The 226289-nt window shown below is 62.4% G+C and carries 224 protein-coding genes, 4 tRNA genes and 3 pseudogenes (1 of these 231 running past the window's edge); 107 read left to right on the top strand and 124 right to left on the bottom strand.

Features of this window, described 5'->3' with window-relative positions; genetic code table 11:
• Positions 1 to 376, top strand: the 3' end of a protein-coding gene (argE, locus tag FHS92_RS14720) for an acetylornithine deacetylase (RefSeq protein WP_221231090.1). 830 nt of this gene lie to the left of the window's left edge; 376 of the gene's 1206 nt are visible here — the last part of the coding sequence; the start codon falls outside the window, past its left edge; its stop codon occupies positions 374 to 376.
• A 31-nt stretch (positions 377 to 407) separates the two neighbouring features.
• On the opposite strand, the gene FHS92_RS14715 is transcribed toward argE, so the two are convergent.
• Both FHS92_RS14715 and FHS92_RS14710 read right to left on the bottom strand, forming a co-directional pair.
• On the bottom strand, positions 408 to 821 hold the full coding sequence (locus tag FHS92_RS14715; protein ID WP_184081479.1) for a SufE family protein: 414 nt from the start codon (positions 819 to 821) through the stop codon (positions 408 to 410).
• Between the two features lie 87 nt (positions 822 to 908).
• Complete coding sequence (locus FHS92_RS14710) at positions 909 to 1472, bottom strand: urate hydroxylase PuuD (RefSeq protein ID WP_184081478.1); 564 nt, start codon at positions 1470 to 1472, stop codon at positions 909 to 911.
• Between the two features lie 223 nt (positions 1473 to 1695).
• On the opposite strand from FHS92_RS14710, the gene FHS92_RS14705 reads away from it, so the two are divergent.
• Together FHS92_RS14705 and FHS92_RS14700 are read left to right on the top strand one after the other, a co-directional pair.
• Positions 1696 to 2319, top strand: coding sequence for a superoxide dismutase (locus FHS92_RS14705; protein WP_184081477.1), 624 nt, complete (start codon positions 1696 to 1698; stop codon positions 2317 to 2319).
• A gap of 116 nt (positions 2320 to 2435) precedes the next feature.
• On the top strand, positions 2436 to 4193 hold the full coding sequence (locus FHS92_RS14700) for a methyl-accepting chemotaxis protein (protein ID WP_184081476.1): 1758 nt from the start codon (positions 2436 to 2438) through the stop codon (positions 4191 to 4193).
• 32 nt (positions 4194 to 4225) lie between these two features.
• On the opposite strand, the gene ispZ is transcribed toward FHS92_RS14700, so the two are convergent.
• Genes ispZ through gyrB form a run of 5 tightly spaced genes read right to left on the bottom strand, consistent with a single transcriptional unit; the run spans position 4226 to position 10405 of the window.
• Positions 4226 to 4855 (bottom strand): septation protein IspZ, encoded by a 630-nt coding sequence (ispZ, locus tag FHS92_RS14695; protein ID WP_184081475.1) that lies wholly within the window; start codon positions 4853 to 4855, stop codon positions 4226 to 4228.
• Positions 4848 to 5774 carry a signal recognition particle-docking protein FtsY gene (gene ftsY, locus FHS92_RS14690; protein ID WP_184081474.1) on the bottom strand — a complete coding sequence of 309 codons (927 nt, stop codon included), beginning with the start codon at positions 5772 to 5774 and terminating at the stop codon, positions 4848 to 4850. The genes ispZ and ftsY overlap by 8 nt, the downstream gene beginning before the upstream one ends.
• Positions 5771 to 7045: a tRNA (N(6)-L-threonylcarbamoyladenosine(37)-C(2))-methylthiotransferase MtaB gene (gene mtaB / locus FHS92_RS14685; RefSeq protein ID WP_184081473.1), complete on the bottom strand. Its 1275-nt coding sequence runs from the start codon at positions 7043 to 7045 to the stop codon at positions 5771 to 5773. Before mtaB ends, ftsY begins: the two co-directional genes overlap by 4 nt.
• Positions 7045 to 7848, bottom strand: coding sequence for a diaminopimelate epimerase (gene dapF, locus FHS92_RS14680; protein WP_184081523.1), 804 nt, complete (start codon positions 7846 to 7848; stop codon positions 7045 to 7047). The genes mtaB and dapF overlap by 1 nt, the downstream gene beginning before the upstream one ends.
• 46 nt (positions 7849 to 7894) lie before the next feature.
• Complete coding sequence (gene gyrB, locus FHS92_RS14675) at positions 7895 to 10405, bottom strand: DNA topoisomerase (ATP-hydrolyzing) subunit B (RefSeq protein ID WP_184081472.1); 2511 nt, start codon at positions 10403 to 10405, stop codon at positions 7895 to 7897.
• A gap of 81 nt (positions 10406 to 10486) precedes the next feature.
• Between gyrB and FHS92_RS14670 the strand changes: the two genes are divergently transcribed.
• Positions 10487 to 11464, top strand: a complete 978-nt coding sequence (locus FHS92_RS14670) for a hypothetical protein (protein ID WP_184081471.1) — start codon at positions 10487 to 10489, stop codon at positions 11462 to 11464.
• Between the two features lie 169 nt (positions 11465 to 11633).
• Here FHS92_RS14670 and purH read toward each other — a convergent pair whose 3' ends face one another.
• From purH to FHS92_RS14650, 4 genes are all read right to left on the bottom strand, one after another.
• The gene (gene purH / locus FHS92_RS14665; protein ID WP_184081470.1) at positions 11634 to 13226 is read right to left on the bottom strand and encodes a bifunctional phosphoribosylaminoimidazolecarboxamide formyltransferase/IMP cyclohydrolase; all 1593 of its coding nucleotides are present in this window, start codon (positions 13224 to 13226) and stop codon (positions 11634 to 11636) included.
• Between the two features lie 28 nt (positions 13227 to 13254).
• Complete coding sequence (locus FHS92_RS14660) at positions 13255 to 15009, bottom strand: heparinase II/III family protein (RefSeq protein WP_184081469.1); 1755 nt, start codon at positions 15007 to 15009, stop codon at positions 13255 to 13257.
• Positions 15006 to 15668: a ribulose-phosphate 3-epimerase gene (rpe, locus tag FHS92_RS14655; RefSeq protein ID WP_184081468.1), complete on the bottom strand. Its 663-nt coding sequence runs from the start codon at positions 15666 to 15668 to the stop codon at positions 15006 to 15008. Before rpe ends, FHS92_RS14660 begins: the two co-directional genes overlap by 4 nt.
• Before the next feature lie 203 nt (positions 15669 to 15871).
• Positions 15872 to 16384, bottom strand: a complete 513-nt coding sequence (locus FHS92_RS14650) for an outer membrane protein assembly factor BamE (protein ID WP_184081467.1) — start codon at positions 16382 to 16384, stop codon at positions 15872 to 15874.
• A 170-nt stretch (positions 16385 to 16554) separates the two neighbouring features.
• Here FHS92_RS14650 and FHS92_RS14645 point away from each other — a divergent pair, with 170 nt between their 5' ends.
• The 3 genes from FHS92_RS14645 to dinB are packed head-to-tail and all read left to right on the top strand — an operon-like array spanning position 16555 to position 18778.
• Positions 16555 to 17073: a ubiquinol-cytochrome C chaperone family protein gene (locus FHS92_RS14645; protein WP_184081466.1), complete on the top strand. Its 519-nt coding sequence runs from the start codon at positions 16555 to 16557 to the stop codon at positions 17071 to 17073.
• The gene (locus FHS92_RS14640) at positions 17070 to 17609 is read left to right on the top strand and encodes a YceD family protein (protein WP_184081465.1); all 540 of its coding nucleotides are present in this window, start codon (positions 17070 to 17072) and stop codon (positions 17607 to 17609) included. The genes FHS92_RS14645 and FHS92_RS14640 overlap by 4 nt, the downstream gene beginning before the upstream one ends.
• A gap of 56 nt (positions 17610 to 17665) precedes the next feature.
• Positions 17666 to 18778 (top strand): DNA polymerase IV, encoded by a 1113-nt coding sequence (gene dinB, locus FHS92_RS14635; protein ID WP_184081464.1) that lies wholly within the window; start codon positions 17666 to 17668, stop codon positions 18776 to 18778.
• Here the strand turns inward: dinB and FHS92_RS14630 are convergent, their stop codons facing one another.
• Positions 18779 to 19552 (bottom strand): DUF1134 domain-containing protein, encoded by a 774-nt coding sequence (locus tag FHS92_RS14630; RefSeq protein ID WP_184081463.1) that lies wholly within the window; start codon positions 19550 to 19552, stop codon positions 18779 to 18781.
• A 649-nt stretch (positions 19553 to 20201) separates the two neighbouring features.
• Between FHS92_RS14630 and FHS92_RS14625 the strand changes: the two genes are divergently transcribed.
• From FHS92_RS14625 to FHS92_RS14615, 3 genes are read left to right on the top strand one after another with little or no spacing between them, the layout of a single operon-like run.
• Positions 20202 to 20690, top strand: coding sequence for a DUF302 domain-containing protein (locus tag FHS92_RS14625; RefSeq protein ID WP_184081462.1), 489 nt, complete (start codon positions 20202 to 20204; stop codon positions 20688 to 20690).
• Complete coding sequence (locus FHS92_RS14620; protein ID WP_184081461.1) at positions 20690 to 21655, top strand: YeeE/YedE thiosulfate transporter family protein; 966 nt, start codon at positions 20690 to 20692, stop codon at positions 21653 to 21655. The genes FHS92_RS14625 and FHS92_RS14620 overlap by 1 nt, the downstream gene beginning before the upstream one ends.
• Before the next feature lie 26 nt (positions 21656 to 21681).
• Complete coding sequence (locus FHS92_RS14615) at positions 21682 to 22629, top strand: LysR family transcriptional regulator (protein ID WP_184081460.1); 948 nt, start codon at positions 21682 to 21684, stop codon at positions 22627 to 22629.
• A gap of 29 nt (positions 22630 to 22658) precedes the next feature.
• On the opposite strand, the pseudogene FHS92_RS18425 reads toward FHS92_RS14615, so the two are convergent.
• From FHS92_RS18425 to FHS92_RS14605, 3 genes and pseudogenes are all read right to left on the bottom strand, one after another.
• Positions 22659 to 23069 (bottom strand): annotated as a pseudogene (locus FHS92_RS18425) (peroxiredoxin-like family protein); the annotation flags it as partial.
• 257 nt (positions 23070 to 23326) lie between these two features.
• Positions 23327 to 24469, bottom strand: a complete 1143-nt coding sequence (locus tag FHS92_RS14610) for a patatin-like phospholipase family protein (protein WP_184081459.1) — start codon at positions 24467 to 24469, stop codon at positions 23327 to 23329.
• Positions 24450 to 25550, bottom strand: a complete 1101-nt coding sequence (locus tag FHS92_RS14605) for an FAD-dependent oxidoreductase (RefSeq protein ID WP_184081458.1) — start codon at positions 25548 to 25550, stop codon at positions 24450 to 24452. Before FHS92_RS14605 ends, FHS92_RS14610 begins: the two co-directional genes overlap by 20 nt.
• Before the next feature lie 28 nt (positions 25551 to 25578).
• On the opposite strand from FHS92_RS14605, the gene FHS92_RS14600 reads away from it, so the two are divergent.
• The 5 genes from FHS92_RS14600 to FHS92_RS14580 all read left to right on the top strand — a co-directional run bounded on the left by FHS92_RS14600 (position 25579) and on the right by FHS92_RS14580 (position 29361).
• Complete coding sequence (locus FHS92_RS14600) at positions 25579 to 26196, top strand: tyrosine-type recombinase/integrase (protein WP_221231088.1); 618 nt, start codon at positions 25579 to 25581, stop codon at positions 26194 to 26196.
• 139 nt (positions 26197 to 26335) lie between these two features.
• A complete protein-coding gene (locus FHS92_RS14595; RefSeq protein WP_184081456.1) occupies positions 26336 to 26605 on the top strand; it encodes a hypothetical protein in 270 nt (89 codons plus the stop codon).
• The gene (locus FHS92_RS14590; RefSeq protein ID WP_184081455.1) at positions 26605 to 27222 is read left to right on the top strand and encodes a hypothetical protein; all 618 of its coding nucleotides are present in this window, start codon (positions 26605 to 26607) and stop codon (positions 27220 to 27222) included. Before FHS92_RS14595 ends, FHS92_RS14590 begins: the two co-directional genes overlap by 1 nt.
• A gap of 73 nt (positions 27223 to 27295) precedes the next feature.
• The gene (locus tag FHS92_RS14585) at positions 27296 to 27526 is read left to right on the top strand and encodes a helix-turn-helix transcriptional regulator (protein ID WP_184081454.1); all 231 of its coding nucleotides are present in this window, start codon (positions 27296 to 27298) and stop codon (positions 27524 to 27526) included.
• Positions 27523 to 29361, top strand: a complete 1839-nt coding sequence (locus FHS92_RS14580; RefSeq protein ID WP_184081453.1) for an AAA family ATPase — start codon at positions 27523 to 27525, stop codon at positions 29359 to 29361. The genes FHS92_RS14585 and FHS92_RS14580 overlap by 4 nt, the downstream gene beginning before the upstream one ends.
• A 127-nt stretch (positions 29362 to 29488) precedes the next feature.
• Here the strand turns inward: FHS92_RS14580 and FHS92_RS14575 are convergent, their stop codons facing one another.
• Entirely contained in the window at positions 29489 to 29902 is a 414-nt protein-coding gene (locus FHS92_RS14575; RefSeq protein ID WP_184081452.1) for a hypothetical protein, read from the bottom strand.
• An 85-nt stretch (positions 29903 to 29987) separates the two neighbouring features.
• Entirely contained in the window at positions 29988 to 30260 is a 273-nt protein-coding gene (locus FHS92_RS14570; RefSeq protein ID WP_221231087.1) for a hypothetical protein, read from the bottom strand.
• A 262-nt stretch (positions 30261 to 30522) separates the two neighbouring features.
• On the opposite strand from FHS92_RS14570, the gene FHS92_RS14565 reads away from it, so the two are divergent.
• Together FHS92_RS14565 and FHS92_RS14560 are read left to right on the top strand one after the other, a co-directional pair.
• Positions 30523 to 30969, top strand: a complete 447-nt coding sequence (locus tag FHS92_RS14565) for a hypothetical protein (RefSeq protein ID WP_184081451.1) — start codon at positions 30523 to 30525, stop codon at positions 30967 to 30969.
• 83 nt (positions 30970 to 31052) lie between these two features.
• Complete coding sequence (locus tag FHS92_RS14560) at positions 31053 to 31763, top strand: hypothetical protein (protein WP_221231086.1); 711 nt, start codon at positions 31053 to 31055, stop codon at positions 31761 to 31763.
• A 230-nt stretch (positions 31764 to 31993) separates the two neighbouring features.
• Here FHS92_RS14560 and FHS92_RS14555 read toward each other — a convergent pair whose 3' ends face one another.
• Positions 31994 to 33001, bottom strand: a complete 1008-nt coding sequence (locus FHS92_RS14555) for an aldo/keto reductase (RefSeq protein ID WP_184081449.1) — start codon at positions 32999 to 33001, stop codon at positions 31994 to 31996.
• 14 nt (positions 33002 to 33015) lie between these two features.
• Positions 33016 to 33309, bottom strand: coding sequence for a putative quinol monooxygenase (locus FHS92_RS14550; protein WP_221231085.1), 294 nt, complete (start codon positions 33307 to 33309; stop codon positions 33016 to 33018).
• 166 nt (positions 33310 to 33475) lie between these two features.
• Here FHS92_RS14550 and FHS92_RS14545 point away from each other — a divergent pair, with 166 nt between their 5' ends.
• The 5 genes from FHS92_RS14545 to FHS92_RS14525 all read left to right on the top strand — a co-directional run bounded on the left by FHS92_RS14545 (position 33476) and on the right by FHS92_RS14525 (position 35456).
• Positions 33476 to 33997, top strand: a complete 522-nt coding sequence (locus FHS92_RS14545) for a hypothetical protein (RefSeq protein WP_184081448.1) — start codon at positions 33476 to 33478, stop codon at positions 33995 to 33997.
• Positions 33998 to 34044: 47 nt separating this feature from the next.
• Positions 34045 to 34524, top strand: a complete 480-nt coding sequence (locus tag FHS92_RS14540) for a hypothetical protein (protein WP_221231084.1) — start codon at positions 34045 to 34047, stop codon at positions 34522 to 34524.
• Between the two features lie 94 nt (positions 34525 to 34618).
• Positions 34619 to 35038, top strand: coding sequence for a hypothetical protein (locus FHS92_RS14535; protein ID WP_184081447.1), 420 nt, complete (start codon positions 34619 to 34621; stop codon positions 35036 to 35038).
• A complete protein-coding gene (locus FHS92_RS14530; protein WP_184081446.1) occupies positions 35031 to 35228 on the top strand; it encodes a hypothetical protein in 198 nt (65 codons plus the stop codon). Before FHS92_RS14535 ends, FHS92_RS14530 begins: the two co-directional genes overlap by 8 nt.
• 6 nt (positions 35229 to 35234) lie before the next feature.
• Positions 35235 to 35456, top strand: coding sequence for a hypothetical protein (locus tag FHS92_RS14525; protein ID WP_184081445.1), 222 nt, complete (start codon positions 35235 to 35237; stop codon positions 35454 to 35456).
• Positions 35457 to 35976: 520 nt separating this feature from the next.
• Here FHS92_RS14525 and FHS92_RS14520 read toward each other — a convergent pair.
• A tRNA-Lys gene (locus FHS92_RS14520) sits at positions 35977 to 36052 on the bottom strand.
• A 199-nt stretch (positions 36053 to 36251) separates the two neighbouring features.
• On the opposite strand from FHS92_RS14520, the gene FHS92_RS14515 reads away from it, so the two are divergent.
• A complete protein-coding gene (locus tag FHS92_RS14515) occupies positions 36252 to 37052 on the top strand; it encodes an MOSC domain-containing protein (protein WP_184081519.1) in 801 nt (266 codons plus the stop codon).
• An 18-nt stretch (positions 37053 to 37070) separates the two neighbouring features.
• On the opposite strand, the gene FHS92_RS14510 is transcribed toward FHS92_RS14515, so the two are convergent.
• The 4 genes from FHS92_RS14510 to ku all read right to left on the bottom strand — a co-directional run bounded on the left by FHS92_RS14510 (position 37071) and on the right by ku (position 42746).
• Positions 37071 to 38075, bottom strand: a complete 1005-nt coding sequence (locus FHS92_RS14510) for an inorganic phosphate transporter (protein WP_184081444.1) — start codon at positions 38073 to 38075, stop codon at positions 37071 to 37073.
• Between the two features lie 12 nt (positions 38076 to 38087).
• The gene (locus FHS92_RS14505; RefSeq protein WP_184081518.1) at positions 38088 to 39209 is read right to left on the bottom strand and encodes a DUF47 family protein; all 1122 of its coding nucleotides are present in this window, start codon (positions 39207 to 39209) and stop codon (positions 38088 to 38090) included.
• A 115-nt stretch (positions 39210 to 39324) separates the two neighbouring features.
• A complete protein-coding gene (ligD, locus tag FHS92_RS14500; RefSeq protein ID WP_184081517.1) occupies positions 39325 to 41829 on the bottom strand; it encodes a DNA ligase D in 2505 nt (834 codons plus the stop codon).
• 2 nt (positions 41830 to 41831) lie between these two features.
• Complete coding sequence (gene ku / locus FHS92_RS14495; RefSeq protein WP_184081443.1) at positions 41832 to 42746, bottom strand: non-homologous end joining protein Ku; 915 nt, start codon at positions 42744 to 42746, stop codon at positions 41832 to 41834.
• Between the two features lie 109 nt (positions 42747 to 42855).
• Between ku and FHS92_RS14490 the strand changes: the two genes are divergently transcribed.
• Together FHS92_RS14490 and FHS92_RS14485 are read left to right on the top strand one after the other, a co-directional pair.
• Entirely contained in the window at positions 42856 to 44730 is a 1875-nt protein-coding gene (locus FHS92_RS14490) for an ABC-F family ATP-binding cassette domain-containing protein (protein ID WP_184081442.1), read from the top strand.
• Between the two features lie 94 nt (positions 44731 to 44824).
• On the top strand, positions 44825 to 46111 hold the full coding sequence (locus tag FHS92_RS14485) for a YceI family protein (protein WP_184081441.1): 1287 nt from the start codon (positions 44825 to 44827) through the stop codon (positions 46109 to 46111).
• A gap of 3 nt (positions 46112 to 46114) precedes the next feature.
• Here FHS92_RS14485 and fdhD read toward each other — a convergent pair whose 3' ends face one another.
• The 16 genes and pseudogenes from fdhD to FHS92_RS14410 form a co-directional block, all read right to left on the bottom strand.
• Positions 46115 to 46897: a formate dehydrogenase accessory sulfurtransferase FdhD gene (gene fdhD / locus FHS92_RS14480; protein ID WP_184081440.1), complete on the bottom strand. Its 783-nt coding sequence runs from the start codon at positions 46895 to 46897 to the stop codon at positions 46115 to 46117.
• A gap of 15 nt (positions 46898 to 46912) precedes the next feature.
• Positions 46913 to 47182 carry a formate dehydrogenase subunit delta gene (locus FHS92_RS14475; protein ID WP_246352018.1) on the bottom strand — a complete coding sequence of 90 codons (270 nt, stop codon included), beginning with the start codon at positions 47180 to 47182 and terminating at the stop codon, positions 46913 to 46915.
• A gap of 5 nt (positions 47183 to 47187) precedes the next feature.
• Positions 47188 to 50034: a formate dehydrogenase subunit alpha gene (fdhF, locus tag FHS92_RS14470; RefSeq protein ID WP_184081439.1), complete on the bottom strand. Its 2847-nt coding sequence runs from the start codon at positions 50032 to 50034 to the stop codon at positions 47188 to 47190.
• A 5-nt stretch (positions 50035 to 50039) separates the two neighbouring features.
• Positions 50040 to 51683 (bottom strand): NADH-ubiquinone oxidoreductase-F iron-sulfur binding region domain-containing protein, encoded by a 1644-nt coding sequence (locus FHS92_RS14465; RefSeq protein ID WP_184081438.1) that lies wholly within the window; start codon positions 51681 to 51683, stop codon positions 50040 to 50042.
• Positions 51680 to 52132: a formate dehydrogenase subunit gamma gene (locus tag FHS92_RS14460; RefSeq protein WP_184081515.1), complete on the bottom strand. Its 453-nt coding sequence runs from the start codon at positions 52130 to 52132 to the stop codon at positions 51680 to 51682. The genes FHS92_RS14465 and FHS92_RS14460 overlap by 4 nt, the downstream gene beginning before the upstream one ends.
• Before the next feature lie 116 nt (positions 52133 to 52248).
• Positions 52249 to 53127, bottom strand: a complete 879-nt coding sequence (locus tag FHS92_RS14455) for a LysR family transcriptional regulator (RefSeq protein ID WP_184081437.1) — start codon at positions 53125 to 53127, stop codon at positions 52249 to 52251.
• Between the two features lie 24 nt (positions 53128 to 53151).
• Positions 53152 to 54126, bottom strand: a complete 975-nt coding sequence (locus FHS92_RS14450) for an SDR family NAD(P)-dependent oxidoreductase (protein ID WP_184081436.1) — start codon at positions 54124 to 54126, stop codon at positions 53152 to 53154.
• Between the two features lie 2 nt (positions 54127 to 54128).
• Positions 54129 to 55430, bottom strand: coding sequence for a UDP-glucose dehydrogenase family protein (locus FHS92_RS14445; RefSeq protein ID WP_184081435.1), 1302 nt, complete (start codon positions 55428 to 55430; stop codon positions 54129 to 54131).
• Positions 55431 to 55541: 111 nt separating this feature from the next.
• Entirely contained in the window at positions 55542 to 56303 is a 762-nt protein-coding gene (locus tag FHS92_RS14440) for a metallophosphoesterase family protein (protein ID WP_184081434.1), read from the bottom strand.
• A gap of 120 nt (positions 56304 to 56423) precedes the next feature.
• Entirely contained in the window at positions 56424 to 57161 is a 738-nt protein-coding gene (locus FHS92_RS14435) for a Bax inhibitor-1/YccA family protein (protein WP_184081433.1), read from the bottom strand.
• A gap of 133 nt (positions 57162 to 57294) precedes the next feature.
• Entirely contained in the window at positions 57295 to 57861 is a 567-nt protein-coding gene (locus FHS92_RS14430; RefSeq protein WP_246352017.1) for a superoxide dismutase family protein, read from the bottom strand.
• A 217-nt stretch (positions 57862 to 58078) separates the two neighbouring features.
• Positions 58079 to 59161, bottom strand: coding sequence for an OmpA family protein (locus FHS92_RS14425; RefSeq protein ID WP_184081432.1), 1083 nt, complete (start codon positions 59159 to 59161; stop codon positions 58079 to 58081).
• Positions 59162 to 59360: 199 nt separating this feature from the next.
• A complete protein-coding gene (locus FHS92_RS14420) occupies positions 59361 to 59867 on the bottom strand; it encodes a DUF2793 domain-containing protein (RefSeq protein ID WP_184081431.1) in 507 nt (168 codons plus the stop codon).
• Positions 59868 to 59882: 15 nt separating this feature from the next.
• Complete coding sequence (locus FHS92_RS14415) at positions 59883 to 61583, bottom strand: phage tail protein (RefSeq protein WP_246352025.1); 1701 nt, start codon at positions 61581 to 61583, stop codon at positions 59883 to 59885.
• Between the two features lie 9 nt (positions 61584 to 61592).
• Positions 61593 to 61982 (bottom strand): annotated as a pseudogene (locus FHS92_RS18420) (terminase large subunit domain-containing protein); the annotation flags it as partial.
• Positions 61979 to 62557 (bottom strand): hypothetical protein, encoded by a 579-nt coding sequence (locus tag FHS92_RS14410; protein ID WP_221231082.1) that lies wholly within the window; start codon positions 62555 to 62557, stop codon positions 61979 to 61981. The gene FHS92_RS14410 and the pseudogene FHS92_RS18420, both read right to left, overlap by 4 nt.
• Positions 62558 to 62788: 231 nt before the next feature.
• Between FHS92_RS14410 and FHS92_RS14405 the strand changes: the two genes are divergently transcribed.
• From FHS92_RS14405 to trmB, 10 genes are all read left to right on the top strand, one after another.
• The gene (locus FHS92_RS14405) at positions 62789 to 63433 is read left to right on the top strand and encodes a YqaA family protein (RefSeq protein ID WP_184081428.1); all 645 of its coding nucleotides are present in this window, start codon (positions 62789 to 62791) and stop codon (positions 63431 to 63433) included.
• Complete coding sequence (lnt, locus tag FHS92_RS14400) at positions 63434 to 64990, top strand: apolipoprotein N-acyltransferase (protein ID WP_184081427.1); 1557 nt, start codon at positions 63434 to 63436, stop codon at positions 64988 to 64990. It abuts the gene before it with no gap.
• 53 nt (positions 64991 to 65043) lie between these two features.
• A complete protein-coding gene (gene metK / locus FHS92_RS14395) occupies positions 65044 to 66249 on the top strand; it encodes a methionine adenosyltransferase (protein ID WP_184081426.1) in 1206 nt (401 codons plus the stop codon).
• 67 nt (positions 66250 to 66316) lie between these two features.
• Positions 66317 to 66646, top strand: coding sequence for an FG-GAP repeat domain-containing protein (locus FHS92_RS14390; RefSeq protein ID WP_184081425.1), 330 nt, complete (start codon positions 66317 to 66319; stop codon positions 66644 to 66646).
• A gap of 82 nt (positions 66647 to 66728) precedes the next feature.
• Positions 66729 to 66908: a hypothetical protein gene (locus FHS92_RS14385; protein WP_184081424.1), complete on the top strand. Its 180-nt coding sequence runs from the start codon at positions 66729 to 66731 to the stop codon at positions 66906 to 66908.
• Between the two features lie 285 nt (positions 66909 to 67193).
• Complete coding sequence (locus FHS92_RS14380) at positions 67194 to 67856, top strand: hypothetical protein (protein ID WP_184081423.1); 663 nt, start codon at positions 67194 to 67196, stop codon at positions 67854 to 67856.
• The gene (locus FHS92_RS14375) at positions 67856 to 68938 is read left to right on the top strand and encodes a helix-turn-helix domain-containing protein (RefSeq protein ID WP_184081422.1); all 1083 of its coding nucleotides are present in this window, start codon (positions 67856 to 67858) and stop codon (positions 68936 to 68938) included. Before FHS92_RS14380 ends, FHS92_RS14375 begins: the two co-directional genes overlap by 1 nt.
• A gap of 46 nt (positions 68939 to 68984) precedes the next feature.
• Positions 68985 to 69872, top strand: coding sequence for a DDE-type integrase/transposase/recombinase (locus FHS92_RS14370; RefSeq protein WP_184081513.1), 888 nt, complete (start codon positions 68985 to 68987; stop codon positions 69870 to 69872).
• Positions 69873 to 69909: 37 nt separating this feature from the next.
• The gene (locus FHS92_RS14365) at positions 69910 to 70059 is read left to right on the top strand and encodes a hypothetical protein (protein ID WP_184081527.1); all 150 of its coding nucleotides are present in this window, start codon (positions 69910 to 69912) and stop codon (positions 70057 to 70059) included.
• A 50-nt stretch (positions 70060 to 70109) separates the two neighbouring features.
• The gene (gene trmB, locus FHS92_RS14360; RefSeq protein ID WP_184081421.1) at positions 70110 to 70817 is read left to right on the top strand and encodes a tRNA (guanine(46)-N(7))-methyltransferase TrmB; all 708 of its coding nucleotides are present in this window, start codon (positions 70110 to 70112) and stop codon (positions 70815 to 70817) included.
• 275 nt (positions 70818 to 71092) lie between these two features.
• On the opposite strand, the gene FHS92_RS18685 is transcribed toward trmB, so the two are convergent.
• Both FHS92_RS18685 and FHS92_RS14350 read right to left on the bottom strand, forming a co-directional pair.
• Positions 71093 to 71833, bottom strand: coding sequence for a phosphatase PAP2 family protein (locus FHS92_RS18685; protein WP_221231081.1), 741 nt, complete (start codon positions 71831 to 71833; stop codon positions 71093 to 71095).
• A gap of 76 nt (positions 71834 to 71909) precedes the next feature.
• Positions 71910 to 73013 (bottom strand): NADH:flavin oxidoreductase/NADH oxidase, encoded by a 1104-nt coding sequence (locus FHS92_RS14350; protein ID WP_184081420.1) that lies wholly within the window; start codon positions 73011 to 73013, stop codon positions 71910 to 71912.
• A 357-nt stretch (positions 73014 to 73370) separates the two neighbouring features.
• Here FHS92_RS14350 and FHS92_RS14345 point away from each other — a divergent pair, with 357 nt between their 5' ends.
• The 4 genes from FHS92_RS14345 to epsC all read left to right on the top strand — a co-directional run bounded on the left by FHS92_RS14345 (position 73371) and on the right by epsC (position 80515).
• Complete coding sequence (locus FHS92_RS14345; protein ID WP_343056744.1) at positions 73371 to 74561, top strand: efflux RND transporter periplasmic adaptor subunit; 1191 nt, start codon at positions 73371 to 73373, stop codon at positions 74559 to 74561.
• Positions 74562 to 74574: 13 nt separating this feature from the next.
• Positions 74575 to 77757, top strand: coding sequence for an efflux RND transporter permease subunit (locus FHS92_RS14340; RefSeq protein WP_184081418.1), 3183 nt, complete (start codon positions 74575 to 74577; stop codon positions 77755 to 77757).
• Complete coding sequence (locus FHS92_RS14335) at positions 77754 to 79175, top strand: efflux transporter outer membrane subunit (RefSeq protein WP_184081417.1); 1422 nt, start codon at positions 77754 to 77756, stop codon at positions 79173 to 79175. Before FHS92_RS14340 ends, FHS92_RS14335 begins: the two co-directional genes overlap by 4 nt.
• 386 nt (positions 79176 to 79561) lie before the next feature.
• Positions 79562 to 80515: a serine O-acetyltransferase EpsC gene (gene epsC / locus FHS92_RS14330; RefSeq protein WP_184081416.1), complete on the top strand. Its 954-nt coding sequence runs from the start codon at positions 79562 to 79564 to the stop codon at positions 80513 to 80515.
• 24 nt (positions 80516 to 80539) lie between these two features.
• Here epsC and FHS92_RS14325 read toward each other — a convergent pair whose 3' ends face one another.
• Entirely contained in the window at positions 80540 to 81241 is a 702-nt protein-coding gene (locus tag FHS92_RS14325) for a glutamine amidotransferase (RefSeq protein WP_184081415.1), read from the bottom strand.
• Positions 81242 to 81536: 295 nt separating this feature from the next.
• Here FHS92_RS14325 and FHS92_RS14320 point away from each other — a divergent pair, with 295 nt between their 5' ends.
• Together FHS92_RS14320 and FHS92_RS14315 are read left to right on the top strand one after the other, a co-directional pair.
• Positions 81537 to 82163, top strand: coding sequence for a trimeric intracellular cation channel family protein (locus FHS92_RS14320; RefSeq protein WP_184081414.1), 627 nt, complete (start codon positions 81537 to 81539; stop codon positions 82161 to 82163).
• Between the two features lie 145 nt (positions 82164 to 82308).
• The gene (locus tag FHS92_RS14315; RefSeq protein ID WP_184081413.1) at positions 82309 to 82962 is read left to right on the top strand and encodes an RBBP9/YdeN family alpha/beta hydrolase; all 654 of its coding nucleotides are present in this window, start codon (positions 82309 to 82311) and stop codon (positions 82960 to 82962) included.
• Here the strand turns inward: FHS92_RS14315 and FHS92_RS14310 are convergent.
• The 3 genes from FHS92_RS14310 to purS all read right to left on the bottom strand — a co-directional run bounded on the left by FHS92_RS14310 (position 82959) and on the right by purS (position 86420).
• Positions 82959 to 85322: a patatin-like protein gene (locus tag FHS92_RS14310; protein WP_184081412.1), complete on the bottom strand. Its 2364-nt coding sequence runs from the start codon at positions 85320 to 85322 to the stop codon at positions 82959 to 82961. The genes FHS92_RS14315 and FHS92_RS14310 overlap by 4 nt on opposite strands.
• A 185-nt stretch (positions 85323 to 85507) precedes the next feature.
• On the bottom strand, positions 85508 to 86182 hold the full coding sequence (gene purQ, locus FHS92_RS14305) for a phosphoribosylformylglycinamidine synthase subunit PurQ (protein WP_184081411.1): 675 nt from the start codon (positions 86180 to 86182) through the stop codon (positions 85508 to 85510).
• A 4-nt stretch (positions 86183 to 86186) separates the two neighbouring features.
• Positions 86187 to 86420: a phosphoribosylformylglycinamidine synthase subunit PurS gene (gene purS / locus FHS92_RS14300; protein WP_184081410.1), complete on the bottom strand. Its 234-nt coding sequence runs from the start codon at positions 86418 to 86420 to the stop codon at positions 86187 to 86189.
• 146 nt (positions 86421 to 86566) lie between these two features.
• On the opposite strand from purS, the gene imm40 reads away from it, so the two are divergent.
• The gene (imm40, locus tag FHS92_RS14295) at positions 86567 to 86920 is read left to right on the top strand and encodes an Imm40 family immunity protein (protein WP_221231080.1); all 354 of its coding nucleotides are present in this window, start codon (positions 86567 to 86569) and stop codon (positions 86918 to 86920) included.
• Between the two features lie 42 nt (positions 86921 to 86962).
• Here imm40 and purC read toward each other — a convergent pair whose 3' ends face one another.
• Entirely contained in the window at positions 86963 to 87742 is a 780-nt protein-coding gene (gene purC / locus FHS92_RS14290; RefSeq protein ID WP_184081408.1) for a phosphoribosylaminoimidazolesuccinocarboxamide synthase, read from the bottom strand.
• 187 nt (positions 87743 to 87929) lie between these two features.
• Here purC and FHS92_RS14285 point away from each other — a divergent pair, with 187 nt between their 5' ends.
• Positions 87930 to 88700, top strand: a complete 771-nt coding sequence (locus FHS92_RS14285) for a hypothetical protein (RefSeq protein ID WP_246352016.1) — start codon at positions 87930 to 87932, stop codon at positions 88698 to 88700.
• Between the two features lie 56 nt (positions 88701 to 88756).
• Here FHS92_RS14285 and FHS92_RS14280 read toward each other — a convergent pair whose 3' ends face one another.
• Positions 88757 to 89161, bottom strand: a complete 405-nt coding sequence (locus FHS92_RS14280; RefSeq protein ID WP_184081510.1) for a glycine zipper 2TM domain-containing protein — start codon at positions 89159 to 89161, stop codon at positions 88757 to 88759.
• Positions 89162 to 89339: 178 nt separating this feature from the next.
• On the opposite strand from FHS92_RS14280, the gene FHS92_RS14275 reads away from it, so the two are divergent.
• On the top strand, positions 89340 to 90344 hold the full coding sequence (locus FHS92_RS14275; protein WP_184081407.1) for an esterase-like activity of phytase family protein: 1005 nt from the start codon (positions 89340 to 89342) through the stop codon (positions 90342 to 90344).
• Positions 90345 to 90445: 101 nt separating this feature from the next.
• Here FHS92_RS14275 and rpmB read toward each other — a convergent pair whose 3' ends face one another.
• The gene (gene rpmB, locus FHS92_RS14270; protein ID WP_184081406.1) at positions 90446 to 90733 is read right to left on the bottom strand and encodes a 50S ribosomal protein L28; all 288 of its coding nucleotides are present in this window, start codon (positions 90731 to 90733) and stop codon (positions 90446 to 90448) included.
• A 134-nt stretch (positions 90734 to 90867) separates the two neighbouring features.
• Here rpmB and FHS92_RS14265 point away from each other — a divergent pair, with 134 nt between their 5' ends.
• A complete protein-coding gene (locus FHS92_RS14265) occupies positions 90868 to 91326 on the top strand; it encodes a nucleoside deaminase (protein WP_184081405.1) in 459 nt (152 codons plus the stop codon).
• Between the two features lies 1 nt (position 91327).
• On the opposite strand, the gene FHS92_RS14260 is transcribed toward FHS92_RS14265, so the two are convergent.
• Entirely contained in the window at positions 91328 to 93202 is a 1875-nt protein-coding gene (locus tag FHS92_RS14260; protein ID WP_425506258.1) for a phage tail tape measure protein, read from the bottom strand.
• Between the two features lie 49 nt (positions 93203 to 93251).
• Here FHS92_RS14260 and FHS92_RS14255 point away from each other — a divergent pair, with 49 nt between their 5' ends.
• On the top strand, positions 93252 to 93692 hold the full coding sequence (locus FHS92_RS14255) for a GtrA family protein (protein ID WP_184081404.1): 441 nt from the start codon (positions 93252 to 93254) through the stop codon (positions 93690 to 93692).
• Between the two features lie 39 nt (positions 93693 to 93731).
• Here FHS92_RS14255 and FHS92_RS14250 read toward each other — a convergent pair whose 3' ends face one another.
• From FHS92_RS14250 to FHS92_RS14240, 3 genes are read right to left on the bottom strand one after another with little or no spacing between them, the layout of a single operon-like run.
• Positions 93732 to 94538, bottom strand: a complete 807-nt coding sequence (locus FHS92_RS14250) for a LytR/AlgR family response regulator transcription factor (protein ID WP_184081403.1) — start codon at positions 94536 to 94538, stop codon at positions 93732 to 93734.
• Complete coding sequence (locus FHS92_RS14245) at positions 94535 to 95632, bottom strand: histidine kinase (RefSeq protein ID WP_184081508.1); 1098 nt, start codon at positions 95630 to 95632, stop codon at positions 94535 to 94537. Before FHS92_RS14245 ends, FHS92_RS14250 begins: the two co-directional genes overlap by 4 nt.
• A gap of 55 nt (positions 95633 to 95687) precedes the next feature.
• On the bottom strand, positions 95688 to 96197 hold the full coding sequence (locus FHS92_RS14240) for a winged helix-turn-helix transcriptional regulator (RefSeq protein WP_184081402.1): 510 nt from the start codon (positions 96195 to 96197) through the stop codon (positions 95688 to 95690).
• A gap of 128 nt (positions 96198 to 96325) precedes the next feature.
• On the opposite strand from FHS92_RS14240, the gene FHS92_RS14235 reads away from it, so the two are divergent.
• Positions 96326 to 98422, top strand: coding sequence for a RelA/SpoT family protein (locus tag FHS92_RS14235; RefSeq protein ID WP_184081401.1), 2097 nt, complete (start codon positions 96326 to 96328; stop codon positions 98420 to 98422).
• A gap of 72 nt (positions 98423 to 98494) precedes the next feature.
• Here the strand turns inward: FHS92_RS14235 and FHS92_RS14230 are convergent, their stop codons facing one another.
• From FHS92_RS14230 to glnE, 7 genes are all read right to left on the bottom strand, one after another.
• Positions 98495 to 98755 (bottom strand): TFIIB-type zinc ribbon-containing protein, encoded by a 261-nt coding sequence (locus tag FHS92_RS14230; protein ID WP_184081507.1) that lies wholly within the window; start codon positions 98753 to 98755, stop codon positions 98495 to 98497.
• A gap of 245 nt (positions 98756 to 99000) precedes the next feature.
• The gene (gene xth / locus FHS92_RS14225) at positions 99001 to 99771 is read right to left on the bottom strand and encodes an exodeoxyribonuclease III (protein WP_184081400.1); all 771 of its coding nucleotides are present in this window, start codon (positions 99769 to 99771) and stop codon (positions 99001 to 99003) included.
• Positions 99772 to 99884: 113 nt separating this feature from the next.
• Positions 99885 to 100211 (bottom strand): iron-sulfur cluster insertion protein ErpA, encoded by a 327-nt coding sequence (gene erpA / locus FHS92_RS14220; RefSeq protein ID WP_184081399.1) that lies wholly within the window; start codon positions 100209 to 100211, stop codon positions 99885 to 99887.
• Positions 100212 to 100289: 78 nt separating this feature from the next.
• Positions 100290 to 101057: a M23 family metallopeptidase gene (locus tag FHS92_RS14215; protein WP_246352014.1), complete on the bottom strand. Its 768-nt coding sequence runs from the start codon at positions 101055 to 101057 to the stop codon at positions 100290 to 100292.
• 96 nt (positions 101058 to 101153) lie between these two features.
• The gene (locus FHS92_RS14210; protein ID WP_184081505.1) at positions 101154 to 101912 is read right to left on the bottom strand and encodes a ferritin-like domain-containing protein; all 759 of its coding nucleotides are present in this window, start codon (positions 101910 to 101912) and stop codon (positions 101154 to 101156) included.
• 49 nt (positions 101913 to 101961) lie between these two features.
• Positions 101962 to 102426, bottom strand: a complete 465-nt coding sequence (bcp, locus tag FHS92_RS14205) for a thioredoxin-dependent thiol peroxidase (RefSeq protein WP_184081398.1) — start codon at positions 102424 to 102426, stop codon at positions 101962 to 101964.
• Positions 102426 to 105068, bottom strand: coding sequence for a bifunctional [glutamate--ammonia ligase]-adenylyl-L-tyrosine phosphorylase/[glutamate--ammonia-ligase] adenylyltransferase (gene glnE / locus FHS92_RS14200; protein ID WP_184081504.1), 2643 nt, complete (start codon positions 105066 to 105068; stop codon positions 102426 to 102428). The genes bcp and glnE overlap by 1 nt, the downstream gene beginning before the upstream one ends.
• A gap of 184 nt (positions 105069 to 105252) precedes the next feature.
• Between glnE and FHS92_RS14195 the strand changes: the two genes are divergently transcribed.
• Complete coding sequence (locus FHS92_RS14195) at positions 105253 to 105417, top strand: hypothetical protein (protein WP_221231077.1); 165 nt, start codon at positions 105253 to 105255, stop codon at positions 105415 to 105417.
• Positions 105418 to 105489: 72 nt separating this feature from the next.
• Here FHS92_RS14195 and FHS92_RS14190 read toward each other — a convergent pair whose 3' ends face one another.
• Both FHS92_RS14190 and FHS92_RS14185 read right to left on the bottom strand, forming a co-directional pair.
• The gene (locus FHS92_RS14190; RefSeq protein ID WP_184081396.1) at positions 105490 to 106122 is read right to left on the bottom strand and encodes a sigma-70 family RNA polymerase sigma factor; all 633 of its coding nucleotides are present in this window, start codon (positions 106120 to 106122) and stop codon (positions 105490 to 105492) included.
• Positions 106123 to 106280: 158 nt separating this feature from the next.
• Positions 106281 to 107078 carry a response regulator gene (locus FHS92_RS14185; RefSeq protein ID WP_184081395.1) on the bottom strand — a complete coding sequence of 266 codons (798 nt, stop codon included), beginning with the start codon at positions 107076 to 107078 and terminating at the stop codon, positions 106281 to 106283.
• A 375-nt stretch (positions 107079 to 107453) separates the two neighbouring features.
• Here FHS92_RS14185 and FHS92_RS14180 point away from each other — a divergent pair, with 375 nt between their 5' ends.
• Positions 107454 to 107699: a NepR family anti-sigma factor gene (locus tag FHS92_RS14180; RefSeq protein ID WP_221231099.1), complete on the top strand. Its 246-nt coding sequence runs from the start codon at positions 107454 to 107456 to the stop codon at positions 107697 to 107699.
• A 72-nt stretch (positions 107700 to 107771) separates the two neighbouring features.
• Positions 107772 to 109358, top strand: coding sequence for a sensor histidine kinase (locus FHS92_RS14175; protein WP_184081393.1), 1587 nt, complete (start codon positions 107772 to 107774; stop codon positions 109356 to 109358).
• Positions 109359 to 109373: 15 nt separating this feature from the next.
• Here the strand turns inward: FHS92_RS14175 and tgt are convergent, their stop codons facing one another.
• Positions 109374 to 110510 (bottom strand): tRNA guanosine(34) transglycosylase Tgt, encoded by a 1137-nt coding sequence (tgt, locus tag FHS92_RS14170; RefSeq protein ID WP_184081392.1) that lies wholly within the window; start codon positions 110508 to 110510, stop codon positions 109374 to 109376.
• 487 nt (positions 110511 to 110997) lie between these two features.
• Between tgt and FHS92_RS14165 the strand changes: the two genes are divergently transcribed.
• Both FHS92_RS14165 and FHS92_RS14160 read left to right on the top strand, forming a co-directional pair.
• Positions 110998 to 111963, top strand: coding sequence for a crotonase/enoyl-CoA hydratase family protein (locus FHS92_RS14165; RefSeq protein WP_184081391.1), 966 nt, complete (start codon positions 110998 to 111000; stop codon positions 111961 to 111963).
• A 180-nt stretch (positions 111964 to 112143) separates the two neighbouring features.
• Complete coding sequence (locus FHS92_RS14160; RefSeq protein WP_184081390.1) at positions 112144 to 113145, top strand: threonine aldolase family protein; 1002 nt, start codon at positions 112144 to 112146, stop codon at positions 113143 to 113145.
• On the opposite strand, the gene FHS92_RS14155 is transcribed toward FHS92_RS14160, so the two are convergent.
• A complete protein-coding gene (locus FHS92_RS14155; RefSeq protein ID WP_246352013.1) occupies positions 113142 to 115127 on the bottom strand; it encodes a putative bifunctional diguanylate cyclase/phosphodiesterase in 1986 nt (661 codons plus the stop codon). The genes FHS92_RS14160 and FHS92_RS14155 overlap by 4 nt on opposite strands.
• A 240-nt stretch (positions 115128 to 115367) precedes the next feature.
• Positions 115368 to 115514, bottom strand: coding sequence for an entericidin A/B family lipoprotein (locus tag FHS92_RS14150; protein WP_184081389.1), 147 nt, complete (start codon positions 115512 to 115514; stop codon positions 115368 to 115370).
• Positions 115515 to 115843: 329 nt separating this feature from the next.
• Here FHS92_RS14150 and FHS92_RS14145 point away from each other — a divergent pair, with 329 nt between their 5' ends.
• Positions 115844 to 116557, top strand: a complete 714-nt coding sequence (locus FHS92_RS14145) for a Bax inhibitor-1/YccA family protein (RefSeq protein WP_184081388.1) — start codon at positions 115844 to 115846, stop codon at positions 116555 to 116557.
• A gap of 31 nt (positions 116558 to 116588) precedes the next feature.
• Positions 116589 to 117332, top strand: a complete 744-nt coding sequence (locus FHS92_RS14140) for a TerC family protein (protein ID WP_184081502.1) — start codon at positions 116589 to 116591, stop codon at positions 117330 to 117332.
• A gap of 73 nt (positions 117333 to 117405) precedes the next feature.
• On the opposite strand, the gene FHS92_RS14135 is transcribed toward FHS92_RS14140, so the two are convergent.
• On the bottom strand, positions 117406 to 119067 hold the full coding sequence (locus tag FHS92_RS14135) for an MFS transporter (protein ID WP_184081387.1): 1662 nt from the start codon (positions 119065 to 119067) through the stop codon (positions 117406 to 117408).
• A gap of 253 nt (positions 119068 to 119320) precedes the next feature.
• On the opposite strand from FHS92_RS14135, the gene FHS92_RS14130 reads away from it, so the two are divergent.
• The gene (locus tag FHS92_RS14130) at positions 119321 to 119716 is read left to right on the top strand and encodes a hypothetical protein (RefSeq protein ID WP_184081386.1); all 396 of its coding nucleotides are present in this window, start codon (positions 119321 to 119323) and stop codon (positions 119714 to 119716) included.
• A 78-nt stretch (positions 119717 to 119794) separates the two neighbouring features.
• On the opposite strand, the gene FHS92_RS14125 is transcribed toward FHS92_RS14130, so the two are convergent.
• Entirely contained in the window at positions 119795 to 121579 is a 1785-nt protein-coding gene (locus tag FHS92_RS14125; RefSeq protein WP_184081385.1) for a fatty acyl-AMP ligase, read from the bottom strand.
• 177 nt (positions 121580 to 121756) lie between these two features.
• On the opposite strand from FHS92_RS14125, the gene FHS92_RS14120 reads away from it, so the two are divergent.
• The 4 genes and pseudogenes from FHS92_RS14120 to FHS92_RS18680 all read left to right on the top strand — a co-directional run.
• Positions 121757 to 122293, top strand: coding sequence for a regulatory protein RecX (locus tag FHS92_RS14120; RefSeq protein WP_184081384.1), 537 nt, complete (start codon positions 121757 to 121759; stop codon positions 122291 to 122293).
• Positions 122290 to 122847 carry a DUF192 domain-containing protein gene (locus FHS92_RS14115; RefSeq protein WP_184081383.1) on the top strand — a complete coding sequence of 186 codons (558 nt, stop codon included), beginning with the start codon at positions 122290 to 122292 and terminating at the stop codon, positions 122845 to 122847. Before FHS92_RS14120 ends, FHS92_RS14115 begins: the two co-directional genes overlap by 4 nt.
• 57 nt (positions 122848 to 122904) lie before the next feature.
• Positions 122905 to 123303 (top strand): NADH:ubiquinone oxidoreductase subunit NDUFA12, encoded by a 399-nt coding sequence (locus tag FHS92_RS14110; protein WP_184081382.1) that lies wholly within the window; start codon positions 122905 to 122907, stop codon positions 123301 to 123303.
• Positions 123300 to 123731 (top strand): annotated as a pseudogene (locus FHS92_RS18680) (DUF2155 domain-containing protein); the annotation flags it as partial. The gene FHS92_RS14110 and the pseudogene FHS92_RS18680, both read left to right, overlap by 4 nt.
• A 35-nt stretch (positions 123732 to 123766) precedes the next feature.
• Here the strand turns inward: FHS92_RS18680 and aat are convergent.
• Positions 123767 to 124519: a leucyl/phenylalanyl-tRNA--protein transferase gene (aat, locus tag FHS92_RS14100; protein WP_184081381.1), complete on the bottom strand. Its 753-nt coding sequence runs from the start codon at positions 124517 to 124519 to the stop codon at positions 123767 to 123769.
• Between the two features lie 174 nt (positions 124520 to 124693).
• On the opposite strand from aat, the gene FHS92_RS14095 reads away from it, so the two are divergent.
• The 5 genes from FHS92_RS14095 (at position 124694) to rplA (ending at position 127005) form a co-directional block, all read left to right on the top strand.
• Positions 124694 to 124769 (top strand) — tRNA-Trp (locus FHS92_RS14095).
• A gap of 136 nt (positions 124770 to 124905) precedes the next feature.
• Positions 124906 to 125112 carry a preprotein translocase subunit SecE gene (gene secE / locus FHS92_RS14090; RefSeq protein ID WP_184081380.1) on the top strand — a complete coding sequence of 69 codons (207 nt, stop codon included), beginning with the start codon at positions 124906 to 124908 and terminating at the stop codon, positions 125110 to 125112.
• A gap of 32 nt (positions 125113 to 125144) precedes the next feature.
• A complete protein-coding gene (gene nusG, locus FHS92_RS14085; protein WP_184081379.1) occupies positions 125145 to 125681 on the top strand; it encodes a transcription termination/antitermination protein NusG in 537 nt (178 codons plus the stop codon).
• Between the two features lie 187 nt (positions 125682 to 125868).
• Positions 125869 to 126300 carry a 50S ribosomal protein L11 gene (gene rplK / locus FHS92_RS14080; RefSeq protein ID WP_184081378.1) on the top strand — a complete coding sequence of 144 codons (432 nt, stop codon included), beginning with the start codon at positions 125869 to 125871 and terminating at the stop codon, positions 126298 to 126300.
• A 3-nt stretch (positions 126301 to 126303) separates the two neighbouring features.
• Positions 126304 to 127005, top strand: coding sequence for a 50S ribosomal protein L1 (rplA, locus tag FHS92_RS14075; protein WP_184081377.1), 702 nt, complete (start codon positions 126304 to 126306; stop codon positions 127003 to 127005).
• Between the two features lie 88 nt (positions 127006 to 127093).
• Here the strand turns inward: rplA and FHS92_RS14070 are convergent, their stop codons facing one another.
• Positions 127094 to 127882: a polyphosphate kinase 2 family protein gene (locus FHS92_RS14070; protein ID WP_184081376.1), complete on the bottom strand. Its 789-nt coding sequence runs from the start codon at positions 127880 to 127882 to the stop codon at positions 127094 to 127096.
• Positions 127883 to 127909: 27 nt separating this feature from the next.
• Positions 127910 to 129691: an aspartate--tRNA ligase gene (gene aspS, locus FHS92_RS14065; RefSeq protein ID WP_184081375.1), complete on the bottom strand. Its 1782-nt coding sequence runs from the start codon at positions 129689 to 129691 to the stop codon at positions 127910 to 127912.
• Positions 129692 to 129815: 124 nt separating this feature from the next.
• Here aspS and rnd point away from each other — a divergent pair, with 124 nt between their 5' ends.
• Positions 129816 to 130988 carry a ribonuclease D gene (rnd, locus tag FHS92_RS14060; RefSeq protein ID WP_184081374.1) on the top strand — a complete coding sequence of 391 codons (1173 nt, stop codon included), beginning with the start codon at positions 129816 to 129818 and terminating at the stop codon, positions 130986 to 130988.
• Complete coding sequence (locus FHS92_RS14055; protein ID WP_184081373.1) at positions 130985 to 131290, top strand: I78 family peptidase inhibitor; 306 nt, start codon at positions 130985 to 130987, stop codon at positions 131288 to 131290. The genes rnd and FHS92_RS14055 overlap by 4 nt, the downstream gene beginning before the upstream one ends.
• A gap of 1 nt (position 131291) precedes the next feature.
• On the opposite strand, the gene FHS92_RS14050 is transcribed toward FHS92_RS14055, so the two are convergent.
• The 4 genes from FHS92_RS14050 to FHS92_RS14035 are packed head-to-tail and all read right to left on the bottom strand — an operon-like array spanning position 131292 to position 136957.
• The gene (locus FHS92_RS14050; protein WP_246352012.1) at positions 131292 to 132836 is read right to left on the bottom strand and encodes a Ppx/GppA family phosphatase; all 1545 of its coding nucleotides are present in this window, start codon (positions 132834 to 132836) and stop codon (positions 131292 to 131294) included.
• 4 nt (positions 132837 to 132840) lie between these two features.
• On the bottom strand, positions 132841 to 134979 hold the full coding sequence (locus tag FHS92_RS14045; RefSeq protein WP_184081372.1) for an RNA degradosome polyphosphate kinase: 2139 nt from the start codon (positions 134977 to 134979) through the stop codon (positions 132841 to 132843).
• A gap of 2 nt (positions 134980 to 134981) precedes the next feature.
• Complete coding sequence (locus tag FHS92_RS14040; RefSeq protein ID WP_425506256.1) at positions 134982 to 135671, bottom strand: HdaA/DnaA family protein; 690 nt, start codon at positions 135669 to 135671, stop codon at positions 134982 to 134984.
• Entirely contained in the window at positions 135668 to 136957 is a 1290-nt protein-coding gene (locus FHS92_RS14035) for a heavy-metal-associated domain-containing protein (RefSeq protein ID WP_425506255.1), read from the bottom strand. The genes FHS92_RS14040 and FHS92_RS14035 overlap by 4 nt, the downstream gene beginning before the upstream one ends.
• A gap of 80 nt (positions 136958 to 137037) precedes the next feature.
• Here FHS92_RS14035 and purM point away from each other — a divergent pair, with 80 nt between their 5' ends.
• Both purM and purN read left to right on the top strand, forming a co-directional pair.
• The gene (purM, locus tag FHS92_RS14030) at positions 137038 to 138147 is read left to right on the top strand and encodes a phosphoribosylformylglycinamidine cyclo-ligase (RefSeq protein WP_184081371.1); all 1110 of its coding nucleotides are present in this window, start codon (positions 137038 to 137040) and stop codon (positions 138145 to 138147) included.
• Positions 138140 to 139105 (top strand): phosphoribosylglycinamide formyltransferase, encoded by a 966-nt coding sequence (purN, locus tag FHS92_RS14025; protein ID WP_184081370.1) that lies wholly within the window; start codon positions 138140 to 138142, stop codon positions 139103 to 139105. The genes purM and purN overlap by 8 nt, the downstream gene beginning before the upstream one ends.
• 3 nt (positions 139106 to 139108) lie before the next feature.
• Here purN and FHS92_RS14020 read toward each other — a convergent pair whose 3' ends face one another.
• Positions 139109 to 140173, bottom strand: a complete 1065-nt coding sequence (locus FHS92_RS14020) for an AI-2E family transporter (protein WP_184081369.1) — start codon at positions 140171 to 140173, stop codon at positions 139109 to 139111.
• A 188-nt stretch (positions 140174 to 140361) separates the two neighbouring features.
• On the opposite strand from FHS92_RS14020, the gene FHS92_RS14015 reads away from it, so the two are divergent.
• From FHS92_RS14015 to FHS92_RS13995, 5 genes are all read left to right on the top strand, one after another.
• Entirely contained in the window at positions 140362 to 141639 is a 1278-nt protein-coding gene (locus tag FHS92_RS14015) for a TetR/AcrR family transcriptional regulator (protein WP_221231074.1), read from the top strand.
• 127 nt (positions 141640 to 141766) lie between these two features.
• The gene (locus FHS92_RS14010; protein ID WP_184081367.1) at positions 141767 to 142693 is read left to right on the top strand and encodes an SDR family NAD(P)-dependent oxidoreductase; all 927 of its coding nucleotides are present in this window, start codon (positions 141767 to 141769) and stop codon (positions 142691 to 142693) included.
• A complete protein-coding gene (locus FHS92_RS14005) occupies positions 142693 to 143865 on the top strand; it encodes an acetyl-CoA C-acyltransferase (RefSeq protein WP_184081366.1) in 1173 nt (390 codons plus the stop codon). Before FHS92_RS14010 ends, FHS92_RS14005 begins: the two co-directional genes overlap by 1 nt.
• Complete coding sequence (locus FHS92_RS14000; protein WP_184081365.1) at positions 143865 to 144341, top strand: MaoC family dehydratase; 477 nt, start codon at positions 143865 to 143867, stop codon at positions 144339 to 144341. Before FHS92_RS14005 ends, FHS92_RS14000 begins: the two co-directional genes overlap by 1 nt.
• A gap of 102 nt (positions 144342 to 144443) precedes the next feature.
• Positions 144444 to 146240 (top strand): acyl-CoA dehydrogenase C-terminal domain-containing protein, encoded by a 1797-nt coding sequence (locus FHS92_RS13995; RefSeq protein ID WP_184081364.1) that lies wholly within the window; start codon positions 144444 to 144446, stop codon positions 146238 to 146240.
• 29 nt (positions 146241 to 146269) lie between these two features.
• Here FHS92_RS13995 and FHS92_RS13990 read toward each other — a convergent pair whose 3' ends face one another.
• Complete coding sequence (locus FHS92_RS13990; protein ID WP_184081363.1) at positions 146270 to 148795, bottom strand: ABC transporter permease; 2526 nt, start codon at positions 148793 to 148795, stop codon at positions 146270 to 146272.
• Positions 148792 to 149481 (bottom strand): ABC transporter ATP-binding protein, encoded by a 690-nt coding sequence (locus FHS92_RS13985; protein ID WP_184081362.1) that lies wholly within the window; start codon positions 149479 to 149481, stop codon positions 148792 to 148794. The genes FHS92_RS13990 and FHS92_RS13985 overlap by 4 nt, the downstream gene beginning before the upstream one ends.
• A 17-nt stretch (positions 149482 to 149498) precedes the next feature.
• Here FHS92_RS13985 and FHS92_RS13980 point away from each other — a divergent pair, with 17 nt between their 5' ends.
• Complete coding sequence (locus tag FHS92_RS13980) at positions 149499 to 150194, top strand: arylesterase (RefSeq protein ID WP_184081361.1); 696 nt, start codon at positions 149499 to 149501, stop codon at positions 150192 to 150194.
• A 98-nt stretch (positions 150195 to 150292) separates the two neighbouring features.
• Here the strand turns inward: FHS92_RS13980 and FHS92_RS13975 are convergent.
• From FHS92_RS13975 to FHS92_RS13965, 3 genes are all read right to left on the bottom strand, one after another.
• Positions 150293 to 150367, bottom strand: a tRNA-Glu gene (locus FHS92_RS13975).
• A 47-nt stretch (positions 150368 to 150414) separates the two neighbouring features.
• Positions 150415 to 151788, bottom strand: coding sequence for a class II 3-deoxy-7-phosphoheptulonate synthase (locus tag FHS92_RS13970; RefSeq protein ID WP_184081360.1), 1374 nt, complete (start codon positions 151786 to 151788; stop codon positions 150415 to 150417).
• Between the two features lie 136 nt (positions 151789 to 151924).
• The gene (locus FHS92_RS13965) at positions 151925 to 153703 is read right to left on the bottom strand and encodes a methyl-accepting chemotaxis protein (RefSeq protein WP_184081359.1); all 1779 of its coding nucleotides are present in this window, start codon (positions 153701 to 153703) and stop codon (positions 151925 to 151927) included.
• A 177-nt stretch (positions 153704 to 153880) separates the two neighbouring features.
• Between FHS92_RS13965 and FHS92_RS13960 the strand changes: the two genes are divergently transcribed.
• The 4 genes from FHS92_RS13960 to FHS92_RS13945 all read left to right on the top strand — a co-directional run bounded on the left by FHS92_RS13960 (position 153881) and on the right by FHS92_RS13945 (position 158899).
• Positions 153881 to 153954, top strand: a tRNA-Cys gene (locus tag FHS92_RS13960).
• 516 nt (positions 153955 to 154470) lie between these two features.
• Positions 154471 to 155391: an NADP-dependent oxidoreductase gene (locus FHS92_RS13955; RefSeq protein ID WP_184081358.1), complete on the top strand. Its 921-nt coding sequence runs from the start codon at positions 154471 to 154473 to the stop codon at positions 155389 to 155391.
• 233 nt (positions 155392 to 155624) lie between these two features.
• Positions 155625 to 156509, top strand: a complete 885-nt coding sequence (locus FHS92_RS13950; RefSeq protein WP_184081357.1) for a DMT family transporter — start codon at positions 155625 to 155627, stop codon at positions 156507 to 156509.
• Between the two features lie 212 nt (positions 156510 to 156721).
• Positions 156722 to 158899, top strand: a complete 2178-nt coding sequence (locus FHS92_RS13945; protein WP_184081356.1) for a molybdopterin-containing oxidoreductase family protein — start codon at positions 156722 to 156724, stop codon at positions 158897 to 158899.
• A 177-nt stretch (positions 158900 to 159076) separates the two neighbouring features.
• Here FHS92_RS13945 and FHS92_RS13940 read toward each other — a convergent pair whose 3' ends face one another.
• Entirely contained in the window at positions 159077 to 159970 is an 894-nt protein-coding gene (locus FHS92_RS13940; protein ID WP_184081355.1) for a LysR family transcriptional regulator, read from the bottom strand.
• A gap of 102 nt (positions 159971 to 160072) precedes the next feature.
• Between FHS92_RS13940 and FHS92_RS13935 the strand changes: the two genes are divergently transcribed.
• The 5 genes from FHS92_RS13935 (at position 160073) to FHS92_RS13915 (ending at position 165313) form a co-directional block, all read left to right on the top strand.
• A complete protein-coding gene (locus FHS92_RS13935) occupies positions 160073 to 160888 on the top strand; it encodes an SDR family NAD(P)-dependent oxidoreductase (RefSeq protein WP_184081354.1) in 816 nt (271 codons plus the stop codon).
• A 416-nt stretch (positions 160889 to 161304) separates the two neighbouring features.
• Entirely contained in the window at positions 161305 to 161685 is a 381-nt protein-coding gene (locus FHS92_RS13930) for a helix-turn-helix domain-containing protein (RefSeq protein WP_184081353.1), read from the top strand.
• Positions 161660 to 163330, top strand: coding sequence for a VIT domain-containing protein (locus tag FHS92_RS13925; protein ID WP_221231072.1), 1671 nt, complete (start codon positions 161660 to 161662; stop codon positions 163328 to 163330). Before FHS92_RS13930 ends, FHS92_RS13925 begins: the two co-directional genes overlap by 26 nt.
• A gap of 136 nt (positions 163331 to 163466) precedes the next feature.
• On the top strand, positions 163467 to 164864 hold the full coding sequence (locus tag FHS92_RS13920; RefSeq protein ID WP_221231071.1) for a hypothetical protein: 1398 nt from the start codon (positions 163467 to 163469) through the stop codon (positions 164862 to 164864).
• A gap of 26 nt (positions 164865 to 164890) precedes the next feature.
• Positions 164891 to 165313 (top strand): hypothetical protein, encoded by a 423-nt coding sequence (locus tag FHS92_RS13915; protein ID WP_184081350.1) that lies wholly within the window; start codon positions 164891 to 164893, stop codon positions 165311 to 165313.
• Between the two features lie 243 nt (positions 165314 to 165556).
• Here the strand turns inward: FHS92_RS13915 and FHS92_RS13910 are convergent, their stop codons facing one another.
• The 4 genes from FHS92_RS13910 to FHS92_RS13895 all read right to left on the bottom strand — a co-directional run bounded on the left by FHS92_RS13910 (position 165557) and on the right by FHS92_RS13895 (position 168714).
• A complete protein-coding gene (locus tag FHS92_RS13910; protein ID WP_246352011.1) occupies positions 165557 to 166384 on the bottom strand; it encodes a TorF family putative porin in 828 nt (275 codons plus the stop codon).
• A complete protein-coding gene (locus FHS92_RS13905) occupies positions 166272 to 167246 on the bottom strand; it encodes a S8 family peptidase (RefSeq protein ID WP_184081348.1) in 975 nt (324 codons plus the stop codon). The genes FHS92_RS13910 and FHS92_RS13905 overlap by 113 nt, the downstream gene beginning before the upstream one ends.
• A gap of 278 nt (positions 167247 to 167524) precedes the next feature.
• Positions 167525 to 168181 carry a hypothetical protein gene (locus tag FHS92_RS13900; protein WP_184081347.1) on the bottom strand — a complete coding sequence of 219 codons (657 nt, stop codon included), beginning with the start codon at positions 168179 to 168181 and terminating at the stop codon, positions 167525 to 167527.
• On the bottom strand, positions 168178 to 168714 hold the full coding sequence (locus tag FHS92_RS13895) for an RNA polymerase sigma factor (RefSeq protein WP_184081346.1): 537 nt from the start codon (positions 168712 to 168714) through the stop codon (positions 168178 to 168180). Before FHS92_RS13895 ends, FHS92_RS13900 begins: the two co-directional genes overlap by 4 nt.
• Positions 168715 to 168870: 156 nt before the next feature.
• Here FHS92_RS13895 and FHS92_RS13890 point away from each other — a divergent pair, with 156 nt between their 5' ends.
• Positions 168871 to 170028: a class I SAM-dependent methyltransferase gene (locus FHS92_RS13890; RefSeq protein WP_221231070.1), complete on the top strand. Its 1158-nt coding sequence runs from the start codon at positions 168871 to 168873 to the stop codon at positions 170026 to 170028.
• On the opposite strand, the gene FHS92_RS13885 is transcribed toward FHS92_RS13890, so the two are convergent.
• Genes FHS92_RS13885 through FHS92_RS13875 form a run of 3 tightly spaced genes read right to left on the bottom strand, consistent with a single transcriptional unit; the run spans position 170025 to position 175977 of the window.
• A complete protein-coding gene (locus FHS92_RS13885; RefSeq protein ID WP_184081344.1) occupies positions 170025 to 172148 on the bottom strand; it encodes an ATP-binding cassette domain-containing protein in 2124 nt (707 codons plus the stop codon). The genes FHS92_RS13890 and FHS92_RS13885 overlap by 4 nt on opposite strands.
• Positions 172145 to 174832: an ATP-binding cassette domain-containing protein gene (locus FHS92_RS13880; RefSeq protein ID WP_184081343.1), complete on the bottom strand. Its 2688-nt coding sequence runs from the start codon at positions 174830 to 174832 to the stop codon at positions 172145 to 172147. The genes FHS92_RS13885 and FHS92_RS13880 overlap by 4 nt, the downstream gene beginning before the upstream one ends.
• Positions 174829 to 175977: an HlyD family secretion protein gene (locus FHS92_RS13875; RefSeq protein WP_221231069.1), complete on the bottom strand. Its 1149-nt coding sequence runs from the start codon at positions 175975 to 175977 to the stop codon at positions 174829 to 174831. Before FHS92_RS13875 ends, FHS92_RS13880 begins: the two co-directional genes overlap by 4 nt.
• Positions 175978 to 176118: 141 nt before the next feature.
• Between FHS92_RS13875 and FHS92_RS13870 the strand changes: the two genes are divergently transcribed.
• Together FHS92_RS13870 and FHS92_RS13865 are read left to right on the top strand one after the other, a co-directional pair.
• Complete coding sequence (locus FHS92_RS13870; RefSeq protein ID WP_184081341.1) at positions 176119 to 178164, top strand: hypothetical protein; 2046 nt, start codon at positions 176119 to 176121, stop codon at positions 178162 to 178164.
• A 63-nt stretch (positions 178165 to 178227) separates the two neighbouring features.
• Positions 178228 to 179604: an efflux transporter outer membrane subunit gene (locus FHS92_RS13865; RefSeq protein ID WP_184081340.1), complete on the top strand. Its 1377-nt coding sequence runs from the start codon at positions 178228 to 178230 to the stop codon at positions 179602 to 179604.
• Positions 179605 to 179909: 305 nt separating this feature from the next.
• On the opposite strand, the gene FHS92_RS13860 is transcribed toward FHS92_RS13865, so the two are convergent.
• Positions 179910 to 181793 carry a potassium transporter Kup gene (locus FHS92_RS13860; protein ID WP_184081339.1) on the bottom strand — a complete coding sequence of 628 codons (1884 nt, stop codon included), beginning with the start codon at positions 181791 to 181793 and terminating at the stop codon, positions 179910 to 179912.
• 526 nt (positions 181794 to 182319) lie between these two features.
• Here FHS92_RS13860 and kdpF point away from each other — a divergent pair.
• The 6 genes from kdpF to FHS92_RS13830 are packed head-to-tail and all read left to right on the top strand — an operon-like array spanning position 182320 to position 190126.
• Complete coding sequence (gene kdpF, locus FHS92_RS13855) at positions 182320 to 182409, top strand: K(+)-transporting ATPase subunit F (RefSeq protein WP_184081338.1); 90 nt, start codon at positions 182320 to 182322, stop codon at positions 182407 to 182409.
• A 27-nt stretch (positions 182410 to 182436) separates the two neighbouring features.
• Positions 182437 to 184140 (top strand): potassium-transporting ATPase subunit KdpA, encoded by a 1704-nt coding sequence (gene kdpA, locus FHS92_RS13850; protein ID WP_184081337.1) that lies wholly within the window; start codon positions 182437 to 182439, stop codon positions 184138 to 184140.
• A 13-nt stretch (positions 184141 to 184153) separates the two neighbouring features.
• The gene (kdpB, locus tag FHS92_RS13845; protein WP_184081336.1) at positions 184154 to 186169 is read left to right on the top strand and encodes a potassium-transporting ATPase subunit KdpB; all 2016 of its coding nucleotides are present in this window, start codon (positions 184154 to 184156) and stop codon (positions 186167 to 186169) included.
• An 11-nt stretch (positions 186170 to 186180) separates the two neighbouring features.
• Complete coding sequence (kdpC, locus tag FHS92_RS13840; protein ID WP_184081335.1) at positions 186181 to 186777, top strand: potassium-transporting ATPase subunit KdpC; 597 nt, start codon at positions 186181 to 186183, stop codon at positions 186775 to 186777.
• The gene (locus tag FHS92_RS13835) at positions 186774 to 189431 is read left to right on the top strand and encodes a sensor histidine kinase (RefSeq protein WP_184081334.1); all 2658 of its coding nucleotides are present in this window, start codon (positions 186774 to 186776) and stop codon (positions 189429 to 189431) included. The genes kdpC and FHS92_RS13835 overlap by 4 nt, the downstream gene beginning before the upstream one ends.
• On the top strand, positions 189428 to 190126 hold the full coding sequence (locus FHS92_RS13830; RefSeq protein ID WP_184081333.1) for a response regulator: 699 nt from the start codon (positions 189428 to 189430) through the stop codon (positions 190124 to 190126). The genes FHS92_RS13835 and FHS92_RS13830 overlap by 4 nt, the downstream gene beginning before the upstream one ends.
• Before the next feature lie 390 nt (positions 190127 to 190516).
• Here the strand turns inward: FHS92_RS13830 and FHS92_RS13825 are convergent, their stop codons facing one another.
• From FHS92_RS13825 to rpsM, 5 genes are all read right to left on the bottom strand, one after another.
• On the bottom strand, positions 190517 to 192799 hold the full coding sequence (locus tag FHS92_RS13825) for a prolyl oligopeptidase family serine peptidase (RefSeq protein ID WP_246352010.1): 2283 nt from the start codon (positions 192797 to 192799) through the stop codon (positions 190517 to 190519).
• Positions 192800 to 192952: 153 nt separating this feature from the next.
• Complete coding sequence (gene rplQ, locus FHS92_RS13820) at positions 192953 to 193378, bottom strand: 50S ribosomal protein L17 (protein WP_184081332.1); 426 nt, start codon at positions 193376 to 193378, stop codon at positions 192953 to 192955.
• Positions 193379 to 193536: 158 nt separating this feature from the next.
• Complete coding sequence (locus FHS92_RS13815; RefSeq protein WP_184081331.1) at positions 193537 to 194601, bottom strand: DNA-directed RNA polymerase subunit alpha; 1065 nt, start codon at positions 194599 to 194601, stop codon at positions 193537 to 193539.
• Between the two features lie 111 nt (positions 194602 to 194712).
• Positions 194713 to 195102, bottom strand: coding sequence for a 30S ribosomal protein S11 (gene rpsK, locus FHS92_RS13810; protein ID WP_184081330.1), 390 nt, complete (start codon positions 195100 to 195102; stop codon positions 194713 to 194715).
• A gap of 99 nt (positions 195103 to 195201) precedes the next feature.
• Entirely contained in the window at positions 195202 to 195570 is a 369-nt protein-coding gene (rpsM, locus tag FHS92_RS13805; protein ID WP_184081329.1) for a 30S ribosomal protein S13, read from the bottom strand.
• A gap of 341 nt (positions 195571 to 195911) precedes the next feature.
• Between rpsM and FHS92_RS13800 the strand changes: the two genes are divergently transcribed.
• Together FHS92_RS13800 and FHS92_RS13795 are read left to right on the top strand one after the other, a co-directional pair.
• Positions 195912 to 196313, top strand: a complete 402-nt coding sequence (locus tag FHS92_RS13800) for a response regulator (RefSeq protein ID WP_184081328.1) — start codon at positions 195912 to 195914, stop codon at positions 196311 to 196313.
• 404 nt (positions 196314 to 196717) lie between these two features.
• On the top strand, positions 196718 to 197734 hold the full coding sequence (locus tag FHS92_RS13795; RefSeq protein WP_343056742.1) for a glycosyltransferase: 1017 nt from the start codon (positions 196718 to 196720) through the stop codon (positions 197732 to 197734).
• A 46-nt stretch (positions 197735 to 197780) separates the two neighbouring features.
• Here FHS92_RS13795 and FHS92_RS13790 read toward each other — a convergent pair whose 3' ends face one another.
• The 27 genes from FHS92_RS13790 to rpsL form a co-directional block, all read right to left on the bottom strand.
• Positions 197781 to 198425 carry an adenylate kinase gene (locus tag FHS92_RS13790; protein WP_184081326.1) on the bottom strand — a complete coding sequence of 215 codons (645 nt, stop codon included), beginning with the start codon at positions 198423 to 198425 and terminating at the stop codon, positions 197781 to 197783.
• A gap of 37 nt (positions 198426 to 198462) precedes the next feature.
• Positions 198463 to 199827 (bottom strand): preprotein translocase subunit SecY, encoded by a 1365-nt coding sequence (gene secY / locus FHS92_RS13785; protein WP_184081497.1) that lies wholly within the window; start codon positions 199825 to 199827, stop codon positions 198463 to 198465.
• Positions 199828 to 200043: 216 nt separating this feature from the next.
• Positions 200044 to 200592: a 50S ribosomal protein L15 gene (gene rplO / locus FHS92_RS13780; RefSeq protein WP_184081325.1), complete on the bottom strand. Its 549-nt coding sequence runs from the start codon at positions 200590 to 200592 to the stop codon at positions 200044 to 200046.
• Positions 200593 to 200740: 148 nt separating this feature from the next.
• Positions 200741 to 200917, bottom strand: coding sequence for a 50S ribosomal protein L30 (gene rpmD, locus FHS92_RS13775; RefSeq protein WP_184081324.1), 177 nt, complete (start codon positions 200915 to 200917; stop codon positions 200741 to 200743).
• A gap of 5 nt (positions 200918 to 200922) precedes the next feature.
• Positions 200923 to 201654 carry a 30S ribosomal protein S5 gene (rpsE, locus tag FHS92_RS13770; protein ID WP_184081496.1) on the bottom strand — a complete coding sequence of 244 codons (732 nt, stop codon included), beginning with the start codon at positions 201652 to 201654 and terminating at the stop codon, positions 200923 to 200925.
• Positions 201655 to 201656: 2 nt separating this feature from the next.
• Positions 201657 to 202016: a 50S ribosomal protein L18 gene (rplR, locus tag FHS92_RS13765; protein ID WP_184081323.1), complete on the bottom strand. Its 360-nt coding sequence runs from the start codon at positions 202014 to 202016 to the stop codon at positions 201657 to 201659.
• A 3-nt stretch (positions 202017 to 202019) separates the two neighbouring features.
• Positions 202020 to 202553, bottom strand: coding sequence for a 50S ribosomal protein L6 (gene rplF, locus FHS92_RS13760; protein ID WP_184081322.1), 534 nt, complete (start codon positions 202551 to 202553; stop codon positions 202020 to 202022).
• A gap of 2 nt (positions 202554 to 202555) precedes the next feature.
• Positions 202556 to 202951 (bottom strand): 30S ribosomal protein S8, encoded by a 396-nt coding sequence (gene rpsH / locus FHS92_RS13755; RefSeq protein ID WP_184081321.1) that lies wholly within the window; start codon positions 202949 to 202951, stop codon positions 202556 to 202558.
• 9 nt (positions 202952 to 202960) lie between these two features.
• A complete protein-coding gene (gene rpsN, locus FHS92_RS13750; RefSeq protein ID WP_184081320.1) occupies positions 202961 to 203266 on the bottom strand; it encodes a 30S ribosomal protein S14 in 306 nt (101 codons plus the stop codon).
• A 45-nt stretch (positions 203267 to 203311) separates the two neighbouring features.
• Positions 203312 to 203887: a 50S ribosomal protein L5 gene (rplE, locus tag FHS92_RS13745; protein WP_184081319.1), complete on the bottom strand. Its 576-nt coding sequence runs from the start codon at positions 203885 to 203887 to the stop codon at positions 203312 to 203314.
• Positions 203880 to 204197 (bottom strand): 50S ribosomal protein L24, encoded by a 318-nt coding sequence (gene rplX / locus FHS92_RS13740; RefSeq protein ID WP_184081318.1) that lies wholly within the window; start codon positions 204195 to 204197, stop codon positions 203880 to 203882. Before rplX ends, rplE begins: the two co-directional genes overlap by 8 nt.
• Positions 204197 to 204565: a 50S ribosomal protein L14 gene (rplN, locus tag FHS92_RS13735; protein ID WP_184081317.1), complete on the bottom strand. Its 369-nt coding sequence runs from the start codon at positions 204563 to 204565 to the stop codon at positions 204197 to 204199. The genes rplX and rplN overlap by 1 nt, the downstream gene beginning before the upstream one ends.
• Before the next feature lie 64 nt (positions 204566 to 204629).
• Positions 204630 to 204893 (bottom strand): 30S ribosomal protein S17, encoded by a 264-nt coding sequence (gene rpsQ, locus FHS92_RS13730; RefSeq protein ID WP_184081316.1) that lies wholly within the window; start codon positions 204891 to 204893, stop codon positions 204630 to 204632.
• Positions 204894 to 204907: 14 nt separating this feature from the next.
• The gene (gene rpmC, locus FHS92_RS13725; protein WP_184081315.1) at positions 204908 to 205111 is read right to left on the bottom strand and encodes a 50S ribosomal protein L29; all 204 of its coding nucleotides are present in this window, start codon (positions 205109 to 205111) and stop codon (positions 204908 to 204910) included.
• A 5-nt stretch (positions 205112 to 205116) separates the two neighbouring features.
• Positions 205117 to 205548, bottom strand: coding sequence for a 50S ribosomal protein L16 (gene rplP, locus FHS92_RS13720; RefSeq protein WP_184081314.1), 432 nt, complete (start codon positions 205546 to 205548; stop codon positions 205117 to 205119).
• A 27-nt stretch (positions 205549 to 205575) separates the two neighbouring features.
• On the bottom strand, positions 205576 to 206271 hold the full coding sequence (gene rpsC, locus FHS92_RS13715) for a 30S ribosomal protein S3 (RefSeq protein ID WP_184081313.1): 696 nt from the start codon (positions 206269 to 206271) through the stop codon (positions 205576 to 205578).
• 3 nt (positions 206272 to 206274) lie between these two features.
• Entirely contained in the window at positions 206275 to 206661 is a 387-nt protein-coding gene (gene rplV, locus FHS92_RS13710) for a 50S ribosomal protein L22 (protein WP_184081312.1), read from the bottom strand.
• Positions 206661 to 206936 (bottom strand): 30S ribosomal protein S19, encoded by a 276-nt coding sequence (gene rpsS / locus FHS92_RS13705; protein ID WP_184081311.1) that lies wholly within the window; start codon positions 206934 to 206936, stop codon positions 206661 to 206663. Before rpsS ends, rplV begins: the two co-directional genes overlap by 1 nt.
• A gap of 3 nt (positions 206937 to 206939) precedes the next feature.
• Entirely contained in the window at positions 206940 to 207776 is an 837-nt protein-coding gene (gene rplB / locus FHS92_RS13700; RefSeq protein ID WP_184081310.1) for a 50S ribosomal protein L2, read from the bottom strand.
• 14 nt (positions 207777 to 207790) lie between these two features.
• Complete coding sequence (locus FHS92_RS13695; protein WP_184081309.1) at positions 207791 to 208105, bottom strand: 50S ribosomal protein L23; 315 nt, start codon at positions 208103 to 208105, stop codon at positions 207791 to 207793.
• Positions 208098 to 208721, bottom strand: a complete 624-nt coding sequence (gene rplD / locus FHS92_RS13690; protein WP_184081308.1) for a 50S ribosomal protein L4 — start codon at positions 208719 to 208721, stop codon at positions 208098 to 208100. Before rplD ends, FHS92_RS13695 begins: the two co-directional genes overlap by 8 nt.
• 3 nt (positions 208722 to 208724) lie before the next feature.
• Positions 208725 to 209495 (bottom strand): 50S ribosomal protein L3, encoded by a 771-nt coding sequence (gene rplC, locus FHS92_RS13685; protein WP_184081307.1) that lies wholly within the window; start codon positions 209493 to 209495, stop codon positions 208725 to 208727.
• Positions 209496 to 209724: 229 nt separating this feature from the next.
• Positions 209725 to 210036, bottom strand: a complete 312-nt coding sequence (gene rpsJ, locus FHS92_RS13680; protein WP_014077880.1) for a 30S ribosomal protein S10 — start codon at positions 210034 to 210036, stop codon at positions 209725 to 209727.
• 153 nt (positions 210037 to 210189) lie between these two features.
• The gene (tuf, locus tag FHS92_RS13675) at positions 210190 to 211380 is read right to left on the bottom strand and encodes an elongation factor Tu (RefSeq protein ID WP_184081306.1); all 1191 of its coding nucleotides are present in this window, start codon (positions 211378 to 211380) and stop codon (positions 210190 to 210192) included.
• A gap of 145 nt (positions 211381 to 211525) precedes the next feature.
• The gene (gene fusA, locus FHS92_RS13670) at positions 211526 to 213598 is read right to left on the bottom strand and encodes an elongation factor G (protein ID WP_184081305.1); all 2073 of its coding nucleotides are present in this window, start codon (positions 213596 to 213598) and stop codon (positions 211526 to 211528) included.
• Positions 213599 to 213690: 92 nt separating this feature from the next.
• Positions 213691 to 214161, bottom strand: coding sequence for a 30S ribosomal protein S7 (gene rpsG / locus FHS92_RS13665; protein WP_184081304.1), 471 nt, complete (start codon positions 214159 to 214161; stop codon positions 213691 to 213693).
• Positions 214162 to 214176: 15 nt separating this feature from the next.
• The gene (gene rpsL / locus FHS92_RS13660) at positions 214177 to 214548 is read right to left on the bottom strand and encodes a 30S ribosomal protein S12 (RefSeq protein ID WP_106639566.1); all 372 of its coding nucleotides are present in this window, start codon (positions 214546 to 214548) and stop codon (positions 214177 to 214179) included.
• A 447-nt stretch (positions 214549 to 214995) separates the two neighbouring features.
• Here rpsL and FHS92_RS18675 point away from each other — a divergent pair, with 447 nt between their 5' ends.
• Together FHS92_RS18675 and FHS92_RS13650 are read left to right on the top strand one after the other, a co-directional pair.
• Complete coding sequence (locus FHS92_RS18675; protein WP_425506257.1) at positions 214996 to 216186, top strand: M23 family metallopeptidase; 1191 nt, start codon at positions 214996 to 214998, stop codon at positions 216184 to 216186.
• Positions 216173 to 216553, top strand: a complete 381-nt coding sequence (locus tag FHS92_RS13650) for a bactofilin family protein (protein ID WP_246352009.1) — start codon at positions 216173 to 216175, stop codon at positions 216551 to 216553. Before FHS92_RS18675 ends, FHS92_RS13650 begins: the two co-directional genes overlap by 14 nt.
• A gap of 10 nt (positions 216554 to 216563) precedes the next feature.
• Here FHS92_RS13650 and FHS92_RS13645 read toward each other — a convergent pair whose 3' ends face one another.
• The 3 genes from FHS92_RS13645 to FHS92_RS13635 form a co-directional block, all read right to left on the bottom strand.
• Entirely contained in the window at positions 216564 to 216941 is a 378-nt protein-coding gene (locus FHS92_RS13645) for an ExbD/TolR family protein (protein WP_184081494.1), read from the bottom strand.
• 137 nt (positions 216942 to 217078) lie between these two features.
• Complete coding sequence (locus FHS92_RS13640; RefSeq protein WP_184081302.1) at positions 217079 to 218587, bottom strand: YifB family Mg chelatase-like AAA ATPase; 1509 nt, start codon at positions 218585 to 218587, stop codon at positions 217079 to 217081.
• A 57-nt stretch (positions 218588 to 218644) separates the two neighbouring features.
• On the bottom strand, positions 218645 to 219280 hold the full coding sequence (locus tag FHS92_RS13635; protein WP_246352008.1) for a winged helix-turn-helix transcriptional regulator: 636 nt from the start codon (positions 219278 to 219280) through the stop codon (positions 218645 to 218647).
• A 144-nt stretch (positions 219281 to 219424) separates the two neighbouring features.
• On the opposite strand from FHS92_RS13635, the gene FHS92_RS13630 reads away from it, so the two are divergent.
• The 11 genes from FHS92_RS13630 to FHS92_RS13580 all read left to right on the top strand — a co-directional run bounded on the left by FHS92_RS13630 (position 219425) and on the right by FHS92_RS13580 (position 226223).
• A complete protein-coding gene (locus tag FHS92_RS13630) occupies positions 219425 to 219781 on the top strand; it encodes a DUF1428 domain-containing protein (RefSeq protein ID WP_184081300.1) in 357 nt (118 codons plus the stop codon).
• An 11-nt stretch (positions 219782 to 219792) separates the two neighbouring features.
• Positions 219793 to 220572: a VOC family protein gene (locus FHS92_RS13625; RefSeq protein ID WP_184081299.1), complete on the top strand. Its 780-nt coding sequence runs from the start codon at positions 219793 to 219795 to the stop codon at positions 220570 to 220572.
• Complete coding sequence (locus tag FHS92_RS13620; RefSeq protein ID WP_184081298.1) at positions 220569 to 221042, top strand: VOC family protein; 474 nt, start codon at positions 220569 to 220571, stop codon at positions 221040 to 221042. Before FHS92_RS13625 ends, FHS92_RS13620 begins: the two co-directional genes overlap by 4 nt.
• 3 nt (positions 221043 to 221045) lie before the next feature.
• The gene (locus FHS92_RS13615) at positions 221046 to 221702 is read left to right on the top strand and encodes a glutathione S-transferase family protein (protein ID WP_184081297.1); all 657 of its coding nucleotides are present in this window, start codon (positions 221046 to 221048) and stop codon (positions 221700 to 221702) included.
• Positions 221703 to 221711: 9 nt separating this feature from the next.
• The gene (locus tag FHS92_RS13610) at positions 221712 to 222164 is read left to right on the top strand and encodes an SRPBCC domain-containing protein (protein WP_184081296.1); all 453 of its coding nucleotides are present in this window, start codon (positions 221712 to 221714) and stop codon (positions 222162 to 222164) included.
• Between the two features lie 139 nt (positions 222165 to 222303).
• Complete coding sequence (gene rpmH, locus FHS92_RS13605; protein WP_184081295.1) at positions 222304 to 222438, top strand: 50S ribosomal protein L34; 135 nt, start codon at positions 222304 to 222306, stop codon at positions 222436 to 222438.
• Between the two features lie 80 nt (positions 222439 to 222518).
• On the top strand, positions 222519 to 222881 hold the full coding sequence (rnpA, locus tag FHS92_RS13600; protein WP_184081493.1) for a ribonuclease P protein component: 363 nt from the start codon (positions 222519 to 222521) through the stop codon (positions 222879 to 222881).
• Entirely contained in the window at positions 222878 to 223090 is a 213-nt protein-coding gene (yidD, locus tag FHS92_RS13595; RefSeq protein WP_184081294.1) for a membrane protein insertion efficiency factor YidD, read from the top strand. The genes rnpA and yidD overlap by 4 nt, the downstream gene beginning before the upstream one ends.
• A 47-nt stretch (positions 223091 to 223137) precedes the next feature.
• Positions 223138 to 224856: a membrane protein insertase YidC gene (gene yidC / locus FHS92_RS13590; RefSeq protein WP_184081293.1), complete on the top strand. Its 1719-nt coding sequence runs from the start codon at positions 223138 to 223140 to the stop codon at positions 224854 to 224856.
• Positions 224853 to 225512 (top strand): ribosome biogenesis GTP-binding protein YihA/YsxC, encoded by a 660-nt coding sequence (gene yihA, locus FHS92_RS13585; RefSeq protein WP_343056739.1) that lies wholly within the window; start codon positions 224853 to 224855, stop codon positions 225510 to 225512. The genes yidC and yihA overlap by 4 nt, the downstream gene beginning before the upstream one ends.
• 27 nt (positions 225513 to 225539) lie before the next feature.
• Positions 225540 to 226223, top strand: a complete 684-nt coding sequence (locus FHS92_RS13580; RefSeq protein ID WP_184081291.1) for a glutathione S-transferase family protein — start codon at positions 225540 to 225542, stop codon at positions 226221 to 226223.
• Positions 226224 to 226289: the final 66 nt, after the last annotated feature.

The raw sequence follows: 226289 nt of genomic DNA, 5'->3' as shown, positions 1-226289 counted from the left end.
CATCCCGCAGGTCGAGGTCGGCGCGGTCTACCGCCGGATCAGCGATTATGTCGAGCGCGCCATCAAGCCTGCGATGAAAGGCGAGTGGGAAGGCGCGGACGTGGCGCTGGAACAGATTTCCAACGCGCCCGGGCTCAACGCCGACGAAGCGGCGATGATGACGCGCCTCGCCCGCGCACTCACGCGAGATACTGACATCCGGAAGGTGGCATACGGCACGGAAGGCGGTCAGTTCCAGAACGCCGGAGTTCCCGCCATCATCTGCGGGCCGGGCAGCATCAGTCAGGCGCACCGCGCCAACGAATATGTCGAAATCGACCAGATCCTGCGCTGCGAGGACTTCCTCAATCGGCTGATCGGTTCCGTGGAGGCATAGGGACGCCCGTCCGGACGTGGCGCGATCGCCGTTACCGGAGCCGCGACGCGGTTTCCCGGATCAGCGCGATCATGTTGGGAATGCCTTGCGTCCGGTTGGAGCTGAGCTGGTTCCGGAGGTCAAAGGGAGCCAGCGCGCCCTCGATATCCGCCGCTCCGATTTCTGCTGGTGTCCGGTCCTGCACGGAGAGCAGCACGAGCGCGATAATCCCCTTGGTGATCGCCGCGTTGCTGTCCGCCAGGAAATGCAGCCTCCCGTCGTCGCGCGTCGTCGGATAGACCCACACCGCCGCCGAACATCCGCGCACCAAAGTCGCGTCGGTCTTCAGCGCATCGGGCATGGGCTCGAGCTGCTTGCCCAGGTCGATCAGCAGACGATAGCGGTCGTCTGCATCCAGGAATTCATATTCTTCGTACAGATCGGCAAGCTGGGTCATCGTGCCCATATAGCGCCTCGCGCCGCCGACGAAAGGGCAACGGCCACGAAAAAGGCCCGCCCAACGCGGGGCGGGCCTTTATCCGGACGCGCGACCTTAACCGTGGTTCGCGTTCACCATGCAGTACAGCATCGCCAGCGACAGCAGCGTGTTGGTGCGCGAGAAGATCATCGCGGTGGTCGCGGCCTTCGCCTTGGTCGCATCGTCAGCCTGGACGATGCCCAGCGCCTTCTTCTGGTTGGGCCAGATCACGAACCAGACGTTGAAGGCCATGATGAGCGCAAGCCACATGCCGATGCCGATCAGGCGGAAGCTGGGATCAAGCGTCAGCGCCTGTGTCAGATAGCCAGACAGATGGGCGACGATGAGTCCGGTCAGAACGGTGAACGCCGCACCCCAGCGGAAGAAGAACAGGGCCGACGGAGCGATATGCTTCGACACACCCGGCTTCAGCTCGGCGGGGATCTTGGGCATGGTCGGGATCTGCACGAAGTTGAAATAATAGAGCAGGCCAATCCACGTAATGCCGAAGAACAGATGCAGCCAGCGGAACGCGGCGTTAACGGCTTCTCCATTCGGTCCTACGCCGAAAATCACCGCAATGGTGAGCACGACCCCGACCAGCAGCACCAGGTGAAGGTTGCTGAAAAATTTGGTCATTTTCTATCTCCCAGACGAACAAATGCCATCGTTACGACGGATGGTTGCTTTTAGAGGGCGAATGTTAGGCGAACCGATGAAGATTGTCATCGATTATTAATCCTGCCCGTTCTCCCCGATTCGCTTGCATTTTCTTGTACTTGCCGGACTGAAATCCGGACCTTATGGGCGCCTCGGCGGTTGAAGGGCTTTCGTTCTTCCTCTTCCAGGAGTTTTTCTTCCCATGGCTTTCACCCTTCCCGATCTGCCCTATCCTAAGGATGCATTCGGATCGACCATCAGCGCCGAAACCTTTGAATATCATCATGGCAAGCATCACGCGGCCTATGTGAACAAGGCGAACGAGCTGGTCGCTGCGGATCCGTCGCTGCAAGGCAAGTCGCTCGTCGAGTTGATCCAGCTCGCCAAGACGCAGGGCAAGCAATCGTTGTTCAACCAGGTCGGCCAGATCTGGAACCACAGCTTCTACTGGCTCGGCCTCTCGCCGGAACCCACGACGCCCGATGCGCGCCTGCAGGGCATGATCGACAGTGCGTTCGGAAGCACCCAGGGCCTGCTCGACAAGCTGAAGGCCGAAGCGGTCGGGCATTTTGCCAGCGGCTGGGCCGCCCTTGCTCTGGATGGCGACGCCCTCTCCGTCACATCCTACCACGATGCCGACACGCCGGTTGCTTACGACGTGAAGCCGCTCTGGATCCTCGACGTCTGGGAACACGCCTATTACATCGATTACCGCAACGCCCGCCCCGGCTATGCCGATGCCCTGCTGAACGATGGGATCAACTGGGATTTCGTTTCGCAGAACCTCGATGGCGCGGGCGTATCGCGCGCCGATCAGCCGGGCTGATCCCGCCGACAGCTTCAGACAACAGCTCTTCCTCACCCGCAGCCGCTCGCTCCCCTCTATAATGGAACGACCGGCTGCGGGATTTCCGCGCCGGCAACCATAAAGACGGGTGAGGCATGACGAGACGGGAAGGGTTGGCCCGCAACGCAATGATGATCAGCCTGGCGCTGCTGATTCTGGTCGTTGCCTGCGGTGGGATCGGGATCGGGGCGGCATTCCTGCAGCGCAGCGCCATGCGGCAGCAGACGGAGGTCGGCCTGCTGATGCGACGGCACATGATGGCGGACATGATGCACGACGCGGTCCGGAGCGACGCGCTCGCGATCGTTCTCGCGTCGTCCAACCCCGCCTCTGCGGTTTCACTGGCGGATGCGCGGAAAGACCTGAACGAACATCTCCAGACCCTGCGATCCAGCATCGCGGCGGAGCGGATCTATGACGGGTCCCGAGCGGTGACCCGCGCGAGTACCGCGATCGCCACCCCACTTGCCCATTACGCCACAGCGGCGCAGGACATTGCCGACATCGCGGCGCGTGATCCGCAACAGGCCTTTGCGCATTTGCCGGCGTTCTTCGAACAGTTTCGCGCGCTCGAAGTGAGCATGGAGGATGTCTCGGTCACGATCGAACGGCACGCCGCCGACGTCGAGCACCATGCGCGCTGGCTTGCCCGCACTGCGATTATCCTCGTGATCGGCGGTCTGGCTGCCGCGACGGGTGGCGTTCTGTTCGTCATGCGCATGGTCCGCCTTCGCCTCATCCATCCGCTGGTCGATCTGACTGCGGCCACCGCCGCGATGGCCGTCGGCGACCTTCATGTCGCGATGCCCTGCACCGACCGGGCGGACGAGTTGGGCACGCTCGCCACCACAGTGGCAACATTCCAGCAGAGCCTGCTCGACGCACAGCGGGAGCGGGAAGAGCAGGCGCGCATGATCGTCGACAGCATCGGCAGTGCGCTGGGCGACCTCGCCAAAGGCGATCTCACCGCCCATATCGATGCGGACCTTGCCGGGATCTTCGTATCGCTGCGCACCGATTTCAACAGCGCGATCGCATCCCTGCGGTCCTTGCTCGGTGCGATCCTGGGCAGCTCTGGTGTCATCCTCAGCGGCGCGCAGGAAATCACCCAGGCATCCGATGATCTGGCCCGTCGGACGGAGAACAACGCCGCTCATCTGGAGGAGACGTCCGCCACGCTATCGGGCGTCGACATGCGTATCCGCTCCGCCGCCGAAGCAGCGGCCAACACTGCCGACCTGACCAACCGCGCCAGCGAGGCCACGCAGGAAGGGCACGCCCTCGCCGCCGAAGCGGTCGAGGCGATGGGTCGCGTATCGGACAGCGCCAAGGGCATCGACGCGGTAATCGACGGGCTGGACCGCATCGCCTTCCAGACCCGGATCCTCGCCATGAACGCCGCGGTCGAGGCCGGGCGCGCAGGGGAAGCCGGACGCGGCTTCGCGGTCGTCGCGGACATGGTGTCGTCTCTCGCCCTGCGCGCGGAAGAGGAAGCGCAGCAGGCACGCGATCAGCTGACCGTGACGCAGACCGAGGTCGCGACCGCCGTGCACGCGGTAGAGCAGGTCGGCACCGCCCTCACCACCATCAACGAACAGGTCGATGAAGTCCGCACCCTCGTGGTTTCGATGGCGGAGGACAATCAGGCGCAGTCCGAAGCGATCAGCCAGATCGCGACGGCCGTCGGCACGCTCGATACCTCGACGCAACAGAATGCCGCCATGGTCGAACAGGCTTCGGCCGCCGCCCGGACTTTATGCAACGAAGCCAATGCGCTCGCCGACCGGGCCAGCCAGTTCCGGACGCAGAAGGAAGAGAAAGCAGGACGGAGAACAATCGCGCTGGCGGCTTGAGCACGAGTTCCGGGCTGTTCTAAGGGGTGATGCTAGCCCTGCGGCGGTTCGATCCGGCCGACGTCCTCGCTGTCCGTCCGCTCCCCCAGATTGAGGCCATGGCGCATCAGCATCGGGATATTGGATGCCGCGAACAGGAAGGACACGATCGTTACCCCCCACACCTTGAGCGAGAGCCACTGGTCGAAGCTCATCGACCGCCGCATCAGTTCATTGGCGACCGCCATGGCGACGAAGAAGATGGCCCAGTTGCGCGACAGCTTGCGCCACCCCTCGTCGCTCAAGCCGTCATAGGCGGCCTGAAGGAGATATTTGAGCAGCGGCTTGCCCCGCGCCAGACCCGCGAACAGGATCAGCGCGAAAAAGGAATAGATGATCGTGGGCTTGATCTGGATGAAGCGCTGATCGTGAAAATAGATGGTGAGCGAGCCGAAAAACAGGACCAGCACGGCCGACAGCCACAGCATCGGCGAAACCTTGCCCAGCTTCACTTTCGACACGATCACCGCCACCGCGATCGCCACCATGAACGCGCCTGTGCCGACGATCACGCCTGCGAATTTATAGCCGAGGAAGAACACCAGCAACGGCCCGAAATCGAGCGCAAGGCTGATGTTCCCATGTCCCTTGGACGGTGCGGCGGGCTTTGTTTGATCAGGCATAGGCTGTTCCTGCAATGGCGCGCGCCATGTCGGCCGGATCGAAGGGGCGCAGGTCGTCGATCTTCTCGCCCACACCGATCGCATGGATCGGCAGGCCGAATTTCTCCGCCGCCGCGACCAGCATACCGCCGCGCGCCGACCCGTCGAGCTTCGTCATGACGAGGCCGGTCACCTGCGCCACCTGGGTGAATACCTCGATCTGACTGAGCGCGTTCTGCCCCGTGGTCGCGTCGAGCACCAGCACCACATCATGCGGTGACGCCGGGTCGAGCCGCCCGAGCACCCGGCGGATCTTCGCGAGTTCATCCATCAGTTCGGTGCGGTTTTGCAAGCGTCCGGCGGTATCGACGATCAGGATATCGATACCCTTCTCCGTCGCCTGCTTCACCGCCTCGAACGCGAGACCGGCAGCATCCCCGCCTTCCTTGCCCGCGACGATCGGAACGCCCAGCCGCTCGGCCCAAATCGTGAGCTGCCCGATGGCGGCGGCGCGGAACGTATCGCCCGCCGCCAGCATGACGCTGCGTCCCTGCTCCTGAAAGCGTTTGGCAAGCTTGGCGATGGTGGTCGTCTTGCCCGATCCGTTGACGCCGATAACGAGGATGACGTGCGGGCGTGCCGCCTTGAACTGCAGAGGCTTGGCCACCGGGGTCAGGACCTTCTCGACCTCGTCGGCGATGACACCGCGCAGATATTCCTCGGTCAGTTCCTTGTTGAACCGCCCCTCGGCCAGCCGGTCGCGCACCCGCATGGCCATGGCCGGGCCGAGATCCGAAACGATCAGCGCCTCCTCGATCTCGTCCAGCGTCTGCGCATCCAGCGCGGCCTTGCCGAACAGCCCGGTGAGGTTGTCGCCCAGTTTTTCCGATGTACGCTTCAGCCCGCCGAACAGGCGGTCGCGCCAGCTTTTTTCGCTCATGCCGTCTCTTGCGCGATCAGCGCGCCATTCTCAACCCCGGCGATGGCCACGCGCATGATTTTGCCGCGCTCATGCGGGCGGGCGAGGCGGACGGGCGCGAAGTTTTCGGCATGGCCCATCAGCCCCTTGCCTTCCACGAGTACCGATTGTTCCGTTCCCACCAGGCTGCCAAGCCATATGTTCCGCCGTTCCGCACAGGCGGCACGGAGACGCGCGGCGCGATCCTTGATCGTCGCCGGATCGACCTGCGGCATCCGCGCGGCCGGAGTACCGGAGCGCGGAGAATAGGGAAAGATATGGCCGTGGACGATCTGGCAGTCCGCGACCAGCGCCAGCGAACGGGCGAACATCGCCTCTGTCTCGGTCGGGAAACCAGCAATGATGTCCGCCCCGATACTGATGGCTGGACGCGCGGCAAGCAACCGATCCACCACACGCACAGCCTCCGCCCGGCTATGGCGGCGCTTCATGCGCTTAAGGATCATGTCGTCGCCCGACTGGAGCGAAAGATGCAGGTGCGGCATTACCCGTGCCTCCTGCGTGATAAGCGCGAACAGCCGGTCGTCGATCTCCACGCTGTCGAGCGAGGACAGGCGCAGGCGCGGCAGGGACGGAACATGGGTCAATATCCGCTCGACCAGCTGGCCAAGGCTCGGGCTGCCGGGCAGATCGGGGCCATAGCTCGTTACGTCGACGCCGGTGAGGACCACTTCCCGATAACCCTCGTCCACCAATGCGGCGATCCGCTCGATCACCGCCCCGGCGGGGACCGACCGACTGTTCCCCCGGCCATAGGGGATGATGCAGAAGGTGCAGCGATGATCGCATCCGTTCTGCACCTCGACAAAGGCGCGGGCATGATCGGCGAAGCCTGACACAAGATGCGGCGCCGTGTCGCGCACCGCCATGATGTCGGACACGCGGACGCGTTCGGTCCCATCCCTCGTCCCGTTCGTATCGAGCGGCGGTGGTGGCACGAACGAAGCCGCGTCCATCTTCTCCCGGTTGCCGATAACGCGGTCGACTTCCGGCATGGCGGCGAACATGGCGGGGTCGGTCTGCGCCGCACAGCCCGTGACGACGATCCGCGCATCGGGCCGCTCGCGCCGCGCACGGCGGATCGCCTGCCGCGCCTGCCGCACGGCTTCGCCCGTCACCGCACAGCTGTTGATGATGACGAGATCGTCCTGACCGGCGGCGAGCTGCCGCATCGTCTCGCTCTCGGCAATGTTGAGACGGCAACCAAAGGTCAGGATGTCCGGGCCGTCCATCACAGTCGGTCGAGATCGATCTCACCGTCGAACACATGGGTCGCCGGGCCGGTCATCCGGATATGTCCGCCCGGCGCCCAATCGATGGCAAGATCGCCCCCCGGTAATGTGACGGTCACTGGCCCACGCATCAGTCCGCGCCGGATCGCGGCAACGGCGGTCGCGCAGGCGCCCGTGCCGCACGCCCGGGTAAGGCCCGCGCCACGTTCCCATACGATCAGACGGAGATGGCGATCCCCGACCTGCTGCGCGAAATTCACGTTGACGCGCGCCGGAAAGAGCGGATCGACCTCGATCAGCGCGCCGAGCCGGGCCGTATCGACCGCGTCGAGATCGTCCACGAAGAAGATGACATGCGGATTGCCGACGTTGACGGCGGCGGGCGCGGGCAGATCTTCCCACCCGACAGGCATCGTCAACGTGTCCATGGCGTAGGCCAGGGGGATCGCTTCCCACTCGAAACGCGGCGTGCCCATGTCCACGCTCGCACCGTCATCGGTCAGCCGCGCGTCGAGGAGACCCGCCGCCGTTTCGATCCGCGCGTTACGACCGAGAAACAGCGGGATGCACCGCGTGGCGTTGCCGCACGCCTCGACCTCGGATCCGTCGGCGTTGAAAATGCGCATCTTTACGTCCGCGACTGCCGACGGCTCGATCAGGATAAGCTGGTCACAGCCCACGCCCGCATGCCGGTCGGCGATCGCCTGCGCACGTGCCGCCGATATCGCCACCGCCGCCTCGCGCGCGTCGATGACGACAAAGTCGTTGCCCAGGCCATGCATCTTGGAAAAGCGCGTCATGATGCGCTGCGATGTAGGGCGCAGACAGGCGAAAGTCTATAAGCCGGGATCAAACGTCCAGATTGGCGACGTTCAGGGCATTATCCTGAATGAAGTCACGGCGCGGCTCGACCACATCACCCATAAGGCGCGTGAAGATCTCGTCCGCGACATCCGCTTGTGCAATTTCGACACGCAGCATCGAGCGGTTGTTCGGATCGAGCGTGGTTTCCCACAACTGCTCCGCGTTCATCTCGCCCAGCCCTTTGTACCGCTGGATCGACAGGCCCTTGCGCCCGGCGGCAAGGATGCCATCCAGCAATTCGCTCGGCCGCGACACGAAGGTCGTACCGCGCGTGGCGGTCGGCGCGGCGGGCAGATCGTCGCCCTCTTCCGCTTCTTCCGATGCCACGGCGGCCTTCAAAGTGACGAGGCGGCTTCCCCCGTGATAGCTGTCCGACTGTTCGGCCGCGAGCCCATGGAGCTTGCGCGCTTCCGCGCTGCCCAGAAACGCCCCCTCGATCACCATATGGTCGGTCACGCCGCGCCACACGCGCTGGAAGTGATAGCCACCCTCTTCCGCCAGCGCCCCGGTCCACGCGCCCTCGGCATCGTGCGTGTCCATCCATTTCACGGCATCGGCAAGCCGCAGCTTGCGATCCGCGTCATTCAGCTCGACATCAAGAGCACCCGCCAGCGCCAGCGCCTCGATGATCCGGCTGTCATAGCGGCGTGGCACATAGCGCATGACGGCACGCAGGCGGCGCGCATGGTCGATGAGCATCCGCAAATCGTCCCCGCGACGCGTGCCCTGGTTGGTTTCCAGCGCCATAGTATCAACGCCGTTGTCGACCAGATATTGTTCCAGCGCGGCCTCATCCTTGAGGTACACTTCGCTGCGGCCACGGCTCGCCTTGTAGAGCGGCGGCTGAGCAATGTAGAGATGGCCGTTCTCGATAATCTGCGGCATCTGGCGATAGAAGAACGTCAGCAACAGCGTGCGGATATGCGCGCCATCGACGTCGGCGTCGGTCATGATGACGATCTTGTGATAGCGCAGCTTCTCGATGGTGAAATCGTCGCGGATGCCGGTGCCCATCGCCTGAATGAGCGTGCCGATTTCCTTGGACCCCAACATCCGGTCGAAGCGCGCGCGCTCGACGTTGAGGATCTTGCCCTTGAGCGGCAAAATCGCCTGATAATGGCGGTCGCGCCCCTGCTTGGCAGAGCCACCCGCCGAATCGCCCTCGACCAGAAACAGTTCGGACTTCGCCGGATCGCGCTCCTGGCAATCGGCGAGCTTGCCGGGAAGCGAAGCGATGTCCATCACGCCCTTGCGCCGGGTCAGTTCCCGTGCGCGCTTGGCCGCTTCGCGGGCGGCAGCGGCATCGATCACCTTCTGGATGATCATGCGGCCGTGCGCCGGGTTTTCCTCCAGCCATTCCGCCATCTTGTCGGCCATCAGGCTTTCCAGCGGCTGGCGGACTTCGGATGACACGAGCTTGTCCTTCGTCTGGCTGCTGAACTTGGGATCGGGCAGCTTCACCGACACGATCGCCGTCAGCCCCTCACGCATGTCGTCGCCGGTGAGGGACACCTTTTCCTTCTTCAGCATGCCGGATTTCTCGGCATAGTTATTGAGCGTGCGCGTCAGCGCCGCGCGAAACGCCGCCAGATGCGTGCCGCCGTCCCGCTGCGGAATGTTATTCGTGAAGCACAGGACATTTTCGTAATAGCTGTCGTTCCATTCGAGCGCGACCTCGATGCCGATGCTGTCGCGCTGGCCACGAATGGCGATCGGCGCGGGCATCAAGGGCGTCTTGGTGCGGTCGAGCCAGGACACGAAGGCGCCAATGCCGCCTTCGTAAAACAGTTCGATTTCCTTCTTTTCTTCGTGCCGCGCATCGACGAGGAACAGCCGCACGCCGGAATTGAGAAACGCCAGCTCGCGGTAGCGGTGCTCCAGTTTCTCGAAATCAAATTCCGTGATCTTGAAGGTCGCAGGGCTGGGCAGGAAAGTGACGCGCGTGCCCTTCTTGCCCTCCGGCGCGGGGCCGACCACTTTCAGCGGCGCGACCGCATCGCCAAAGGCAAAGCGCATATAATGCTCCTGCCCGTCCCGCCAGATGGTGAGGTCGAGAAATTCCGAGAGCGCGTTGACCACCGAAACGCCCACGCCGTGCAGGCCGCCCGACACTTTATAGGCGTTGTCGTCCGACGTGTTCTCGAACTTCCCGCCCGCGTGAAGCTGGGTCATGATGACCTCTGCCGCCGACACCCCTTCCTCGGCATGAATGCCGGTCGGGATACCCCGTCCGTTGTCCTCGACCGAAACCGAGCCATCGGCGTTGAGCGTAATCGTGATGCGATCGCAATGCCCGGCGAGTGCCTCGTCGATGGCGTTGTCGCTGACTTCGAACACCATGTGGTGCAGGCCGGACCCGTCGTCCGTATCACCAATATACATGCCGGGGCGTTTGCGAACGGCATCCAGTCCTTTCAGGACCTTGATGCTGTCGGCACCATATTCGTTGGCGTTGGGGATGTTTTCGGGGATGGCGTCGTCTGGTGTATCGTTCATCCCGGCCTTATAGAGAGCGATGAACCGAAACGGAAGGAAAACATATGGGAACGCGCTCGCGGGCAAGGGGTTGATGTCGCGATGATCTCCATGTCCCCGACCTACTCGTCCGTCCTTCGGCAGGGCATCCTGAGCACCGCAGCACTCGCCTTTGCGGGGCTCACGCTGTCCGGATGCGAGGATCGCACCGCAGGCAATGGCGCGACCGCCCTTCCCGGCAATGACACGGTGATTGTCGAAGACAATGATACTGTTAGGAACGCCGCACCGCCTGCCAGCGGCACGGCGCTGCCAGCGCTCATCCCGCCCGCGCCCGGCGAAGTCGGCGGACTGCCGGATGACCGCGAGCCACTGGACGAAAGTCCCATAGATCCCCAGAGCGTTCGCGGCGCGGGAAGCGTCGTGGAACGCTATGCCATGGCGCTGGAACAGGGACGCTTTGCGGACGCCTATCGCCTGTGGCGGGGCAATGGGGCATCCAGCGGCATGAACGCGGCGGACTTCGCCCGAAGCTGGGGGCAACATAGCCAGCTGCGTGTCCTGATCGGCCGTCCGGAAACCGGGGGAACGCAGACGGCCGTCGTCCCCGTGCAGGTCTATGGGCGCATGAAGGCAACCGCAAAGCCATTCAACCGGATCGGCCGCCTTGTTCTCGCCCGCAACCCGGAACGCTACAAGCCGGGGTCCACCACTTCCCCCTGGCTCATCGCAACGAGCGAACTGGCGGAGCGCGGCGTGGTCCGAGAGGAGGGCTCCGCCGCGCCCCTGGCATCGGCCGCCGTCATACCCTCTGCCTTCCGTGGCCGCTGGGCCCGCAATGCCAATGCCTGTTCAGCGCCCGCCGATACCGGCGAACTGGTCGTGACAGGATCGGAGCTGCGCTTCTACGAAAGCAGCGGACGGGTTACCAAGGTCACGCCGGACGGTGCGCGTGCTGTCCGCGTCAGCGCGCTCTATTCCGGCGAGGGCCAGGACTGGGCGGCCGAGCGTCGACTGGAAGTGAGCGCCGACGGTCGGTCCCTGATGGCCGACGACATGACGCGGGTACGGTGCGGCTGAACATCCAGCCGTTAGTCGTATCTACTTCCCCGTTCGCCCTGAGTAGGGGCTGAGTTTATCGAAGTCCCGTATCGAAGGGTCGGTACTTCGATACGCCATTTCGACACGCTCAATGGCTACTCAGCACGAACGGACGAGGTTAACGGCTCGATGCTCTGGATTTCGCCGATCAATGCCGGAAGTGCCGCATCCCGGTGAACACCATTGCCAGCCCGGCTTCGTCCGCTGCGGCGATCACATCGTCGTCGCGGATCGACCCGCCCGGCTGGATAACGGCGGTCGCGCCCGCTTCCACCGCCGCCAGCAAACCGTCCGCGAAGGGGAAGAATGCGTCCGATGCCACGGCGCTTCCCACGGTCCGCGGTTGCGCCCAGTTATAGGTTTCCGCCGCCTCACGCGCCTTTACCGCCGCGATGCGGGAAGAATCGCGCCGGTTCATCTGGCCCGCGCCGATCCCCGCCGTCACGCCGTCCTTCGCATAGACGATCGCGTTCGATTTCACATGCTTGGCGACCGTCCAGGCAAACAGGCAGTCCTTCAGTTCCTGCTCGGTCGGCGCGCGCTTGGTCACGACTTTCAGCATGCCGGGCGTGACATGGCCGTGGTCGCGGTCCTGTACCAGCACACCGCCCGCGATGATCTTCGTCTGCAACCCGCGCCGGTAGGGATCGGGCAAACCGTCCGAGAGCAGCAGGAGGCGCAGGTTCTTCTTCTTCGCGAACACGGCCCTGGCGGCATCGTCCGCACCGGGCGCAACCACAACTTCGGTGAAGATACCGCTGATCGCTTCGGCGGTCGGGCCATCGAGCGGGCGATTGACCGCGATAATACCGCCAAACGCAGACACGCTGTCGCAGGCGAGCGCGGCTTCATAGGCCTCCACCAGCGTTTCACCGGTGGCAACACCACAGGGGTTGGCGTGCTTGACGATGACGACGGTCGGCGGCCCGTCGCGGAACTCCGCGAGCAGTTCGAGCGCGGCGTCGGCGTCGTTGTAGTTGTTGTAGGACAGCTCCTTGCCCTGCACCTGTTCCGCCTGCCCGATGCCCGAAGTCGCGGGGCCGAGCGGCAGATACAGCGCCGCGTCCTGATGCGGGTTTTCGCCATAGCGCAGCGTCCCGGCAAGGCGCGATCCCATCACGCGGGTCGCCGGGAATTTCTCGCCCTGATCGACCGCCGCGAACCATTGCGAGATCATGCTGTCATAGGCGGCCGTCGCGGCATAGGCCTTGGCGCACAGCATCCGGCGGAAATCGTAGCTGGTGGCCCCGCCCTTCTCGTCCATCTCCGCGATCAGACGGGTATAGTCGGCCGGATCGGTGACAATCGCCACGCTTTCATGGTTTTTCGCGGCAGAGCGAACCATCGAGGGGCCGCCGATATCGATATTCTCGATAATCTCTTCCCGCGTACCGCCGCGCGCCACGGTCTGCGCGAACGGGTAGAGGTTGACGACGACCAGATCGATCGGCGCGATCGCGTGCTCCTCCATCGATGCGCGATGCTCGGCATTGCTGCGTACCGCGAGCAGGCCACCATGGACCTTCGGGTGCAGGGTCTTGACCCGCCCGTCCATCATCTCGGGAAAGCCGGTCAGATCGGAAATATCGGCGACATCCAGCCCCGCGTCGCGCAATGCCTTGGCCGTGCCGCCGGTCGAGACCAGTTCCACCCCGTGCCGCGCCAGCGCCTGCCCCAGTTCCACAAGGCCGCTCTTGTCGGACACCGAGAGCAGCGCCCGCCCGATCTTCACTTCGCTCATCATTCGCTTTCTGTTCGTGTGTTGCCGGTTATCCGACACGTTTGAGCAGCCACCCCAGGCTGCTCCCCCCGGTTTCGGCCGTTGCGCTCACCACCAATTGGTGGGTCGGGTGGGGCCGACCGTCGCCATCCACCCACAGACTTTCCTCGATCGTCAGTTGCCCCGCACCACAGCGGAACTGCCACAGCGCGCCCATGTCGATACGCAGCAACGCGCCCTGCCCGTCGGCGGTCATCGATGCCTCGACCAGCGGAGCAAGATGGAAGCGCAGCGCGTAGGGCGCAGGCGCAGGCCGCTTGCGCCGCTCTGAGGGCAGCAGCATGTCCTCGCCGCGAATATCCTTGCCGTCGCTGCTCACCAGCAGCAGGCGGCGGTGGATGAAGCCCAGCCGCCGGACATAGCCGTCATGGCTCAGTTCGAGGCGACTACCGTTCTGCAATTCCTGCCGGTGCAGTTCCACTTCCGTCACGCCACGCCCCAGCGTGCCGTCGGGCAGGATCGCGGTCGAATTGCTGTCGGCGAGCACCAGCGTGCTGTGCGCCGCCGTGGTGCGCAGGCCATGCGCCAGTTGCTGCGGGATCAACACCCCGGCGAGCGCCGCACCCCCGCAATTAACGATCAGCCGCTCCGGCCCGTCGCTCACCTCGATCGCGCCGGTGGACGCGCAGCCCGCCTCGGCAAGACGCGCGACCGGCGGCGGGGCTGCATCAATCTGGACCACGGTGCTACCCGCGCTGATCCGCTGATAACCCCAGTCGCGCGCCTGCCGCAGCGGCCGTGTGCGGATCCCGGTAGCGGCGACGACCGACTCGACGAGAGCAGGATCGACAGCGCCCCCACCCTGCCAGCTCCCGAGACCGCCATCACCGTGCATCAGGCCCAACAGCGCAGGGACCGTGCGGCCCATCGCCTCGGTCAGGAAGCTCGGCACATCCTCGCGCATCACGTCGTACACGGCGCGCACCATCGCCATGAGCGCGATGCCTTCGGTCTGCGACAACGGCGAGCGGGAAATGGTGCCCCCATCGGTGTAGAACGCGCCCTCGATCGCACGACGCAACCCGGCTTCGCCAAACGCGCGGCGCGGCCCGCCACCGGGCAGCAGCAGCCCCGCCGCGACCAGCCCACCCCAGGCCACGAGTCGCGGAATGCCGATCGGCGCCTTGTCCGCGCTGCGATCCAGATGCCGGGCGGTGCGTGCGATGCAATTCAGCACCAACGAGCGATAGACGAGATCCCCGCTCGACAGGATCAGCGGCGCGTGGCTCGACCAGAACAGCAGCCGCCAGCCGGCATTGTCCGCGCGCCACGCCGGTTCACTCGGCCGGTCGGCATGGGCGGCCAGCCATTTGCGCATGATCTTTTCGGCGATCGGCGCGCCCTGTTCGCGGTTGGCGGCGATGGACAGATCCCGCAGCCAGGAAAAGCTGTGCAGATAATCGCCAAAAGCCAGGGACGGCATCGGTCCGGCGAAATCGACGTCATCGATCGCCTGCTTCTGCCCGCGAAACAGGAAATGGCCGGTCCGCATGGCGTGCCCGGCGCGCGCGTCGCCCAGGATCGCGTCCTTGGGAACGGCCAGCAGCTTGAGCGGATATTTGCCCTTCAGCCGCATCGTGTGCAGCGGGGTGCGCCAGGTCAGGCGGTGGAACTGAACCGCGAGTCGTTCCGCCAGTGACGATCCCTTGTCCGGCGACAGGCGGATCAGCCGCTTGCCATCCTCTACTCCATCGGCAGGAGCGGGCGGTGCCTTTTGGGGCGGGAACGTCGGCTGGTCGTTCATCCGCCGCGCAGTCCCTTTATGTTGGCGGCATAAGCATCCGGCCCACCGCGGAAGGTCGCCGTGCCCGCCACCAGCACATCCGCACCGGCGGCGATCACACGCGGCGCGGTGTTGGCATCGACCCCGCCATCCACCTGAAGGTGGATTGGCTTACCGAGCTTGTCGATTGACTTGCGGATGGCCTCAATCTTGCGGAGCTGGCTTTCGATGAAGCTCTGCCCGCCGAATCCAGGATTGACGCTCATGACCAGCACGAGGTCGATCTCCTCCAGCACATAATCGAGCATTTTCGCCGGAGTCGAGGGGTTGAGCGACACGCCAGCCCTCTTGCCCAAGGCTTTGATCCGCTGGATCGTACGGTGAAGATGCGGTCCCGCTTCCTGATGCACGGTGATGATGTCGGACCCCGCCTCCGCGAACGCGTCGAGCATCGGATCGACCGGCGTGATCATCAGGTGAACGTCCATCACCTTCGTCGTATGCGGGCGCAGCGCCTTCACAACCATCGGCCCAATGGTGATATTCGGCACGAAATGCCCGTCCATCACGTCCACATGCACCCAGTCCGCACCGGCGGCGTCAATGGCGCGCACCTCTTCCCCCAGACGGGCGAAATCGGCGGAAAGGATCGACGGGGCGATGAGGATAGGGCGGTCCATGGCGTTTCGCCTTAGCCAGTGGGGGTGCGCCGCGCAACAGCCGAGGCGGGGATAAGTGTCATTTTGGAGGCAGAGCCCGATGCGCCGCCGTCATCGGGCAAACGGCCGGGTCCGCAAGGCCTTCTCAGCACACCCGAATCTGACGCATCACCATGGGCAGGGGCCGTTACAGTCCTTGCAGCGAAAAGAGGACGGCTCGTGCCTCAGCTTCCGTTCGGGCCGGTATTATCCGGGTTGCCGCCGCCGCCGCCCGCGCCGCCCGCACCCACGGCGCCGATGTTGCCGAAGACATCCTCGAAGAAGCTGCGCTTGCGACCCAGTGTCGGAGTCTTGTCGCCTTCGGGCGAGATATTCGCGATCTTTTCCATGCCCGCTCGGTCGACACCGACTACGTTGCCCGCAGGGTCGAAACGCACACGAATGATCGTCTGGTCACTCGCCTTCGGGTTGGAGAAAGCCAGCTGCTTCGTGTCACGCGACACATAATACCATTGCTGTTCGCCGAACTGGCTGGCGAATGTGGGGCGACCCAGCGTTCCTTCGACCGATGTCCGGTTGTCGATGCCCGGCTGGATCGAATCGACCAGCAGCTTGTCCACCAGATAGCCCTGATGCGTGCGGATGCGTGTGCAGCCCGGCAGCGCCAGGCCCATCGACACAATCGCCAGCGAGAGAACAATCCGCCGCGCGGAGGGCCGGTTGAAGGAGGGGCGCATGTCTTGTCTCCGGGCGGTCTGTGCGCCGCACACATCAATCAAAAGGTTTCTTGTTCGTTCGGCCATTGCATTGCACGGCGCAACATTCAATATGGAAATGCGCGGCGACAGACAAGAGCCCACTCCCGCCCGCGTGTCAGGGCAACCCCCTGGTCTTTTGCCGATAGGATATGATGTCCATTTTTGATCGCCTGTTCCGCCGCCCCGAGGACCGCACCGTCATGCGCCCGCTGTACGATGCCGTCGTTGCGCGCGGGCGCGATGTGCGATGGTATGTCGAGGGCGCGGTGCCCGACACGCTCGACGGGCGGTTCGACATGATCGCCGCGATCCTCAGCCTTGTCCTCTGCCGCCTCGACCATGCCGACATGCGTCACGAGAACGTCTGGCTGACCGAACTGTTCGTCGATGACATGGACAGCCAGTTGCGCCAGATGGGGATTGGCGATGTCGTCGTCGGCAAGCATATCGGCCGGATGATGAGCGCGCTGGGCGGGCGACTGTCCGCCTACCGCGCCGGGATTGCGCCGGGGGGCGACCTTGCCGACGCGTTGAAGCGCAATCTCTATCGCGGCGAGCCGGTCGATCCGGCGGCGGTTGCATTTGTCGAAAAGGGACTACGCGCCTTCTCCGCCGCGCTGCAAGCCACCACGCCCGACAGCCTGATAGCGGGAAAGCTGCCTGAATGACCATGGCAACGCCCGAATTTTCGCGCCTGATCCGGCGTGACGAGATCGGTCGGCTGGGGGAAAGCCTGCATATCGTCGCCAACGGGGACGAGCGCGCTGCGCTGGCCGCACGGTTCGGTTTTGTGTCGCTCAACCGACTGGAGGCGACCTACGGCCTGTCGCTCGACGGCGAAGTGGTGACGGCACAGGGCAGGATCAGCGCAGCCCTTGCCCAGCCCTGCATCGCGACCGCTGAACCGGTAACAGAGACGGTCGACACGCCGTTCCTCGTCCGTTTCATGCCCGAAGGATCCGACGAGCCCGAGCCGGGGGACGAGCTGGAACTCGACGTGGAAGAGTGCGACACCGTGACCTACACCGACGGGCGCATCGACATCGGCGAAGCTGTCGCCGAAACCCTCGCTCTCTCGGTCAACCCGTTCCCGCGCAGTCCGGATGCGGACAGCTATTTGCGGCAGATGGGCGTGCTGAGCGAAGAGGAAGCGCAGGAAGCCTCCAGCCCCTTCGCCGCACTAAAAGCACTGAAGCCGAAATAGCGCGCCGCTTCGTTCCCCTTTAGTTCCTGTCGCGTGCATGGCATAAAGGGCGCGCCATGGACGAATCCGCCCGCCCCTTCCGCAAGATCATCCATGTCGACATGGACGCCTTCTACGCGTCGGTCGAACAGCGCGACAATCCCGATTTGCGCGGCAAACCGCTGGCCGTAGGCGGCGGCGGGCCGCGCGGTGTGGTCGCGGCGGCGAGCTACGAGGCGCGTCCGTTCGGGGTACGCTCGGCGATGCCCGGCGCACGGGCACGCAAGCTGTGCCCCGACCTGATCTTCGTGCCGCCCCGCTTCGAAGTCTATCGTGCCGTCTCCCAGCAGATCCGCACGATCTTCGAGCGGTTCACGGATATCGTCCAGCCACTCTCGCTCGACGAAGCCTATCTTGATGTGACCCGCAACAAGCCGGGCATCGTGTCGGCCACGTATATCGCGGAGGAAATCCGCCGGATGATCCGCGAGGAAACCGGCCTCACCGCCTCGGCGGGCGTGTCCTACAACAAGCTGATCGCCAAGCTGGCGTCCGACCAGAACAAGCCCGATGGCATCTGCGTCGTGACGCCGGAGCGTGGCGCGGATTTCATCGCGGCGATGCCGGTCGCGCGCATCCATGGCATCGGTCCGGTGACGGCACGGCGCATGGAGGAACTGGGCATCCGCACCGGCGCGGACCTGCGCGCCCACGAGCTTTCCTTCCTGCAGGCGCGCTTCGGGAAAGCCGCGCACTTCTATTATGGCGCGGCGCGCGGCGAGGATCATCGCCCCGTCGAAGAACGGCAGGTCCGCAAGTCGATTAGCGTCGAGGACACGTTCGAACGCGACCTGTATACGCCCGACGACCTGTCCGCGGCCCTTGCTCCCATCATCACCCGGCTATGGCAGCGCATCGAAAAGGCACAGATGTTCGGCCGCACCCTGACACTGAAGGTCAAGTTCAACGATTTCACGATCATCACCCGATCCCAGAGCCTGCCCGATCCGGTCACCAGCGAGACGGTGCTGGAAAGCGCGGGTCAGGCGTTGCTCGCAGTGCAATGCCCGGTCGCCAAAGGCGTGCGCCTGCTCGGGCTGGGCGTGCATAATTTCCAGGCGTCGGATAGGAAGGAAGACAAGCCCCGCCCCGCGCCGCCCGAGCAGCGCCAGCTCACATTGGCGCTGTGATCAGAAGGGCAGCAGCCGCTGCTTTTCCGAGAACTTCAAATAGCCCGCATTGACGCCCAGTCGCCAGCCGACGCCCAGCCGGATCGGGATGAGCACGATATTGTCGCGCCGCAAATAGGTCGCGGTGAAGCCACCCACGACATAGACCGTCCCTTCCGCGCCGGGATAGCGACGGTACAGATCCTGCGAGTCATAGAGGTTATAAACGAGGATGAACGTCTTCGACGCGTTGCCGCCAATGTCGAAGCCCAGCGACGGCCCGGTCCAGTACACCTGCCGCTGCCCCTCGACTTTGTGGTTGAGCGTGCCCGATCCATAACGCAGACCCACACCAATCGCGCCCGATGCTTCCCGCCCGGCGATATAGGCGTTGGGTTCGCCCTGGTCTTTCAGGATCTTCTCGATCAGGCCCGCCAGCCCTTCCGCACCCTTGCCGAATACGCCCTCGGCCGCACCGATCACGTCGTTCTTCTGGTAGGACGTGTTGGGATTGGGGGCGGCTGGCGCGGTTCCGGGTGCGACCGGTGTGCCGCTTGCCGTCGTCGAGGACGTCACCGGCGCGGCGGGAGTGGAGGCAGCCGGAGGCGGGGGTGGTGCGGGCGGGTTCGGATTGGTCGTCCCTCCCGCAGGCGCGAGGTCGGCGTCGATGGCGGTATTGGGATCGACCGTCTGCACCTGGGCGCTGACGGGAGAGCCCACCAGGCCACAAATCCCGACGACCACAGCCACCATTCGGCATACGCCGGTCGCGCCACGTCCGATAAAATGCATCATATCCCCAGGTCCCGCCTCATACCCATGTGAAAGCGCGTTATTCGCCTCCCACCCTGTCACGGCAATGAACGAACGGCAACCTGAGTCGTTTTTGCGCCGAGACGAATCGATTAGGGGTTGATCGATGTACAAACGACAGGACCAGATTTGCCGCCGCGCGTTGCGGCCGACTAAAAGCGATCCAGGGCACACGATCAACAAGAAATGGTGGACGCCCTTGGGCTCGAACCAAGGAACCTCTGACTAGCGCGTGGCTACGTATCTGATAATATGGCATTAAATCGTCAAATATCATTGCATAAGATATATATTCGACGGGTCTTTTCGTTCCCGGGACGGTGCGTATGGTTTCGGGCTCTTTCACTCAATTTCTGTCGTTTATTACCCTTTGGTACCCAGCGGTTTGGGGGACGCGAGTGACAGCAAGCGGTGTACCGCACGAGGAGCAAAAGGCGAAGTTTCGCCAGATTTCCGGCAAGCGTTGCTATCGATACGAAAGTGCGAGCCGCTCTGGCAATAGCATATCCAATTGCGCCGATGAATCCCTACCATGCATTCCCGTCATCGAAACCATAGGGCAAGGTGATTTTTCTTTGTGATCTCCTCGGGTGATAGCGGGACAATCGTTCCGCCTGTTGAGGAGAATACTATGCTGAACCGTTCCTTCGCCGCCGCGCTGATATTCGCTGGCAGCCTCATCTCGCTCCAGCCCGCACTTGCCGCCGCACCCCAACCAGTTGTGGCCGCCGACGGAGTCATCCGCCTCAAGAGCGCCAACAGTTTCGATGACACAGTTGCGCGCCTGAAAGCCGACGTGGCCGCCAAGGGCATCCGCCTGTTCGACCAGATCGATCAGTCCGGCCTCGGCGCCCAGGCCGACCTGAAGATCGGCCGCTCTACGCTCGTGATTTTCGGCAATCCGCCATTGGGCGTGCAGTTCCTTCAGTCCAATCCCTATGCGGGGCTGGATTGGCCTGTGCGCATGCTGGTGACCCAGGATGCCGACGGGGCGGTGTGGGTCGCTTGGTCGGATTTCGATTTTATCGCTAAGCGGTACCGGATCAATGACAAGCCGGCGCAGATCAAAATGGCCGACGAAGTCGCTGCATCCATAGCCGCCGCCGCGACAGGCAACTAATGCCCGCTTCCGCCGCCTTCATGCTGGCTGTTGCCATCGCCTGCGCGACCATCATGGGATACGCCATCAACCGTGGCGCCACCTGCATGGTCGCTGCAGTGGACGAGGTTGTGCGGCAGCAGCGCTTCGGCCGTTTCCTTGCATTGGGGGAGGCTGCGCTCTGGGTTGCAGGCGGCATAATGGTGGCAAGCGCGATCGGCCTGATGCCGCAGCCAGCCGTTCGCCACGCTCTTTCCGTTCTGACGATAGCAGGCGGCGCTCTTCTGGGGTTCGGCGCTTATGTGAACAAAGCTTGCGTGTTCGGTTCGGTGGCACGCTTCGGATCGGGCGAATGGCATTATGCGGCAACGCCGCTGGGTTTCCTCGCTGGCTGCGTCCTGATCCTGCCCTGGCTACCCGCCACCATGCCTGTCGCCCCGTCCCAAGCGCCGCACATCCCTGCGATTCTCGGCGTCGCTCTGACAGCGTTTGCAGTGTGGCGGGGGATAGGTCTCCTCCTGGCCGCCCATGAAGTCGCATTATCGCGCCATATCTGGGCACCGCATCAGGCGACCAGTATCATCGGGCTGACATTCGTCGTGATGCTGCTGACCGTCGGCGCATGGACCTATCCAGAGGCGCTAGCGCAGCTGGCGCGGGGCATGACAATGAACAGCGCAATGCGCCTGATACTCTTCGCAGCGCTGCTCGCGGGTGCCGTCTGGGGTGGAAGGCAGCTTCGGGGGGATCGCAAAGGCAATTGGTCATTCAAAGCGGGCACGCAATGCTTTGCCGGTGGTGCGCTGATGGGTGCGGGAAGCCTTTTGATCCCTGGCGGCAACGACAATCTGATATTGATGGGCCTCCCATTGTTGCAGCCCTATGCGTGGGTTGCGCTGACGGCGATGGCGGGGGTTATCGCCCTCTGCCTGATCGTGGAGGACAGGGTAAGAAGCGCGCTGGATTCTGCATGGCGCCTGCATTAATATGATCACGCGGGGGGTGAGCTGCCATGGAGATGCAACAGGTCCGATACTTCATAGCGGTTGCGAAGACGCTGAATTTCACCCGCGCGGCGGAGCAGTGCAACGTCACTCAGCCCGCGCTGACGCGCGCTATCAAGCAGCTTGAGGACGAATTGGGCGGCGAGTTGATCCGCCGCGAGGGCCGCCTCAGCCATCTCACCGATCTGGGCGCGCGGATGCTGCCTCTCCTCACGCAATGTTACGAGAGCGCGATCAGCGCAAAGTCGCTTGCGGCGCAGGTACGCAAAGGCGACGTCGCCAGCCTCGCCATCGGCGTGTCGCGTACGCTCGACCTCGATCTGCTCATCGAACCGATCACCGAAATGCACCGGAGCTTCCCAGGCCTGCAACTCAAGCTGCGGCGCGGCACCGGCGCGCAAATTGGCGAGTGGCTGAAAAATGGCGATGTCGAGATTGCCCTCGGCGGACAGATCGGCGAAAGCTGGGATCGGCTGGAGGCTTGGCCGATGTTCACAGAGGCTTTCAACTTCGTGGTGGCGAACGACCACGAATTAGCGATGCGGAACGATCTTGAGCTGGACGTGGAACTGGTGAAGGACCTGCGCTTCCTCGTCCATGCCGATGCAGACCCGGCGGAACTCAATCGCACACGGCTGGACGCGGCCGGCATCAATCTCGATCTTGCCCATGAGGTGGATTCGATCCGCGATCTGGAGGCGCTGGTCGCCGCCCGTTTGGGCGTCGCCATCCTTCCAGCGAGCGCGATGAAGGCGCGGCGGGTCCGCCATCTAAGCTATCCGGCGCTGGATCAACGGCGTACAGTCGCGGTGTATAGTGTCGCGGGCCGGGCGCGGTCTCGCGAGGCGAGCGCGCTGCTCAATTTGGTGCGCGCCGCCGACTGGTCAGGGCTTTCCACCCGTCCGAGAAGATCGAGCGATTTCAAAACGTCTGACGGCTCCATCCGCCGCCGATAATCTGGGTCGACATGCCGCGCGACGATGGTTCCGCCCATGTCGATGACAAACACCGCAGGAACGGGCAGCAACCACCCAGTTCCGCCCTGATAATGGGGGACATCCCACCCCGCGCTCTCGATCAGCGACGCCATGAACTCGTCCACCAAAATGGCGAGATTGATGGAGAGCGTGTAGCCTCCGCCGATATCGCTGAGGAACGGAAAATCCGCGCCCGCTTCTGCCCGTAATGTCCGCGTATATTGGCGGGTCTCCTGCGTGATCGCGACGATCTTCGCAGGCGCAACCTTGTCCTGAATCTCTGCCATGCCGACCATGTTGAGGCGGCAGTAGGGGCACCAGTGGCCGCGATAAAAGGCTACGATAAGCGGCGCTTCGGCCAGCAACTCGTCCATGTTGACTAGCCTGCCGTCCTGATCGGGCAGCGTGAAGGGAGGCATACGATCACCCACCTGCGGGGCGCTGCGTCCCGCCTGCGCGGCTTCCAGTCGCCCAACAAAGTCATCGACAGCATCCGCGAATACCGGGCTTTGTTCGCGTACCTTGTCGGCGATGGCCTTCAGGCGCGCAGCGAGAGGAATATCCATGTCACGCACCTGCTGAAACGTCTCTTCGAGCGCAGCTACCAGCGGATGTGTCATACCGTTTCTCCCCGATCCCGCTCATAGCATAGCGATTTGCCGCTTCCATCGCGATTTTACTCAGCCGCAAGCGGCTGATCCACCAGTTCGCCGCCGCATGCTTCATGCAGAATGAAACCTTCGAGCGGGTCGAAATCCCCCCGCCACGGCGCCTGTTCGAGCGTTGCCATCGTGTGCCGATATCCCGCCTGCCACCGCTGGGCGATGCCATCTGGGCTGAAATCGATGTCCTTGGCGTGATCCTCATAGTCCAGCGCCGGCGCGAGCAGGCGGACCACGTGCATGCGGGTAGTGCAGCCATAGCTCGCCAGTTCGGCCAGGCGGTTGTCGGCAGGGTGGGTAGCGGACGCCTCGTTCGCCAGTTCCGCAATGATATGGCGCAGCTTGTGGAGCTGTCGCTGACGCTCAATATGAGCTGCCGCGCGCGAGCTGTATTGCAGGTCCTTCTGCCGGTTCATGACCTGCCAGATCGTCTCCGGCTCTGGCCCATGCGGGTTCCACAGATGCACGGAAAAGACGACACTGCTGCGACGCTTGGGATCGTCAAACACCGTCTCGACCGGCGTGTTGGAAAGGATGCCGCCATCCCAATAAAGCTCCTTGCCGATGCGGACCGCGGGAAAGGCCGGAGGCAGTGCCCCGGAGGCAAGGATGTGCCGCGCGTCGATCGTCTCGTCCCGGCTGTCGAAATAGGTCATCTCGGCCGTCTGGACATTGGCCGCACCGACGGTGAGGCGCATGGGCCCGTTGTTGATCTGGTCGAAGTCGACGAGATCCTTGAGTGTATCGGCGAGCGGTGCCACCGAATAATAGCCAGCGCCATCGCTGCCCAAGGGCGCGTGCGGGCTGAAGAAGGCTGAGGGGCGCGGCTGGAAGAAGGCCGGTATACCGGTCGTGACCGCCATCATATTGCGCGCGGCGGACGTGAACCAGTTGGGAAGCGGTACGCCCATGAACTTGTCGGTCTCCACCCTTTTCCAAAAGTCGCACAGCCGTTCCATCCGTTCGGCAAAGGGCGCACCCGCGATGATGCTGGCGTTAATAGCGCCAATCGAGGTGCCGACGACCCAATCCGGCTCGATCCCGGCCTCATGCAGCGCCTGGTAGACGCCTACCTGGTAAGCGCCCAGTGCGCCGCCGCCCTGAAATACCAGCACAATCTGGCCGAGGCGGGAAAGTTCATCCTGCAAGTTCGACATGTCTCTCTCCTGATGATGGTGGAAATGTCGCGGACGCCGTCCGGACTTCGGGGAAGATGTCGCCTGTGATGAGGCGTGCGTGGCGGGCGAAGGTGAAATAATTCCAGGCAAGGCTGAGCCCGACCGCAATGCGGTTGCGGAAGCCCGCGAGGAACCAGACATGAGCGATGCACCAGATGATCCACGCGGGGAACCCGGTGATGTGCACGCGCCCGAAGTCGATCACCGCGCGGCGGCGGCCGATCGTCGCGAGATTGCCATAGTTGCGGTAGCGGAAGGGCTGCAAGGAGCGGCCTGCGAGCACCGCGACAATCGCATCGGCGGCATATCGGCCCTGCTGCTTGGCGACCGGAGCCACGCCGGGAAGGACGCCGCCCTTGCCGTCCGTACAGGCCGCCGTGTCGCCGCAGACGAAGATGCGCCTGTTGCCCCTGGGGTGCAAATATCGGTCCACCGGCACGCGACCTGTCCTATCCGCTTCTGTGCGTAGCCAGTGGGCGGCGGGCGATGCCTTCACCCCCGCCGCCCAGATAGCAGTGTGGGTTGGAATCACGGTCTCTCCGACCGCAACATGATCCGAAGTGACGGCGCTGACATTCTCACCCAGGCGCAGCTCCACGCCGATCTGCTCGAGCGCGCGGTGCGCCGCCTGGGAAAGGCTTGGCGGAAAGTTGGACAGAATGCGACCAGCGCCGTCCACCAGCACAATGCGTGAGCAATGTGGCGTGATCGATCGGAACTCGCGCGAGACCGAGCGATGGGCAAGCTCGGCGATCGCACCGGCCATCTCGACGCCGGTCGGCCCGCCGCCGATCACCACAAAGGTCAGCAGCGCCCGCCGCCTTTCGGGGTTCTTCTCCGTTTCGGCGCGTTCCAGCGCAATGAGGATCTTGCGTCGCACGTCGGTGGCGTCCTCGATCGTCTTGATGCCCGGGGCATGACCTGCCCATTCGTCATGTCCGAAATAGCTGTGGCGCGCACCGGTTGCGATAATCAGCCAGTCATAGGGCAGCGGTGCGCTCTGGCGCAGATGAACCCGCCGCGCGCGTTCGTCGATGCCGGTCACTTCATCGAGCAGCACACGCGCATTGGCCTGCCGCGCCAGGATCGTGCGGGTCGGTACAGCGATGTCGGCGGGGGAAACCGCCCGCGACCGGGTGTTGGAGGATCATGAACTCACCGCCATTTGGCATGCAAGCGACGCCTATGGCTTCCCGTTCGGGCCGTTCTACAAGCTGCTGATGCTCACCGCCCAGCGGCGCGGCGAAGTGACGGGCATGCGCTGGAGCGAACTCGACTTTGAAACCAAGACATGGACCATCCCGGCAAATCGCGCCAAGAACGGGCGCCTGCAGGCGGTTCCGTTGAGCGACCTTGCAATCAGCATCATCGAGACGCTCCCAAGACGCGCGCGGTGCGATTTCGTGTTCACCACCAACGGGCGCACGGCGATCAGCGGCTATAGCAAGCCCAAGAAGCATCTTGACGCCGATACCGGCGTCACCGAATGGCGCATTCACGACCTACGCCGCACAGCCGCCTCCGGTATGGCGCGCATGGGCACGCCGCCTTATGTGGTCGAGAAGGTACTGAACCACATATCGGGGACGATTTCAGGGGTGGCTGCGGTTTACAACCGCTATGGATATGACGCGGAAAAGCGCGAAGCCTTGGACAAGTGGGCGGCGTATGTGGGGGCGTTGATCGATGATAAGGCGCCCAGCTAACGGCGCCGGCTGTTTTGCTCAGCACTGTGCCTTACGTTGTGCCGCTAACACCCTCAGGGCTGGAGAACTGGAACGCTTATCCCAATGGTCTCCGCGCATAAATTTGTCAAAGTAACGAGCTTTCACGTATACGGTGAGCATGGCGGGCACGACGAAACCAGAATGCAAGGCTTTGGTAGAGCTTCAGGCGATGCTTTCCCGGCGCATTGCTAGAGGATTGGCAGGCGAGGCTTCTGCCAAGACTTTTGATGAAATCGGCAGCGATGAGATGTCGCAAGATACCACAATACGAGCGGCCGTGGGGAAAAAGGCCATTAAAATCATTGCCGTGTTAACAGCGATGCAGCCAATCCAAACCGAGCAGGCCAGCGACTTCGTCCGGCGGATGCGCGATAGTGATCGCTATTAATGACGCACAAATCCGAGTATCGCCCGATCCTACCTCCCATCGACAAATATCTCGACGCGCGTGATGCTGCCGATCGCTTGGGTAAGCACATCTTCCCGGACGATTGGACATTAGATGACATCGATCAACTGCTAGAAGGGGCACATCCGAGCGATGCTCTTGACCGGGCAAGGCACATTGAAGATCAGCTTCGCGGTTTGCTGAAATATAGGACCGTTACCGGTTATTTCGACAATGGAGAGGCGGCCATCCGCCGCCTCGATACCCTTATCGGAGAGCCATGGTTTGACATTGATATTCAGCGCGAAGCCGTGCGCATTGGACATAATCGATGGACGCAATTGTATTTCGACGGGCCAGACTTGCTTGCGGTCATACAGAAGGCTGCGCCGATCCAATCGCGTAAGTCGCACGTGTTTCAATGGGAGCACGTTGTCTTTGAAATTTGGCGTTTTGTGGTCGAAAAACGCGGCGAATGTTCACAGGCGCAAATTATCAAACACGTAGCCGACTGGTATGCAGACAAGCACGGTAGCGCCCCTGATTATAAAGAGCTGAATACCAGGGCCAAGCTGGTTCTCGCCGCCTATCGATCGGCAACTTCTGGGAACTCTTAGCGAATAAACGTCCTAAGACGGCTGCGATCCTTCAATATAAGTGATTCGGTTCCACATTAGGAGGAACCGTATCATGACGACCAATCCAAAACGTCCGCCCCACTATGCGGGAAGATTATTTTTTACGACCGACGATCTGACGCGACTTGGACTTCCGTATGCCAATACCACTAGGTTAAGATGGGAAGCGGAAGGCAAGTTTCCCAAAAGAGTGCGACTTGGCGGACGCTCGGTTGCCTATCTTGCCGATGAAATCGATGCCTATATCGCTCAGCTTGCCGCATCACGTGGGGAGGACGCATGATGCTGGAGAAATCTTTGGCAGATTTGCCCGCCACGTCGGTTCGAGTCGATTTCGATCCCGTGGCCATCATGCGCGCGACAATGGACTGGTATCGCGACCTCGACCTGCCCATCATTCCGGTGTGGGGAACCGAGGACGGCATCTGTTTGTGCAAGTACGGCGCAGAGTGCGAAAGCGCGGGCAAGCATCCTATCACCCCACTGGTCTCCAGCGGGGTCAAGAATGCGTCGCTGGAGCCGAAGGATCATCGACGATGGCTGAAGCGCTACCCGGACATGAACATCGCAACGGCGTTGCCGGAGTTCACCGTGATCGATTGCGATAGCCGCGAGGCCTATATGTCAATCAGGCGCCGCTTCGCTCTGCCCACGACGCTCATCATCCGCACCGGGCGCGGCTTTCAACTCGTCTTTCGCGGCGAAACACGTAGCCGCACTGGCATCATGCCCAAGGTGGACATCAAGAGTGGCGCAAATGCCTACGTCGTGGGTGCAGCAAGCCTCCATCGCAATGGGCGGCGCTATACGGTGTGGGAAGATGAACCGATTGCCGACCTGCCTCCTAAAGTTGAAGCATGGATTATGGACGATGGCACACCCCCAACGCCCTCGTCCCATGCCCTCCTGATCCCCGAGGGTGGACGCAACGACTACTTGAACCGCGAGCTTTTCCGTCTGCGTTCGCAAGGCTGCGATGAGGACCAGCTTTATGAAATCGCCGCAACACTGAACCACGCCCGGCTAGACCCGCCGCTGAGTGACAAGGAAGTGGGTGCGATTGTGCGCTCTGCTGTCAAAGGTGAAGTCCGATCCAGCAAAGGTTCGAGAAGAGGCTCGCAATTCGTAGATGGCGAAGCGCCGGAACTGCTCAGTTTCGATCAGGTCGAAACCGAGAGGATCGAATGGCTCTGGTATCCCTATATTGCGCGCGGCACCCTGGGGTTGCTGGACGGGTTTCCAGGAGAGGGCAAAAGCCAGTTCCTATGCTGGCTCGCCGCGACGATCAGCCAGGGCCGTGTCTTGCCCGATGGGGACAAGCTGCCGCCTATGAAGACCTTCCTGCTCAACTTTGAAGACCTGCCCGGCGCTGTCATCAAGAGGCGGCTGGAAGCCAATAGAGGGGACCTCACCAAGGTGTTCATTCAGAGCAAGCGCTTTCGGCTCGACGACGAAATGACCCAATGGCTGAGCGATAAGATGGAGGAGCATGAGCCCGCGTTGCTAATCATTGATCCGATCCAGTCGTTCCTCACCGAAGATGTTGATACCAATAACAATGTCTCGGTGCGGCATTTCATGGAGCGTCTCGACGACCTTGCGAAGCGCAACGACTGCGCGGTGATCTGTGTTCGGCATTTTGGCAAAACCAAGCACGGCAGGGCCATGCTCAACGGCATCGGGTCGACCGATTTCGTCGGCATTTCGCGCAATCAATTGGGTCTTGCAGCGCGTGATGACGGGGAGCTTGGTTTCTATGTCTTCCACATGAAAACCAACTTCCAGCGCGGCAAATCCATGCTCTTTTCGATGAGCGAAGCCAATGGGCGCAAGGGCGAGCAGCCGCGTATCGGGTTCTTGGATTTCTCCGAGGTGACAGCGGATGAATATCTGTCGGACGACAAAGAGAAGTCCGGTCCCGATCAGGACGCGCGGGAGGATGCCAAGGAGTTTCTGCAAGCCTATCTTGCCGAAGGGCCGAAGAAGGCAGCGGACTGCAAGGCGCAGGGGCAGGCGCGTGGTCTGTCGCACTCAACCTTGAGCCGGGCAAAAGACGACCTCAATATCGCGAGCTATCGCGACGGCACTGTCTGGTTCTGGAAATTGCCGGATAAATGATCCACCTACTATTCAGGTTGTCAGGTTATAATGCGTGGGGGTGTTTGAGCAGCGGGGCGGCGCTACCTTTCCACGCCCCCGGTCAATTATAACCTGACAACCTGAAATGTTGCCCTGCGCGAAGGTGCTACATTTCCTGCGCGGCTTCCTCATTGATCGCAGCGGGATTACCAAACCCATAGGGCGCGAGTTCCTCCCGGTCGGCCTTGCTCAAGCTACCCTTATGGTATGTGCCGCGCGCCCAGCTCTGGCTCGAAGTATAACGCTCGCCCATGCGCACCAGCTCATCATGCGGGGCGACATACCATTCCCCGCGATCGGGAAAGGCGATCCAGATATCGCGGCCGAGATATTTCCTGTCGATCGTCCAGCGGCTCTTTAGCTGAATCAGTTTCGTATCGCCGGTCGCTTCATTGTGAAGAATCAGGTCGATGCCGTGGTCATAAACGGGAAGGTAGGCATTGTAGCCTTGATTGAGCGCGACGGTTACAAGGGCGTTGCGGTTGATGACTTCGATAGCTTGACTGGATAGTTTCGGCATAGACGGTGTCTGACGCGGGCGGGTCCTCATTGCAACCGCGACCAAGAAAAGGGCGCTGACGGATGTGCGACAGCGCCCTTACGGGCTAAGCCGGGAGTGGATTGGACAGTGCCTTGCGTGCATCCTCGTATGCAGCGGAAGTGATGTCCCACTGCCATGGTTGGCGGGCAACGTGTGTTGCGGCAAGATACGGGAAGGTCTTGGTGTCTTTCGCCGCCATGCGCAGCACCAGCCGCGCCTCGCGACGATCGAGCTTCAGTTCCGCGCAGAGGTCGTTAAGGGTGACGATGGTCGTCGCCACTGGATCGTTTGAGACAGGTGAGAAATCTTTGGTTTCGGTCGTCTTTGCATTGGTCATTCGGGTCGCCTCCTTTTGCGACCCAAGACCACGTAAGACAGCTGGATTCTTTATCTCAATAGGAAAATCTCTGAGCGTTGGATGGGCCTAGAGGACCTTGCCGCCAACAAAGTGGCCGCTCCAAAGCTGAATCTAGCCGTCGAAACCTACCTTGGGCGTCATAAGAGCAGGTTCCAGACATCCATTCTGGATGGTTTCAGTTATTGCGCAATCTTAAGCCGCCTGCCTATATGATCGCCACCAGCGGGGCTTCGGGCAGAATATGAAGAAATATAAGGTGGGAGCGCTCCTGCTACTTCTGGTGTGCGCAGCAGCCGTTGGTCCGGCACACGCGGAAGAGCCTTATTATTTCCATAAAACGGGCGTCAACCGTGAACATTATATGGATGACGTGAATGACTGCGCGGAACTCGCGGGCGGGGTTCGTGTCCCGCATTACCAAGTTTACGCGTACGGCGGCACGCCAGCTAATAATGCTATTGCAGCCGGTGTAGGCTCGTTCTTCTCGGCGCTGGCCGAGGGGGCGCTGCGTCGACGGATGGTGTCCCGCATTGAACGGACCTGCATGGCCGACAAAGGCTATGAGCGCCGGTCCATCGACAAAGTCAGCCATGCGGAAATCAGGAAGCTGGATGGTCAAGCGAAGATTGATCGCATGTTCGCACTGGTCTCTGCCGAGCAGCCCATCGGAAAGGTTCTGATTGAATGATACGCGTTCTTGTAGCCTCTGTTCTCGCGTTCCTTACGCTAATGGCAGTTCCTGCGCTGGCTGAGACACTGAAGAAGCCGCCTGTGGAACTTGACCCGGCCAAAGCTTATGTCTTGGTAGAGATTGGGAAACTCGATGACGCGTTGATGTATGGCTCGCTGGTCCTAGGGCGATATGATGCGGTCAAAGGGGACATTGCCGATCCTACTCCGCCGCCCGGCGGTAAAATTCCTAGGGGAGGATGGAAGCAGGACAATCGCGTCTATTTGCTAAAGCCAGCGGTCAAGGCGGGCGATCACAACCTTTTTATCGCAGAACTCGATCCTGGTCTCTGGGTCATTGAGGGAGCCAACGACACCGCATTCGCGCTTGGCTCCAGTACGTTGCAGCTAGCAGCGGGAAGTGTGACGGACATCGGCGTTGTCAGCGTGTACAGCGACTTTTCTCAAGGCGAAAAACGCGATGTCGCGACTACCGGCCGGCTTCTCAAAGGCGCCCTTTTAGGCGGGCTATTCGTCAGCAGATTGCCCCCGCCGACGCCTAAAGCAATCGATGTTCGCCCGCGTGGCGCAAATGACATTCCGCTGCCAACGATCTTCGGCGCTGTCGCTCGGCCGGTCGAATGGGCCCAAGAGGTACGGTTTGGCAATCATCTGGGCGGGTTGGTCAATCGGATGGGTGGCCGAAAAGCACGTTTTCGTGCGATGGCTGCAGAGCAAGCTGCAGAGCCAACGCCGAAAACAGATTCTGCATCTGAGAAGGAGAGTGGTGCAGTATCCCCAGCGGCGAATTGATCCGTGTCTCGCCACTCTTGCCTGCCCTCGCTCTCCAATATCGCGAATCCTGGGGTCGTTGACCTTCGGTGAGCAGGCGAGCTACGCTAACATCCTGGTCATTCAGCACCATTGGTAAGCCCGTCAAACCCTGCCATTCGTTCAGGGGGGGGTCGTGAGGCGGCTGGAGCAAAAGAATATCTGGGCGCCGAGCATTTTGCTGCCGGCGCTCTGATACGGTGGTCGGGCAGTCAGATGGGCAGTGGCGCAGCCTCGCTGACCAATCCGCTTTTGCGGATTTCTCTCCAAAAATCAGTCGGCACAACTTCCTCGAAAGCCGCGCGATCCTCGGCAATGCGTTCCGGCCGGCTGGCACCAGGGATGACCGCCGCCACGGCTGGGTTGGCGAGTGAGAATTGGAGCCCCGCCGCTTTCATCGAGACGCTGTGGCGATCGGCGATCGCCTTGATTGCAGCGACCTTGGCGAGGATCTCTGGGGTGGCGGGGGCGTATTCAAAGTTCGGCCCGCCGACGAGAGCGCCCGAGCTGTAGGGGCCACCGACGATGATCCCCAGTCCCAGCTCGGCGACCTTTGGCATGACCCGCTGAAGGGCCCGTTCATGGTCCAGCAGCGTATAGCGTCCTGCGAGCAGAAAGGCATCGGGCCGTGGCTCATCGAGGTCGAGCAGAAGCTCGATAGGTTCGACCTTGTTGACACCCAGTCCCCAGGCCCTGATCACACCCTCATTGCGGAGGCGGTCAAGCGCCTTAAAGGCCCCGCCACGCGCCACCTCGAACTTTGCCAGCCACAGATCTCCCCAGAAATCCTGGGCTAGGTCGTGAACGAAGGCGATCTCGATACGATCGGTTTGAAGTCGTTTGAGGCTATCCTCGATCGACCTCAATGTCGCGTCGTAGCTGTAATCGTTGACGATCCTGTTGGGTCGTCCATTTGCGAAGACATTGCCCTTCTCTCCGTTGTCGCGGAGCGAACCGTCTTCGATCTCGTCAAGGATCACGCGACCGACCTTGGTACTGATCAAATATTGGTCGCGTGGCTTGTCCCTAAGCGCTTGCCCCATGCGGATCTCGGCAAGACCAGCTCCATAGAACGGAGCATTATCATAATATCGAATGCCTTCATTCCAGGCGGCATCCACCGTTGCCAGCGCTTCGTCTTCCGGGATGGCACGGAACATATTGCCGAGCGGAGCGGCGCCGAAGCCTAGTTTGCTAGGAAGAATATCCTTGAGTGCCATGGTTTTTCCTTTCGTCAAAAGACCGAGAGCGCATCAAGGGTTAATGCGGTGCGTTCTGCGAGATCGTTTATGGTTGCAAGATAGCCCTGGAAATGAGGTGAGGCGCGATGCGCGGTCACGGCCTCGCTGTCGGCATAAAGCTCATCGAGCACAAAGCAGTCGGGATTGCCCTGATCCACCCACAGGTCGTAACGCAGATTACCAGGCTCGACCCGGCTGGCGCCGACCATCCGGTCGAGCAGTTCACGTAACTGGGCCGTCTTGCCCGGTCGGGCGGTAAGAATGGCCATGATTTTCACATTGCTCATATCCATTTTCCTTTCGAGGGAGGCGGGACGCCGCAGCGCCTCGCCCGTCATGCGTGTAGGCACAGGTCAGCCCAGACGGGCATCAAGCGCTTCGACCAGCGCTTTGGCGATCGGATGGAACGACGCCGCGCGCTTAATTGCAACCGACACGCACGCCACCAAGGTCATGAACAAAGTCTATGCGTCGTGGTCGCGCACCGTGGACACGCTGAACGCCAACATCACGAAGCTGGACAAGGAGTTGAACGCGCCCGTCGAGCAGCGCGCTACCGCGTCCATGGCATCGGAAATCCGCGCTTACTTCCGTGGCCTCGATCAGGGTCCGCGCATGAACGCGCTTCGGCAGGCAATTGAGGCGGGCGACGAGATCACGGTTACGGCAGTGCTCGGCGGTCGTCCCTACCTCTCCGGTCTCGATCCCGACCTTCACGCCGAATACCTGCGCGACTGGCACAACGCCCAGCGCCCGGTCGAAGCGAAGAAGCTCCGGGCAATGACGGCAGCGGCTGAAATGCTCAACAACCGATACAAGCTGCTCACGAAGGCGGTGACCGATGCGGTCGGTGACATCAAGATCTACGAGACCGCCGCAGACGGCAAGCGTCAGATCCTCGTCAAAACGATCACCCCCGCGCAAGTGCGCAAACAGGTGAAAGAGTCCAACGAGGCGTTCGCAGTTCCGGTCTGACCTACAGACCAAATTGAATCCGACCTGTTCCATCAAATGAGGCGAACGTGACCGAGCCAGAAACCCCGCCATGGAAAGAAGGCTGGAAGCCGATGGAAGGCCCCGGAGGCCCCGTCGTCGCTGGCAACCCCAATTGGGTAAAAGGCATGAAGAGTCCAAACCCGGCTGGCCGCCCTCCCGGTCTGACCCCGCAAACCAAGCTGGTCCAGAAGATGCTGGAGAATGCGGACGGGATTTTGGATGCCATCATTGCCAAGGCGATGGAGGGGGACAGCGCCAGTGCTTCCCTGATCCTCGCCCGCATCGTTCCCGCGCTCAAATCGCAGGCGCAAACCGTCCAGTTCACGTTCGACGCCAGCGCCCCGGTGAGTGAACAGGCGGAAGCGATCCTTACGGCAATCTCGACTGGCAGCGTCTCCCCCGATGTGGGGCGGCAGATATTGGAGGCGGTGAACGCCCTCAGTCAGATCAGAGCGAGCGAGACCCTCGAAGCCCGGATCGCCGCTCTTGAGGAGAAGCAATCGTGATCGCGCATTCGCGGCAAAATGCGCGCCGCTTGCAAAAAGGCCGAGAGCGACCGGCCTTCGCACAGATTGACATATACCCCGACGGAGACCGTTCATGACGAGGATAACCACAGCTCGGAACAAGGTCGTCACCGACGAGCCGGAAGCCGATGACGTGATGGTCTATGTTGGCTGGACAGGTCCAAGCGATACGCCCGGAGTGCGCCGCGCCTTCTCCACCCGCTACATGCCGATCAGCGCCTATCAGGAATGCCTGGATTGGGCTGTGGCCATCGCGGACCAGTTCTCGCACCCGCTCTATGTCGTGCCGCTTAGCCACGACGACATTCTGCATACCGACCGATGGAACCCATATGCGGAAATGCTCGCCACCCTGAACGATCAGGAGCGCGGGGAAATGCGCCAGATGGCGGTTGCCAGCATGTGCGAACTGATGCGCGACTGCCACGACCGGGAGGTCCGCGCCGAAGCCTACGACATTCTCACTCAACTGAAAGTGATACATCATGACTGATACGAACGAATCCCTGAAAGCTGCCGCGCCCGGTTCGCACCCGAAGGCGGAGAAGTATGGCATGTCCATCGAACATGCGGACCGCATCGTGCAGCGGCATTTCGGGGTGACGGACGACAACGCTGCGCTCGAAGGTGGGCGGGTCGCTGCTGACATTGAGATGAGCAAGGCGCTCGCCAAGAAGAGCTAACCACGCATGTCGCTCCGCACCCTTCAACGGCGCATCGCCAAGCTGGAGAAGGGTCGGAAGCCGCGACCGTCGCCATTCGTCATAATGTGCGGTTCGTTCGATGCTTTCGCCGATGCCACATATGCGGAGGTGATGGCGGGCAAGCTGGCAGGGGACTTCCTGCGAATCCTCGATCACCTGCGCGAGTGGGACGAGGGCGGTGTATGGGCGCTGGCCTATGCTCGCTGACGGTCCCAAGCGCACGACCAGCGAGCTTGGCATAAGCGAGCCTCAGCCGTGGGACTACGACGGGTGCGTTCGCCGGGAGATGGTGTTTGACATCGTGCTTATCCCGCCGCGTGTGGTCAGGAAGGTGGGCTGGCACCGCTGCCTCAAGTGCCGCCGTCCATTCTTCTCAGAAGATGTGCTTCGCCTTCGCATGTGCCAACCGTGCCGGGGGGACGAAGACAGATTCACAGTTCTCAAGTGAGACGAGTTCGCGGGGTAAGTCCTTTCCCCCGCGCGAGGCATAGCGGTTCGTTCCTCGTTAAATCCAACGGCCGCGCCAGCGAGGATGGTCTTGCCTTTCCTCCTACGTCCTGACGCTGTGCAGCGCCTCGTGCCCTCGGGTGCGGGGCGTTGCTGTGAGGGGTGCAGCCCATGCTAGCGAGGCCTGTCGCGCTGCTAGTATAGTGCTAGCATGGATTTCGCAGGCGGCATTTCGAGCGACCCCTTGGCGGGGTAAGTTGCTGTAAATGCTAGGGAATTTTGGTGGACGCACTAGGGCTCGAACCTAGGACCCGCTGATTAAGAGTCAGCTGCTCTACCAACTGAGCTATGCGTCCATTCCGGGGCGGCGTTGCGGCCGACTTCCGTCGTGAGGCGCGGCGGTTAGCATGGCTTTGGCGCTTTGCAAACAGGAAATATCGCTTTTCCTGAATTTCTCCGGGCGGATCGTGAGGTTGTCCTTCAGCCCGTGCGCTTTACCTCCGCCGGTGGGAGCGATTATTGACGTTGCAGGGCGTTCCGTCCAAGCAAACGGCGATGCACATCGCCTCTCTCGCCTTTTATCCGGTCAAAAGTCTGCGCGGATCGGCCCTGCCCCGGGCGTCGGTCGAGCAGCGCGGTATCGCCGGTGACCGTCGGTGGATGGTGGTGGACGAACAGGGGCGTTTCGTCACCCGACGGGAGGTGCCCGCGCTGGCGCATATCGAGGCAAAGGTGAGCGGCGAAGGCATCGAGCTGCGTCACGAGGAACTGGGCAGCCTGCGCTGCGCGGTTCCCGATCACCCGATTTCCGTGCGCGTGTGGCGCGACACCGTCACCGCGCGGCTCGCCGGGGCGGATGCCGCCGCGTTCCTGTCACAGGCGGTCGGTCGGCCCGTGCAACTGGTCTACCAGTCGGACCCGGACATCCGCAGGGTCGATCCGGCGTTCAGCGATGCGGACGATCTGGTGAGCTTCGCGGATGGCTATCCGCTTCTGGTGACCACAGAGGAGTCGCTTGCCGCGCTCAACGCCCGGCTTTCCCATCCGATCCCGATGGAGCGCTTTCGGCCCAACATCGTGGTGCGCGGCACGACCGGAACCTGGGCCGAGCAAGGCTGGCGACGGATCCGCATCGGAGAGGTCATCCTGCGGCTGGTCAAACCCTGTGTCCGCTGCATCGTGACCACGCAGGACCATCTGACCGGCCTACGCAGCCACGGGGACGAGCCGCTCCCGACCTTGCGCGCGCTGGGGCAAAGATCCCGATCGGGCGTCGTCTTCGGGCAGAATGCGATAGCGGAAACAACCGGCGCGATCGCGGTGGGTGACCCGGTCGAGATTCTGGACGGGGCGTAAACCCGTTCGCAACGGAGATCAGAACAACGTCGTCAGGCCATAAAACGCTGCGCCCACCGCAGCCGAAGCGGGAATGGTGATGAGCCAGGCCACGCCCACGCTGCGCGCCACGCTCCAGCGCACGGCGGACGCCCGCCGCGCCGCGCCCACGCCGACCACGCAGCCGGTAATGGTATGCGTGGTCGAGACCGGAATGCCGAGAGCGGAGGCGGCGAACAACATCACCGAGCCACCCGCCGACGCGCAAAACCCCTGATGATGCGACAGCTTGGTAATGCGCGTACCCATCGTCTCGATGATCTTCCACCCGCCCGACAGCGTCCCGAGCGCGATCGCCGTATAGCAGCTCAGCACCACCCATTCGGGCACGTGGAACTCGCCGCCCAGCATCCCCTGCGAATAGAGCAGCACGGTGATGATGCCCATCGTCTTCTGCGCATCGTTCGCGCCATGGCCGAGCGAATAGGCGGCGGAGGAAATGAGATGCAGCTTGCGGAACACGCCTTCCGCGCGGTTGGCGGTGGCGCGCATGAAGATCCACGACGTCGCCATCATCAGGAACATCGAGAGCATCAGGCCGAGCATGGGGGAAAGCACGATCGCGGATGCGGTCTTTGATACACCCGCCCAGACAATTCCGTCCGTGCCCGCCCGCATCATCCCCGCGCCTATCAGCCCACCGACCAGCGCATGGCTGGAGGAGGATGGTATGCCCTTCCACCAGGTAACGATGTTCCAGAACATCGCGCCCACCAGCGCGCCGAAGATGACCTGCGGATTGACGATATCCTTGTCGATAATCCCCTTCCCCACCGTCTCGGCGACCTTCAGGCCGAAGATCCAGTAGGCGGAGAAATTGAAGACGGCGGCAAACAGCACCGCCTGCACCGGCGAGAGCAGACGCGTCGACACCACCGTGGCGATGGAATTCGCGGCATCGTGGAGCCCGTTCAGGAAATCAAAGGCCAGCGCGAGGCCGATCAGCGCCACAAGCAGCGGCAACGCGATGATGGTGGTCGTCATGTCCCGCCCGCCCTATGCGTGGTCGATCACGAGGCCGTCGATCTCGTTCGCCACATCCTCGAACCGGTCCACCACCTTTTCGAGATGGCTGTAGATTTCCCGCTCGACGATGAACCGCAGGGTGTTGCCCTGCCCATGCGCCTTGAACGACGCCTTGAGGCCCGTGGAATGGATCTGGTCCGCCTGGCCCTCCATCGTCACCAGCCGCTCGGTCAGTTCGTGCAGCCGCGCGGCGTTCGCGTGGATGCTGCGCAGAAGGGGCAGCGCTTCGGCCAGCAGGCGCGACGCATCGACGATGATCGCCGCCATATCCTTCATTTCCTGCGAGAAATCGGTGACTTCGTAAAGGCTGATCGCACCCGCCGTCTGCTGCATCTGGTCGATGGCATCGTCCATGGAGACGATCAGGCTGGTGATCGCACTGCGGTCGAAGGGGGTCAGGAAGGTGCGGCGCACGGTCTGGAGCACTTCGCGGATGATCGCGTCGGCCTCATGCTCGCGCTCGATGATCTCGCGGATATGGTCCTGCATCGACGGGCCGCCCTGCAACAGGCGGGCGAGCGCGTCGCTCCCGGCAATCAGGGTGACGGCGTGCGCCTCGAACAGGTTGAAGAAATTGCCCTGCTTGGGCAGCAGGTTCTGGAACCAGTGAAACATCTTGAAACCTTCTTTGATATCAGTGGCGACGGGCAGAAAGCCGCGCCTGGCGAGAGCGGTAAATTCGGCAGCCTTGAACTTGCGCATCAGGTCGCGCAGCTCGGGTTCGTCCACAGCATCCGCCGCTTCGGCAAGCGGGAACCAGCGGCGCTCGCGCTGGTCCTGCTCCTCCCACTGGTCGAGCTCCTGCGTCACTAGCACGGGAAAGACATCGACCTCCATCCACCGGGACGCTCCACTGCGCAACACCTTGCGATAGGGGTAGCTGCCCAGTGGTGTCGGGCATACCGAGCCGATGATCCCTGCTTCCTCTTCCGCTTCATGCGCGGCCGATGCGTGGGGAGACAGGCCTTTCACCAGATTACCCTTGGGAATGACCCAGCGCTTCGTCCCCCGCGAGGTGACGAGCAGGATGCTGACGGGCGCGTCGAGCGCATCCCCGTCCGTTCGATATGGCAAGGCAGCGATCTGACGAATGACGAGACCCCGATATGTTACAATTTTATGACAGCCCTAGCGGGCAAACACGCCTGACGTCAAATAGGAGCGCATCAAAGCTGTGGATAGAAGTTTCGGCGCAAAACCCGGAAGACTACGTATCCGGCAGCGCCTGATCCGCCTTTCCCCAGGCCTTGAGCGCCTTGCTTTTGGCACGCGTGAGGAGCGTGTCGGCATCCTTGATGGTGAAGGGCGCGGCCGTCTCCATCGATGCCAGCTCGTTCCATTCGACCGGGGCGGCAACACTGGTCCGGGGTCGCGCCCGCGCGGAATAGGGCATCACCGCCGTCGCTCCGCGCTCGTTGCGCAGCCAGTCGATGAAGATCTTTCCCTTGCGCTGCGCCTTGCGCATATTGGCCGTGAACCGGTCGGGATGCGCGCTCGAAACCGCCTGCGCGAACCGGCTGGCAAAGTCCTTCACCGCTGGCCAGTCCGCGCTGCCGTCGAGCGGAACGACGACATGCACGCCCTTGCCGCCGGAGACCATCGCGAAGCTCTGCAATCCCATTTCGGCGAGCAGATCGCGCAACTGCACAGCGGCATTGCGCACCGTCGCAAAGTCGACGCCCTCATCGGGATCGAGATCGAAGATCATCCGATCGGGATGTTCGATGTCATCGGCGGGCGATCCCCATCCGTGCAGCTCGATCGTGCCCATCTGCACACAGGTCAGCAGGCTTTCCGGCGTGTTGACGACCAGATAGTCTTCCTGCTTGCCCTTGGTGTCGGGAATCGAGATGCGGTCCACCCGGTCGCCGAAGCTGCCACCATCATGCTTCTGGAAAAAGCATTGCTTCTCGCGCCCCTGCGGGCAGCGGACGAGGCTCACAGGGCGATTGGCGAGCCACGCGAGCAACGGGTCGGCGAGCTTGGCATAATAGGCCGCGAGCGCGCCCTTCGTCGTCGGGGCTGTCGGATCGATGACGCGCTCGGGATGGGTGATGGTCACGCCATGATAAGAGTTGTCGGGGTTTTCGCCGCCCCCAGTCTCATCCTGCACAGCAACCGGCTGTTCCACCACGACGTCCTTGGCAGGCTTGTCCTGCCGCAGTCCGATGTAACTGGGGTGCCGCAGGATATGATCGGCCGTAAATTCCGAAAAGGCGATTTCTACAACCAGCGAGGGCTTCACCCAATGCACGCCGCGCGCGACGGCTTTCGGCACATCGGCAGCGGGCGTCTTGCGCGCGAGCGGCTCCATCGTCGCCACCAGCATGTCGCGCGTGGCGGCATCGAACCCCGTTCCCACCCGTCCGGCGTAGCGCAGCGCGCCGCCGTCATGGACCCCCACCAGCAGTGATTTCAGCCCACGGCCCGCCTTGTCGCTTATCCCGTAACCGAGCACGACAAATTCCTGGCGCCGCGTGCATTTGATCTTCAGCCAATTACGGCTCCGCGTTCCGCGATAGGACGCGTCAGCGCGCTTGGAAACCACCCCCTCATAGCCGTCCTTGCACAGCCGCTGGAACAGCTTTTCGCCTGCCCCGACGACATGATCGGCGTAATGCAGCGGCGTCGGCGCATCCTGCATCAACGCCGCCAGCCGCTCCTTGCGCTCCAGATTGGGCAAGCCGCTCAGATCCTCGCTATCCTGCTCCAGCAGATCAAACGCGAAATAATGGAGCGCCCCGCCCTCTTTTAGCGCCCGTTGTAGCGCGGAGAAGCTCGGTCGACCGTCCGCGTCGAGCGCCACCACCTCGCCATCGATCAGCGCGCTGCCGATGTCGAGTTGGCTGGCGGCGTCGCACACAGGCGCAAATGTGTCCGACCAGTCCAGGCCGGTGCGGGTATAGGCCTTAACGGCGCCTCCGCCGATGGCGAGCAGCGTCCTGTAACCGTCATATTTGATTTCGTGAATCCAGTCCGACCCCTCCGGCACGCGCTCGACCAGAGTGGCCAGCTGGATCGCGCGGAAGGCGGGGGGAACGCTTTTTCCTCCCTTTGCCTTGGCCGATTTGGCGGGGGTGCGCGTTGTCTTGCTCGGTTTTTCGGGCGTGGATTTTGACCGCGTGACGGGCGTCTCCCCGGCCGCGATCTGCGCCATGGTCCGCCCGGTCGTCACGCTGGTGAGCGCCTCCTCGACGAGCGTATCCGACGCGCCAGCCTCCTCATCCTCCACCTTGCGAAGCAGCCAGTTCTCACGCTTTTCGTTGCCGCGTGGCTTCATCCGCACCAGCAGCCATTCACCGTTCATCCGATGGCCATGGAGGATGACATGCACATGCCCTTCCTCGATCGTCTTGGTCGGGTCCTTGCCGCCGACCGCTTCCCAGGTGCCTTCGTCCCACAGCATCACCGTGCCGCCGCCATATTCGCCCTTGGGAATGGTCCCCTCGAAGGTCGCATAATCGAGCGGATGGTCCTCCGTGCGCACGGCGAGGCGCTTGTCATCGGGATCGAGGCTCGGACCGCGCGTCACCGCCCAGCTTTTCAGGACGCCATCCATTTCCAGCCGGAAATCCCAGTGCAGCCGGGTCGCATCATGCTTCTGCACCAGGAAACGCTGGCCGCCGCTCGTGTCGCGCTTGCCCTTCGGTTCGGCCGTGCGCGTGAAATCACGCTTGGTGTTATAGTCGGAGAGCGGATCGCGGCGGGCCATCATCACGCGCGTTTGCGGGTTCGCGCCGGTGCCGCTCCGGCTGCGGCTTTCGCGCCGGAAGGCTTGGTCGTCTTGGCTTTTGCAGCCGGCTTTTTCGCGGCCGGGGCCTTGGATGTGGCCCTACCGCCGCCACCATCGAGCGATTTCTTGAGCGCCTTCATCAGATCGACGACATTCATGCTCTCGGCTGGTGTGCTTTCCTCATCCTCGATCACCAGCTTGCTCGATTTCGACTTTTGCTTCTTCGCGATCAGCGCGCGCAGCGCATCGACATAGCGGTCGTGATAATCGTCGGCGTCGAATGCGCCCGCCTTCTTCTCGATGAGCGACGTGGCGAGGTCGAGCAGGTCGGCGTCAGGCTTGCTATCCCCAATGCCGCGGAAATAGCTCGACGACTGGTTGACCTCATCGGAATATTTGAGCGTTTCGAGCACCATGCCCCGCCCGCAAGGTTTCAGACTGACGACATATTCCCGTCCGCGCAGCGCCAGCTGCCCCAGCCCGATCTTGCGGGTCTTGCGCAGCGCCTCGCGCAACACGACGAAGGCTTCCTCGGCCAGAGTGTCCGAAGGCACGACATAATAGGCCTTGTCATAGAAGATCGCGTCGATCTCTCCCACATCGACGAAGCGATTGAGCTCCAGCGTCTTGCGGCTTTCCAGCGCAACGCCCTCAATCTCCTCCTCCTCCAGCAGGACATATTCGCCCTTCTCCACTTCATAGCCCTTGACGATTTCTTCGGGATCGACCGGACCGATGCCGTCCACCACCTTTTCATAATGGATGCGCTTGCCCGACGGCTCGTGGATCTGGTGAAAGGCAATCGTCGCCCCGCTCTTCGTCGCCGAGAAAATCTCGACCGGAATGGAAACGAGCGCCAGCCTGATCTGGCCCTGCCAATAGGGACGTGCGGGCATGGGATATCCTTTGCTGCGGCAACATCCATCAATCCCGGAAGACGCCCTTCGGTTCCGCAGCGGGAATAGGCGCTAACACCCCGCCCGATCCCGTGCTAAGGGCGCGGCCATGCTGAACCTCAACGAGATCACCGTGCGCCTGGGCGGGCGCGTCATACTGGACAAGGCGAGCGCCGCCCTGCCCCCCCAATCGCGGGTCGGGCTGATCGGGCGCAACGGCGCGGGCAAGTCCACGCTGATGAAGGCGATCATCGGCCTCATCGATCCGGACGGCGGCAGCGTCGATATGCCGCGCGGCACGCGGCTCGGCTATATCGCGCAGGAAGCGCCGAGCGGCACCGCGACCCCGTTCGAGACCGTGCTCGCCGCCGATAACGAGCGCGCGGCGCTGCTGCACGAGAGCGAGACCTGCGAAGACCCCGACCGGCTGGGTGACATCCACGATCGGCTGCTCGCCATCGATGCGTACAGCGCCCCGGCGCGCGCCGGGCGCATCCTCGTCGGCCTTGGCTTCAACGAGGAGATGCAGAACCGCCCGCTCGACAGCTATTCGGGCGGCTGGAAGATGCGCGTCGCGCTGGGCGCGCTGCTGTTTTCCGCGCCGGACCTGCTGCTGCTCGACGAGCCGTCGAACCACCTCGACCTTGAAGCGACCCTGTGGCTCGAAAATTTCCTCAAGGATTATCGCGCCACGATCGTCATCATCAGCCATGAGCGCGACCTGCTCAACAATGTGGTCGACCATATCCTGCATCTGGAACAGGGGAAGATCACCCTCTACCCCGGCGGCTACGACGCATTCGAGCGGCAGCGTGCCGAACGGCTCGCCCAGCTCGAATCCGCGCGGGAGAAGCAGGCGGCGGAACGCGCCCGGTTGCAGGACTATGTGGCGCGCAACAGCGCGCGCGCCAGCACCGCGAAGCAGGCCCAGTCGCGCGCCAAGGCGCTCGCCAAGATGCAGCCGATCGCCGCCGCGCTGGAAGATCCCAGCCTGTCCTTTGCCTTCCCCGATCCGCCGGAACTCCGCCCGCCGCTGATCACGCTCGACATGGCCTCGGTCGGCTATGACGAACGGCCGATCCTCCAGCGCCTCAACCTGCGCATCGATCCGGACGACCGCATCGCCCTGCTCGGCAAGAACGGCAACGGCAAGACCACGCTCGCCCGCCTGCTCGCCGCGCAGCTCCCCACGATGGACGGCAGCATGAGCGCGTCGGGGAAAATGACGGTCGGCTATTTTACGCAATATCAGGTGGAGGAACTCGACACCGGCGACACCCCGCTCGAACATATGACGCGCCAGATGAAGGGCGCGACGCCCGGCGCGGTGCGCGCCCAACTCGGGCGCTTCGGCTTTTCGGGTGAGCGCGCCACGCAGAAGGTCGGTTCGCTGTCGGGCGGTGAGCGGGCACGGCTGGCGCTGGCGCTCATCACCCGTAACGCCCCGCATCTCCTCATCCTCGACGAGCCGACCAACCATCTTGACGTGGACTCGCGTGAGGCGCTGGTTCAGGCGCTCAACAGCTATTCGGGTGCGGTGGTGATCGTCAGCCACGACCGGCATATGATCGAACTGGTCGCCGACCGGCTGGTGCTGGTCGACAGCGGCGTGGCGAAGGAATTCAACGGCACGCTCGACGATTATACTGACATCGTGCTGGGCAAGGCGCCGGGCAACGCGTCCGGATCGGCGGGCAAGAGCGACAAGAAGGCCGACCGCAAGGCGGCGGCCGACGCACGCGAACAGGCGCGCGCGCTGTCCAACGCCGTGACGAAGACGGAAAAGGCGCTGGCCGATCTCACAGCAAAGCGCTCGCGCATCGAACGCGCGATGTTCGACCCGGCGAGCGCCGACCCGGCCGAGAAGAACTGCACGATGTCCGAACTGATGAAGCGGCGCGCCGATGTGGAAAAGGCGATTGAAGCCGCCGAACAGGAATGGATGGCGGCCGCAGAGGCGCTGGAAAAGGCGAATGCCGCCTGACACCACCGCCGGGCGGTGCTTGACAGGTTCGCGGTGCAATGGTCAGAGTACGCATCGCGTGGAGATGCTCCTCCGCCACGCGTTCAGGAGATCCATGCCCGTGAGCCGTTATTCCCGCACCGCGATGACGCTCCACTGGGTGCTTGCGCTCCTGCTGGCGTTTCAGCTCGCGCTGGGCTGGCGGCTGGAAGACATTCCCAAGGGGCCGGCGCTCTTCACCGCATTTCAGCTTCACAAGTCGATCGGGATTTTGATCCTCGTGCTCACGCTGCTGCGCCTGGCGGTGCGGCTGATGCGGCCCCGGCCTCAGTTGATGGCCGATTCCGTCTGGGCGAGGCGTCTGGCGCACGCTGTGCATCTAGCATTTTATGCCGTGCTGATCGGCGCACCGCTGACCGGCTGGGCGCTGGTATCGACCGCGCGGCTGAAGCTGCCGACATTGTTGTTCGGAACGATCCCGCTGCCGCATCTGCCCCTGCCCGCCTTCGTCCATGAACCGTCCGAGGGAGCGCATAGCGCGCTGGCATTGCTCGGCTTCGTGCTGTTCCTGCTCCATGTCGCGGGCGCGCTGCGGCACCAGTTCGTGAAGGACGAAAACATCCTCGGCCGCATGATTCCGCTGCTGGGCGCGGGGCGTCATGTATCGCGCGCGCGCGCCGGAGTGGCGACGCTCGTCGTGCTGGGCATCATCACCACGACGTTCGTTGCGGCCCGCTTCGTCTCCTTCGGCACGTCCCCGACCGCACCGGTGAACGCCAGCGCGCCCGCCGCCACGCTGGTCGACGACGATGACGCGGAAGAGAGCATCGTTACCAACAGCGCACCTGTCGAGAACGCCACGACCAACGCAACCGCACCCGCCCTCGCAGCGCAGCCTCTCGCCCGGTGGACCGTGGCGTCGGGCGGACGGCTGGGCTTCACCGCAAGCTGGAACGGCACGGCCATTGCGGGACGGTTCGGATCCTGGAAATCCGACATTCTGTTCAGCCCCGATGCGCTCGACGCCTCGCGGATCACGGTGACGATCGATCTCGCGTCGGCCAGCACCGACGACAGCCAGCGGGACGAAATGCTTCAGGGCGGCGACTTCTTCGACACTGCCGCCCATCCGCAGGCGGTGTTCACATCCAGCGCCATCCGGTCGCTGGGCGGCGATCGCTACAAGGCGGACGGCAGCCTGCAACTGCACGGGGTCAGCAAGCCGGTGACGCTGTCCTTCACGCTGAAAATCGATGGCGACACGGCCAAGGTGACAGGATCATCCCGCCTCGATCGTACAAAATTCGGTGTGGGAACCGGCGAATGGGCCGCGACAGATCAGATCGCTGCGCCGGTATCGGTCGACTTTGCGTTTTCGGCCAAGCGCTCCACCAAGCCGTAGGGTTCAGACAAGGCGAAGGACAGCGTCCGGCCGCGCCAGTACGATCAGCGGCAATCCCGCCGCGCGCGCGCGTTCTACCGCCAAGGCGGTCGGGGCGGAAATCGTGACCAACAGCGGACACCCCGCAAGCACGGCCTTTTCCACCAGTTCGTAGGAACAGCGCGACGAGAGCAGCGCGAAGCCGCCATCCCACCCCTGCCCCGCGCGCAGCATCGCGCCGATCAGCTTGTCGAAGGCGTTGTGCCGCCCAACATCCTCGCGCACGAGCCGGATGGCCCCGTTCACATCCACGGCGGCAGCGGCATGGACAGCGCCCGTCGCCTCATTCATCGCCTGACGACCGGACAGCGCCGCCAGTGCCCGGAAAATCGCGGCGTCATCAATGCGCGCCGGAGAAGCAACGCGCGGCAGAGGCCGCAGCGCCTGTTCCAGATTCTCGATGCCGCACAGCCCGCAGGAGGATTCCGATACCCGGTGCCGCACCCGCTCCACCACGCGCGGGAGATGCGTTTCCGCCAGTGTGATGCGCACGACCCAGCCCTGCGGCATGCGGTGTGTGTCGATGTCAATGATGTCGCTGGCGCTCTCGATCAGCCGTTCCGAACGGGAAAAGCCGTACGCCAGATCTTCCAGATCGATGGTACTCGCCATCAGCACGGCGTAACCGAGGCTGTTATACTCGATCGCGACCGGCGTCTCATCGGCAAGCACCCGATCTACGGATGAGCGGGATCCATCCGCGCCGATCCTTTCAAACGCGTAGGACGATCCCCCCGGCTCGCTCACCGGAGCGCCGCCCGGTCATCCCGCATCGCTGCCGCCGCTAAGCTGCGTCACTGGCGTCTGGGGCGCGGGCTGCGCTCCGGCACGCAGCCGCGCCACGGCCGCCCCGGCCAGATCGCCCAGGCCATCGTCCGCTCCGCACGCGAAAATCGTTTCACGCATGCGCGGATCCCAGAAGCTTGCGATATGGTCGGCGGTCGCTGCCACGGCATTGTCGTGCCCCAGCGCCGCGAAATTGCGCGCGATCTGGTTGGCCATATAGACCAGCCGCTCGCGGTTGCTCATCATCGCCCTTACTCCGCCGCTTCGGCCTGCACGATGCGCCGACTGCGCCGTGCCTGCTCCTCATAGCGTTCCTGCCAGTCGGACGGCCCGTTGGAAAGCCCGACCTGCACCGCCGTCACCTTATATTCCGGGCAATTGGTGGCCCAGTCGGAATAATCGGTGGTGATGACATTGGCCTGCGTGTCCGGGTGGTGGAAGGTGGTGTAGACAACGCCCGGCGCCACGCGATCCGTCACATGCGCGCGCAGCGTCGTTTCCCCCGCGCGGCTCTTGAGCGCCACCCAGTCGCCTTCCTTGACACCCCGGTTCTCGGCATCGACCGGGTGGATTTCCAGCATGTCCTCGGGATGCCAGGCGACATTCTCGGTGCGCCGGGTCTGCGCGCCGACATTGTACTGGCTGAGGATGCGCCCGGTGGTGAGCAGCAGCGGGAAGCGCGGGCCGGTTTTCTCATCGGTCGGCACATAGTCCGTCACCACGAACTTGCCCTTGCCGCGCACGAAGCCCTCGATATGCATCGTCGGCGTCCCGTCCGGCGCGGCGGCGTTGGCCGGCCACTGCAGCGAACCATGCCGATCAAGCGCGTCGTAGGACACGTTAGTGAAGGTCGGGGTCAGCTCCGCAATCTCGTCCATGATCTCGCCGGGATGCGCGTAGCTCCATCCCAGCCCCATGGCGTTCGCTACCAGCTGCACGATTTCCCAGTCGGCATAGCCGTTTAAGGGCTGCATCACCTTGCGCACCCGCTGGATGCGCCGTTCCGCGTTGGTGAACGTCCCGTCCTTCTCCAGGAACGTCGAACCGGGCAGGAAAACATGCGCGTAATTGGCGGTTTCGTTGAGGAACAGATCCTGCACCACCACGCATTCCATCGCCGCGAGGCCCGCCGCGACATGATGGGTGTTTGGGTCGGACTGGAGGATATCCTCGCCCTGGATGAAGATGCCCTTGAATACCCCGTCCGTCGCGGCATCGAGCATGTTGGGGATGCGCAGCCCCGGCTCGGCATCGAGCGAGACGCCCCAAGCCTGCTCGAACAGCTTGCGTGTCGGTTCATCCGATACATGGCGATAGCCGGAAAATTCGTGCGGAAAGCTGCCCATATCGCAGGCGCCCTGCACATTATTCTGCCCGCGCAGCGGATTGACGCCCACGCCCTCACGCCCGACATTGCCGGTCGCCATCGCGAGGTTGGCGATCGCCATCACGGTCGAGCTGCCCTGGCTGTGCTCCGTGACGCCCAAGCCATAATAAATCGCCGCGTTGCCGCCCGTCGCATAGAGGCGCGCCGCCGCCCGCACGTCTGCCGCCGGAACCCCGGTCAGCGCCTCGGTCGCTTCCGGCGAGCGTTCCCGCTGCGACACGAACGCCGCCCAGTCCTCATATTCGTCCCACTCACAGCGCGCGCGGATATAGTCCTCGTTTGCCAGCCCTTCCGTGACGATCACATGCGCCATCGCCGTCAGCAGCGCGACGTTGGTGCCGGGGCGCAGCGGGAGATGATGCTCGGCGGCGACATGCGGCGATTTCACCAGATCGATCCGGCGCGGGTCGACGACGATCAGCTTCGCCCCTTCGCGCAGCCGCTGCTTCATCCGGCTGCCAAACACCGGGTGCGCATCAGTCGGGTTTGCGCCGATGACCAGGATGACGTCCGCGTACTGCACGCTGTCAAAGTCCTGCGTTCCCGCGCTCGTCCCGAACGTCGTCTTCAACCCATAGCCGGTGGGCGAATGGCACACCCGCGCGCAGGTATCGACATTGTTGTTGCCGAACCCCTGCCGGATCAGCTTCTGGACGAGAAACGTCTCCTCATTGGTGCAGCGCGACGAGGTGATGCCACCGATCGAGCGCACGCCGTACTTCGTCTGGATCCGCCGGAACTCGCTCGCCGTGTGGGCAATCGCCTCGTCCCAGCTCACCTCGCGCCACGGCTCGTCTACCGACGCGCGGATCATCGGGTTCAGGATGCGCTCCTTGTGCTGCGCATAGCCCCAGGCGAACCGTCCCTTGACGCAGCTATGGCCATGATTGGCCTTGCCGTCCTTCCACGGCACCATGCGGACCAGTTCCTCGCCGCGCGTTTCCGCACGGAATGTGCAGCCGACCCCGCAATAGGCGCAGGTGGTGATGACCGACCGATCCGGGGTGCCGACCTCCACCACCTTCTTCTCGATCAGAGACGCGGTGGGGCAGGCCTGTACGCACGCCCCGCACGACACGCAGTCGGAGGCCAGAAAGTCCTCGCTCTGTCCGGCGCTGACCTTCGAGCCGAAGCCCATATTCTCGATCGTCAGCGCGAAGGTGCCCTGCACCTCGTCGCAGGCGCGCACGCAGCGGGAACAGACGATGCACTTGCTCGGATCGAAATCGAAATAAGGGTTGGACCGGTCCTTCGCCTGCCCCATGTTGGTCGCGCCGTCATAGCCATAGCGCACGTCGCGCAGGCCCACCGCTCCGGCCTGATCCTGCAATTCGCAATCGCCGTTGGCCGCGCAGGTCAGGCAATCGAGGGGATGGTCGGAAATATACAGCTCCATGACTCCGCGGCGCAGCTTTTTCAGGCGCTCCGTCTGGGTGCTGACGACCATCCCCTCGGCCACCGGCGTCGTGCAGGACGCGGGGAAGCCGTTGCGCCCCTCCACCTCGACAAGGCAGAGGCGGCAGGAACCGAAACTCTTGACGCTGTCCGTGGCGCACAGCTTGGGAATCGCCGTGCCGATCAGCGACGCCGCGCGCATCAGCGAAGTCCCCTCGGGTACGCTCACCGCCTGCCCGTCGATGGAAAGAGTCACGGTAGTACCGTTCGCCAGGACCGGCGGCGTGCCATGATCGGTTTCGCGGGTGAAAGCCATGTTCGTTACTCCGCAGCGTCTTGAATGGGCGCAGATGCACCGAAATCTTCAGGAAAATGGTCGAGCGCGCTCAATACCGGATAGGGCGTGAACCCGCCCAGCGCGCACAGCGATCCGTATTTCATGGTGTCGCACAGATCGCGCAGCAGGTCGGTTTGCGCGGTAAGGCCCGTATCGATCCGCGCGGGGGACCGGGAATAGAGGGCCTTGGCCAAATATCCCCCCTCCGTTCGTGCTGAGCGTGTCGAAGCACCGTCCTTTTCGTCCAAAGTGCTAAACAGCCCTTCGACAGGCTCGGGGCGAACGGACGATAGTGCGGTGTTTCTCGCGGCGAGTATCCGGTCCATGATCTCCACCCCGCGCGTCGATCCGATGCGGCAGGGCGTGCACTTGCCGCAGCTTTCTGCCGCGCAGAATTCCATGGCGAAACGCGCCATATGCGCCATGTCGACGCTGTCGTCGAACACGGTGATCCCGGCATGGCCGATGAGCCCGCCCGCCCCCGCAAACGCCTCATAATCGAACGGCAGATGGAACATCGACGGCGGGAAATAGGCGCCCAGCGGACCGCCGACCTGCACCGCGCGCACCGGCCGCCCGCTCGCCGTGCCACCGCCGATGTCGTTCACCAGTTCGCCCAGCGTGATTCCGAAGCCGACCTCGAACAGCCCGCCATTCTTCACATTGCCCGCAAGCTGCACCGGCATGGTCCCACGCGACCGGCCGAAGCCGACCGCCGCATAGGCCTCCGCCCCCTCGCTCAGGATGAACGGCACGGCGGCGAGGCTCAGCACGTTGTTGATGACCGTGGGCTTGCCGAACAGTCCCTCGATCGCGGGCAGCGGCGGCTTGGCGCGCACCTGCCCGCGCTTGCCCTCGATCGAATCGAGCAGCGCCGTCTCCTCGCCGCACACATAGGCGCCCGCGCCGACACGCACTTCCAGCGTGAAGGGCGCCATCCGCCGCGCCGACCGCTCGATCGCGGCGTGCATCGTTTCGATGGCAAAGGGATATTCCGAGCGGATATAGATGTAGCCATGCCCCGCGCCCACCGCATGGGCGGCAATCGCCATGCCCTCGATCAGGCAATAGGGGTCGCCCTCCATCAGCATCCGGTCGGCAAAGGTGCCGCTGTCGCCCTCATCCGCGTTGCAAACGATGAATTTCTCGTCGCTCGCCGCGTCCAGCACGGTCTGCCACTTGATGCCGGTGGGGAAGCCCGCCCCGCCCCGGCCGCGAAGACCCGACGCCTTCACCGCATCGACCACCGCCTGCGGAGCAACCGCCCGCGCCGCATCCAGCCCGCGCCAGCCGTCATGCGCGGCATAAGCATCACAATCGAGCGGATCGATCACGCCCACCCGCTCAAAGCTGAACCGCTGCTGCCGCACGAAAAAGGGCAGCGCCGTCACATCGCCGAGCCGGTTGGCGTGCGTGCCATCGAGGACCGCCGCGACATCGCCCGGCCCCACCGGTCCATAGCCGATCCGCCCTTCGCCCGTTTCGACCTCCACCAGAGGTTCGATCGAAAACAACCCCCGGCTGCCGGTGCGCACGACCTCGCACCCGGCCGCCGCGAACGCATCGGCCAGCGCATCGGCGCCGAGCGCCACCGACGCCATGTCCTTGCTGATGTAGACCCGGCTCATGCGCCGACCCCCGCCGCAATCCGCTCGATCGCGCCCGCGTCGATCCGCGCGACCGGCCGTCCATCGACCAGCGCATTCGGCCCGATCGCGCACAGGCCAAGGCAATAGACCGGCTCCAGACTGACCGCGCCATCGCCACGCGTTGCGCCCATCGCCACGCCCAGCCGTCGCTGCATGGCCTTTTCGATGGCCGCACCGCCGCGCGCCTGACAGCTTTCCGCCCGGCACAGCTTGACGACGTGCCGCCCTGCCGGGGTCCGCCGGAAATCATGATAGAAGGTGACCACGCCATGCACTTCGGCGCGGCTGATGTTGAGCGCCTCGGCAATCAGGGGAACCGCCGCATCCGGAACGAACCCAATCTCCTCCTGCACGGCGTGCAGAAGCGGCAGTAATCCACCCCTTTTCCGCGCATGAAGCGGCGCGAGCCGATCGATCAGCCCGCTCAGATCGCCTGTGTCACCGTCGCTCGTCACTGGAAAATCTCCGCCGTGGAAGCGGGATTTTCCTCTTTTAGGATGGCTGCGTCAAATCGATCCGGCGCATGGGTGATAGATTTTCTCTATCATGCGAGACTTCGCGCTGCCGCCAGGACGGCGCAAGCCATGGTAGCGACCGGCTCGCGATCAAGCACCACCAGTCCCACCGTGCTCGACGGCAAGGGATCGGAGAAGGGGAGGATAGACGCCCAGGGCAAATCGGGCAGCAGGCGGGCGTAGCTGTCGGGAATGATCGTCGCGAACGGCCCATCCTGCACCAACGCCAGCAAGGCAACATAGGAATCCGCCGTCGCGCGCGGCCGGAGGATCAGACCACGTTCCGCCATGCGCGCGTCCAATATGCGCCGGTTCTGCATCCCCTGATGCAACAGGCACAGCGGCAGATCGGCGGCCGTCGCCACGCTGATGTCCGTGCGGTCCCCAGCCACATCGCGCCGTAGCAGCACGCGATATTGCTCGGCATAAAGCGGCACACGGATGACGTCGGCGGGTGGCTCATGATCGAGATAGGTGATGCCGCCATCCAGCTCGAACGCGGCGAGCGCGCGCACGATCTCGCGCGACGTCAGCGACCGGATCGATAGGTCAAGCTCCGGCTGCGCGGCGAGCAGCGCCTGCGCCAGCCGCCCCGTCCACGGCAGCGCGGCGGGGATGGCGCCCAATCGGAACTCGCCGGTCAAAGGCCCCCGCACCCCGCCGACAGCCGCATTCATGCCCTCCTGCGCGGCGAGCATCTGCTGCGCCCAGGGGAGCATCGCCTCGCCCTCCGGCGTCAGGCTGATAAAGCGCCGGTCGCGCACCACGAGACGCTTGCCCATCTGTCGCTCCAGCGCGGTCAGCCCCGCCGACAGAGTCGGCTGCGTCACGCCACAGGCGTCGGCTGCCCGCGCGAAATGCCGCTCTTTCACCAGCGCCAGGAAGTAGCGGATCAGGCGGATCTGCATCGATCCACCCCCCGCCCGCTGCGCCTAGCCATAATAGCCGCGATACCAGTCGGCAAAGTGCTGCAATCCCTCCGCCAGCATCACCTTGGGTTTATACCCGGTCAGCGCGCGGAGTCGCGACACGTCGGCAAAGGTCGCCGTCACATCGCCCGGCTGCATCGGCCGCATGATCTTTTCCGCCGTCCGCCCGATCGCGCGTTCCAGCGTCTCGATCATGTCGAGCAGCCCGACCGGGTGGCTGTCACCGATGTTGAGCACGCGATGGTCCTTCGCCGCAGGCGGATGATCGAGCGCGCCTATGATGCCGTCGACAATATCGTCGATATAGGTGAAGTCGCGCGCCATCTTGCCTTCACCATAGACCTCGATCGGCTCGCCGCGCAGAATCTTCTGCGTAAAGCTGAAATAGGCCATGTCCGGCCGGCCCCACGGGCCATAGACGGTGAAGAAGCGCAGCCCCGTCTGCGGCAGGCCATAAAGATGCGCGTAGCTGTGGCTCATCAGTTCGCACGCGCGCTTGGTCGCCGCATAGAGCGAGACGGGGCTGACGGTCGGATCATCCTCGCGAAAGCCCGCGCCCCCCGTTGGCCGGTCGCCATAGACCGAGCTGGACGACGCATAAACGAGATGCTCGAAGCCCTCCGCATGGCGGCACGCTTCCATCACGGAGAGATGCCCGGCGAGGTTCGACCGCTCATAGGCAAAGGGATTTTCGAGGCTGTACCGCACACCCGCCTGCGCGGCGAGGTGCACGACGCGCGTGATGCAATGCGCGCGCACCAGCGCCGCCACGGCCTCCGCATCGGCGATGTCCATTCGGTGGAACGTGAAACCCTCGATCCCGGCAAAGGTCGCCAGCCGCGCCTCTTTCAGCGCCGGGTCGTAATAATCATTGACGATGTCGATGCCGATTACCCGTTCGCCACGCGCCAACAGGCGGTGCACGGTCGCATGACCGATAAAGCCCGCCGCTCCGGTGACGAGAACCGGTGCCGTCACGCTCAGCGCCCTACCGCATGATAGGCAAAGCCAGCCTTTTCGACGACATCCCGCGGATAAATATTGCGCAAATCGACCAGGATGGGCGCGGACAGCAGCGACTTGACGCGGCCCAGGTCGAGCGCGCGGAACGCATCCCACTCGGTCACGATCGCGAGCGCATCCGCGCCCTCCATCGCCTCATAGGCGTTCGCGCAATAGGCGACACCGTCGAGCACCAGCTTCGCCTGTTCCATACCTTCCGGATCATAGGCCCGTACGCTTGCCCCCGCGTCCTGCAAGGTCTGGATCACCGCAATCGCCGGGCTGTCACGCATATCGTCGGTGTTCGGCTTGAACGTCAGCCCGAGCACGGCGACGGTCTTGCCGCGCACATCCCCCCCGCAGGCGGCAATGACCTTGCGCCCCATCGCGCGCTTGCGGTTGTCGTTGACACCGACCACCGCCTCGACGATCCGCTGCGGCGCGTCATAATCCTGGCTCGTCTTGAGCAAGGCGAGCGTATCCTTCGGGAAACAACTGCCGCCATAGCCCGGCCCGGCATGCAGAAACTTCGCCCCGATGCGGTTGTCGAGGCCGATACCGCGGGCGACATCCTGCACATCCGCGCCGACCTTCTCGCACAGATCAGCGATTTCGTTGATGAAGGTGATCTTGACCGCGAGAAAGGCGTTGGCCGCATATTTGGTCAGTTCCGCACCCCGGCGGCTCATCTCGACGATGGGAGAACGGTTGATGTGCAGCGGGCGATAGACCTGCCGCATCACTTCCAGCGCGCGCGGATCGTCCCCGCCGATGACAATCCGGTCGGGTCGCTTGAAATCGTCGATCGCCGCGCCCTCGCGCAAAAATTCAGGGTTGGACACCACCGCGAAATCCGCATCGGGATTGGCCTCGCGGATGATCCGCTCGACCTCATCGCCCGTCCCCACCGGCACGGTCGATTTGTCGACGATGACCGTAAAGCCATCGAGCGCCCCGGCAATTTCCTGCGCCGCCGCATAGACATAGGACAGGTCCGCATGGCCGTCTCCGCGCCGCGACGGCGTACCGACGGCAATGAACACCGCGTCGGCTCCCCGCACGCCCTCGGTCAGATCGGTTGTGAAGCGCAACCGCCCGGCGGCCACATTGCTCGACACCAGATGATCGAGCCCCGGCTCGTAGATCGGCATTTTCCCTGCAAGCAATGCGTCGATCTTGGCGGCATCCTTGTCGACGCACACCACATCATGCCCGAAATCGGCAAAGCATGCGCCCGATACCAGCCCAACATAGCCCGAACCGATCATCGTTATCCGCAATGCATTTCTCCTGCAGCCATTTCGCACCTGCGCAATACACGCAAAAAGTGGCGCAGGGAAAGCCTCAACGGCAGCGTTAACCCGACTATCCGACCGACGCCTTGATGGAAGTCAGTCTGTCTGGATGAACCAGCGGGCATTATTCTCTATGCCGACCGCCGTCAGAACGCCACTGCGATAAGCGGCAGTGTCGATACCGATCCTGTTGGGTCGGTCCTGCGGATCGTCCTGTTCGCTATGGCCATGGACGATCATCGCGGGATGTCGCGCACGGCTGCGCAAGAACGGCTCGCGGATCCACATCAGGTCGCGCTCGTTCTGGCGCTCAAGCCTGACGCCGGGTCGGATCCCCGCATGCACGAACAGATAGTCGCCGACGGCATATCGTGTCGGGAGATAGCGCATCCAATTGATGAGATGGATCGGGACGGCCGATCGAAATGCCGCCATCAGCCGTTGTTCGCCCTGCTCGCTCAAGCGCGCATGCTCGATCAGTCCGTTACTGATGCCCCAGCTGCGCAACGTTTCCGCACCGCCATATTGCAGCCAAAAACGCAGCGCTTCCGCTTGCCCGGCCAGAACATCCAGCATCGTTTCTTCGTGATTGCCCTTCAGGCAACAGACCCGTTTCGATCCAGCCATGCTGAACAGCAGCTCGCACACATCCCGCGACTGCGGCCCCCGGTCAATATAGTCGCCCAGCAGCACAATGCGCGTTTCGACTGGCGTACGTGCCGCCTGGTCTGCCTCAATCCGCTGGAGAAGGTGGACGAGCAGGTCGAAACAGCCATGCACATCGCCGATCGCATAGAGGCGCACGTCTTCGCTGTTGAACGTACGTTTCCTGCGGAAGTGCCCCCACGGCGTCATCATCGGCCAAGCGTAGCAGAGGCGCCGGCGCAAATGAAGGCGCTAGAATGCAGTCACCCAGTGCATGAAAAAGCCCGGCGGATCGCTCCGCCGGGCCTTTCTGGATACTCTAACCCGATCCGATCAGTCGCGGTTGCCCATGAACCGCAGCAGGAACAGGAACATGTTGACGAAGTCGAGATACAGGCTCAGCGCCCCCATCACCACCGACTTGGCAGCCATGTCCGTCCCCGCGACATAGCTGTACATGCTCTTGATCTTCTGCGTGTCATAGGCGGTCAGGCCCGCGAACAACAGCACGCCGATGCCGCTGATCGCCAGATCCATGACCGGCGAACGCAGGAAAATGTTGATCAGCGAAGCGACCAGCAAACCCACCACGCCCATGATCAGGAAGGTGCCAAAGCCCGACAGGTTGCGCTTGGTCGTATAGCCGAACAGGCTTAACCCGGCAAAAGCGGCGGCCGTCGCGAAGAAGGTCTGGGCAATCGACGTTCCTGTGTAGACGAGGAAAATGGACGCCATCGACAGCCCCATCACGCCGGCATAGCCCCAGAACAGGGCCTTTGCCGTCGTCGTGGACAGGCGATTGATGCCGAAGCTCAGCGTCATCACGAAACCGAGCGGCGCCAGCATGATAATCCACTTGAGAATGCCAGGCCCTCCGAGCACCTGCGCCGCCATTCCGCTCTGCGCGAACAGCATGGCGACGATGCCGGTCAGCAGCACGCCGCTCGCCATATAATTGTAAACCGACAGCATGTAGGACCGCAGTCCCGCATCGATCCGGTCCGCAACGGCGCCGGTGGGCGTTCCACCGAACCCGGCCGCCGTCGTCCGGGGATCAGACCAGTTAGCCATGTAAAGTCTCCCAACCTCCGGCCCAAACGCCGGATTACTCCCTAATATCGGACTGTCGGGCTCAGGTTTCAAGCAAAACCGCGCAACAGCGTCCTGGCCCACCCTATAATATTAAGTCAGGAGCGCGCGAACGCTATTGTGCGGTTATCACGCCGCACGCCTCGCGCCCGCCGGAGTTGCCCGACGGATCGGTCCGCATGTCATCCGGTCCGGCGTGCATCACGACCGCCGCGCCATCGGCATCGAGCAACGGGGCATCCCCACCTTTCAGCGTCGCACGGGCAATGGAAAAGTCCATCGTCCCTATCCCCTTGGCGTCCACGATCAGGTTGGGCATGTCGCCGCGGTGCGGGCCTTCGGGATTATTGACGCCATGCTGGTGCATGGTCGGGTTCCAGTGAGCCCCTGCGCTCGCGAAATCGGGCGGGGTGCAACTGCCCACCGTATGGATGTGGATGCCATGCGTGCCGGGCGCCAGCCCGCTCGCCTTGACCGCAATGTCGACCCCGTCCGATGTCTGCACCAAAGTGACCGTTCCGCGTGCGCTCCCATCAGCTGCCAAGAGGGAAGCGGTCGCCTGGGGTCGGTCGGCAGGAGGCGACACCATTGCCGAAAGCGTCTGGGTACCAAGAGCGGGAACGCTGATAGCGGCAATCAGGCTCGCGCCGAAAAAGGCGTGGTGGATCATCCGGCTGGCCATAGACATCTCCAAAATAGGCGTGTTGCTGCACACTCCTAGATGGGGCGAGGGGGATCACCAACCTCTGTACAGCCAATGCGAGACCAGCCGCCCCGTGAGCGCGCTCATCGGCAGCCGACAGTTCCCCTTCATCGGACATACGAAAAAGGGGCCAGTCTTTCGACCGGCCCCTTCCCATTTCGAACAGGTGAACCGAGGCTCACCCTGTTTTTGTTGCTTAGCTGCCCGAACCCGGACCGTAGGTGATTTCCACCCGGCGGTTCTGCAGTTCGCGAACGCCGTCAGCGGTCTCGACGCGGGGCTTGCTTTCACCAAACGCCTGGCTGGTGATGACGCCGTCGGGGATACCCTTCGAGGTCAGATAAGCCTTGACCGAGTCGTTACGACGCTGGGAGAGACCCACGTTGTAAGCCGGACCACCGGACTTGTCAGCGTGACCGGCCAGCATGACCTGAGCGCTGCCGCAGTTGCCATAAGCCGAAACCGCATTGTCGAGGATCGTCGCGGCGTCGGGCGTGATGTCCGACTTATCCCACTCGAAGAACACGATATACGGTCCAGGGGTGCACTCAACCACCGGCGGAGGCGGCGGGGGAGGCGGGGGAGGCGGAGGCGGCGGGGGCGGCGGGGGCGGCGGCGGAGGCGCAGCCGGTTCACCGAAGTTGTACGTCAGACCCGCCAGAACACTGTGTGTACGCAGGCGCGCATCGACAGGAGTACCCGCAGCAGCGGTGCCGCCGGGCTGATTGATGCCGTTCGTCCGAAGACCGATATCATCATGGTTGAAGAAACGATACTTCAGCGACGCGTCAAGATGGCTGGTCAGCGGGAAACGAACGCCCGCCAGAGCCTGCCAGGCAAAGCCTGTGTCCGAATCGTCAGTCGTCAGCGTGTAGAGGTGCGTGCGCGCTACGCCGACACCACCGCCGACAAAGCCCTGCAGCCCGTCATCCGGACCGAAGTCCAGCAAGCCGTTCAGCATGAAGCTGAGCGAACGGACATTGCCGCGCGTGCTCGACAGTCCAACATAATCGACATTGTCGGTGTAGGCCCGACGGAAGCCGACTTCCGTTTCAAGGCGGAACATGCCGAAATCATAGCCGATCACACCGTCGACATCGTAGCCGGTATTATAGTTGGCCACGGCATCGTTAACGGTACCACCCGCAACGTTGATGTCGATGTCCTCCACCTTCATCACGCCAGCGTCGGCACCGATGTACCAGCTGTTATCGCGCGCAAGGGCCGGAGAGGCCAAGGCGGTTGTCGCAAGAGCTGCAGCTAAGGCAAGCTTCCGCATAATATTCCCCTTTCAAAATGGTCACCAAGGACTGCGGAAACCCTCTACCCCTTCGAAAGTTTCATGGCAAGACAGCAATTGCTCCATTTGTTGCTCAAATGTCACGCTTTGGAGCCTGCGTCTCTAACGCTTTGTCCGCAAAATGACGGCTTTTTCGACCCGTTTGCTGTATTTCCTGCTTATGCTCTCCCCACAATTGTCACAGCGCAATAAGGCCATGGTTACGCAACACTCCGAGCACCGCATTCAGCGTGAGGCGGGCTTCTGCATCGATAACCGCGCCCCCCGCTGGGGCGGAAATTCCCGCCTGCTGCGCCCCGACCACGCGGTTGCCCCCTTGGTAGAAGCCGTCGGCGCGTACCGGGCCGAGCACCCAGTCCGTCCCGGACCAGCGCCGCGCCTGCCCCTCGTCTGCGACGGTGAATTCCATCCCCGCGACCGGCAGGGTGAAGCGCCATCCGGAAACGCTCCAGCTCGCGATCCTGTTTCCCTGCCCCGCCCAGGCGCCGGTCGCGCCGCTCGGCGGAACAATCCAGCTTTGACCGGGCGCCGGGCTGGTGGGCGGCGTTGCCACGGTCGCGCTTTCCATACGCGCGTGCACCAGCCGATCGAGCGCCAGCAGCGCCTCGTTGTGGAAAATCTCCTTCTGCGCCTGCGCGGCATGGAGCAGCGGCAAGCCCAGACGGTCGGTCGTGTCTTCAGCCAAAGCGGCCTCCTTTGATCAAAGGGTAAATGCGATGGAAAGCGCGGGGCTGAGCCCATGCGTGCCGATCTGTCGGATGTCCGCTACCGCCGCTCCGCCATGCCCGGCGGCTCTGTCGGCGGCCATCGCCGCCGCATCATAGGACCAGCCCGGCGCAGCCACCTCGACACGTCGGAACACCGTCCCCGCGCGGCTCAGAACAAGCGCGTAGGCCTCACGCTCCTCGCCCAGAGGGACATCCACACCGTCGCGCCAGCGCCAGCCGTTACGGCTCCGCCGCACCCAGGCGAACAACCTGCCACCTGCGCCATCCGGTTCCACGGTTCCATGCACCGGGGCCACCGGCAGCATCGCGATCCCGGTCACGGTCCGGTCGCCATGGACCGGGACAGCGTCGCCGATGCCAATCGCCCGCACGCGCACCGGGTCACCTGGATGCAACTGCGTCGCAGGCAAAAGCGCCAGCCGCTCCGCCTCGATCAACACGAAAGGCGTGTCCACGCCATGCGCGGCAATCGCCGGTTCCGTCCCCCGCCGTCCACGCCACAGCCGCTCCAGCCGGAATTGCCGTGCACCGACCTGCACCACATGGCCAAACTGCACCAGTTCGTCGCCGATCATCGCCAAGTTCGCACCGGCCGCCAGCGCGGCATCGTCTGCTCCCGTTAGGAGCATCGCGTCCGACACCAGTTCCACGACCGGCGCGGAAACAGTGTCCACCAGCAGGGCCGACGCGGCACTCATACCCGAAACCAGCCGCCCCATCGTCGCGGGCAAGGCCGTCGGCCGCAGCGCTGTCAGCCCCCCGAGCGCATCCTCCGTAAAGAGTGCCGCCCGGCGCCATCCCGCCGAAGCCCCGCTCGCCGCGACCGCCACGACAGGCTCGGCGATCAGATCGTCACCCATCGCGGGCAGCTCCACGACCGCGATCTGCGTCGCGCCATGCGCTACATCGCTCTGCGCCACCGCCGCGCCCGACCCGGCGGGCAGCACATCGACCGGCCCGGCCGCGATCTGCCGCAACCGCAGCGTCACCGCCATCGCCTCCCACTCACTGCGCTCGACGCGCCAGTCGCCGCTCTGCCCGGCGATCCGGACGCGGTCGCCGGGAACGATCTCCAGCGCCCGCCAGTCGCAGCGCAGCTCGATCCGCGACCGCCCCGTCCACAGGCCCTGCAACCGCTCCTCCGCCAGCGCGCGCAACGACCCCGCATCGATTGTGGCGGGCAGGTCGATGCCCTGTTCACCCTGACCCGGCCCGGCCCGCACCGCCGTCTGCACGCCCGCCTGATAATCGCGCGCGCTGTCATAGTGGCGCACGGACAACCGCACCGGCACCTGGTCGGACCGGTCCCGGCTCCGTTTGGCCGTTTCCGCCTTGCGGCCGTTGACGATCCTGGCCTGCCAGTCGTGCGGAACTGTCACGGACACGCCCGTTCCGGTTCCCACCAGTCCCAGGCCGTCCTCATCCTCCCGCAGCGCCAGGTCATAGCCCTGGACGAGCGGCGCAAGCGCGTCCGCCACGCTCCTCCCGCTGGCCGCATAGCCGCCGATCGTCCGCGCAGCACTCTCGTCCTGCCCGATCGCTCCGCCGCTCAACTCCGTCGCGATCGCGTCAACCGCCACCACACCCGGATCCGCCACCACCTCAAACGTCAGCGACGGGATGCGATTGCCGAAATCGGCCAGTTGCAGATCTTCGAACACCACACAGGCCATGCCCCGGTGCGCGCCCGATTTCCACGCCAGCCGCCGCAACGCCGGGTTCCAGATCGGCCGGTTCCACGGCGGCGCGATGGCGAGCAGGCCGCTCTCCCCCTCGACCATTACACTGCGCGCCTCGGCCAGGCTCGCGCCGACCAACGCGATACGCGCCCGCCCGTCGCTCTCCGCGATCGACCGCACCCATTCCGCCCCGGCGCGCGTCTTGCCGAAACCGCGCCCCGCCATAATCATCCAGATCCGCCACCGCCCCTGCGGCGGCAGCTGCGCCGCGCGCGCATGGCTTGGCCAGTCGTGCAGCAGGGTCCGCCGCGCGTCCTCGGTCAGCTGCGCCAGGAAGGCCTCGGCCCAGCCCTCCGGCCAGTCCGCCACTTCCTCCCACAAGGATCGCGTCATGCCGCCCCGGTCCCGTCATCCCCACCGGATTCCGACGACGCCTTGCGCGCCCGCATCAGCGCGAATTTCTCCCGGATTTCGGCGAGCGCGCTTTCGCTCCCCGGCCCGTCGATACCCTGCTCGCTGCGAAACGCCGCGACGCTGCTGCCATGCGCCAGGAACAACCGCAGCGCGACCGCAAGCGGATAGCTGTGCACGGTCTTGACCGTCCGCACCCCTTCGCCATCCTCGTCCGGGACGGTCTGCACCTGCTCGGTCCCGTGGATCGCCTTGCGGAGCAGCAGCATCTCCAGCTCGGCGTAAGCCAGCTCCAGCGCGCCTCTCCAGCCCTGGTTGAACGCCGCGTCGCGCCGCCGCAGGGCATAGACGCCCGATTTCGACATTCCCACGGCCCGCGCTGCCTCCGTCACGTTCGACGTTGCGCTCAGCACGTCCAGAAACTCTGCCTGCTTTTCTGGCGTCCATCCGTCCTGATGGGCTTTGCGCCACTGAACGCCCGGTTTCCCATATCGGCGTGGCGACCGATGCAGGGTCTTGCCGCTTTCCGTCCCTTTCTCACCCGACTGTCCCGCCACCGTTCCTCCGATCCGCGCAGGCATGATGCAAAAGAGGCCGACCCGCAGGCCCGCCCCTTTTGCGACCGTCCGTCGCGACTCACATTTTCCGACTGTCCCTTCTTGTTCCACATCAGCGTGACGATGTCAAGATTTATTTACCAAATAGGTTATATCCTGCGAGTGAGGCGTTCGTGTCCCTTCTCCCTTTCCGCTGGCTTAGGCGCTGGAAATTGGCTAGGGCCGCTCCCGATGCTTACCCGTCTCTACCAATGGATGCTGGCCAAGGCCGCCCATCGCCACGCAGAGCGATGGCTCGCTGTCATTTCCTTCATGGAATCGAGTTTCTTCCCCATCCCCCCGCACCCGCTGCTCGGCCTCATGTGCCTGGCCCGGCCGGAAAAGGCACTGCGCTATGGGGTCGTCTGCACGCTCGCGTCCGTGCTGGGTGGCCTGCTCGGTTACGCGATCGGTCACTTCCTTTATGCCAGCGTCGGCGCAAGCCTGCTTTCGGTCCTCGGCCTGACCGCCAAATTCCCGGTCGCCGCCTGCTATCTGCGCGAATATGGCGCGGAGATCATCCTCATCAAGGGCGCGACGCCCATCCCGTTCAAGCTCATCACCATAACGGCGGGCTTTATAGGGTTGAGCCTCTTCACGTTCCTTTGGGCGAGCGTCCTGTCGCGCGCGTTCCAGTTCATGCTCGTGGGCGCGCTGTTCTGGAAATATGGCGCGACGATCAAACCCTTTATCGAGAAATATCTGGCGCTCGTCACAGGAGCCTTTCTCGCCTTGCTCGTCGGCGGTTTCCTCGCCGTCAGCCTGCTGAGCGGCGGCGGCAAGAAGGATGACGCCTGTTCGCGCGCGACCCTGTCCGCACCCGCCACCGTCCGATAGATGGGCGGACTCGCCACTCACCCGCGCCTGCTCGCGCTGCTGGTCGGGGCGCTCGCCGCCACCGGTTTCGCGCCGCTTCATTGGTGGCCGCTCACCCTCGCGAGCTTTGCCCTGCTGCTCTGGTTGCTCGAACAGCCCGCTCCGAACCCCAAATCCCACCCCCTCCGCCATGCTTTCACACTAGGTTGGCTCTTCGGCGTCGGGCATTTCACAGTCGGCAACAACTGGATTGCTCACGCCTTTACCTTTCAGGATGCGATGCCGCACTGGCTCGGCATTTTCGCGGTGCTCGCGCTCTCGCTGTACCTTGCCGTCTATCCCGGCCTCGCGGCGCTTGGCCTCGTCTGGGCACGGAGCCGCTGGCCCGCGCTTCCCGCTGTGCCGCTGTTCGCCGCGCTCTGGCTGCTCACCGAAATGGGTCGCGCGACGATCTTCACCGGCTTTGCGTGGAACCCGCTTGGCGTCATCTGGCTCGACACCGGGATCGAGCACGCCGCCACGCTCATCGGCACTTATGGTCTCGGCGCGCTGGCGGTGCTCGCCGCGGGATCCCTGCTCGCGCTGGCGCGGCGGCACTGGCTTGCCGCCGGGTCCGCGCTTTTTCCGGTCCTCCTTGCTGCCGCACTCGGCCAATGGACCAGCCCTGCGCCCCGCGCCGCGACAGGCACGGCAATCACCGTCGTGCAGCCCAATATCGGGCAAGACGAAAAATACGAAGAGCAGGCCGAAGAGCGCCACTTCGCGAAGCTGGGGGGTCTGACCGGGACGCCGTCCACCCGCCCCCGCCTCATCTTCTGGCCGGAAGCGGCGATCCCCGCATGGCTCGATATGGAGCCGGAATGGCGCCATCGCGTGGCCGGTCTGCTGGGTCCGCACGATCTGCTAATGACCGGCGGTGCGAAGGTCTATTTCAAGGAAAAGCGCAAGGGCTTCTACGCCGATCGCACCCTGATCGGCGCGAACAACAGCGCGTGGGTGCTGACGCCGGATGCGCGCCTCATCGCCCGCTATGACAAGGCGCATCTCGTCCCCTATGGCGAATATCTGCCGATGCGCGCGCTGCTCCAGCCGCTCGGCCTCTCGCGCCTGGTGCCCGGCGACGCCGATTTCTGGCCCGGCCCCGGCCCGCGCAGCCTGCTCCTGCCGGGCGTGGCGGGTCGTCCCTCGCTCAAGATGGGCGTCCAGATCTGCTATGAAATCATTTTTTCCGGGGAAGTCGTTCACCGCGCCAACCGACCGGATTTCCTCTACAATCCGTCGAATGACGCGTGGTTCGGCGATTGGGGACCGCCCCAGCATCTCGCACAGGCCCGGCTGCGCGCCGTGGAAGAGGCGATGCCGATCATCCGCTCCACCCCCACCGGCATATCGGCGGTGATTGATGCGCGCGGCCGCCTGCTCGCCGGCATCCCGTTGCACCGCCCCGGCGCCATCAATGGCGCCCTGCCGCCCGCCGCACCGCCCACGCTGTTCGCGCAGCTGGGCAATCTCCTGCCCCTGCTGCTCGCACTGAGCCTCGTCGGATTCGCGATTGTCAGCGCGCGGCGGAGCCGCTAAAGGGCGCACATAAACTTTTCTTTATGTAGCGTACGACGAGAACGGAACCCGATATGCGCCAGAACTATCTCTTCACCTCCGAAAGCGTTTCCGAAGGCCATCCCGATAAGGTCGCGGACCAGATTTCGGACGCGATCGTCGATCTGTTCCTGTCGAAGGATCCGGAAGCGCGCATCGCCTGCGAAACCTTGACGACTACGCAACTTGTTGTTCTTGCTGGTGAAATTCGCTGCAAGGGCGTCTACGAAAACGGCGCCTGGGCCCCCGGCGCCCTCGAGGAAATCGAATCCACCGTCCGCCAGACCGTCCGCGCCATCGGTTACGAACAGGATGGCTTCCACTGGCAGAATTTCACGTTCTACAACCACCTCCACGGCCAGTCCGCCCACATCGCACAGGGCGTCGACGCGTCGGGCAACAAGGATGAAGGCGCGGGCGATCAGGGCATCATGTTCGGCTACGCCTGCGACGAAACGCCCGACCTGATGCCCGCCACACTCTATTACAGCCACAAGATCCTTGAGCAGATGGCCGCCGATCGCCACAGTGGCGCCGCGCCTTTCCTCGAACCCGACGCGAAGAGCCAGGTTACGCTGCGCTTCGAAAACGGCAAGCCTGTCGCCGCCACTGCCATCGTCGTATCCACCCAGCACGCGCCGGGCTATGACGAGGGCGCCGAGGAAGCGGAACTCCATGCCTATGTGAAGAAGGTTGTCGCGGACGTCATCCCCGCCGCACTGATCTCCGACGAAACCGTTTATCATATTAACCCGACAGGCAGCTTTGAAATCGGTGGACCTGACGGCGACGCCGGGCTGACCGGCCGTAAGATTATCGTGGACACCTATGGCGGCGCGTCACCCCACGGCGGCGGGGCATTCAGCGGTAAGGATCCGACCAAGGTCGACCGTTCCGCTGCCTACATCACCCGCTATCTGGCCAAGAACATTGTCGCCGCAGGCCTCGCCACCCACTGCACCATCCAGCTCGCCTATGCGATTGGCGTGAGCAAGCCGCTCTCGCTCTACGTCAACACCCACGGCACCGGTACCGTACCCGACTCAAAGCTCGAAGAAGCCATCGGCAAGATCGAGGCACTGGGAAATCTCACGCCGCGTGGCATCCGCACCCATCTCGGCCTCAACAAGCCGATTTACCGTCCCACTGCTGCTTATGGCCATTTCGGCCGCAAGGCGGACGGCGACTTCTTCCCTTGGGAAAGAACCGATCTTGTCGATGCACTGAAGGCCGCGGTCTGACCCTTTTCCGGTTTGGCGCTCTCCTATGTTAATCTGTCGCGAATCGACCGACATGGGAGAACAGCCAATGCGTATTCTGCCTGCCTTCGCCGCCCTTATGTTGGGTCCCGTCGCTGCGGCACAGGCGGCGCCCGCCGCCACGCCTTCTGTTGCCGAGCAGATAGCGATCTACAAGGCCGCTGGCTTCGCCAAGAAGGGGACAACCTGGCGCAGCGAATGCGGGCGCGATGACCCGTCCGCTTCCTATATGCCAGGATCGATAGACGAATATCGCGACATCAACGGCGATGGACGGCCGGACGCCGTGGTCAACGAAGGCGGCACCTACTGCTACGGCAATACCGGAAATGGCTACTGGATCCTTTCGAAGCAGGCAAATGGTGCCTGGAAGGGGTAGTGTCTCAGTTTGAATTTTCACGGTTAGCCTATCGCATCCAGCCGTCGCTTCCTGTATGCTTAGCGGAAAGCATGGAGGCTGCATGGCGTATTATCGAGTAGAATATTACAGCGGTGAAATTCGCAAGGGCACGACGCCGCACGCTGGTGATTTGGAAAAAGTGAAAAGGTTCGCCGCTGACGGTTTGATCCGTCACGGTGCGGATCGTGCGTTAATCGTGAATGACGACACAGGCGCGACTGCTGCGGTGGTAGAAAAGTAATGCCTAAAGGCCCACGCGGAGAGAAGCGCCCAGCCGATGCAATTGGCCTTGCTGTGATGATAGGCAAGATCGCTACTGGCGAGATTGAGGACGCAACAGACGCAAAGAGCGCCGCCGCCCAACTTGGTAGCTTGGGCGGCAAGAAGCGCGCTGAGAATATGACACCGGAGCGGCGGGTGGAGATTGCGCGGAAGGCCGCGGCTAAGCGTTGGAGCAAATAAAGTTTGCGCTTGTTAATTTTCTGTGCCACAAATGAGGGATTGAAAATTAACAAGGCATATTTCTATGGCTGACATCGTCCGTTCTGATGAAATCGAAGTAAAATCCAGGCTTCATGATTTTGGCATGGATGTCTCGATGGTGTCGGAAATTTGCGAAGGCGCAATCCACGGGCGCAATCTGGCGTCGGGGCTTCAGCCGAAAACCGCCGAAGGGATGCTCAAATATATCTTTGGCGTCGAATCTCTGCGTAAGGTGCTGCTTTCTTCGACGGTTGTTGATTACGAGATTTTCTCCGTGAGTAATATGGAGGGTGTCTTTGATGCTGCGTATGGGCGCAAAATCTTCTTCCAGATGGTCGATCAGGCGTGTGGCACAGAAGACCCGCAACCAAAATCTAAAATTGGCGATGGAAAAAAGAAGCTGATTGAGGAGTCGGGTACGGGTTTCTTGTTTCCCGAAATGGCAGAAGAAGAAGCCGCGAAAGTGGCAAGGATAAGTGCCATTGCAAGAGCGGAATGCTGGTATTTGATGGTATCCATTGCCACCGACGGCACTTTGTGTTGTGAATTGTCTCACCCAAAGGCAGTTGATGAAGACAAATTTGACGGGTTTCATGAGCGCATTAAGATTTTCAAATATGGCGAGTTTGCCCCTTCGTTTGGCTCTCGCAAAGACGATGGCGACGATGACAAGTTTGAGATTACCCCCGTTATAAAGAAAAAGTGATGCCGAAAGATTTCAACAGCCAGCGGCTTCGATTAGCTCGGAGCCGCCGCGAAATGTCGAGTCAGGCACTGGCCGCCGCTGCTGGTATCAGCCCTGTAACATTGTCGCGTCTGGAAAACAGAAATAACCAACCGGAAGAGGAAACCGTCGAAGCACTTGCTAAAGCATTGAATTACCCGATAGAATTTTTCTATGGCGATGATTTGGATGAAGTCGATAAAGAAGATGCTAGTTTCCGCAGCCTAAAAGCCATGACAGCAAAGCAGCGCTCCCGCGCACTTGCCGCCGCTTCGCTAGCTTTCTTGGTGTCCGATAAAATTGAAGAGGATTTCGGTCTTCCCGAAGTTGATCTTCCTAATCTCAGCCATGAACCGACACCGGAATCAGCGGCCGCAACTTTGCGTGCGCACTGGGGCCTTGGGGACAGGCCAGTCGGCAACATGATAGACCTTTTAGAAGCTAAAGGTGTTCGGGTTTACTCTTTGACCGAAAAGACCAAATGTGTTGATGCTTTTTCGACATGGCGATCTGGAATCCCATATGTGTTCTTAAATACGCTAAAGTCGTCCGAGCACAGCAGATTTGACGCCGCTCATGAGCTGGGCCACCTTTGTATGCACCAACACGGAGGCTCAAAACATAAATCTGCAGAGCCAGAGGCAAATGCGTTTGCCGGAAGTTTTTTAATGCCTCCAAGTGACGTTAGAAGCCGCATCACGCGTGTCAGCTCTCTCGCTGAAATACAAAAATATAAAAAGCGGTGGGGCGTTTCCCTTTCAGCTTTAACTTTCCAACTGTCAAAGTTGAAGATGATAACGGAATGGCAGGCTCGTTCATATTTTATCCAAATGAATAAGGAGGGAAGCAGAACATCAGAGCCAGACCCAATGCCTTTCGAAACTTCCAAAATATGGAAAACCGTATTCAAAGAATATTGGAATGATAGGATCACTAGGGCCGATGTTGCGAAGTCTATTAATATTCCTGAAGATGAATTTCATGATCTCGTCTTTGGGTTGGCAGCGGAAGCCTTTGGCTCTGAAATCGGAGCGTCAAAACCAACGCTACGGCTTGTAATCTGAATTAATATGCTTGACACTAAGCATAAAAGTTCATACTAAAATGAGTATGAACAAGCTACCCCGTGCCAAGCGCGCTCAAATTCTCGCAATGCTTTGCGAAGGTTCGTCCATGCGCTCGATCAGCCGCGTGGCAGACGTGTCGATCAACACAGTTTCAAAGCTGCTTGTTGAGGCTGGAGAAGCCTGCCTTGCCATCCATGACGAGACTGTCCGCAACGTGAAGGCGTCGCGCATTCAGTGTGATGAGATCTGGTCGTTCTGTCATGCGAAGCAAAAGAACGTAGCGACGGCCAAAGCTGCACCGGAAGGCGCAGGCGACGTTTGGACATGGACTGCGATTGATGCGGATACCAAGCTGATCGTGTCGTTCTACGTTGGCGACCGTTCAGGCGAAAGCGCAATGGTGCTTATGGACGATCTGCGCGACCGTCTGGCAAATCGGGTGCAGCTTACCACAGACGGGCATAAGGCATATCTGGAGGCCGTAGAGGGCGCTTTCGGTAGCGACGTGGACTTCGCTCAGCTTGTGAAGCTATATGGCCCAACAATCACAGCACCGGGCCGCTACAGCCCTGCGGAGTGCATCGGCGCTCGCAAGCAGCGCGTGGAAGGCAATCCCGACATTGCCCATGTCAGCACGTCCTATGTCGAGCGTCAGAATCTCACTATGCGTATGTCCATGCGCCGCTTCACGCGTCTGACCAATGCGTTCTCAAAGAAGCTGGATAACCACATTCACGCGCTGGCGCTCTATTTCGTGTTTTATAACTTCACCCGCATTCACAAGACGCTGCGTATGTCGCCTGCTATGGCAGCGGGGATCACTGACCGCCTTTGGTCACTTGATGATGTAATCGCAAAGATTGACGAAATGGCACCCGCTCCAAAGGCTCGCGGTCCTTACAAGAAGCGGGCGCTGGAAAATTCAAACTGAGACACTACCCTGGAAGGTAGTCGATAGCAATCAGGGCATGGTCGAATTCCTGAAAACGAAAGGTGCTGGCGGCTGGCCGGACGTTTCAGTCGGCGGCCCAGGCTTCTGCTTCCCAGTACTGCGCTGGAATGGCACAGCCTTCGTTAAGAACCGCATGGAATATCAGGGCAAGCGCTGTCGGGGCTAACGCTGCGGATCACTCTTGCTCCGCCGCGCGTGCTCGGCTAGCGCGCCCGGATGACAGCCTATAAATCCGGCGATCCGACCACGCTCAACCGCCTCTACGGCCGCGCGAAGGGCAAGCCCCTGCGGGCTTTTCAGCAGTCGCTGGTCGACACACTGCTGCCCCAGATTGCGGTTCCCGAAGACGGCCCCGTCACAGCAAAGCGCCTGTTCGGCGAACCGCGCCCGCTGCATTTCGAGATCGGTTTCGGTGGCGGCGAGCATATTGCCTATCGGGCCGACATGCTGCCCGACCACGGGTTTATAGGTTGTGAGCCTTTTCTGAACGGCGTAGCGGCGGCGCTTGCCCATGTGCACGGGGACGCGGAAAAACCCGGGATCCCGAATGTCCGCATTCACCATGGGGATGCGCTCGATGTGCTCGCCCGCATTCCCGACGGCGCGCTGAGCTTCGTCTATCTGCTTCATCCCGATCCCTGGCCCAAGGCCCGACACGCGAAGCGACGGATGATGAACGATGGCCCGCTCGATCTGATCGCGGCGAAGCTCAAGCCCGGCGGTGAATTTCGCTTCGGTACGGACCATCCAGTCTATCTGCGCTGGGCGCTCATGGTCATGAATGCCCGCACGGACTTCGACTGGCTGTGCGAGTCGCCCCGAGACTTCCTTACCCGTCCCGGCGGGTGGCCAGAAACGCGCTACGAGGCAAAGGCCCGCCGCCAGGGGCACGAAGTCTGGTACTTCCGGTATCGCCGCCGCTAGAAGGACCGCACCTTTTCATTACGCGTCGCGGATCCTCAGGCTGCCTCGCGCGCCAAGACGACTCACATCTTGGTTAGCCGCCGAACGGCGGCCCTTTGCCTTTGTGGCAATGGTCCTGCTGGTTTCTCCGCAGACCTCGGCAAAGGTCGTCAAAAGTGCCGGTTTGGGGACGTCTGCTCGGGCGCGGCGCTGAGTATAAAAAACCACGTGGCGAGTTATCTTGCCGTGCCGAAGGCCAGAACAATTCCTGGCCTCAAATGCGGAGAAATGCAGCATCATGCGCTTTTGCGTGACCGCTGCAGCCGATATGACAGGGTCGAACACAGCAGTGCCCAGACTGACCCCATGGTCCAGCCTGCCAGTACATCCGTGGGCCAATGCACTCCTAGATAAATCCGGGAAAAACCGACCACGAACGTTAAAGCAACCGCAACGCTCATAATGTACACGCGCACGCCGCGGTCCCCCTGCGCGCTGGCCAGCACGCTTCCCAACGTCAGATATGCCACGGCCGCGTTCATGGCGTGGCCGCTCGGAAAGCTGGCGGTCTGGATCAGTACGAGATGGGGGACGATTTCTGGCCGTGGGCGCAGAAACCAAATTTTCAGGGCGTTCGACACGGCAATGCCCGACCCCACCGAAGCCAGAATCAGAAGGGCAGCGCTGCGCTTTTGAACCACCCACAGATAACCTGCGACGCCCGCCGCCATTAGGGCCAACACGCCAATGCTGCCAAGTGCCGTAATATCGACCATGAAACTGGTGAACCAGCGAGGCCCGATGGGCAGCAGGTGATCGGCCGGGTCGCGCAGGCTAAGCAGCACCCATCGATCGAACATCAGCGTCTCGTGCTCCCACAACTGAGACGCCAGCCCGACTAAGACGAGCATGAGGAGCGCGAGGATGAGCAGCGCAGCAAGCGTCCTGCGAGATCCGCCGACTGGAGAGATGCATTCCGCAGGAAATTTTTCACGGCCAGCCTCCCAAGCGATGCGGCACAGCGGGATATGTGTCACACCGACGATGGTCCTGCAATCACCGGAACCGTAACGCTTTGCGTAACGGCGTGCGGCAGAAACCCGAATGCCTAGCTCAGGCCTTGAAAAGATCGCGATACTCGTGCGGTTGGGAACGGAGATACTGGTTCGGCGCCGCGACATGGGCACCCAGATGCGCGGCCGCGTGCCAAGGCCAGCGCGGATCATAAAGGACACCACGTGCCAGAGCGATCAAGTCGGCCTGCCCGCTTGTGAGGATTGCTTCGGCATGGTCGTAATCGGTGATCAGCCCTACCGCAACGACGGGAATGCCCACTTCTTGTTTGACGGCATGCGCAAGCGGAACCTGATACCCCGGACCGACGGGGATATGCTGGCGCGGGTCGAGGCCGCCGCTCGACACGTGGATCGCGGCCGCGCCACGCGCTTCGACAGCCTGCGAGAAAGCGATCGTTTCCTCAATTGTCCAGCCACCCTCTACCCAGTCGGTCCCTGAAACACGCACGGTCACCGGACGATCAGCCGGAAACGCCGCGCGGACAACATCAAAGATTTCGAGCGGGAAGCGCAGCCTGTTCTCCAGACTGCCGCCATATTCGTCGTCGCGATGGTTGGACAGTGGCGAAAGGAACTGGTGCAGAAGATAGCCGTGCGCGGCGTGAATCTGCACGACGTCCACGCCCAAGCGCCCTGCCCGTTCCGCCGACGAGGCAAAGGCATTTCGAATGCGCGTCATTTCCGCCTTGTCCAGGGCCAGTGGCGGTTCCTCCCCCGGGTTCATGGGCAATGCGGACGGAGCAACGGTCTGCCAGCCATTTGCAGCCGCGCGCGGAATCTGCCCCCGCCCGGTCCATGGCAGGTCCGTCGAAGCCTTCCGCCCTGCATGCGCCAATTGAATACCGACCTTTATGTCCGACCACCGGCGGACACTGTCCAGCGTACGGCTGATCGCGACTTCGTTTTCGTCGTTCCACAGCCCGACATCCCCATAGCTGATGCGTCCTTCAGGAAGGACCGCCGTCGCTTCGATAGTCAGCAGGGCAGCGCCCGAAAGCGCCAGGTGCCCCAAATGGATGAGGTGCCAGTCAGTCATGTTCCCATCAACCGCGGAATATTGGCACATCGGCGCGATCACGATCCGATTACGCAGCGAAAGATTGCCGATCGCGAGGGGCTCGAAAAGTGCGGGGCTGGTCATGACATATCCTTTCGGGCGCAGACGAACAGGTCGGCAACAGCTTGCCCAGCGACCGCTGGGGATCGCCACGTGACCCGCAAGTGGTGCGCCCCGCACGGCGCGTCAACAGGTTACATCGCAAACGGTGGTGCAGGGCGCCATTTTTTGCTGCCGGTGCACAAATGCAATCCTTTGCGGAAGATCGGCCAAATCGGCCAAGAACCAAATCATTCCGTCACAGAGAAAAGAACATAACAAGATCTATGCTGATAAAAATAGAACGATTGCATATTGTAACAGACCACATGACTTATTCGCACTCGCACAATTTTTTACCATACTGTTGAATTCATCGACGCGCGTACCGAAATGGCATCGATGCGAAAGAATGTCTGCAATGGCGCCCTTTTTCTCATCGTCCTTCTCGGGGCATGCGGAAAGCAGGAGCCCCCTCCACCCCCCAAACCCGCCGTAGCCGTCGCTTTTCCGCTGCAGCGCACGATTACGGACTGGGACGATTATGTCGGGCGCTTTGAAGCCGTCCAGGACGTACAGATCGTCCCGCGCGTTTCTGGCACCATCCAGCGCGTTCTGTTTCGCGAAGGTTTGGAGGTGCGGCAGGGCCAGACGTTGTTCGTGATCGACCAAGCTCCTTATCAGGCCGCCCTCGCCCAGGCCCGCGCCGAAGTGGCCCGTGGAGAGGCCGTGTTGGCCAACTCACAGAGCGAACTTGCGCGTGCGAAAGCGCTCCTTGCCGGACATGCGATCAGTACCGAGGAATATGAGAGCAAGCTGGCAACCCTGCGAAGCGCGACCGCAGCGCTGGCGGGCGCACGGGCGCAGGCGCAGGCACGCGCGCTTGATCTTGGCTATACCGTGGTGCGCGCGCCGATCACCGGGCGGGTGTCGGACAAGAAGGTGGCTGTTGGCGATTATGTCAGCGCCGGCCAGACTTTACTGACCCGTGTCGTGTCGGTAAACCCGATCTGGTTCAGCTTCGACGGGGCCGAAAGCTTCTATCTCAAATATATCCGGCAGGCGCAGCAGGGCCAGCGCGAATCCTCGCGCTATGCACCCAATCCCGTGGATATCCAGCTGGCGGACGAGACCGGATACAGATGGCATGGCCGCATGGTCTTCGTCGACAACGCCATCGATCCGCAATCCGGCACCATCCGGGCCCATGCTGAAGTTCCCAATCCCGATGGTTTCCTTGTGCCCGGGATGTTCGGGCGCGCCCGGTTGCTGGGTTCGGGATCGTATAGAGCGGTGCTGATCCCTGACGAGGCGGTCCTGACCGACCAGACCCGCAAGACGGTGTTCGTTGTCGGCGCGGATGGCAAGGCGGCATCCCGCAATGTTGAGACCGGCCCGCTGGTAGAGGGGCTGCGCGTTGTCAAATCGGGAATTGGCGTAAAGGACCGCGTGGTTATGGATGGCCTGACCCAGTTGCAGCCCGGAACACCGGTCAACGCGCGCCTGACTAAGCTTACGCCCCGCGCGGCCAATACCGCACCGGCTTCGACGCCATTGAAAACGCCGGCTCCTGCTGAAGCCACGACGCGTTGACGGCTGTACAAATATGAAATTTCCCCATTTCTTCATCCGGCGCCCAATTTTTGCGGCCGTGCTGTCCATCCTGATCGTGGTGTTCGGGCTTGTGGCTTACCCCAGCCTGCCGGTTGCCCAATATCCTGAGATCGCGCCGCCAACTGTGGTGGTGACCGCCAATTATCCGGGTGCGACCGCCGAAACCCTTTCGGATACCGTCGCCGCGCCCATCGAGGAATCCATCAACGGCGTGGAAAACATGCTGTACATGTCGTCCTCGGCCACCGGCGATGGCGGCTTGCAGATCACCGTGACGTTCAAGCAGGGCACCGATATCGACAAGGCGCAGGTGCTGGTGCAGAACCGCGTGTCGACTGCCGAGCCGCGCCTGCCCGAAGTGGTGCGTCAAGTCGGCGTGACGGTTCTCAAGAACTCGCCCGATATCCTGATGGTCATCGCTCTGACGTCTCCGGACGGGTCGCTGCCCCAGCAATATATATCGAATTATGCGACCACCCAGCTTATAGACCGTTTGGCGCGCATTCCCGGCGTCGGCGGCGCAAGAATCTTCGGCGGTCGCGACTATAATATGCGGGTGTGGATTGACCCGGACCGGGCAGCCGAACTCAACCTCACCGTTGACGAGATCGTTGCGGCAATCCGGGCGCAGAATGCGCAGGTCGCCGTAGGATCAGTCGGCCAGCCGCCGTTCAACACGGGCGGCACGGCCTTTCAACTGGGCATCCAGACTCAGGGTCGTCTGTCGAAGCCAGAGGAATTCGGTCAGATCATCGTCAAGCGCGACGATCAGGGACGTATGGTAAAGCTCTCCGATCTGGCGCGGATCGAGCTGGGTGCGCAGGATTACGGCATCAATGCCAGCCTGTCGGGCAAGCCAATGATCGGCATTGCGATTACGCAGTTGCCCGGCTCGAACGCCCTCACCACGGCCGAGGCCATCAAAGCGGAAATCGCGACACAGGCCAAGAGCTTCCCAAAGGGCATGACCTATTCGATCCCATATAATCCGACCGAATATATTCAGGCCTCAATTGAAGCCGTGCAGCACACCCTTGTCGAGGCGATCATCTTGGTTGCCGTCGTTGTCATGCTTTTTCTCCAGACATGGCGCGCGACGATTATTCCGCTGGTCGCCATTCCGATTGCACTGGTCGGCAGTATGGTCATGCTCGCGGCGTTCGGGTTCAGCCTTAATAACCTGTCGCTGTTCGGGCTCGTGCTGGCCGTGGGTATTGTCGTCGACGACGCGATTGTCGTGGTGGAAAATGTCGAGCGGCTGATGGCGGAGAAAGGTCTCAGCCCGCGCGAGGCCGCGCATGAGACGATGGATGAGGTTTCGGGCGCACTCATCGCGATTGCACTTGTGCTGTGCGGCGTGTTCATTCCCACCAGCTTCATCCCTGGGATCTCAGGCGAATTCTACAAGCAGTTCGCGTTGACCATCGTGTCAGCGTCGGTGATCTCGGCCATCGTGTCGCTCACTCTGTCGCCGGCACTCGCTGCGCTTATCCTGAAACCGCACCATGCGAGCGAACCAGATCCGGGTATCCGGGGCCTGCCTGCCCGCTTTGCCCGGAAATTCAACGCGTGGTTCCAGACGCTGAGCGAACGCTTTGGCCGATACACGGCGCGCGCCGTACGGGCGCTTGTGCTGATCGGGGTGGTCTATGTCGGGCTGATCGCGCTGGCAGGCTGGCGCTTCTCGGCAACGCCTACCGGCTTCATCCCCGCGCAGGATCAGGGCTATCTGATCGCCGTAGTCCAGTTGCCGCCGGGAAGCTCACTCCAGCGCACGACCGACATTATGGCGACGGCCTCGGAGATTGCGCTCGCCAATCCCGCCACTGCCTACACCGTTGCATTTGCGGGGCTTGACGGTGCGACGTTCTCGACAGCACCAAACGCGGGTGCCATCTTCATCCCGCTGAAGCCTTTCGGGGAGCGCGCCCATGCCGACGCGCTTGTGAACGATTATCGCAAGGCGTTGAGCGCCATTACGGGCGGCATGGTGCTGATCGTGCCGCCCCCTCCGGTGCGCGGAATCGGGACGGGCGGCGGCTGGAAAATGCTGATCGAGGACCGGGCCAATCTCGGGTATAAGGCGCTGGAAGGTGCCGCCTTCCAGATGATGATGAAGGCCAATCAGACGGAGGGCATTACAAGCGCCTTCACGACCTTCAATACCCGGACGCCGCGCCTGTTTGCGGACATCGACCGGCAACGGGCCGAACTGATGGGCGTTCCGGTGAGCAACGTTTTCTCGACGCTCGGTACGTATCTCGGATCGACTTACATCAACGACTTTAACTTTCTCGGCCGCACCTATCGTGTGACAGCGCAGGCTGACGCGCCCTATCGCGATCAGACGTCCGATGTTGGGCGGTTGAAGACGCGGTCGGCATCTGGCCAAATGGTGCCGCTCGATGCGGTGATGACGCTGCGGAACGACAGCGGCCCATACCGCGTGGTGCGCTATAATCTCTATCCTTCCGCAGAATTGCAGGGCGACACCGTGCGCGGCTTCTCGTCCGGCCAGTCGCTTGCAACGATGAGCCGCATAGCCAATGAAACGCTTCCCAAGGGCATGACGTTCGAATGGACCGAGCTGGCATATCAACAGCTTCAGGCGGGCAATACCGGCTCATTGGTGTTCGGCCTTGCGGTACTATTCGTATTCCTGCTGCTCGCGGCAAATTATGAAAGTCTTGTGCTGCCTCTCGCGGTGATCCTGATCGTGCCCATGTGCTTGCTCGCGGCCATTGTGGGCGTCAACCTCACGGGCGGGGACAACAACATCCTCACGCAGATCGGCCTTGTGGTGTTGATCGGCCTTGCCGCGAAGAACGCCATTTTGATTGTCGAGTTCGCGCGCCAGAACGAGGACGAAGGCATGTCGATGCGAGATGCGGCTAAGCACGCAGCAGAGCAGCGGCTGCGTCCGATTGTGATGACGTCAATCGCGTTCATTCTGGGCGTTTTGCCGCTGGTGATCGGCACCGGGGCGGGCGCGGAAATGCGTCGCGCGCTGGGCGTCGCGGTTTTCTTCGGCATGATCGGCGTGACGGCGTTCGGCCTGCTGTTTACCCCGGCCTTCTATGTCATCAGCCGCAAGCTGGGCGACTGGACGGCGAGCAAGATCCGGCGCGGCAACGACAAGCCGACGGAAGTCGGGGAGCCGGAGACATCGTCATGAAGGCATTAATCCCGATACTTGCCGCAGTTGCCCTGTCCGGGTGCATGGTTGGTCCGAATTATAAACAGCCCGCTCCGCTTTCGGCGCCAGCGTCAACATTGCGGGAAACCGCCATGGCGGGCGTTTCGCCTACCCCGCTTCCGGACAAATGGTGGCGGTTGTTCGACGACCCCAACGTCGACCGTCTGGTCGAGCAGGCTCTTGTCCACAACACCGATCTGCGTGTCGCCGCCGCCAATCTGCAACGCGCGCGCGCCGTGCTGTCCGAATCGCGGGCCGGCCTGCTTCCCACCGGCGGTGCAAGCGCGGAATATCAGCGCCAGCGGAGCACGGACCTCACCGGACGGAAAGCCGATACGGACTTCTTCGCCACAGGCTATGATGCGTCCTACGAAGTCGATCTGTTCGGAGGCGTCAGCCGCTCAATCCAGGCAGCGCGGGCGGATGAGCAAGCGGCGCAGGCGCAGGTCGATGCGGCGCGCGTCTCGGTCGCTGCGGAAACGGCCCGTGCGTATGCTAGTGCCTGTTCGTTCGCCGCACAGGTCGCGGTCGCGCGCGATACGGTAAAGCTTCAAAGCGACACCCTGGGCCTGACGCAGCGGCTCTTCGACGCGGGACGAGGGACGCTGCGAGACGTGGACCGTGCCAGCGTCCTCGTCGAACAGGCCAATGCCCAACTGCCTGTTCTGGAAGCGGAACGGCGCGCCTCGCTTTACGCGCTGGCGGTGCTGACTGGCACACCCCCGGCCGAGTTCGACGCGGCGGCGGCATCGTGCACGCGCGCGCCTGAAGCTGGCGCGCCCCTTCCGGTCGGTGACGGACAGGCACTGCTCGCCCGCCGTCCGGACGTGCGCGCCGCCGAACGGACGCTTGCCGCAGACATCGCGCGGGTCGGTGTGGCGACCGCCGATCTGTATCCCTCCATCCGCCTGCTGGGGTCAGTCAGCCTGGGTGCGTCGAAGCTGGGTGATATCGGCAAGCCGCAGTCCTTCGGTTTCTCGTTTGGTCCGCTTATCAGCTGGAATTTCCCTCTGAATGGCGCGGCGCGCGCGCGGGTGCGGCAGGCGCAAGCTGATGCGACCGGCAGCCTTGCGTCGTTCGACGGCGCCGTGCTTCGGGCCTTGCAAGAGACGGAGCAGGCGCTCGCCCGCCTGGGCGGCGCGATCCAGCGTGAGGCAGCCCTCCGGAGGGCTGTGGCAGCAAGCGACGATGCCGCCCGCCTCTCCCGCATGCGGTTCGATTATGGGGCGGACAGCTTTCTGCAGCTTCTTGACGCGGAACGCGACCGCGCTTCCAATCGCGGAGCCTTGGCGCAGGCCACAGCAGACCGGGCTGATGCACAGATCACGGTCTTCAAGGCCTTGGGCGGAGGGTGGGAAACTGCGCCGCCCATCGCGGACAAACCCGCGCAACGCTAGACTCATTTGGCCTGTAGAAAAACTTATTGACGGCCAATGATTGCTTGCGTGAAATATCTCAACTATATCAGTAGATATTTTTATCAGACCTTGTCTCGCGGCTTTTGAAGGATGTCAGCTTGCTCCGCGTCATCAACGGCTAAAGCGCACGAACCCAAGCATGCGCGGATTCGTGGTTCCGGTCATGGAGACTATGATGAAACGCGTTGCACTACGAAAAGCCCTCAATCCCCGGGCACAGGCAGTTCCCCCTTTGCCGCATCCGTCATGGTCGCGGGCATTCGATGGTGACCGGTCACCCACGCGCGCCCTGAAACCGGCGGATTTCTGGGCGCGTCTTGAAGGCCAACCCCTCTCTCCCTCTCTGCTGCCAACGGAATAATTGGATGGAAAGCTACTGGAACCTGGACCCCATCGTCGCGCAGCTGAGCGATATCCGTCGCGCGTGGCGCGCCGGGCAAGAGCGTCACGCCGAATATGGTGCGGAGGGATTCCCCTCGCGCGGCGATCTTGCCAAGATTATGCAGTCGCTGTGCGGCGCGCTGTTCCCTCTGCGGTTGGGTCCGAACTTCGTACGGCTGCACAATGAGGACGCGTTCGTTGCACAAACCCTGCACACCGGACTCCACCGTCTCTACGGGCAGATCCGACTGGAATTGATCTACGCCATGGCCGATGCGCCGCAGACAGCAGTCGATGCGCGCGCCGCATCGATCATCAAGAGCTTCGCGGAACAGTTGCCGAGCTTGCGTATCCTGCTCGACACCGACGTGGAGGCCGCGTTCCGGGGAGATCCCGCCGCCCGCAGCGTGGACGAAGTGTTGATCTGCTATCCGTCGCTCCTCGCAATCATTCATCACCGGCTAGCGCATCTGTTGCATGAGCTGGGCGCGCCGCTGGTCGCGCGGATCATTTCCGAAGTGGCGCACAGCAAGACCGGCATCGACATTCATCCCGGCGCCAAGATTGGCGAGAGTTTCTTCATCGACCACGGCACTGGTGTGGTGATTGGCGAGACGGCGATCGTCGGACGACACGTCCGCCTTTATCAGGGGGTAACATTGGGCGCGCGCAGCTTTCCCGCCGACGAAGATGGCACATTACTCAAAGATCAGCCCCGCCACCCGATTATCGAGGATGATGTGGTGATCTATTCCGGCGCCACGATATTGGGTCGCGTCATCATCGGGCGCGGCTCCGAGATCGGCGGCAATGTCTGGCTGACCAAGAGCGTGCCCGCTGGCAGCCATGTTTCCCAGGCTCGCGAGCAAAACAGCATCGCCACGATCGCACAAACCACAGCGCCCCACCGCCGCGCCCGAACGTCAGCGGCGGGCTAGAACCAGCAGCTCATCGCATCCTGCCTAAGCGGCCAGTTCCTCAAGCCATTGCGTCACCATGCGCTGCCCGGCAGCGACAGCCCCCGGACCATGCTCGTCATGCGCAGCGCGCAGCGAAGCCTCGTCTCCACCCGCTTCGATCACCGACTCCGGCCATTGCTCGATCCATTCGTGGAAGCGAGGGTCTTCCCCCATCTCGGCATGGAATTGCAGCGCGAGCAAATTGCGACCGCGTCGGAATGCCTGATGGTCGTACAGATGGCTCGATCCCAACAGCTCGACCGAGTCAGGCAAGGTGAATGTATCCCCATGCCAGTGGAGCACAGGCACGTCGGCAATATGGTGAAGAGGCGATGCGTGGCCCGCCTGCGTCAGCTGAATGGGATGAAAGCCGACCTCTTTGTGCGGTCCCGCAAACACGTTCGCGCCCAGCGCCGCGGCGATCATCTGCGCGCCGAAGCAAACGCCCAGCGTCGGCCGGTCCGCTTCCAGCCGTGTCGCCAGCCGCCGCAACTGGCACGAGATCCAGGGGTGCTCGTCCTGCTCGTACACGCCCATCGGCCCACCCATCATAATCAACAGGTCGGGTTCCCGCAGATCGAGGCCGGGGAACGAGGGATCGGCAATATCGATGCGATCGAGCACATAGCCCGCCCTCTCGATCGGCTCCCGATAGCCGGCGACGCCTTCATACGGCACATGGCGAATGATCAGCCCGGTTTTCATGCGGCACATTTGCCCTCAAGCCCATCCAAGAGAAAGAAAGAGTTTCTTGAAGTCGGACAACGTGAATTGTCTATCCATTCTCTTTTATAATCATCCCAGCGGTCGTCGGATACCGGCCTGTCCGACTCTGCCATTGTCCCCGCCATTGACATGTCGCGCTGAGCAGGAAACACCCGAACCACAAGCACGAGGAGGGACGGCATGGTAGGGCAGGCGGCCAAGACGAACCCGATCGAACGGCTTGGCCCTTCCCGTACAACCAGACGAAGACCGCCCCCATTTCGGGATATCGATCATGCCCCCGCTTGAGTTGCTCAGCTATGCGGGTCTGGTCGTGTTCGCAGCCTCAGGTGCGATCGCTGCGGCGGAGCGCAAGCACACGATTGTCGAGTTTATGTTCTTCGCCACGGTAACGGCGGTCGGGGGCGGCACAGTGCGCGACCTGCTGATCGACGCCCCGGTGTTCTGGGTAGCAGGCAATGGACCCTTGGGCACATGCGTCGTTACCGCTCTGCTCGTTTGGCTTTTGGGGGAGCGCGTCTGGAACGCGCGAATCCTCGTTTGGCTGGACGCCTGCGGACTGGTCGCCTTTGCCGTGCTCGGCGCGGCCAAGACGCTCGCTCTCGGCTTCCCGGCACTGGTTGCAGTCGCGATGGGCGTGCTGACAGGTACGTTTGGCGGCATCGTGCGCGATGTCCTCGCCAACCGTCCGTCGATCCTGCTCGGCCGCGAGATATACGTGACGGCCACAATCGTCAGCGCGGGCCTTTTCGTTCTGCTCAGCCGTATGGGGCTTGCTTCGATGCCTGCGGGAATCATCGGCGTTAGTGCAGGCTTCGCGTTGCGCGGCGGAGCGCTCGTCTTTGGTTGGACATTGCCGGGATATCGCGATCTGAACGCGAACGAGTCGTCCCCCGGTTGAGCACGTCCTGCCCAATCCTTTCTCGCAGATGAACAGGCTGGCGCGGAAAAAGCGCACACAAGCGCAATCTGATTGTCTATTTCAAAAGTAGACATACTATGGATGTCATAGCTCGAGTCGCAACAGCTGCAACGGAGAATGCATCATGACCTATTCCCAAGTGTCCCATGCCGCCGAACCGCTGATCCTGACCGTGCCCGGTCTGGGAAACAGCGGCCCAGATCACTGGCAGACCTATTGGGAAGAGGACATTGCACATTGCCATCGCGTCAATCTGGGCATGTGGGATGCGCCACATCGCAACACTTGGGTGAACAAGCTCAATCATGTGATTGCCCATGCGGATCGACCGATCGTGCTCGTCGCGCACAGCCTTGGCTGCCTCACGGTGGCGTGGTGGGCAGCCCTCGAACGCCCCGCGCCCGGCGGCAAGGTGATCGGCGCGCTGCTGGTCGCGCCGCCGGAGGTCGATACGGCTTCCATCGATCCGCGTGTGTCCGCCTTCGGCCCTGCGCCAAAAGGTTTGCTACCCTTCCCCTCGGTCCTCGTAGCCAGCCGCACCGACCCCTATATTCGCTTCGAACGGGCGCGGATGCTGGCAGGTTTCTGGGGCAGTGAGTTTGTCGATGCTGGCGAGATCGGGCATATCAATGCGCAATCCGGTCTGGGCCGATGGGAGCAGGGTCAGGCGCTTCTCGGCCGCTTGACCGGGGCGCCCGCGACACTGCAACGCAGTCTTGTCCCGCTTGATGTGGCCAACCTTGGCGGCGGAGAGAAAGGTTACGACCTCTCGCTCTAACCGGCGGAGGTGCCATCCAGGTCGCGCCGTAGCTCCGTGATCAAATCGCCGACATGGGTGAGACGCGGCTCTTCCTCGTCGAGGATCGCCCCGAATGCCTGCCGCTTGAGACTCATCGCCATTCCCGCAGGCACGTAGCTGCCTGCCGGAATGGTGGAAAGCATGATGTCGATCAATCGCTCCGCGCCGTGCAGACGGCCCCATAGATAGTCGTTCTCTCGGTAGGACCGACTGAAGAACGCGCCGAAATTGTTGAACTCGATGCCCTTCAGCATCGCCTCTGCCCCCCCGGTGCGCAGCGCTGAGCAGTCGTCGGGCGAAATCCGGTCGACCTTGATCGGGTCGAATTCGTCCAGTCCTTCCCCCTGCAGCAGCGGCAGGGTAGCGATATCGAAGAACGGAAAGCCAAGATAGGTAAGCAACATCGGCCGCCGCTCGTCCTTCGGCAAGGCCCACAACGCCTCCGACAACAGTTCTTCGGCTGTCAGATCCTTGGCACGCAGATCGCGCGCCAGCGCCAGCGCTGCCATCGCTTCACCCGGGAGTGTCGTGGTGCCCTCAGCAGCGCGCACCGCTTCCCTCGGGTAATAGTCGCTCGCCTCGCATTCCTGATACAGCGCCAGCGCGGCGTAGATGGCGTCACGCATGGTGCCGACTGCGCTTTCCAGTTCCGGCCCCGATCCTTCCAGCGTCTCTGTTAACCGCCGTGCCATGAACCGCAGGCGGCGGATGCGAAACCCAAGATCGTGGTCGCGGAAAAAGCCGATAACCTCTGCTGACACCCCGCCCCGCCGCTCCTCGCGCATCTGGTCGAGCTTGCTGGCACGCACATGATCCCACAGAGACTGGCGGTAAGCCTCGCGGGTCGCCGGGCTGCCGTCGCCGCCCAACCGGAACAGCAGCGCGGCCATCTCTTCGATAATCGCGGACAGCTTCACATGAGCATAGGCCGGATAGGCGAAACCCGCCGCCGCCGACGCGCGCACCTGCGCCTTTGCCCGCCAGTTTGCCAGCCGCGCAGGGGTAGGCCGGTCGAGGAACAACGTCCCCCCGAAGCTGCTCTCGACTTCCCGCTCCACCTCTTCGCGCAGCGCGTCGGTAATGCGCCGCATCCGCCGGATTTGCCGTGAACGCGCCTCGATCGCTTCCAGATTGTCCCGGATCGGCTGTTCCCGCGGAATGTCGCTCAACGACCCGAAAATCGTACGGAAAAAGCCTGGCGATGCCGGCTTTGCGTCGTCGTCGCCATGCCCCCCCTCCCCATGACCGTTGTCGGGCCGGTTGAGCTGGAACGCACGACCCGTGGGCTTGGGATCGATATAGACGAAGCGCCGATCGATCTCCCGCCGCGCGGGGCGGTTCTTGAGCGCCGCGATGGCGGGAGCAAAGGGCGCGTTGCTCAGCACCGATCCGTCGATCAGGATCGCCTCCTCCGCCTTCTTGAGCGCCGACTGCTTGGGCAGCACCCGTGCCAGGAAGGACGCACGTCCCGGCCAGGGCCTCTTGGTCTCGTTCAGCACTTCATCCATTTCCCGCACCGTGAAGGGCGGAAACGCGCCAGGAAAACTGGCGGTCGCGCGCGCGGCAAAGGCGAGCTCCGCCGCGTCCGCCAGCGCGCCCGTCCGCCGTCGCGTGCGGAATCCAATCGTTAGGCGATGCTCGGTTTCCATGACTTCGCGTGGGCTGTTGAGACGCAGGGTCTCGGCATAGCCGTCGAAATCGGTCACGGTGACGATCAGGTCGAGGGGGTGGCCGTTGGGCAGCAGCGGCGGCCCGTTCTGCCCCGCCGCCATGGAATCGAACGCCTGCAACAGCAGGCGCGTGAAGGTCTTCCCTCCGAAAGGCGGCTGGAACCAGCGCGAGCGCACGAAGCTCGACAATTTGTGCCGCACTTCCTCGCGCGTGTCGGGCGAAACCGTGCGCTCTACCGTGTCGCCACGCCGCCGTGCCGCCATCCACACAATCGGCTGCGCCCAGAATTTCGTGAATCGCGCCGCCGGACGCGCGTCAGGATCGAGCAGTTGCTCGACATCGGCATTGGTCAGCCACAGGTCAGTCAGCGGTTCGAGCGACTGACCGGTCTCGATTGCTTGGGCAAGGAAAATACCGTTGATCCCGCCCGCGCTCGCCCCCGCGACAATATCGACCACCGCGCGCAGCCGCGTACCGCCAAGCGCCTCGATTTGCCGCAGCACTTCGCGATAGACCGCGACGCTGCTGCCGGGGCTGTCGCTATGATCGAGGAAATCCCGGCTCGCCCGCGCGACATGCCAGACTTCCTTGGTGATCCCGTGCATGTAAATCGCAAGGCTGATCCCGCCATAGCAGATCAGCGCCAGCCGCAGTTCCTTCTCCCTCATTGCGGGAGAGTGCCCAATATGTGGGATGTTGTCGAGTGGGAGGTTGACCGCCCCTCCTTACAAGCCGTTCGCCCTAAGTGGGGTTGAGCGAAGGCGAAGTCCCGTATCGAAGGGCTGATGCTTCGATACGCCATTTCGACACGCTCAATGGCACTCAGCACGAACGGGAAAGAAACAACAATCGCCTACGCGACCGCCATCAGCGCTTCGACCAAACCCTCAAACACCCGCCGCCCGTCGGTGTTGCCATGCGCCGCTTCGACCGCCCGTTCGGGGTGCGGCATCATACCCAGCACCCGGCCATTCTCACTCAGGATACCGGCGATGTTGCGTGCGGAGCCGTTGACGGCTTCGGCATAACGGAACGCCACGCGACCCTCGCCCTCCAGCCGGTCGAGCGTCGCGTCGTCGGCGAAATAATTGCCGTCATGATGCGCAACGGGGACGATGATCCGCTCGTTTTTGGTATAATGATTGGTAAACGCGGATTGGGTGTTCTCCACCGTCAGCGCGACATCGCGGCAGACGAAATGGATGCCCGCATTGCGCATCAATGCTCCGGGCAGCAGGCCGCTCTCGGTCGCCACCTGAAAGCCGTTGCACACCGCCAGCACGTAGGCGCCCCGCTGCGCCGCACGGCCCACCGCCTCCATCACCGGCGAGCGGGATGCCATCGCGCCCGAGCGCAGATAATCCCCATAGGAAAAGCCGCCGGGCAGCGCGATCAGGTCCACACCCTCGGGCAGCTCGGTATCCCGGTGCCACACCATCGCGGGCTTGTGGCCGCTTACCAGCTCGATCGCGCTCGCCATATCGCGATCGCAATTGGAACCGGGAAAGACGATGACGGCGCTTTTCATGGGCTTATCCCAGCTTTTCGATGCGGTAGTTTTCGATCACCGTATTGGCGAGCAGCTTGCTGCACATCGCGTCGATATCCGCATCGGACGTGCCGTCGGCAAGGTCCAGCTCGATCATCTTGCCCGCGCGCACATCGTTGACACCGGCAAAGCCAAGCCCCTCCAACGCATGATGAATAGCCTTCCCCTGCGGATCGAGCACGCCGCCTTTCAGGGTAACGTAAACGCGGGCTTTCATGGGCGACGACTCCGTGTGTTTGCGGGGCGGGTATGGGGAAGCCACTAGGCGGGAGGGAGGCGGAGGGCAAGAGTCGGCGAGGAGAATTGTTATTGGCAATGCCCCGTTTGTTGTGGGGAGGGGACAAAGTCTCTAATAGAATATTCATGGACATCCTAGGACTTCGAGATCAACCGCCACACTCATTTCTCGCTCAAGGCATATTTCTTGGGGAAAGCAATGGGATCAAGAATTGGGCATTAACTCGAAGCCAAGCATTGAATGCACTCTCCCAACTAATGGCCACGGGTTGGCCGATTTTGGGCGGGGACATTATTCAGCATGCAGGTGGCAATAGTTTTACATATACCTACGAAAACTGGCATTGTGAAATGCAGCATGACGAACAATCCGAAGATTTTTTAGCTCGCAGCATACAGGTTGCACGATCGCACATTCTCCATTTGGACGATGTCAGCAAATTTGTAGTACTGGTCCCATCAGACAAAAACGTCCGCTAAGTTGTCGTATCCTAACAGACCGCTCCGGCGCAACGTTACCCCTCAAACGCCCTTCTTCTTCCGGTGCGTATCGAGATCGAGCACAGTCGTATCTGAACCCTCCGGCATCAAACCCAGTCGCCGCGCGACTTCCTGATAGGCCTCGACTTCGCCGCCCAAGTCCCGGCGGAAGCGGTCCTTGTCGAGCTTCTCACCCGTCACCATGTCCCACAGGCGGCAGCCGTCCGGGCTGATCTCGTCGGCCAGGATGATGCGGCTGAAATCGCCATCCCACAGGCGGCCGAACTCCAGCTTGAAATCGACGAGGCGGATGCCGATCGCCGCGAACATGCCGCACATGAAGTCGTTTACGCGGATCGCCATGTCGGCGATGTCGTGCATCTCGTCCTGATTGGCCCAGCCGAAGCAGGCGATATGCTCTTCGGTGATCATCGGATCGCCGAGCGCGTCGTCCTTGTAATAATATTCGATGAGCGTGCGGGGGAGCTGCGTCCCTTCCTCGATGCCAAGGCGCTGGGTCAGCGACCCGGCCGCGACATTGCGGATCACCACCTCGATCGGCACGATCTCGACCTGGCGGATCAGCTGCTCCCGCATGTTCAGGCGGCGGATGAAATGCGTCGGCACGCCGATATTGCCGAGCAGCGTAAAGACATGCTCGGAGATCCGGTTGTTAAGCACGCCCTTGCCGTTGATCGTGCCCTTTTTCTGGGCGTTGAAGGCGGTCGCGTCGTCCTTGAAATACTGGATCAGCGTGCCCGGCTCCGGACCTTCATAGAGGATCTTTGCCTTGCCTTCGTAAATCTGGCGGCGACGGGCCATATCGGTGTGCCTACTCGTCAAAGAAACGGAATCGCCCCGGCTACGCGAATCGATAAGGGATCAGCGGCGCCGGGGCTGGTTTCACAGGCGCATAGCCCAAAGCGCCGCAGGGTGCAAATGGCGGGCGGCGGAGCTTTCGCCGTGAACGCCACAGCGAATGTGGGCGGCAAAATTTCCGCAGGGCCCGATGGCATTCCCGCCCGTCGACGCATATGGGATCAGCATGCAGTTCATCGTTCCGCGCTGGGTAGGCATGCCGCACGATCCCCGTGCCCGGCAGCGCGCCGTTGCGTTCCTGCTCGCCTTGGCGGTGCATGCACTGGTGCTGGCGCTGTTCCTCTGGGTCAAATCGGCTCCCCCTCCGGTCAAGGAGGAACGCGCGCCGACGAGCTTCACGCTGTTGCCCGAACCGGCGCAGGAAAAGCAGCAGGCCAAGACCCAGCCGGAACGCAAGGCTAGCCGGGCGGCCGAAGCCAAGCCCACCCCCGCGCCCGTCACCCCCAAGCCGCCGGAGGAGCCGCCTGCACTCATCCCCATGGCGAAGGATGTCTATGCGGCGGGAGATATTTCCAAACTGCCGTCGCGCGGCCAGAGCGCAGGGGTCGACAATGGCATCGACAGCGCGGGCCTGATCGGCCCCGGCGATGGACCAGGCGGCGTCCGCCTGTTCAACGCCGAATGGGTGCGCCGCCCCACCGACGCGGAACTGGCGGGCTACATGCCACCCAATGCCCCACGCACCGGCTGGGGGCTGGTCGCCTGCAAGACGATCGCGAACAACCGGGTGGAAAACTGCCAGGCCTTGGGCGAATCGCCCATGGGGTCCGGCTTTGCACGCGCCGTGCGCGAGGCGGCGTGGCAGTTTCTGGTCCTGCCCCCGCGCATCAACGGCCGTCCGGTCGTGGGGGCATGGGTACGCATTCGTATCGACTACACCGCCACCGAGCGCAAAGGCTGACGGCGGACCCGCATGTTCGGGGCCCGCCGTCGTCGTGCAACTTAGCAAGGGTTCGTTCAGCAGGGACGACCGTCGCTCTTGTCGATCACATGCCCGGTCACCGCGCCGAGCGCACCGCCGATGACAGTGCCGGTGGTACGATCACCCCGGCCCGCGATTTCGTGGCCCAGCAGGCCGCCCGCGATCGCACCGATGATGGCGCCGCCCGTACCCTTGTCACGGCAGCGATAATTATCGCCACGGTAGCCGCTGCGGTAATAATTGTTGCCCCGATAATAGTTATCACGACCGCCATAATAACGGTCCCCGCGATAGTCGCGATCCCGGCCATGCTTGTACTGGCCATAATGGCGGCCATTGTCCCAGCCATCGCGGGCCGATGCAGGGGCGCTGACGGTCGCAAGCGACGCTACGCTCACGCTCAGGGCTGCGGCGATCTTGATCAACTTCCGGGTCATGATCTTACTCCTTTTCACTCTTTCAATTCCGTGACGGCCGAATCACTCCACCGTCCTTGAGATCCGTTATGCGGTTTTGGCTTTGAGCCGGGGCTGAACATAGCTGTCAGGCTTCGTTCACATTGTGCGACGCAACAGAAATCGGATGAAACGGCGCGGCTTTTCTCTTATGGCGCGTGGCATGCGCCTCGGACTTCTTCTTATCGCCGCCCTTGGCGCGTCCTTTGGTATCGACCAGCTTGTGACCGTCGACAAGGATATCGGGCCGCCCGCCGGACCGGTTACTGTCACGGCAACGCCGCTAACGCTGATGAGCAGCCAGCCCGCCGTCGATCATCTTGGGTCGCTGCATTTCATCGCCGCCTGGCATCTGAAGAGTCCCGATCCCTCCTTCGGCGGTATTTCCTCACTGCTGGTGGAGCCGGACGGCCAGTTGCTCGGCCTGAGCGACACGGGCCTCCTCACCGGACTGGGCCGCCCTCCTGCGAGCGGAGGGAAACAGGTCATCCGTTCGCTTCCCGTTTTCGAACGCGAGCGGCATTGGCCACGGTTCAAGATGGATACCGAGTCGATGGTGACCAATCCCAAGACCGGCCGATCCTGGGTCGGGTTCGAACTGCAGCAACGTATCTGCCGCTATTCGGCCGGGTTTACCCAGGTCGAGGCATGCCGTGTCTGGCCGGAGATGATGCGGTGGCCCAGCACGGGGGGACCGGAAGCGATGGTGCGCTTAACGGACGGGCGCTTCCTGGTGTTTTCGGAAATGGGCAATGGCCCCGACACCGGGAACGACCTGCTCCTGTTCAGCGGCGATCCCGCCAGCCCGCGTACCAAGGCACCAATCCGCATGAATTATGTCCCGCCGCAGGGATACCGCCCTACCGACGCTGTCTCGATCGGGAAGAACCGCCTGCTCGTCCTCAACCGGCGCGCGACGCTCTATGACGGGTTCACGGCGATGCTAGCGCTGGTGGACATCGGAGACATGAAGCCCCGCGCCGTCCTGCGCGCGCAGACGCTCGCCCTCCTCGCGCCACCGGTCCTTGCCGACAATTTCGAGGCACTGGCGGTTGAACAACGTGGCGGCCGCACGATCCTGTGGATCGCGTCCGACGACAACCACAAATTTTTCCAACGTACCCTGCTGTTGGAATTTGCCCTGCCGCCGGAGCTGTCTCTGCCCTGAGACGCGGGGTTCGGGCCGAATATCCCCAAACAAAAAAGCGGCCCCGCAGGACCGCTTTCTATTCCAAGCCAGCGTCGCCGAAACGACGTCGGAAAGCCGCGTCAGGCCGCCTTCTGCTTCTTTTCGATTTCGCGCTTCAGGCGGCGCGCCTTCAGCGACAGCTTGTCGTCAGAGGTCTTGAGCAGCCAGTTATCCAAGCCGCCATTATGTTCGACCGAACGCAGACCATGGGTCGAGACACGCAGCTTCACGCCCGTTTCCAGAGCTTCCGACAGCAGCGTCACATTCTGAAGGTTCGGCAGGAACACCCGCTTCGTCTTGTTGTTGGCGTGGGAAACATTGTGCCCCACTTGACGGCCCTTGCCGGTCAGCTCGCAAATGCGCGACATAGTAATCAACCTTGTTCGTTCGGGTGAATCTGGCCCGGTGATACCGGAAAGCGGCGCGGATAGCGGCTAACGCCCGCTTCGTCAAGCCGCGAGTGCCGCTTGGCGCACGAACCATGTGCGGATAAAGCGGGCGAATGTCCACCCCCTTCCCCCTGCCCCAGCCAATGGCGCGCGCGCTGGACTTGGCCCGTCGCGCGGCGCAGGCGGGCGAGGTGCCAATCGGCGCGGTGGTGACCCGCGACGGCGTCATCATCGGCGAGGGCGAGAACCGCAACCGCCGCGACAGCGATCCCACCGCCCATGCGGAAGTCGTCGCGATTCGCGCCGCCAGCGTAGCGCTGGGCGACTATCGCCTCACCGGCTGCGATCTGTGGGTGACGCTGGAGCCGTGCGCGATGTGCGCCGGGGCGATATCCCACGCCCGGATCGCACGCCTGTATGTCGGCGCGGCCGATCCCAAGGGCGGAGCGGTCGAGCATGGCGCGCGGGTGTTCACTCACCCCCAGTGCCACCATCGGCCGGAACTCTATTCCGGCATCGGGGAAAGCGAGTCGTCGAGCTTGCTGCGCACCTTCTTCGCTGAACGACGCTAGCTCAATAGGCGATACGGTAGAGCGTGTAGGGCATCCCCGATGCCAATGTGACCGGATGCAGCCAGACCGGCACTTGTCCTCGCGCCAGCTGCGCATAAAAGCCGCGGGGACTGCGCGACTGATAAACTGTCCCTTCCGGGAAATCCGGACAGAACAGCAGATAGGTCGCCTTGTGCCGTGCGGCGATGGCGCGGAACATGTCGGGAGTGCCATCGAAGGCGTGGTGGATGTCGAGGATCGCTTCGCCATTGCGGTGATAGGGCCCGGCGATGGCGCTGTGGTGTGTGGTCGCGATCAGACGCGGCCCGAGGTCCACCACGGTGAAGATGGTCGCAGGCGGCAGACGGTTGAGAGCCGCCAGCGCGGGCAGGGTACGACAGCGTGCGTTGGCGCGGCGGATGCGCTCCATCCGTTCCTTGCGCGCCTTGCTCGCAGCGGTGACCACGGGCGGCTTGCCCGACCAGTTGGCAATCGTCCTGTAGGCGGCAGGATAGACGGCGCTAGCCGACAGGATTGCGCCCACGGCCGCCACCGCCGCAATGCCCAAAGGCCGCGCGATGCCCCGCCCGTCGAGGATCGCCTTCAACGCCGCCCATCCCACCCACGCGGCGGCGGGGATGGAAAGCAACTGTGCGGCGGGCGCGGCGCGGATCTGCCAAAATGTCAGCGCGAGCGCGAACATGGTCATCAGCGCAACGGTTCCCCATGCCCACAGCTTCTCGGGATCGCGCCGCACCGTAACGCAGGCGATCAGCGCGCCGATGCTGCCGAACACTGGCAGCGCCAGCATGGGGATCGCCACATTGAGCGATTCGCGCGCGACCGACTTCGCCTCGCGGATGTTGACGAGCCAAAGCCGCTGCAGCTCCGGCGATATCTGGTAGGCCGAGAAGCATTGCGGCCAGTTCATCCAGGCGAACCCACCGACCAGCCCGCCCACAACCGCCGCTGCCGCCAGCCGCACTGGCCATGTGCGCAGCGGCAGCGCGGTCAGCACGACCATGCCTGCTGCTGCCAGACCCAGCACCGCCACCCATATGGGGGATAGCGCATCACAGACCGGTTGACGGTTGGCGATGCTCGCGAACAGCAGGAACAGTACTGCCGTCCCCCCGCCCAGCGCGACGGCATACGGGAACATGCGCCGGGAAGCGCCCTCCTTGAAGACCCAGCGCAGGCCAATCAGCGCGCCCGCGCCGACCAGATAGACCATCATCTCCATGCCGATGGCGATCGACAGCGCGCTCGCCAGCCCGGCGACGATGCCGCCCCGCACCCATTTCGGATCGACAATCCCCGCGAGCATCGTCACCGTCAGCGCCAGTTGCCAGCCATGATGATCGATCCGCAGCGGCACATACATGCCCAGTCCCATCGGCGCGCCCAGCGGCCCCAGTACCGCAATCAGCCACGCGCTGCCGTCCGTAATCCGCCGGGTCACAAACCCCAGCGAGAGCATCAGCAGCAAGAGCGGCAGCAACGGCGCGATCGCGCAGGCAAGGCGGTCCGCATGCCCCTCGGTCAGGAATGCGCGGAAAAACAGCATCAGCGCACCAAGTGGCAGATCGACGATGCGCGACCAGTGGATGTCTGCCCCCACCGGCGGGTTCAGCCGATACTGACGCAGATCGAACCAGCCTTGGCCCTCGATCCAGTCGCGCACCTGAAGATAGCGCATATTGTCATCGGTATCGCCCAGCGCGAACCAGTGGATCGTTTCCGACCGCAGCGCGAGATAATAGCTCGCGACGCCAATCCAGCACAGGAACGTCACCCATTTCCAGTTGGCGTCGGCCCACACCAGCACCGCGTCGAACCGCGCGCGCTTCGTGCCGCTACCCTTGCCCGTGGCCAACCGGATGTTGCCGCTTCCCATCATCGGGCACAGGGATTAGAGCAGCCACCGCAAAGCGCAACGGGGTCACATGAAAATCCTTGAACGATGGTCCTCGATTTCGGCAGAACGCCGTGCGCTAATCGCGCAGGTCGCACGCTACGGAATTGTCGGCCTTGGCATAACGCTGGTGCAGGCGGCGATCTACTGGATACTCGCGACGTGGGCGCATTGGCACAGCCAGATCGCGAATGGTGCCGGCTATGGCGTGGCTGTCATGCTTGGCTATGTCCTCCACAACCGCATCACCTTCCGCGACGCAAAGCGCCCGACGAGCACCGCCGCCCACGCCACGCGCGGCGTCAAATTCGTCGCGGTGTCGCTCCTCAGCTTGGCGCTGAACGCCCTGTGGGTCTGGCTGTGCGTGTCCTGGCGCGGCTGGCCGACATGGACACCCATCCCCGGCATGCTGTTCATCACGCCGGGGATCGTGTTCGTGCTCAACCGTCAATGGGTGTTTGGGGAACGATAGGCGAGCGGCAGCCTGTCCTGCCCTCGCCTCTCATCAGTTTCAATGGACGAAGCGCGCAACCACATCGCGGTAAGACCGGCTGACCTTCACCTGCGCGCCTGATTCCAGCACGAGAAAGCATTCGCCATTGGTGTGGGGCTTCACCTGCCGCACCTGGGACAGGTTGACAATGGTCGAGCGGTGCACGCGCTGGAAATTGCGCGGGTCGAGCCGCTTCTCCAGATCCTTCATCGTCTCTCGCAGGATCAGTGAATTGTCCGCCGTGTAGATGCACATATAGTCGCCGGCCGCATCAATCCGTTCGATGCTGTCGACATCCACGCGGAAAATCTGCCCGCGATCCTTGATGTTGAGCAGCTTTTCGTAGCGGCTGGCCGCGTGGCCCTCGTCTTCCTCGCTCGCCGCGAAATCGGACATGGCTTCAGGCGCGATTTCCGCCAGCACGCCGCGCAGGCGCTCGGCTTCCTGAACCTGTCGCTTTTCCCCCAAACGCTGGCGGACGCGGTCAAGCGCGTCGGCGAGACGCTGCTCGTCCACAGGCTTCATCAGATAGTCGACGGCCTGTGCCTCGAACGCGCGGATGGCGTGGTCGGAATAGGCAGTAACAAAGACGAAAAGCGGCGGTTCGATCTCCATTGTCCCCTGCACAACGGAAAATCCATCGAAGCCAGGCATCTGGATATCGAGAAAGACGAGATCGGGCTTGTGCGTCTTGATCGCGCGGATCGCTTCCCGCCCGTTCTGGCAGGTCTCCACGATTTCCACGTCCTCATGCGCTTCGAGCCGCAATTTCAATCCCTGTATGGCCAGGCTTTCGTCATCAACAAGGATGGTGCGGATAGTCATGCGGCCTCTTTCAAATCCTGTGCGGTCAAGTGCGGCAGTTCGATCGTAACGATAAAACCTCCGCCCGGCGTAGAACGCGTCTCAAACCGATGTCGTTCCCCAAAGGCCTGACTTAATCGGTCGCGTATGTTGACCAACCCTACGCCGGTTGACAGACTTGGCCGTGGCGCTTCCTGATTCAATCCCGGACCCGTGTCGGACACGATGATCTGAACATTTTCACCGGCAGGCTGCGCAATGATGGTAATTTCTGCGCCTTCCTCCTTCGGCGTGACGGCATATTTAATAGCGTTTTCGACGAGCGGTTGCAGCAGCAGCGAGGGCAGATGCGCCTGCGCCACTGCCGGGTCGATCTCGAACGACGCGCGCAGCCGGTCCTCAAAACGCATCTTCTCGATTTCCAGATACAGTTTCAACGTCTCCACTTCCTGCGCCAGCGGCACTAACGCCGTCGGCTCGTTGATGAGGGTGTAACGCAGGAACGACGATAATCGCGAAAGCATGGCGTTTGCCCGGTCGGTCTGCTTCAGGAGAACGAGCGTGGATATGCTGTTCAACGTGTTGAACAGGAAATGCGGATTGAGCTGGTAGCGCAACATCGCAAGCTGCGCGCTCGACGCCTGATTTTCCAGGTGGAGCAGCTGGTCGGCCTGCTCCTCAACCGTCAGATAGAAATTGATCGCATAATAGAGCGCGGACCACGCGAACAGCAGCGTAACGGTGAGATAATAGGTGCCCAGCAGCAACTGGAGACCCACAGCCTCACTCGACCGGTTCTGTGTGGTGAACACCCATGCGTCGATGAATGCACCTGCTCCGGCCGCAACCAGCACCACGACGATAGAGAGTGTCCAGGTTATGACCGGTCGTTGCGTCAGCAGGAACCGGAAAATCACCGCCATCAGCAGCGTCAGCGAATAGCCGGTGATGGTCGAGATCAGCACGGGCACCAGAAACGAGAGCGGCTGCCCGTTCGCCAAACCCGATATGCCGCGCAAGATGAACGCGCCTGCCCAGCCGACCGACTGCAGGTTCCAGAACGCCCGGTTCTTGTCCTGGAAAAAAGGCTTGGGCTGGAAGGGGTTGACGGAGATAACGGACATTATGGCCCGATCCTAACGGCAAAAATCCGGGCTGCGAACCCGTTTCTTACGCAATCTGTTGGACGGACGCAATCGGCGCGTTTTCCCGCAGCGCCCCTTGGGGTCGATCGTCTCCGGCAAGATCGATCCACAAAATGTCCGCCGTTTCCAGACGCCGTCCGTCCTGGGCCAACACAACCACTTCCTGAACCGGTTGCCGGTCGCGCCGATCTACCAGCCTTGGCGTGCACGGCGCGCCGCGCTCCCACTTTTCCGCCCACTGGCGCAGGGCTATCATGACCGGGCCCAACGCCCGCCCCTTGCACGTCAGGCGATATTCGACGCGTCGCTTGTCGCAGTCCATGACCTGACGGTCCAATATGCCGTTATCCACCATCCGCGTCAGGCGGTTGGACAGGATGTTGCGCGCGATACCCAGAGACGACTGGAATTCCTCGAAATGCCGCAATCCCGACATCGCGCCGCGCAGGATGAGAAACGACCAGCGCTCCCCGATCACTTCGAGCGCGTCGGGCAGCGGACAATTTTCCCACCGGGGGGTCGATTCATGGACCATGGCGGGCAGGATAGAGCAATTTGTCCATTGTTGCAAAAGCGGGCTTCACGGCGACACCTTACGATAATTCGCGCCCCCGCGCGTTTTTTAGTTGCGCCTGCCCATCCTTCGCCCACATCGTCTTCACCATGTTGCGTCAGTACGAGCTTGTCGAACGGGTAAAGCGCTACGATCCGAACGCGGACGAGGCGATGATCAACCGTGCCTATGTGTTCTCGGTGCAGAAGCACGGATCGCAAAAACGCGCCAGCGGCGATCCCTATTTCAGCCACCCGATCGAGGTCGCGGGTATATTGACCGATTTCTACATGGACGACGCGACGATCGTAACGGCGCTGCTTCATGACACGATCGAGGACACCCTCGTGACATTCGAGGAGATCGAGCAGCTCTTCGGGCCGGAAATCGCGCGGCTCGTCGACGGCGTGACGAAGCTTAGCAAGATCGAGGCGCAGTCGGAAAACGAACGCGCGGCCGAAAACCTGCGCAAGTTCCTGCTCGCCATGTCGGACGACATCCGCGTGCTGCTGGTGAAGCTCGCCGACCGACTGCACAACATGCGCACGCTCCATTTCATACAGAATGTCGACAAACGTCGCCGTATCGCGCGCGAGACGATGGAAATCTATGCGCCGCTCGCCGAGCGGATCGGCATGTACGACTTCATGCGCGAGATGCAGCTGCTCGCCTTTCAGCAGCTCGAACCCGAAGCCTATGACAGCATCACCCGTCGACTGGAGCAGCTGAAGGAAGGCGGCGGGGACAAGGTCGCGCGGATCGCGTCCGGTCTCCAACTGCTGCTCGGCAGCGCGGGGCTGAAGGTCAATGTATCGGGCCGCGAAAAGCATCCTTATTCCATCTGGAAGAAGATGCAGGAACGGCACATCAGCTTCGAGCAGCTGACCGACGTCATGGCGTTCCGCGTGATCGCCAAGGATGCGGACGATTGCTACCGCGCGCTCGGCATCATCCATCGCAAGTTCAAGATGGTGCCGGGCCGATTCAAGGATTATATCTCGACCCCCAAGCGCAACGGCTATCGATCGATCCACACCACGGTCATCCACGGCGAAAATGCGCGGATCGAGGTGCAGATCCGTAGCGCCGAGATGCACCGGGAGAACGAGTTCGGGCTTGCCGCGCACTGGGCCTACAAGCGCGATGGATCGGCACAGCCCGACGGTCAGGCGGCATGGCTACGCGACTTGATCGAAATTCTGGAACAGAGCCACGACGCGGAAGAGCTGCTCGAAAACACGCGGCTCGCCATGTATCAGGACCGTATCTTCGCATTCACGCCCAAGGGCGAACTGCACCAGTTGCCCAAGGGGTCGACGCCCGTTGATTTTGCCTATGCGATCCACACCAGCCTGGGCGACCAGACGGTTGGCGCGAAGGTCAACGGGCGCGTCGTGCCGCTGCGTACGATCCTGGAAAACGGCGATCAGGTCGAAATCCTCAAAAGCCAGGGGCAGGAACCGCAGCCAAGCTGGCTCGCCTTCGCGATCACCGCCAAGGCCCGCACCGCCATCCGCCGGTACATCCGGCACAAGCAACGCGACGAGATGATCGCTCTGGGCGAGAACATCTTTGAGGAAATCGTCGGCCGCCTGCCCGTTGCTGTCGGGGAAAAGGCGATCAAGGCCGCGCTCAAGCGCCTGAAACTGGACGACCGGCCCGCACTGATGATCGCCATCGCGACCCACCGTGTGACCGATGCTGAGGTGATGGAAGCGCTGATACCCGGGTCAACCACCGGTGAGGGAGCCGAGGACCATGCCCCGCGCCAGCACAACCCGGTGTCGATCCGTGGTCTGACGCCCGGCATCGCATACAAGCTGGGCGATTGCTGCCACCCCGTGCCGGGCGACCGCATTGTCGGCATCCGCCGCACAGGCGAACCGATCGAGGTGCACACGATCGACTGCATGGCGCTGGAAAGCGGGCAGGACGATGACTGGGTCGACCTCTACTGGGACAGCAAGTCCAAGGGCGGCACCGCGCGGCTGCAGGTTGTGGTGAAAAACCAGCCCGGCACGCTTGCTGCTGTGTCGAACATCTTCGGCGTCAACAAGGCGAACATCCTCAACCTGCAACTGGTGAACCGCGACGGCCCGTTCCACACCGACATCATCGATCTGGAGGTCGCCGACGCGCAGCATCTGATGCGCATCGTCTCCGCGCTGCGCGCACTGGATTGTGTCGCGCAGGCGGACCGGGTTTAGGCCAAAGATGCAGAACGATTCAGCAGGAGGCCGGCCATCCTATCGATGCCCGGCCCTCAACGCCCTCGTCCGTCAGTCGAACAGCTCCTCCAGAAACGACTTCCGCCGCTTGGGATAGCCATAGCGCTGGTCCTTTGGATGGCCGTAACCCTGATGTGGGGGCACGGAGACGGTCGGTTGGGCGCGGGGCGCAGCCTCGCTAGCGCTGCGCTCAATAATCTTGTCGAGTTCGCCACGATCAAGCCAGACGCCACGGCATTGCGGGCAATAATCGATCTCCACTCCCTGCCGGTCACTCATGGCGAGGGGAACCTTACAGACGGGACAGGGCATGTTATGGGCTGACGTCACATATACCTCCAAAAAATCGGTCGGATCGATCGAAGGCGCCGGTAAGGTAAAACCCCTGGCCGCAATGGGCACCGAGCGCACTCGATGCGGTCCGACATCGCGACCGCATCGAGCGATCGCCAGAGGGGCCCGGCCCGCCCTTATAACATAGACCGCGGCGGACGGCGTTCAAGGTCCGGTTCGCTATTTTAGACACAGGGCAGGCGCGCCGCCGCAGAAACGTTTGCCTATCGCAGTTCGATCCACACCGGTGCATGGTCGCTGGCCTTTTCCCGGCCGCGATATTCCTTGTCGACCTGCGCATCGGTTAGGCGGTCCGCAGCGCCAGGAGACAGCAGCAGATGATCGATGCGGAAGCCCGCATTGCGGGGCCAGGCGTTCATCTGATAATCCCAGTATGTCCACACCCCGCCCTCCGGGTGGCGGCTCGCCAGCGCGTCGGTCCAGCCGTCCCCGGTGAGCGCGCGATAGGCGGCGCGGCTTTCCGGCTGCATCAGCGCGTCGTCCTGCATCGCGCGGACCGAATAGGTATCGCGATCATAGGGGATGACATTATAGTCCCCGGCAAGAATCGCAGGGATTTCCTCGGCCCAGATCTCCGCAGCGCGGGCGCGCAGACGCTTCATCCAGCGCAGCTTGTAATCAAATTTCGGCCCAGGCTGCGGATTGCCATTGGGTAGGTAGATCGACGCGACCCGCACGCCATGCACGTCCGCTTCGATATAGCGGCTATGCTCGTCCTCTGCCTCGCCGGGCAGGCCGCGCAGTACCTCTACCGGCGTCGCGCCGCGCGCGAGGATGGCGACGCCATTGAACCCCTTCTGCCCGTGCCACAGCGCGCCATAACCGGTGGCCTCGATATCCTTGACCGGAAACGTCTCGTCCGAGGTCTTGATTTCCTGAAGGCAGGCGATGTCGGGCCGGGTCTCGTCCAGCCACTCGATCAGGCGCGGCAGACGCGCCTTGATGCCGTTGATGTTGAATGTCGCGATACGCATGGCGGCAAGAGGGAGCGGAAAGCGGTGGCGGCGTCAAGCGCAGAGTGCGGACAAATATGTTACACCGCCAACCCGTACCGTTAGAAGGGCGTTAGAAGGGCGTTAGATGGGCGTTAGATGGAGAAGCTCGATCCACAGCCACACCCGGCCGTTGCATTGGGATTCGTCACCTTGAACGCTGCCCCGCCCAGATCTTCGATATAATCAACAGCCGCGCCGCGCACGAGGTCGAGGCTGACCGCGTCCACCACCAACGTCACGCCGTCGGTCTCTACCGCGAGATCGTCACCCTCCACGGTATCGGCAAGGCCAAAGCGGTACTGGAACCCGGAGCAGCCCCCGCCCTCGACCGCGAGACGCAGGATGGCGGGCTTGCCCTGTTTGCTGGCGATGGTCGCGACGCGCGATGCGGCAGAGGGTGTCAGGGCAATATCGGTCATAGGTGCAACATAGGCGCACGGCACGCCCCCGACAAGGACGTCCCCCTAAAGAACAGCCGCGTCAGGCGCGGCGGTACATCACTTGATCTTGGCTTCGTCGCTGGGGCGCGGACCACCCATGGCGACAGGCGGCGTCGAATTGAGCGCCATGGCGCGTTCCGACCCGGTTACAAACGGCAGAGGGTTGATCGCTGCGCCCGCGATGCGGATCTCGTAATGCAGGTGGCTTCCCGTCGAACGGCCGGTGGAGCCCATCAGGCCAATCAGCTGGCCGCGCTTCACACGCTCATTGGCGGAAACCAACAGGCGGGACAGATGGCCGTAACGGGTTTCAAGCTCGTTTCCATGGTTGATGGCAACAAGATTGCCATACCCGCTGGAGCGTTCCGAGCGGCTGACGATGCCATCCGCAGTCGCATAGACCGGCGTGCCGACCGGACCAGGGATGTCGATGCCCTTGTGCATACGGGCCTGACCGTTGAACGGATCGGCGCGTACGCCATAGTTGCTGGTCAGCTCAAGCTTCTCCACCGGGCGGCCGGAAGGAATATAGATCGCCTGGCGCGGAGCGGAAACGATGCCTCCATTGTCCATGCGCTGCCAGCTGGAAAACAGCGAGTTGAAGGTCGCGTCGCTGCCGGTTGCACCAGCGATGGCAGGCTGGGCTGCTTCCGTCAGGTCGTCGCTATACGGACCGTCGTCATCGAGCGGGACGTTGCGTGCCTGAAGGGGCATCGCGGCACAGCAGCAGGCGACGATTGCGGCGCCAGCCAAGGCTTTGGAAACTGCGGATATTTTCTGGAACAAAATATTCGACGCGACGTTGACATTCACTACAGGCAGCATGCGACCCCGGCTTTGGGACAAGCGGTTTCCGCTTTTGGTCCCTCTATATGTTTCAGCAGTGCGTCTGCTGTTGGCATCATGTCTGCCAAAGGAGGGTTAATAGGCAAGCGCGGCGTAGTATTCCCGCGTTAAACCGGCCTCGTCGCGCGCTGAGTCGTTGAACGGAGGCTTAACGGACCCCCGGAAGTGCCGATTAACAAGCATTTGCCAGTGATTCGGGGCACTTACCCCTATTCGATTCGCCGCGAATTTAAACCATTTCGTCCCGGCAGAGACGTGGTTCACCTCATCCCGCAGGATTCGCGTTAAGATTCGCGCACTCATCGCGTCATCTGCCTGCGCGAATCGTTCTATCGTGAGCGGAGTGATGTCGAGGGCGCGCGCTTCCAGCACCATGGGCACAATGGCCAAGCGTGCCGTCACGTCGCCTGCCGTCTCGCTGGCCGCCTGCCAAAGCCCATCATGCGCCGGACACGCACCATATTGGCTACCCAAAGCGCGCAGCCGCCGGTTGAGCACGGCAAAATGCATCGCTTCGTCGGCGCCCACCGCGATCCAGTCATCGACAAAATCGCGTGGCATTTCCGCGCCAAAACGGCCGATCAAGTCGAATGCCAGATCGATGGCGACAAACTCGATATGCGCAAGCGCGTGAAGCATATGGATCCGGGAGCGCAGCGACCCACCCTTTCCACGCCGGGGCATCCGACTGGGCGGCAGAAGTTCGGGCGTAGCCGGTCGCGCAGGCCGGTCCGGCATGGCGCAATCGAACTGGTGGGCAATCCGCCCCGCGCGCCAGCCCCGCGCCACCGCACGCGCCGTCATCAGCTTCGCACCGGGATCTGCGCACAACATCACCGCGCGGCAGGCGGCGGCAATGCTCAAGCTTTCGACCTCGCTTCGCTCAGCCAAGGGCCTTCACGGCCTCCAGCACCTCAGCGGCATGACCCTTGACCTTCACCGCCGGCCAGACGCGCACGATCTTGCCTGCGCCGTCGATCAGGAATGTCGCCCGGGCAATACCCATATAGCTGCGCCCATACATCGATTTTTCGACCCACGTGCCAAACGCCTCGCAAAATCCACCCTGCTCGTCCGACCCGAGGATGACGTTCAGCCCATATTTGTCCGCGAACTTCTTGAGCTTGGCCGGCTTGTCCTTCGACACACCGATCACCGGCACTCCGGCCGCCGCAAAATCATCGGCCAGCTCGGTAAAGTCCTTCGCTTCGTTCGTGCAGCCGGGCGTATCCGCCTTGGGGTAGAAATAGACGACTACCGGCTTGCCCCGATAATCGGCGAGGCGCAGCGGATTGCCGCTCACGTCCTGCAGCCCTGCGTCGGGGACCGTTGCTCCGGCATCCAGCATCACTTCGTCTCCCTTTGCTGTTCGCTATCCTGCGCGGCAACGGCGTTCCATTGCGCCGCCACGCTTTGCCGTGCCGCATCGAGGCTGGCAAGCAGATCCGACCACGAACGAAAACCGCAGCGTCCCGCCACGCGCGCCTGGGTGGCAGGCGGCGGCTCGGCCGATTTCGGCGAGACCAGGCGCGAAAGGATAAGATAGCGCGTGAGCAGGTCATAGGCGCGGGCGAGCTCGCGCGGCAGATGCCCCTCGCGGCTCAGCTCGGCCAGCGCGGCGCCGATATCCGGATGGAAGCCTGTACCCGTGCGGAACTGTGTGACGTGGACGAGAAATTCCAGGTCGACCAGTCCGCCCGGCGCCAGCTTTACGTCGAGTGCGCTTTCAGGCAGCTTGTGCTTCGCCATCTCGCCGCGCATCTTGACCGCATCGGCGGTCATCGTCGCCAGGTTGCGCGGGCGGCGCAGCGTCTGGTCGATGATCGCGCTCACCTGCGCGCGTGCGGCGGGCGAACCGAAGATCGGCCGGGCGCGAGTCAGCGCCAGATGTTCCCACGTCCAGGCGTTTTCCTGCTGATAGCGGGCAAAGCTGTCGACGCTTGCCGCGAGCAGCCCCTGCGCGCCGAAAGGCCGCAGCCTCGTATCGACTTCATAAAGCGGGCCGGATGCCGTCCGCACCGAGAGCGCCGCGCTCACCCGCTGGGCGAGGCGATTGAAATACTGTGTCGCACCCAGGGGCTTTGCGCCATCCGATTCTGCCGAAAAATCACCGGTGAACAGGTAGATGAGGTCGAGGTCCGACGCATAGGTCAGCACCCCGCCGCCCAGCCGTCCAAGCGCGATAATAACCAGCTCTCCGCCGGGGACCGTGCCGTGCGCCTTGGCAAATTCGGTGACGGTCGCGTCCGCCAGCACCCGCACCGCCGCCGTCGCAAGACGGCCATAGCCCGCGCCGATACCCAATATGTCTCCCGCCCCGCAAATCGCCTGCACGCCCAGCGCGAAGCGGCGCTCGCCGACCTTCTGGCGCACGCGGTCCAGCAGCATCTGGTAGTCGTCACCGACCTCACCCATGCCGAGCCAGGATTCCAGATCATCCTGCCGGGGCAGCGGCTCTAGTGCGGAGGCACCGATCAGCCCGTCGAGCAGATCGACCCGTGCCGACAGGTCATCACCCAGCGGCGGCGCATAGCTCAGCACATCGACGAGCATCTCCACCACCGGCTTGTTGGCAGCCAGAAGCTTGAAAAAGTTGATCGCGGTGGGCAGGCGCTCGATCAGTTGTTCGAAACGGTTCAGCGCCAGCACCGGGTCGGGCGCCTTTGCGAGCCCCCGGAAAAGACCCGGCAGCAGCTTTTCAAGCGCTTTGAGCGCGGGCGCGCTGCGCAGCGCGCGCACCGATCCGTTGCGCCAGCGGTCGATGCGCGCGGCAGCGAGCTTGGTGTCGGAAAAGCCCATGCCATCCAGTTGATCGGCGAGCTTGTGAAGGTCGTGCGACAGCCGCTCGGCGGGGGCGAAGGGGCTGAGCCGATCATAATTGGCGCCCACCCATTCGATATGGGGTCTGAGCAGCTTGAGCAGCGCCGCGCCATCGGCCACCCCGTGCAAACGGGCGACATTGTCCATTGCATCGGATGCGCGGGGAAGCTCGTGCGTCTGGCGATCGTCGACCATCTGCAACCGATGCTCGATCGTACGATACAGGGCATAGGCATTGTCGAGATTTTCCGCGATGCGCGGATCGATAATGTCGCCCTCGGCCAGCGCGTGCAGGGCTTCGCGCGTCGCGCCGGGACGCAGCGCGGGGTTGCGTCCACCATGAATGAGCTGATGGATCTGCGCGAAGAATTCTACCTCACGAATTCCGCCCCGCCCGCGCTTCAGATCATAGCCGGGTCCGAATGCCTGGCCACTGGCATAATGGTCTCGGATGCGGCGGCTGATATCCATGATCGAGTCGATCGCGCCAAAATCGAGCGAGCGCCGCCACACAAAGGGGCGGATCGAACGGAGGAAATAATCACCCAGCTGGATGTCCCCTGCCGCGGCGCGGCCACGGATGAAGGCGGCCTGCTCCCACCCCAGCGCCATCGATTCATAATAGCTGATCGCCGCCTCCACCGGGATCGCGACCGGCGTGACTTCGGGCGAGGGACGCAGCCGCAGGTCGACACGGAACACATAACCGTCCCCGTCGCGGGCGGAGAGCAACTCGGTCATCCGACGGGCAATGCGGACCGCCGCATCGCCCGGCTCCTCGCGCGCGCCATGGGGCAGGGTCCTGGGATCGAACAGCAGGATCGGATCGATGTCGGAACTGTAGTTGAGCTCTCGGCTGCCGTGCTTGCCCAGCGCCACGACCGCAAAACCGCGCACCGGCTCGTCGGGATAGCGCTCGGCAAAGGCGGCTTCCAGCGCAGCCTGAATGGCATCGTCAGCGAAGTCCGACAGGCTGAGCGTCACCTGTTCCAGTGACCAGCAACCCGCGAGATCAGCGATGCCGGTAACCAGAGCTACTGCACCCCGCCGCAACCGCAGCCGCTGCGCGACGGTCGTGGCGTCCTCACCACAGCCCCTTGCATGGCCAAGTGCGCCATCGATATCGCCGGTCAACAGTCGATCGGCGACCGCGCCATGCCGGTCGAGCATCAGCGAAAGAAAGGGGGAATGGGCCCGTGCACGCTGCACGGCATTGTGACAATCCAGCACCTTATTTCTCTTTTTCAGACACTTATCGCCGTCTTTCGGACCAGCCGTTCCACTTTTCCACGTTGAATGAGGAACATGTAAGCCTCTGCCCCGTCTTTAGCGTATGAGCAAGTGGCAGGAAGATATGGACCAGCGTCCATCCGGACGGGAAGAAAGGCATTATCGGGCCGTCCCGGCACCGGCATCCTATGAGGGTGTAGGCTGGGCGCTGGCGCGCGCCTATCCTGCTGCGGGTGATACTTTGCCCAAAGATATGCTGGATTTACTCGGCGAACTCGACCGCGGTTAAGCATGGCGCATGGCTCAGACGCCCTATGTGTCAGGACGTTATACCGACGTCTGGCAATAGGATAAACCGGGTTTACCGGTTGCCGCTCAGCCGATCCACATCCGCCATAATTTCCGCCAGCGCGCCTTCGCCTGTCTGCGATTGCTCGCTGCGCAAAGGGAGCATTCCGCCGTCCATGATCTGCTCGAGCGCAGTGCGGCCTCGCGCAACGCGGCTTTTGATCGTGCCGACGGCCACGCCGCAAATTTCCGCCGCCTCTTCATAGGCAAAGCCGCCCGCTCCCACGAGGATGAGTGCTTCACGCTGCGATGCAGGAAGCTGAAGAAGCGCACGTTGCATGTCTGCCAGTTCGACCTGCTTGTCCTGCCCTGCGGGCGCGGCGAGCAACCGGTCAGCGACCAGATCGTCCCACTCGCCGCGAAAGCGCGAGCGGCGCATCTGCGAGAGGAAATGGTTGCGGAGGATGATGAAGGTCCAGGCACGCATGTTCGTACCCGCCTGAAAACGCGCGCGCGCGGCCCAAGCCTTTAACAGGGTTTCCTGCACCAGGTCGTCGGCAAGATCCCGGCTGCCCGACAAGGACCGGCCAAATGCACGCAGATGAGGGATAACCGATGCCAGTTCGCGCTTGAATTCGCTGTCGGAAAGGGCCGCCGGAACCGGTTCGTCCTTCTCGTCAGTCTGTAAAGCGGCGCTGTCACTCATGCATTTCCCCCGGCGCGGAGCCTTGCAACCCCTTCCGTTTTCTTCGTCGGATGCCTCGCGGCGTGAATCGCCACAGATTAGTCAGATCCTCAACGCGTCATTGCGCCGGTTGTTCCGGCATTCCCATCCAGCCCGCAAATCGCCCGGGCTGGCGAACGTCAGGCCGGGCTGGTCGCCGCGTCGAAAAACAATGCCTGCGAAATCGCCGCCTTCACCGTCGCCCGCTGAAACGGCTTGGTGATGAGGAAGGTCGGCTCCGGCCGCTCCCCGGTCAACAGACGCTCGGGAAATGCGGTTATGAAAATGACCGGGACACTGAACTGGCTGAGGATGTCCTTTACGGCATCGATTCCGCTCGAATCGTCGGCCAGCTGAATGTCGGCCAGGACGAGCGTGGGGCGGCGCGCCTGCACCATCTGCAACGCTTCGGCATGGGTGACGGCAACGCCAGTCACGTCATGGCCCATGTCACGCACGATCATCTCGATATCCATGGCGATGATCGGCTCGTCCTCGATAATGAGTACCTCCGCGCGGGTCTGCTCCTCGATCTCGTCGAGCGCTTCCTCGACAAGGCTTTCGACATCGTCAGCGGTCATGTCGGTCAGATAGGCCGTTTCCTGCGGGCTGAACCCTTCCATAGCGGTCAGTAAGAGCGCCTGGCGTGGCAATGGCGTCAGCCGCGCAAGACGCGCCCGCGCGATCGACTGACGGCTATCCTCGTCAGTGCCTTCCTCATTGATGTCGTCGAGATGAGACGACGACCAGATGCCATGGAATATCCGGTAGAGACCCAGGCGCGCATCCACGTCCTTCGGAAAATCATCGGGCGATGCGACAATCGCCTCCAGCGTAGCGCGCACATAGGCGTCCCCATGCGTCTGACTTCCGGTTAGTGCGCGGGCGTAGCGACGCAGAAAGGGAAGATGGGGATAAAGCTGTTGACCCAGTGACATCTAGTATGTGCTCCCGCCGTACGAATATCCCGTTATCACAGGTTTGCCCCGATCCCACCAGATGGGACCAACCAACCTGCGGACAAATTCGCGCACAAAGGCCGTCACAAGCAGGAAAGCCGCCGCGAGACTGCTTTACCCATGCAAATTGCTGCTCGTATATGCCCCGACGCAGAGTTTTGTCTGGGCATGGAACCAACGGGAACGAAAATGGTTTCATCGAATGTAATGTTTTGTGCTGCCACGTGACGGTCGTCACCGGCATATGGGTTGTGATGTCGCTATTGGGGCATCGATTTTGTTGTTAATGCGCTTATCGTCACCACAGGTGCAGTACGGTCGCTCGATGCGGGGTATGGAATGAGGGGTCAGCTTTTGAACATTGGGGATTCCGCTGAAGACGCGCGAAAGGACCGCGAATTGCCAGGCGGCGAAGTGCCCGACAGTCCTCCGGAGATCGATGCACAGGCATCGGTCTCCCCGCCTGTTGTTCCAGTGACTGACGCCAGCGGTAACAAGGGCAGAAATAATCTGGGCGGCGCCTTGCGCACGGCTTATCAATCGATGGTGGAGGAAGCGATCCCGCCGGAGATGCTGGATCTGCTGAACCGTCTCAAATAGTTCGCAGTGACTGCGACCCCTATGGCCACATCCGTCCCGCCGCCCGCCGGTCCTCCTCCTCCCGACGAGCCTATGTCGAATTTGGGACATGTCCGGAAGTGGTTCGGTGCGGAATGGCTGAGCGGCACGGCCGCGCGCATTTTCTTTGTGCTGACCCTCGCTCTGTTGCCGCTGGCCTGCGTTGCGCTGTTTTCCACCCTGCGCTCCATTGGCACAATGGAGCGGGAGAAACAGCAGCTTCTGCTGGCGGCGACCGAACAGAACGCTCGAAAACTCCAATCGGATATTTTGTCGGCGCGTACGGCGTCCATGCTCACGGTCAATGTTCTGGCCGGGGGGCAAAATGTCGGTAATATTTGTGCGCGTATGGAAACATTCTTGCGCGGCAGCATCGGTGCGGGTGACGTGGAATACGCCGTTTTCGACCGGACCGGCCGCGCGATATGCGCGCCCTCTCCTCCGGCGATCATCCGCGTTGACGATGTGCGGGACATGACGAGCGGAGAGGATGCACGGATCGTTTCCGACAGGCACGGCTTATTGCTGCGGACGCGCAGCAACGACGGTACGGTCATTGGTGTGGCGTTCTGGAGCAGGGATGCAGTAGCGCACCTGACCGAACCCAATGCGCGAAAGGGCGCAAACCCCTCCCTTATCTTGACGCAAGGCAACGATCGGCTGACTGTTTTCGGCGACCACTCAACCCACCCCAATCGCCTGAACAAGGCGACCGTGCCGGTCGGACAAACCAAATTGTTCATGACACTCGCGGTCGGCGAGGAAACCCCGAGCATTACGCAAAAACTCGCGGTTTTCCTGCCTTTGCTGATGTGGGCAGCCGCCGCAATCGTCGGATGGATCGTGGTACGCTGGCTGTTGATCCAGCCCCTCCTCGCGTTACGCCGAGTGGTCGCGGACTACCAACCCGGACAGATCATCTATCCACCCCAGCGGCTGCGCAGCGCGTCGTCGGAAATCGCGGAACTCGGTGAAGCGTTCCACGCGATGAGCATCGATGTGTCCGAGCATGAGGGTGAGATGCAGAGCGCGCTGGAGCGGCAGACCAAGCTGACCCGCGAAGTCCATCACCGCGTCAAGAATAACCTGCAGATTATTTCCAGCCTGATCAGCCTGCATTCCCGCTCGGAGGATGACCCGCAATCGCGCAAGGCGTTCGCTTCGATCCAGCGCCGGGTCGATGCATTGGCTGTTGTCCAACGCAATCATTATGCCGAGCTGGAGGAAAACCGGGGCGTCAGCGCCCCACCGCTCATCAGCGAAGTGGCGGCAAGCATGCGCGCCTCCGCACCCGGCGGCAAGGATCGGCAACTTGTGCTGGAAGTCGACAGCGACCAGCTCTGGTTGCATCAGGATGTGGCGGCACCCGTCGCGTTCCTGATCGCGGAGCTGGCTGATCTCGCCATCACGTTCGAGCAGGCGGCGACCATCCGCATCGCGCTGGTCGCGGATCCGGATCGGGTCAACGGCGCGACGCTGCGGATCTCTTCCTCCTTGTTCACGGGTGCGTCGCTAAAAGCGACCGAGCGGTTCCAGCTGTACGAAAGGGTGCTGACCGGCCTCTCGCGTCAGCTTCGCGCACCCCTGACGCATGATCCCGAAACGGGCGAATTCCAGATCGCGCTCGACACCCTTCCCTGAAACGCAGGGCGGCTTCTACTGCCCTCGACCCAGATAGCGCGCGCGAAAACCATTCGCGAACGCCGTCAGCGTCCCCGCAGCGATCGCGTCGCGTAGCCGCTGCATCAGGCTCTGGTAGAAATGGATGTTGTGCTGCGTCATCAGCATCGCACCCAATATCTCCTTTGACCGGACAAGATGGTGCAGATAGGCGCGGCTCCAGCCGGTGCACGCAGGGCACCCACATTCCGGGTCGAGCGGACTTTCATCCTCCGCAAAGCGCGCATTACGGATATTGAGGGGGCCGTCCCAGGTGAACGCCTGCCCGTTACGCCCCGATCGCGTGGGCAGCACGCAATCAAACATGTCGATCCCGCGCTCCACCGCCCCGACGATGTCATCGGGCTTGCCAACCCCCATCAGATAGCGGGGCCTGTCGGCGGGCAACTGACCGGGCGCGAAGTCCAGCGTCGCGAACATCGCCTCCTGCCCCTCGCCCACCGCAAGGCCGCCGACCGCATAACCGTCAAAGCCGATGTCGATCAGTTTTTGCGCGGACACGGCACGCAGATCCCGATCGAGTGACCCCTGCTGGATGCCGAACAGTGCGGCGCTCTCGGCATGCGCGCCACCGCTGTCGAATGCGGCACGCGACCGCGCGGCCCAGCGCATGGACCGCTCCATTGACAATGCCGCTTCGTCTTGGCTCGCCCCATTCTTCGTGCATTCGTCGAACGCCATCACAATGTCGCTGCCCAGCAGGCGCTGGATTTCCATCGAGCGTTCCGGCGTCAACAGATGTTTCGATCCGTCGAGGTGACTCGAAAATGCGACGCCCTCCTCGCTCATTTTCGTCAGCGCGCTGAGGCTCATCACCTGATATCCGCCGCTGTCGGTCAGGATGGGCCGGTCCCATCCCATGAAGCGATGCAGTCCGCCGAGGCGCGCCACCCGTTCGGCGCCGGGGCGCAGCATCAGGTGGTAGGTGTTGCCCAAGATGATGTCGGCACCCGTCGCGCGAACTTCGGCGGGACGCAGCGCCTTGACTGTAGCGGCGGTTCCTACGGGCATGAAGGCAGGGGTGCGGATCTCGCCCCGACGCATGGCGATAACGCCGGTGCGCGCGGCGCCGTCGGTCGCCTGGATAGAGAAGGCAAAGCGAGGATTCGTCATCGGCCCGCCTGTAGGGCGATCGGCCGCTGCTATAAAGCCCGGATTATGCGCGAGTGGCTTACGCCACTCTGCCAGGAAGAAAATGCAGCAGTCCGGACGGTGGACCGAAGCGTTCCACGCGGCGATAGCGGCCAATGAATTTGACGCATTCACCCGACAGATAGAGAGGCCAGTCTCGTCCCTCGGCGTCTTGTAACATCAACGTCACGGCGAATTCATGTGTCGGTACCCGAATCATGAGCGCCGTTACTAATTAATAAAGGTTAACAACGGGTTTGACCGCTGCCTTACCTGGCACCCACCAAGCTCGAATGTTGCATTTATACATCGAATTCATTTGCGAACGATTAAATATGTGATTTATTGGCAACTTCATGGTTAAAAAAGGGTTAACATCGCCACGGGTGCCCTGACTCATGTTGCGTCCTGTACGTGACCCATGTTCCCTTTCTCTTGTGGGACAAAAGGGCAAATAAACGGGGACCAGATGATAGATTCAGTGCGCCTTGATCCTTTGGTGCATGACGTTTCGGGCGATTACTCGCCCGCGTTCCATGCCCCCAGCCATCGTGAGCCCCCTGCCACGCTGGCTCCCGTCGTTCCGGATGATGAGGCGCTGGGCCAGTCCAAGCTGTTCGACCTGGGACAGATCGACGTGTCATGGGACGCCGAGCTCGGCACCTTGTGGGCGTTCATTACTCCGGACGACCGGCCCAATTACAATCTGCCTCTGCTGCGCGACACGATGGCGTGGCAGGTAGAAACCAAGAAGCTGTTCGATCAGGCAAACTCGCCCCTGCGCTACATGGTGCTGGGATCGCGCTTTCCGGGTGTCTTCAATCTGGGCGGCGATCTCGAAATGTTTGCCGCGTGCATCGAGCGGCAGGATCATGAAACCCTGCGCCAGTACAGCCATCTGTGCGTGGAGATTGTCGATCGCGTCTGGCACAACAGCGACATGCAGGTCGTGAACATCGGTTTGGCACAGGGCGACGCACTGGGCGGCGGACTGGAAGCGCTGATGTGCTTCGACGTCATCGTGGCCGAGCGACAAGCGCGGTTCGGTCTGCCAGAAGTGCTGTTTGGCCTGTTCCCCGGCATGGGCGCTTATTCCATCCTTGCGCGGCGGCTGGGCCATGCGGCAGCGGAGCGCATGATTCTGGGCGGCAAGATCTACAGCGCCGAGGAAATGTTCGACATGGGGATCGTCACCGTGCTGGCCGAAGATGGCGAGGGTGAAGCGGCGACACGCGACTATATCCTGCGCAATCAGGACCGGCACGCCGGGCATGTTGGCGTGTTTCAGGCGGGACGTCGCGTCAACCCGATGACCCTTTCCGAACTGCGCGACATCGTCGACAGCTGGGTCGACACGGCGCTCAGGCTCACCGAGAAAGATCTTCGCATGATGCGTCGGCTTGCAGCCGCGCAAACGCGGCTTCACCGAAAATAGGCGGCAGTCGGCTCACGGACCCTGTCGTGTTGAGCGCCCCTGCCGTCGCTCAACTCCATCTTCGGACAGATGGCCGGTGTATCGGCCAGCACCCGCGCCCTCGTTTCGGCGCGTTCTGCTTGTTGCCGGACCATGTACGGCTTATCCGGGTGCCCCGAGGTTCCGGAATGCGAGCAGCTGATGCAATTCTTCTCCGACAATGCCGCGCCGGTATGCGCCGAAGTCCTTTCCGCGTTGGTAGAAACCAATGCGACCGATGCGGCCTATGATGCCGACGCCGTCAGTCGCGCAATGGACGATGCCTTCTCCGCCCTCTTTGAAACCGAAGTGGCGTCGATGTGGATTTCCACCGGCACGGCAGCAAACGCACTGGCCCTCGCCGCCCTGTGTCCTCCCTATGGGAGTATCGTCTGCCATCGCGCCGCGCATATCCAGAACGATGAATGCGGGGCGCCGGAATTCTACACCCATGGCGCGAAACTGCTGCTGGCCGAGGGCGCCGGAGCAAAGCTGACAGTCGATTCTGTGGCGCAGGCCATCGCGGACGTGAATACGGGGGTACACTGGGTGCAGCCCTACGCGCTGTCCATTACCAATGCGACCGAATATGGTCTTGTCTACACGCCGCGGGAAGTGGCGGCGCTCGGTGAATTCGCGCGCGCCCGCAATCTTGGCTTCCATATGGATGGCGCACGTCTTGCCAACGCGATCGCGCATCTGGGCTGCTCGCCCGCGGACCTGACCTGGCGCGCGGGTGTTGACGTGCTGAGCTTCGGCTTCGTCAAGAACGGCGGCATGTCAGCCGAGGCGTTGATCTTTTTCCGGCGCGATCTTGCCGAAACGAGCAAGATCCGGCGGAAGAGGGCCGGGCATCTGATGTCGAAGGGCCGGTTCAGCGCTGCACAGATCATGACGATGCTGCGTGACGACCTCTGGCTGCGCAACGCGCGCACGGCGAACGATGCTGCCGCGCGGCTGGCGCAGGCGGCCGTAGACCGACTGGTCTATCCTGTGGAAGCCAACGAACTGTTTCTGAAGGCATCGCCCGAAGAGGCGGACGCTCTGCGTGCGCAGGGATTCGGCTTCTATGACTGGGCACCAGGAGAAATCCGGCTAGTCACGTCCTACCACCACAGCGAGGCAGACGTAGCCGCGCTCGCGGCAGCGTTACGACAGCTCTAGGCCCGACTGGCGATGGCGCGGCGTACATTGGCGGCCATAGCATCGCCTATGGTCATGCGACGCTGAACCATTTCGGTGATGATCGGCCCGGCCTGAGGCTTGCACATCAGATAGCCCTGCACCGTCGTAATTCCGGCGGCGCGGGCATATTCGAGTTGATCCTCGTTTTCGATACCCTCGGCGACGCTCTCCATATCGAGCTTGTTGGCGAGGTGGCCCACCGCCTGCACGATCGCCTGATCCTCCCGGCTGGCATGAATGCCCGCCATGAAGCTGCGGTCGACTTTGATGCCGTCGAAGCGATAGGCCCGCAGGTAGCTTAAAGACGAATAGCCGGTGCCGAAATCGTCGAGTACCAGCCGCAAGCCAATCTTCTGCAACTCGCGCAGCATATGATGGGTCTGGCCATCATTTTCGAGGAAGATCGATTCGGTGACTTCCAGTTCGAGCCGTCGGGCCGGGACTTTGCTCTCCATCAGCGCGGCAATGACGTTGGAGGGGAGCCCGCCTGACTTCAGCGAGGCGGGAGAAATATTGACCGCAATGCGCACGTTATCGGGCCATTGAGCCGCCGTGTGGCATGCCTCGCGGATGACCCAGTCGGTAATCTCCTCGATCAGCCCGATACTCTCGGCGACCGGGATGAACTCCATCGGGCTGACCGCGCCGAGCGCCGGATGATCCCAACGCAGCAACGCCTCGCATACCGCGATATGTCCGGACTTCAGATCGAAGATCGGCTGGTAATGCAGTTTCAGCTCGCCATTCTCGATCGCGCGACGCAGGCCGTTCTCGATCTCGTGCAGGCGATGGAACCGCTCCTTCATCGACCATGTGAAGCTGACCGCCTGATTACGGCCACCCTTCTTCGCTTCGTAGAGGGCCAAGTCGGCATGCTGCATCAGTTCGTCGGCATCACGCCCGTCCTGCGGCGCAACGGCAAGACCGATGGAGCAGGTCACCGATAACGAATGCGCACCGACATCAAAGCCGTCGCGGAAATATTCGAGAATGTCGTTGGCGATTGTCTGGGCCGTGACCCGGTCAATATGCGTGCACAGCACGATAAATTCATCGCCGCCAAAACGCGCAAGATGCCCGCGACCGTCCAGCGCCTCGTTAAGCTTGTCGACGACCGCCTGCAGCAAGGCGTCGCCCACCATATGGCCGAGCGAATCGTTCACTTCCTTGAACCGGTCGAGATCCAGCCAGAGCACCGCCATGGCATCATGGCTCTTGCGGTTGACCTCGAACAGATCACGCAGCCGCTCCTGCATCGCCATGCGGTTTTCGATACCGGTCAGACTGTCGAACCGGGCGAGCCGCTCAAACTTGGTCGCGAGTTGCGACTTCTCCTGCTTCCCGCGCAACGCCTCGACCACGATCCGGTGGGTGGTTGCGCTGATCTCCGCCATGCCCAAAATCATGATCGCCAGCACGATGGCCAGCACGCGATAGCCAACCTGGCCCTCGAGCCACAGTCCGCACACCGTCGGCAGCAGAGCGAGACACGTCTGGCCGACCGCGATGTGGACCCGTCCGGCATTGCGGCCGGATATGCCACCCGCATACCCCGCCGCCAGCGACACGGACAGCAGGTGGATCGCCGCCACGTCCGACCGCATCAGGGTCACCAGCGCGAGGATGCCGATCATCCCGGCGTAACCCCAGGCACCCAGCTCGTAGGCCAGTTCCCACCCACGCGATGCCTGCGCCTGCCCAGCTTGTAGCTTGCCATGGAAAAACGTCGCGGAAACCGCGCGCAGCACCGCAATGATGCAGATAAGCGCCGCACAGCTCGTCACCAGCCAGTCGTCGGCCTGAAACGCGATGACGATGCTGAGCATGAACCCGGCCAAAGCACCGATGGCGAGCGAAGTCGGAGACGCATAAAGCGTCTCGACAAGCGCACGGCGGATGTCGGCATCGGGTGCCGTCCGTCCCGCCGCCCACGCAGATAATTTGGTCCAAATGCGTCGCAACAAGGGTCTCCAACCCCTGCGATAGCCGCAGATCCCTTGTGATTTGGTTAAGAAACCCCCTCGCAACGGAGCGATTGCGCTGGAAAATGAGGAGATTACGAGCCGCCTTTGACAGGGCTGCAATCCCGACAAACGAAACCCGAAAATTTCGTCACAAGACGAGAAAGATGCGCGCTTTGCAGTCCGGTTTGACGGTGCCCGAAGGGCACGGATGAAGACGCGTAGTTCGTCCCGGTGATCCTACTTCTTGATGGCCTTCTCGCCAGCCGAACCGACGGACTCGATGTCGCGGCCAACACCCTTCACCGTGTTGCACGCCGACAGGCCCAGCAATGCGATACCGAGCAGGGCGGCGGCGGTGACGGCGGGGCGGGCGGCGTATTTCATTCGTCGAAATCCTTTCTGGGGGGCGATGACATTCCTGCTTTTATTCCAGCCGCCCGCCTGTCACAAGTCCGCCAGCGCCGGCAGCGGCTTGGCCGGACGGCCATCAGTGAAGCAGCCCTCAACGCAACAGCATATGCAGGTGATATGACCAGACCCCCTTGATTTTTTGTCGAGGTTCCCTATCCTTGGGTCTTGCGGGCCGGGCCCCTCTGGCGATCGACATGTCGATCGTGATGTCGGACCGCATCGAGTGTTCTCGGTGCTGGTCTTGTTTAACGTCAAAAATCCAGCATCAGCACACTCGTTTGTCGAAATAGACGAGGTGAATTATGTTCGAACAACAACGCCTTTATCCTGGCCAATCGGCCGAGCGCGCCGCGCTTCTGGATCAGGGCCTGCGTCAGCACATGCTGCGCGTATACAATTATATGGGTTCCGGTGTTCTTTTGACCGGTATCGTTGCGATGCTGGTCGCATCCACCCCCGCTCTCTATCAGCCGATTTTCGGCACGCCGCTGAAATGGGTGGTGATGTTCGCGCCGCTCGCCTTTGTGTTCTTCTTTTCCTTTCGGATCGAGCGCATGTCGGCGGCAACCGCACAGGCCGCCTATTGGGCGTTCGCGGCGATCATGGGCCTTTCGCTTTCGTCCATTTTCCTGGTTTTTACGGGCGTCAGCATTGCCCAGACCTTCTTCGCGACGGCCATCATGTTCCTGGCGATGAGCGTGTGGGGGTATACCACGAAGCGTGACCTTTCGCGCTTTGGCAGCTTCCTCATCATGGGCGTGATCGGCGTGGTGATCGCAAGCTTGATCAACCTCTTCCTGCAATCGAGCGCGTTGCAGTTCGCGGTGTCGATCATCGGCGTGCTGGTGTTCACTGGCCTTACCGCCTGGGACACGCAGAACATCAAGTCGCAATATGCCGCGCATCTGGGGCATGAAACGAACAGCAAGCTCGCGGTCTTTGGCGCGCTGTCGCTGTACCTCAACTTCGTCAACATCTTCCAGTTGCTGCTCAACCTGACGGGCGAACGCGAATGATGCCCAGCACCCGGGAGGAGCTGCGGTCATGATGGAAGGATTGATGGCCCTCACCAGTGAACCGGCGGCGTGGATTGCGCTGGCCACACTGGTGGTGATGGAGGTCGTGCTTGGCATCGACAACCTGATTTTCATCTCGATCCTCAGCAACAAGCTGCCGGAAGGACAGCGCATAAAGGCCCGCCGCATCGGTATCGGTCTGGCATTGGTCCTACGGCTGATGTTGCTCGCGTCGATCGCGTGGATTGTCCAGCTCACCCAGCCGGTGTTCTCCGCATTCGACCATCCCTTTTCGTGGCGGGACATGATCCTGATCGCGGGCGGCCTTTTCCTCGTCTGGAAGGCGACGAAGGAGATCCACCACACTATCGATCCGCGCCCAAATGATGACATGTTCGCGACCAAGGCGGTCGGGATGACCTTCACGGCGGCGATCAGCCAGATCATTCTGCTCGATCTGGTCTTTTCGATCGACAGCATCATCACCGCTGTAGGGATGACCGACAATGTCGCCATCATGGTGATTGCCGTCGTTACCGCCGTGAGCGTGATGCTGTTTGCCGCGACGCCGCTAGCCGATTTCATCGGACGCAACCCGAGCATCGTCATGCTGGCGCTCAGCTTCCTGATGCTGATCGGCACGACGCTCATTGCCGAAGGCTTTGGCGCGCATGTGCCCAAAGGCTATGTCTATGCGGCGATGGCGTTTTCGGCGCTGGTCGAAACCCTCAACATCGTCGCGCGGCGTCGGCAAGCGAAAGCAAGCGCTGCGTAAGACGGCAAGGGCGGAAACATCGTTGGCGAGGTGGGCAGAAACGCCCGCCTCGCCTGCATGTCAGATGAGAATATCAGCCCGTTCGGGTCGGATCGGTAAAGGCGTCGCCATCCTGCGTGCCCACCTTCGACAGCCGCCCGACCTGCCTCTCTATCATCCGGTGCGCGACCACGGGAAAGCCTTCCCGCTGGAGCGCAAAGATGCGGTCGATATTGGCGGCGTCCTCCTGCGTGCGGCGCTGGGAATGGCGGATATAGTCGTGCCATGTGGGCACGTGATAGCGCTCGATCCACAGATCATCGATCGTCAGGTCGCGCAGCAGCGTCCAGTTGCGCGCGCCATCGCGCATGCGGATGCGACGACGCTCGCCCATTTCGACAAGGAACCGATCGATGTCCTCCGGCGCGATGCGATATTCCAGCGTGATGACGATCGGCCCGCTGCGTGGCGCAATGGCGACGGCGATCTCTGGCTCCTTCCACCGCCCAAGCGGACTAAGATCAAGATCGAGCGCCACGGGCAGGGGGAGCACCAGGCCTAGCGCCGCGCCGCCGAGCTGCAACAGCCCGGCCGCGATGAGCGCGACGGGAATGCCATGTACTCCGGCCAATTCACCAAAGCTCCAGCTTCCAACGGCCAACCCGCCGAACGCCGCCATCTGGTACAACGCAAGCGACCGACCCACCACCCAGCGCGGCGACGCCATCTGCACCGTCACGTTGAAGGTCGAAAGCGCCAGCACCCAGCCGCCTCCCGCAAGGATCAGCGCGGCGAAGGTCAACCAGATGGAATGGCTAAGCCCAAGGGTGATCGCGCCCGTCGCCATCGCCACTGTGGCCCAGCCCACCATCGCCTCGCTGGACAGGAAGCGCCGCAACCGGCTGCCGCTCAGCGCCCCGGCCACCGCCCCCATCCCGAACGCGCCCAGAAGCAATCCGTAGGTAAACGCGCCGCCCGGCAACATGTGGCGCGCCACCAGCGGCATCAGGGCAGGCGTCGCGCTGGCAGCAAACCCGAACCAGATAGCGCGCAGCAGCGCCGTGCGGATCGTCGGGGACATCGCCACATAGCGGATCCCCGCGCCCATCGCGATGCGCAGCGGTTCCGGTGGCAGGCTGCGGTCCTGAGCGGGGGAGCGCCAGCGGGACAACACGACGATCAGGCCAAGATAGCTGACGGCATTGACGAGGAATGCCGCCGCTGCCCCCGCTGCCGCAACAACCGCGCCGCCGATCGCCGGGCCGAAACTGCGCGCGACGTTGAAGCCCATGCTGTTGAGGGCCACCGCGCCGGGCAGCACGGGGCGCGGTACCATGTCGCCGACCGAAGCCTGCCAGGACGGCGCATGCAGCGCGGTTCCTACGCCAATCAGGAACGTGAAGGACAGCAACAGCCATGGCGTCAACCACCCCAGCCACGCGCAGAGCGAAAGCCCCACCGACACCGTCAGCATAAAGATCTGCGCCACCAGCATCACGATCCGCCGGTCGTGATTGTCGGCGATGGCTCCCGCTACCAACGCAAGCAGCATGATCGGCAGGGTGGTCGACGCCTGAACCAGTGCGACCAGCGTGGGGGATTTCGTGAGAGACGTCATCATCCACGACGCGCCGACCGACTGAACCAGTCCACCCAGATTCGACGCCATGCTCGCGAACCAGATCGCCCGGAATACCGGGATGCCGAGCGGTGCGAAGAACCGGTGATCCTGCGGCGCGGTTGTCGATGTGGCCATGGAAAGGGAATCCTGAAACGTCGGTCGTCTGGTTCTGAAGGTCGCGGCGTCCTTGTCTACGACGATGACATGTATGACAACCCGTCGTTCCGAACACGTGGTATCGCCAACCGTTCCCCATGGGCCGACAGCCCTTAGCCGTCTGAACCTTTTCTGACAGCCTGCTTCAGGTAGGGTTCAACTGCCGAAGATTAGGGAGGTCGTATAGGCGCCTGCGGATTCGCGACATGCGCCCCGGATTTGGAGGAACGCGATGAAGACTGTCTGGAAGAAGAGCATCTTGGCGCTGGCAGGCGTGGCGAGCGTGACCGCGATGGTCACCCCGGCCGAAGCGCGACCGCGCTATTACGGCGGCTATGGCCGACATCATCATGGTGGAGACTCCACGGGCGCGGCGATTGCGGGCGGTATTGTCGGCTTGGCGCTCGGCGCAGCCATCGCGTCGAGCAGCAATCGCGACCGCTATTACGATGCACGTTACGACCGCCGCGACTATCGCGGCTATGACCGTGGCTATTATGATCGCGGCGATTATTATCGTGGCTATCGCGGATATGGCTATGGTGACGATGGATACCGCCATTGTCGCACCGATCGTTATTATGATGATTATCGCGGCAGCTGGACTACAATTCAGCGCTGCGACTGATCACTCCCATGCAAAAAAGGGCGGAACCGCGAGGCTCCGCCCTTTTTTGCGTTCCAGCGTCATCGCGGCTGAGCGGCGCTAGGCCGCGATATCGTACGGGACGATCTCTCCGGACAGATACAGGTTGCGCGCCTTCGACCGGCTGAGTTTGCCCGAACTGGTGCGTGGCAGGGTGCGCGGCGGCACGAGTTCGACAACGCAGTTCATGCCCGTAATCGCGCGCACCCGGTCACGGATCTGGTCGCGCAGCTTCGAGCGCTCCTCATTGTCCGATGTCCGGCAATGCACCAGCACCGCAGGCGCCTCCTCGCCGCCCGGCGTAGTGATCGCGAAGGCGGCAATATCGCCCTGCTTGAAGCCGGGGAGCTGCTCCACCGCCCATTCGATATCCTGCGGCCAGTGGTTCTTGCCGTTGATGATGATCATGTCCTTGGCGCGACCGACGATGTAGAGATAGCCGTCGGACAGGTACCCCATGTCGCCGGTATCGAGCCAGCCATCGATCAGGCAGGCATTCGTCGCCTCCTCGTCCCGGAAATAGCCGATCATCAGCGACGGCCCGGTGGTCCACACCTTGCCGATCTGCCGTTCCGCCAAAATCGACCCGTCCTCGTCGCGGATCTCAACGCGCATATCCTTGGCCGGCTTGCCACAATTGACGATCGCCCGGTAGCGCTGCGGACGTCCCTCGGCCGCGTCGCCGCCCGACAGGTCGGTTTCCTCGACCAGTTCGACGATGATCCCTTCGCCCGGTGGCATGATGGTAACGGCGAGCGTCGCCTCGGCCAGGCCATAGCTCGGCAAGAAGGCGCGCGGTGAGAAGCCCGCATCGGCGAATGCATCGACGAAGCTCTGCATCACGTCCGGGCGGATCATGTCCGCGCCGTTCCCCGCGAGCCGCCAGCGTGACAGGTCGAACCGGTCGGACGCCTTGGTCTGGCTCGACATGCGGCGCGCGCAAATATCGTAACCGAAGGTCGGCGAATAACTGATCGACGTGCCCTCGTTGCGGCTGATGAGATCGAGCCACGCCAGCGGCCGCCGCGCAAAATCCTCGGTCTTGAGATAATCGGTCGACACCTGGTTGGCGACCACCGACAGGAAGCAGCCCACCAGCCCCATGTCATGGTACCAGGGCAGCCAGCTGATGCAACGGTCGCTGTCCTGCAGCTGCATACCATGGCTGTGCGCCGACAGGTTGCTGAGCAGCGCATGGTGGGTCACCGCGACACCATGGGGAAAGCGCGTCGATCCGCTCGAATATTGGAGATAAGCAATGTCATCCGTGCTCGCCTGCGGCAGCGGTCCGGCGGGCGCTTCGCGCGCGATGAAGCTGGTATAATCCATCGGCTCCACCGACTGGAGCCGCGCAGCCTCGCTCGCCATGTCGGCGAGTTCCGCAGGGTAGAACAGCATCTTCGGGTCACAGCTCGACAGCTGCACGACCAGCTGGTCGATATAGCTTTCCTTGCCCCCGAAGCTTGTAGGGAGCGGCAAAGGCACAGGCCAGGCGCCTGCGTAAACAATGCCGAAAAACATCTGCGCAAATTCCGGCCCGGTCTCCGCGACCAGAGCGATCCGGTCCTGCGGGCGCACGCCATGGGCGACCAGCCGGTGCGCGCAGGCGAGCGCATCCTCGCGCAGTTCGCGATAGGGATAGGGGTGAGTCAGGGTCCCCCGCGGATCATGGAAATTGAGGCCACGCTGCCCCTGTGCCGCGTAATCGAGTGCCTCGCCCAATGTGGCGAAATCCGAAAACCGGCGCGGAAGGCTGTCTATCGTCGGCGTCGGCCGCAGCGCTTGCGCAGCATCATCCACCGACGAAGGCCGCTCAGCCGCCAAAATATCCTGCGTTTCCGTCATATTGGTTTCACCCAATCCTGTTCTTCGTCCTCGAAACCGGCTATTTGTCCGTTTCCCAAGGATTTTGACCCAAATACCGGTCGGCTCGCGTTGAAACGCAAAAGTCCCGATATAAAATCCCTCATAACCCGCAAGGCGCGTTCAAATTCGGACCCGACTGTGGCACAAAAATGGCGCATGGCACGATCACCCGCCCGAAACAAGCGCCCGCCCCTGTCCGAAGGGCAGCTGCGCGACCTCGCCCTGCACTATGTCGGGCGCTTCGCGACCACGCGCGCGCGGCTCGCAACCTATCTTGCGCGCAAGGTGCGGGAAAGGGGATGGGAGGGCGATACGCCGCCCGATATCGACGCGATCGTGACGCGAATGACCGACCTCCAATACATCGATGATGCCCAATATGGCGTGATGAAGGGGGCGGCAATGGCCCGGCGCGGCCTTGGTCCCCGGCGCATCCGTGCCGGCTTGCAGGCCGATGGCATAGATGAGGTAGATCGTCAGGGTGCCGAAGCGCAGGCGCGTATCGACGCGTGGGATGCCGCCGAAACCCTCGCCCGGCGCAAGCGCGTAGGTCCCTATGCGACCGCGCTTGCGGATCCCGCCCAGCGCCAGAAACAGATCGCGATGTTCGCGCGTTCGGGCCATGACTTTGCCACAGCGTGCCGCTGGGTCGACGCGGCACCCGGCGAAATTCCGGAACGGGACGAAGGATGAGGCAAGGAACTGCGCAGAATTTCATCGCTGGCGTGGCCTTATGCCTCGTCGCACTTTCCGGATGCAAGGCCGCGCCCGAACGGCAGCCTTCGGCACTGTCGCAAGCGATGCCGACGGTTCCGCTCGTCATCCAGCAGGGCGACCGGGGGGTTTCGTCCTCGTCCTTCACCGTCGAAATCGCGCTGACCCCCGCCCAGCAAGAGCGCGGGCTGATGTTCCGAAAGTCCGTGCCGGACAAGGGCGGCATGCTCTTTCCCATGGATCCGCCCCGCACCGCCAGCTTCTGGATGAAGAACACCCTTATTCCGCTCGACATTATCTTCATCCGCACCGACGGGACCATCGCGATGATCGCGGAACAGACGACCCCGCATTCGCTTGCTCCCATCTCCGCAGGCATCCCGGTCGCCGCCGTGCTCGAACTGCGCGGCGGGCGTTCGCGCGAGCTTGGTCTGGCGGTGGACGATCGCGTGTCGTGGGGCGCCTGCACTGCGCGGCCTGTCAGCACGCGACCAACAACCACGACGCCTGACAATTTCTGCCCCGCGCCCTGAACCCCCACGGCACATCCGACTTGCCAATGCCCCCGCCAAGGCGCTAAACGGACGGCCATGGGACTCTTGATGAAAATCTTCACCTGGTGGGACGGCGCCACCATCGGCACCGCGCTCTTTTCGGCCCTGAAGGGCAGCAAGGTCGGGGAAGATCACATGGGCAATGTCTATTTTCAGGGCGGCAAGGACGTCCACGGCAACCCGCGCCGCTGGGTCATCTACAATGGTGCGAACGACGCAAGCCGCGTCCCGGCTGAATGGCACGGCTGGCTGCACAACACGATCGAAGGCACGCCGGAAAGCAATCTGCCGCCGCCGCGCATCTGGGAAAAGGACTATGTCCCGAACCAGACCGGCACCGCCAACGCCTATCGCCCGACCGGGTCGATCGAAAAGGGCCGACATCGGCAGATGGCGACCGGCGATTACGAGGCTTGGAGTCCCGACGCATCATGATTCTGCGTCCGGCGGGGCGGCCAAGGCTTCTCGCCCCCCCGTCCCTCCTGCTGCTCGCGTTCCTGCTGTCGTCCTGCGGCGGCCCTGATCCGCAGGATATGCCCGACGCAAACCGGTCCCGTGCGGTGGCGGAACGATCGGACAATGCCGCGATCCGCACCGTGGCTTCCGCCGCGCTGACCGGAACGCCAATGCAAGAACGCGTCGCCATCGTCGGCCTGCTCAACAAACGCAACGGCATCACCCGCGATCTCCAGATGAAGCCTGGTCAGGCGCTGCGCGTCGGCGACGCCATTGTCCGCCTGCGTGCCTGCGAGCAGACCGCACCGTGGGAAAATTTTCAGGACACCGGCGCTTTCGTGCAGCTCGATGTGCGCAGCAACGCCGACAACAAATGGCGGCGCGTCTTTTCCGGCTGGGTGTTCAAAAACCGTCCCGACCGCAACGTCGTTCAACACCCCATTTATGATGTCTGGGTCAAAAGCTGCGCGATGGCCTGGCCCGAAACGGGTCCGGACACGGTGAAGACCGGGGAAGGCGGCACGTCCCGTTCCGCTTCTGGTTCGGCAAGCGGATCAAATGCGAGCGATGCCGCGGCCCCCTCCGCCGAGGCAAACAACGCCCCGGCGTCGCCCAGCGGCACGCCCTCAACCGCTGCGGACAGCAACGACAGATAAGCCTTTTGCCGCATCTCGATCGCGCCGAGCGATCGCAGATGGCTGGTCATGAACTGGCAGTCAAGCAGGGTGAACCCTGCAAAGCGCAGCCGTGCGACCAGCCACGCCAGAGCCACTTTCGACGCATCGGTCGCACGCGAGAACATGCTCTCGCCGAAGAACGCCCGCCCCAGCCCCACGCCGTACAGGCCACCCACCAGCGCGCCGTTGGACCAGCACTCCACCGAATGGGCGAAGTGCAACTCATGGAGCCGCCCATAGCTCTGCTCGATCGGGCCGTTGATCCACGTCGTCGGCCGGTCGGGCGCCGCTTCCGCACACAGCTTCACCACCTCGCCGAAGGCCCGGTTCGCGGTAACCTGGAACTGGCCAGACCGGATTGTTTTCGCCAGCGAGCGCGACAGATGAAACCCATCGAGCGGCAGGATCGCGCGCTTCTTCGGCTCTACCCAGAACACCTCGTCGGTATCGCGATCGTCCGACATCGGGAACAGGCCCATCGCATAGGCGCGCAGCAGCATGAACGGATCGATGAGCATGGCGGAAGCTTAGTGCATCGTGCGGAAAAGTGGGAACCGGTTTTCCACTTAAACAACACGACAATAAAAAAGCCCGACCAAGGCCGAAATTCCCGTGTCTTGCCCGCTGCCCGCGGGTCCACTCATCGCTTGCACTGGCGCGCGGGGGGCGGTAAGGACGCGCCTTCGCCGCGCAGGAGTGTAGCTCAGCTGGTAGAGCGTCGGTCTCCAAAACCGAATGCCGGGGGTTCGAGTCCCTCCACTCCTGCCAAAAACTTGCTTCCTTCGGGGCGCCGGTCTATGGCGGCGATCATTGGTCGCGAAGCGGCGGCCTTTTCCGGCCCACCAGGCAGGAAGAGGCGTGACGCTTCGCGGTTTTGTTGTTTTTGTTTATTGGGTTGAGCAGAGTGGCCAAGACATCTCCCGGCGATTTCGTCCGTCAGGTTCGCGCAGAGGCATCGAAGATTGTCTGGCCGACGAATCGCGAGACGTTGGTCACGGCGGTGATGGTTGTCATCATGACATCGCTGCTGGGCCTGTTCTTCTTCGGGATCGACACCTTCTTCGGATGGGTCGTGAGGTTCCTGTTGTCACTGGCGACCGGTCAGGGCTGACGCCCCCGGATAACGGAGTTTTGGACGAACATATGGCGCGCTGGTACATCATTCATGCCTATTCGGGCTTCGAGAACAAGGTCCGCGAATCGATTGTGGCCGAAGCGGAGCGCATGGGCCTCACGCAGCTCGTCGAATCGGTCGAGGTTCCCACCGAGACCGTGACCGAGGTGCGGCGTGGCAAGAAGATCCAGTCGGAGCGGAAATTCTTCCCCGGCTACGTCCTCGCCAAGCTGACGATGACCGACGACGTCTACCACCTCGTGAAGAACACGCCGAAGGTGACGGGTTTTCTGGGGTCGATGGGCAAGCCGCAGGCAATCAGCGAAGGCGAGGCCGCGCGCATTCTCAATACCAAGGAAGAAGCCGCCGCCGCGCCCAAGCACAAGGTCAGCGTCGACTACGAGATCGGCGATTCGGTCAAGGTGCTCGATGGTCCGTTCGCCAGCTTCAACGGCGTGGTCGAGGAACTGGACTTCGAAAAGAGCCGCGTGAAGGTGTCGGTGTCGATCTTCGGTCGCGCCACGCCGGTCGAACTCGATTTCGAGCAGGTCGAGTTGGCGAAGTAGTTTCACGTCACCCCGGCGCAGCCCGGGGTCTCGTGCATTGGGCCGTTCCCTTGCGGCCTGAGATGCCAGCCTCCGCTGGCATGACACATAAAGGGAAACAGTGCGGGAGGGGGAGCGATCCCCTGTCTGACCGCTAAACTTGAACCGGGCGAACCTTCGGGAACGCCCATCTACAGAGTGAGTGAACATGGCTAAGAAGATTACGGGCTATATCAAGCTCCAGGTGCCCGCGGGCGCCGCCAATCCCTCGCCGCCGATCGGCCCTGCTCTGGGTCAGCGCGGCGTCAACATCATGGAATTCTGCAAGGCGTTCAACGCAGCGACCGACAAGCAGGAAAAGGGCACGCCGCTGCCTACCATCATTACCGTCTATGCCGACCGCAGCTTCTCGTTCGTCACGAAACAGCCGCCGGCCACCTATCTCATCAAGAAGGCGATGAACCTGAAGTCGGGTTCGAAGGAGCCGGGCAAGGTGTCTGCCGGATCGATCAAGCGTTCGCAGCTCGCGGACATCGCGCAGGCAAAGATGGTCGACCTCAACGCGAACGACATCGAAGCCGCAACGAAGATTATCGAAGGCTCCGCTCGCGCGATGGGCCTCACCGTGGTGGAGGGCTAAGACATGGCAAAGCTGACCAAGAAGGCCAAGGCTCTGGCCACGACCATCGATCGCGAAAAGCTGCACGGCGTCGATGAAGCGCTCGCGCTCATCAAGACCAACGCGACCGCGAAGTTCGACGAAACCGTCGAAGTCGCGATCAACCTGGGCGTCGATCCCCGCCATGCGGACCAGATGGTGCGCGGCGTCGTCACGCTGCCCGCAGGCACCGGCAAGGACGTACGCGTCGCCGTGTTCGCCCGCGGCGACAAGGCCGAAGCGGCGACCGCCGCCGGTGCCGATATCGTTGGTGCGGAAGACCTGCTCGACAGCATCCAGGCGGGCAACATCGATTTTCAGCGCGTCATCGCGACGCCGGATATGATGGGTCTCGTCGGCCGTCTCGGTAAGGTGCTCGGTCCAAAGGGCCTGATGCCGAACCCGAAGCTCGGCACCGTTACCCCGAACGTCGCCGAAGCCGTTAAGGCCGCCAAGGGTGGCCAGATCGAATTCCGCGTGGAAAAGGCTGGCATCATTCACGCCGGTCTCGGCAAGGCCAGCTTTAGCGAAGCCGACCTGCGCAAGAACTTCGATGCGTTCGTCGACGCCATCGTGAAGGCAAAGCCGTCGGGATCGAAGGGCAAATATGTCCGCAAGATCGCCCTGTCGTCCTCGATGGGCCCGGGCGTAAAGATCGACGTGGCCCAGGTCGGCGGCGTCATCTGACCCGACCGATCGCGTCCATTAAAAGACCCCGCAGAGGCAACTCTGCGGGGTTTCTTTTTGTCGGCCTTGCCTAGCGATCGGCAGACGATCAAGTGTCCTTGGAACGATAGCCAAACGCCTGCCGTGCCAGTTCGACTACGGCTGGGTCGGCGTCGGGCATGTGCATCGGCACGAGCTTTTCCAGCCGGTCAGCAATCGCCGTCAGCGCCGCGATGCGCCCCGCTTTGCGATCGTTGCCGTCGATGACATGCCAAGGCGCCCAGCGCGTGTCCGTCTGTTTGAACATGTCATGCAGCGCATCGAGATAGGCGGCACGCTGACTGCGATTGCGATAATCCTCCGCCCCCGTTTTCCACCGCTTCCAAGGGTCGTCCAGCCGCTCTGCGAGCTGCTTGTCCTGCTCGTCCTGCGTCACATGCATGAACAGCTTGACAATGGTCGTGCCGCCATCGATCTGCTGCGCTTCGAACTCGTTGATCTCGTCATAGGCGCGCTTCCAGTCGCGCTCGCTGCAGAATCCCTCGACCCGCTCGACCAGCACCCGGCCGTACCAGCTCCGGTCGAAAATGCCGATCTGCTGACAGCCGGGCAGCTTGGTCCAGAACCGCCACAGGAAATGCCGGTCTTTTTCCTCCGGCGTCGGCGCACCGATCGGCCAGACGTCGTAATAGCGCGGGTCCAGCTCCGCTGTCATCCGCTTGATGACACCTCCCTTGCCGGACGCGTCCCAGCCCTCGAACATCACGATGCTCCGACGGCGGTGAACGATGTGCGCAACCTGCACGCGCGACAGCCGCTCCTGGACGGCTTTCAGCGCCTTGTCGTAATCACCGTCGAACTTCTTGCCCTGCTCGTAGTCCTTGAGGTCGATCGTCATCTTCAATCCCTTCAGCGGGAAGACGGATCAGCTTTTCGTCTGTTCCACCACGCGGATGTTGAGTTCGCGCAGCTGTTTCAGTTCCGGCACGCTCGGTGCTCCCATCAACAGATCCTCGGCCCGCTGGTTCATCGGGAACAGCGTCACCTCGCGAAGGTTCTGCGCGCCGCACAGCAGCATGACGATGCGGTCCACACCGGCCGCCATGCCGCCGTGCGGGGGTGCACCATACTGGAATGCGCGATAGAGGCCGCCGAAGCGATCCTCCACATCCTGCTGGGACAAGCCGACAAGCTCGAACGCTTTGACCATCAGTTCGGGCGACTGGTTGCGGATCGAACCGGATGCAATCTCATAACCGTTGCACACCATGTCATATTGAAACGCATTGATCGACAGTGGATCGGAACCATTGAGCGCGTCCATCCCGCCCTGTGGCATGGAAAAGGGATTGTGGGCAAAGTCGATCTTCTTCGCGTCCTCATCATATTCATAGAACGGGAAATCGATGATCCAGCACAGCTCGAACCGATCCTTGTCAATCAGGTCGAGCTGTTCTCCGACGCGAATGCGGGCAAGACCGGCGAGCTTGGCCGCCTGCGCTTCCTTGCCCGCGGCAAAGAACACGCCGTCATTGGGGCCAAGGCCGAGCGCGGCAACGAGCTTCGCGGTCGCCTCCTCGCCATGGTTCTTGGCGATGGGACCGCCGGGCACCCCATCCTTGATGTTGATATAGCCCAGACCCGAATAGCCTTCCGAGCGTGCCCAGTTGTTCATGTCGTCGAAGAACTTGCGGCTGCCCGCTCCCGCTCCGGGGGCGGGAATAGCCCGGATTACTGCACCGCTTTCGACCAGCGAGGCGAAAATGCCGAAGCCCGAACCGACGAAATGCTCGGTCACGTCCGTGATGAGGATGGGGTTGCGCAGATCCGGCTTGTCGCTGCCATATTTCAGCATCGCTTCGGCATGGGGGATGCGCGGGAAGCGGCCCGCCGGGGTGACAGGCTTGCCGTCAGCGAATTCCTCGAATACCTGCGCTATCACCGGCTCCATCGTGTCCCACACGTCTTCCTGCGTCACGAAACTCATTTCGAGGTCGAGCTGGTAGAATTCACCGGGCAGACGATCGGCACGCGGATCTTCATCACGGAAACAGGGCGCAATCTGGAAATAGCGGTCGAACCCGGCAACCATCAGCAGTTGCTTGTACTGCTGCGGCGCCTGCGGCAGGGCATAGAACTTGCCCGCGTGAATGCGGCTGGGCACCAGAAAGTCGCGCGCGCCTTCCGGGCTGGAGGCGGTGAGGATCGGCGTCGAATATTCGGTGAAACCCGCACCCTCCATGCGACGACGCATATCGGAAATGATCTTCGTACGCTTGACAATGTTGGCGTGCAGCCGCTCCCGACGCAGATCGAGAAAACGATAGCGCAGGCGGATATCCTCGGGATAGTCCTGCTCCCCGGCAACCGGCAGGGGCAATTCCTGCGCCGCCGACAGCACGACCGCATCGTCCGCGCGGATTTCGACCGCGCCCGTCGCAAGGTTGGGGTTTACCGCTTCCGGCGCGCGCGCAACCACCCGACCGGTAATCGTCACAACGCTCTCCGCGCGCAGCGACTCGATCACCTGGAACACCGGGCCATCCACCTCGGTCACGATCTGCACCATGCCGTAATGATCGCGCAGGTCTATGAACACCAGATCGCCATGGTCGCGCTTGCGATGTACCCAGCCGGAAACGCGGACCGTCTCTCCAACATGAAAAGGGCTGAGTTCAGCGCATTTATGGGTGCGATACAGGTGCATGATCTTCGTTTCTTCCAACCGCGTTCGGGAAATGACAAATGGTGTTTACCGGGCTATGGCCAGTGTTTCCCTTTGTTTTGGGAAGCCCTGACCGCGTCATGCCCTTAATGTGATCGAAGACCATATGCAAATTCATCCGCTGATTACCACGAGCCAGGATCTTGCCGATTTATGCGAGCGCCTGGCGCGTTCGCCCTGGGTCGCGGTCGACACGGAATTCATGCGGGAAAACACCTATTGGCCGGAGCTGTGTCTGGTCCAGATCGCGGATGACAACGAAGCCGCCGCGATTGATCCCAAGGCTTCGGGCATCGACCTCACCCCGCTGCTTGACCTGATGGTCAACAACGAAGACGTGCTGAAGGTTTTTCATGCGGGCGGGCAGGATCTCGAAATCGTCTACAACCTGACCGGCAAGACCCCCTTCCCGCTGTTCGACACGCAGATCGCGGCGATGGCCTTGGGCATGGGGGAGCAGATCGGCTATGGCAATCTCGTCGAATCCTGGCTCGGCGTCTCGCTCGACAAAGGCGCGCGCTTTACCGACTGGGCGCGCCGCCCGCTCGACAAGCGGCAGATCGACTACGCGATCGGCGATGTCACCTATCTCATCCAGATGTTCCCGATGATGCTCGAAAAGCTGCGTGCCACCGGCCGGGGCAACTGGCTTGATCAGGAGATGGAGCGCATCGGCGATCCGCGCAATTACGAGAACAACCCCGATGACGCGTGGAAGCGCGTCCGCGTGTCCAGCAAGAAGCCGGACGTGCTCGGCCGCCTCAAGGCGCTGGGCGCGTGGCGCGAGCATGAATCGCGGGACAAGAACCTGCCGCGCGGACGCATCATGAAGGACGAGACGATGGCCGACATCGCGTCCCACCCGCCCCGGCATCAGGACGATCTGGCCAAGGTGCGCGGCCTGTCCGCCAACTGGAAGACGAATGACATCGGCCGACGGCTGATGGATGCTCTGGCGTCCGCGCAGCCGCTGCCCCGCGACGAAATGCCCGATCGCGATCCCCGCAAACCCGGCCTCGGCAAGGATGGCGCGCTGGTCGCCGATCTCCTCAAGCTGCTGCTCAAGATCCGCGCGAAGGAAATCGATGTGGCGCCCCGTCTCATGGCGCGTACGGACGACATCGAAATGCTGGCGGCGGGCGTGCGCGATGGGCTACCCATTCTCGACGGCTGGCGGTTCGAGGAATTCGGGCGCGATGCGCTCGATCTGGTCGAAGGGCGTCTGGCCTTTGCCGTCATCAACGGTCGCTTGAAGATGACACGGACGGAGAAGGTATGAAGCACGCCCCCCTTGCGGCAATGATGCTGCTGGCCACAGGTTGCACGCCTGCCGCCCCGCCTCCGTCCTCACCACCTCCGGCAGCCAACGGGCCTTCCGAAGAATGCCGCGGCGAAGCCCTCGCGTTGTTCATCGGCCAGACGGCCTCGTCCGAAGTCGCCGCGCGTATGATGCAGGCGTCGGGCGCACGCACCCTGCGCTGGGTCGCGCCGGGAATGGCAGTGACCATGGATTATCGCGCGGACCGGCTGACGGTCAGCTATGACGCGGCAATGAAGATCGATCGCGCCAGTTGCGGCTGATCTATTCCGCTATGGTAATACGATAGTCGTAGCGGAGTGCAGCCGCGAGCATCTTGAGGCGCCGCTGCACTGACTCGCCCTGCAGCGAGGCGTAGTCACGTGGCAAGTGCAGCGCGATGACCTTGCCATCCAGAACGAGCCGACATTCGCGTAGCGGACCCGCCACGCCGCCCGACAAACGTTGCGCCAGCCGGATGGCCAGCCCCCAATGCACTGCGCGCTGGAGCGCGGGAGCGTTGGCGTCGCCGGCCAGCTTCGCGAGCTCGGGTACAACCGTCGCTCCGCCGCCAAAATTGCCATGGAGCGCCTGCGCCAGCATCGCGCGACCCGCCACGTCGATGCCGACCCAGTTGCCGTGCAGCGCGATCTCCATGCCCCGCTCCGCGCGGAAATCCGGGTTCGCGCGCCAGCCGACGTCAGCGAGCAGACAGGCGGCACGACGGATCCGTTTCCATTCCGGCGGATCGCTGGCAAACAACGGCTTGATCCAGTCATCTATCAGGCGGCCATGCCCCGCGAACCGTCCCTGGCTCTCGCCCTCCGCCTCAGCCGCCGCGAGCAGCGGGTCGAGCATGCGATCTTCGGCTGACAGATCCTGATACAGCAAGCCTTCCCGCAAGCCATGCGCGGACACGACGAGGTGCGAACTGTTGACGCGCCCGACAAGGGCCGCCAACAGCGCTGCCGCGTCGGCCAACGTCGCCGCGCGAGAGCTGGATATGGTGGGGATGGACTTGAGGCTTGCCTTTGACCGGTGCGAGGCAACCCGGAGCAGATAGGTCGCGTGCGTGCGCGGCATGCTGTGATGATGGATGATCGGCAATGAAACCTGGTTGAGCTGCATGTCGAGATGCGCCAGCGCGCGCCACGACCCGCCCACCATGTAGAAAGGAAGCCCGGTGTCTTCCTCACGCCAACCCGCCGCCTTCAACTGCTTGCTGAGCGTTTGGCGCAGCGCGTCCTTGCCGCGCTTGCGGATCGCGCCGAGGCGCAGGACGCCCAGAGGCAGTGACACAACCTGATGCACCGCGCCGTCCCTGATCCGTGCCAGTTCCAGACTGCCCCCACCCAGATCGCCGACAATGCCGTCCGCTCCGGGAATGGCGGACAGCACGCCATAGCCCGCCGCCTCGCCTTCCTGGCGACCGGACAGGATCTCCACCGCCAGCCCGGCTTCACGCTCCGCACGCGCGATCAGCTCATGGCCGTTGGTCGCATCCCGTACCGCCGCCGTCGCCACGCAGCGCAGCCGGTCGACACGCATTTCCCGGCACAGGGCGGCATAGCGCACCAGCGCGAGCAGCCCGCGCTCCATCGCTTCTGGTTCGATCCGCCCGGTCTGTCCCAGCGCCGCACCCAGTCCGGCAAGCACCTTTTCGTTGAACAGGATAACGGGACTGCGCGGAGCCCCATCATACACAACGAGGCGGACGCTGTTTGACCCGATGTCGATAATCGCACGCCGTCGCACCGCTTGCGCGTCGCCGCTCACAGCAATGTCGTCCTCGCGCACCCGGCGCATCGTCACAAGGCTACGCAAGGCCATCCTGTCAGCTGCGCCGTCGCAGGCTGAGTTTGGGCACCGCGCCGCCATGGCCCTGCGCGGCGCCACGGCCGGAGAGCGACGGGTTGGTCATGAAATAGCGGTGCAGGTTGAAGGGCTTGTCGCCGGGCGGCACGCGCGCATAGCGCCCCTCACTATCCAGCACCCAGCTTTGCTCGGTATCGATCAAATTCGCCACCATCACCTGATCGAGCACCTGATCGTGCACCGTTTCATTCTCGATCGGCAACATATACTCCACACGCCGGTCAAAGTTGCGCGGCATCCAGTCGGCCGACGCGATGAACACATTTGCTCCATTATTGGGGAGCGCCTTGCCGTTGCCGAACACCGCGATGCGGCTGTGCTCCAGAAAACGCCCGACCACGGATTTGACCCGGATATTCTCCGACATGCCCGACACGCCCGGCCGCAGGCAGCAGATGCCCCGCACGATCAGCTCGATATTCACGCCGGCATTGCTGGCCGCATAAAGCTTTTCGATGATCGCCGGGTCGACGAGTGAATTCATCTTCGCCCACACCGTCCCCGGCCGCCCAGCCCGAACATGCTCGATCTCCGCATCGATCAGTTCGCACAGCCGGTCACGCAGGTCGCGCGGCGACATGGTGAGCAGTTCAAGTTCGGTCGGTTCGACATAGCCGGTAATGTAATTGAACACCGAAGCCGCATCCCGCCCGATCCGTGGATCGGCCGTGAAGAAGCTGAGGTCGGTGTAAATCCGCGCCGTGATCGGATGATAATTGCCGGTGCCGAAGTGGCAATAGGTGCGGAACTGGTCCGCCTCACGCCGTACGACCATGGAAATCTTCGCGTGGGTTTTCCAATCAATAAACCCGTAGACGACCTGCACCCCCGCCCGCTCCAGTGCGCTTGCCCAGAGGAGGTTCTGCTCCTCGTCGAACCGCGCTTTCAGCTCGACCACCGCCGTCACGGATTTGCCCGCCTCCGCCGCGTCGATCAGCGCGCGGATGACCGCCGACTGCTTTCCCGCGCGGTACAGCGTCTGCTTGATCGCAACGACATCCGGATCCGCCGCCGCCTGTTTCAGGAAGGCGACGACGACGTCGAAACTCTCATAAGGGTGGTGGACGATGATGTCCTTGGCGCGAATGGCCGCGAAACAGTCCCCGCCATATTCGCGAATGCGCTCCGGGAATCGCGCGGCATAGGGTTCGAACTTCAGGTCTGGCCGATCTTCCTCGACGATCCGGTCAAGATCGCCGATGCCGATCAGTCCATCGATCTCGGCAATCAGCGCATCGCCGCCCTGCATCATATCCTGCAGCATTTCCTCGATCGCGTCGGGAATGCCCTGCTCGACTTCGAGCCGGATGACGCGCCCGCGCTTGCGCCGCTTGATGGCGCTGCGGAAATAGCGGACGAGGTCTTCCGCCTCTTCCTCCAGCTCGATATCGCTGTCGCGCACAATGCGAAACACGCCGCTGTCATTGACGGCGAAGCCAGGAAACAGCCGGTGCGAATAGCGCCGGATGACCGTCTCCAACGCCATATAGCGCGCCGGTTCGCCCGGTATCCGCACGAAGCGCGGCAGCGACGACGGGATCATCACCAGCTCGCGCACATTCTGCTTGTCGGAATTGCGCACCAGATCGAACACGATCGACAGACCGAGGTTGGGAATGAACGGAAAGGGATGCGCGGGATCCAGCGCCTGCGGGGTTAGGATCGGGAAGATCTGCGTCGTGAAATGCTCGGCAAGCCACGCTTCCGCATCCGCGCTCAGCGGCTCGAGCCCCACGACCTCGACTCCGACCTCGGCCAGTTCGCCGCGCAGCACATGCCACACCTGCTGCTGCTCGCTCATCAGCAGGTCCGCTTCCGCCTCGATTGCGGCGAGTTGCTGCGCAGGGGTCAGCCCGTCGGCCGAGCGCAGATCGACGTTTTCGAGCTGCTGCCCCTTGAGACCCGCGACGCGCACCATGAAGAATTCGTCGAGATTGTTTCCCGAGATCGACAGGAAGCGCAGGCGCTCCAAAATCGGGTGCGCGCGGTTGATCGCTTCTTCCAACACGCGACGGTTAAACGCCAGCCACGACAGCTCGCGGTTGAAATAGCGATCGCTTCGGGTAGCGAAACTGCTGCTGGGATCGGCTTCGGACACGTTCATTCCCCGCTATCTGGGCCGGGACGATCCGTCTCCGGCGCAGCATCATCATCGACTATAGGCAAAAATCCGGCGTTGTGCAGCGCCTCTTTGGCAAAAGGCACGGAAATCTTACGGGATGATGACAAGGAGGCCTGATTGAGGAGAGCAAGAACGGCAGCGACGACCGCATAGCGTCGTTCCAACCGACGGGAGATCCATTCCGGCGCATCGGCGGAAAAGGCGGAACCAGCCCGCGCCAGACCCGTCTCGATCAGGGCGCGGACAAGATCATGATCCGGCTCCGCGATCGCCACATGCGGCGCGGCGGCGAGCCGTGAGCGGAGGTCCGGCAATGTCACCGTCCATTGCGCGGGAGTGCTTCCGGCTACCAGCAGCAGCGGCGTATGTGTGTCGAGCGCCCGGTTCCACGCATGGAACAGCGCTTCGTCCGTCATGCCCTCGACCGGATCGATGATTGTGCCACTCGATATCGCGGCAAAGTGCCGCGCCAGCGTCGTTCGCCCCGACCGCGGCGGGCCGCTCAGCACCGCCACCGGAATCGGCCAGTCGCGCCACTGTTCGATATGGCGGGCGGCAAGGCGGTTTGCGTCGCTGACGATGAAAGCATCACCACCACCCGGTTCGCCCGCGCCCGCCTTCTGCGCCCCCTGCCCCGCCCAGTCGAAGGGCAGGCCCAATTGGCTCACGGCGCACCGCCCTGCTTACGGCTGATGCGCAGCACCGATCCGGTGCCCGCCACATTAAGGCCCCGCGCCTGCAATGCCGTGCGCAGCATATCGCTGGTGCCGTCAAAACTCACCTGCATCACCGATGTGCCACCCAGCGCAAGGCTGCTCGTCGCCGCCGAACGGACGCCAGGAATGGCCCGGACCAGCGCCTCGCCCTGGCTGACCGAACCCACATCGGGCGTATCGAACTGTATCGTGAAACTCGCCGTTCCGGTGGCCGCAGCGTCGCCGGTCTCGATCACCGCATCACTGATATTCTCGATTTCAAGATCGCTGGCGTTGACCGGCTCATCGATCACCAGCGACGGGTCGGGTCGCAGCCGCCCGTCGATCAACGCCTGCGTGTAGAGCGTGTTGATGCGTCGAACGCCCTCATCGAGCATTTTGGGCAGGTCAGCTTCACTCGCCACGCGCAGGCTGAAAGTACCGATCAGCATGTTGTCCGGGCCATAACGCGCGGAAAATTGTCCTTCGACCGGCCCGCCCGGCCATTGCCGTTCCAACCGCGCGATCGGGATCACGACGTCGGCCGCGCCATACTGGTCGAGCAAGACACGCCACCAGTTGCGCCCGCGCCGTCCGGTCTGCGCGGCATTCAACAGCAACGCGTCCGGCCCGGTGCCGCTGGTGCGCACATAGTCGATCTGGCTGTCCCCCGTGCGATAGCGCGCCCAGGCCTTTTGCCACTCGTTGATCGTCTCGAAGCTGACGGCGCTGCCACCCTGCCACAGGACAGGAATCACAAGCAGCGGCGGGGACCGCAACCCACCTCCGCTCACGCCCAGAATCTGTCCAGCCCGCGCCCGGTCGAACAGCACGCGCAGCGACGCGATATAGCGGGTGGGGCCGATCTGCTCCGATTCGATCTCGATGCCCGACACGATCTGGTCAAGCTGCGAATCGGACAGGCCCGGCGCGCCGCCGCCATTGGTGTTGGCCCATAATTGCCGCCACGCCAGCCGTTGCGCCAGCCGCCACCCCGCCGTGCGGGCGGCGTCGGCGGTCCCCGCCGCGACATCGACCTTGATGCCGCCGACCTCGAAGTCGCCGCTGCTGGCGATCGGCGGAACCCCGCGCTCGCCCTCCATCTGCGCGACGAGCATTGCCGCACCCAGACCGAGCAGCACGGCCGCCGGAATCAGGAGCCAGCGCCCAAGCGGCGGAAGCCGAAACATGCGCAGAGAGGGGAGCGAGGCAATCACGGCGCCCTTTTGGCGACAAACCGCACGAAATCCAAGTGGCATTTGCGGGACGACCGCCCTCGCGCGGAGTATGACAAAAGCGGTTTCCCCTTTGGCGCAAAATGCTCTAGGCGCTTTTGCCCATGAGCGAGCCAAACGACACCGCACCGACCTCCTACAGCTACGCCCAGGCGGGCGTGAACATCGCCGCGGGCAATGCGCTGGTCCGCGCGATCGCGCCGCTGGCCAAGTCGACCCGCCGCCCCGGTGCGAACGCGGACCTCGGCGGCTTTGGCGGCTTTTTCGACCTCAAGGCGGCGGGCTTTCGCGATCCCTTGCTCGTCGCGGCAAACGACGGCGTCGGCACCAAGCTGAAGCTCGCGATCGACCATAACCGCCACGACACGGTCGGCATTGACCTCGTCGCGATGTGCGCCAACGACCTTATCGTGCAGGGCGCGGAGCCTTTGTTCTTCCTCGACTATTTCGCCACCGGGCGCTTGGAGAACGGCATTGCCGAGCGGGTTATCGCCGGGATCGCGGACGGCTGCCTCCAGGCGGGCTGCGCGCTCATCGGCGGCGAGACCGCCGAGATGCCGGGCATGTATGCGGACGGCGACTATGATCTTGCGGGCTTCTGCGTTGGCGCTGTGGAGCGGGACGAAGCGCTGACCGGAACGGCCGTGGCGGCGGGCGACGTGCTGCTCGGCCTTGCCTCCTCCGGAGTGCACAGCAACGGCTTTTCGCTCGTGCGCCGCCTCGCCGCCGACAAGGGGTGGAAGCTCGACCGGCCCGCCCTGTTCGACAATGAAGTGTTGCTGATCGACGCGCTGATGGCCCCCACGCGCATCTATGTAAAGCCGCTGCTCCCCGTCATCCGCGCGGGCCAGATCCACGCGCTCGCCCATATCACCGGCGGCGGGCTGCTGGAAAACATCCCCCGCGTCTTGCCCGAGGACTGCCATGCCGTCGTCGATGCCGACGCGTGGGAACAGCCGCGGTTGATGGCCTTCCTCCAGGCACAGGGCAATATCGAGCCGGAGGAAATGGCGCGCACGTTCAACTGCGGCATTGGCATGGTGCTCGTGGTTGCGGAAGAGAATGTGGCCGCAGTCACCGCCGCACTCAGCAACGCAGGCGAAACTGTCCACCGCATCGGCGCGATCGAGGCGGGCGAGAAGGGCTGCACCGTGCGCGGTTCAGCGGAAGCATGGAGCGCCCGTTCCGCCTGGGAAGCGACGCATAATGGCTGAGCAGGCAGCGCGCGCGAAAGTCGCCGTGCTGATCTCGGGGCGCGGATCGAACATGGCCGCCCTGCTCTACGCTGCCAAGGCCGCCGACTGTCCGTTCGATATCGTGCTGGTTGCCGCCAACGATCCGGACGCGCCGGGCCTTGCGCTTGCTGCCGCGGAAGGCGTTGCCACCTTTGCGCAGAGCCATGTCGGGCTGAAGCGCGCCGAATTCGACGCGATCATCGACGCAGAAATCCGCAAGGCCGGCGCGCAATATATCGCGCTTGCGGGCTATATGCGGCTGCTCTCCCCGGAATTCGTCGGCCGGTGGGAAGGACGGATGCTCAACATCCACCCGTCGCTGCTGCCGAAATACAAGGGTCTCCATACCCACGAACGCGCGCTCGAGGCGGGCGACAGCCACGCCGGATGCAGCGTTCATATCGTCACGGCGGAACTCGATGACGGCCCGGTCCTCGGCCAGACCGAGGTCGCGATCCTCCCCAGCGACACGCCCGACACGCTCGCGGCCCGCACGCTGATTGCCGAGCACCAGCTCTACAGCCGCGTGCTGGGCGCCTATGTGTCGCGCTATGCCAACCCCGACTGGATCATCGGGCAGGTCGACCGTCTGGCTTCGGCCCTTCCCGAAGTGGCGCAGCGCCTCTCCCACGGGGCTCCGGGCTGGCGCACCGGTGAAGCCGCTTCGGCCAAATTCTTCGCCTATGTGTCCGTTCGCCACCATGGCGAAGACGCGATCGCCCTGCTCGTCAAGACCGATGGGCAGGACGAAATGGCCGCGCTGATCGAAGCCGATCCGGACATCTATTATCGTCCCGATTATTACGGCACTTCGGGATGGATCGCGATCCGCCTCGACCGGCCGGATACGGACTGGGGCCATGTCGACCAATGGCTTCGCCGCAGCTGGCAATCGGTTGCCCCCAAACGCCTCGCCCGTTTGGCCGAGTGGCTTTAGGCGTCAATCGTTCAGGGCAGCGGCCGGCTTCTCGCCTTCCTTTGCCAGGATCTGCCACACCGCGATAAACAGCGCGGCGACCACCGGCCCGATGATGAACCCATTGAAGCCGAACACTTCCAGCCCGCCAAGCGTAGAGATCAACACGACATAATCCGGCAGGCGCGTGTCTCGCCCCACCAGAATGGGGCGCAGCACGTTGTCCACCATGCCGATGACGAACAGTCCGCAAAACACCAGCACCGCCCCCTTCCACACCGCGCCGGTCAGCAGCAGGTACAGCGCGACCGGCACCCAGACGAGCCCGGTCCCGATCGCGGGAAGCAGCGAGAAAAGGCCCATCGACACCCCCCACAGCAGCGCGGCATGCACGCCCAGGGCCCAGAACACCACACCGCCGATGATTCCCTGCACGATCGCGACAATGATACTCCCCTTGATCGTCGCCTGCACCACGGTAACGAACTTTTCGAGGATCGCCTGTCGTCGGTCTGCCGCCAACGGCACCATCGTTTCCAGCCGAGCCGCTAGCGCCTTGCCATCCCGGAGCAGGAAAAAGGTGAGATACAGCATGACGCCGAGCGACAGGAAAAAGCTCAACGTGCTCTGCCCGAAATTGAAGGCATGGGCGGCAAGCAACTGGAAACTGCTGGCAAGTCCGCTGTTGAGCCGTGACCGGATCGCGTCGTAATCGGTAAGGCCGAAGCGCTCCAGCGCGATGTGCGCCCATTGCGGCAGCGCAGCCTGCACCTGAAGGAAATAATGCCCGAAGTCGATTTCGCCTGACCGGATCTGGGTATAAACCCACGTCGCCTCGCGCAGCAACGCCATACCCAGGACCATCGTCGGTACGATCACCAGCGCCACGATCAGCAGGAGCGTCGCCCCTGTGGCAAGATTTCGACGCCGAGGCCATCGTCGCAACAGTCGCTCGTTTACCGGCGCGAACAGGATAGCGGCCACGACACCCCAGAGAATGGCGCCGAAAAACGGCTGGAGTATCCACGCAAACAGCAGTGTCACAGCAAGGGTGAAGACCGCGAAGCTTCGGTTCTGGAGCCGCTGCATGGTGTGTTTCCCCCTTTTGGTGGCAATTGTCGCGCCCGCCCTCATAGCGCCTGCACAACCCGCAATGCCATAGCTATGTCCCGTCACATCGCCCCGTCTCTGTACGAGAGACAAAGCCGCTGGCAGCGGCAGGGACGCACCGATCCGATTTGCCTTTCGTTCGCCCAGGCCCCTATTATGACGGGACCATGACCTCATCCCATGCCCGAAGCCCGGCGAGCGGGAACGACCTTGCGGTCCAGCGCAGACAAACCAAGCAGGATCGTTCGGCGGTCCGGCAACAGCGAATTACGCAAGGCGCGATTATCGCAATCTCAGACTATGGTATCGCGGGCATGACACACAGGTCCGTTGCCAACAAAGCCGGCGTGTCACTGGCCGCAACCACCTATTATTATGCGACGAAGAACGACATCATCGCCGATGCGTCACGGGAATTGCTCGACGGCTATGTCGCGGCGTTCCATCGCTTCGCCGACAAACACCGGGGCAACGCCAACCGGCCGACTTTTCGCGATTTCGCCTTCAAACTTGTCTTGAACGCCATGGACAAGCACAGCGTCGCGTCGGTCGCCTGGTGTGAGATCATCGCAAACATATCGCGGCAGCCCGAACTGGGGCATCTCGCGCGCGACTGGTTCAGCGCCCTGCATGAGGTTTGGCAAGAAATCGCCGGGGTGTTGGGCGCCGACGATGCCGAAGGAGCCGTTACGTCGGCCATTGATACGGTAATCGGCTTCCTGTTCATCCTGCTCCCCCTGAGGTTGACCGAAAGCGAAGCACACAGCCTGCTTTTCGGCGCGGGCGGTGACCCGGCGCCCCACTTCCCCGCTCCGCCCCCGGTTTCTCCTGCAAAGGGTAAGAAAGCGGCCGAGACGCGCGAGCGGATTCTCGCGGCTGCGACGGATATCCTCATCGACGAGGGCGCCGAAGCCCTGTCTTTTCGCCGCGTCGCGGAAAGGGCGGGACTGACCCCAGCCGCGCCGACCTATTATTATCCCTCCATTTCCACACTCTCGAATGCCGCCCAGCAGCGCCTCTTCGAAAATTCAAAGACACGCTACCGGTCGGTGATGAGCGCGATCGATTATGCCCGACTCGATCTTGACCAGCTGGTCGACGTCACGACCACCATCTTCCTGAGGGAGGCCACCGAATTTCGTGACCTGAGCCGGGCAAGCTATCCCGTTTATATCCAGTCCCGGCGCGATCCCGTGCTGCGCGCCGGATTGTGGGGGCTTGATGAAGAACAGCGGCGCCGGTGGCTGCAGGTTCTCGCGACCGTGATGCCCGGTTCTTCTCCGCTCTATGCGTGGATCATGCCCGCCCTGTTTATCGGCAAGCTTATCCGCATCCTCTCGATGGGCGGCGACATGGAATTGCTGGCAAAAGTGCGCACGGAATTCGCCTATGATCTGGGCGCGATGGCTAAAGACCAGCACTGGAGCAGTTCCAAACAAAAATAGGCACAATCGTTCAAAAATTATTGACAAGTCCACTCCGGGTTCGTAGCGCAAGCTCACGAATTGGGCTGTGCGGCGTTCCTGGTTGTTGCTGGGTGCCCGCCGCACCCCGAATAACGAGGAGTTGCCAATGTCGATTGATCTGTCTGGGCGGGTTGCCGTCATCACCGGTGCGGGCGGGGGCCTGGGGCGCGAGCATGCGCTGCTGCTGGCCAGCCGGGGCGCAAAGGTGCTCGTCAACGATCTGGGCGGCGCCACGGACGGAACCGGCGGTTCGCTCTCCGCCGCGCAAAAGGTGGTCGATGAGATCAAGGCCGCCGGGGGCGACGCCATCGCGAACGGCGGGTCGGTCACGGACTATGCGCAAGTCGAAGAGATGGTCGCGCTGGCGGTGGACACATGGGGACGGGTCGACATCCTCGTCAACAATGCGGGCATTTTGCGTGACCGCACCTTTGCAAAGATGGATCTGGCCGATTTCCGCATGGTCGTAGACGTGCATCTGATGGGCGCGGTCAACTGCACCAAGGCGGTTTGGGACATAATGCGCGCACAGAATTACGGCCGCATCGTCATGACGACATCCTCTTCGGGGCTATACGGCAATTTCGGCCAGTCCAACTATGGCGCGGCCAAGATGGCGCTGGTCGGACTGATGCAGACGCTCGGTCTGGAGGGCGAGAAGAACAATGTCCGCGTAAACTGCCTCGCGCCCACGGCTGCAACGCGCATGCTCGAAGGGTTGTTGCCGCAGGAGAAGCTGGACGCCCTCCACCCCCGCGCAGTCAGCCCCGCGGTTCTGGCGCTGGTCGCCGAAGAAGCCCCGAACCGCAAGATTTTCTGCGCGGGCGCGGGCAGTTTCGAGCAAGCCAATATCACCCTCACCCCCGGCCTGTATGTCGGGACTGCGGCCGATGCCGCCGAACAGCTTCTTGCCAACCAGGACGCGCTGGCCAACCGCGACGGAGAATTCATTCCCGCCAACGGATTTGTCCAGAGCCATCTCGAACTCACCAATGCGGGTTTGATCGAGAAATCTGCCGAGGAGGCCCTGTGATGCGCGACGCCGTTATCGTTTCGACCGCGCGCACGCCGATCGGGCGCGCGTACAAGGGCGCTTTCAACATGACGCCCGCGCCGACGCTGGCCGCGCATGCCATCCGCGAAGCGGTCAGCCGCTCCGGCGTCGACCCGGCGGAAGTCGATGACGTGCTCATCGGCGCCGCGCTCCAGCAGGGGCATCAGGCAACCATCGGCCGCACCGCTGCCCTGCGCGCCGGGTTGCCGGTCACGGTGGCGGGCATGTCGATCGATCGGCAATGCTCGTCCGGCCTCATGTCCATCGCCACGGCCGCCAAGCAGGTGATCGTCGACCGCATGGATGTCGTGGTGGCGGGCGGTGTAGAATCGATCTCGCTGGTGCAGACCAAGGAGTTGCGCGTCACACCCGACCCGGAACTCATCGCGATGGTTCCGGATGTGTACATGCCGATGCTCCAGACAGCGGAAACCGTCGCAGCGCGTTACAAGATCAGCCGTGATGTGCAGGATGAATATGCGCTTCAGTCGCAGCAGCGTACAGCCGCCGCGCAAGCATCCGGGGCGTTCGACCAGGAAATCGTTGCCGTCGACGCGACGATGGGCGTGCAGGATAAGGCCACCGGGGCCATCTCCCAACAGGCGATCCGCCTGACGAAGGATGAGGGCAACCGGCCGGAAACGACACTCGACAGCCTGCGGTCGCTCAAGCCTGTGGTCGAGGGCGGGGTCATTACGGCGGGCAACGCCAGCCAGCTGTCCGATGGCGCATCGGCCTGCGTCGTGATGGACGCAAAGCTCGCCGAGCAGCGCGGACTCGCTCCGCTGGGCCGCTATGTCGGCATGGCGGTTGCGGGCACCGAGCCCGATGAGATGGGCATCGGTCCTGTCTATGCGATCCCGAAACTGTTGAAGCGCTTTGGCCTCAATATGGACGATATCGGGTTGTGGGAGCTTAACGAGGCATTTGCCGTGCAGGTTCTGTACTGCCGCGACATTCTCGGCATTCCGAACGATTTGCTCAACGTCAACGGTGGCTCGATCTCGATCGGCCATCCTTATGGCATGTCCGGCGCGCGTATGGTCGGCCATGCACTGATCGAGGGCAAGAAGCGGGGCGTGCGCTATATCGTGATCACCATGTGCGTGGGCGGCGGCATGGGTGCTGCCGGCCTGTTCGAGGTGCTGTGATGACGGTCGCGGCGATCTCGCTGGACGAATACCGGCAGCGCATTGGCACGACGATCGGGACGTCCCGCTGGTTTTCCCTGGATCAGCAACGGATCGATACCTTCGCCAAGGTGACCGAGGATGAACAGTTCATCCATGTGGACCCGGCGGCCGCCGCCCAGACGCCGTTTGGCGGGACCATCGCGCACGGGTTCCTCTCGCTCTCGATGCTGAGCGCCATGGTCGCGTCCGCGGTTCCGCCGATCGCGGGGACGCAGATGGGCATTAATTACGGTTTGAACAGCGTGCGTTTTGTGAAGCCGGTGGCATCAGGCCAGAAAGTTCGTGGCGTATTCGTTCTAAAGGATGTTGCGGAACGCAATCCGGGGCAGTGGCAATCGACGCTTGGCGTCAGCGTCGAAATCGAGGGTGAAGACAAGCCGACCCTTGTTGCCGAATGGCTCATCCTGGCCGTGGTGGAGCCGGTCGCCGCCTGACTAGTGTCTGTCATGGGCTAAGCCTGATTTTGGTACAGTTGTATAACGGATCGCCCTGATCGCTCGTGACTGCGGGTTAGGCGCGTCCATATGGAGGATATCGTGAGCATCATCGTCGACAGCCGCAATCTCGACTTCATTCTCTTCGAGATGCTCAACCTCACGGACATCCTGAACTCGGAGCAATTTGCCCATTGCGACCGCGCGGTCGTGACGCAGATCCTCGATTCGGCACAGCGCCTTGCCGAAGATCTCTATCTTCCGTCCGCCGCGCGGCTGGATGCGTCTCCGCCCGAATTCGTCAATGGCGGTGTGGAAATCATGCCCGAGGTACAGACGGCGCTTGCGGCCTATGCGGAGGCCGGACTCTCTGCACAAGCGTTCGATCATGCGCTGGGCGGGCTGCAACTGCCCTTTTCGGTCAGCATGGCAGCCAATGGGATGTTCACTGCCGCCAATCTGGGCATCTCGAACTACTCCATGCTGACAACCGCCGGCGCGCATCTGCTGGCGGCGTTCGGTACAGAGGAGCAGAAGGCGCGCTATGCTGTTCCCTTGATCGAAGGGCGCTGGTCCGGCACGATGTGCCTTTCCGAACCACAGGCTGGCTCCTCGCTCTCCGATATTACGACACGGGCAGAGCCCGCCGGGGACGGCACCTATCGCATTTCGGGCACGAAGATGTGGATATCCGGTGCAGCGCATCACATGACGGAGAACATCGTCAACCTGGTGCTCGCCAAGATCCCCGGCGGCCCAGCCGGGGTGAAGGGTATTTCGCTGTTTATCGTACCCCAGCGCCTCGTCGCGGAGGACGGAACCGTCGGCGAGGAAAACAACATCACGCTGGTTGGCCTCAACCACAAGATGGGGCAGCGCGGCACGACCAACTGCCTGCTCAATTTTGGGGAAACCGGGCCAACGGTGGGCTATCTGATCGGCGAGCCGCATCGCGGCCTGCACTATATGTTCCACATGATGAATGAAGCGCGCATTAGCGTAGGGCATGGCGCCACCATGTCGGGGCTGGCAGGCTATCTCTATTCGCGCAACTACGCGCGGGAGCGCCTACAGGGCCGCCGGATCGGCCAGAAGGACCCGCAGTCGCCACAGGTGCCCTTGGTCGAGCATGCGGACATTCGCCGGATGCTGCTCGCGCAAAAGGCGCAGGTTGAGGGGGCGCTTGCGTTGTGCTCCTATTGCGGCCTGCTCGTCGATCAGCAAGCCTTGGCAGACGGGAACGAGCGGGACGATCTCACCCTGCTGCTGGAAGTGCTGACGCCCATCGCCAAATCCTGGCCCTCGGAACATTGCCTGGAAGCGAATAAATTGGCGATCCAGATTCTTGGCGGCGCGGGCTACACGCTCGATCATCCGGTCGAGCGCTTCTATCGCGACAACCGCCTCAACCATATTCACGAGGGTGCATACGGCATTCAGGGGATAGATCTGCTGGGCCGCAAGGTCCGCATGGCAGGGGGCCGGGGACGGGATTTGCTGGTCGCACGCATTACCGAGACGATTGAGCAGGCATCGGTCGTACCGGCGCTTGCAGATTTCGCCCGTCAGCTGACCACGGCGCTGGAGGCGTTCCAACGGGCAACCGACGCGTCGCTCGCCTGTGACAACCAGGAACGGGCGCTCGCCAACGCGACCCTTTATCTCGACGCGACGGGCACTGTTGTGGTGGGATGGCTGTGGCTGTGGCAGGCACTGGTGGCGGCACGCGCGCTCGAGACAGGCGACGCAGCGCCCAGCGCCTTTTACGAGATGAAGATCACCACCTGCCGCTATTTCTTTCGGTATGTGTTGCCACTGGTCCACACCGGGTTCGCGCTGGTCGAAGAGCTGGACGACGTCTGCCTGTCGTGGACTCCCGAACAGCTCGAGTTTGTGTAACACCGCAGGCGCTACAAAAAGCAGAGCACCTAGAGCGACCGAAGCGCTTGCGCGGGGCGCACGGACATGATCGGTATCGATCCGAGCAGGCCGATGAGTAACGTCAGCGCCCCGCCACACACCAGCGTGATCGCGATCAGGAGCCAGTCGGGCGACCAGGCAAACTCGAAAATCCGCACGATCACGAACCATGCCGCCGCCAGCCCCAGTCCCAGCGCCAGGAACGCTAGGGTCGTCGCCAGCAGTGCATATTCGATCGCCTGGCTGCCCAGAATCTGCCAGCGCGTAGCGCCCAGCGTCTTCAGGATCACGCTGTCATACGCCCGGGCCTGCCGCGAGGCTGCTATGGCGCCGACCAGCACCGCTATACCGGCAAGGATCGCTACCGATCCGGTGAGTGTAATCGCGGTGGCCATCTGGCCGAGCAGCGATGTGACCTGACCCAAAACCTCCCCCACCTCGATGATCGACACCGACGGGAAGGCCGACAACAGCGCGCGGGTCAGCCGCCCCCCGGCTGGCCCGTCCGCCGTGTCGGTGATCGTTGCCGCCAGGTTATGGGGCGCGCCGCGTAGGCTGCTCGGCGACACGACCATGATATAGTTGAAGCCCATCGTCTCCCACTTCACCTCGCGCAGGGATGCGATGCGGGCATCGATCTCCCGGCCCAGAATGGACACGACCAGCCGATCGCCAATCCCGACACCCATGACCTTTGCCACGTCGCGGTCTAGCGAGACGAGCGGCGGGCCTTCATAGCCTACCGGCCACCACTGCCCCTCCGTAACCTCCGACCCTTCGGGCACGCGATCGCTGTAGGTCACACCGCGCTCACCACGCAGGAACCAAGCGTCCTTGGGCAATTCGTCGAGGTCGGCCACCCGCGTATTGCCATAGACCAGGATGGTGCCGCGCAGGTTCGGTACGATGTTGAGTTGGGCCTTGGGAGCCTCACGCCGCACGATCCTCTCGAACACCGGCTTTTGGTCGATGGGTATGTCGAGTACGAACTGATCGGGAGCGGTCCGCGGCACGGTATTGCGTATTTCCGCATTGAGGCTCGACTGGATCGCCGCAAGTGTCACAAACAGGGTCAGCCCAAGCCCCAGCGCCACCACCAGCGCGCCCGTCTGCGACCCCGGACGATAGAGATTGGAGATCGCCAGGCGCAGCAGCGGTGTCTTGGGTCGGGGCATCCACCGCGCGATCCGCCGTACCAGCAGGCCGAAGCCAAAAAGGACGCACAATGTCGCCCCGACAGCGCCCAGCACGGCAGCGGCAAACAGCGGTTCGCGCGCGGTTCCGAGCGCCAGTGCCAGCGCGGCCAGTCCGGCCAGTGCCAGGGCGATGCGGCTCTTGCGGTCCATCGCGCCCCTCGTATCGACCGTCTGGCGGAAAAGCGCGGCGGCCGGCAGTAAGCGGGCATGGGCCAAGGGCGGCAGCGTGAAGATAAAAGCCACCAAAAGGCCATAAGCGGCACTGGTCAGCAAGGGCCACGGCGACACAGCGAAGGAAGGCTGGACGGGCAGCAGATCGCCCATGGCGCCGAGTAACAGGGCGGGCAGTGCCGCCCCGACTACCAGCCCGCACCCGGTTGCCAGGGCCGAGACCATCCCGACCTGCATCAGGTAGATACGGGATATGTCCCTCGCCGACGCTCCGAGGATCTTCAGCGTTGCGATGCCGTTACGCTTCATGGCGAGATAGGATGTCACGCCGTTGCCCACGCCAATCCCGGCAATTGCAAGGGCGCTCAGCCCAATGAGCGACAGGAACTGCCCCATGCGCTCGAAAAAACGGCTGGTCCCCGGCGCCGCATGGTCGCGATCCTTGATTTCGAACCCGGATGCGGGGAAAGCGCGCTTCAGTTCCTCACCTGCTGCGCCCACGTCCGTTCCCGGTGCGGCGCGAATGCGGTATTTGATCTGATACAGGCTTCCCGGCTGAAGCAGACCTGTACGACGAACGCCATCGAGCGTTGTAATCGCGACCGGGCCAAGCGTGAACCCCTCGCCCACCCGATCAGGTTCATCGACGATGATGTCGCGGATGCGAAAATCCGCATTGCCGTAGCGCAGCGTCTGCCCCGGCCTGAGAGCGAGCCTGTCGGCCAACGCTTGGCCAATGACTACTTCGTCGGCCTTGAGCGTTCCCGCTGCGCCAGACTTTAGCATCAACGTGCCGTAGAGCGGATATGCGCCGTCAACGCCTTTCAATTCGGTCAGCACGGCCGCGGGACCGCCACTCCCGCCCGCTCGTTGCGCCATGGCCCGCAAACGCACGGTTTCGCTTGTCACCCCGATCCGGCCGAAGGCTGCCCGCTCCGCTTCATGCGCTGTGCGCTGCGATACGGCGACCTCGACGTCACCGCCGAGCAGCGTTTGGCCTTTGCTGGAAATTTCGCCGGTGATTGCGGCGGTCAGATTGCCGATAGCCGCCAATGTCCCGACACCCAGGAACAGGCAGACGAACAGCAACCGCAGTCCGCGCAGCCCCTGTTGCAGATCGCGCCGGGCAATCCGCCAGCACCCGCGCCAGTCGAGATTCTGGGTCATGCTACCCGTTCGGAGACGATGTGCCCGTCGCGCATTTCCACGATGCGGTCGCATCGGGCGGCCAGCGCGGGATCATGGGTGATAATGACCAAAGTCGCGTCATTGGCGACCTGTCGTGCAAAGATTAGGTCGACGATCGCGTCACTGGTCGCTCCGTCGAGATTCCCCGTTGGTTCGTCAGCAAACAGGATGCGTGGGCCGGGCGCCACTGCTCTGGCTATGGCGACACGCTGCTGCTCGCCCCCTGACAATTGCGCGGGATAATGATGCAACCGATGGCCCAGCCCCACCGCCTCTAATTCCGCTGCGGCGCGGGTGAAGGGATCGGCCGTCCCGGCCAGTTCAAGCGGCACGGCGACATTTTCCATGGCGGTCATCGTCGGCAGCAGATGAAAACTTTGCAGGATGATGCCGATCCGCCCGCGCCGCGCCCGCGCCAGTCCGTCCTCATCGAGCGGGCCATAATCGATATCGGCCACCCGCACGCTCCCCCCGCTTGCGCGTTCGAGCCCTGACAGGATCGCCATCAGCGAGGATTTGCCGGAGCCTGACGGCCCGAGAATAGCAAGGCTCTCTCCCTGCCGGATCGAAAGATCGACGCCCTTTAATATCTCGGTCTGGCTGAGCGACAGGGTGACATTCCGCGCTTCGATGGCGATATGGGGCGGAGCGGACGATCCGTGCATGAACGAAGGAACTCCTGATGGCGCGACACTGGCCAACATATGTGGTCTGCGGACTGATTGTGCAAATGCTGCTTGGCTGTTCCGGTGAACCCGCAGCTAATAAGGCTACGACCGTCAACGCTTCGGATGTTCAGGTCGTTGCACCCAAGGCGGACGGCAACCTGGTCGTGGCATTCGGGGACAGCCTCTACGCAGGCTATGGCGTTGCCCAGAATGAGAGCTTTCCGCACGAGCTGGAAAAAGCCCTGAAGGCAAAAGGTGAAAACGTGGAAGTCCGGAATGCCGGCGTGTCAGGCGAAACGACACAGGCCGGTCTGCAGCGGCTGGAGTTCACCCTCGATGGCCTGCCCCGCAAGCCGGATCTGGTGCTGCTTGGGCTGGGCGGCAACGATATGCTGCGTGGCCTCGATCCGGCACAGAGCGAAAAGAACCTGCGCGCCATGCTGGACATCCTGAAAGCGCGCAAGCTGCCTGTCGTGTTGACCGGGATGCTGGCCGCCCCAAATATGGGCGCGGACTATGCCACGCGGTTTAACGCGATCTATCCGGCGTTGGCCAAGGCGTACGACGTGCCGCTGTACCCGTTCTTCCTGGAAGGGGTTATCGGTGACGCCCGGTATATGCAGGCCGATTCCGTCCATCCCAATCCGGCGGGGGTGGACATCATCGTCGGCAAAATCGCCCCCTTGGTATCCGATAAGCTGGCGCCCTAAAGACAAGGCTTGGAACGTCGACGGCATCCTGCCTGACAGTCCGCATATGGGGCAACAGCGGGGGAAAGGGTTCACCACTCGGCTAACCCCTCCGTTCATGGTGACCCCTACGGGAATCGAACCCGTGTTTCAGCCGTGAGAGGGCCGCGTCCTAACCGCTAGACGAAGGGGCCGCTGTGAAAGCGGAACGGGGACGCGGTAAACCTTCGTCCCCGAAGAATCAAGCCGCTGCCTTGCGCCTTTCCGCCAGTTCGTCGTTGAGCATCTCGGCCAGCAGAAACGCGAGTTCCAGGCTTTGCGCCGCGTTGAGGCGCGGGTCGCAATGCGTGTGGTAGCGGTCGGCCAGCCCCTCATCGGTGATGGCGATGGCGCCGCCGGTGCATTCCGTCACATTCTGCCCGGTCATTTCCGCATGGATACCGCCGCCGAAGCTGCCCTCCGCCCGGTGGACCGCGAAGAAGCCGCGCACCTCCGCAAGGATCCGCTCGAACGGACGCGTCTTGTAGCCGTTCGCGGCCTTGACGACGTTGCCATGCATCGGATCGCAGGACCACAGAACCGGATGCCCTTCGCGCATCACGGCGCGCACCAGCTTGGGCAGGCCCGCCTCGATCTTGTCATGCCCGTAACGGGTGATGAGCGTCATGCGCCCTTCGATCCGGTCCGGGTTCAGCGTGTCGAGCATACGCAGCAGCGCTTCCGGCTCCAGGCTCGGCCCGCATTTCATGCCGATCGGGTTGCCGATCCCGCGCAGGAACTCGACATGGGCCGACCCGTCAAAGCGGGTGCGGTCGCCGATCCACAGCATGTGCGCGGACGTGTCGTACCATCCGCCGGTCAGGCTGTCCTGCCGCGTCAGGGCCTGCTCATAGGGCAGCAGCAGCGCCTCATGGCTGGTGTAAAAGCTGGTGCCCTTGAGCTGCGGCACGGAATCGGCATCGATCCCACACGCCTGCATGAAATCCAGCGCCTCACCGATGCGGTCGGCCATCTCCGAGAATTTCTTGGCCCATGGGCTGCGGCCCATGAACTCCAGCGTCCAGCGGTGCACCTGATGCAGATTGGCGTAGCCGCCCTGCGCAAAGGCGCGCAGCAGGTTGAGCGTCGCCGCCGACTGGTTGTAGGCCTGAACCATCCGCTGTGGGTTGGGTTCGCGCCCGTCCGCCGTGAAGGCAATGTCGTTGATGATGTCGCCGCGATAGCTGTCCAGCTCAACGCCGTTGACTGTCTCCGTAGGCGCGGAACGCGGCTTCGCGAACTGCCCCGCCATGCGGCCGACCTTGATGACCGGCAACTTGGACGCGAAGGTGAGGACCACCGCCATCTGCAGCAGCACGCGGAATGTGTCGCGGATGTTGTTGGGATGGAACTCGGCAAAGCTCTCTGCGCAATCGCCACCCTGAAGCAGGAACGCCTCGCCGCGCTGTACCTGCGCCAAATCGGCCTGAAGCGCCCGCGATTCGCCGGCAAACACCAGCGGCGGATAATTGCGCAACTGCCCCTCCGCCGCGTCAAGCGCCGCCGCATCGCGATAGACAGGCATCTGCTGCCCTTCGTGGTTCCGCCAGCTGTCAGGCGTCCAGTTCGCCGCCACCTTATGCTCCTGTTGCTTGCCCCGAGAGAGTCGGGATTGCCCTATGACCGGTGAACCCGATTCAGGCAAGCCTTCCATATATTCCTCGCAGGGCCGCATCACAAGCGGTGGCCGGCCTTGTCGCCCTTGCGCTCGTTCAGGCCGCCATCGCGCCCTGGACCGCGCGATGGGTGATACTCATCTCATTGTCCGGCATGTCGATCCGGAAACTGTTGACGAGATCGGTCAGAGCATTGGCCTCTGACGCCAGCGAACGCGCCGCCGCACTTGCTTCCTCGACCATGGCCGCGTTCTGCTGCGTCATCTGATCGAGATCGCCTGTCGCCGTATTGACCTGAAGCAAAACGAGCGATTCCGTCTCGATCGTGTCAGCGATACTGCGGACCAGATCCGAGATATGCGTCATCCGTTCGACCAACCGATCGAGCGTTTCGCCCGCCTGCCCCACCAGCGCCACGCCGTTTGACACCTGATCCGCACTCGATGTGATCAGCGCCTTCACATCATTGGCTGCTGCCGTTGTCCGCTGGGCGAGGTTGCGCACTTCGGCGGCCACAACCGCGAAACCCGCCCCCGCCTCGCCCGCACGCGCCGCTTCGACGGCGGCGTTGAGAGCGAGAAGATTGGTCTGAAAGGCAACGTTGTCGATCAGGCTGATGATCTGGCCGATCGCGTCCGACGACCCCTTGATCTCATCCATCGCACCGATTGCCTGATGGACGATCGCGCCGCCGCGCAGCGCCTCATCGTGCATGTCGCGCACGTTGATCGTCGCTTCCTTCGCGGTACTGGCCGCGTCGCGCACCGCCGCCGTTGCCGTGGTCATCGACGCCGATGTCTCCTCGAGCGATGCGGCCTGCTGCTCGGTGCGGATGGAGAGGTCGTGCGACGCCTGCGCGATCTCGCCCGACCCGCTCCGGATGGCTTCCGACGCGCGCGCCACCGCCTGCAGGGCGCTGCCCATCGCCGAAAGGGCCGAATTGAAATCCCGGCACAATTCTTCGTAGCGTTCCGAGAAATGCTGGTGGATGCGGAAGCTGACATCGCCGTCGGCAAGGTGACGCAGCGCCTCGCCCAACACCTCGATGATCGCGATGCGCTCGCGCTCCTGCTCGCGTCCGGCATCCTCAAGAGCCCGCTTCTCGATCTCCGCCTGGCGGAACATCATCAGCGAGCGGGCCGCCTCGCCGATTTCGTCGCGCCGTTCACTTCCGTGGATCGTGTGCGAGATATCGCCTTGCGCCATCACTTGCATAACGCCCGTCATCCGCGACAGAGGCCGCACCACCCGCGCAAGTATGATCCAGCAGAACAGGCCCACGCCCGCAACGATGGCAAGGCCCGTCACCGTCAGCGCCCACAGCGCATTGCGCAGATGGATGTTCGCCTGCGCTTTCAACCCGGCCTGATGTTTCGCGGCGAGGGCAACCGCTGCCTCGATTTCCCGCCGATGCGTTACGAACAAGGGGGTGACGGCGTTATCGTGGCTGGCCTGCGCCGCGTCATAGTCGCCTCTCTGGATGGCGGGTATGAAATGCAGATCGAGTTCGTCCCAGAATGCATCGGCATCGCGAAACGCGACCTTCAGTGCCCCGCGTATTTCGGGCGTCAGGGGCTGCGACATCCAATAGTCCCTGCGGCGCCGATACTCGTTCCGCAATACGGCAAGGCGCTCAATATGGGGCGCCGCTCCCCGGATATCCTCGACGCTCAGCGTCGCCTCCATGAACGGTTCGATGATGAACGCAGGCGGGGGCAGGATATCGGCGATCAGGTCGGACGCGTGCTGGCTGCCCTGCTCCAGCGGTCCACCGATCCGGATCAGCCCGATACGCGACTGCGCGACCAACGCCGCCCCGCACAGCAAGAGGATCAGCGCCAGGGCACCCAGACGCACGATGTTCCTGATTGTCATATTCGATCACCTGCACGACATGTGTCGTTGCATTATAGGACGATGCGGATGCCCTGCGTGGATGTTCCCCTTGGCGCCCCTCTCAACGGCGACATTTCGCACAGGCGTCATGGGAAGGGATTGCGCTGCACCGACTCTTCGGCTAGTTCGCCCCGATCCACGCAATGACGCATTGTTGGCCCGATGGCGGAGTGGTTACGCAGAGGACTGCAAATCCTTGCACGCCGGTTCGATTCCGGCTCGGGCCTCCAGCCATATCCCCGATCAACGGCAAAAGATTGAACGCGGCGCCACGGCCGCGCAATTCTGGGCGTCTCCGCCAGATCCGGATAAAATAGCGGTGTGACAGAGAAACCGACATTAGGGCTAATTTGAGGGCGTTTCCGGCAAAGTCTCTGCGGCGATTTCTGCAGCGACGGTTTTGGCCGGACTGCTGTCTTTGTTGCTATGTGGGTGACAGCGTCGGTGGTGGCGTTGGTGGGATTATAGTCCTTGTTACCGGTGAGCTACTTGACCCTGTAGAGGTCGCGAAGCTTGAATGGCCGTTTTGGCTCAACGTTGACGCCTGCGTTCGAGGGCTGCCGTGCATGCACGGCGGGGTCTAGTCTGAATGTCCCATGATATTTCTCCGATGGCCAATGAGAGGATACCGCCGCCGAGGTTGCCGCCTTGGGCCGCAGGTGTATCATGTGTTGGAACAGTGATACGAACGGCGCACGGCGGGTCCGGGTACCACAGAGGGCGCCATTCAGCCGAAGGAAATGACGATGGAAGCGGTCAGGATCTATGAGTATGGCGGTCCCGAAACCCTCAAGTATGAAAGGGATGCTCCCGAGCCAGCGCTTGACCCGGGCTCAATCCTGATTGCGGCAGTCGCCACCAGCGTGAACCCGATCGACTGGAAGATCCGTTCCGGCGCTCGGCAGAAGGATTTCCCCCTCGATCTGCCGGCGATCCTCGGCAAGGACGTGAGCGGCATGGTGCGGGAGGTCGGGAGGGATGTGCGCGGCTTCAAGCCCGGCGACCGCGTGATCGCGATGGCGGACGCGACCTATGCAGAGTATGTGGCAGTTCCCGGTGCCTTAACCGCCCATCTGCCGGACGGGGTGGATCTGGTTGACGCCGCAGCCATCCCGCTCGTTGCTCTCACGGGCGAACAACTCATCCGTCTCGCAACGCAGGCAACGGCCGGTCAGACCATTCTCGTCACGGGTGCTCTCGGCAGTGTCGGCCGTGCGGCTGTGCATGTGGCCCAGAAGCTCGGCGCCAAGGTGATCGCCGGTGTGCGGGCAAGACAGGTGCGCGAGGCGGAAGACCTCAATGCCTTTATGACCGTCGCGCTGGATGACGATGCAGCGCTGGCAGAACTCGAAACGGTCGACGGGGTGGCGGATACGGTCGGCGGCGAAACGGCTGCCAAGCTTTTCGGCAAGGTAAGAAGCGGTGGCCGGTTTGGGTATGCATCGGTGCTCCCGGACGACGTTCTGGCGAAATACCCCCATGTCCACGTAAGCCGGGTTTTTGCGCGGCCTGATCCGACCACGCTCCGCGAGTTTGCGGAGGACATCCGTGATGGGAAGTTCGCTTTGCCGATTAGCCAGCGCCTGCCGCTGCGTGAGGCGGCGGCCGCTCACGAACAGCTGCAGAGGGGCGGAGGGGGGAAGGTCGTCCTTAGAATAGAGGGCTGAAGCTTCTGGGCACTCATAACATCGCGTGGTCATCTTCTCGACAGCGACATGGGTATCCGCTGCCGGGAGACAACGACCTGAATGACGGTTCGCGACAAAAACATACCCTTTAGCCAATTTAGCTGCCGTTCCCGCGCCGGGCGCTGATCGTCCGAATCTGCCTTCCGTTCGTGGTGTTATCGGTGGGCGACGCTGGCTGGGAGCCATTCGCGACGTTAAGGCGGATAATCGCCATGACACTCGGTATCGGCCTTCTCGTACTGCTTGCCGCTGTGCTTCACGCAAGCTGGAATGCGCTGCTGCGTGCTGGTTCGGATCGACTGTGGTCGATGACGGTCATGTGCATCGCCATCGCAATAGCCTGCGCAATCCTGGCTCTGATCGTTCCAATGCCTGCGCGAGCGAGTTGGGGCTATGCTGTCTTCTCGGCGGTGTTGCATGTAGGATACAATCTCTTTTTGGTACGAACCTATCGCAGCGGCGATCTTGGACAGACCTATCCGATCTCGCGAGGCTCCTCGCCGCTGTTGGTGTCTCTGGGAGCGGCGATATTCGCCGGTGAGTTGCCCGATCCGATCAGCGCTATGGGTGTGTTGATGGTCTCGGCAGCTATCCTGTCGCTGGCATTCCAGGGCGGTAAGGTGGGCCTTGGAAGTCTCCCATATGCGCTCGGCACAGGATGTTTCATAGGCGCATACAGCGTCACTGATGGGATCAGCGTTCGGCTTTCGGGCACCGCGGTGGGGTATACGGTATGGATGTCCTTGCTCTGGGGCGTGATGGCGCCGCTCGTCTATGTCGCGATCCGTGACTGGCGCAGCCTGATCCGGGGACCGAGCGAAACATGGCTAGCTGCGGGCGGCGGCATCGTGTCACTGATCGCGTATGGGATTATCATCCACGCTCTGTCGCTTGGCGCCATGGGGCCAGTTTCGGCGCTCCGGGAAACGAGTGTGGTGTTCGCCGCGCTGATCGGCCGCTTCTTCCTCCAGGAACGACTGACCGCTTACCGCATTACTGCCTGCATCGTTGTCGCGATGGGCGCGATCTGCATCGGCCATGCTGGAGGCGGCATCCCTTCGGCCCTGAATGCCCATATCTTGCGCCCCAATCGCTAAAAGCCGACAGCGCTTTTACAACAAAGAAAGCTTCACCCGCAGACTCGGACGAACGGAAGGGTGAGGACGAGATTGTGGCGGAATGCGTGAGCGGTGTTCACTTTCGGATAACAATGACTGCCGTGTGGCGTGAAACCGGACCCACCAGCTTGCGAAAACGTGGTATTTTCCAGTCCTGGCTCATCGATAGCTGAATAAGGACGGTTAAGATCATGGCCGCTCACACAGCAACACCCTCCAAGCTGGCGCAAAATCAGTCGGAACTGGTAACCTATTGTCGGGTCTGCGAGGCTATGTGCGGTCTGTTGGCTACGGTCGAGGACGGGCGCATTCTGCGCGTGCGCGGCGATCCGGATCATGTCTACTCCAAAGGCCACTTCTGTAAAAAGGCAACCGGCGCGGTCGACGTGATGTATGATGTCGATCGCATCACGACACCCCTGAAGCGCGTAGGCGGCCCGGGCGAATTCGTCCCGGTCAGTTGGGAGGACGCACTCGAAGACATCACCACACGTCTGGCCGACATTCGCCGCAGCCATGGCGAGGATGCCTTTGCAACTTTCCTGGGGCAGCCGCCGACAAACGGCTTTGCCACCGCGATCTGGTTCAGCGCGTTCAAAAATGTTCTGAATACCAAATGGAACTACGCGGTGAATGCAGAGGATGCGGCATCGTTAATCCGGGCAAGCGAGATTCTGTACGGGTCGGCCAAGCTGCTTCCCCGTCCGGATTTATGGCGGACTGACTTTGCGATCATCATCGGGGCCAATCCGATGGTGTCGCACGGGTCTGTCTGCACGGAGCCGCTCATGCGCGGGGCGCTGCAGGACATTGTGCTACGCGGCGGGCGGGTCGTCGTAATCGATCCGCGACGGACCGAAACGGCCCAGTTGTTTGAGCATGTGGCGCTCAATGCCGGCACGGATGCCTGGTTCCTGCTCGCCCTTCTCAATGAATTGATCACTGCGGGCCATGTCGATCGCGCCTTCATCGACGCGAACACAGAGGGGTTTGAAACGCTCGCGGAACTAGCTCGACCGTTCACGGCCGAACGCGCGGCGGCCGAATGCGGCATCGATGCCGACACAATCCGCAACGTCGCGGAGGGTTTTGGAACGGCTAAGAGTGCGTTGATATATGGCCGGACCGGGACCTGCACGCAACGCTTCGGAACGCTCAACAATATCCTGCAAAGCCTCATCTGTATCGTCACCGGCAATATTGACCGGCCCGGCGGGATCGTGTTCCCCTGGGCGCCTTTCAGTGCTTCCATCCTCACACCCGGCGAGGAGTCGCCCAGTCGGGTCGACGGACTTCCCCAGGTCGGCGGCACATTGCCATCGAGTGCGATGATCAACGATATCACTGTGCCGGGCGCGGGCCAGGTAAGGGCGCTCATGACACTGGGCGGCAACCCTGCGCATTCAAGCGGGGCGTCAGGCCCACGGATGATTGAGGCATTAGGGGCGCTGGACCTCCATTTCTCACTCGACATTTACATGAACGAGACCAACCGGCACGCGCATTATATCCTGCCGACAACCACGATGTTCGAACGCGAGGACATCCCGTTCAAATACATCGCCTTCATGCTGCGGCCCTCGCTTTTCGCCACCGATCCCATAGTTGCCCCGCCCGACGGGGTGCGCGAGGAATGGTGGATCATGAATGAAATCTGTCGGCGCATGGGGCTTGGCGGATCCTACGACGCGCCCTGGATGCGCCGCATGGCTGCGATGGGAATGCCGATCAAACCGCGCTGGCTGCTGGATTCGAAGCTCCGCATGAGCGCGTTCGGCGATCGCTACGGCCTCCGCGCAAACGGCATCTCGTTTGGAAAGTTGGTCAAGGATCACCCCCAGGGCAAGACATTGCGCGATGATATTCCGACCGGCCAGCTGCCCCAAATGCTGGGCGGCAGGAAAATCGCACTTGCTCCAGCTGATTTGATCGAGGAATTGGAAGCGCTCACCGCCTACCGTCCCGATCCACGATTCCCTTTCAATCTGACCGGCATGCGCGAAATGCTGTCGATGAACACCTGGCTGCACAACTCGGCTACCTGTATGACCGCGAAGCGCGCTCACGCTTTGCACATCAGTTCGGTCGATGCTGAAGCGCTGGGGATAGCGGACGGCGAAGGCGTGCGAATAACGTCAGAGGCCGGCAGCCTGACGACCAGGATAAAAATTTCCGACCGCATGAAGCCGGGAAATGTTGCGTTGCCTCATGGCTGGGGGCACCGCGGTGGCTGGCAACGAGCCAATGACGCAGGGGGAGTCAACTCCAACATCCTGTCGAGCGGCGCCGAGGGTCCCACGGAGCGCCTGGCGGGAATGTCTATCCTCAACGGGATCCGCGTCGATATCGAACCCGCGCCAGCGGAGTGACGACAGTTTCCCTGCGCAGGCTCGGAAAAGCGCCATACGTCAGGAAAGGCTGTCTCAAGATCGGCCATAATGACTTTAACCTAGGCGCTGGGATGCCGGCTTTTGGCGTAAGCGTGATAGCGGTCTCTTCAAGAACGATGGAGGTTCGAGAATTGGCGCCGAAGCTTCGCCGAGCCTTTACGCGACCCTGCTTGCTCGCAGTGCTTCCTTGAACAGTTCGAAGGCCGTCGTGCCCTGCCGATCAGGGTAATAGAGGTGATAACCGACGAACGGCTCGCACCATGGTTCCAGCAGGCGGATGAGACGACCATCGGCAATTGGCGCCGCCACCAGATCCTCGAGGATATAGAGGATGCCGAAACCCTCGAGGGCGGCGGCCACCAGCAGGTCTCCGTCGTTGAACACCGGCCCGCTGCCCGGCTTGACCGTCACCGCATGTCCGTCGCGTTCGAAGGACCACGGAGACAGGTCGCCATGCGCGTCGCCATAGGCGATGCAGCGATGGCCTGTGAGATCGGCGGGCACTGTCGGTTTTGGGTGGTCTTGCAGATAGCCGGGGGTAGCCACCACCGCGACACGTAGCGGCGGACCGACGGCGAGCGCGATCATGTCCTTTTCCAGTCTTTCGCCGAGTCTGATGCCCGCATCGAAATGGCCGGCCACGATGTCGGTCATGCTGTCCTCCACGCACACCTCCACCTCAATGCCTGGGTGGCGGCGCAGGAACGAGGGGAGCATAGGCCACAGCACTGTATCGGCTGCGTGCTTGCCGACCGTGATCCGGATAGTGCCGATTGCGGCCCCGCGGGCCTGGGACAGCGCTTCGATCTCGTCATTCAACTTGGCAAGCGCGGGTGACAGGGTCGCGAGCAGGCACTCCCCGGCAGCGGTTGGTGCCACGCTGCGTGTGGTGCGGGAAAGCAGGCGGAAGCCAAGCTGGCCTTCCAGCCGCTTCATAGCCTGGCTCAAGGCCGACTGCGTAACCCCCAGACGTTTGGCAGCACGCGTAAAGCTGCGATCGGCGGCAATCGCCGCGAAAACGGCAAGTTCGCCGAGCTGATCCGGCTTCATTGATAACCCTCGCTACTAGGACCTATTACTAATTAGACCGTTATTTCGATCAATTAGCATACCTACTTAGCTCATAACACTGAACTGATTAAGGAGCACATCATGAGCAGGATCTGGCTGGTAACGGGCGCAAGCCGGGGACTTGGACACGAGATCGCACGCGCGGCGCTCGATGCAGGCGAAACTGTAGTAGCAACGGCGCGGTCTGCCGACGAGGTGCGCGATGCCTTCGGTAGCGCAAGCGATCGTCTGCACGCTTTTGCGCTCGATATCACGGACGCCTACGCCGCGAAGTTGGTAGCTGCCGAAACCACCGAGCGGTTCGGTGCGATCGACGTGCTGGTCAACAATGCTGGCTATGCCGAATTGGGATTTTTCGAGACCTTCACCGATGCCGCCGTGCGGCGTCAATTCGAGGTCAATTTGTTCGGCACGATGAACGTCGCGCGTGCGGTTGCCCCGCATATGCGTCAGCGTCGCTCGGGCCTCATCGTTACGATCTCATCGGTCAGCGGGTTGGTCTCCAACGCTGGGGGCTCGGTCTACTCGGCGTCGAAGTTCGCGATCGAAGGATGGATGGAAGGCTTCGCGCAAGAGCTGGCGCCGCTGGGCGTCCGCTCGCTTCTGGTCGAACCAGGGATGCTGCGCACGGACTTTATGGACGGCAAGTCAGCGAGCTTCGGCAGTATCGATATTCCAGACTATGCCGAGGCGGTCGGGCAGTATCGCGCGTTCGTGGATGAGGCCAACGGCAAACAGCCGAACGACCCGAAGCTCCTCGCCGCGCGGATCGTAGCGCTTGCTTCGCAGGACGAGGCGCCATCGCGGCTCGTGTTCGGCGACGACGCCCGGCAGTGGGCGGGCGCGAAAGTGAATCAGTTGCGGCAGGAGATCGCCCAATCCGCCGATCAGGGCTGACACGACAGAAGGCCAGGTAGGAATAGGCGGTTGCCCGATAGGTGTCGTGACCCTTCGACGCTTCCGCCAACGTTGTAGTCCTTCGCTAGTACGAACAGAGTCGTCCAAACCGTTGGTTCGTTCAGCAAGAAGGCAAAGAGTTGCTTTTGACAAATACTTTGGTAATAGGTGTTGGCGTAGGGCTTGCCGAGTCTGGCCGGTAGAACCGCTACATACCGTATGGAGAAGATTATGCACGCGGGCTGCGCGGCGAGGTTCTTCGGCAATGACTCGGGGAAGATGGCACTCATCGCAATCGATGCGCGTTGGTCGACCATCAGGTTACACTGCAACAGTCCGAAGGTCACAGATGCGGTCATCGGATACTTTCAGATGCGCATTCGCGACCGACTGCAAGTGAATGAGGTTTCCGGATAATGACCGGTCTGAAATTCGACGATCTGGTCCGGATCACTGGGATCACGCCGCGCCAGATTCGCTATCTGATCGCGGAAGGCTTTGTCCCGTCGGCGACGGGCGGGCGAACCTACGCAACGTATAGTGACGTCCACGTGACCGCCATCCGCCGCTATGATCGCCTACGTAGTCTGGGCTTTCCACCGGCAGCGATTCGCCTGCTGCTCGAAGCGCGCGAGGGGATTCCGGTGCCGATCGCGGACGGCCTGACACTGGTCATCGCGCCGGATCTGATCGGCCGCGGCGGGGACGTGGCAGGCATGGCCGCAAAGGCCGCCGCAAAAGTCGAGGAACTCCTGTCAGAAGGGCTGGATGATGACCGCAAGCATGCTACTCGTTGATCCGCTTGCCGCGTTCTTTCGGACGGAGCTTGCAGGATGCAGGCCGCTTACGCTGGACAGTACGCATGTCGATATCACGTTGCTTCCGCCGCTGGCGCAGGTCGTGGTCGTCCGGCAATTTACCAACACGAGCGACCAGCGGATCGAAGCGGTTCTGACCTTGCCACCCTTGGCGCCGGAGGAGGTTGTCTTCCGCCTTATCGTGTCCATCGGCGGCACACAATATGATGCCACGCCTCGGGGCGCCCGCCGTGCAAGGCGCGACCATGATGCGGCCATAGCCGAAGGCCATCGTGCGATCCTCTTCGAACTTCTGAAACACGATATCCCGATAATCTCGGTTGCCGGGATCGAACCTGGCTACGAAGTCGAGATTCAGATCTGGAGCGTCAAGCCGTTGGAGCGGAACACGGATGACCTCGCGCTGCTCTTTGTTCCGCTGAGCGCCCGCCATGATTTTGTCGTGTCCGGTTTGCTCGATGCGGATGCGCCAGTGACGACAAGCGAGCGGCACACCGCCACGCTGGCGGTACATGCCCCGGACCTGCAAGTGACACTGTGCGGGCAAGGCAACCCCTATCCCATCACGTCACGCGATCCGATCAGCATCGACTGCGCGGCACCGGTCCAGCTTGAGATCGTGCCGGAGCTGGGTGGCTCGATCGATCATTGCGCCTGGCAAGTTGACCAGATCGGCGGCTGGGAAGTGACGTCCGCGCGCGGGACGGAAACCTTCCGGCACCCCATGAACCCTGAAGGCATCCTCTCTAGTGATCGCAGCGACTGGATTTTCGGTGTTATGGCGACCAGGCATGGGGAGATCCGCGTGACAGCCCCATTGCCAACCGAAGGCATCGCGCCAAACGCTCGCGCAATGCGCGCATTCGCAGCCGCTGGCTTCAGGGAATCCGCCACGACGCAAGACCCTGAGGCGGTTCGCCGGACGGCCAATATTCTGAGCCGCAAGACCAGCCTCGCCTTCATTGGGCCGGAAGGGGAACTATCGCACGATATTCCGGTGATGCGGAAACTGGCCCTCTCCGAAATGCTGGCCATCGGTGAGATGGGCGTTCCGCCTGAGCCCGTGGGCCTGGAGCCATTCGACTACGAAACACCCGCTGCGCCGCCCGAGCCGTCGCTTCCGCGGAAGTTGGACGATCCGATCGCGCCCGGCGCAAGAATCACGCCCAATGCCCAGGTGCCCCGCTATCGCTTGTTGCCCTGGCTCGTCGCGGCTGTTGCCATGCTGATCCTATCAGGCATTTTCCAGCTCTTGGGCAATGCGCTTCCGCCGCGGTTGCTGGGTCTGTTGGTGCTGATTACGCTCGCAGCCCTTGCCGCTCTGCCCCACGATCGCCTGCCTATCCGGCGGCGCCTGCCGATGCTCATCCTGCTCGTGACGCCTTGGATTGCCGCACTCATCGCTGGCCCCCTGCTCGACGATCGTACCTATGGTGGAGCACCGCCGCCGGGCTGGATGATCCCGACGCAACTTGGTTTGCTGGCGGTTTCTGCCGTCCTGCCCCTGGCCATGATGCCGTTCATGCGCGGCGCACGGCATTTCACGCTGGCGCTGGGAATTTTCAACTTCGCTCTGACGGCCTTCGTCACCATAGGCGGCATCCTTCTTCTGACGCCTGATTGACCGGACATTCCTTCACGAGGCGTTCATACAAGAGGCTGCATTTGACATACTACTTGTAAAAAGAATCGCGCGAGATATGCCAATGTCTGACTATCTGTGAATTGGAGTCGCGCACCGCAGAGTTTGGGGAGGGGTTATGATATTGCCGAGCATCATGTTCATGCGACCTGTGCAACGCGCCAAGCGGGCGCTTGCCCTCGCTGCCCTGCTGGCTATCGTCGCTTTCGGCAGTCCTGCCCGCGCCCAGCAAGACACCACCGGGTGCCGTGATGCTGGCGGTGCCTTGCAACCGTGCCCATCTGCACAGGAACTCCAGCGACTGCGGGAGATCGTGGAAGAGCACCAGCGGGCACACCGGAAATCCACGTCGGCGGAGGAGCTGAGCCAAGCCATTAATGCCGGAAGCGCAAGTGCTGCGCTCGCTGCGCCAGACGGCGATCCCTTTGGATCGCGGATCAAACTGGCTCCGGCAGATGGCGCAGCCGAGACCGCGCTGACCGAAGCCCGTGCCAGGAATGAGGCCCGCCAGGCCCTCGAACTGGAGCGTAAGTCGGAAGGCCTTACTGGCGAAATTGCTCGTCATTGGCGTGATGGGCAATGGTCGGCGCTGGCCGGTGCCATGTTGCGCGCGGGCCTGATTTTTGTTGCATGTGTCGCAGCGCTGGGCGTTTTGGTCGGGCTGGTGACATGGGGCTACGAGATCGCAACAAGCCGCACCCGCACCGGTCCGGCAACGCCAGAAGGCGCGCCGGGGGCCGCGAGACCTCCCGCTCCGTCCTATGCCTTGCGCCGGGCTGGTGCGTTGGTCGCGGTCGCGGTGTTTGCCGGACTTCTCTACGCCGGGCTGACCGCCATCAACCGCTCCAGCCACGCCCCCGAGACGTCTGCCCCAAAGAGTACAACTCCCATTACCGCACTCCCTGCCCTCTCGCCCGCCGCCGCCCCGAAGCCATCCCTGCGTGAGATCATGACAGGAGGCGAGCCCGCCGATAAATTGCGCCGGTTTGTCGTTCCCAACCGCCCGGATGTGTTGTTTGCCGGCAAGGGACGGCTGATCGAAATCTCGGTGCCGAGCGACAGCAAGGCCGTAGCCCGATTCCAATGGGTGCTTGAGCCGGGCCATGACATCTTCATCGACTTCTACGCGCTGGAACGGTGGGCCAAGGGAGCCGTAATCGACGATGTGCTGAAGGATCCCGAAAACATAGCGAAGCGGCTGGGCTGGCTGCGGCTGCCGAACGAGGAGGTCGATCTCGAGATCGCCGCCATCACCGAAGGGAACTCGTACTATCACCTCTTCACCGCCGCTCAGGCTTACGGAACAGACAGCACGCATGACTTCGGATGCACCGCCGCACTCGACGCAACGCCTGCAATCGTCAGCGTCCGGTTGAGCGGTGCCGCATTACGGAGCGCCAGCCAGGTAAGCAAGGAACGACTCAATTGGGTATGTGCGAACGACATGAGCATGGTCCGTAAGGCTCTGAGCAGCGTCGGTGTCGGCTACACCGCAGCCGATGAGGCTGTGCCATGAGCGATCACCCGCGATCCTGTGTCCTGATGCTGGTGGCCGCCACATTAACCTGGGGCCAGGCTGAGGCCCGCGAGATGGCAACCCTCACAGTATCGGCACCGCCCGGTGCTGCGGCGGCCTTGCAACCAGTCGTCAACGCGTTTCGCCGCGAGGGCGGCGGCCCGGTTTCGATCGTGATCGAAAATGAAGCCAGCGGGAGCTCCGATGTCGTGCTGGCGACCGAAGATGTGATGCGCGGCCTTGAACAGCGGCAGTGGATCGACCCGCTCTTTGTTACCTCGTTCATTTATGGCAGCGGCAAGCAACAGCATTTTTGCGGTGTCGCTGCGGCCGATCATTCCCTGCACAAGCTCGAAGCCGGGCTGTTTCTCCGGTTTCTGGAGGCCCAGGCACCAGGCAGAATTGATCGTTTCCTGGGCGGGCCATTGGGAGACCGGTCGGTTTGTTGAATTCAGGGCAAGAGGGCCACGGGCTCGGTTCGTTTCTCCACCCTTGCTCCCGTTCGACAGGACTGCGGTCCCCGCCCGTTGCGAGGACAAACGCGATAAGAGTCAGGTCTCGATCTTTGGAGTCAAAATTCAGCTCGGGATTGCGGCATCGTAATTTTTGAATGACGAACATGAACGTCAAGCCGGCAGCTTAGCCCCCTGCCTCTTGTGAAGCTACCATTCCGGATCGTCGGCGACTGCCAACTAAAACGCCCGGCTAATCGACGCGTAAACCCTGGCGTGCTGGTTTGACCGGAAAACCGGATAATTTGTCTGCGCGACCCCTGCCGAAAAGGAAAAGCGGCCGAGGGGACGATCGACCTGCAAGCTCCAGTCCCGATACAAATTCATACCGGGGTTCGGCACGGTCTTGTCCTCGGGAATTAGCGATACGCCGACATGGCCATTGAGCGACCATTTGCCACTGCGCAACAGCCGAGCATTTACTTCGCCATAATAAGTGGTTCTGCTGTCCCGCAGATAGTCCGGGGACACATAGACCCGCGCCCGCACGTTGCCCAAAGCAACCCCTGCGAACCCTTCGAAATAATGAAGCTTATACGCGCTATCCAGCATCTCGCGATAGTCGCGGTGGATCACGCCGATTTCAAACGAGCCGGTGCCGCGCCGAACGCCGTATCCCGCATATTGGTTCGCCGAAATCATTCGGATGGCGCCGTTGGCTTGCGCGGTAGAGGCACTTGCACCTGCAAAAAATCCACTGAGATGATCGTAATTCACTCCCAGCGCGACCGTAGGGCGCGCGCTGGTAAGGCTCTCGCCGCGAAAAATCTCCGCGCTTGATAGGCTTATACTGCCAGCTAGCTGTGCGTTTGCGGGTGCTGGGCCCAATGCCGGTCCCGCCGCGATCAGAAGCAGAACATAGCAATTCCTAAAACCGCAGAGTACACGGAGTCCGTCAGTTGTTGTCTTGGCAGGCGCCCACGTCAACCCGCGACAGCCTTTCCACCGCCGCACAGGCGTCGACCGGACCCCGCGATCCCAAAAGCGCAGCTGCCGATGCTTTGCCATGATTTCCCGACAGCTGGCGCAGAATCGCGACCAGTCCGCTGACATGCGCTGCCGCGAACGAGCTGCCGTTGACGAGATTCCATTTCCCCTCCGGTTCGGTTGTCGGGATATCCCGGCCGGGTGCAATGTAAACGGCGTTGGCGCGGGCTGACAAGCGCTCATCAGCGACCGGAATTACCCCGGCAACGAAGGCGGGAAAGCTCGCTTCTGGCTGCATTTCGTCGACCGCTGCCACAACTGTCGTACCACGTGAAATCGCAAGGCTTATCAATGCTTCCAGCAAACGATCCCTTGGTCCCGATAGGCTCAGGTTGACAATGTCCGCGTGAGAATCAAGCGTATAGGTCAGCGCTTTCGCTAGACTTAAGCTGTCGCAAACGGTGGCGCCTCCACGAGGCTTTTCCCAGCATGCTCTTACGCCGAGGACACGAGCGCCGGGCGCAATGCCTGCAATGCCTTGCACATTGTTCACGCGCGCAGCGATGATGCCCGCGACCCGGGTGCCGTGCCGCTCGCCTTCCTGATCCCTGATTGGCGCGAAATTGGGCGTGGCTGCAATCTGGCCGGTCAGATCCGGATGGGTCGTGTCAATACGGCTGTCGACTACAGCGATCGTGACCCCGCGGCCCGTTGCCACACGGTGGAGATCGGCCAAATGCCAGCGGTTCGCTACCGGCTGTGCTCGATAAAGGCGGTCGTTATAGGAGCCTATCGGCGTGTCGCTCGTGCCCTGCATGCGAAATTCGTTGAGCGGTTGCGACCAGGCGACACCGGGAACTCCTGTCAATTCCGAGGCCACTTCCTGCGGCGAACGGCCATCGCCGATTTCCATGATCACGCAATCCACGCCGATGCGTGGCATCGGCCACGCCTCGATTACCGTCAGCCGATGTTCCTGGGCGATCTGACGGGCGAAGCGCAACCGGCCCGCCTCGGACATGGCGCCTCCGTAACCGCTGCCATAGCCCGAACCCGATTCATAATGATCCGCTCCTAGGCGCAGCATCACCATGACCCGCTTTCTGGCTTCCGGCTGCACGGACGACGAGGCAGAGGGCACAGGCGCGGCCCGCAGAGGCAAGGAAGGCACGCTCAGCCCGAGCGCGACCGCCAACACACAAACGAAGCGCCACCTCACCATCATGGTTCTCCGCCAAGAGGTTCGGCGAGGACGACATCGGGCCGAGCCCGGAGCGCCTTCAGCGCCGCGTCCCGGCCGCCTTCGCCCGCTGCCAGTTTCCACGCCCCCGCGGACGTCGCCGGACCAACGATTTTGGCCCCCACTGCGGCGGCGGCGGTTTTAGCTTGCACGGTTCCAGTCCCCGCGTCGAACAGCACCAGTATGTCTGCCGCCGAGCCTGCAACCGGCTTATCGCCCAGCACATGATATTGTGCCTCTTCGGGCTTGGTAACAGACAGGCTCGCGAGGCCGAATACGCTTAGGCCCGTCCCTGCAAGGACGAGCACAGCCGCCGCCCTGCGCATGTCCCAAGACCAAGAAGTGCGCTTCTTCGGCTCGGCCGGGTTCGTGACCCGGCCGGTGCGACCCGAAGAGGCCGAAACAAAGTCAACCACGTTCGACTCCGGAGCCTCCTTCAGCCCCATGCGCTCCAGCAGCTCGTCGGACACAGGCTCTTCGGGCACCGCCGCTCTCACCAGCTCTCCGATATGGCGCAGACGGTCTGCCTTTGCGGCGACCGACGGAACCTCCGCAGCCAGCGCCGCCATGCGCGCAGCCTCCGCTTCGTCCAGGTTATTGTCCACCCACGCGCCAATCATCTCTTCGACCTTCTTCATGCCGCAATCACCCTTTCCGGCCCACGACGGACATAGACATCGACGAACTGCCGCGCTCGCGACAACCGGCTCATGACCGTCCCAATCGGAATGCCCAGCAATTCGGCAACTTCCTTATAGGCCTGCCCGTCGATCAAAACGGCGGTGATGACCGCGCGCAATTCCGCAGGCATAGCCTCCAAAGCGGCGCGCACCGCGTCAAGCTCTGACCGAAACTCCAACCTTTGCAATTCATCTCCTCCCGGCAGGTCGAAAGCATCCTCTATCTCGACCGAGATTCCCCGTACGCGCTGGGCGCGCAGCCTGTCGATATTGAGATTGCTTGCCATTTTGAAGACCCAGTTCTCCAAACTTGTTCCCGCCTGCCATTGCGCATGTCGTACCAGGGCTCGCTCGACGGTCGCCTGCAACAGATCATCGCCCAGATCGCGGTCGCCGGTCAGCCCATGGCAAAAGCGCCGCAGCCGGGGCAGAAAAGCCACCAGTCGGCTCTTTACCTCCTCAGGAGCCTGAGCATTGGTGCCGGCCGCCATCGTACCTCCAAAGCCTTAACGGCGCAGTTGCCGCGATTATTCTCGGCCGGGAAAGTTTTTTCGGATGGGCCCCCGCCGCGCGGCATGATAGCGCATCAAAGGGAATATTTCACGCGCTGATCCGTTGAAGCCCTGCACGCCACCTCCAGAGCCCGCATGAATCGCAAGCTACGCCTTTCTCCCAATTTTTCGCTTCATCAGTCGGTCGACGGCCGCTCTTTTGTCATGGGAGAGGTCGAACCTTATGCGCAGTTCTGGCTGTCGGATCGGGAACGGCTGCTGTTCGGTCTTTTTGGTCGGCGTGGCGGCGCGCTGGAGAGTGATGTTGCAGAAGCACTGATGCGCCTCATGCTCCCTGCCAATTCAGCAGCGGAAAGGCGACGTATCTTCCGCACTATTGCCGATATGATCGAGGCCGGAGTGCTGATCGAGGCACAAGGCGAAGTGTCGCGCTACGGCCGCCAGATGGCCCGAGCCTATCTGGAACACCGCCCTTTCCCGAAGGCGGTGGCCAACCGCATTGTCGCGCTGGCACAGGCAGGGCGAGAAACGCGGGTGCTCGATCTCGCCTCCGGACCGGGAAGCCTCGCGCTGGAACTGGCGGCCACGTCGCCGCGGGTCACGAGTATGGAATTGTCGCGCGGGTTCGTGGCGGCGGCAAAGCAGGAAGCGCGACGGCGAGGCCTGAACCTCAATGCCCTCAACGAAAATTGCAATCACCTTCCGCATCATGATGGAGACTATGACGCCATCACCATTTCCCAAGCCATCCATTGGCTCGACGACGTAGCGCTGTGCAAGGGCGTGTGCCGGGTTCTGGCGCAGGGTGGCAGTTTCTTCGTGGTGCATGGCGCTCTAACCCTGCCGGAGGAGCATCCGCTGAGTTACATATTGGGCGACAGAACACCTCTGGGTGACAAGCAAAGCGGCGCTTTTTCAGACGAGGTACTGGCGCTCTACCGTCGCCTCTCGCTGCTGTTTGAGGCGCTAGACACCCCCAATGTTGCACGGCACGATCCTACGCATGCGCGTCGCGATGTAGACAGAATAGCAGGTGCGCGGATCGAACTGTTTCGCCAGCAGCGCCCCATCGGCGAGGGCTTTGCGCGCGCTTTCCTGTCGGAGCGTCACATCGCGGTTCTGGGCGAGGAAAAGGATCGCTTCTGGCGGGATTTGAAAGCCCGCTGTGACGCGGCAACGCCCGATCAACTTATAGGCGTGCAGGAGTGGGGATTGCTGCATTTCAAGCGCGGCGCCGCCCGCTTTGACGCCAACACTTGGCGGCGCGACATGAAGGAAATCGCTTTTCCTTAGGGGTGTGCGATCACTATAAGCGTCTCGGCTTTATCCAGTGCAGTCGCGAGGCACTGCTGCATTGTCGCGGGATCGAGCGAGGCAAAGCTCTCGTCCAGGATGGTCACGTCCGCCTGCTGTAACAAGGCGCGGGCAAGGAAGATGCGGCTGCGCTCGCCATGGGACAACTGCCACCCGGTCTCGCCCACGCGCTGATGGATGCCACCGGGCATCCGGCGCAACAAATCGCCGAGTCCCAGTTCTTCGCACAGGCTTTCCGCCTCCGCGAGGTCGGCTTCTGAAGCAGGCCATTGCCGGCCCATCAGCAGATTGAAGGCAAGCGTACCGGACAGAATGTGATTCTCATGGAACTGCGGCGCGGCCGTCACATGGCTATGCCAGTCGTCACCGATTGTGGGACGGTCCAACCCGTTCAAAAGCAACAGACCGCCGTCCGGCCGCTTCAGACCGGTTAGCAGCCCGGCAAGGGTCGATTTGCCGCCACCCGATGGCCCTTCGATCAGGATGCGATCTCCGCGCGCGACGGTGACGCTGGCGCCGGCAATCACAGCGCCGCCGCGCCGATCATAGGCATAATGCAAGCCTCGTGCCTCGATCACTGGGTCGGAACGGTTCCCGTGCGCATTGCCGACTGATAGAATGCCGCCGCTTGTCGGCCCCAAGCCCGCATGAAAGATCGTCGCAATCCTGTTCCAGGCATACCCGGCACGCGACAGGCTCGCCAAGCCCGCGGCCATTCCGCCTAGCGCGCGTTGGGCTATCATGATGCCGCCGACGCTAATCGCGAGATGTACAGGAGATGGGCCTGCGGCAACGCCAAGCGCGGGTGCAAGGGCCAGCAAGGATGCTGTCGACCATGCGGTGAGCAGGCCAGCGCCCAGTTGCAGTGTGCTGCGGTCCATTGCTGTCGAGCAAGCGAAATAGGTGGAAAGCTGGCCATCCTCGTTCGCCTCGCGCCGGGCTGCACGGTCCTGCGCCAGACGGGTGCGGTGACCGACCATCGCCTCAATGAGATAATGCGTCATGCCGAGACGCTGGGTGGTCCAGGCGATGATACGTTGATGAAACCGCCAGCCAAAAACCGCAGTAAGAACCACTAAAATGCCTAGCAATAGGAGGTGGGCGCCGGGGGCCGCGCCCTCATTTAGCACCCATGCGGCAAAACCAAGCTCGATCGCTCCGACAAGAATGGCAAAGCCGCCGCCTAGTGCGAGCCCTTCGAGCGCCTGTGATTCCATCACCTGCCCGATGAGCTGCCCCACGCCGCTGCGCTTCACCGCATCGGCGGGCAACCTCAGCGCGCCCGACAACAGTCGCGATTTTATCATGCGCCCGGTGTCCATCGCGAATGTGGCCTCGTTCCATCCAGCAAGCAATCGCAGGGGCAACATGCTGAAGAGAAGCAGCAGCCAGGCGAGCAGCCAGCCCCAATCGAGCCGGCCTGATAAAGTGCTGCCGCCGATCAGGCTCCAGCCCCATATCTCCGCGCCATACAGGAGAATGAACAGGCCAACGAACTGCGCCAAGCGCATCGGTATGCCTGCGTTCCAGAGTTGGCGCGCGAAGCTGGCGGACGCGGGTAACCGCAGCAGGTAAATGCCATCAATCTCTTCGCTCGCGATCCGCTCCGTCACCATCGCGTCGGCCACGCGCTGGCGTCTGCGCGGTGAGATTTCCGCGATATCGAGCACACGCTCAACTTCCGGGCGCACCGCCGCTTCGTGCCCCCCGGCTAGCAGCCGCATCGCCTCGCTCCGACGGAAGCGGAGGCGACTGCGGTCGGGCCTGAGAAACAGCGGATCGCCGCGTCGCGCACCCAACAGGGCGAGAAAGCCGCGCTGGCCGCGCAGATTTGCCAATAATATCGCTGGCCCGCCATGACCAAGCAGAGTGGCCAGGTCCCTGATACTGACAGTGACGGGCAGAGCTTCGACCCCAAGCTGCTGGCCCACCCACACGAGCCACGTCGCCTCGCGGCCTTCCGGCACTTCAGGCCAATCCACATGCGCTGTGGCATCGCGAGGCGGGCTTTGCGATCCGGCGCTTACGCTCATCCACTCCACCGCATCGCCGAGCCTGTCAATCGGCCACCATATCTCCGTGAGGGCCCGCGATGTCATGTTGGCAATGCCTCGGCGACACGGCCATCGGATACGGTCCAGCGCCTCCAGTTCCCGGCACCCCACATATCCTTGAGCACGGATGCCTCGGCCTCCCGCAACCCTTGATAGCGGGTTTCTTCGGCCGCGAGAGCTTTGGGGGCGCCATCTTCAACTATCCTGCCATCCTCGATGACCAGCACGCGCTCGAATTCCATCGTTTCTTCAATGTCGTGCGTTACGCACAGCAGTGTGGTTCCCTGCCACCATTCCCGCGCGGCCTTGAGCAGCGCCCGGCGTTGATCGCGGTCCAGCCCGCGGAACGGCTCATCGAGCAGCGCCAGCCGCGACCGGTTTGAAAGCAGCGCCCGGCCCAGCCGCACCCGCTGTCCCTCACCGCCAGATAACAGCCCGCCGCCTTCACCCAGCGGCGTCTGCAGCCCTTGTCCAAGTCGGCTCGACACGCCGAGCAGCCCTGAAGTTTCGATCAGCGCGCGCACCTGCGCGTGATCACGCTCGTCCACCGCGTAGGTCAGATTATCAAGGAGACTGCGGTTCCAGAGCTGCACCTGCGGATCGACCCAGGCGGTGTCGAGCCTGAGTTGGGTAAGCGCGGGACCATCAAGGCCACGGCCATCGACCAGCAGATGCCCCTCTTCTAGCCGGTGCCAGCCGAGCAGCAGACCCAGCAACGAGCTTTTCCCCGCGCCTGATTTGCCAACAATGGCGACATGCTCACCGGGTTGAATAGTAAGGTTGATGTCGCGCAGTATATCATGTCCGCCTGCCACGACCTTGCCGCCAACGATTTCAATCTGAGCGGCGCCTCCGGCAGCGTGCATCGGCCTTTCGCGCGACACGCTTTCTTCTTCCGGCGCGCCGAGTGGCTCCATCTGGCGTAGGAGCACATTGCGCATGGCGGGATAGGCCCGCCCGATACCAGAGAACCGCTCGGCGGCTCCGGGAAGCTTGAGCGCCCAGAAGATGAGCAAAAGGTCGCTGCCGCGCACCGCTGTTTCGCCTGAGAAATGGCTAAGGAGCAATGCGCCGACCAACGCCGTGCAGAGCAGCGCCTGCAGCCCGTTAGCCGCTAGCGACCAGCGCATCAGGCCGCGCATCGCGATGGCCCACTCGACCAGCAGGCTCTCATGTTGTCGCGAAACGGCCGCCTGCGAACGATGCGCGCGGATGGGGGCTAGGCCGAGCAAGGCGTCGAGGTAAAAACCATGCAACGCGCCGCCGTGATTGCGCACCCTCAGATCCCGCTCGTTCAGTACAGGCTGCGTCAGCAGCGGGATGGTCATTGCCGCGACCAGAACGGCGCTCGCCCAGCCGAAACTGGCAGGCGCGATAACGAGTATCCCAATGTAGGTGAGCACCAGTTCACCGATCGCCTGCATGCCTTGGACGACGAGAGACGGCACCGCTCTTATGGCATGAATATTGTGATTGCGGTCCGCCATGTCGGTGATCGGGCGGCTCTGGAAATAACGGTCCTTCAATCGCGGTAGCTTGGCGAAAATTGCCTGCCGCAAGCGCACTTCGAGGTGCCGCCCCTGTCTGATGGCGAGCGTCGCGAGTCCGATATCGAGCAAGCCCGCCAGCGTCGCGAGCGACACGATGCCAGCAAGCGCCGCATAGCGCTGGATCGGCTGCACAAGCTCGCCCGTGATTTCCAGCAGCCCGCGAAATAGCAACGCCTCCGCCAACAATGCAAACGCCTGTATCGCTACCACGCCAGCCAGCAGCCATGGTCGAAACCCTCCCTCGTCGCGCAGCATCAACCAGAACTGACGGAGAGGATTGGGCGCCTCTTCGACAAGTGCCGCGGCGAGTTCCGGCGGGAGCTTATCGGACTGAGGAGCGGCGGCCGGTGTCTGGGCTCCAGCCGTCTTGAGGACGACGCTGCCGCTGATCAGAAGCATTTCACGCGCCGCGTCGGTATTGGTAATATCGGGAAAGGCGGACCAATAGTCGCGCGGGATGATCGCCAATATGTCCTGGCTGCTGGAGATGGTATCACGGAACAGGGCTGTTGCCAGCCGCATAGACTCTGCTCCTCTGGAAAGCCCTCCGGCAGCAACCAGCGCAGCGCACAGCCGAACCGAAGCATCGAGCGCTCCGAAGGCGAACCAGCCCTTGTCAGCAGCAGCCTGTGAAATAAGCGCTTGCGCGGCCGCCTGGCTTAATCCGAGAGCAGCGAGCCGCTGGCGCATTGGCCCGAGAAAGTCTTCGGTGTCGCACCACGCCCGCCAGTCGTTCGCCTCGACGCTCTGCTCGTGCGCAAACATCTGCTCCTCAAACCGGCGCAGCGAAATCCAGCGACGACCCACCGCAGGGTCCATGATCTGCAACCAGTTGCCATGCCGCGCCCAGACCACCACGAAATGGGTGAAATTGTCGGCATGGCGCACGACCACAAGTGCGGGAAAACTCTGCGCGTCGTCGATGCCGATAAAATCCCGGGGAATGAGAACCTGTTCGGCCCGCAGCCCGAGCTGCACCGCGATGTCCTCGATTGTGTCGATCGACGTGCCATCGACGCTCGTCTGGCAGGCCTCGCGCAGCCGCCCATAGCTCACCGGAACGCCGTGTCCTTCCAGCAGGCATTTGAGCGCCGCCGGGCCGCAATCCATCGATGAAGTCTGCACTACTTCGGGCGCCAGCAGCGGGCGCTGGCGGCGTGTGAGCCAGTGAAAGCTCATCGCAGAAATTGGCCTATGGCGCGTAGCAGCAGGATGGCTGGTGAAACACGCTCAATCGCCACATCGACCGTGCCAGACATTCCGTGGCGCAACGGTGGCTGATTGCCAGAACCTGGCTTCAAAGTGAGTTCAACCCGAAGCAAATTGCCTTCACTCTCTCCGGCAACTCTCTGCACCTGCGCAGCGAAATCTCCATATTGCGTCCAGGAAAAGCCGTCGAGGCGCAGTCTCCCCTGTTGGCCTCTGCTGAGACGGCCCAAGCCTCGCGCGGCATCGAAAGACGCCACAATGTGGAGGTTCTCGTCCGGGACAACGGTCGCCAGCCTGACGCCACCTGCGACCATATCGCCAAGTTTGAGCACCGCGACATCGCCGATCACGCCATCAATCGGAGAGCGGATTTTGCGATTGTCCAGCTCGTATCGCAACTGCGCCACTTCTGCCTGGGCAGCGGCCATCTCTCCCTCAGCCATGCGCAGTGCAGCCGTGAGACGCGCACTCTCCCCCGCAAGCGCAAGCCGCTGCGTATCGGCTTCTCCGGAAATTCGGCTTTCGTCATGCCGCATCGCGTCGCTGATCGCCTTTGCGTTCCGGGCCTGCGTTTCGCCGCGCTCGGCATCCGCCGGAGCCGCGCCGCCGCTCTCGCTGTCGAGCCGTTGCCTGCGCGCCATGGCCTTGTCGAACTCGGCGCTCGCCAGCGCGCCTTCGGCGCGAGCATGGGCGGCCGAGACGGCGGCCGAATGCGCACGCCCTCCAGCGGTCTCGGCTTGTTGCGCGCCCGAAAGCTGCCTGCGCAGGCTATCGACACGCGTCGGCAAGGCTGCGAGCCGGGCTTCCGCTTGCGCCAGGCGCAGCTTCTGAATTTCCGATTCTAGCTCGGCAAGTACTTCACCGGCGCGGACGCGCCTGCCGATATATAATCCAGTAGCGATCAGTCGACCGCCGCTCTGGGCAGAAACTCCGCGCGATGCCGAAGTAACTTCGACATGGGCAAAGCGCGAGCTTTCGTACACCGCGACGCTGCCAAAGGCGAACCAGGCAAACCACAGGATCGTGAGCAGGGAGGTTGTGCCGATGACGAGCAGCGCACCCTTTCCCGTGTCACCCGCGAGCGCACCCGTGGTTCTCGAAAACGCTACCCCCATTGTCCCTCTCGCAGTCTTCGCGCGGAGCATCAACGGTGGGACGGGCGCGATTATTCCCGGCCAAAATAATTTTCCTGCCTGGGAATAAGCGACCCCCGGAAGCCGTTTGGTCATCAGGGTTTGCGGAGAGCAAGTGTGAACATGGCTTGTCCCATTGTGGTGGAAGAAGGCCAGGCGGGGTTAGCGGGGATCGATCATTCGACGCCGCTCGTCATGCCTGACGCGCGTTCCGCGCTGCTGCAAAAGTCTCACCAGTCCGATGGCGCGCCGCTACTGACCCTTTACGTCGGCACGAAGGAAGTGACGTTCGATGATCCCGAAGAATTTGCCTTCGCCCAGGAACTGATTCGCACTGCCCCGTTCCTCGCGGGGGATGCGGCCGACTGGGGCAATGTCGGTTGGCCAAAGGCAAGCGCAATGCTTGAGGCGCTGCTGGAGGAGGGGATTATCCGGCTTGCCCGGGGCGAGATGCGGGAGGACCGGCACGACAACAAGGTGATGCCGTCTCCGCTGCCGACTGCCCCGATGACTCGACCGCGCAGCTGGATCGACGCGGACTCACTCATGGCGCACCTCACCGGAACCGCGCTCGACCCCGCCTACCTCGAGCTGGTCGTGCCAATCTTCCGCACCGGTCATGTTTTCCTGGATCGCGATGGCAGGCAGGTCGGTGAAGCCAATGTCTTTCCAGCCTCCGCGCGGCTTAATATCGCGACCGACTGGCGCGGATGCCCTTATGCGGGCAATCGTTATCAGGCCGACAAGCCGATGAACGTCACCGCCCTGCGCGCCATGCGCGTACATTGGCGGCAGATCATGGCGCTCGCAGCCCAGATGCGGGCGCGCTATCTCGTGCGTTTCCCGCAGGCCCAAAGCGGGTGGACCGTAGGCGACGTCGAACGGCTCGCGGTCTGCGCCCTTGCCCTTCCATCCTACATGATGCTGAGGTGCGATGCTCCCGTCGCCAACGGCGATCTGCATCCCGCGCTCTCGAACCTGTTTCGCGTCACCGACGGGCTGCGGATGGTGATGCACCAGATGCTATTTCTGCCGCTGTACGAAAAGATGATGCTGCCGGACGTCCCCATCACGCCCGCTGAAATACTCGACTACGCGGATCGCAACTATTCCTTCCATTCCGATCACGGCGTCTGTGCAGGTCCGCGTTTCATGATCGAGGACATGCTGGCCGTCTTGTTGGATGGCGCCGCCCCACGCGGGGGGTTCGATGCTAATCTCGACGCGGAACTGGCCCCTGTTTTGAACCTCATCGAGCCGGCCATCGATTACGCGATGCTCGGTCTCCAGGCTTATGGCGCGGTATTCTCGCTGTGGCCCGCGATGACCCGCGCCTACGAACATCTGCATCTCTCGCTGGGGGGCAAGGAGGATGCAGGTGGTTCGCGCGCGCGGGAGATCGCCCAACGGTTCGAAGCGCATTTCGCTGCGCTGAACCACCGCTCTTTTCTCGCCAATGAAGAGTGGCGCGCGCACCGGGAGGCGGTTTATGATGATATGTTCGCGCGCTGTCATGCGGCTGTCAGCAGAAGCGCGCCTCCGGAGTCATTGTCCGCGATGCTGGCGCCTGACGCCAGCGTTTGCGGTGGAAGGGCACAAGATGTGCTGGCCGCGGCGGTTGCGGCGCACCTTGGCTACGGCGGCGGGAAGATCGCCGAGAATTTTGCAGCAATCGTGATGGGCTTTCTTGCGCGCGGCCAGCGGATCGTGGCGCTTGCCGAACGTATCCAGCGCGATACCGCGGCACTGCTACATCGACCAGCACCTTCGCACCGGCTGACTCTCCGGCACCTCAATCTCCACAACGTGCTGATGGGCGAGGACGTTCGCACCGTGCCTTTCCTCCCCGACGAATTAGCCCGTTTGTTCGGGGTGGAAATCCATGTCGATGCCGAGACGATAGAAATCAGGGAGCGGCCCAACTCCGCCCCGACCCCCAATTCGCCGGAGATCAAGCCGGTGAATATAACGGTGCTCAAAACACCTAATCGCAAAGGAACGCATATGAAGATCAAGACCAACCTTCGCGCCGGACAAGGCGGCGCTGATAGCAGTGCAATTGACACGTCGACATCGTCACAAAACCAGAACGGCAAGACGAGTTCTGGCGGCGGCGGCGGCGGCGGTGGCGGCGGCAAGGTCGTCTATACCCGCTGCGCTGGCTACTAATCCAGGATCGCGAGTAGAAGTGGCCGGGCTTACATCCGGCCACTTTTCGCGTTTTAGGAAGCGATGAACAGTATAGGAAAAAGAATTGTCCGGCTCGCGCTCATGGGTGCGTCGTTGGCGACCAACGCGGCGAATGGGCGCGAGACGAAACTGCCGGATATCGCTATTCCTGCGCAGTTCGATAGCCAATCTCAAAGTGTAACTGCGCCGACACCCGCCGCTGGCTGGTGGCACGTGTTCAACGACACGCAACTCGATGCGCTGATCACGCGCGTCCATGCCAACAATACGACCATTGCCCAGGCAAGTGCCCGCCTCGCAGGCGCGAGGGCTAAGGCCCGGCTAGGAACGGCCAGTCAGATGCCGCAGATTGATCTGGTAGCCAGCGCCAATTATGCCAGCGGACCTTTGATCAATGAGGCAGGAGGCAGCGGCAATCTCTTCACCGACCGCGCAACCATCTCCTGGGAAGCGGACCTGCTTGGCCGCGTTGCGGGAGAACGCAAAGCCGAGCGCTTCGACGCCGTCGCGGCCGAGGCGCTGTTGCGCGACGCACATCTTCTGATGGAGGTCGAGACGGCGCGCGCCTATTTCGATGTTCTCTATCTTCAGCGAGCATGCGGCGAAGCGGACAAGACGATTACTCTTCTTGGAGAGGCGGCTGACATCGTCGGCAGGCGAGCCGAATTGGGCTTGGTCGGAAAGCTCGTCCACGACAAGGCAATATTAGACCTTTCAGAGGCTCGCCAGGTGGGTGCATCCCTCGCAGAACGACGCGCAGCCGAATTTGGCTATCTTTCTTTCTTGCTGGGTGAAACCCAAACACCCACTATAGCAGTTGCCGACCTGCCTTCAGCCCCCGCGATTCCGGCTGGTCTCCCCAGCTCGGTTCTCACGCGGCGCCCCGATATCGCGGAGGCTATCGCTCGCTTTAAGGCGTCGGACCAGCGCTTCCACGCAGCAAAACAAAGCTGGCTTCCGACGCTGAACCTCACGGCTTCGGGCGGTGGCGCATCGGCTAAGCTTGTCGAAATCTTGGCGTCGAGTGCGCGCAATTTTGGACTGGGCGCCCTCTTTTCATTGCCGATATTCGATGGCGGCCGCCGCAAAGCGGAGGTGGCAGACAGGCGAGCCGAGCTGGATCTTGCCGCCTCCCAGTATCATGAGCGGGTTCTGCTCGCTCTCCGCGAAGTTAACGACGGGCTGGGCGAGGTCGCCCTGAAACGGAGCGCCGTGAACCTTGCGACCGAAAAGCTTGCCGTGAGTGAAACGAACCTTGCGTATGCTGCAAACCGGTCTGCCAACGGTACACTTGGCCGAGCAGGAGTTCTCGATGCTGAGCTGGCACTCTCGACCAGTCGCGTTGAGGCTCTGATCGCCCGGCGAGAGCATCTGTCGGCGAGCTTGAGCTTGATAGCTGCTCTTGGCGGGGCGTGGTAGCGCCCAACGGCGCGATCACCGCTCAAAACCCCATCGAAGTTGGAATGTGCAGGTTCGTCGTGCCGCGTCACCTAGGTAGTTCGCTCAAATGTTAATCTGCATCCAGGTCCATTGATGGTACAGATGATGGACCGTGCTCCAAACGAAGGTTCGGAGGTCCATCAATGCCACAAGTCTAGAAACGCAGGACGGGACTCATCGCAAATGCGGTGAAGCACGCCGGGTCGAGAGAGAATGCCTACAAGCTGTCTGATCGCGACGGCGTACACCTGCTGCGCCACTTGCTGCAGACTCGCTTTCGTCTTTCAAATTTCAACTTGGCTTCCCAGCTCGATCACCCGGTTTGTTGGTAATTTGAAGAACTCCATTGCACTTTCAGCGTTGCGAACCATCCATGCAAAGAGCTGCTCACGCCAGATGGCCATGCCTGGACGATTGGAAGCGATTAGCGTCTGCCGGGACAGGAAATAGCTGGTATCCATTGCCAGGAACGGCCCGCCCGCCCGTTCTTCATTTGCCAGTTCAGCCGGTATGTTGACCTCGTCCATAAACCCATAATGGAGCACGATGCGATAGAAGCCATAGCCCAGTTCTTCGACATCGCGACGGTCTTTGGATGCCACATGCGGCACACCTTCGGTCAAGACTGTCAGGATCGCAACACGCTCGTGCAGGATATGGTTGTGCTTCAGGTTATGCAGCAACGCCGGAGGAATACCCTCAATAGTCGATGCCAGAAAGACCGAGCTGCCCGACACACGTTTTACCTTTTCCCCGACCGATTTCAGGAACAAATCAATGGGCATGGAATCTTCGTGGAGGCGTTCGCGCATGAGGCGGCGGCCTGTGGCCCAGGTCGTGAGCAGAGTGAAGGCCACGGCAGCAACCAGCAGTGGGAACCAGCCTCCGTCCGGGATCTTCGTCACATTTGAAGCGAAATAGAGACCATCGACGATGAGGAACGCCCCAGTCACCAGCGTCGCCATCAGCGGATGCCATTTCCAGACCGCAAAGGTCAGGATGCCCAGCATGCAGGCCGTGATGAACATCGTACCCGTGACCGCAATGCCATAGGCTGCGGCGAGATTGCTCGAACTCCTGAAGCCTATCACCAGCATGATGACGAGCCCCAGCAGAGCCCAATTGACAAGGGGGACATAGATCTGGCCTGCCGCCTTTGCACTGGTGTGAAGGATCTTGAGGCGGGGCAGAAACCCAAGTTGCACGGCCTGCTGCGATACCGAATAGGCACCCGAGATGACCGCCTGGCTGGCGATGATAGTCGCCATCGTGGCCAGCACAACCAGCGGCAGTCGCGCCCACTCGGGAGCCATGAGAAAGAATGGGTTCTCAACTGCGGCGGGATTGACCAGCAGAAGTGCCGACTGGCCAAGGTAATTGATGATCAGGCACGGGAAGGCCACATAGATCCAGGAGATCATGATCGCCTTGCGCCCGAAGTGCCCCATGTCGGCGTAAAGAGCCTCGGCGCCGGTCACAGCAAGGACGACTGAGCCAAGCGCCAGGAAGGCCAGCCCCGGATCGATCAGAAAGAACTCCAGCGCATAATGCGGACTCAACGCCCAAAGCACTTGGGGTGCCTGGGCGATGTTGACGATCCCCAACACCGCCAAAACGAGGAAATAGACAATGATTACCGGGCCGAACAATTTGCCCACGGCGGCCGTGCCGCGCGACTGGATTGCGAAGAGCCCGACAAGGATGCCGATCGAAAGCGGCAGCACCCAGCGGGCAAACCCTTCATTGACGACAGTCAGTCCTTCGACCGCCGACAGGACCGAAATGGCCGGAGTGATGATCGCATCGCCATAGAACAGGGCGGTAGCAATCACACCCAGCATGGCAATGACCGGACTCCAACGGTTTTGGCCAAGCCTGCGGCCGATCAACGCCAGCAAGGCCAGGCTGCCGCCTTCCCCCTTGTTGTCCGCGCGCAGGATGACAAATACATATTTAAGCGTGACGATCAGCATCATCGTCCAGAAGATCAGCGACAACACGCCAAAGATATGAGCCCGGTCCACGGCCAGCGGATGATGGCCGATGAAGCTCTCCTTCAAAGCATAGAGTGGCGAAGTGCCGATATCGCCAAAAACTACGCCGATGGCGCCGATGGCCAGCGCCGTAAGGCTCTCATTATGGGCATGCTGCCCCTCTGCTTCGCTCATGATTGCGGGCCTAAACACCCGCGCGCGAAATCACCACGAGCTTTATGGAATCTTTATGCCCAGAGCCAAATTCCCCGTAGAACCTTAACGCCCTGAAGGTCCACATGAGTGACCGCATCTGCAATGCGGGAACAGTTCAATGTCTGGAACTTTCGATCGGCTACGCAAAGGGGAACACGGGTGGACGACTGAAGTCGCGCTTCGTCTCGGCGGATTGGCCTCACTCGGCACCTGCTATCGTGCGGCTTTGTGGGCGCACAGCCTGATCGCCACGCCATCACTCCATCAGGCCACACGCAGTGAATTTGCAGTGTGTTTCGCGGTTGTCCTTTCGCTGACATGCGGCCTTTCGCTGACTTTCGTGGGGTCCGGCCTGTTCCGCCACGTCCCCATCCCTGAGCACAGCGCCTATTTCCCGAGGAAGGGATCTCTATGACTGACGTCACCTGGCTTGCCGTTTTGGCGGGGCTTTTTCTCATTACGCTGGCGTTCGTACGCCTGTGTGAAAAAGCCTGAGGAGGCACCGATGAGCCTCTCGCTTCTGTTGGCCGGCCTCACGGCTGTCGGCCTGCTTGTCTATCTTGTTGCCGTTCTCATTCGGCCCGAGCGGTTCTGAGGCCAGCACTTTTCAAAGGAATATGCCATGACCCCCCAGGGATGGACGCTGATCCTTGTATTCACCGCGCTTGTCTTGGCGCTCGCGAGGCCTATGGGCATTTGGCTTTTTGCGCTGTACGAAGGGCGAAGCACACCACTTCACCGGGTGCTCGGCCCGGTCGAACGCGGATTTTACCGCCTTGCGGGGATCAATCCAGAGGATGAACAAAGCTGGCGCGCCTATGCCTTGCACATGCTGCTGTTCCAGTTGGTGCTGGCGCTGTTCACTTATGCCGTGCTCCGGTTGCAGGCCGTCTTGCCGCTCAACCCCCGGGAGCTTCCTGGCCTGGGTAGCGACGGTGCACTGAATACGGCGGTCAGTTTCACAACCAACACCAACTGGCAGTGGTATTCAGGCGAGGTCGCGCTGTCGAATTTCAGCCAGATGTTCGGCCTCACCATCCACAATTTCCTCTCGGCCGCGACCGGCATTGCCATCGCCTTTGCCCTGTTCCGCGGCTTTGCCCGGCGCGAGGTCGGGACCATCGGCAATTTCTGGGCCGATTGCACCCGCGTCACGCTCTATCTGCTGCTGCCGATCTGCATCGTTTATACGCTGTTCCTCGTCGCCAGTGGAGTGCCTCAGACTTTGGCCTCCAGCGTCGATGCAACGACGCTTGAGGGCGTCAAGCAGACCATCATCATGGGTCCGATCGCCAGCCAGGAGGCGATCAAGATGCTCGGCACCAATGGCGGCGGCTTCCTCAACGCCAACTCTGCCCATCCCTTCGAGAATCCTACGGCGCTCACCAACCTTGTCCAGATGCTGTCAATCTTTGCGATCGGTTCAGGCCTCACCTGGTGCTTCGGCAAGGCAGTAGGCAATACCCGTCAGGGCTGGGCAATCCTCGCAGCAATGATGGTTCTGTTCCTCGCCGGCGCTGGCGTGACCTATTGGCAGGAAGCGGTGGGCAATCCCGTCCTTCATAACCTTGGCGTCGCGGGCGGAAACATGGAAGGCAAGGAAGTCCGCTTCGGCATCGCCGCCAGCGCCCTGTTCTCGGTCGTGACGACGGCCGCCTCGTGCGGTGCGGTCAACGCCATGCATGACAGCTTCACGGCGCTGGGCGGTATGATCCCGCTGTTCAATATCCAACTCGGCGAAGTCGTGGTCGGCGGCGTCGGTGCAGGTATCTATGGCTTCCTGCTGTTCGCGCTGTTGGCCGTGTTCATCGCCGGGCTGATGGTCGGTCGGACGCCCGAATATGTCGGCAAGAAGATCGAGGCGAAGGAGGTCAAGTTGGCTGTCCTCGCCATTGCAGTCCTGCCGCTGTGCATCCTGGGCTTTACGGCAGTCAGCGCAGTTCTTCCCGCCGGGCTGGCCGGACCGCTCAACAAGGGACCGCACGGGTTCACTGAGATGATATATGCCTTCTCCTCCGGCACCGGGAACAATGGCTCGGCTTTTGCTGGCCTCACCGCTGGAACACCCTTCTATAACGGCCTTTTATCGGTTGCGATGTGGATTGGGCGCTTCTTCATGATCGTTCCCGCGCTCGCCATAGCCGGAAGCCTGGCGGCCAAGAAGTACACCCCCGAAACCGCCGGTTCATTCCCGACGACGGGTCCCTTGTGGGTAGGCCTCCTGATCGGGATCATCCTGATCGTTGGCGGGCTCACCTTCCTCCCCAGCCTCGCGCTTGGTCCGATAGCTGATCATCTCGCGATGACCTCCGGCCAACTGTTCTGACGGGACAAAAATCATGACCGCTCCCTCTTCCATGTTCTCAGCCAAGTTGGTGATTCCCGCGATGGGCGATGCCTTTCGCAAGCTTGGTCCGCGTCAGCTGTTGAAGAACCCCGTGCTCTTCACGACGGCAGTTGTCTCGCTCTTGCTGACAGTACTTCTGGTCATCGGCAATGAGCCGCTGCCCATTGGTTTCCAGGCCCAGCTTATCCTCTGGCTGTGGCTGACCGTGTTGTTCGGCACTTTTGCCGAAGCGCTGGCCGAGGGGCGTGGCCGGGCCCAAGCGGCTTCTTTGCGGGCTACCAAGTCCGATCTCGTGGCGCGGCTTCCGGACGGGCGGACCGTGCCCGCAGCACAGCTCAAGCGGGGAGATCACGTTCGGGTCGATACCGGCGATATCATTCCGGCCGATGGCGAGGTGATCGAGGGTGTCGCCTCGGTCAACGAAGCCGCGATTACTGGCGAATCCGCGCCCGTGATCCGCGAGGCGGGCGGCGACCGGTCGGCGGTTACAGCGGGCACGCGGGTCATCTCGGACTCGATCCTGGTTCGCGTAACGCAGGAACCGGGGCAAGGATTTCTGGACCGGATGATCGCGCTGGTCGAAGGCGCGGAACGTCAGAAAACACCGAACGAGATCGCGCTTACGATCCTGTTAGTCGGCCTCACCATTATCTTCCTGATCGCGGTGTCCACCATTCCCGCCTTTGCCACCTATGCGGGCGGCCAAATCCCTGTCGCCATCCTGGCGGCGCTGCTCATCACGCTCATTCCGACGACCATCGCGGCGTTGCTCTCGGCAATCGGTATTGCGGGGATGGACCGGCTGGTGCGCTTCAACGTGCTGGCCAAGTCGGGCCGCGCCGTTGAGGCTGCCGGCGATGTCGATGTGCTCCTGCTGGACAAAACTGGGACGATCACCATCGGCGACAGGCAAGCGAGTGAATTTCGTCCTGTCGGCGGCATGCAGGTGGGCACTCTGGCGCAAGCCGCACTGCTTGCCAGTCTGGCAGATGAGACGCCCGAAGGGCGTTCTATCGTCGTACTTGCCCGCGAGAAGTTCGGCATCACTTTGCGTGAGCTTCCCACGAATGCCGAAATCATCCCGTTCACCGCTCAGACCCGGATCTCGGGTGTCAGGACCGAGGCAGGCCTTGTCCAGAAGGGGGCGGTAGATGCTGTCCTGAAGGCCAATCCCGAAGCCGCATCGAGCTCCGCCGCTTCAGAACTGCGCCGGATTTCCGAGGAGATAGCCCGCTCTGGGCAGACCCCGCTCGCCGTGGCGCAGGACGGAAGATTGCTAGGTGTTATTGCGCTGAAGGATGTGATCAAGGCCGGTGTCCGCGAACGCTTCACCGAACTGCGTCGCATGGGGATCCGCACAGTCATGATCACCGGCGATAATCCGCTAACAGCAGCCTCGATCGCGGCCGAAGCGGGCGTCGATGATTTCCTTGCCGAGGCGACGCCTGAGGACAAGTTGGCGCTGATCCGCAAGGAGCAGCAGGGCGGGAAGCTGGTCGCGATGTGTGGCGACGGCACGAACGACGCCCCAGCCTTGGCTCAGGCGGATGTCGGTGTCGCGATGAACACCGGCACGCAGGCTGCGCGTGAGGCGGGCAACATGGTCGATCTCGACAGCGATCCGACCAAGCTCATCGAGATCGTGGGCTTGGGCAAGCAATTGCTGATGACGCGCGGTGCGCTCACCACTTTTTCGGTGGCGAACGACGTGGCCAAGTATTTCGCCATCATTCCGGCCATGTTCGTCGTGCTTTATCCGGAACTCGGTATACTCAATGTGATGAAGTTGGCGTCGCCCGAAAGCGCGATCCTGTCGGCGATCATCTTCAATGCGCTGATTATCCCCGCGCTGGTGCCGTTGGCCCTCAAGGGCGTGGCGTACAAGCCGATGGGGGCTGGGCCGCTGCTCGCACGCAATCTGGCGGTCTATGGCCTGGGCGGCCTTGTCGCGCCGTTCATAGGCATAAAGCTCATCGACCTTGCGGTCGCCGGACTCAACCTCGCCTGAGGAATGAAAAAATGACCAAAGATATTTTCTCCGCTCTGCGTCCTGCGCTGGTCCTGACGGCGCTCTTTGCGCTCCTGTTGGGCGTTGTCTATCCACTGACTTTGACCGGCATGTCCCAAATGCTGTTCCCGCGACAGGCCAACGGCAGCCTGATCAAGCGAGACGGCCATGTTATCGGCTCTGCGCTCATCGGTCAGGGCTTCACGGGCGAGCGATATTTCCATCCGCGTCCTTCAGCGGCGGGCAAGGGATACGACGCTGCGGCATCGGGAGGGTCGAACCTCGGGCCAACAAGCCAGGTTCTCGTCAATCGTGTCACGGCCGATACCGCCGCGCTCAAGTCCTCACCAGCGGTCATCGTTCCACCGGACCTGGTGACAACCTCCGCCTCCGGACTGGACCCTCATGTCACCCCCCAAGCGGCCTATTTCCAGGCAGCACGTGTGGCTCAGGCGCGCGGGTTGAACGAGGCGGCGGTGCGGCGGCTCGTTGCGGATTACACGGAAGGGGTTATTCTCGGTTTCATCGGTGAACCCCGCGTCAATGTCCTCGAACTCAACCTTGCTCTCGACAGACAGGCCCCGGCGCGCGCAAATGCTGCGCGATGAACGATCAACGCCCCGACCCTGACGCTCTGCTCAGAGCTGCCGCCCGGGAGGGCAAGGGCCGCCTCAAGGTTTTCCTTGGGGCGGCGCCGGGTGTCGGCAAGACTTTCGAGATGCTCACAGATGGCGCGGCACGCCGCGATGCCGGCATCGACGTTGTCATCGGAGTCGTCGAAACGCACGGTCGCCGTGAGACCGAGGCAAAGGTTCACGGATTCGAAATTATTCCCCGCAAGCTGATACAATATCAGGGCCATGCGCTGGAGGAAATGGACATCGACGCGATCCTCGCGCGAAAGCCAGGCTTGGTTCTGGTTGATGAACTGGCCCACACCAATGCGGCTGGTAGCCGCCACGACAAACGCTACCAGGATGTGGAGGAGCTGCTGGAAGCCGGCATCGATGTCTATTCCACACTCAACATTCAGCATCTGGAAAGCCTGAACGACTTGGTTGCATCGTTCACGCAAGTGCGGGTGCGGGAGACCCTACCGGACCGGGTGATCGAGAATGCAGACCTTGAAGTTGTCGACATTCTGCCAGACGAACTGATTGAACGCCTGCGAGAAGGCAAGGTCTATGTTCCCGATGAGGCTTCACGAGCACTCGGGCACTTCTTTTCCAAATCGAACCTGTCAGCACTGCGGGAGCTGGCGCTGCGCCGAGCGGCACAGGCGGTCGATGCACAGATGCTTGACTATATGCGCGCGAACGCGGTGGACGGCATATGGGCGGTTGGTGACCGGCTCGTGGTCGCCATCAGCGAGCAACCGGGCGCGATCGAACTGGTTCGCGCGGCCAAGCGCTTGGCGGATGCCTTGCGCGCTCCTTGGACCACTGTCCATATCGAAACGCCGCGCAGCAGTGTGTTCGACAATGCCGAGAACACGCAACTTGCCGAAACAATGCACCTCGCTGCCCAGCTTGGCGCAAACGTGGCGACCGTTCCTGCTGAATCCGTGCTGAACGGCCTCAAACGATTTGCCGCTGACGCCCGCGCGACTCAGCTCATTGTGGGCAAATCGATGCGTTCGCGTTGGTTTGAGCTACGCCACGGATCCATTGTGGATCGGCTTGTGCGCGAAACGCCAGGTCTTGCTGTCCATGTGGTGCCCCTGGAAGCGCAGTCTTCACGAGCATCTTCGCGCCGTGAAGCGCAGACGAACCCTTGGGGAAGCGTGGGTGGTTACGTCGTGTCGCTGGGTTTGACCGCACTGATCACGGTCCTTGGCATGGCTATCTTCGCGCGCGGTAACATTGCAAATATCGGACTGTTGTTTCTTATACCCGTGATGGTCGCGGCGACACGGTTCGGCCTGCGCACCGGGATTGTGACAGGTCTGGCTTCGTCGCTGGCTTACAACTTCTTTTTCATTCCGCCGACCCACACCTTCACGATCGAAGATCCGCAGAACATCATCACCGTTCTAGTCCTGCTGGGAGTAGCGATCGTCGGGAGCCAGTTAACGGCGCGGGTGCGAGAACAAGCCCTGCTGGCGCAGGCCAGCTCAGCCCAGAACAGTTCGCTCGCAGGCTTTGCACGCCAACTGACCGGCATCAGTTCGACGGATGAACTGGCCAATGTGCTCTGCGTCGAGATCGGTCGGTTGCTGGAAGGCAACACCATTCTCCTCATTCCCGACCAGGACAGTCTCAGTGTGCGGGCATCATCACCGCCCGGTAACACGCTCGAAATGCTCGACGATGCGGCGGCCCGCTGGACGTTAGACAACAACAAACCCGCAGGGCGCGGTTCCGACACTTTGACAGCGTCGGAATGGCTTTTCTATCCGGTGGGATCCGCAGGCAAGGTACTTGCGGTGTTCGGTCTTGCGCGATCCGATGCCCGCCCTCCGATCAGGTCCGACCAGATGCCGCTGTTGCTCAGCCTGCTCGATCAGGCCGGCCTGGCACTTGGGCGCATCGCGCTGGAGGGAGAAATGTCCAGTCTGGCCCATGTACAGGAGCGGGACCGGCTGAGGCATGCTCTTTTGTCGTCGGTCAGCCATGATCTGCGCACGCCGTTGACCACCATCCTGGGTTCACTCAAGGAAATCAGGGCCGCCTCGCCGGAGCAAGAGCACCAGCTCTTGGCAACGCGGTCCGAGGCAGAACGTCTGCATCGGTTTGTTGCAAACCTCCTCGATATGGTCCGCATCGAAGCAGGTGCGCTGCATCAATCCATCGAACCGGTCGACCTTGCCGATGCCGTCGCTAGTGCAGTGCAAGATCTTAACGCCGTTCTCCGCGATCGCCCCTTAACGATTGACTTGCCGGAAGACCTGCCGTTCGTGCTGGTCGATCCCCAATTGTTTCACCACTGCCTGATCAACCTGATCGAAAACGCTGCCAAATACGGAGCCCCCGGCGCTTCCATCAGGATTGTCGCGCGGCGTATCGGCAATGATCTGACATTGTCGGTGGAGGATGAAGGCCCTGGAATCCCGGAGGGACAGGAACGACGCATTTTCGAGACATTCACGCGTGTCGAAGGGTCCGATCGAAAAGGCGGGACCGGGCTGGGTTTGGCCATCGTCAAAGGCTTCGCCGAAGCCATGGGTTTGGACGTAGGGGCCGCCAACAGACCCGATGCCAAGGGTGCAACATTTTCCATCCGGTTCGGGCCAGCACACATCAGGGAGTTGCCGGAAGAATGAGGAATCCCGTGACAGTTCTTGTGGTCGATGATGAACCGGCAATCCGGCGCCTTCTTCATGCGAGTCTGACGCGCGCGGATTACCGGGTGGTGGAAGCGGGATCGGCGCGCGATACCCTTTCGGCAATCCAGATCGACAAGCCCGAAGTTGTCCTTCTCGATCTTGGTTTGCCCGACCGCGATGGGCTCGAGCTGATTCCGATCATCAAGGCTGCCGGAGCGGCGGTCATTGTTGTTTCGGCGCGCGACGCCACCGAACAGAAGGTCGCTGCCCTCGACTTGGGTGCGGACGATTATGTGTCAAAGCCTTTCGACAGCGAGGAAGTCCTGGCACGCATCCGCGCCGCGATGCGACACCGACTTTCCAGTGAGACAGACAGTCCGATAGTAAGCTGTGGCGACATTGAGATCGATCTTGTTGCACGTCTTGTGCGCAAGGGCGGCGTCGAGGTGCATTTGACGCCAAAGGAATATGGCTTGCTTGCCGAGCTAGCGAAAAGCGCCGGACGGGTCGTCACCCACACACATTTATTGAAATCGGTGTGGGGTCCAGGCCATGAAACGGATGTAGAATATCTGCGTGTCGCCGCGCGTGGAATTCGTCGCAAGCTCGAAGATGATCCATCTCAGCCTGCGTTGCTTCGCAATGAGCCTGGCGTAGGCTACAGGATGCAAATCGGATCGCAGAGTAGTTAGGAGCAGCAAATCGCAAGAAACGGGCAGGTTCTATCACATCAGCGCTGGGGCGCTCGCCATCTACCTGAGCGCAGATGCTATGCATGCTCCCGAAAATTTATCCTAACGGAAGGCGGTTTCCGAGGGGCAGGTTTCAGGCTTGAAAGGGTGGCGGCTTCCGTCATCCGCACCGGCCCGTAGAGCTGGCTCTATCACCTTACACAGCTGAATATGTTGCACACCGAATCAGGAGCGGGTGTGATATCGGGTCCTGCTCTGAGAAGCGAACCCATTTTGAATTTTAATCTGATGGACCGTTTGATGGAACTCATCGGACCATAACTGAAATTAAATAATAATATCAATTTACTAAGTCGATAATTTGTGTGGCGTTGAGCTTGGTGAACGCCCCTAATCCGGACGAACCGAATGTGGGGGCGGCGGTGCTTTCAACTCCATCCCCGTCCACCGCGCCGCGAACGCGTAATAGTCCGCATATTCACTGATGAGCTTGTCGGTCGGCTTGCCCGATCCGTGCCCGGCGCGTGTTTCGATGCGGATGAGATGGGGCTTGGGACCGATCCGCGCGGCCTGCAGGGCGGCGGTATATTTGAAGCTGTGCCCCGGCACCACGCGGTCGTCGGTATCGGCGGTCGATACCAATATGGCCGGATAGTCAGTGCCGCTATGAATGTTGTGATAGGGAGAATAGGCCAGCAGCCGCCGGAAATCCTCTTCCCGGTCTGGGTAGCCATAATCGTCGACCCAATAGCGCCCCGCCGTGAACTGATCGAAGCGCAGCATGTCCATTACGCCCACGGCAGGGAGGGCCGCGGCGAACAGGTCAGGCCGCTGGTTCACCACGGCACCTACCAGCAGGCCGCCATTGGATCGCCCCTCGATTGCCAACTGCCCACTTCCGGTATAGCCATTGGCCATCAGATACTCGCCCGCCGCGATGAAATCGTCGAACACGTTTTGCTTGTTGGCGAGCCGCCCGCCGTCGTGCCATTCTTTGCCATATTCGCCGCCGCCGCGCAGATTGGCGACCGCCAGTACGCCGCCCTGCTCCACCCATGCAAGCTTCGCCGCCGAAAAAGCGGGCGTCACCGGAATGTTGAAGCCACCATAGCCATAGAGAAGTGTCGGCGCGGCCTTGGCGCTTATCGCGAGATCCTTGCGCCGCACGATGAACATCGGAACCTGTGTCCCGTCCTTCGAGGGATAGAAGATCTGCTGCGTCAGATAATCATCGGGATCGAAAGCGAGTTTGGGCTGCGCGAACAGGCTGATGCGGTTGGTCGCGGTGTCGTAGCGGTAGACGGTTGAGGGTGTGGTATAGCTCGAAAAGCTAAAAAAGGTCTCCGGGTCGCCCGCCTTTCCTCCGAACCCCGCCGCCGTCCCGATATCGGGCAGCGGTACGTCGCCCACCCAGCGGCCGTCGCTTTCCACCAGTACGGCCACCGTACGGGCATCACTCATGTATGCGAGGATGATGCGGTCACCGACCATCGATCCCGCCGCCAGCGTGTCGGGCCGCTCGGGCACGATTTCCACCGGCGCCCGGCGCGGCTTGGCCGCGTCCAGTGTTACCATCCGTCCGCGCGGCGCACCCTTGTCGGTCACGAACCACAGCCGGTTACCCCGCCCGCCGACCAGTTTCCAGTCATGCTCCAACCCGCGCACGAGCGTGCGTGGTTTCCAGCGCGGATTGGCCCAATCGAGGCGGGTCAGGTCGACGACGGTCAACTCAAACCGCTCATCTGTCCCCTCCGACGAGGTGATAACCAGCCATGCTCCATCGTCCGTGACTTCGGCGCTGTGGCCCAGCTTCGGGCGCGAGGACGTGGCATAAACCAGCCGGTCGGCGCTCTGGTCCGTGCCGATGCGATGATACCAGATGGCCTGATTCTCGTTGGGCGACTGAAACGCCTTGTCACGCGGCGGGGCAGGGAAACGGGAATAGAAAAAGCCCAGCCCCTGCGCATCCCAGGCCAGACGCGAGAATTTGACCCATTCGATCCGGTCGGACAGCGTCCTCCCGCTCGTGACGTCAATCACCTGCAAGGTGCGCCAGTCGCTCCCGCCCTCCTGCACGGCATAGACGAGAAATGCGCCATCGGGCGATGGCTCCCACTCCGCCAGCGCGGTCGCGCCGTCCTTCGACAAGCTATTGGGATCGAGCAGCAGGCGCTGAGCGCCTTTCAGCCCATCCCGCACATAAAGTGGGGACTGGTTCTGCAATCCGCTGTTATAGCTGTAGAAGTAGCGGCTTCCGCCCTTACGTGGCGTTGAATAGCGGCCATAATCGTAGAGCTGCTTCATCCGCTGCTGAAAAATGTTCCGGCCCGGCAGCCCGGCCAGATAGGCATCTGTCACGCGGTTCTGTTCGCGAACCCAGGCGGCGACGTCGCTGTCGACCCGCACGTCATTTTCGAGCCAGCGATAGGGGTCTGCCACCGCCACGCCGAATTTCTGTTCGACCAAGTCGACCGCGCGCGTCGTGGGGTAGGCAAGTGGCATCGGTGGGGCGCTCCGGGTGGCGATGGACGCGGTCTGGGGAAGAAGCGAAACATCGCCATCGGGCGCGCCAAATGCCGGGACAGCGGCTGCTGCGAGAGCAACGACCATCAGGCCGGACAGCGCCCTCAAGCCCGCCGCCATCATCGGCCATGGATCAGCAATCTTGCGCATCACGCTCCGTGTGCCACCTCTGCGACACGGGTGGTCGATACGGTATAAAGCGTTCTGGCCCGGTGAAAAGAGCAAAGAAAAGGGCCGCCCGTCCCTGACCGGCGGCCCCTGTTCTAACGATCTCCCGGCGGAACCGGGTGGCCCGTCGATCGATCAGGCGGCTTCGAGCTCGTCCGCGTCGTAAGACTGGACCGGACCGCTGTCCTGACCCTTTGCATCCACGTCACGGTCGACCAGCTCGATCACCGCCATCGGCGCCGCGTCCGAAGCGCGGAAGCCAGCCTTGATCACGCGCGTGTAGCCGCCGTTGCGATCCTTGTAGCGTTCCGCCAGCACATCGAACAGCTTCGTGAGCTGCGCGTCGTCGAGCAGACGGGCGTGCGCCAGACGGCGATTCGACAGGCCGCCCTTCTTGGCGAGGGTGATCAGCTTTTCGACATAGGGGCGAAGCTCCTTTGCCTTGGCAACGCCGGTGGTGATCTGCTCATGCTTGATGAGCGACGCGGCAAGGTTGCGCAGCAGGGCGTTACGGTGCCCGGTCGAGCGCTGCAGCTTACGATGTCCAACGCGATGACGCATATTCTTTACTCCGTTCGAAAAGGGTCCGTATCAGGTAACCCAGTGCAGGCGGTGGTTCAGGGGACCGCCCAACCCCTTTTGTATGCCAGCGCAGGCTGGCATCTCAGGCCCAAGAGAAAGTCACACGAGACCCCAGCTTTCGCTGGGGCGACGCGCACTTAGCCCATCAGCTCCTGTTCGAGCTTCTTGGCCATCTCTTCGATGTTCTCAGGCGGCCAGCCGGGGATGTCCATGCCGAGACGCAGACCCATGGACGAGAGCACTTCCTTGATCTCGTTCAGTGACTTGCGGCCGAAGTTCGGCGTACGGAGCATCTCGGCCTCGGTCTTCTGGACCAGGTCGCCGATGTAAATGATGTTGTCGTTCTTGAGGCAGTTCGCGCTGCGCACCGACAGTTCCAGCTCGTCCACCTTCTTGAGAAGGTAACGGTTGATCAGGTTGCTGTTGGTATCGCTCTCGCTTGCGGGGGCTGCGCCTCCGCCCGCCGTGGCGGGGGTCGGAGCGGCCAGCGCGTCCTCGAAGTGGACGAACAGCTGGAGCTGGTCCTGAAGAATGCGTGCGGCATAAGCCACGGCATCTTCCGGCGTGATCGTGCCATCGGTGTCGATGGTCAGCGACAGCTTGTCATAATCCAGTTCCTGGCCGACGCGGGTGTTGTCCACCTTGTAGGCGACCTGACGCACCGGCGAATACAGCGCATCGACCGGAATCAGCCCGATCGGCGCATCGGCGGGGCGGTTTGCGACCGCGGGAACATAGCCCTTCCCGGTGTCGGCAGTCAGCTCCATGTTAAGCGTTGCGCCTTCATCGAGATGGCAGATAATGAGATCCGGGTTCATCACCTGGATATCACCGCTCACCACAATGTCGCCCGCCTTTACTTCGGCAGGTCCCGTGGCGGACAGCTGGAGACGCTTCGGGCCTTCGCCCTCCATCTTCAGCGCGATCTGCTTCACGTTGAGGACGATGTCCGTGACATCTTCCCGCACGCCCGCCAGCGATGAGAACTCATGCAGGACATTCTCGATCTTGATCGAGGTGACCGCCGCGCCCTGCAGCGAGGACAGCAGCACGCGGCGCAGCGCGTTACCCAGCGTCAGACCAAAGCCCCGCTCCAGCGGTTCGGCGACGAAGGTGGCCTTGCGCTTGGCATCGCCGCCGGACTTGATTTCCAGGCTGCTGGGCTTCTTCAATTCCTGCCAGTTCTTCATGTTGACAGTCATGTATTTCCCCTGGGAATTGGGCGGGGGCGTTCTGCGTATGTCAGAAAACAACCCCGGCCGATGCAAATGACGAAGCGACGCGTCCGCCGCCCCGGTAACGTGTTGGGTGCGTTAAACGCGACGACGCTTGGACGGGCGCACGCCGTTGTGCGGGATTGGCGTCACGTCGCGGATCGACGTGATGGTGAAACCCACCGCCTGCAGCGCGCGCAGAGCCGATTCGCGGCCCGAACCCGGACCCTTGACTTCGACTTCCAGCGTACGGACGCCATGCTCGGCCGCCTTGCGGCCTGCGTCCTCGGCACATACCTGCGCAGCATAAGGGGTCGACTTGCGCGATCCCTTGAAGCCCATCGTGCCAGCGGAGGACCAGCTGATCGCATTGCCCTGCGCGTCGGTGATCGTGATCATGGTGTTGTTGAAGCTGGCGTTCACATGCGCGACGCCGGCCGAGATGTTCTTGCGCTCACGCCGTTTAATGCGCTGAGGTTCCCGTGCCATATCTTTAGTCCTACTTCCAAACTGGTGATGCCGGAGGCTGTGCCCAAGGAGAGCGCCATCCGGCGGAGAAAAAGGCGAAAACGTTCCTAGAACGTTTTCTTACTTCTTCTTGCCGGCAATCGGCTTGGCCTTGCCCTTGCGGGTGCGCGCATTGGTGTGCGTGCGCTGGCCACGAACCGGCAGGCCCTTACGGTGACGCAGCCCGCGATAGCAGGCGAGGTCCATCAGGCGCTTGATGTTCATCGCCGTTTCGCGACGCAGGTCGCCTTCGACCGTGTAGGTTGCGTCAATGGCTTCGCGGATCTGCAGCACTTCGGCGTCGGACAGGTCCTGCACGCGGCGGCCCTGATCGATGCCCAGCTGGTTGGCGATGTCGACGGCGGTCTTGCGACCAATACCATGGATATAGGTGAGCGCGATGATAACGCGCTTGTTGGTCGGGATGTTGACGCCCGCAATACGTGCCATGTAAAATCTACTCCTGCTCCACAGGGTGCGTGGCTGCGCCCCCCATCTCAACGCGTCGGTCAGCCGGATTCCGTTTGCCTGAGCGGCGGACAATCTGGCGGCAACACACAAGTTTCCGTCCACAAAAAGCGCGGCAGACGCCAGAAGGCGCGCCGATCACCAAGCGTGTTGGAAGCGACGGTCCTTACTGATTCGCCCCGATGCTGTCAAGCAGCGGTTCGGGCCGCCTGTCGGACTTTCCAGCGATCGCAATCCGTAATAATTAACCTTGTGTTTGCTCTGTTAGTGCAGAAAGAGAACGGGGTCCGTCCGTCGGTTCTGGCGCGCGGTGGAGGGTGTTAATGGCAAAAACGGCTATCCTGGTCGTAGACGACAGCGTCACGATCCGGGCGATGATGGAAGTCCTGCTGGAACGTGATACCAGCCTCGAGGTCGTGGGCGTCGCCCGCGACGCGGACGAAGCCTTTGCGCTGATCGCGGAAACCGATCCGGACGTCATCACGCTCGACATCGCCATGCCCGGAACGGATGGCATGCAGATCCTGCGCAAGATCATGTCGACCCAGCCCCGCCCCGTCATCATGCTGTCCAGCCTGATGCGCGAGGGCAGCGAACTGCGGGAAACCGCCACGGCGATCGGTGCGGCAGGGTGCTTCAACAAGAACCATATCCTGCGCGATGCCGATACCCTCATCGCCATGATCAAGGATGTGGCGTTCCGGCGCGGCCACCGCCCGGTTTGACGAGACCAAGCTAAATTACTCTAAAAGTTAACAAAGATTCGGTCCATCTTGGATTAAAACCGTTCCAGCGCTCTACGCCGGACGAGCTGCGCTATGCTTGTTAAGGTTAAGTTCCTCACCCCGGTCGGACTTTTCAGTCGAGTTTGACGGCCTGGAGAGTTACGTCGTGCAAAGTGGAGCTGACGCCCTTGATTGCGCCCGATGACAACTCCATTTTGCTTGTGCTGCCCGTTCCGATCTATCGCACGCCCCGAGGGCTTTTTCTCGAGCGGCAAGCGTGTAATGGCCTGAGTCTGTGGCTGAGAAATTTCGCGCGGGTGACAACCTTCAACCCTATGGTCGAAGTGACTGTCCCTCCTGAAAACTGCGGACCGATCGATTCCATTGGCGGCCGGGATAGGCTGGTGGTCGAGCATCTTCCGTCCGCCTGGTCGCCTCTCGCCTTCGCCCGGTCGCTGGTCCCGACAGCCCGTCGGCTGCGTCGGGCGATTGACGGGTCACAGCATCTGCAATTCGCGATCGGGGGCCTGTGGGGGGACTGGGGCGCGGTGAGCACATTGCTGGCACGGCGCGCAGGGCGCAGTGCCGCCGTCTGGACCGACCGGGTTGAATCCGATGTCACGCGCTTTCACGCCGGCCGCTCGCGCGGGCTGCGCAGAATATATTGGGCGGCAACCGCGTGGGTGATGGGCAATTACGAGCGCTTTATCATCCGCCGATCGTCCATGGGGCTATTCCACGGCATGGACACCTATCGTGCCTATTCCCCCTTCAGCTCCGCGCCGCGGCTGGTGCACAATATCCATCTCAGCGAAAAAGACCGGATTTCCGGACCGGAACTTGAGCAAAAGCTGGGGCAGCATCCCAAAGCCGATGTGCGTATCCTCTATGCAGGCCGGGTTCATTCTGAGAAGGGCGTTTTCGACTGGATCGACGCCCTTGCCCTGCTGCGCGACATGGGTTTGAAATTCACCGCCTGCTGGTATGGCGATGGGCCGGATCTGGCCGAGGCACGGACCCAAATCGCGCGGCACGCATTGGGTGATCGCGTTACCATGCCCGGTACGTTATCCGATCGGGATGCCCTGTTACGCCAGTTGCGGGAAGCCGATATCTTTCTTTTCTGTCACAAAACCCGGGAGTCGCCACGCTGCCTGATCGAGGCGTTGCTCAGCGGCACACCGATCATCGGTTATGACAGCCCTTATCCAGCCGACCTGATTTCACGCTTCGGTGGAGGTGTATTAACGCGGGAAGATCCGCACGCCCTTGCTCATGCCGTGGCGGACGCGGCTGCATCCAGCAGCACTCTTCAGGATCTGCAACGCAATGCGGCGCGCGATGGTCACGATCTTACGGCTGAAGCGGTCTTTCATCACCGCGCCATGCTCATTAAGTCGATCGAAGGTGGGCGCTGTTGACCCCGGCCTGACGATGGCCGGGTGATCCACAACGACCGGCTCGCCGTCAGCCCAGAATGGCGTTGATCGCCACGGTCACGTCATCCATGTCTGCCATCCCGTCCACGCGCGACACAATGCCCCGCGCTTCGTAGATCGGCAGGACCGGAGCGGTTTTCGCACGATATTCGGCCATGCGGGTGCGCACGGTTTCTTCATTGTCGTCAGCGCGCCGCTTGAATTCGGTGCTGCCACACTTGTCACATGTCCCCTGCGCTTTGGGCAGCTTAAAAACATCGTGATAGCCTTCGCCACAGCTCGCGCAGGTGAAACGCCCGGTGATCCGTTCGACGAGCGCGTCCTCATTCACCTCCAGCTCGATCACATGGTCAAGCGTGCGACCCCGCTCGCTCAACAGACTGTCGAGCGAATGCGCCTGCGCCTCGGTGCGCGGATAGCCATCGAAGATTACACCGGTAGACGCGGGCAGAGCATCCAGTGCCTCGCCGATGATGCCCGACACGATCTCGTCGGAGACCAGGGCACCCGCCTCCATAACCGCCTTGGCCTTCAGACCGGTGGGCGTGCCTTCCTTCACGGCGGCACGCAGCATGTCTCCGGTCGACAGCTGCACCATACCCCGGCTATCCACGAGCCGCGTAGCCTGCGTGCCCTTGCCCGCACCCGGCGGTCCCAACAAGATGATGTTCATATCCGTCCCCTGATAAAGCGCGCTCGGGTGCAGCGAGTCAGCGCATGCGGCCCTTGAGTTTTGCCTTCTTGATAAGATCGCCATATTGATGGGCGAGCAAGTGGCTCTGGATCTGCGTCACGGTATCGACCGTGACGTTGACGACGATCAGCAGACTCGTGCCGCCCAGATAGAAGGGGATTCCTGCCCGCGCGATCAGGAATTCCGGGATAAGGCAGATCAGCGCCAGATAGGCCGCGCCGATGACCGTGATCCGGGTAAGCACATAATCCAGATAGTTCTCGGTGTTCTTGCCGGGACGGATGCCCGGAATGAAGCCGCCATTGCGCTTCAGGTTCTCGGCCGTTTCTTCCGGGTTGAACACCAACGCGGTGTAGAAGAAGCAGAAGAATACAATGCCGAAGCCATAGAGCGCCATATATACGGGGCTGCCGTGGCTCAGCCACTGGTTGAGTTCCAACACGAAATCGCCCCAGCGGCTTTCACCCGCAACCTGATCGCCCGCGAACTTCGAAACGGTGAGCGGCATAAGCAGCAGCGAGGAAGCGAAGATCGGTGGGATGACACCCGCCGTATTGACCTTAAGCGGGAGATGACTGCGATCCGCCTGCATCAGGCCCTGACGGGTCTGGCGCTTGGGATACTGGATCAGCACCCGGCGCTGTGCGCGCTCCATGAAGCAGATGAAGGCGATCAGGCCAAAGCCGACCACTACCACGGTCACGATCAGCAGCCCGGAGATCGAGCCTTCCCGGCCCGATTCGAACAGGTTCGACAGCGTCACCGGCAACTGGGCGACAATGCCCGCCATGATGATGAGCGACGTGCCGTTGCCGATCCCGCGCGACGTGATCTGCTCACCCAGCCACATCAGGAACATGGTACCGCCGATCAGCGAGATGACCGCGACCAAACGGAACAGCATGCCCGGTTCGACCACCGCCTGCATCCCCGCGCTCGCCCCGAAGGTTTCGAGGCCCACGGCAATGAAATAGCCCTGCACCGCCGTAAGGCCCACTGTGCCATAGCGGGTGTACTGGTTGAGCTTCTTGCGCCCGCTCTCGCCTTCCTTCTTGATGGCGGCAAGCGTCGGCGACAGCGAGGCAGCAAGCTGCACCACGATCGACGCGGTGATATAGGGCATGACGCCCAGCGCAATGAGGCTCATGCGCTGGAGCGAACCACCGGAGAAGGTGTTGAAGATATCGAGCACGCCGCCCTGGGTCTGCTTGTACAGCTGCGCGAGGACAGTGGGATCCACGCCCGGTAGCGGCACGAAACTCAGAAAGCGGAACACGATGAGCACACCAAAGGTGAACCACATGCGCTTCTTGAGTTCGGTGGCCTGGCCGAACTTGGCGAGGCTCAGATTCGATGCGAGCTGATCGGCTCTCGATGCCATGCTGTAGATATCCTCGATCGCTGCGCTCACGCCAGAGGACGGACCGCAAAATTCCCTTACCGTGCAGATCGCCGCCGTCCAACCCCAAATGAGCGGCCCGGCCCCGTACGCTCATCCCCATGTGGGGCAGCGCGCTCGTCGTGCAACGGTAAAAATGCGAAAACCCCGCCACCCTGAACGGGTCCGCGGGGTTTTCAAACTGTCAGATGCGATGCATCAGGCCTTGGCGGACTTCGCCGCCTTATCGGCGATCCGGGCCGCGCGCGCGACACCCTTCTTCGCCTTGGCCTTTTCCGCGGCGGGTACGACAACCAGGACGTCAACCTTGCCGCCTGCCTTTTCGACGGCTTCGATGGCGCCCTTCGACGCACCGGCGACGGAGAAGCTCAGCTTCGCGCTCAGCTCGCCCTTGCCGAGCAGACGGACGCCGTCCTTGCCGCCACGGACCAGACCGGCAGCCGCAAGCGCCGCCTGATCAAGCGTGGCGCTCTTGTCGAGCTTGCCAGCGTCAATAGCCTTCTGGATCATGCCGAGATTGACGATTGCGTAATCCTTGGCGAAGATATTGTTGAAGCCGCGCTTCGGCAGACGCATGTGGAGCGGCATCTGGCCGCCCTCGAATCCGTTGATCGCAACGCCCGAGCGCGCCTTGGCACCCTTCTGGCCGCGACCGGCGGTCTTGCCCTTGCCCGAGCCGATGCCGCGTCCGACGCGCATACGGCCCTTGCGGGCGCCATCATTATCCTTGATTTCGTTCAGTTTCATAGTGTGCACTCGCTTTCGCTTTGTTCGCGCGAGACCTGAATGCATCGGGCAGTCAGGTCGATGTCCCGGCGAAGGCCGGGACCGTATGCCCCATGGTTTGACGCGCGGGGCACGAAATCCCAGCCAGCGCTGGGACGACGTTTATCGTTCAGTCAATCACCTGCACCAGATGCGGCAGCTTGTGAATGGCGCCACGCACTTCCGGCGTGTCCTGCAATTCCACCACGCGGTGCATCTTGTTAAGACCCAGACCGATCAGCATCTGGCGCTGGGAGGCTGGGCGGCGGATCGGCGAACCGATCTGCTTGATCTTGATTGTTGCCATATCGCTTACTCCGCAATCGCTTCGGCGTCGGCCTGCGCCACTTCGGCCGTGGCACCGCCACGACGCAGCAGGTCGGCAATCTTCTTGCCGCGACGCTGCGCCACCGACTTGGGGCTGGTCTGTTCGGTCAGAGCTTCGAAGGTCGCCCGGATCATGTTGTACGGGTTCGACGTGCCGACCGATTTCGTGACGACGTCCGCCACACCCAGGCTCTCGAACACGGCACGCATCGGACCGCCGGCGATGATGCCCGTACCGGCCGGAGCCGAACGCAGCGTCACATTGCCCGCACCGAAATGGCCACGGCCATCATGGTGCAGCGTGCGGCCTTCCTTCAGCGGAACGCGGACCATCTTCTTTTTGGCCGCCGCAGTCGCCTTGCTGATCGCCTCGGGCACTTCGCGTGCCTTGCCATGGCCAAAGCCGACCCGGCCCTTGCCATCGCCCACCACGACCAGCGCCGCGAAGCCGAAGCGCTTGCCGCCCTTCACCGTCTTGCTGACGCGGTTGATGTGAACGAGCTTTTCGATCAGCTCTTCGCCCTGATCCTCGTCGCGGTTGCCGCCACGGCGATCATCGCGACGGCCACGGCCGCCCCGTTCACCACGGTTACGGTCACCGCCGCCCGCACCGCCGCCACGGCCCCGACGGGGACCACGACCTTCGGTTGCGGGTGCTTCAGCTTCTACCGCTGCCGGAGCACCGGCCTGGGCCTGAATGTCGTTTTCATCAGCCATCATCAGAACTCCAGTCCGCCTTCACGGGCAGCATCGGCCAGCGCCTTCACGCGGCCATGGAAAAGGAAACCGCCACGGTCGAACACGACCTGGGTCACGCCCGCCTTGGTGGCGAGAGCCGCCACACGCTTGCCGACGTCGGCAGCAGCCTCCGAAGTGGCGCCCGCCTTGCCGCGCACGTCCTTGTCCAGCGTCGACGCGGCGGCCACGGTGTGACCGTTCGAATCGTCGATGACCTGGGCATAGATGTGTCGGCCCGACCGGTGGATCGAGAGACGCGGACGGGGGTTCTGCCCGCTGCGTGCCTTGAGGGCGGTGCGAACGCGGCGACGACGCCGCTCGAAGAGAGAGAGTTTCGCCATGGCTTACTTCTTCTTGCCTTCTTTGCGGAAGATGAATTCCCCGCGATATTTGATACCCTTGCCCTTGTAGGGCTCCGGCTTGCGCCAGCGGCGGATTTCGGCGGCGACCTGGCCAACCTTCTGCTTGTCCGTGCCGCTGATCTCGATCGTGGTGTTGTCGGGGGTCTTGATCTCGATCCCCTCCGGCACCGCGAAGTCGACATCATGGCTGTAGCCAAGCTGCAGCTTCAGGTTCTTGCCCTGCGAGTTCGCACGATAGCCCACACCGGTGATTTCCAGCACCTTGGTGAAGCCTTCGCTCACGCCGGTGACGAGGTTCTGCACCAGCGTCCGCTGCATGCCCCAGAAGGCGCGCGCCTGCTTGCTCTCATTGGCGGGCTTCACAAGGATCGCGCCGTCATCGAGCGTGTAGCTGATGTCATCGACCAGCGACATCGCCAGCGAGCCCTTGGGACCCTTGACCGAAAGCTGACCGCCTTCGATGGTTGCGGTGACGCCCGAAGGGATCGCCACAGGTTTCTTGCCAATACGTGACATGGTCAGAATACCTCCGCCAGCACTTCGCCACCGACATTCTGGTCGCGCGCTTCCGCGTCGGACAGAACGCCACGGGGCGTCGATACGATGGTGATGCCCAAGCCATTGCGCACTACCGGCAGTTCCTTGGAACCGGAGTAGACGCGGCGGCCGGGCTTGGACACGCGCGCCACATGCTTAATGGCGGGCTGCCCTTCGAAATATTTGAGTTCAATGCGCAGGCCGGGGTGCTTGCCCAGCGTCTCTTCGCTGTAGCCACGGATGTAGCCTTCGCGCTGAAGCACGTCGAGTACGCGGGCGCGCAGCTTGGACGCGGGGGAAACCACGCTGTCCTTGCGTGCCTGCTGGCCGTTGCGGATACGGGTGAGCATATCACCCAGCGGATCGGTCAATGCCATAATCTATCCTTACCAGCTCGACTTGGTGACGCCGGGGATCAAGCCCTTGTTGGCGAGATCACGCAGCTGAATGCGGCACAGCCGGAACTTGCGATAATACGCGCGCGGACGCCCGGTCAGCTCGCACCGGTTACGGATGCGGGTCGGGTTACCGTTACGGGGGATCTCCGCCATCTTGAGGCGGGCGATCAGACGCTCGCCATCATCGAGCGAGCTATCCGCCGCAATCGCTTTCAGCTTCGCATATTTGCTGGAATACTTCTTCACCAGCTTCTTGCGACGCTCATTCTTGTTGATGGAACTCAGTTTCGCCATGACTTAAGTTCTCTTCCTTTTCCTAAACGGGGAAAGCAGGGGCGCTTACGCGGCCTGCTTCTGCTCCTCGGCCGGGAACGGGAAACCGAACAGGCGCAGCAATTCGCGGGCCTCTTCGTCCGTGTTCGCGGTGGTGGTTACGATAATGTCCATGCCGCGCACCTTTTCGATGCGGTCATAGTTGATTTCCGGAAAGATGATCTGTTCCTTGATGCCAAAGGCATAGTTGCCACGGCCATCGAAGGACTTCGGATTCAGCCCACGGAAATCGCGGATGCGGGGCATGGCGATCGTCACCATGCGGTCCAGAAATTCGTACATGCGTTCGCGGCGCAGAGTGACCTTCACACCGATCGGCATGCCTTCGCGCAGCTTGAACTGGGCGATCGACTTCTTGGCTTTCGTGATAACGGGCTTCTGGCCCGCGATCAGTTCCATTTCTTCGGCCGCCGCAGTGACCTTCTTCTTGTCCTGCGTCGCTTCGCCCACACCCATGTTCAGCACGATCTTTTCGATACGCGGAACCTGCATGAGGTTGGTGTAGCCGAACTTCTCGGTCATCGCCTTGGTGATCGTCTCGTCATAGAGCGACCGCATGCGCGGGATATATTTGTCAGCCATCGATAGCCTCCCCGGACTTTACGGCCACGCGGACCTTCTTGCCGTCGCGCTCTTCGAAACGGACGCGGGTGGCCTTGCCATCCTTGCCCGCGAACGCGACGTTGGAGATGTGCAGCGGCGCAGGCTTGCGATCGATGCCACCCTGTGGGTTCGCCTGATCGGGCTTGCGGTGACGCGCATGAACGTTGATGCCTTCGACCAGCACCTTGTCTTCCTTCGGGAAGACCTGGACGACAGAACCGGTGCGGCCCTTGTCCTTGCCGGCGAGCACGACGACCGTGTCACCCTTCTTGATACGTGCAGCGCTCATTACAGCACCTCCGGCGCAAGGCTGATGATCTTCATGTGCTTCTTGGCACGCAGTTCGCGGACCACTGGGCCAAAGATACGGGTGCCGATCGGCTCCTCGTTCTTGTTGACCAGCACCGCGGCGTTGCCGTCGAAGCGAATGACCGAGCCATCGGCGCGGCGCACTTCCTTGCGGGTGCGGACGATGACGGCACGATGCACGTCACCCTTCTTCACTCGGCCGCGCGGAGTGGCTTCCTTGACGGAGACGACGATGATGTCGCCCACGCCAGCCACACGACGCTTGGAGCCGCCGAGCACCTTGATGCACTGAACGCGCTTGGCGCCGCTGTTGTCGGCCACCTCAAGATTTGACTGCATCTGGATCATGGATCCGGTTCCTTCTCAACTGGCTTTCCGGCATGTGCCGGGAGTTCCGAATGTCTTTAGCCGATCAGGCCGCCGTTTCGGGCGACTTGTGGGTGTCCACCCGCTCGATGACCTTCCAGGTCTTCAGCTTGGAGATCGGTGCGGTCTCCTCGATGCGAACGGTTTCGCCTTCATGGTAGGCATTCGCCTCGTCATGGGCGTGGTACTTCTTCGACCGACGGATGATCTTGCCGTAGAGCGGGTGCTTCACCTTACGCTCCACGCGGACCACGACCGTCTTGTCGCCTTTGTCGGAAACGACCGTTCCCGTAAGCACGCGCTTGGGCATCGTGTCTTCCCTTCTTACTTCGCGGCCGAGCGTGCGCGCTCGGTCTGCAATGTCTTGATCTGCGCGATGGAACGGCGCACTTCCCGCACCCGGCTCGGCTTTTCCAGCTGGTTGGTCGCGGCCTGAAAGCGCAGGTTGAACTGCTCGCGCTTCAGGTTGCCCAGCTCGGTGCTCAGCTCGTCGTCGGACTTGGTCTTGAGATCAGCGATGTCAGCCATGGCGATCACGCTCCCAGATGCGAGGTGTCACCCAGACGGGCAACGACCTTGGTCTTGATCGGCAGCTTCATCGCTGCACGCGAAAAGGCTTCAGCCGCCAGCGGGCCGGGCACGCCGTCGAGCTCGAACAGGATGCGGCCGGGCTTCACCCGTGCTGCCCAATATTCGACGCTGCCCTTGCCCTTGCCCTGGCGGACTTCGGCGGGCTTCTTCGACACCGGAACGTCGGGGAACACGCGGATCCACAAACGGCCCTGACGGCGGATGTGGCGGGTGATCGCGCGGCGAGCCGCTTCGATCTGCCGCGCGGTGATCCGCTCGGGCTCCAGGGCCTTAAGGCCATAGGCGCCAAAGTTCAGATCGGTGCCGCCCTTGGCATCACCCTTGATCCGCCCCTTGAAGGTCTTGCGGAACTTCATTTTCTTCGGTTGCAGCATGACGCTCTACCTACCTTTTCAAATCGCTCAGCGGGCCGGGCGAACGCCGGAGGTCTGTGCCTCCAGCATCAGCCGGTCCGTGGCCATTGGATCATGCCCAAGGATTTCGCCCTTGAAGATCCAGACCTTGATGCCGCAAACGCCGTACGCAGTGTGCGCCGTGGCTTCCGCATAATCGACGTTGCCGCGCAGCGTGTGCAGCGGAACGCGACCTTCGCGGTACCATTCAACGCGCGCGATCTCCGCGCCGCCCAGACGACCACCGCAGGTGATCTTGATGCCTTCCGCGCCGAGACGCAGCGCCGACTGCACCGCACGCTTCATGGCGCGGCGGAACGCGATACGGCGCTCCAGCTGATCGGCGACGCCCTGCGCAACGAGACGGCTGTCGATTTCCGGCTTGCGGATCTCGACGATGTTCAGCGACACGTCGGACGAGGTGAATTCACCCAGCTTGCGGCGCAGCTTTTCGATGTCCGCGCCCTTCTTGCCGATGATGACACCAGGACGGGCGGCGTAGATCGACACGCGGCACAGCTTGGCCGGACGCTCGATCACGACCTTGGAGATCGCGGCCTGCGGCAGGTTCTTCATGACATACTGGCGGATCCGCAGATCCTCCAGCAGGAGACGGCCATAGTCGCTGCCTTCAGCGAACCAGCGGCTGTCCCATGTGCGGTTGATCTGAAGACGCAGACCGATCGGATTGCTCTTGTGACCCATGACTTACGCCTCCGCCTCTTCTGCCTGCTCGCGCACGATGATACGCACCCGGCTGAACGGCTTCAGGATGCGGGTCGACTTACCGCGACCACGGGTGTGGAAGCGCTTCATGACCAGACCCTTGCCGACCGACGCTTCCGCGACGACCAGCGAGTCGACATCCAGATTGTGATTGTTTTCTGCATTGGCGATGGCCGATGCCAGAACCTTGCGCACGTCGACCGCCATGCCCTTCTTAGAGAAGGCCAGCACGTTCAACGCGTCCTCAACCTTGCGGCCGCGGATCAGTGCCGCGACGAGGTTCAGCTTCTGCGCCGAACCGCGGATCGAGGTGCCGACAGCCAGCGCCTCATTGTCGCCTACGCGACGGGGAGCTTTTGCCTTACCCATTAGCGCTTACCCTTCTTGTCGGCAGCGTGGCCAGGGAAGTAGCGCGTCGGCGCGAACTCGCCCAGCTTGTGACCGACCATGTCCTCGTTCACCGAAACGGGAACGTGCTTGCGGCCGTTATAGACGTTGAACGTCAGGCCAACGAACTGCGGGAGGATAGTGGAGCGACGCGACCAGGTCTTGATCGGAGCACGGCCACCGGCATCCTGCGCGGATTCTGCCTTCTTGAGCAGATGCAGGTCCACAAAAGGACCCTTCCAGACGGAACGAGCCATCGCTTACCTCTTCTTCTTCGCGTGACGTGACCGGATGATCATCTTGTCAGTCGACTTGTTGTGACGGGTGCGCGCACCCTTGGTCGGCTTGCCCCATGGCGTGACCGGATGACGGCCGCCCGAGGTCCGGCCTTCACCACCACCATGCGGGTGATCGACCGGGTTCTTCGCCACGCCGCGCGTCAGCGGACGGCGGCCCAGCCAGCGATTGCGGCCAGCCTTGGCGAGATTGGTGTTGGCGTTGTCGGGGTTCGACACTGCGCCGACGGTGCCCATGCAATCGGACCGGATATAGCGCTGCTCGCCCGAGTTGAGGCGAACGATCACCATGCCGCGATCACGGCCGACGAGCTGAACATAGGTGCCAGCCGAACGGGCGATCTGGCCGCCCTTGCCCGGCTTCATCTCCACATTGTGGATGATCGTGCCGACGGGCATCTGCCCCAGTTCCATCGCGTTGCCCGGCTTCACGTCGGTCTTCTTGCCGGCGATCACCTTGTCGCCCGGCGCAAGCCGCTGCGGCGCGATGATGTAAGCCTGCTCGCCATCGGGATAGCTGATGAGCGCAATGAACGCGGTCCGGTTAGGGTCATATTCCAGACGCTCTACCGTGCCTTCGACATCCCATTTGCGGCGCTTGAAATCGATGATGCGATAGCGCTGCTTGTGGCCACCGGCGATGCCGCGCGATGTCACATGACCCTTGTTGTTGCGGCCACCGGTCTTGCGCTTGCCTTCGGTCAGCGCCTTGACCGGCTTACCCTTGTGCAGGGCCGACCGGTCGACGAGAATCAAACCGCGCTGGGCGGGGCTCGTCGGATTATAATGCTTGAGTGCCATTATCCTGTCTCGCCTCAGATACCGGTGGTGATGTCAATCGACTGGCCCTCGGCCAGCGTGACAATCGCCTTCTTCACGTCGCTGCGGGTGTAGGGCTTGCCCTTCCAGCGCTTTACCTTGCCCTTCTGGACCAGGGTGTTGACCGCTTTCACGTTCACGCCGAACAGCGCTTCGACCGCCGCCTTGATCTCCGGCTTGGTGGCGTCGCCTGCCACCTTGAAGACCACGGCATTGTTCTCGGAAAGCAGCGTCGCCTTCTCGGTGATGTGCGGCGCGACAATCACGTCATAATGACGCGTGTCGACCGCTGCTGTCTGCTTTTTAGCCATTGAAGCGCGCCTCCAGCTTTTCGACGGCGGCGCGGGTCAGGACCAGCGCATCGGCACGAAGAATGTCATACACATTGGCGCCGACCGCCGGGAGGACGTTGATCCCCACGATATTGGACGAAGCCTTGGCGAAGCTGATGTTGATCGCCTCACCGTCGATGAAGAGCGCCTTCGACAGACCGAGCTTCGCGAGCTGCCCGACGAGCGCCTTGGTCTTACCCTCAGCCACGTCGAGATTGTCGACAACAGTCAGCGACCCGTCCTTGGCTTTCGCCGAGAGCGCCATCTTCAGACCCAGCGCGCGGACCTTCTTGTTAAGCGAAGGATTGAAATCACGGACGCGGGGTCCGTGGGCCTTGCCACCGCCGATGAAGATCGGGGCTGCGCGATCGCCGTGACGGGCAACACCGCCGCCCTTCTGGCGACCGAATTTCTTGCCGGTCCGCGACACATCACTGCGTTCACGGGCGCCGCGGGCAGTGCCGCGACGCTTTTCGAGCTGCCAGGTCACGACCCGGTGCAGAATGTCTGCGCGTGGCTCCAAACCGAACACGGCATCGTTGAGTTCAACGTCGCCTGCCTTTGCAGCGTCGAGGGTTTTGACATCGACCTTCATGGCTTAGCCCTCCTGACCATCGGTCGCTTCGGGCGCTGCGACGTCAGCCGGCGTTTCGGCCGGGGCGTCTGCATGCTCGATCGCGCTGTTGCTGTTGGCCGCCTGGCGAATGCTGGCGGGATACGGAACGTCGGCCGGACGCGCGACCTTCACGGCATCCTTGACGAGCAGCCATGTGCCCTTGGAGCCGGGAACGCTGCCCTTGACGAAGAGCAGACCACGCTCGACGTCCGTGCGGACGATCTCGAGGTTCTGCTGCGTGCGCTGACGGTCGCCCATATGGCCGGCCATCTTCTTGTTCTTGAACACGCGGCCCGGATCCTGGCGGTTACCCGTCGAACCATGGGCACGGTGGGAAATCGACACGCCGTGCGTGGCGCGCATGCCCCCGAAGCCCCAGCGCTTCATCGCACCGGCAAAGCCCTTGCCCTGCGTGTGGCCGGTCACGTCGACCAGCTGGCCAGCGATGAAATGATCGGCAGAGATCTCAGCGCCGACATCGAGCAGCGCGTCTTCTGCGACACGGAACTCGGCGACGCGAGCCTTGGGCTCGACCTCGGCCTTGGCAAAATGGCCCCGCTGCGGCTTGGCGACGTTCTTCGCCTTCGCAACGCCGGCACCCAGCTGAACGGCAACATAGCCGTCCTTGTCAGTCTCGCGGCGGGCGACAACCTGATTGCCTTCCAGCGAGAGGACGGTCACGGGAACGTGACGTCCATCCTCCTGGAACAGGCGGGTCATGCCCACTTTCTTCGCGATCACGCCAGTACGCATGATCCATACTCCCATAGAGGCCCGCAGCGAAATGCCGAGGGCGTATCCAACGAAAAAGACCCTTGGGAATTGCTCCCCTCGGGTCAGCCCAAAATTCTGAAGTCACCCCGTCCGGGCTTATGCCCCACCCGAAGGTGGGACGACGGGGGACCAAGACCACGGAAATTCCGTGCGGTATCCCTGTGTCAGTGCCCGAAACTCCACGAGGGAGATCCGGGCAGTTGGCCTATTAGGCCAGCTTAATCTCGACGTTCACGCCGGCAGCCAGATCGAGCTTCATCAGCGCGTCGACCGTCTGGGGCGTCGGCTGCACAATGTCAAGCATCCGTTTGTAGGTGCGAACCTCAAACTGCTCCCGCGACTTCTTGTCGATGTGCGGGCCACGGTTGACCGTGAACTTTTCAATGCGCGTGGGCAGCGGAATCGGGCCACGGATCAGGGCGCCGGTGCGGCGCGCCGTATCGGCAATGTCGCCGGTTGCCTGATCGAGCACACGATGATCGAAGGCCTTGAGGCGAATGCGGATGTTCTGCGTTTCCATAGTCCAACTTACCGATGCGAAAGAGCCAAAAAACAAACCGCCTCTTCCCTTGCGGGATGCCCGCGCCCCATCACCGGAGGGGAGGAACGCAGGCCGAGGCGGCCAAAAATCAGACCGCGCGAATCATGCGATCCGCGCGGTCCGGTGCCTATATTACTTTGTGATCGTGCCGACAACCCCTGCGCCGACGGTACGGCCACCTTCGCGAATAGCGAAGCGGAGGCCCGCATCCATCGCGATCGGAGCAATCAGCTTCACGCCGAGCTTCACGTTGTCGCCGGGCATAACCATCTCGGTGCCCTCAGGCAGGATGACTTCGCCGGTGACGTCCGTGGTGCGGAAGTAGAACTGCGGACGATAGTTCGCGAAGAACGGCGTGTGACGACCGCCTTCTTCCTTCGACAGAACGTAGACTTCGGCGTCGAATTCGGTGTGCGGCGTGATCGTGCCGGGCTTGGCCAGAACCTGGCCGCGCTCGACTTCCTCACGGCCAACGCCACGGATCAGCGCGCCGATGTTGTCGCCAGCGCGACCTTCGTCGAGCAGCTTGCGGAACATTTCCACGCCGGTGACGGTCGTCTTCTTGGTGTCCTTGATGCCGACGATCTCGACTTCTTCACCCACCTTGACGATGCCGGTTTCAACGCGGCCCGTAACCACCGTACCGCGACCCGAGATCGAGAACACGTCTTCGATCGGCATCAGGAACGGCTTGTCAACCGGACGCTCCGGCTGCGGGATCCAGCTGTCAACAGCCGCCATCAGCTTCAGAATGGCGTCGTGGCCGATTTCCGGCGTCTTGTCCTGGAGAGCGGCAACGGCCGAACCCGGGATGACGGGGATGTTGTCGCCATCGAAATCATAGCTCGACAGCAGTTCGCGGATTTCCAGCTCAACGAGCTCGAGGATTTCCGGATCGTCAACGAGATCGACCTTGTTCATGAACACGACGAGCTGGGGAACGCCAACCTGACGGGCGAGCAGGATGTGCTCACGGGTCTGGGGCATCGGACCGTCGGTCGCGGACACGACGAGGATCGCGCCGTCCATCTGCGCCGCACCCGTGATCATGTTCTTCACATAGTCAGCGTGGCCGGGGCAGTCGACGTGCGCATAGTGGCGCGCTTCGGTTTCATATTCGACGTGCGCGGTCGAAATGGTGATGCCACGCTCGCGCTCTTCGGGAGCCTTGTCGATGTTGTCGTAGCTCGTGAAGGTCGCGCCGCCGGTTTCGGCGAGCACCTTGGTGATCGCCGCGGTCAGCGAGGTCTTGCCATGGTCAACGTGACCGATGGTGCCGATGTTGCAATGCGGCTTAGTCCGCTCAAACTTAGCTTTCGCCATTTTCTAACCTCTTCTAGTCCAAATAGCCTGAATGTTGACCGCTTGGGCGCGCCACGCGAAGTGGCCCCCATAGCACCTAATTTCGATTATGCCAGCCTTTATGCCAGTCCCGGGTGGGACCGGCCTATTTTTCCGGCCGGGTGGATCAGGCCAGCTTGGCCTTCACCTCCTCGGCGACGTTCTGCGGCACTTCGTCGTAATGCGAGAACTGCATCGAATAGTTCGCGCGTCCCTGCGTGAACGAACGCAGCTGGTTAACATAGCCAAACATGTTGGCCAGCGGCACCATCGCCTCGACAACCTGTGCGTTTCCGCGGGTGTCTGTGCCCTGGATCTGCCCACGACGCGAGTTCATGTCGCCGATGACATCGCCCAGATATTCTTCCGGGGTCACAACCTCGACCTTCATGATCGGCTCGAGCAGCTTGATGCCCGACTTCTGCGCCGCTTCGCGCATCGCGCCGCGTGCACAGATTTCGAACGCCAGTGCCGACGAGTCGACGTCGTGATAGGCGCCGTCCGTGAGGTGCACTTCGAAGTCGATGATCGGGAAGCCGATCAGCGACCCGGTCTCGGCCGTTTCACGGAAGCCCTTCTCAACCGACGGAATATATTCACGCGGAATATTGCCGCCCTTGATCTCGTCGAAGAACTGGAAGCCGGTGCCGCGTTCACCCGGAACGACCGTCACCTTCACGCGGCCGAACTGGCCCGAACCGCCCGACTGCTTCTTGTGGGTATAGTCGATGTCGACCTTCTTCGCGAGATATTCGCGATAGGCCACCTGCGGCGCACCGACATTCGCCTCGACCTTGAACTCGCGCTTCATGCGGTCGACAAGGATTTCGAGGTGAAGTTCGCCCATGCCCTTGATGATGGTCTGGCCGCTCTCATGATCGGTCGACACACGGAAGGACGGATCCTCGGCGGCGAGACGATTGAGCGCGATGCCCATCTTTTCCTGGTCGGCCTTGGTCTTGGGTTCGACCGACAGCTCGATGACCGGCTCAGGGAACTCCATGCGCTCTAGGATGATCGGCTGGCGCTCTGAGCACAGCGTATCCCCGGTGGTCGTTTCCTTCATACCGGCCAGCGCGACGATGTCGCCCGCATAGGCGGTGTCGATATCTTCGCGGCTGTTGGCATGCATCAGCAGCATGCGGCCAATCTTTTCCTTCTTGTCCTTGACCGAGTTCAGATAGGTGCCCTTGGTCAGCGTGCCCGAATAGACGCGCAGGAAGGTGAGCGAACCGACGAACGGATCGTTCATGATCTTGAACGCGAGACCCGAGAACGGCGCGTCGTCGGCCGTCTTGCGGCTGTCGGGCTGGTCGTTGTCGGGGTTGATGCCCTGCACATCCTCGATGTCCAGCGGGCTGGGCAGATAGTCGACCACGGCGTCGAGCAGCGGCTGCACACCCTTGTTCTTGAAGGCCGAGCCGCACAGCACCGGCACGAACGCCTGGGCCAGCGTGCCCTTGCGGATCAGCGCCTTGAGCGTCGCGACATCGGGCAGGTTGCCATCGAGATAGGCTTCCATCGCCTCGTCGTCCTGCTCGACGGCGAGTTCGATCAGCTTTTCGCGATATTCGGCCGCCTTGTCAGCGAGATCAGCGGGGATTTCCTCGTAGCTGAACTCAGCGCCGAGATTCTCGTCCTTCCAGATGATCGCGCGGTTCTCGACCAGATCGACCAGACCCTTGAAATCGCTCTCCGCGCCGATGGGGAGGTAAAGAACGGCGGGAGTCGCGCCCAGGCGATCGATGATCGTCTGCACGCAATAATAGAAATTGGCGCCGGTGCGGTCGAGCTTGTTGATGAAGCACATCCGCGGCACCTTATACTTGTCCGCCTGGCGCCACACGGTTTCCGACTGGGGCTCCACACCCGCAACGCCGTCGAACGCGGCGACCGCGCCGTCAAGCACGCGCAGCGAACGCTCCACCTCGATGGTGAAATCGACGTGGCCGGGCGTGTCGATGATGTTCAGGCGATGGTCGTTCCAGAAGCACGTGGTCGCAGCCGACGTGATCGTGATCCCGCGCTCCTGCTCCTGCTCCATCCAGTCCATCGTCGCCGCGCCATCATGCACTTCGCCGATCTTGTACGACTTGCCGGTATAGTAAAGGATACGCTCGGTCGTCGTGGTCTTGCCGGCATCGATGTGAGCCATGATGCCAAAGTTGCGATAGCGTTCGAGCGGATGGCTGCGGGCCATGATACTTCTCCGTTGCCGGTCTTCGCGGCGGTTGGAACGAGGATATGAGGAAGGCCGGGACCATCAATCGGCCCCGACCCTCTAGAGACTGTTTACCAGCGGTAATGCGAGAACGCGCGGTTCGCTTCGGCCATGCGATGCGTGTCTTCACGCTTCTTGACCGCGTTACCGCGATTGTTCGCCGCATCGAGCAGCTCGCCCGAAAGCCGGGCGGCCATGGTGGTCTCGCTGCGGTTACGCGCAGCGGTGATCAGCCAGCGAATGGCGAGCGCCTGAGCGCGTTCCGGACGGACTTCCACCGGAACCTGGTAGGTGGCACCGCCAACACGGCGGCTGCGCACTTCGATGCCCGGCTTGACGTTGTTGAGCGCGTCGTGGAACATCTGGATCGGGTCTTTCTTGGCCTTGTTCTCGACAACTTCGAGAGCGCCATAGACGATCTGTTCCGCAACGGCCTTCTTGCCGTCCAGCATCACGCTGTTCATGAATTTGGAAAGCACCTGATCGCCAAATTTGGGATCGGGCAGGATGATGCGCTTTTCGGGGCGACGACGACGTGACATGGTTCTGGTCTCCCCTTACTTCGGACGCTTCGCGCCGTACTTCGAACGGCTCTGCTTGCGATCCTTAACGCCCTGCGTGTCGAGCACGCCGCGCAGCACATGGTATCGCACGCCGGGAAGATCGCGGACGCGACCGCCGCGAATCAGCACAACGCTATGTTCCTGAAGGTTGTGACCTTCACCGGGAATGTAGCTGATGACTTCGCGCTGGTTGGTCAGACGGACCTTGGCCACCTTGCGGAGCGCCGAGTTCGGCTTCTTCGGGGTCGTGGTATAGACGCGGGTGCAAACGCCGCGCTTTTGCGGGTTGGCCTCCATCGCGGGCACTTTCGAGCGCGCCTTCTGCGGCTCGCGACCCTTGCGGATCAACTGGTTAATTGTCGGCATGAAGCCCTTCACCTTTACTAGTTACTTTACCGGAGCCGCCCCAAAGCACAGATGTTGATGTCAACAACAATGGTCCCGGCGGTCGAAATGACCCCCTGGACCCGCAAAAGAGTGGCCGGCAATGTTCAAGCTCATTACTGCCCGCAATCGGCGACCGAAAACGCGAATTTTCTGGTAACTGGCCGCAAGGCAGGGGCGCCTATACAGGCGTCCGCCCAGCCGGTCAAGCGGATCGCAGGCGCCGGGTCTGCCCGTCGCCGGATGCCCCCGAGTCGCAAGCGACCGAATCGAAAATTCGATCCGTCTGATACACTCTCCACTCAACTCGTCGCATTCCCGCTTCGACTCGGCAGGAGTCCGCGGGGGCGGATTCGATTCGTCGCATGCCCTTGGGTATGCGCTTGGTCGGCTCAACGGCCGCAATGAAAAAACGGAACTCGGGTGGCAATCAGACATAGCACGAAAAAGGCTGCAGTGGCCGCATGGCTACGCATGCTGTTTGCGGAGCGGGAAATCTTCCTACGCTCGGACGGCAAGGTGCGCTTCGTGCGAATCACCAGCCGAATGCAGGTCCTCGCGGCGGCGATTGTCGGCGCAGCGCTGCTTGTCTGGGCTGCCGCTACGCTCGCCATGGCATGGAACCAGCTGTTGGTTTCCGGCGAACGCGCCGCAATGGACGCAAAGGCCCGCACTATTTCGGCGCAGGCGACCAAGGTCGATGCCTATAAACGCTCGGTTGGCGACATCGCCGCCGATCTCGACCGGCGGCAGGACATGCTCGACGATATGGTGCGCAGCCAGTTCGGAGGAGCAGGTTGGAAGGGCGCGGTCGTCGGCAAGGACGATCAGGGCGCGCCCGCCGCTCCCAAGGACGCTCCAAAGAAAATCAGCAGCGCCCTTCCGGGTGCGCCGCAGCTCCGCGCGCTGGAAGTCCGCCAGAGCCATTTTGCCCGCCAGCTCGCGGCGCTGGTCGATACCCGCGCTGCCAAGGTGGAAGCCGCCATTCGCAGCTTCGGGCTCGACCCCGCGCAGATCGCGGCGCGCACGGCGAAGCAGGCGCAGGGCGGCCCCTATATCCCCTGGAACACCGCATCGCAGGACAATGACCCGGCCTTCCTGTCGCTGGCGGCATCCCTGGCTCGCCTGAACGCCCTAGAATTCGGGCTGGTCTCGATCCCCTCCGGTCAGCCGACGGGATCACCGATGCTGACCAGCTCCTACGGCTATCGTAGCGACCCGTTCACCGGAGCCCCCGCCTTTCATGCCGGCGTCGACTTTCCTGGCATCTATGGCCAGTCCATTCTGGCCGCCGCCGCCGGGCGCGTCAGCTATGTCGGCGGACGGCAGGGCTATGGCAATGTGGTCGAGGTCGACCACGGTAACGGCATCATGACCCGCTACGCGCATCTCTCCCGCTTCGGCGTGCGCGTGGGACAGGACGTTGCGCGCGGTCAGGCGATCGCCCGCATGGGCTCGACCGGCCGGTCGACCGGCACGCATCTGCATTTCGAAGTCCGGGTCAACGGCGCACCCATCAACCCGCGCCGCTTTTTGGAGGCGAGACAAGATGTTCTCCAGGTCCAGCAAGTCGCGAAAAGCCGCATCGCCAACGTCCGCATCCGCAATGTCGGCGCCTAAAGGGTCCGGCGGCGGTCGCGGCGCGACCTTCTCGGTGATCGGCGCTGACGTCACGATCACCGGCGATATCGCCGCATCGGTCGACCTGCATATCGACGGCCGGGTCGATGGCGACATCGCCTGCGCGTCGCTGGTGCAAGGCGCGGAGAGCCGGATCAAGGGCCATGTCGACGCGCAATCGGCAACGCTCGCGGGCCATGTCGAGGGTTCGATTACCGCCCAGACCCTCGTCATCGAACACAGCGCACGCATTACCGGCGACGTGACCTATGAAAGCATCTCGATAGCGCCCGGCGGCCAGGTCGATGGCCGCTTTACGCACAAGGGCGGGGTGCAGACGGGCGAATTGAAGCTGATTTCGGGCTGAGCAATCTGCGTCAAAACGACCGATAGTGCTCATTGCCGATAAATCCGACTTTGCTAACTCCGGATCGCTTGATGTCCGCCATAACGCCGTCAACATGGACATAATGAGCATCCGCCGTGGGCTGGAACTGCAGTTCGGGCTCGACCGGCAAGCTCAGACTTTGCTGCAGATAGGACCGCAGCATCAGCCGGTCGATCGGTACGCCGTTCCAGCGGAGCGTTCCCATGCTATCAAGGGTCAGCAGATTTTTGGTGCTGTTGACGGTGACGCCCGGTCCTGACGGAAGGTCCATCTTCACGGCATGCGTTTGCAACGGCATCGTTATGACAAACATGATCAACAACACGAGCATCACGTCAATCAACGGCGTGGTGTTCATGTCCCCCATAAGCGCCGTATCCACCTGCGTCCCCGTCACCCCTCTCCTCAAATGTAATGTTATAACAGATCTAATATCGGCTAGGGGTAAGCGTTTGGCAAGAGTAATCATCGAGCGGGGCTAGGCCTAAAAGAAGCGGCCGAGCCTTACCCTCCCGGCGCGCGCCTTCGGTAACTCAGTGCTTCGGCGACATGGATACGGCCCACGCCTTCCGCGCCCGCCAAGTCCGCGATGGTGCGGGCGACGCGCAGCACCCTTGTGTAGCCCCGCGCGGAGAGTTTCATCGCCGCCGCCGCATCAGCCAGCAGTTGCCGCCCCGCCTCATCGGGCGTTGCGACGGCATCGAGCAGGTCGCCATTCGCCTCTGCGTTGGTACGCACGTCCCTGTTGGCATAGCGCCGCGTTTGTACGCTACGCGCCCCCGCGACCCGCGCGGCGACCTCTGCCGATCCTTCAACGGGTGGAGGCAGGACCAGGTCAGCTGCCGACACGGCGTCGACCTCCACATGCAGGTCGATGCGGTCGAGCAGCGGGCCGGACACCTTCGCCTGATAATCCCCGGCGCAGCGCGGTGCGCGGGAACAGGCGAGCGACGCATCGCCCAGATGCCCGCAGCGGCAGGGATTCATCGCCGCGATCAACTGCACCCGCGCGGGAAAGGTGACATGCGCGTTCGCTCGCGCAATGCTGATCTCTCCTGTTTCGAGCGGCTGGCGCAGCGAATCGAGCACGACCCGGCTGAACTCCGGCAGTTCATCGAGGAACAGCACCCCCAGATGCGCGAGCGACACCTCTCCGGGTTTCACCTTCAAACCGCCGCCGACGAGCGCTGCCATTGACGCGCTATGGTGGGGCGTGCGGAACGGCCGGGTGCGCGTCATCCGTCCACCGTCCAGCGTCCCCGCCACGCTCGCCACCATCGAGACTTCCAGAGCCTCGGCAGGCGTGAGATCGGGCAGGATACCGGGAAGGCAGCTCGCCATCAGCGATTTGCCTGCGCCCGGCGGCCCGACCATCACCATATTATGTCCGCCCGCCGCCGCGATCTCCAACGCGCGCTTGGCGGTTTCCTGCCCTTTGACCTGCCGCAGATCGGGACCGGACACCGGCGCGGCCACCTCTCCCGCGCGCGGCGGGCTAAGGGCCGCTGTTCCCTTGAAATGGTTAAGCAGGGCAAGCAGGCTCGGCGCGGCCACGACCTCGACCGTGCCTGCCCAGGCCGCCTCGCTCCCCTGCGCGGCCGGGCAGACCAGCCCCATGTCGCGCCCACCCGCATGGAGCGCCGCCAGCAGGACCCCCGGCACGGGCGCCACGCGGCCGTCGAGGCCCAGTTCGCCCACCACCACATAGTGGCTCAGCGTTTCGGCATCGATCACGCCCATCGCGCCCAGCAGCGCCAGCGCGATCGGCAGGTCGTAATGCGACCCTTCCTTGGGCAGATCGGCGGGCGAAAGGTTGACGGTGATCCGCTTGGGCGGCAACGCTAGACCGATGGCGGCGATGGCGTTGCGCACCCGCTCCCGGCTCTCCGCGACCGCCTTGTCCGCGAGGCCGACGACGATGAAGTTCGGCAGCCCCGCGACAAGCTGACACTGCACCTCGACCGGCCGCGCCTCCAGTCCCAGAAAGGCGACCGTCGTTACTGTTGCGACCAAATCCTGCCCCCACCCACATTCGTGCCCGCTTTGTTCCCCGGCGCACCATGGCGGGAGTCAGGCGCGCTGTCGAGGGAGATTTCCGGGTACGGCCTGTTCGGGCAGGGGAAACAGGGTGAGATACCGCGCGAAGAGAGCTGGATCGCCCTCGACTCCTACCGCGCCGCTGGATTCCAGGGGCGCGAGGGCTTCTCCGCCATAGAGCATCGCAACAAGCGCGTTCTGGTCGCCGGAAAACACGACATCCGCGCCGTCCGTCTCGCCCGGTTCTATGGTCAGGGTGCCATCCTTCACCGTTGCGCGAAAATGTTCGGCCCCGAAACGAAAGCCAATATCGGCGTCGAAATCCCGGGCGCGTTCCGTGTCGAACATCGTGCGCATGGAAAGGACCACCGATGCCACGCTCATGAAGGCGGGTGTCAGGAGCGGCGATCGCGCCGCCCAGCGTCCGATGATCCGAAACAGGATCTCCGACTCGGCGCCCCATTCGGTCAGCTCATAGATTTGCACCGATGCAGGAGGCGGAAGCTTGCGGCGCTGCACGATCCCGGCCGCTTCGAGTGCTTCGAGCCGCTGGGTCAGCACATTGGCGCTTAATCCCGGCAGACCTGCCCGTATATCGCCAAACCGCTTGGGACCGAAAATCAGCTCACGGATGATCATCAGCGCCCAGCGTTCGCCAATAATATCCATGATCTGCGCAACGGCACAGCCATCGTCATATCGACGCTTCCGCCCGCCTGGACCCATATCAGTTATCTTTTCTAACTTCATAGTTGCGATTTATAACTTAATACGCATGCTAGGAGAAACAAGAGCTGATTCGAGGAGAATGCAATGCGGTATATGGATGGCTTCGTCGTTCCGGTTCCAAAGGGCAAGCAAGACGACTATGTCGCCTTGGCCCAGCGCGCGTCGACAATATTCCTGGAGCATGGCGCACTGCGTGTTGTGGAATGCTGGGGTGACGATATTCCGGCTGGAAAGACCAATGATTTCCGCACGGCCGTGATCGCCGAACCGGACGAGCATGTCGTGTTCTCCTGGATCGAGTGGCCGGACAAGGCGACGCGCGACGCGGGCATGGCGAAGGTCATGTCAGACGAACGGATGAAACCCGATGGCGAATTGCCGTTCAGTGGCGCCCGCATGATCTATGGTGGCTTTGCCACGGTCGTCGACACGGCAGCATAAGGAGGACCATGATGACCGCACCCGCAGCGTGCCCCTTTGTGTGGCACGACCTGATGACGAATGATGTGGCGGCTGCCTCGGCTTTCTACACCGCTGTCTTCGGCTGGACGATTGTCGACCCCGCCGATGCGGATATGCCCTATTGGCACATCCAGGCCGACGGACGGCCGATTGGCGGGATGATGGCCATTCCGGACGAAGCCAAAGCGCACGGGGCGCGGCCCGGCTGGTTCGGCTATATCGGCGTTCCCGATCTCGATGCTGCGCTGGCCTCTGCTGTTGCGGCGGGCGCGCAGGTCCACAAGGGTCCGACCGAGATTACCGACACGGGCCGCTTCGCAATTCTCGCCGATCCGCAGGGCGCCATTTTCTATCTTTTTGCTCCCACCGGCGAACCCTCCGGGGATACACCCGATCCTATGGCGCCAGGCACCTTCGTCTGGGCGGAACTGACCACGCCCGACCGGGTCGCTGCGCAGGATTTCTATTACGGCCAGTTCGGCTGGACCGCCGATACCGCGATGCCGATGGGTGGCGAAGATGTTTACCAGCTCTTCGCGATCGACGGTCAGGCACGCGGCGCGATGATGCGGCAGATGTCACCCGATATGCCAACCGGCTGGCTGTTTTATACCGGCGTGGCGGACGTCGACGCGGCGCTGGCACGCGCACAGGAACAGGGCGCGCGCATCCTCCACGGGCCTTCGGAAGTCCCGGGCGGAGCATGGATCGTGCAGGCGCTCGACCCGCAGGGCGCGGCCTTTGCCTTTGTCGGGATGCGTGCGTCATGATCACTGCGATCAGCCCCTGCCTCTGGTTCGACGGAAATGGCGAGGAAGCCGCGCGCTTTTACGTCGACCTTTTCCCGAACAGCCGGATCGATGCCATCGCGCGATCGCCAACGGATCGGCCGGGCGGCACGGCGGGCGACGTGCTGACGGTCGCCTTCACGCTGGCCGGGCGGTCTTTTACGGCGCTTAACGGCGGGCCGATGTTCACCTTCAACGAGGCGATCTCGATGCAGGCCATATGCGAAACGCAGGATGAGATCGACCGGCTATGGTCCGCCCTCTCGGCGAACCCGGATGCGGAAATGTGCGGCTGGTGCAAGGACCGTTATGGCCTGTCGTGGCAGATCGTCCCGGCGCGCATGAACGAGTGGATGGCCGATCCCGCCGTCGCTGCGCGGGTGTTCGCGAAGATCATGGCGCCGATGAAGAAGATCGACATCGCCACCCTCGAAACCGCGGCAAGAGGATAGACCATGCTGGAACTGATCGCCCACCCGTTCTCGTCCTACTGCCAGAAGGTGCTCATCGCGCTGTACGAGAACGCGACGCCCTTCACCTACCGTCCGCTCTCCCCCGACAGCCCGGAAAACGGCGCGCGGCTTCAGGCGCTCAGCCCGAGCGGCAAGTTTCCAGTGCTGATCGACGCGGGCGAACCGGTGCTGGAAGCGACCATCATCATCGAGCATCTGCAGCTGCGGCACCCCGGCCCGGTCGCCCTTATCCCGGCCGACGCCGAAGCCGCCTTGCCGGTGCGGATGCTCGATCGGATGTTCGATAATTATGTCATGGCCCCGATGCAGCAGATCGTGGGGGACAGCCTGCGCCCGATGGAGGCCCGCGATCCTGCGGGCGTGGCGCAGGCCAAGGCGATGCTCGATCGGATCTACGCGTGGTTGGACCAGCGCATCGGGGATCAGGACTGGGCCTGTGGCGCGCGCTTCACCCTTGCCGACTGCGCCGCTGCGCCCTCCCTGTTCTACGCGGACTGGGCGGTGCCCATCGAGGAACGTTTCGCCGCGCTGCGCGCCTATCGCGCGCGGCTGCTCGCCCGCCCGTCGTTCGCCCGCTGCGTGGAGGAAGCCCGACCCTATCGGCACCTCTTTCCCCTCGGCGCGCCGGACAGAGATTAGGAGACAATCATGACCGACATCCACGAACTCGCCGTTGAAACCTACATCGCCGCCCCGCCCGAAAAGGTCTGGTCCATCATGACCGAGCGTCTGGCCGAATGGTGGTGCCCCCGCCCGTGGCGCACCGAGATTATCGAGATCGACTGGCGGGCCGGTGGGCGGAGCGCCATGGTTCTGCGCGGCCCCAATCCCGGAGAGGAGCATGCGCTGGAGGGCGTCGTCCTCGAATTCGTGCCCGGCAGTCACTGGGTTTCCACAGACGCCTTCCGAGTCGGCTGGATACCGCAGGAACCCTTCATGACCGGCCGATGGGGCGTCACGGCGGAGGGCGACGGCACGCGCTATCGCGCCAGCGCCCGCCACTGGAGCGAGGAGGCTTCGCAAAAGCACGCCGAAATGGGCTTCGAGGACGGCTGGGCTGCCTGCGCCGCGCAGCTCAAGGCGCTGTGCGAGGCGGCATAGCGATTCCTGCGCCCCGCCCTTCCCCGCCAGTTGACTTTATTGCCTCCTTTGCCTATCGGCACCCGTCTGACAGCGGCTGCCGGGTTTGGCGGCCCTTTTTTGTCATGCCCGATTCGATATTGATTTTGAGGAATGAGCGATGAAGCGCACCTTTCAACCGAGCAACCTGGTCCGCAAGCGGCGCCACGGCTTCCGCGCGCGCATGGCGACAGTGGGCGGCCGTGCCATTCTGCGCGCCCGTCGTGCCCGCGGCCGCAAGAGCCTGAGCGCCTGAACCTGAACGGCGATGCAGGTCCAGATGGGCCTGCGTCCGAATCGGGTATGATGCCTGGGGCGGCTCCGCCCTTGGTCGTCCTGGCCAAGCGGGCCGATTTTCTCGCCTGCAACCGGGGCAAGCGCCAGCCGATGCCGGGTTTCGTCCTGCTGGTGCGGGAGCGCGGCGATGGCGACACGGCAATGCGCATCGGCATTACGGTGACCAAGAAGATTGGCGGCGCTGTCGTCCGGAACCGGATGAAGCGCCGTTTTCGCGTTTTGGCGCGTGAGCTCCTCCCGCGAGCGGGCATCGCCGGTGCGGACCATGTGCTGATCGGGCGCGATGGCGGAGTCGAGCGGGACTTCGCCACGCTGCGCGCAGAATTGGAAAAGGCGCTGCGCAAGATTGCCCGGCCCGACCACAAGAACGCGCCGCGCCAGAGAACCAGAACCGGGCGATGATCGCGAAGCTGCTCATCTGGGTCGCGCGGGGCTGGCAGCTCGGCCCGTCCCGCGTCTTGCCGCCTTCCTGCCGCTATCATCCGAGCTGCTCGCAATATGCCATTATCGCGCTCAAGAAATATGGCGCGATCAAGGGTAGCTGGCTGGCGACGAAACGGCTATTGCGCTGCCATCCATGGGGCGGATCGGGTCACGATCCGGTCCCCTAAGCGGCGATTGAAGACCTGAAGACCGAAGATCGGGGAGTTTTTCCACAGTGGACGACAAGCGGAATATTCTGTTGGCGATGGTGCTGACCGCGCTGATCCTGTTCGGCTGGCCCTATGTGGCGGAACGGCTGTTCCCTGGATCGACCAAGCCCGCGACTCCCGTAGCGCAGACGGCCGCCCCGCAAGCGGGTGCACCGATCGGCTCCGCGCCGACTACGCCCGCCACGCCCTCGGTCCAGCCGATCCGCAGCCGTGACGCGGTGCTGGGCGAATCGCCGCGCATCGCCATCGAAACGCCCAAGCTGCGCGGCTCGATCGCCCTCAAGGGTGCACGCATCGACGACATCACGCTGCCGACCTACAAGGAAACGCTAGCGAAGGATGCGCCGTCGGTACGCCTGTTTTCGCCCAGCGGCACGGAAGGGGCGCTCTTCGCCGGTTTCGGGTGGTCGGGTGATGGTCTCCGCGCGCCGGACGCCAACACGCTGTGGACCGCCCAGGGGAACAAGCTGACGCCGACCACACCCGTCACCCTGCGCTGGAACAACGGCGCGGGCCAGACTTTCGAAATCGCCTTGTCGGTCGACGAGAACTACATGATCTCCGTCGCCCAGAAGGTGACGAACGGCGGGACCGGCGCGGTCGCGGTGCGCCCCTATGGCTATGTCAGCCGCACCGGTCACGCCAAGGATCCCAGCAGCTGGACCATTCACATCGGGCCGATGGGCGTGTTCAACGGCTCGGCCAACTACAAGACCGATTACAAGGATCTCGACAAGACGCCGACCAGCGAGGTGTTTTCGACCACGGGCGGCTGGCTGGGCTTTACCGACAAATACTGGCTGTCGGCCCTGATCCCTGACCAGAAGGCGAGCTTCGACGGCCAGTTCCGTAAGGGCGCGGGCGAGCAATATCAGGCGGACTTCACGCTGAAGCCGACATTGCTCGCGCCGGGGCAGGCGATCACGCAGACCTCGCGCCTGTTCGCGGGCGCCAAGGAAGTGAAGACGCTGGAAGCCTATCAGGATGCGGGGATTCCCCTGTTCGACCGCGCCATCGACTGGGGCTGGTTCTACTGGTTCGAAAAGCCGATCTTCGCGCTGCTCCACTGGTTGTTCACGCAGATCGGCAATTTCGGGGTGGCGATCATCTGCCTCACCTTTGTGGTGCGCGGACTGATGTTCCCGATCGCGCAGAAGCAGTTTGCGTCGATGGCCGCGATGCGCGCGGTGCAGCCGAAGATGAAGGCGCTGCAGGAAAAGCACAAGGACGACAAGGTCAAGCTGCAGCAGGAAATCATGGACCTGTACAAGAAGGAGAAGGTCAATCCCTTCTCCGGCTGTCTGCCCATGTTCTTGCAGATCCCGATCTTCTTTGCCCTGTACAAGGTGCTTCAGCTCACCATCGAAATGCGACACCAGCCGTTCGTGCTGTGGATCAAGGATTTGTCCGCGCCCGATCCGTTGCACATCCTCAACCTGTTCGGCCTTATCCCTTTCAATCCGCCCGGTTTCCTTGCCATCGGCGTGCTGGCGATCATCCTCGGCATCACGATGTGGTTGCAGTTCCGCCTGAACCCCGCGCCGATGGATGACATGCAGAAGCAGATCTTCAGCATCATGCCGTGGATGATGATGTTCGTGATGGCGCCGTTCGCGGCCGGATTGCTGATCTACTGGATCACGTCGAACATCCTGACCATTGCGCAGCAGAAATGGCTCTACAGCCGCCATCCAGCGCTCCAGCAACCGGCGATCGTGAAGTGAGCGATGCGAGCGCGGAGTTCGACATTCTGATCGAGGAAGCCCGGCGCGTGTTCGCCGGGCCGGTCACGTTTCTGAAGTCTGCGCCGGGCCTCAAGTTCCTGCCCGACCCGATCGTCAAGGAAGTGGCTTTCGCGGGCCGATCAAACGTCGGCAAGTCCTCGCTGCTCAACGCGCTCGCCAACCGCAGCAACCTCGCCCGTACGTCCAACACCCCCGGTCGCACGCAGGAGCTGAACTTCTTCGATGTGGGAGCCGGTGAGGATCGACCACCGCTCTTCCGCCTCGTCGACATGCCCGGCTACGGCTATGCCAAGGCGCCCAAGGACGTCATCCGCCAGTGGCGTTTTCTGGTGAACGACTATCTGCGCGGCCGCGCCGTCCTCAAGCGCACCCTGGTGCTGATCGACAGCCGCCACGGCATTAAAGACGTCGATCGCGACATCATGAAAATGCTCGACGATGCCGCTGTTAGCTATCGTCTCGTCCTCACCAAGGCCGACAAGATCAAGGCAAGCGAACTGGCCGACGTGACGGCCCGCACGCAGGAGGAAGCCCGCAAGCGCCCCGCCGCCCACCCCGACATCCTCGCCACGTCGGCGGAGAAGGGCATGGGCCTTGCTGAGCTGCGCGCTGCGGTGCTGGAGGCACTGGATTAACCGCCGCGTATCGTAAGGAGGCCGCACATGTTGAAGATCATTATCGGGAACAAGGCCTATTCGAGCTGGTCGCTGCGCGGCTGGCTCGCGGTGAAGCAATCCGGGCTGCCCTATGAGGAGGTCGTGCTCCCGATGTACGACGATGCATGGCCGGAACGCAAACGTCAGCCCGACCTCGCCATTTCGAGCGGCAAGGTGCCGACATTGTGGAACGACGACACGCCGGTGTGGGACAGCATTGCCATCGTCGATTATTTGAACGACATCACGGGCGGCACCCGTTTCTGGCCGCAGGATTTGGCCGCGCGCGCCTTTGCCCGGTCAATCGCTGCGGAAATGCACAGTGGTTTCGTCCCGCTCCGCAAGGCCTGCCCGATGAACGTGCGCAAGGTCTTTCCTGCGCAATCGCCGAGCGCGGCGGTGCAGGAGAATGTCGACCGGATCACCGCCCTGTGGACCGACGCACGCAGCCGGTTTGGTAAGGGCGGAGACTTTCTTTTCGGCGCATTCGGCGCGGCGGACATCATGTTCGCGCCGGTCGTGTTCCGTTTCACCGGCTATCAGCTCCCTTCGAGCGGCGCGGCGCGGGACTATATCGACGCGATGGTGGCTCATCCGTGGATGCGGCAATGGGTGGACGAAGCCCAGAAGGAAGAATGGGTGCTCGACCAGTACGAGCACGGGCTCTGTTGCAAAAATCGTGAAGCTTGAGCATGCTTGGCGGAGATTGGACGGACGGAACGATGACGGATTTCAAGTGGCGCCATTTCCAGGGTG

It is taken from the genome of Sphingobium subterraneum (assembly GCF_014199435.1).
In the GTDB taxonomy this organism is placed as follows: Bacteria; Pseudomonadota; Alphaproteobacteria; order Sphingomonadales; family Sphingomonadaceae; genus Sphingobium; species Sphingobium subterraneum.
Note: the sequence above shows the minus strand (reverse complement) of the source record. Positions and strands in the feature narration are given on the sequence as shown.

Coding starts and splice junctions, on each gene's coding strand:
- FHS92_RS14405 (WP_184081428.1), top strand. CDS start 62,789: ATGCTTACCCGTCTCTACCAATGGATGCTGGCCAAGGCCGCCCATCGC.
- FHS92_RS13635 (WP_246352008.1), bottom strand. CDS start 219,280: ATGGATATTATTGGCGAACGCTGGGCGCTGATGATCATCCGTGAGCTG.
- FHS92_RS14595 (WP_184081456.1), top strand. CDS start 26,336: ATGGCGGGCACGACGAAACCAGAATGCAAGGCTTTGGTAGAGCTTCAG.
- rplK (WP_184081378.1), top strand. CDS start 125,869: ATGGCTAAGAAGATTACGGGCTATATCAAGCTCCAGGTGCCCGCGGGC.
- FHS92_RS13630 (WP_184081300.1), top strand. CDS start 219,425: ATGCGGTATATGGATGGCTTCGTCGTTCCGGTTCCAAAGGGCAAGCAA.
- rpsE (WP_184081496.1), bottom strand. CDS start 201,654: ATGGCTGATGAAAACGACATTCAGGCCCAGGCCGGTGCTCCGGCAGCG.
- rplX (WP_184081318.1), bottom strand. CDS start 204,197: ATGAGCGCTGCACGTATCAAGAAGGGTGACACGGTCGTCGTGCTCGCC.
- rplR (WP_184081323.1), bottom strand. CDS start 202,016: ATGGCGAAACTCTCTCTCTTCGAGCGGCGTCGTCGCCGCGTTCGCACC.
- FHS92_RS14145 (WP_184081388.1), top strand. CDS start 115,844: ATGTTCGAACAACAACGCCTTTATCCTGGCCAATCGGCCGAGCGCGCC.
- FHS92_RS13925 (WP_221231072.1), top strand. CDS start 161,660: ATGACCGCAAGCATGCTACTCGTTGATCCGCTTGCCGCGTTCTTTCGG.
- FHS92_RS14240 (WP_184081402.1), bottom strand. CDS start 96,197: ATGGTCCATGAATCGACCCCCCGGTGGGAAAATTGTCCGCTGCCCGAC.
- ispZ (WP_184081475.1), bottom strand. CDS start 4,855: ATGCCTGATCAAACAAAGCCCGCCGCACCGTCCAAGGGACATGGGAAC.
- FHS92_RS14350 (WP_184081420.1), bottom strand. CDS start 73,013: ATGACCAGCCCCGCACTTTTCGAGCCCCTCGCGATCGGCAATCTTTCG.
- FHS92_RS13885 (WP_184081344.1), bottom strand. CDS start 172,148: ATGACATCGCGGGCCCTCACGGAGATATGGTGGCCGATTGACAGGCTC.
- rpsC (WP_184081313.1), bottom strand. CDS start 206,271: ATGGGTCACAAGAGCAATCCGATCGGTCTGCGTCTTCAGATCAACCGC.
- xth (WP_184081400.1), bottom strand. CDS start 99,771: ATGCGTATCGCGACATTCAACATCAACGGCATCAAGGCGCGTCTGCCG.
- FHS92_RS13875 (WP_221231069.1), bottom strand. CDS start 175,977: ATGGGGGTAGCGTTTTCGAGAACCACGGGTGCGCTCGCGGGTGACACG.
- rpsG (WP_184081304.1), bottom strand. CDS start 214,161: ATGTCACGTCGTCGTCGCCCCGAAAAGCGCATCATCCTGCCCGATCCC.
- FHS92_RS14010 (WP_184081367.1), top strand. CDS start 141,767: ATGTCGATTGATCTGTCTGGGCGGGTTGCCGTCATCACCGGTGCGGGC.
- FHS92_RS14055 (WP_184081373.1), top strand. CDS start 130,985: ATGAAGCACGCCCCCCTTGCGGCAATGATGCTGCTGGCCACAGGTTGC.
- FHS92_RS14250 (WP_184081403.1), bottom strand. CDS start 94,538: ATGACTATCCGCACCATCCTTGTTGATGACGAAAGCCTGGCCATACAG.
- FHS92_RS14430 (WP_246352017.1), bottom strand. CDS start 57,861: ATGGCCAGCCGGATGATCCACCACGCCTTTTTCGGCGCGAGCCTGATT.
- FHS92_RS13930 (WP_184081353.1), top strand. CDS start 161,305: ATGACCGGTCTGAAATTCGACGATCTGGTCCGGATCACTGGGATCACG.
- FHS92_RS13835 (WP_184081334.1), top strand. CDS start 186,774: ATGAACGATCAACGCCCCGACCCTGACGCTCTGCTCAGAGCTGCCGCC.
- FHS92_RS14215 (WP_246352014.1), bottom strand. CDS start 101,057: ATGCTGCCTGTAGTGAATGTCAACGTCGCGTCGAATATTTTGTTCCAG.
- dinB (WP_184081464.1), top strand. CDS start 17,666: ATGGACGAATCCGCCCGCCCCTTCCGCAAGATCATCCATGTCGACATG.
- rpsJ (WP_014077880.1), bottom strand. CDS start 210,036: ATGGAAACGCAGAACATCCGCATTCGCCTCAAGGCCTTCGATCATCGT.
- FHS92_RS14335 (WP_184081417.1), top strand. CDS start 77,754: ATGAAGGCATTAATCCCGATACTTGCCGCAGTTGCCCTGTCCGGGTGC.
- rplD (WP_184081308.1), bottom strand. CDS start 208,721: ATGAAGGTCGATGTCAAAACCCTCGACGCTGCAAAGGCAGGCGACGTT.
- purS (WP_184081410.1), bottom strand. CDS start 86,420: ATGAAAGCCCGCGTTTACGTTACCCTGAAAGGCGGCGTGCTCGATCCG.
- FHS92_RS13815 (WP_184081331.1), bottom strand. CDS start 194,601: ATGACTGTCAACATGAAGAACTGGCAGGAATTGAAGAAGCCCAGCAGC.
- FHS92_RS14070 (WP_184081376.1), bottom strand. CDS start 127,882: ATGACGATCGACCTCAAGGACTACGAGCAGGGCAAGAAGTTCGACGGT.
- FHS92_RS14050 (WP_246352012.1), bottom strand. CDS start 132,836: ATGGCCTTGCGTAGCCTTGTGACGATGCGCCGGGTGCGCGAGGACGAC.
- purQ (WP_184081411.1), bottom strand. CDS start 86,182: ATGAAAAGCGCCGTCATCGTCTTTCCCGGTTCCAATTGCGATCGCGAT.
- FHS92_RS14705 (WP_184081477.1), top strand. CDS start 1,696: ATGGCTTTCACCCTTCCCGATCTGCCCTATCCTAAGGATGCATTCGGA.
- FHS92_RS14135 (WP_184081387.1), bottom strand. CDS start 119,067: ATGGCCACATCGACAACCGCGCCGCAGGATCACCGGTTCTTCGCACCG.
- kdpA (WP_184081337.1), top strand. CDS start 182,437: ATGACCCCCCAGGGATGGACGCTGATCCTTGTATTCACCGCGCTTGTC.
- FHS92_RS14565 (WP_184081451.1), top strand. CDS start 30,523: ATGAAGAAATATAAGGTGGGAGCGCTCCTGCTACTTCTGGTGTGCGCA.
- FHS92_RS13910 (WP_246352011.1), bottom strand. CDS start 166,384: ATGGCAAAGCATCGGCAGCTGCGCTTTTGGGATCGCGGGGTCCGGTCG.
- FHS92_RS14700 (WP_184081476.1), top strand. CDS start 2,436: ATGACGAGACGGGAAGGGTTGGCCCGCAACGCAATGATGATCAGCCTG.
- FHS92_RS14660 (WP_184081469.1), bottom strand. CDS start 15,009: ATGAACGACCAGCCGACGTTCCCGCCCCAAAAGGCACCGCCCGCTCCT.
- FHS92_RS14265 (WP_184081405.1), top strand. CDS start 90,868: ATGTCCACCCCCTTCCCCCTGCCCCAGCCAATGGCGCGCGCGCTGGAC.
- FHS92_RS14235 (WP_184081401.1), top strand. CDS start 96,326: ATGTTGCGTCAGTACGAGCTTGTCGAACGGGTAAAGCGCTACGATCCG.
- FHS92_RS13695 (WP_184081309.1), bottom strand. CDS start 208,105: ATGGCTAAAAAGCAGACAGCAGCGGTCGACACGCGTCATTATGACGTG.
- FHS92_RS13870 (WP_184081341.1), top strand. CDS start 176,119: ATGGCTTGTCCCATTGTGGTGGAAGAAGGCCAGGCGGGGTTAGCGGGG.
- gyrB (WP_184081472.1), bottom strand. CDS start 10,405: ATGAACGATACACCAGACGACGCCATCCCCGAAAACATCCCCAACGCC.
- aat (WP_184081381.1), bottom strand. CDS start 124,519: ATGCTCATCGATCCGTTCATGCTGCTGCGCGCCTATGCGATGGGCCTG.
- FHS92_RS13935 (WP_184081354.1), top strand. CDS start 160,073: ATGAGCAGGATCTGGCTGGTAACGGGCGCAAGCCGGGGACTTGGACAC.
- FHS92_RS14625 (WP_184081462.1), top strand. CDS start 20,202: ATGCTGAACCGTTCCTTCGCCGCCGCGCTGATATTCGCTGGCAGCCTC.
- mtaB (WP_184081473.1), bottom strand. CDS start 7,045: ATGGACGGCCCGGACATCCTGACCTTTGGTTGCCGTCTCAACATTGCC.
- FHS92_RS14575 (WP_184081452.1), bottom strand. CDS start 29,902: ATGCCGAAACTATCCAGTCAAGCTATCGAAGTCATCAACCGCAACGCC.
- FHS92_RS14035 (WP_425506255.1), bottom strand. CDS start 136,957: ATGCCACTTGGATTTCGTGCGGTTTGTCGCCAAAAGGGCGCCGTGATT.
- purH (WP_184081470.1), bottom strand. CDS start 13,226: ATGAGCGAAGTGAAGATCGGGCGGGCGCTGCTCTCGGTGTCCGACAAG.
- FHS92_RS14610 (WP_184081459.1), bottom strand. CDS start 24,469: ATGTCGAACTTGCAGGATGAACTTTCCCGCCTCGGCCAGATTGTGCTG.
- FHS92_RS13825 (WP_246352010.1), bottom strand. CDS start 192,799: ATGCGCAAGATTGCTGATCCATGGCCGATGATGGCGGCGGGCTTGAGG.
- FHS92_RS14160 (WP_184081390.1), top strand. CDS start 112,144: ATGCAATTCTTCTCCGACAATGCCGCGCCGGTATGCGCCGAAGTCCTT.
- yidD (WP_184081294.1), top strand. CDS start 222,878: ATGATCGCGAAGCTGCTCATCTGGGTCGCGCGGGGCTGGCAGCTCGGC.
- FHS92_RS14525 (WP_184081445.1), top strand. CDS start 35,235: ATGTCGCTCCGCACCCTTCAACGGCGCATCGCCAAGCTGGAGAAGGGT.
- rplN (WP_184081317.1), bottom strand. CDS start 204,565: ATGATCCAGATGCAGTCAAATCTTGAGGTGGCCGACAACAGCGGCGCC.
- rplO (WP_184081325.1), bottom strand. CDS start 200,592: ATGAAACTGAACGAAATCAAGGATAATGATGGCGCCCGCAAGGGCCGT.
- FHS92_RS13645 (WP_184081494.1), bottom strand. CDS start 216,941: ATGGGGGACATGAACACCACGCCGTTGATTGACGTGATGCTCGTGTTG.
- FHS92_RS14425 (WP_184081432.1), bottom strand. CDS start 59,161: ATGCGGAAGCTTGCCTTAGCTGCAGCTCTTGCGACAACCGCCTTGGCC.
- FHS92_RS14415 (WP_246352025.1), bottom strand. CDS start 61,583: ATGGCCTGTGTGGTGTTCGAAGATCTGCAACTGGCCGATTTCGGCAAT.
- FHS92_RS14005 (WP_184081366.1), top strand. CDS start 142,693: ATGCGCGACGCCGTTATCGTTTCGACCGCGCGCACGCCGATCGGGCGC.
- FHS92_RS14110 (WP_184081382.1), top strand. CDS start 122,905: ATGGGACTCTTGATGAAAATCTTCACCTGGTGGGACGGCGCCACCATC.
- FHS92_RS13580 (WP_184081291.1), top strand. CDS start 225,540: ATGTTGAAGATCATTATCGGGAACAAGGCCTATTCGAGCTGGTCGCTG.
- FHS92_RS14000 (WP_184081365.1), top strand. CDS start 143,865: ATGACGGTCGCGGCGATCTCGCTGGACGAATACCGGCAGCGCATTGGC.
- FHS92_RS13920 (WP_221231071.1), top strand. CDS start 163,467: ATGATATTGCCGAGCATCATGTTCATGCGACCTGTGCAACGCGCCAAG.
- imm40 (WP_221231080.1), top strand. CDS start 86,567: ATGGACATCCTAGGACTTCGAGATCAACCGCCACACTCATTTCTCGCT.
- FHS92_RS14340 (WP_184081418.1), top strand. CDS start 74,575: ATGAAATTTCCCCATTTCTTCATCCGGCGCCCAATTTTTGCGGCCGTG.
- rpsN (WP_184081320.1), bottom strand. CDS start 203,266: ATGGCGAAACTGAGTTCCATCAACAAGAATGAGCGTCGCAAGAAGCTG.
- FHS92_RS14315 (WP_184081413.1), top strand. CDS start 82,309: ATGACCTATTCCCAAGTGTCCCATGCCGCCGAACCGCTGATCCTGACC.
- FHS92_RS14195 (WP_221231077.1), top strand. CDS start 105,253: ATGGACCAGCGTCCATCCGGACGGGAAGAAAGGCATTATCGGGCCGTC.
- FHS92_RS14670 (WP_184081471.1), top strand. CDS start 10,487: ATGATCTCCATGTCCCCGACCTACTCGTCCGTCCTTCGGCAGGGCATC.
- ku (WP_184081443.1), bottom strand. CDS start 42,746: ATGCCCGCACGTCCCTATTGGCAGGGCCAGATCAGGCTGGCGCTCGTT.
- tuf (WP_184081306.1), bottom strand. CDS start 211,380: ATGGCGAAAGCTAAGTTTGAGCGGACTAAGCCGCATTGCAACATCGGC.
- rplV (WP_184081312.1), bottom strand. CDS start 206,661: ATGGGTAAGGCAAAAGCTCCCCGTCGCGTAGGCGACAATGAGGCGCTG.
- FHS92_RS13860 (WP_184081339.1), bottom strand. CDS start 181,793: ATGAGCGAAGCAGAGGGGCAGCATGCCCATAATGAGAGCCTTACGGCG.
- rpsS (WP_184081311.1), bottom strand. CDS start 206,936: ATGGCTCGTTCCGTCTGGAAGGGTCCTTTTGTGGACCTGCATCTGCTC.
- kdpC (WP_184081335.1), top strand. CDS start 186,181: ATGACCAAAGATATTTTCTCCGCTCTGCGTCCTGCGCTGGTCCTGACG.
- FHS92_RS14130 (WP_184081386.1), top strand. CDS start 119,321: ATGAAGACTGTCTGGAAGAAGAGCATCTTGGCGCTGGCAGGCGTGGCG.
- FHS92_RS14630 (WP_184081463.1), bottom strand. CDS start 19,552: ATGATGCATTTTATCGGACGTGGCGCGACCGGCGTATGCCGAATGGTG.
- FHS92_RS13965 (WP_184081359.1), bottom strand. CDS start 153,703: ATGACAATCAGGAACATCGTGCGTCTGGGTGCCCTGGCGCTGATCCTC.
- FHS92_RS14310 (WP_184081412.1), bottom strand. CDS start 85,322: ATGAGGGAGAAGGAACTGCGGCTGGCGCTGATCTGCTATGGCGGGATC.
- FHS92_RS13620 (WP_184081298.1), top strand. CDS start 220,569: ATGATCACTGCGATCAGCCCCTGCCTCTGGTTCGACGGAAATGGCGAG.
- rpe (WP_184081468.1), bottom strand. CDS start 15,668: ATGGACCGCCCTATCCTCATCGCCCCGTCGATCCTTTCCGCCGATTTC.
- trmB (WP_184081421.1), top strand. CDS start 70,110: ATGACAGCCTATAAATCCGGCGATCCGACCACGCTCAACCGCCTCTAC.
- FHS92_RS14465 (WP_184081438.1), bottom strand. CDS start 51,683: ATGAGCCGGGTCTACATCAGCAAGGACATGGCGTCGGTGGCGCTCGGC.
- ligD (WP_184081517.1), bottom strand. CDS start 41,829: ATGGCCCGCCGCGATCCGCTCTCCGACTATAACACCAAGCGTGATTTC.
- FHS92_RS14585 (WP_184081454.1), top strand. CDS start 27,296: ATGACGACCAATCCAAAACGTCCGCCCCACTATGCGGGAAGATTATTT.
- FHS92_RS14590 (WP_184081455.1), top strand. CDS start 26,605: ATGACGCACAAATCCGAGTATCGCCCGATCCTACCTCCCATCGACAAA.
- FHS92_RS14115 (WP_184081383.1), top strand. CDS start 122,290: ATGAGGCAAGGAACTGCGCAGAATTTCATCGCTGGCGTGGCCTTATGC.
- FHS92_RS14380 (WP_184081423.1), top strand. CDS start 67,194: ATGGCTGACATCGTCCGTTCTGATGAAATCGAAGTAAAATCCAGGCTT.
- FHS92_RS14140 (WP_184081502.1), top strand. CDS start 116,589: ATGGAAGGATTGATGGCCCTCACCAGTGAACCGGCGGCGTGGATTGCG.
- rplQ (WP_184081332.1), bottom strand. CDS start 193,378: ATGCGTCATCGCGTTGGACATCGTAAGCTGCAGCGCTCGACCGGGCAC.
- FHS92_RS13625 (WP_184081299.1), top strand. CDS start 219,793: ATGACCGCACCCGCAGCGTGCCCCTTTGTGTGGCACGACCTGATGACG.
- FHS92_RS14015 (WP_221231074.1), top strand. CDS start 140,362: ATGACCTCATCCCATGCCCGAAGCCCGGCGAGCGGGAACGACCTTGCG.
- purN (WP_184081370.1), top strand. CDS start 138,140: ATGGCTGAGCAGGCAGCGCGCGCGAAAGTCGCCGTGCTGATCTCGGGG.
- rpsK (WP_184081330.1), bottom strand. CDS start 195,102: ATGGCACGGGAACCTCAGCGCATTAAACGGCGTGAGCGCAAGAACATC.
- rplF (WP_184081322.1), bottom strand. CDS start 202,553: ATGTCACGTATTGGCAAGAAACCTGTGGCGATCCCTTCGGGCGTCACC.
- FHS92_RS14150 (WP_184081389.1), bottom strand. CDS start 115,514: ATGAAATACGCCGCCCGCCCCGCCGTCACCGCCGCCGCCCTGCTCGGT.
- FHS92_RS14325 (WP_184081415.1), bottom strand. CDS start 81,241: ATGAAAACCGGGCTGATCATTCGCCATGTGCCGTATGAAGGCGTCGCC.
- glnE (WP_184081504.1), bottom strand. CDS start 105,068: ATGCTCGACCGGCATGGCGCGGTCGCCGATCGACTGTTGACCGGCGAT.
- metK (WP_184081426.1), top strand. CDS start 65,044: ATGCGCCAGAACTATCTCTTCACCTCCGAAAGCGTTTCCGAAGGCCAT.
- FHS92_RS14645 (WP_184081466.1), top strand. CDS start 16,555: ATGATGTCCATTTTTGATCGCCTGTTCCGCCGCCCCGAGGACCGCACC.
- FHS92_RS14320 (WP_184081414.1), top strand. CDS start 81,537: ATGCCCCCGCTTGAGTTGCTCAGCTATGCGGGTCTGGTCGTGTTCGCA.
- FHS92_RS14275 (WP_184081407.1), top strand. CDS start 89,340: ATGCGCCTCGGACTTCTTCTTATCGCCGCCCTTGGCGCGTCCTTTGGT.
- FHS92_RS14555 (WP_184081449.1), bottom strand. CDS start 33,001: ATGGCACTCAAGGATATTCTTCCTAGCAAACTAGGCTTCGGCGCCGCT.
- FHS92_RS13650 (WP_246352009.1), top strand. CDS start 216,173: ATGTCGGCGCCTAAAGGGTCCGGCGGCGGTCGCGGCGCGACCTTCTCG.
- rplB (WP_184081310.1), bottom strand. CDS start 207,776: ATGGCACTCAAGCATTATAATCCGACGAGCCCCGCCCAGCGCGGTTTG.
- FHS92_RS14370 (WP_184081513.1), top strand. CDS start 68,985: ATGAACAAGCTACCCCGTGCCAAGCGCGCTCAAATTCTCGCAATGCTT.
- FHS92_RS14515 (WP_184081519.1), top strand. CDS start 36,252: ATGCACATCGCCTCTCTCGCCTTTTATCCGGTCAAAAGTCTGCGCGGA.
- FHS92_RS13800 (WP_184081328.1), top strand. CDS start 195,912: ATGGCAAAAACGGCTATCCTGGTCGTAGACGACAGCGTCACGATCCGG.
- FHS92_RS14440 (WP_184081434.1), bottom strand. CDS start 56,303: ATGATGACGCCGTGGGGGCACTTCCGCAGGAAACGTACGTTCAACAGC.
- purM (WP_184081371.1), top strand. CDS start 137,038: ATGAGCGAGCCAAACGACACCGCACCGACCTCCTACAGCTACGCCCAG.
- FHS92_RS13790 (WP_184081326.1), bottom strand. CDS start 198,425: ATGAACATCATCTTGTTGGGACCGCCGGGTGCGGGCAAGGGCACGCAG.
- FHS92_RS13900 (WP_184081347.1), bottom strand. CDS start 168,181: ATGAAGAAGGTCGAAGAGATGATTGGCGCGTGGGTGGACAATAACCTG.
- FHS92_RS14385 (WP_184081424.1), top strand. CDS start 66,729: ATGGCGTATTATCGAGTAGAATATTACAGCGGTGAAATTCGCAAGGGC.
- kdpF (WP_184081338.1), top strand. CDS start 182,320: ATGAGCCTCTCGCTTCTGTTGGCCGGCCTCACGGCTGTCGGCCTGCTT.
- FHS92_RS14165 (WP_184081391.1), top strand. CDS start 110,998: ATGATAGATTCAGTGCGCCTTGATCCTTTGGTGCATGACGTTTCGGGC.
- secY (WP_184081497.1), bottom strand. CDS start 199,827: ATGGCATCGAGAGCCGATCAGCTCGCATCGAATCTGAGCCTCGCCAAG.
- nusG (WP_184081379.1), top strand. CDS start 125,145: ATGGCGCGCTGGTACATCATTCATGCCTATTCGGGCTTCGAGAACAAG.
- FHS92_RS13895 (WP_184081346.1), bottom strand. CDS start 168,714: ATGGCGGCCGGCACCAATGCTCAGGCTCCTGAGGAGGTAAAGAGCCGA.
- FHS92_RS14285 (WP_246352016.1), top strand. CDS start 87,930: ATGGCATTCCCGCCCGTCGACGCATATGGGATCAGCATGCAGTTCATC.
- FHS92_RS14260 (WP_425506258.1), bottom strand. CDS start 93,202: ATGGGAAGCGGCAACATCCGGTTGGCCACGGGCAAGGGTAGCGGCACG.
- FHS92_RS14640 (WP_184081465.1), top strand. CDS start 17,070: ATGACCATGGCAACGCCCGAATTTTCGCGCCTGATCCGGCGTGACGAG.
- lnt (WP_184081427.1), top strand. CDS start 63,434: ATGGGCGGACTCGCCACTCACCCGCGCCTGCTCGCGCTGCTGGTCGGG.
- erpA (WP_184081399.1), bottom strand. CDS start 100,211: ATGACCGATATTGCCCTGACACCCTCTGCCGCATCGCGCGTCGCGACC.
- FHS92_RS14485 (WP_184081441.1), top strand. CDS start 44,825: ATGCCCGTGAGCCGTTATTCCCGCACCGCGATGACGCTCCACTGGGTG.
- FHS92_RS14455 (WP_184081437.1), bottom strand. CDS start 53,127: ATGCAGATCCGCCTGATCCGCTACTTCCTGGCGCTGGTGAAAGAGCGG.
- aspS (WP_184081375.1), bottom strand. CDS start 129,691: ATGCACCTGTATCGCACCCATAAATGCGCTGAACTCAGCCCTTTTCAT.
- FHS92_RS13890 (WP_221231070.1), top strand. CDS start 168,871: ATGAATCGCAAGCTACGCCTTTCTCCCAATTTTTCGCTTCATCAGTCG.
- FHS92_RS14475 (WP_246352018.1), bottom strand. CDS start 47,182: ATGATGAGCAACCGCGAGCGGCTGGTCTATATGGCCAACCAGATCGCG.
- FHS92_RS14175 (WP_184081393.1), top strand. CDS start 107,772: ATGTCGAATTTGGGACATGTCCGGAAGTGGTTCGGTGCGGAATGGCTG.
- FHS92_RS13880 (WP_184081343.1), bottom strand. CDS start 174,832: ATGAGCTTTCACTGGCTCACACGCCGCCAGCGCCCGCTGCTGGCGCCC.
- FHS92_RS13865 (WP_184081340.1), top strand. CDS start 178,228: ATGAACAGTATAGGAAAAAGAATTGTCCGGCTCGCGCTCATGGGTGCG.
- FHS92_RS13905 (WP_184081348.1), bottom strand. CDS start 167,246: ATGCCACGCATCGGCGTGGATTGCGTGATCATGGAAATCGGCGATGGC.
- kdpB (WP_184081336.1), top strand. CDS start 184,154: ATGACCGCTCCCTCTTCCATGTTCTCAGCCAAGTTGGTGATTCCCGCG.
- rpmC (WP_184081315.1), bottom strand. CDS start 205,111: ATGGCTGACATCGCTGATCTCAAGACCAAGTCCGACGACGAGCTGAGC.
- FHS92_RS14545 (WP_184081448.1), top strand. CDS start 33,476: ATGAACAAAGTCTATGCGTCGTGGTCGCGCACCGTGGACACGCTGAAC.
- FHS92_RS14710 (WP_184081478.1), bottom strand. CDS start 1,472: ATGACCAAATTTTTCAGCAACCTTCACCTGGTGCTGCTGGTCGGGGTC.
- rpmB (WP_184081406.1), bottom strand. CDS start 90,733: ATGTCGCGCATTTGCGAGCTGACCGGCAAGGGCCGTCAAGTGGGGCAC.
- fdhF (WP_184081439.1), bottom strand. CDS start 50,034: ATGGCTTTCACCCGCGAAACCGATCATGGCACGCCGCCGGTCCTGGCG.
- FHS92_RS14650 (WP_184081467.1), bottom strand. CDS start 16,384: ATGCGCCCCTCCTTCAACCGGCCCTCCGCGCGGCGGATTGTTCTCTCG.
- FHS92_RS14570 (WP_221231087.1), bottom strand. CDS start 30,260: ATGACCAATGCAAAGACGACCGAAACCAAAGATTTCTCACCTGTCTCA.
- purC (WP_184081408.1), bottom strand. CDS start 87,742: ATGGCCCGTCGCCGCCAGATTTACGAAGGCAAGGCAAAGATCCTCTAT.
- FHS92_RS14255 (WP_184081404.1), top strand. CDS start 93,252: ATGAAAATCCTTGAACGATGGTCCTCGATTTCGGCAGAACGCCGTGCG.
- FHS92_RS13950 (WP_184081357.1), top strand. CDS start 155,625: ATGACACTCGGTATCGGCCTTCTCGTACTGCTTGCCGCTGTGCTTCAC.
- FHS92_RS14185 (WP_184081395.1), bottom strand. CDS start 107,078: ATGTCACTGGGTCAACAGCTTTATCCCCATCTTCCCTTTCTGCGTCGC.
- rpsM (WP_184081329.1), bottom strand. CDS start 195,570: ATGGCACGTATTGCGGGCGTCAACATCCCGACCAACAAGCGCGTTATC.
- FHS92_RS14580 (WP_184081453.1), top strand. CDS start 27,523: ATGATGCTGGAGAAATCTTTGGCAGATTTGCCCGCCACGTCGGTTCGA.
- rpmH (WP_184081295.1), top strand. CDS start 222,304: ATGAAGCGCACCTTTCAACCGAGCAACCTGGTCCGCAAGCGGCGCCAC.
- rplC (WP_184081307.1), bottom strand. CDS start 209,495: ATGCGTACTGGCGTGATCGCGAAGAAAGTGGGCATGACCCGCCTGTTC.
- FHS92_RS14620 (WP_184081461.1), top strand. CDS start 20,690: ATGCCCGCTTCCGCCGCCTTCATGCTGGCTGTTGCCATCGCCTGCGCG.
- FHS92_RS14365 (WP_184081527.1), top strand. CDS start 69,910: ATGGTCGAATTCCTGAAAACGAAAGGTGCTGGCGGCTGGCCGGACGTT.
- rpsQ (WP_184081316.1), bottom strand. CDS start 204,893: ATGCCCAAGCGCGTGCTTACGGGAACGGTCGTTTCCGACAAAGGCGAC.
- FHS92_RS13945 (WP_184081356.1), top strand. CDS start 156,722: ATGGCCGCTCACACAGCAACACCCTCCAAGCTGGCGCAAAATCAGTCG.
- FHS92_RS14550 (WP_221231085.1), bottom strand. CDS start 33,309: ATGAGCAATGTGAAAATCATGGCCATTCTTACCGCCCGACCGGGCAAG.
- FHS92_RS13915 (WP_184081350.1), top strand. CDS start 164,891: ATGCTGGTGGCCGCCACATTAACCTGGGGCCAGGCTGAGGCCCGCGAG.
- FHS92_RS14020 (WP_184081369.1), bottom strand. CDS start 140,173: ATGCAGCGGCTCCAGAACCGAAGCTTCGCGGTCTTCACCCTTGCTGTG.
- FHS92_RS14715 (WP_184081479.1), bottom strand. CDS start 821: ATGGGCACGATGACCCAGCTTGCCGATCTGTACGAAGAATATGAATTC.
- FHS92_RS13830 (WP_184081333.1), top strand. CDS start 189,428: ATGAGGAATCCCGTGACAGTTCTTGTGGTCGATGATGAACCGGCAATC.
- FHS92_RS13990 (WP_184081363.1), bottom strand. CDS start 148,795: ATGACCCAGAATCTCGACTGGCGCGGGTGCTGGCGGATTGCCCGGCGC.
- FHS92_RS13980 (WP_184081361.1), top strand. CDS start 149,499: ATGGCGCGACACTGGCCAACATATGTGGTCTGCGGACTGATTGTGCAA.
- rplP (WP_184081314.1), bottom strand. CDS start 205,548: ATGCTGCAACCGAAGAAAATGAAGTTCCGCAAGACCTTCAAGGGGCGG.
- FHS92_RS14120 (WP_184081384.1), top strand. CDS start 121,757: ATGGCACGATCACCCGCCCGAAACAAGCGCCCGCCCCTGTCCGAAGGG.
- rplE (WP_184081319.1), bottom strand. CDS start 203,887: ATGGCTGACAAATATATCCCGCGCATGCGGTCGCTCTATGACGAGACG.
- FHS92_RS14230 (WP_184081507.1), bottom strand. CDS start 98,755: ATGCCCTGTCCCGTCTGTAAGGTTCCCCTCGCCATGAGTGACCGGCAG.
- FHS92_RS13985 (WP_184081362.1), bottom strand. CDS start 149,481: ATGCACGGATCGTCCGCTCCGCCCCATATCGCCATCGAAGCGCGGAAT.
- FHS92_RS14345 (WP_343056744.1), top strand. CDS start 73,371: ATGCGAAAGAATGTCTGCAATGGCGCCCTTTTTCTCATCGTCCTTCTC.
- FHS92_RS14375 (WP_184081422.1), top strand. CDS start 67,856: ATGCCGAAAGATTTCAACAGCCAGCGGCTTCGATTAGCTCGGAGCCGC.
- FHS92_RS14190 (WP_184081396.1), bottom strand. CDS start 106,122: ATGAGTGACAGCGCCGCTTTACAGACTGACGAGAAGGACGAACCGGTT.
- FHS92_RS14535 (WP_184081447.1), top strand. CDS start 34,619: ATGACGAGGATAACCACAGCTCGGAACAAGGTCGTCACCGACGAGCCG.
- ftsY (WP_184081474.1), bottom strand. CDS start 5,774: ATGAGCGAAAAAAGCTGGCGCGACCGCCTGTTCGGCGGGCTGAAGCGT.
- FHS92_RS13940 (WP_184081355.1), bottom strand. CDS start 159,970: ATGAAGCCGGATCAGCTCGGCGAACTTGCCGTTTTCGCGGCGATTGCC.
- FHS92_RS14390 (WP_184081425.1), top strand. CDS start 66,317: ATGCGTATTCTGCCTGCCTTCGCCGCCCTTATGTTGGGTCCCGTCGCT.
- FHS92_RS14530 (WP_184081446.1), top strand. CDS start 35,031: ATGACTGATACGAACGAATCCCTGAAAGCTGCCGCGCCCGGTTCGCAC.
- rnd (WP_184081374.1), top strand. CDS start 129,816: ATGCAAATTCATCCGCTGATTACCACGAGCCAGGATCTTGCCGATTTA.
- rpsL (WP_106639566.1), bottom strand. CDS start 214,548: ATGCCGACAATTAACCAGTTGATCCGCAAGGGTCGCGAGCCGCAGAAG.
- fusA (WP_184081305.1), bottom strand. CDS start 213,598: ATGGCCCGCAGCCATCCGCTCGAACGCTATCGCAACTTTGGCATCATG.
- FHS92_RS14490 (WP_184081442.1), top strand. CDS start 42,856: ATGCTGAACCTCAACGAGATCACCGTGCGCCTGGGCGGGCGCGTCATA.
- FHS92_RS13955 (WP_184081358.1), top strand. CDS start 154,471: ATGGAAGCGGTCAGGATCTATGAGTATGGCGGTCCCGAAACCCTCAAG.
- rpmD (WP_184081324.1), bottom strand. CDS start 200,917: ATGGCAACAATCAAGATCAAGCAGATCGGTTCGCCGATCCGCCGCCCA.
- FHS92_RS14210 (WP_184081505.1), bottom strand. CDS start 101,912: ATGTTGTGCGCAGATCCCGGTGCGAAGCTGATGACGGCGCGTGCGGTG.
- FHS92_RS14615 (WP_184081460.1), top strand. CDS start 21,682: ATGGAGATGCAACAGGTCCGATACTTCATAGCGGTTGCGAAGACGCTG.
- rpsH (WP_184081321.1), bottom strand. CDS start 202,951: ATGGCATTGACCGATCCGCTGGGTGATATGCTCACCCGTATCCGCAAC.
- FHS92_RS13610 (WP_184081296.1), top strand. CDS start 221,712: ATGACCGACATCCACGAACTCGCCGTTGAAACCTACATCGCCGCCCCG.
- FHS92_RS14435 (WP_184081433.1), bottom strand. CDS start 57,161: ATGGCTAACTGGTCTGATCCCCGGACGACGGCGGCCGGGTTCGGTGGA.
- FHS92_RS14510 (WP_184081444.1), bottom strand. CDS start 38,075: ATGACGACCACCATCATCGCGTTGCCGCTGCTTGTGGCGCTGATCGGC.
- tgt (WP_184081392.1), bottom strand. CDS start 110,510: ATGACGAATCCTCGCTTTGCCTTCTCTATCCAGGCGACCGACGGCGCC.
- bcp (WP_184081398.1), bottom strand. CDS start 102,426: ATGCTGGATGCCGGAGCAACGGTCCCCGACGCAGGGCTGCAGGACGTG.
- epsC (WP_184081416.1), top strand. CDS start 79,562: ATGGAAAGCTACTGGAACCTGGACCCCATCGTCGCGCAGCTGAGCGAT.
- FHS92_RS13615 (WP_184081297.1), top strand. CDS start 221,046: ATGCTGGAACTGATCGCCCACCCGTTCTCGTCCTACTGCCAGAAGGTG.
- FHS92_RS14125 (WP_184081385.1), bottom strand. CDS start 121,579: ATGACGGAAACGCAGGATATTTTGGCGGCTGAGCGGCCTTCGTCGGTG.
- rplA (WP_184081377.1), top strand. CDS start 126,304: ATGGCAAAGCTGACCAAGAAGGCCAAGGCTCTGGCCACGACCATCGAT.